Source organism: Bradyrhizobium arachidis (assembly GCF_024758505.1).
In the GTDB taxonomy this organism is placed as follows: Bacteria; Pseudomonadota; Alphaproteobacteria; order Rhizobiales; family Xanthobacteraceae; genus Bradyrhizobium; species Bradyrhizobium manausense_C.
Map to the genome: position 1 here is coordinate 3,201,321 of NZ_CP077970.1, position 226,654 is coordinate 3,427,974.

Sequence of the window (226,654 nt, forward strand, 5' to 3'; positions counted from 1 at the left end):
TCCAGGCGGTCAATTTCCTCGGTGACCGCTTCCTGAGACAGTCGCATCAATTGTCGACCGCGATCGAGGACCTCTACCGGCACTCGATGGACAGCGCCTTCTCGGCGAAAGAGTCCTTTCTCGTCACCGGCGCGCCGCACGCGTCCGCGTATTATCCGCGCGACTTCGCCTGGTTCTATCCTGACGTCCTCGACCCCGAAACCATCATGGATTCGCAGGACGCTATCAGGCGCGTTCGCCTGCTCGAAAAGAGCGTCCGGCTGATGCTGGAGGCGGTGCGCGCCAATGTCGTCACAACGACGATCGTGCCGGCCGGGCGTGCCCGCTATCTCGGCGTGAATTACTTTTCCCGCCCCTCGGATACGCTGCTCGGCATCATTGCTGGCCTCCAGCAGATGATCTCTGCCGACCAGCGCGCGTCGTCTTATCTCGCGATGTCACAGAGCGCGCATGCCGGTCGTCTGTTGCTCGCCGAATACGGCGCCGACTTGAAGCGGGCGATCCTGCTGCTCGCTAGCGAGCTTGAGCCTTTCGGCGACGACGGCTTCAGGTATTTGCTCTGTGACGCCAGCGCACCTCGTTCTGCGGCCACCGACACCCGCGCCGAACGCAGGCGCTTTGTCACCAATGCATGCGTCTACACGACGTTTGTGTGGGGAATGCAGCTCGGGGTCATCCACGAGAACGAGTTGACAGGGCTCCTCGGACGCGACCTCGCGCAGTACAAGAAGGAGCTTCTCCGTCTGTTCGGCAAGGGTGGCTATGTCAGGCATTCCCTGGATGGCCCGGCAGGTTCGCCGGTGTCCGAGGTTGCCCTCGACTTCGTCAGCGTGCATCGCGGATTTTGGGATCTGAGCGAGGCGAGCGAACGCGCGCTGTTTGCGGCCACGACGGACTTGATCATCGCCGAGCCGCGCTTTCGCATACCGAGCACGTTCCACTTCCTGGTGTCGGCGGATAATCCGCGGAACAAGGTGATCCACAAAATCGCGGCGCCCGCCTACCAGGGCCGTTCGTCCTGGCCGACGTTCAACGTCGAATTTGCCGATCGCATGCTGGACTACGATGAATTTTCAGGCAGCGATGTCTACCGGCCCTATGCGCAAGGGATCTTGAAAGACATTCGTACAGCGACCGAGGTGCACGGCGGATATCAGGAGCTCTTGTCGGAACAAGGTCTGAAGTATCGCACCTGGGCCTACAAGGGCGCCGTGGCTCACTCCTGGTTCCCGCGCTTTCTGTCTGTCTGGAGAAGGGCGTTCGGAACGCCGCTTCTCCATTGGAATGACTGACGTTACCCCGCCGTCACGTCCACCAGCTCGCCGCCTTCCAGCACCTTTGCAGCCTTGGCCCGGTCGAGGTCGCCTTCCCAGGAGGCCACGACCACCGTTGCCACGCAGTTGCCGATCAGATTGCCAAGCGCGCGGGCCATGCCGATGAACCAGTCCACCGATAGCACCAGTACGAGGCCGATGGCGGGAATACTCGGCACCGCATTCAGCGTCGCCGCCAGGATCACGATCGCCGAGCCCGGCACGCCATGGGCGCCCTTGGACGTGATGAGAGAGACGCCGAGCACCAGCAGAAGATCGCCGAACGAGAGCGGCGTGTTGGTCGCCTGCGCGATGAAGACGACGGCGAGCGTGAGGTAGATCGAGAAGGCGTCGAGGTTGAAGGAATAGCCGGTCGGGATGACGAGGCCCACCACGGAGTCCTTCACGCCCATCCTCTCCAGCTTCTTCATGATCTGCGGCAGCACGGCATCGGACGAGGCGGTGGCGAGCACGATGGTCAGTTCTTCGCGCAGGTAGCTGAGGAATTTGAGGATGTTGATCCCGGCCAGGGCCATCACGCCGCCGAGCACGCCGAGCACGAAGATGCCGACCGAGACGTAGAACAGCATCACCAGCGAGACGAGCTGCTTGAGCGAACCGACGCCGTATTTTCCGACGGTGTAGGCGACCGCACCGAGCACGCCCAGCGGGGCGACCCGCACGATCAATCCCATGACGCGGAACAGCACGGTGGAGGCGGCGTCGATGATCGAGGTGACGAGCTTGCCCTTCTCTCCACCGACCAGCGCAAGCCCGACGCCGAACAGGACGGCGAAGAACAAAACCTGCAGCACGTCGTTGCGCGACAGTGCGTCGAACGAGGTCGAGGGGATGACGTTGAGCAGGAAGGCACCGATGCCCGCGCCTTGCAGCTTGTGGGCGTTGTCGGCGTAGGTGTTGAGCGCCTTGGCATCGAGCGTTGAGGGATCGATGTTCATGCCGTGGCCGGGGCCGAAGATGTAGGCCAGCAACAGGCCGACCACGAGCGCCACCGTCGTCATGATCTCGAAATAGACCAGCGCCTTGACGCCGACGCGGCCGACCTTCTTGAGGTCGCCGGCGCCGGCAATGCCGTGCACGACGACGCAGAACACGATCGGGGCCACGATCATCGAGATCAGCTTCAGGAAGGCGTCGCTGAGGATTTTCAGGCTGATGGCGAAGTCAGGAACGACCATGCCCAGGATGATCCCGAGGATCAGGGCCGCGAGGACCTGGACGAACAGCGAGGTATAGAGCGGCTTGCGCTCGGCGGCCGGGACCGCGGTGATGGTCGACATGGTGGCTCCCCGTTTTCTGACGACGTCTCGATCGCCAGAAACGAGCAACATCCGTGCCAGATTGTCGCGTTTTGACGGCGAGAAGGGCCTATTCGGCAGCCTTCGCGGTCTTGCCGAACATCCGGCTCGGGGTGGGGAAGCCGCAGGAGGTGCCGTCGGTGATCTTGACCTCGTCCTCCCAGGGCAGGCGGAAGGTACCCGCGACCATGTCCTGCATGAACGTGTAGGGGCAATCCATCGCGCCGCCCTTAACCGCGACGTAGCCGCGATGCCAGAGCTGGTAGATGTTGTTCTCGACGCCCCAGTTGATACGCGCTTCGCGCACGAGATCGGGCCGTACCTCGGCGGTGATGATCTCGTCGGGCCGCCCCGTCGTGCCATGGGCAAGCACGCTGCCGTCAAAGTTCACGATCATGCCTTCGCCCATGGAATCGAAGGAGCCGTCGGAGCCGCACATGCAGACGTTCGCCGTGACCATCAGGTTCTGAAACGAATTTGCCTGGTTAGTGAAGCGCCAGGCCTCGCGGATCGGCGCGGTGTAGCCGGCGGTGCGGATCATGATCTCCGCACCCTTGTAGGCACATTCCCGCGCCATCTCCGGGAACATACCGTCATGGCAGATGATCAGCGCGATTTTTGCACCGTTCGGTCCTTCGATGACGGGAATGCCGATATCGCCCGGCTCCCACGGCTCGACCGGAATCCAGGGATGCAGCTTGCGGTAATAGAGCTTGATCTCGCCATGGTCGTCGATGATCAGGCCGGAATTGTAGGGATTGCCGTGCGGGTTGAACTCCATGATCGAGAAGCAGCCCCAGATCCTGTTGTCGATGCAGGCCTTCTTGAAGGCGGCCACCTCGGGCCCGTCGAGCCGGCACATGATCTCGGGATTAGTGTCCATCGAGAGCCCGTGCAGGGAATATTCGGGGAATACCACGAGATCCATCGTGGAGAGATTGCGCCGCGCCTTGCCGACCATCCAGACGATCCGCTCGGTTTGGCGCGCGAGATCGGCCCTGGTCACGACGTTCGGCAGTTGCAACTGCACGAGACCGATCACGACGCCATCAGGCGATTTGTTCAGTCCGCCAAGACCGTTCATGGGCAGCTCCCTTGCTCAGATCTTTTCGTGCGGAAGCAAATCCGATTTCGGCGAAGAGCAAAAGACTATTTTTCAGGCGGACACGCGACGCTGAGCGGGCTTCTCGGTCGTCGCGCCGGCACCGGTTGTTTGTCTCGGACGGATCGCTGACGGGTGTTCGCATTTGCGTGTTGTTGGGGCGTGGTTGCCACAAATCTCATCTTGACGCTCCGGACGGACTCGCGTCAGAATTATGACATGAGTACAGTTAAACGACATATCTCCAGTCTCCGGGACGAATATGCCGAGATGACGCGGCAGCGCATTGTCGCGGCCTTTGTCGAGACGCTTGAAGATGATGCCGCCGACGACATATCCATGGCCGCCGTCGCCGAGCGTGCAAAGGTCGCCGAGCGCACCATCTATCGCCACTTCAAGACGCGCGCGGAATTATTCGAAGCTGCCGGCGAATGGATCGAGGACAATGTCTTCGGTTATGTTCCCTTCACCTCGCCGGACGAGCTGCCGGACATTTTCCGTAAGTTGTGCAAGAGCTTCGATCAGCATCCTCATCTTGCCCGCGCGATCGCGATGACACGGGTTGGCCGTCGCGTTCGCGCGGGGTTCCGGCGGCATCTGATCGACCAGCACCGCAAGGCGATGGCGCCGCTGGTGCGGCATCTCAAGCCGAAGCAAGTGCGTCAGGCGGAGGCGCTTGCCGCCTATCTCAACAACGTGCTCGCCTGGAGCGCCTTGCGCGAGGACTTCGGCATGTCCAGCGCCGAGATCGCCGACACGATCGACTGGGCGCTTACGACGCTTCTGAAGGATATCCGCCAGCGCGATGCTGCCGCTGCGCGGTTACGCTCCAAGGGCAGCAAGCCGCGGCGGAAGCGAGCCGCCGTTGCGCGAGAGCCGGCATAGGGTGGGGCATGATGACTTCGTTGAGCAAGATACCAGACGATCTCCTGATCAACGCCGCCGACGAAGTCCGCATCCGCCAGGACCTGGTCCTTACGGCACTCGGCCGCCGCCCGGCGGACCGGAGCTTGCGCGTCGGGCGGCTGCTCGACGTGCACAGCCGCACCTGGAGCGAGGATCAGGAGATCGTTTTCAAGGGCCGTCGCATCGCGTGGGTCGGGCCCGCGGGAAGTTATCCGGGCAACGTCCGCGAACGCGTCCATCGCCCCGATCTTTCGGCTGTCCCCGGATTTGGTGAAGTCCACAAGCATATCGAAAGCTCGCATCTGACCCCGGAATGGGAGGCAGCGCTGGTGCTGCCGCATGGCAATACCTGGACCTGCGAGGCGAGCCACGAATTCTCCAACGTCAACGGAGCGCGCAATCTCGAATTCTGGTTCGAGGCACGCCGCCGCGGGTCGCCGCTGAAGATCTTTCCGCAACCCGGCTCGGCGGTGCCGCCCACGGCCTATGAATGGGGTGGCGGCTGGTATGGTCGCGACGAGCAGGCGCGCTTCATGGGCGAGAGCCTGATGGTCACCGGGCTTGATGAGGTCATGGACTGGCCCGCGGTTTGGAATCCCGACAATCCATCCTACGACCGGCTCTGGGGCATGATCGAGGCAACGTTCGCGGCACGCGGCGTCGTTGAAGGCCATGCCTCGGGATTGCGCGATCTGCCGTCCATTAACGCCTTTGCCGCCGCGGGCCTCGCCTCCGATCACGAGGTGCAGACGCCGGAAGAGACATGGGACAAGCTGACGCGCGGTCTGTTCGTCGAGCTGCGCATCTATGCGATGCCTGAGATCGTTGCATGGCTGCTCGCGAAGGGGCTGCAAGATTGGTCGCAGATTGCCTTCACCACCGACGACCGCAGCGCCAGCCATACGCTCGAGCTCGGCGCCAGCGATCACAATGCGCGGGTCGCCATCGAAGCCGGTCTTGCACCCGAGATCGCGATCCAGTGTCTCACCATCAATCCGGCGCGGCACATGCGCCTCACGCCGTTCGTCGGTAGTCTGGCTCCGGGGCGCTTTGGCGACGTGGTGCTGCTGTCTGATGTCGCCAAGCTCGGCATCGCCGAGGTGTGGGCGGACGGCGCCCAGGTCTCCGAGGGCTCGCGCTACCTCGGGACTGTGCCCGAAATCCAGTGGCCGGACTGGGCGACCAAGACGGTCAACATCAACCGCACGATCGAACCCACGGATTTCGAGCTGCTGGCGGAGCCCGGCCGGACCACGATGAAAGCGGCCGTGATCCGTCCCTTCCACTGGCATCCGGACTTCTACACGATGGAGCTCGCGGTGCGGGACGGCGCCGTGCAGCGCGACCCAAGCGAAGCCATCACCAAATTCGCCATTGTCGATCGCTTCTCGGGCGACGGGCGGGTCGCAAAAATGTTCTGGCGCGGTTGCGGGCCGCGCACGCCTGACACGGCGCTCGCCTGTTCGGTCGCTCACGATAAGCACAACATCTGGGTGGTCGGCTCGTCCGACGCGGCGATGGCGAAGGCGGTGAATGCGCTGGTCGAGCTTCAGGGCGGCTGGGCCCTGGTGCGCGAGGGCGAGCTCGTCGCTACCGCTCGTTTCGAGGTCGGCGGGCTGATGAGCTGCCGCTCAGCGCAAGCGCTCGACGCCGAGATGCAGGCGCTCTACGCGGAAGGCCGCAAAGTCGACTGGATGTACGAGCCGACCTACCGGCCGCGCTGGTATCCGGGATTTCCTGAAAGGCTGATGTTCGCCACGCTGACTTGCGCTCCCTGGAGCTGGGTGCTGGTGGCTCCTTGCGAGCAGGCCCCGCTCGGTTTCATCAACGTGCAGACGGGCGAAGCGCACCCGGTGGTTTGGTGAGGGAGTGACCGCGATGAACGAGATGACGACACCGCAAGCCGCTGCCGCAGAGCTTGCGTCGCACGCCGCGGCAAGCCCGCTCGACCGCATCTTCCGCCTCACTGAACGCGGTACCAGCGTCGGGCGGGAGGTGATGGCCGGTGCGACCACGTTCGCGGCGATGGCCTATATCATCGCGGTGAATCCAGCGATCATGTCCAATGCGGGGATGGACCGCGCCGATCTCGTCAGTGCTACGGCGCTCGCGGCCATTGTCGGCTCGGTGATGATGGGGCTTTGGGCCAATCTGCCGCTCGCGGTGGCGCCCGCGATGGGCTCCAACGTCATCTTCACCTATGTGATCGTCAAGCAGATGGGCATGCCCTGGCAGGGTGCGCTAGCCATGGTCGCCTTCACCGGCGTGCTGTTCCTCATCCTCAGCCTGTCGAAACTGCGCGAGCGGGTCGCGCGCGATGTCCCGGAAGCGTTGAAGATTGGAATCCAGGCTGCGGTCGGCACGCTGATCGTCTTCATCGCGCTGCGCGGGGCCGGCTTTGTGGTGCAGAATCCATCAACGTATATCGCCATGGGGTCGCTGCGCAGTCCGCCGGTCCTGCTGACGCTGTTTGGTCTCTTGCTGACGCCGATCCTGGTGGCGCGCCGCATTCCCGGCGCGCTCATCCTGTCGATCGCGTTGCTGACCCTGGTCGGCTTTCTCGTTCCCGGCGCCAATGGCAAGATGGTCACCACAGTGCCCTCGGCGATCCTGTCATGGCCGCGCTGGCCCACCAGCACGTTCATGGCGCTCGACGTCGGCTACCTCATCAGTCATTTCGTCGTGGCGCTGCCGCTGCTGTTCTATTTTCTCTGCGCCGAGTTCTTCTCGACGCTCGGCACGCTGATCGGCGTGACGGGCGCCGCCAATTTGCGCCGGCCTGATGGCTCGATCCCGAATGCCACCGCCGCCTTTGCGACGGACGCGACGGCTTCCATCGTGGGGCCGCTGCTCGGGACCTCGGTGGTCACGGCGTATATCGAGTCGATCACCGGGGTGCAGGCCGGCGGGCGCACCGGCCTGACCTCGCTGACGGTCGCAGGGTTCTTCTTCCTCGCCTTGTTCTTCTGGCCGGTCTTCGTCGTCATCCCGCCGCAGGCGACGGCGCCCGCGTTGGTGCTCGTCGGCGTGCTGATGATGCAGGGGCTCGCCCGCATCGACATGACCGATCTCGTCAACGCCGTGCCCATCGTGCTGACCCTGCTGGTCACGGTGCTCACCAACAATCTCATCAACGGAATGGCGCTGGGGACGCTGAGTTATATTGCGCTCGAGGTCACCATGGGGCGGCGGTCGCAGATTCCCGCGATGGTCTGGGGCTTGGGCGTCGTGTTCATCGCCTACGCGATCGTGATCGCGCAGATATTTTGAGACGATCGAACCCGTCGCTCACAGCCGCACGATAACAGCGACGGGCCCGCCGCCGGGCGGTCCCTGGTGCTCGGCGCCGCCGGACACATAGACGGCGCTGGTGCCGGCCAGGCCCGCGATCAATCCGCCGACCGCGGCGCGCGCGTGCCGGGTGGAGCTGATATCGGTGTCCTCGAGCATGGTGTGGCGAAAGCCGCGTACGGTGCCGCTGGGTGAGGCTTCCGCCTTGGCGAAGATGTTGACAAGCTCGCGGCCGGCGTGCGGCCCGGCGCCGGCGGGCAGGCCGACGCTCTTCAGCGCATCGATGACAGCGGCGGCGTCGATGGCGTCGTGCATCACGGCGTGCCCGATCTCATATGGGCTTGCCGACATGTCGGAATTGCCGAGCACGATGACGACGTTGTGCATCAGCTCGATGCCTGCGGACGTCGAGGCGACCGACGAAAACAAATCGTAGCGACGAAGGACATCCGCGTCGCAAATCGCGTCCTTGATCTCGCCAAGCGCCACGGCGACGCCGAGTGCGGACGCACCGCGCGAATAAGCCATCGACGTATAGGCGCTGGTCGTCGCGGGTTTGTTGCCGCGGGCGACGGCTGCTTCCATCCGGTCGCTCGTGAGCAACGGGCATTTGATCTGGACGAAATGGACGTCGCGCGGATCTTTGATGCCGGCGTCGGCCATCGCGGCGGTGACCGCCTTCGCCGTCTCCTCGATTTGCGCGCGACGCCCGAGTTCCTCAGGCAAAAAATCCCGCGTGTGTGCCATGCCGATGCTCAGGCGCTTTCCGGAGATGCCGCCGCTGCCCGCCACGCTGCGGCGGGTGAAGACAGTGATGTGGGGGCTCAGCACGCCCTCCGTGCCGCCGGACATCACGAAGGCGATCCGGTGCTCGACACCATCGGGAGGCATGTCGAGATGAGGCGCGAGCGCTACGCAGAGTGCGGACACAGCGTATTCCCGGGTGAAGTCATTGACTCCGCCATTGCCCTCGGTTTTGCCGAGGACCGCGAGGATCGATTTCGGATCGATACTGCCGGAGGCAATCATGCTGGCGAGGCCCGAGACATCTCCGGGGCCCTTGGTGGCAATACGAATGAAGTCGACGGATGTTGTGCGCATGCAAATCTCCTCACACGTTCCCGGAAGCAAGAAAAGGGCCGGGCAAGGTGAGGGACCTGAGGTTTCTGTCAACTCCGCGGAATGGTCGGGAATGTTGGTCGGAAAGAGAGCTACGCCGCAAGATCCAGCAGCCGGCATGACCCTCGCACCAGCACCTTGCGGCCGGTTGGCGTCAGCAGTGGAAGGCCCTCGCTGATCGCAACGAGGCCGAGTTTGGCGAGGTCTTCGACCATGTAGGCCTTCACGTGGCGATTGCGCGAGAGGTGATGGCGAAGCGCTTTCAGCGCTTCCCACTGATCGGGCGAGAGATCGTAGTCGACATCGTCGTTCATGTTGCCTCGGAATATCCGGCGATCGTGCGCACCAGTTAACGGCGCTGCGTGAAAATCATGCGACGACATTGAGTCCGCAATTCGATAGCTGTTTAGAATGTCTCTTCACAAATTGACGCAGATCGTTGCGCCACAATAGTTAAGGTCGTTCCCGCACGAATATCGTCCCGATTGCAGATCACCATTTGATGATCTCCAGGTGATGCTGCGCTGCAAATTGCCGCAGTGCACGGGGAAGGATGTCTGCCGCATTTCGCGCTGCAATGCGCACAGGAAAAATCGCGCAAGCCGTTCAAGACTCTGTTACGTTGATTCGCAGGGAAATGGGCTTCACGCGGCAGGAGTGGAGTTGCATGAACAGGCTGGTGGAAATTCGCAGTCAGGAATCGTTTTGCCGTGAACGCGCGGCACTGGATTCCAATCGACGGGTTTTCTGGCTCGCGCAGGCCGAAGAGTGGGAGCAGCGGGCCCTCGAAGAAATCGCCTACCATTTCAGGGAATGCAATCTTGCTCACGCTCCATTGCGCGCGTGACCGATATCTACTGAACCGACGTTTACTGATACGTCGCGACGATATCCGACACGGCCCGCTCGAGCTGCTGGGCCGTCGCGCATTGGCGCACCACGCTGCAGAACGTCGCGTAGCGCGGCATCTCGGAATCGCCAAAGCCCCAGGCAAGCCGCCCTTCGGGATTGAGCCAGACCAGGCGCTTTGATCGCTCGGAGATCCGCTTGAGGATGTCGGCGCGCGGATCGAGGTTGTTGCTGCGGGCATCGCCCAGCACGATCACCGTTGTCTGCGGCGTCAGCGTGCTCATGAACTCATGCTCGAAGTCTTCGAGCGAGGAGCCGTAATCGGATGAGCCGAAGCCGACCTTGGACATGATCTCGGCCATCGCGGCGTCAGGCGTCTTCGATTCCAGGATGTCGCTGACCTCGATCAGATGCGAGGAGAAGGCGAAGGAGCGGACGTCGTCGACCACCTCGTGCAGGGAGTGGATCAGGAGCAGGAAGAAGTCCGAGACCCTTGCGACCGAGCCAGAGACGTCGCAGATCGCCACGATCTTCGGCCGGTCGCGATGCTTGCGCTTCCAGGCCGTGAGGAAGGGGATGCCGCCCCAGGCGGCGTTGCGGCGGAGCGTCCGGCGCACGTCGAGATGGCCACGGCGCTGGCGCTTGCGCGGTTTGGAGTAGCGCTCGCGCAGGCGTCGCGCGATCTGGCGGATGAGGTGGCGCATCTGCTCCACCTGTCGCGGCTCGATGCGAGCGAGCGGCGCGCTGCGCAAAATCTCGTTGCGCAGGTTCTCGGCCTCCTCACGCGCGTAGAGCGCCAATCCCTGCGAAACCGTGTCGCGCACGGCTTCACGCAGGCCGTCGAGCGCAGCGCGGAGCCGTTCGGCAAGCGACGGGTTGGTCGCAGTGAGGTTGTCGAGGTCGTCGCGCAGGCGCTGCAGGCCCATCGCATCAAGGATGCGGGTCGAAAAAATCCCGCGCTGGGTGGAGTAGCGGATATCAGATAGTGATGCCGCCGACGAGGCATTCGCGAGCGCGGCCGCAAGAGCGTTGCGGTCCTGCGACAAGAGCATCTGCGCGAGCGGTCCCAGAGCTTCGTTGGGCTCTCCGCCGCTCGCGTCGCCTGAGGCCTCGGACGAGGATGACTGACTGTCCTGATTGTCGTCTTGCGGGGCGTTGTCGTCGTTGGCGGGTTTCTCCCGCTGAGGCTCGGGCTGGCTGAAGAACAGGTCAAAACAGTCGCCGAGCGCGAGTTTCTCGTCCTGCGTCTTGGCCAGCGTCAGCAGCAACGTGTCGCGCAGAATGTCGCGGTCGGAAAAGCCGACCTGCGAGACCGCGCGCATCGCATCGATGCTCTCGGCCGGCGAGACGTGAACGCCGACGCCGCGTGCAGCCCGAAAGAAGCGATGCAGGTTCTCTCGCATCCCGCTCAACCAAAGACGTTGTGACGCGCCGCTTTCGCAATGAAGGTGGTGACCTGGGGTAGCGCCGCCTCGATGTCGGCTTCGTATTTCAGGAGCACGTTGAGAGTATCCTTGACGATCTCGGTGTCGAGCTCGCCGGCCTGCAACAGCACCAGCACACGCGCCCAATCGATGGTCTCGCTGACCGACGGCAGCTTTTTCAGATCAAGTGTGCGGATCTCATGGATGAAGCCGACCATCTGCCGGCGCAGCGTCTGCGAGATGCCGGGGACGCGGCTCTCGACGATGCGCTCCTCGAGCCTCTGCTCGGGAAAGCCGATATGCAGATGCAGGCAGCGCCGCTTCAACGCGTCGCCCAGATCGCGCTCGCTGTTGGAGGTCAGGATCACGGTCGGAGGTGCAATCGCCGAAACGGTGCCGAGCTCGGGGATCGTGACCTGGAAGTCGGACAGGATTTCCAGGAGCAGCGATTCAAACTCGGCATCGGACTTGTCGATCTCGTCGATCAGCAACACGCAGCCGCCCGGCTGCTCCAGCGCCTGCAGGAGTGGGCGCGGCTCAACGAATTCCTTGGAGAAGAACACGTCGCCAAAGGTGTGGAGCTGGTCGAGCGCCGCGTGCAGCGTCTGCGCGCCGCCGAGCACCTCGCCGAGCTTGTCCTTGAGGATCTGGGTGTAGAGCAACTGCTTGGCGTATTTCCACTCGTAGAGCGCCTTGGCTTCGTCCAATCCCTCGTAGCATTGCAGACGGATCATCTTCATGCCGCGCCAGGCGGCGATCGCCTTCGCAAGTTCGGTCTTGCCGACGCCCGCGGGGCCCTCGACCAGGATCGGCTTCTCGATCTGCTGTGACAAATAGACGGCGGTCGCGATCTGCCGGCTCGCGATATAGCCTTGCGCGGCGAGGCCGCTCTCCACTGCCTCGATCGTGGTCGAGGCCTTCTGATCAGCCACGAAGGGCGCTCCCAAATGGTCTTGCTTGAGCCTTGTTCTGCCTGCGTTCCCGGCAAAGAACAAGCCTCGTTTGGGAGGGAACAGACCTGCACGGCCGCGAACTATTTCCGCTTAACGCAAATACCGTCGGAGCCGGCGCGCGCGATCAATGCCGGAACGATCCAGGCTTGCGGATGGTCTGCCTGACCTCGCCGCCGCAATCGGCGCATTCGTAGACAAAGTCGATCTTGGCAAGGCCCCAGTGCGGCTCCACCTCGCGCACATACATCGGCAGAAACCCCATGCACGAGGGGCAAATCACAGGCGCGATCTCGATGTCCTGATGATGCTGAACATAAGCTGGCATCTCGGCTCTCTCCTTCGCAGGCGACCATCAACCCCGCGCAGAATCTACGTCCAACGGCGCAAACCTCGTCATCAACTCTTCCGAACAGAGGCGGAACAGCCGCCGTTTGTCGTTTGCTGTGACATTCTTGTTACGTCTCTGTACTGTAACGCGCGGACTAAAAGCCTATTTTACAGCGCTAACTGGTTTTCTACGCCTCGCCAACAATAAGGGAGCAACGCCCATGACGCATGCCATCCGTTTTCACAAGACCGGTGGTCCGGAAGTTCTGGTCTGGGAGCAGGTCGAGGTCGGTAAGCCCGGTCCCGGCGAAGCGCGCATCCGTCATACCGCCGTCGGTCTCAACTTCGTCGACATCTACAACCGTTCGGGGCTTTACCCGGCGCAACTGCCCAGCGGGCTCGGCAGCGAGGCGGCCGGCGTGGTCGAGGAGGTCGGGCCCGGCGTTACCGATCTCAAGCCGGGTGATCGCGTCGCCTATGGTGCATCACCGCTCGGCGCCTATTCCGAGGCGCGGCTCATTCCCGCCGATCGTCTGCTGAAAGTGCCGGAGGGTGTCGATGACAAGACCGCGGCGGCGATGATGCTGAAGGGGCTCACGACGCAGTATCTGATCCGGCAGACCTATCGGGTGAAGGCCGGCGACACCATCCTGCTCCATGCCGCGGCCGGCGGCGTCGGCCTGATCCTCGGCCAGTGGGCAAAACATCTCGGCGCGACCGTGATCGGCACCGTCAGCAACGACGAAAAGGCCAAGCTCGCCAAGGCGCATGGCTGCGACCATGTCATCATCTATACGCGCGAGGATTTCGTGAAGCGTGTCGACGAGATCACCGGCGGCAAGAAGGTACCTGTGGTCTACGATTCCGTCGGCAAGGATACGTTCCTGAAATCACTCGACTGCCTCGCGCCGCTCGGCGTCGCCGCGCTGTTCGGTCAGTCCTCCGGTGCGGTGGAGCCGCTCAATCTCGGCCTGCTCGCACAGAAGGGCTCGCTCTACGTCACACGGCCGACCCTGTTCACCTACGCCGCCAAGCGCGAGAACCTGGTCGCGATGGCCAATGAATTGTTCGACGTCGTGAAATCAGGCGCGGTCAAGATCGAGGTGCGCCAGACCTATGCGCTGAAGGACGCCGCGAAAGCGCATGCCGATCTCGCCGCACGCAAGACCACGGGATCGACGGTGCTGTTGGTGTGACGTCCGGCGAACAGGCGCGGGCTCCGTCGGGGCTCGCGTCACGTCCGTTCGTGCTTACGCAGGTCGCGCGCGTGATCGAAGCGCGTCGCCTGGAGATCGGCCTCGTCTGAGGGAATCTCGGGGAGGGCGGCCTCGGCTAGGATGTCCTCGGTCACGTCGGTGACTGCGGCGTCCGTGATTTCGTGGATGAAGCAGATATTCCGGTATTCGCGGGAGACGATGCGGGAAATCACCTCCCGCCGGGTCACTTCCGGGTCGACGATCGCCTCGCGGCCGCTCCGGCCATAGTCGATCATCACGACGAAATACTGCATCGAGATTTTTGCCCTGCCTTGGCATCATCCAACGCAGGGCACTATTTCTGTAAATCGGAAGAAAGTCAAGTCGATTTCCAAAAAACGGAAATCTGGGGCTGTGGCGCTACTTGCCCTTGCCCTTGCGCGACCGGGCCGACTTGGAACGCAGCCGCTCGAGCTGGCCCTTCGGCATGCTGAGACAAATCTCCCCGACCCATTCGAGCTTCACACCGACAATGGGCTTGGCGTTGAAGCTGGTCAGGTTGACGACGGAGGGGGATTTGCCCCGCTCGATGGTCTTAAGGTAGCGCTCTCCGGTCTTCAGCCGGACCACGGCTTCCTCGCCGTAGAAGCTCGACAGGGGAAAACGCTGCTCCTTATAGACGACGATCACGTCGCCGCTCTCATATTTGGGCAGCATCGAATCGCCGGTGACTTCGAAGGCCACGGTTTCCTCCATGATGGTGAGAGGAAGGGTGATGTCGCCGAGGCCCTCGGGAGGAACCTGCTCGTAATCCGGCTCGATCACTGCGCCGGCGCCGACCCGGCCCATGATCGGGGCGAGATTGAGCTCGAGGTATTCCATGATCGGAACAATTTCCGACGCTTTCACGAGGCGTTCGCCGCCGAGGATTTCGGAGACCGCGCCGGGACGGACGCCCATGGCCGCGGCAAGCCCGCCCTTGCTCTTACCCGACCTCTTCAGACCCCGTTCGATCATTGTGACGTCAAGCATGGTGATTCCCTCATCTAGCCATCTTCTGCTCCCTTGTAATCCGAAATTCGGAAACGATGCAATCCTTATCGTCTGAATATCCGAATTCTACGTTGACTTTTTGTTCGGAATATCGGAATGTGAGTCTGCGCCCGGACGGTCGGCTTGGTGGGCGCGGATCACAGGCAGGCATCATGGAACCCAGCAATTGGGCGCCGGAGCATTCCGGCGCGCTGCGCGACTATGTCCTCAAGGGACTTTCATTTTCGGACATCGCCAGGGAAATAAACAGAACGTTCGGAACGGCTTATACCAAGAGCGCGGTGCTCGGCCGCGCTCGCAGGATGGGGCTGTCGGTGCAGCCGCGCGTGGACAGTCCATCCATCGTTCCGTCGCTGGCGACAGCGGCGCAGGAGGATTGCGTGCCTTCGCGCCAATCCCTTCCGCACGCCTTGCAACAGCCGCCGCAAACGGCCTTTAGGCCGGCCGAACCGGTCAAACTCCGCTGCGTCGGCGTCCGCCCGCGCCTGATCTCGCTGCTCGAGCTCGAATCGGATGACTGCCGCTATCCCTATGGCGGCGACAAGGAGGGCGAGGAGATCACCTTTTGCGGCCATCCAAGGCGCCGGGGCTCGAGCTATTGCGCGCCGCACTTCCGTCTGACCTGGGGACCCGGCACGGTGTCGGAACGTGCCGCCGTGGTGCTCAGGATCGTGCGCGTCGCCTGAACGGCGACCCGGTAGATCGCACTCATCTCTCGCTATTTTGCAAGGAGTAACCGAAGTGACACGCGCCAAGCGCAGCAAATCATACCGGCTCAATGACCGCCGGGCACGCGACCTGACGCTCAACGCCGATGTGGCGATGGTCGAGGTCGATAACCCCCTCGCGCTGGAGCCGGGGGAGAAGATCATTGCCTTGCGTTCCATCCGCAACGATCCGCTCGGCCGACTGCATTCCCATCACCAGATCGATGAGGCCCAGTACCGCGGCGGCCGCGCTTTCCAGAGCGATTGGGAGCGGGCGGAACGCGGGCCGCAAGCGGTCGATCCGACCCGCGAATATGTCGATGGAGTGCGTGGCCGCGAGTCCATCACCGAAAGCCAGCGCCAGGCCGTGATGCGGCTGAACCGGATCGAGCGTGAACTCGGCACCGACGGTGCCGCACTTGTGCACGACGTGCTCATCCTTGGGCTGACCATGGAGGAGATCGGACAGCGCCGCGCCGTTCGCAGCCAACGCTGGAACGACTATTTTTCGAAACGCCTCCAGGAATGCCTCAACCGGCTGGCACTGTCCTACGGCTTTGCGACGGAGACCAAGGGCGTGACCAGTCACGAGAAGCCGGCGCGCAGGAAAAACACGAGTAGGACGGCACCCACGGCGGCGCTGATCGCGCCAAACACCAGCGGCGCAAATGAGCCCTGACGGCCGCCCGGTTCGAGCACGGCGTTGGCCGGGTGGTCCGGGTCGTAATAGATCGTCACGGCCCCGCCCAGCGGAAAGTGAGCGGCTGCCTTGTCCGCGAGTTCACGGAGACCGTAGACGCCGGTCCATCCCCAGTTCGGATTGATGCCGACATAGTCCCGCTTGCCGACCCGATAGGCATAGCGAAGATCGAGTTGATACCGGTGGATCTTCTTCCGGTTGATCGACGTCTTGTCGTCGTCGCGGCGATCTTCGATCAGCTCTTCGATCACGCTCGACGACGTGATCCTGCCCGGCACGGTCGGCCAGCTTCGGCTGGCGCGCGCAAGCCGCCGCATTCTCACGAACGAGAGAAAGGCGGCGATGGAAGCGGCGAAGGCCACGACCGGGAGAAGGAACGCGAATAGAGGCACACCCTGACCGACATAGAGCACGCGGCCGGCAACGGTATGAGCGATCAGCACGGCTGCGATGACGCCGAACGTCAGGGTGAGCATGGCCTGCGCTGCAAGGTTGCCGACCTGCGACGGGTCGAGGACCGCGTTGCTCGGATCGTTCGGATCGACATGAACCTCGACCGCGGCCCCGACGGGATACCGTGCCGCGAGCCGTGTTGCGAGCGTGCGCGTGGTCATCGGCTCGCCGCCGATTCTGGTCTTGTCGCCCTCGAACTCCTGGTTGCACATGCTATAGCGATAACGGACAACCGGAGTCGCGTCGTTGAGGTCATCGGATGCGTGCGAGGGGGGCGCACTGACCTGCGAGGCGATGACGACGCCCTCGACGCGCGTCCAACTGGCCGCTGCGGCGAGACGGTTGCGTAGGCGGAGCAGGTTGAACAGCATGCCGCCAAACAGCAGCGTGCAAACGCCGGCGCCGATCTGCGTCCAGAGCAATTGAGTGCTATCCATGGTCTCTGTCTTCTCTCCTGAGGATGAGTAGACCGGCGCCCTTTGTCCTTACGGATGCGGCACGATCTGATACGGCGTCGTGTAAGGCTCGACGCGGAGCGAGGAGTTGGCGAGCAGGCCAATCTTGGCGGTGGGCGCCTGTTGCATTTCGCCGTTCGGGCCGCGGTGAACGTTGTACTGCCACACCGTCAGATCGCCCTTCTGCGCGAGCGCATGGGCGACGGCGGCCGCATCACTGCCGCCGAGCGCCTTGAGTTCGTCCGGGCTGAGCCCGATGATGATTTCATCCTTCACGGTCACGATCTTGAACAGGTTCATCTTGGCCTCCTGCGCCCATGCGCCATTTGTGGAAACGAAAGCGAGAAGCGCGAACGCGGCGCCCTTGATGAGATCGCTGCGAGAAAGCATGCAGACTTCCTTTGGTGCTGACGCGCGCCCGAATCGTGAAGATGTGTCAGCCATGGCGCCCGTGTGATCTGCGTGGCCGTATCGCACGGGCTTTGGTCGCTCGTTCCTGAACGCGGGTTCAAGTGATTGGAAAAATTGGTGGGATCCGATGAACCTCCGGGGGCGCTATTGCGTCCAAGTAGTGCAAGCCTATGGGGATATCTTCGTGAAACTGACGGGTCTTCTTTGCCTGGTGGCGTCGCTCATAGCTGTCGGTGCGGCGCGCGCCGCCGATCCTTCTTACATCGGCGGCTGGAAGATCGCATCCGCGGTCGCAGCGCCCTGGGCCGATCCGCAGCGAAAGCCTGACGATGCCGAGCGTGCGCGCCTGCTGGGCAAGATTGTTCTGTTCAAGGCAAAGGAGATCTCCGGTCCGCGTCCCCTGGCCTGCGCTCGACCGCAGTACAAGATGACCGAGTACGGCGCCGACATGATCTTCCAGGGGGCGTTCGACGAGATGCAACGCGCCAACAAGAAGGCCGAGCCGGGGGCGCTTGCCGCCTCGCTCGGCTTTGCGAGCGACAAGATCAAGACCCTCGAAACTGGCTGCGAGATTGACTTCCATTTCGTCGACGATACGACTGCCGAAGTCGGCCTCGACAACACGGTCTACACGCTGAAGAAGCAATAGCGGCTTAAGGCCGATCCGGGTACACGGGTTCGCGATGCACCTCGGTGCCGGACTCGTCCAGCACGCTGATGATCAACCGCGGGTCCTGAATGTTGCGCTCGTTGCGAAGCCGCTGCGCCAGATCCTTGCTGTGTGCGATCGCAGCGCCCGGCGAAGCAAAATCCAGCCCTCGGCGATCGCGAACCGGAACTCCATCCTTCAAATCGAAGTAGTATGTTCGCATCATCCCCGCACCTCCATATGCACATTTGGAAACAAAGCAGGCGCAGGCCTCAATGCATTGAGGCCGATCAAGACGAGATTGCGTCAGGAGATCGCACGTGTCTTGCCGTTGCCGGACGATGACGGCATAGTGTGGTCCATCCGGAATTGCCGTGGCGCGATGCCGTTTGAGCAACCCTCGGTTACCGGTTTGACTTGCCTGAGGAGTTGTTCCTTGGCATAATTGCAACCTCGTCGGGTCGGCAGTATCAAGCTAGGGGTAGGCCGTTCGGTGCGTTGGCCCTGTGGTCGCCCGACCTCAAGCGCTGCGTCCCTGGCCTTCGACGTTCGAGCATGATCCACATGTTCGCGGCTCAGAGCCCGTTCCTTGCAATAGGTGCAGGATGAAGAACCTTGGTTTCGCGACTGAAATGCACCTTAAGCTGGGCGCGCCTTCAAGCCAGAGCATTGAGAGCCTGCGGCTCCTGCGGGCGTTTATGAAGCTGGAGAGGCAGCAGCGTTGCGAAATCATCAGGCTGGTGGAAGACCTCGCCACCGACGAAGCCATTCCCGAGCATCCCCTGTCCTGAACTGAGCGCCTTGCGGGCCGCCTGACGCGACCCAGATATTGGTCCAGACCTTGGCCCGGCCGGGGCTCGGCTGTGCCGCTAGGACGCCGCCCGGCAAATGTGATATCCAATCACGGACAAGGGAGGACGGCGACATGATCGAACCCAAGCTCGAAGTTCCGGCCGAATTGCGCGATCTGGCCGAAAAGACCATCGACCAGGCGGAAAAGGCCTTCGGCATGTTCTTCGAAGCTGCCACCAAGTCGATGTCATCGGTGCCCGGGACCGGAACGGACGTCTCGAAGCAAGCGCTGGCATTCACCGAGCAGAACATGAAGTCGGCATTCGAGCACGCGCGCAAGCTCGTCCATGCCACGGACCTTCAGGAAGCCATGCGCATCCAGTCCGATTTCCTGCGGAGCCAATTTACGAGTGCCGGCGAGCACATGCGCCAGATGACCGGCAGCCTGATGCAGGGCGGCAAGGGGAAGGGCTAACGCCGCGGCGCTAGCGCAGCGCGCCGATATAGGCCGCGATGTCGGCGGCTTCGTTCCGGCTCAGCGGGAAGTTCGGCATCTTCGGATGCGGATCGAGCAGGAAGAGGGCGAGCTTCTCCGGATTGAAGTCCGGCTTGCGCGCGATAGCGACGAAGGTCGGGACATCCGCACTCGCCTGCTTCTGCTCGCTGGTCACCGCGTGGCAGCTCGCGCACCAGCGCCTGGCGAGATCACCGCCATGATCGGGATCGGCGGCAAGCGCTGCTGATCCGTACGTGCTGGCAGCCACGGTCAGCAAGAGCGGAAGCCGCCTCAAATTCGCATGCATGCTTGTTCCTGACCGATGGTTCTTTTGGATGGGGGACATCCTCACCCGCAACACGATCCCGGGAATTGCGACAGGTCGATGCGAGCGACGATGGCGCGGACAAGCCGGCGGACAGAGCGATAATAGCGGCGGACAAATCGAGGCGTCCGCGCGACGGGCAGCTCCAGGCTTTCAGTGTAGTGCGACATCGGACTCTCCGGCGCCTCCCATGAAGCCCCCTTGTCGCGTAAACGGCCCGGCGGCGCCTTGATCTGCCGCAAGCCGTCCCGCTAGTAATCGGCGGGATTCATGATCATCGGGCTGGTCGTATCGGCGGGCGCGAGCGCGCTACTGGCGCTCGAGCGCAAGAACCGATCGAGCGTCTCCTGGATCTTCTCCTTGACCGAGTCGGGGCCGCGATCGCTCATCTCCGTGTGCTGGGCGCTGGTATTGACGATGTCGATACCGCGCGACTTGGCCTGCTCCGGCGTCGGCAGCACACCGGGGTCCGTCGTGAAGTGCGGATCCTTCGAGCGGAACGACAGGATCTTCACGTGGTCGCTGATCACGAAGGGGACGCGCAGATTGTCGAGCGTGACGACCTTGGCGACCAGCTCGGGATGCTGCTTGGCCATATACATGGAGACGTCGCCGCCGTTGGAATGGCCCACCAGCGTAATGTGGTCGTAATCGGCGTTCTCCTGCGTCTTCTTGAGCTGACCGAGCACGAAGAGGATATTGGCCTCGCAGCGCATATAGACCTCGCGCCGGCCGACATAGGGCTCGCCGACCACTGTCATCAGGGGAGGATCGCTCGGCAGATCCTGCTGGATGCTGGCAACCAGATATCCACGCGCGGCGAGCGCGTTGGCGAGGAACGAGTACTCAGTGTTCTTCACCGTGTTGCCGTTGCTGATGATCGCGAGCGGAAGCCGCCAGAAGCCGAGACTGGCCTTGGTCTCGTAGTCACGGCGCACGGCGATGGAGACGGAGATCGGCCGCTGCCGCGCGGCGTCGAACAGGTTCAGCGTCTCGTGACGAATGGCGAACTTGCTCACGGCGAAGTACTCCCCGGCGGCGAGGACGCAAAGAAAGGCCAGAATTGCCAGTGCCCGTTTCATCGTTTCCACCCGATCACATTCCACTGAACATGGTGATATGGAACTCGCGGATCGAGCAATCGTGAGCGCACGTCGGGATTAAATTTAGGCAAGCTTGCCGCAACTGCGCCGCATACGTGAAGGCCTTGCAGTGCCGAAAGAAGTCCAGGCCTAGAGGCAATGCCCCTTGCTGCGTTCCGGGCAAAGCCTGAAGGCGCTCGATAGCGTGAACAGGAAGCGCGGATTGCGCCGCTCATTGTCGGGCGCGCGATAGCTAAGCGGGACAGCGACGCCGAAATCGGCCTGGAGATCGTCCCACAGGAACAGCCGCACGCCGGCGCCGGCCGATGTCAGCGACAGGCCATCCCTTAGGCGGTAACCGTCGTTCCAGACCGCACCGGCATCGGCAAAACCGTAAAACTGATAGCCGCTCCAGTAGCGGAAATTGAGCTTCTGGTCGAAGCGAAGCTCGAACGAGCCGGCAAGACCGTTGTCGCCGCTGATTTCCGCGGCGCCGTAGCCGCGTCCGAAGGCTGCCCCGCCAAGGTAGAACTGCTGCGACGTAAACAGTGGTCGGGAAGCCGTCTGGCCCGCCCCGGACAGCTTGATCGACCAGGCATCGGTGAGGGCCTGGTAGCGCGTGAACCAGAAGTTCAGCACCGAGAAGTTCGACGACGCGCCGTCGCGCGACAGGAGGTCGTCGTAAAAATGCGAGGCGCCGAAAATGTCGAGCCCCTGGCGGTAGCCCAACGTCAGATAGTTGGTGCCGCCGAACCGGTCCTGCAGCCGGTAGTCGGAGGTTAGGCTCGCGGTCCGGATATGGTCGTTGTAGTAGGGCCCGAATACGTCGCGTTCCGATACGTTGCTGAAGCCGAGCGCCGCGGTCAGCGTCAGCGACGACGTCTGCGACTGGAGAGGCATGATGCTTGCGCGAAACTCGATTGCTTCCGTCTTGGTGACGTCGTTGTCGAGCCGCCGCGCGTCGCCGGGCCTGACTTCGCTGTAGAGCGCCGACATGCCCAGGCGAACGCCATCGACGCCGACCGGAACGTCATAGGACAGCCGGCCGAAGCCGAGCTCGCGCGGATCATTCGCGATGGTCGATAGGTTAACTGCCAGCGTGTCGCCGGGCGCGAGGTAGGAGTTGAATGCCGCGGTGGCATAGGTCTGCCATGGCCCGACTGACGACGAACCGAGATTGTCGATCCCGAACGAGGTGAAGATGTGCCAAGTCTTGACGAAAACTATCAGGCGGAAGCGTCCGGTCGGGCCGCCAAGCTCCTCGATTGCCGTGTCCAGGATCCGAACGCCCGGCCGGGCGTTGATCAGGAAGAGCTGTCGCTCGAGCGTGCTCAATCGTGACGGATGCTCCGACAGAACCGGGCCGAGCATCGGCCGGATGCCAAATTGCTCGGCACCGTCTCCCCTGAGCTCGGCTTCGACGATGCTTCCTTCGACGACCTGGATGCGAACGCGGCCCTTCTCGATGTCCTGTGGCGGGACGATTGCCCGGCTCAGATGGAAGCCGCTGCCACGATAGATATCGCCGATCGCGCCCGCGATGGCGGCGAGGTCGGCCTGCGAGACCTTCTTGCCGAGATAGGGCTGATAGGCTCCGGCGAGCCGGTCAGCGGAGACGGCATGGGCACCGCTGATCGTGACGCCTCGCAGGACGAATTGCGGTCTGGTGTCGCCGCCCAGATCGGGCCTACCGAGCATCGGTAATCTTACGGAGGGATGAGTGCCCGATTCCTGATCGGACTGGGTCTCGAAATATTTCTCGGTCTGCCGCGGGTTGAAGCCGGGGTTATTCGCCTGTTGCGCGAGCGTTTGCGGAATTCCCGGAATCATCGATGCGAGGGCGGCTAGAGCGGTAATAAAAAACCGCCATCGGACCCCCGAGACGGGTCGTGCTCCGTAGTTCAACGGAGGGCGTCGCCGGGTCCGATAAGGAACTGTTAGCCGCATGATTTTTCATAGGTTTTTATGGTCAATGATTGGTTAATGCGGCCGTCCACCCTGTCGGGGTTCCAGCTAATTCTATCTTGAAACATTTCCGGTAAGCCTCGCTGCCAGATGCAAGCGGCCTGAGGATCATCATGCTTGGCGGAGATGGAATGCGGCGCACCTTGATGGCCGCGTTGGTGCTGGGAATGGGCTCGAGCGCCTTCGCTGCGGAAGGCGGCGTCTGGTCGGTCAGCAAGGCGTCCGGCGACGTCTGGATCGCAACCGATGGCGCACAACAGGTCTCGCTCAAGCAGGAGGAGGCGCTGAAGCCCGGCGATACCATTCGCACCGGACGCAACGGACGCGTGCTGCTGGTTCGGGGTGAGGAGACGCTCCTGATCTCGCCGAACTCGGTGGTCGGACTGCCTGCCGAGACGAAGGACGGTCTCTCGACCACGATCGTGCAGCAAGCAGGTTCGATCCTGCTCGAGGTCGAAAAGCGCAACGTCAAGCATTTCGAGGTCGAGACGCCCTACCTTGCCGCCGTCGTCAAGGGAACGCAGTTCAGCGTGACCGTGAGTGCCGGGAGCACCAAGGTCGGCGTAGTCCGCGGCCAGGTCGAAGTGTCTGATTTCAAGACTGGACAGATTGCCCAGGTGATGCCGGGCCAGTCTGCGACGGCATTCGAGCACGGCAAGCCGGGGCTGAGCCTGAGTGGTGCCGGCACGTTCAATCCGATCGAACAGGGCAAGCCGCGCGCCTCGACGATCGAGCGGGTCCCAGTGCCGAAGTCCGGCCTGACGGCGCCGCGCAATGCAGCCACCGGACGTGCGATCCATGCGCTCGCTGCGACCGACAAGGGAAGCAAGGCGACCGGTTCGCCCTCGCGCCCGCAACATGCGTCCGGTGCGCCTTCGCCGAAGTCCGGCGTGGTGCGCATCTCGGGCGCGCTCGGCGAGGTCAAGCTGAACATCCACAAGGCGACGCATGGGCTCGCCCATGGTGCCGTCACATCGATCTCGACCAGAAGCGCTTCCAATACATCCAGTACGGACACCGTCTGGAGCGACACGAAAAGCAACACGACGAATGCCTCCAACAGCACCGGGCAGACCGCAGTCAGCTTGAGCAGCAGTTCGGCGACGAGCAGCACCAGCAGCAGTTCGAGTTCGTCCGGCGGGACGGCGACTGTCGCAACATCGGCAGGTTCGTCGAGCGATGCCTCCGGCGGGAGCTCCGGCAACGGAAACGGTAACAGCGGCACCACCGGGAACGGCAGGGGCAACAACGGCAACGGCAATGGGAATGGCGGCGGTAACGGCAGCAATGGCAACGGCCACGCCTATGGCCGCGGCAGGCACTAGCTGCTGACATCCCGCCTAACGACCAGGGGAGTGCATCACGTCACACCGTGATGCGCAGGGGGACCAAGGTGAAACGTTATCGGCCGCATATTCTGGTGGTGACCGCGCTTGCAATCGTGCTGTCGACGGGATGGCACGGGGCGCTCCGCAGCGCGCTCACCGACCTGCGGTTCGCCTGGCAATCGCGCGAGGCGAGCGGCAGCATCGTCGTCGTTGCAATCGACGCTCCTTCGATCGATCGGATCGGTGTATGGCCTTGGCCGCGTCACCTGCACGCCCAGATGCTCCGCAAGCTCGAGAGTGCCGGGGTCCAGGATGTTGCCTTTGACGTTGATTTCAGTACGCCGTCCGAGGCTGCGTCCGATGCCGCCTTCGTGAAGGCGTTGCAGGAAGCGGGCGGCTCGACGATCCTGCCGTCCTTCAAGCAGCCGTCGCCGAACGGCGGTGGCCTTCACATCAACCGGCCGCTCAAGCAATTCAGCGATGAGTCCTGGGCGGCGGTCGTCAATGTCGCGATCGAGCCAGACGGGCTCGTGAGGCGCTATCCTCTCGGCGACAAGCTGGACGGCACCTTCCTGCTGTCGATGGCCGCGGTCCTCGCCGGACGGGCCCAGCACGGCCCGCCGTTCCTGATCGACTACAGCATCCGCGCAGCTTCGATTCCGCGCGTCTCCTATGCCGATGTGCTGCGCGGCGACGCGGCAGCCCTGGCCCGGCTCAAGGACAAGAAGGTCATCGTCGGCGCGACCGCACTCGAGCTCGGTGATCGCTTCAGTGTCCCGAACGGCGTCGTCGTGTCGGGGCCCGTGCTTCAGGCGCTGGCCACGGAATCGATCCTGCAACGGCGGACGCTGCACTGGACGTCCGACGCCGGCATGGCGATCGGCATTGCCATTCTCTCGCTGCTGATGTTGGTCTCGTGGCGTCGCCTCGCTCCCGGCGTCCGGGTTGTGATCCTCGTTGCATCAGCCGCCGTCGTGGAGCTCGCCGCCGTACTGGTGCAGACGAATTGGCCGCTCGTCATCGACACCTCGCTGTTCCATATCGCCGTCGTCGCCTATCTCACCGCGATCGCACTTGACGAGATCGACTTCCGGAGCCTGCTCGGTCGCATCGCCGAAAGCCGTTTCCACCGCATCGCGATGTCGCTGGGAGATGGTCTCGTCTGCACAGACGAGAACCATATGATCACCGTGTGGAATCCCGGTGCGAGCGCGATCTTCGGCTATATGCCGGCGGAAATGATCGGCCGCCCCTTCGAAGCGCTGTGCGCCGCTCCGACCGATCGACGCGCCAAGGCCTTTTCGATGCGCGATGCCGCGCGTCAGGCGTTGCTGGTTCCGGGCGGGGCCGTCGTTGTCGAGTTCGAGGGACGCCGCAAGAATGGCGAGACGTTCCCGGTCGAGGCGAGCTTCTCAGGCTGGCAGGGCACCGAAGGATTCCAGTATGGCGCGATTCTGCGCGACATCTCGGTGCGAAAGCGTGAAGCCGCACGCGTCAAATACCTCGCCGAATATGATTCCCTGACCGGCCTCGCCAACCGCAACACGCTGCATTCCGGCCTCGTCGGTCTGATCGCGGGGGCGGAGTTGAAGTCGCACGAGGTCGCGCTCCTGGTGCTCGGGCTCGATGGCTTCCAGCAGATCAACGACATGCTCGGGCACGCGGCGGGCGACCTCGTGCTGCAGGCCGTCGCGGAACGCCTGCGCAAGACGGTTGATGACAAGGTCGTGGTTGCGCGGCTCAGCGGCGACGAGTTTGCGATCGCCTTCGACTGCAGCGAGATGGATGAAGGCGTCGCGGAGTTTGCCGATCGCGTCACACGAGCGTTCGAGTTGCCGCTCGTGGCCGGCACGCGCCAGCACCGTGTCAGGATCAGCATCGGGGTCGCCGTGTATCCGGACGGTGGCGCAACGGCCGAAGACCTTCTAGGCAACGGGCATCTTGCGCTGTGCCGGGCAAAGGCGATCCGTCGCGGCAGCCATGTCATCTTCGAGAGCACCATCAGGCAGGAACTGGAGAACCGTCTGACGCTGGAGAGCGAACTCGCGCACGCCGCCGACCGCAGCGAGTTCGAGCTGTTCTTTCAGCCGCAGGTTCACCTCGTCGACGGCGCCTTGATGGGCGCCGAAGCGCTGATCCGCTGGCGTCATCCCGTGCGCGGCTACGTGTCACCCGGGGAGTTCATGCCGGTCGTCAATACCTCCGCTCTGTCCGAGCGGATCGCCAACTGGGTGATGGAAACCGCGTGCCGGCAGGCGCGCAGCTGGGAACTCGCGGGCCATAGCGTCCGCGTGGCGATCAACCTCTCGCCGTCGCAATTGCATTCCGGCGACCTTGCGCATGCGGTCTCGGAGCTGCTCAAGGCGACGGGATTGTCCCCTGGGTTGCTGGAGCTGGAGGTCACCGAGGACATCCTGCTGCTAGATGAGGAACGCGTGCTCGACATGTTCAAGCGCATTCAGCAGCTAGGCGTCCGCATCCTGTTCGATGATTTCGGCACGGGCTACGCGAGCCTCAGCTATCTGAAGAAGTTTCCACTGGACGGCCTCAAGATCGACAGGTCGTTCGTGTTCGATCTGCTTACGGATTCCGACGATGCTGCGATCGTCAGTTCGACCGTCGGTTTGAGCAAGCAACTCGGCCTGTCCGTCATTGCCGAGGGCATCGAGAACCGCGCCACTGCCGACTTCCTGGTCAGCATTGGCTGCGAGGAAGGGCAGGGCTATTTCTTCGGCCGTCCGATGCCGGCTGACGCGTTCGAGCGGCAGTTCCTGGCAGCACCGGCGATCCTCGAGACCGCTTGAAGACAAGCGCCGTCGAATCGCTATCATGCGCGGCGACGGACCGTCGCCGTGGGGCTGATCGAGATCGTGTCGCAGCAGCAACCGGAATCGCGCAATGCTTCCCCTCCGCAGAAGGGGTATCGTGACCTGCGACTGGACGCCTGCCGTGGTCTGGCGCTCTGGTTCATCTTCATCGACCACATTCCCGACAACGCGCTGGCATGGCTGACGCTGCGCAATTACGGGTTCAGCGATACCTCCGAAGTGTTCGTCTTCGTATCAGGTTACACCTGCATGCTCGCCTATGGCGGCGCGCTGGAGGAACAGGGCTGGCTGACCGTCGTAACGCGCGCGCTGCGGCGAAGCTTGGAAATTTATTGCGCGTTTCTCCTGCTGCTTGTCGCCTATGTTGCCGTGGTATGGCTCGTCGGCGGCGGCGAACGCTTTGTCGACGAAACCAATACGGGCGTCTTCTTCAAGAATCCGGGCGAGGCCGTCGTTCGAGCCCTCTTGCTCCAATATGCCCCCGTCAATACCGACATCCTGCCGACCTTCGTCCTGCTGCATCTCGCATTCCCGGCGATGTTGTGGCTTCTCCTGCGGATCCCTGTGGCGACGCTGGTTGCGTCGTTCCTGCTGTATCTGATGGTCCAGCTCCAGAGCTGGCACATGCCCGCCTGGCCGAGCGGAGAGCTGTATTTCAACCCATTTGCCTTCCAGCTCTTGTTCGTGTTCGGCGCCTGGTATGCGGGTGGGGGCGCCTATCTGATCCGGCCGCTGGTGGAGTCGCGTGCGACGTTGATTGCGGCGATGCTGTATCTCGCCTTCAGCCTGATCATCGCCCTGAGCTGGCAGTTCGACGCTTTGAATGTTCTGATACCGGATGGCGTCGCGAAGCTGATCTATCCAATCTACAAGAGTCATCTGGCGCCTGTCCGCCTGCTGCATTTCCTGGCACTGGCGGTGGTCGTTTCGCGTCTGACGCCACCGGATTTGCACGGACCCGTGCGCCCGTTTGCGATCGCGATGATCCGCTGCGGCGAGAATTCGCTGCCGATGTATTGCATCGGTGTCCTGCTGTCCTTCCTCGGACTGATCGTGCTGACCAACGTGTCCGGCAACCTGATGGTCCAGGTCGCGGTGAGTGTGATCGGGATCGCGATCATGGTGCTCGCTGCCACGATCGCTACCTGGGAGGCCCAACTCGATCGGCGGGGACCAAAACTGTTCTGATCGCTAAGGTGCGAGGAGTCAGGTAACGCGGACCTGAGTGATTATTTCGGAAAACCGCTGCGCACTTTGCGCTAACGGGGCGGGTCCGGATCATGCTCTAGCGCCGTCGCGCGACGGCAACGCCGAACAGGAAGGCCACGAACAGGCTCGCCAGCGGCGCCTCGCGCGTGATCGCGGCGATGGTGGACAGCGGCCTGCCGGGTCTGCGTGCCTCCTCGATGGCCGCCGTCAGGCGGTCGACCGCGGCGCGCAGTCCGCCCGCGACCTCGCCCACGGTCCGGGACACATCGGTTGCGGCATCGACGGCCCGCTCGGCCACGCCGGGCTGGGGATTTGCTTGCGGTATTTCCGTGCTCAAGGAAGGCCTCCGCTGCGCGCGATACGTTTTTCCAAGGCCGGCACCTTTGGCTATCCGCGCGAGCGCTCGTTTTGAACAGCGGGTCGAAAGACCTTTGGCTATCCGCGACAGGCGCCGTAATGAACGGCGGGTGCTGGCCCTGCAACAGGAATGCGCCGCGGGGGATTTTGTTCCCGTTGCGGCGAGCGCCTATCCGTGAAACGCCGGATGCGAATCTCTGTTAGGCTCATACATCAAGGTTCGACCTTGATCGCCGAGGAGATGGCCGTGACCGATCGCACGATATGGGATCGTACCAGGCGTATCGCGCTGCTCGGCGCCCCCATCGATATGGGCGCCTCGCAGCGGGGCACGCTGATGGGGCCCGCGGCGCTCCGAACGGCGGGCCTTGCGACGCTGCTGGATTCGCTTGGTTTCGACGTGGACGAGTACGGCGACCTCTCCGTCGCCGAGATTGCCGACCTGACCGATACGCCGCCCGACAAGGCCAACCACTACCGCGAGATCCAGCGCTGGACGCGGGCACTGAGCAGCCGCGGCTATGAGATCGCCAGGACCGGAGCGATCCCCATCTTTCTCGGTGGCGACCACTCGCTGTCGATGGGCTCGGTCAACGCCATGGCGCGTCACTGGCAGGAGCGCGGTCGCAAGCTGTTCGTACTGTGGCTGGACGCGCATGCCGACTACAACACGCCGGAGACCACGATCACGGCCAACATGCACGGCATGTCGGCCGCTTTCCTGTGCGGAGAGCCCGGGCTCGACGGCCTGCTTGGCGGTGAGCCGCGCGCCTCGATCGATCCGGGCCAGCTTGAGCTGTTCGGGACGCGCTCGATCGACAAGCTGGAAAAAGACTTGGTGCAGGCGCGCCGGATCAGGGTTGCCGACATGCGTCAGATGGACGAGTTCGGCGTCGGCGTGCTGATACGTCGCCTCATCGAGCGGGTGAAGGAGAACGACGGCGTGCTGCATGTCAGCTTCGACGTCGATTTCCTGGATCCCTGCGTTGCTCCGGGCGTCGGCACTACCGTACCGGGCGGGGCGACCTATCGCGAGGCGCACCTGATTATGGAGTTGCTGCACGATTCCGGTCTCGTCGGCTCCGTCGACATCGTCGAACTCAACCCCTTCCTGGACGAGCGCGGGCGTACCGCGCGCACCGCGGTCGAACTGATCGGCAGCCTGTTCGGTCAGCAGATCGTCGATCGGCCGACGCCAAGTAATGCGATCGGGGCGGGTGAGTAGGGAACTCAGGCCAAACGACTCGGAACCAACGATGGGGAAGTTGAATTAACCTGTGAGAGGAAACAGCACAGGTCGGCTCCCGTGACGATGAACCGCGTCAGGAATTTCATTGGACTCGCAGAAGCGCTCCACCATCCCGGCGTGATCGCGTTGATCGTGGCCGGCGTGACGATTGCGGTGATGCTGCTTGTCGACCACGGACCGTGGGCGAGAGCGAAGGTGCAGCCGGCCCACGTCGCGATGTATCACACAACCGGCGAAGCGGCGCGGGCTGCGGGCGCAGCGGTGATTCCAACGGATCCGAAATCACCGATTGAGCCGGCACAGCCGGGGCCCAAGAGATCCCCGACCGTCAATCCCGTGACGCCGTAGCTCTAGCTCTTGCGGCCGTAGCTGAGCAGGCCGCCGGTCGTCTTCGGCGGATGCGCCCGAAGCGCGTCTTCGTTCGGCTCGGTGCCCCAGCCGGGCCGATCCGGAATGATCAGATGACCGTTCACGATCTCTGGCTCATGGGTGAAGAGCTCGCGGTCCCACGCCAGGCGATCGATATCGATCTCCATGATCCGCAGGTTCGGCACCGCGGCGCAGAAATGCGCATTCATCATCGAGCAGAGATGGCCGTAGAAATTATGCGGGGCGACGTTGACCTCGAAGGCCTCCGCGGCCGCGGCAATCTTCATCGACTGCCACACGCCGTTCCAGGGCGTGTCGATGATCGCGACGTCCATCGCCTGCTCGCGGAAATAGGGCAGGAATTCACGCAAGCCCAACAGTGTCTCGCAGGACGAGATCGGGTGTGGGCTTTGCCGTCTGATATAGCCGAGCGCCTCCGGATTGAAGCTGTCGATTTCGACCCAGAACATCTCGAGGTCGGCGATGGTGCGCAGAATCTTCAGATAGCCTTCGGTCTTGGCGTTGAAGTTGCAGTCGAGCAGGATGTCGACATTGGGGCCGGCGCCGTCGCGGATCGCTTCGAGATGCATGTGCAGGTCGCGCAGGATCTTGCGGTCGACATTGATCTCGGGCGCAAATGGCGAGCCGAAACCCGGGCGCCAGCCGGTCGGCTTGCCGTCGTCATAGGAGAAGATGTTGGTCTTGAGCGCGGTGAACTTCTTCTCGCGCACCTCGCGCCCCATCGCCTTGACGCCGTCGAGGTTTTCGATCGGTGGCCTGTACCAGGACGGGTGATTGATCCGCCAGGTCGCGCAATGCGACCAGTAGACCCGCACGCGGTCGCGGATCTTGCCGCCGAGGAGCTGGTAACAGGGCACGCCCAAGAGCTTGGCCTTGGCATCGAGCAGGGCGTTTTCGATCGCGCCGAGCGCCTGCGCCACCACGCCGCCGGCTGCGGGACGCGTCGCCGCGAACAGCTCGGCATGAATGCGCTCGTGCTGGAAGACGTTTTGGCCGACGACGCGGCTCGACAGGCGCTGGATCGCGGCGCCGACGCCGGGCGAGCCAAAGCCCTCGTCGAATTCGCTCCAGCCGACGATGCCGTCTTCAGTCGTCAGCTTGACGAAATGGTAGTTTCGCCAGCCGGCGTCGCAGGCGAGGATCTCAACGCTTGTTGCTTTTGATGATTTGGTCATGTCGCTCCCTGCTGGCCCGTTGAGCCTTCTTGGTTTTTGATCCGGCGGCGTGGCCGGTGGCAGACGGGGATACCCCTGGAACTTGTTAAGCCAACAGGGGACGCGCGTGAAGGCCCGGGCCGGTCGGGCAGACTTGAAAATCGGCACGATGTTTTCGCGGGATCGTCCCGAAATTGCGCCGGTCACTGACGTTTTTAGCCACAATCCGAACCGACCATCGATTCCATGAAGTTTTTAGGCATGATTGCAGTTCTGGCGCTCCTGACGATGGGTGGGGCCGCCATTTCCGACCAGCTTCTGACGGCCGATCAGCTGACCGCGCACCGGGTGCAGTAGGTGCGGTCCGCTTTGGGCGCTTTGTCTTTGGGGGATGACAGGGATGCTTTCCGTAGACCAGTTTCTGAGACTGATTAGCGTGCCGGCCGTGTTCACGGCCTTCATCATCGCTTCGCAGATCTCGGCGGCGCTGACGCCGGCTTAAGGCGTCGGGCAAGGGACCGCGTTCGCCACGCGCGCTCGCTTAGCCGCATCACCGCACGCGGGGAACGGCGTCGCCATGGCTGCGTTTGCAGCTCATGTCGGTACGCTGTCTCGTTGAAGATGCCTTCTACATTGCCTGGGGCTTCCTGGAGAAATCGGGAGAACTGGGTGATCCCGACGCGTCCGCCAACATCCTGCTCGACTCGATCCAACATCAGCTTCGCACGGGCGAACGGCGCACGCTGCTGCTCGCCAACCGCGCGATATCAGCTTATCGGGAACAGGCCGCATTCGCCCGCGTTTCCTCCCGAAAGGAGACGTCGCGTGGATAGGCTGACCAAGAAGGATCAGCCCGACCGCAGCAAAATCAACATGCACGAGGCCTACGAGGTCAAGTACTGGACGCATGCCCTCGGTGTCTCGCGCGAGCAGTTGCAGAAGGCTGTCGAGAAGGTCGGCAATTCGGCCGCCGCCGTCCGCAAGGAGCTGGCGGTGTAACCGAGGGGGCGCGCGGTATGCTTGCGACGTTTGGAGCAAGGCCCACGCGCTCGCCATCGCGCGAACGCTGCGGCACCGCAAAGGTTCGGTCAACAGATGATCCATCACGTTTCAATCGGCAGCAACGACATCGCCCGCGCCCGGCTCTTTCCCGGCGTCAGCCGACGCCAAGCATAAAGGACCCGAGCAGCGCCAGCACGGCGAGCGCCATGACGGCCGTACCGAGCCAGCCAAGTGCGATGAGCCATGTCCGCGCTCTGAAGCGGCCCATGATCTCCTCGTTCGACACGATCGCCATCATCATCGCCATGATGGGGACCGCGACGATGCCGTTGAGCACCGCGCTCCACACCAGCATGTGCATGGAATCGATGCCGGTGAAGCCGAGGCCGAAGCCGATCGCGGTGGCGGCTGCGATGATGGTGTAGAAGCCCACCGCCTCGTCGGGCTTTGCTTCCAGCGTGGCACGCCATCCAAATATCTCCGCAACGCCATAGGCCGCCGACCCGGCGAGCACCGGAATTGCCAGCATGCCGGTGCCGATGATGCCGAGCGCGAACAGCAGGAAGGTGAAGTCGCCGGCGAGCGGGCGTAGCGCTTCGGCGGCGTCGGTTGCCGAGCTGATATTTGTGACGCCGTTGGCGTTGAGCACCGTCGCGGTGGTCAGGATGATGAAGAAGGCGACGCCGTTCGACAGCAGCATGCCGAACGTGGTGTCGGCCTTGATGCGCGCGAGCTCGGGATCGCCGCCGCGCGGATGGCGGCGCAGCGGACGGCGATGCTTGCCGTTCATCTCCTCGACCTCCTGCGAGGCCTGCCAGAAGAACAAATATGGGCTGATCGTGGTGCCGAGCACGGCAACCACCATCAAAAAATAGTCGGCGCTGACGTTCACCTTTGGCCAGACCGCGGCGAGCAGCGCCGTGCTCCAGGGAATTTTGACGGTGAAGGCGGTCGCGACATAGGCGAACAGCGCCAGCGTCATGAATTTGAGGATCGGCGAATAGCGCCGATAGGGCACGAAGACCTGGAGCAGCGTCGAGAGCGCCGCGAAGATCAGCGCGTGCTCGTGATTGAGCCCGCCGATCACCAGCGACAGCGCCTCCGCCATGGCGGCGATATCGGCGGCGATGTTGAACGTGTTCGCAACGACGAGCGCCGACACCAGCGTCAGCACCAGCCAGCGCGGCGCAACCTGCGTGATGTTCGCCGCCAGCCCCTTGCCGGTGACCCGGCCGATCTGCGCGCTGACGAGCTGGATGGCGATCATGAACGGGGTCGTCAGAAATACCGTCCAGAGCAAGCCGTAGCCGAATTGCGCGCCGGCCTGCGAATAGGTGGCGATGCCCGAGGGATCGTCGTCGGCGGCGCCCGTCACCAGGCCTGGCCCGAGCCGTTTCAATACCATCAGCGCCGGGCGTCGGGGGGCGGAGACGGCGTTCTCGGTCATGAAAGGCGGCGCCTCAGGTCAGGCTCGGTTGCTGAAATCTCCCGGCTAACTCAGGTTTAGGACGGAAGTTCCTTGGACGAGCCCGGCACGGTCTCCTTCGGAATAGTCGCATTTCGGGTTGACGCGTCGGGCAAATCGGGTGTAAACATTCATCATCGCCAGAAACGTCGAGCCTGCGCCGGTCCGGTCGCAGGCTCTTTTGTTTTGGGCGGAGAGCAGGACACGAAACTCTGCCGTATCCCAAGAGCTGCCTCGAAGCGCATTGCCCGAGGTCGGAGTTGGGCCAAAAGCTGAAGCGCAGAGCTTGAGTAGAACGACCCTGATCTTGTATTTTCAGTGTATTCGCAATACGGGCGGCGGCCCAGTCGGCCTCTTGGCGAGGACGGTCAATGACAAACCTCAACGATCTCTCCGGGATGGTCGCAGTCGTCACCGGCGCTAGTCGCGGCATCGGCCTAGCCATCGCACGCCATTTCCTGAGGATTGGCGCTCGGGTAGTCGTCGGCGGGCTTGATCCCCAGGAAACCGAAGCGGCTGTCCGAGGGCTCGCCGCTGAGGCCGGAGACGACCGGGTAGCAGCCCAGCCAGGGGACGTTAGCCGCCTCGATATCGCTGAGGCTCTCGTTGCGGCAGCATTCGAGCGGTTCGGTCGGCTGGATGCGCTTGTCTGCAATGCCGGCATCGACATCATCAAGCCGGCGGTGGATTACGAACCGGAAGAGTGGGATCTGATCCTGGCAGTCAACCTGCGCGGCGCCTTCCTGCCGGCGCGCCAGGCCGCGAGGGCCTGGATCCAACGTGGACAGCGCGGCGGATCGGTGACTATGACGTCGTCGATCGCGGCCCGCGCGGGCATCGCTGGTCTTGCACCCTATGGAGCAAGCAAGAGCGGGATAGATCAACTCGTCCGCACGTTGGCGGTGGAATGGGCCAAACACGGAATCCGAGTGAACGCCATTGCGCCCGGTTACGTCGACAATGTCATGGCCGGCGTCGAGATTCATTCCGATCCCGCCACCGAGGCTCGAATCCGCGCATTCACTCCCATGGGACGTCGGGCCACGGTTGAAGAGATCGCTGGCCCCTTCATTTTTCTCGCCTCGCCAGCCGCCGCATATGTAACAGGAGCGATTCTAGCCGTCGACGGCGGGTACAGCGCACAATAATTTTGGTGCGCCCCACCCAAGACACGTTTCGTTCGGGTCGCAAGGCGAAACCGCCACAGGGCTACAAGACGTCTGCTTTACCTTGGAGCCTGCCGTCGCATTTTTGGTCGGGCGCCTGGCGCACGCTGACGAACGATGTCCCTGGCGACTTGATACGTCGGGCAAGCAGGCATCACACGGTCCGAGTTCGGCCAACAACGGAAGATCGCGAACTCACTCGATCGTCGTGTCGGCGCGCGAGAGCAGCGTCGGCGGGATGTCGACACCCAGCGTTTTGGCCGTCTTGAGATTGACGACCAACTCGAGCTTGGTCGGCTGCTCGACGGGCACGTCAGCCACTTTTGCGCCGCGCAACAGTTTTGCGACCTGACGCGCGCATTGGTCGAAAACCGCGCTGATGCGCGGACCGTAGCCTATCAGGCCGCCGTCCTCCGCCTGCTCGGGCCATTGATAAATGGCCGGCAGGCGACGCAGGGCAAGGCGATCGCGGATCAAGGATTGGAATTTGGATGACAGGATTGGCGATGCCAGCAGGTTGACGGCCTCGACCCGTGCGCTCGTCATGGCGTCGATCGCACGGATGATGTTCTCCTCGGAGCGTGCGGCAAACGGAACGATCTCGACGCCGAAACTCTTGGCGGCACTTTCGAGGGCGCTCATGTTCGGTATTGGCTCGCGGTCGGCGAGCACAGCTATTCGTCGCGCAGCGGGCAGCGCCTGATGCAGTAACTCCAATCGCTTGGCGTCGAGCTGGAAGGCAAAGATGGCAACGCCGGTGGTGTTGCCTTCGGGGCGGGGCATGGAGGCGACGAGCTTGCTGCCGAGCAAATCGTCCGCGATCGCCACGATGGGAATGCGTTGCGTTGCTTGCTGGGCTGCACGCGCGGCTTCGGTGCCGACGACCATCAGGACGTCAGGATTTGCCTGGGCAAGTTCAACGGCGAGCGTTGGGTACGAGGCCGCGGCCACGCCGTCGGCACGGCTGTCGATGTCGAGATTGCCGCCTTTTGCAAATCCGGCCCTGCCCAGTTCATCGAAAAAGCTTGCCGGCAGGGGCCCCAATATCGCTACGCGGTAGCGCCGGGCGGCTTGCTGTGCGCGTGCTTCGAAAGGCCAGGCCGCAGCACCGCCAATCAGCGTGATGAACTCGCGCCGCTTCATTGAGCCCCCCGGGGGATCTGATCGCGTTCAGCCTAGCACATTGGCGGCGAGGGCGGTGCTCGCTGAGTTACAAGGCGAAATTGTCACAGGGCTGCAGGACGTCTGCTTTACGATGGAAAGCGGACGTCCCATCCAGGGGCAGACGCCATCACCCGAGGTCGGGGCGATGTCCGAGATGAAAGAGACCTCCGGCCGGGCGGGCTTCACTTCGGCGGTTGCAGCTCCGGTGATCTCAGCCATTCGCTCAAGTGCGAGCCCGTCTCGGCTTGCCGGGCCCTTCTGAGGGCCGCATCGCGCTCCGCGCCGGTTGGGAGCATTTTGGCCTCCTCGCGGAGGCGCCTGGCGTGTTCGGAAAGTCGTTCTTCAAGGGATTGCGTTTGCTTGAAACGGCGACGCAACATGACACAACCTCCTGCATACGGGTCCTAACCGTTGGGTTTTGCAAGATCCCAATCCAATATGCGGATGGGCGGGCATTGGTTCCAAACGGGCAACTCAGATCGGGCCGGGGACCGGCCGCCCTACGCGTCTGCCTCACCCGGCTCTATCGCACGCTGACGAAGGTGCCCCAGGCGGCGGCAAGAGGCGCGCCGGCAAAGCCGTTCGTTAGCGCCTCATTTGTCTTGTGTCTTGCCCGGCTTTCAAGGAGCGCCCGAGCGCCCTTAGGCGGGCGCCGCATCAATCAGCAGTCCGCTAGCGGAATGGAAGCCCGGAGGAGACGCCGCTAAGATGGCGGCAGGGTGAGGAGTCCGCGTTCGGCGGCGAGAGCCGGAAACCGGGCGGTGACGGCTGCCGTGAGCGGCGTGCCGGGGTCGACGACCTGAAATGTGATCTTGCTGAGTGTGGTGCCCTGTCCGAAGCGGGCGGCGAGGTTGTCGGGGGACACTTCGACAAGGGACTTTGGGTTGGCCATGTCGGTGAAGGTCGCGAGCTGCGGATAGTATTTGCGGTCGAGCACGTTCAGCGGCCTGGCCCTGGCAAGGTCGTCCAGAATACTTGCATCGCCGGCATTGGGCCGCTTCCCGCGGAGCTCGTCGATGTGGAGAGCCCGGAAGACGATGGTGTTGATCTCGCGATCGTAGTTGTATCGCACATCGCGCAGCGTCGCGAACAAGACCTCGCCATTGCCGAGATCCACGAACGGGGCTTCGCCGAATGTCTGGTGGCCTCCGCCCCAATCCGAGCCGCCGGCGCCCGGGAGCGGAATCAGGCGTGGTCGCCAGACCACGTGCTCCTGGACGGCCGATCCGGATTTCGGGCCGCTCGGGGTCTGGACCTCGACGGTCATGCGATAGCGCAGGGATGCTTGCGGCGTCCATTGTCGGATCACAACCCAAGCTATTCCGAGGACAACAAGTGCAAGAAAGATATGGCGCTTCAACATGTCCAGCCAACAGGCCTAGAAAACGTCACGGTCTAATCAACCAGAAGAAATCATTCACATCGTCCGACGTGAGCGTCGTCATGTCCGATCTCAGGAAGAGGGCAAGCGAGCCGAGACCGAACAAGGTAATGAGGCCCGCCGGGAGCATGAACGACAGCGTGCGGTTCCAGAGCTCGGTTTCGGCAGCGTAAGAGATCGAGACTGCGGTACGGTCCTTCGTCGAACGTATCGGCACGAGAGCCTCGCCCCAACGCTTTGCAAACAACATGAAGGATTCGTGCGTTATCGGCGCCTGGTCGGGATTGGTGACCGATTTGATTTTCACGTTGCAGAAGGTGATCCCCAGCTTCGTGCGCCCGCACGCTCCGTCCGCGATGCGCAGATCATGCGCCGGCTGCCAGGTGCCGGCCAGGCGGTGATCGCGCTGGATGTCCAGACCATAGTCCGAGACCAGAGCGTAAAGCAGCACGCAACACGCAACGAACAGGAAGAGCCAGAGAATGGGGGCGCTGATCGCCGACCAGCGGCGCTCGGTGAAATCCTGGCTTCGTGCGGCAGCCATGCCGCCACCGAAAATTGGTACAGCGGCGCCACCTTCGGATTGACGCTTGCCGAACGACATTGTGGTCACCCCAGACATTGAAGTCGCCTGCTACCTAAGGGCGAACACAATAAGACTTCGCTAAAGGGCGTCGGCGGATTGTCAGGGGATGCAGGTGTCGCTGCCGGTCCTATTTGATGCTGACGAACATGCCCCAGGCGGCGGCAAGGCCGGCGCCGGCGAAGACGATCAGCGGGTTGGCGCAGAAGGCGCTGCCATAGGTGCACATGGTCACGCCGAACGAGCCGATCTCGTGGTGGCTCGCGGAATAAAACAGTCCCGACAGCACCAGCAGTGCGGCGGCGACGTAGTACATCGGTCCGGCTCCTTATCCTCTCACCGGGCGGTCGCCGTGTCGCGTCGCCGCCCGGCATCGCTGTCAAGCCGAGTTGAGCAGGCGGAGATTTCATTCCGCCAAATTCGGTTTGTGCGATTTTAATAAAGTTGCAGCAACGCCACCGCGGGGAGGCCAAAAGGCCGTGACGCGCGACGAAACACGCCTGAAACATTCGTGAAACCAGATAGTTCTGAACTCCCCCGTTGCCGGGCGCGACCAACCGGACGAGAAGGAGATACTCATGATCCAGGTCGGTTCGAAAGAAGAAGTCGCGTTCTTGCTGGCGCTTTTCGGCACGCATACCCAGCCCGTCAGGCAGCCGAAGCCGAAATCGTCGCGTGGGTAATGCTCGACCATGCCAGGCCTCGACATTTGCCAGCGCTTGTTGCGCCGGCTGATCTCTGCTGGAGATCCCAGTGCCATTCCGGTCGCCGAATGCGCCATCGATGACTATGTGGAGATCACGGAAGGAAGCGCGCGCGAAAGCGGACTGCGTCTCCTGCAGCAGGATGCATGGGACCAGCATGCCGTCATGGTCGGCGTGCAGCGCTCGTTCGCGGAAACTGTGAACGCTTATATTGAGCGGAAGCTGGGGGAAGAACTGAACGCAGCGGATGACGCCGCGCCGGTTCGCCTGTCTCATGAACCGCTTCTGGCGGCCGGCCCGGGAGAAACGAATCCGTAACGGGGGCGGTTGGAATTTTCGGATTTTGTGAAATAGAGCTTGACCCGTCGGGCAAATCGCCTGTATATTGTCATCATCGAAACAAGCATCGATCAGCCCGCGTGGAGACATCCGCCGCGGGTTTTTTCATTCGTCGCGCCGCCAGCGCCGACTCCAGCGCGTCGCGTACCGGCGTGTGAAACCATACTGAATTCTCATGCGTTTCTTGGACGCAAAGAAGTGCATGATGGCAGAAGCAAAGAAACAGGAGAGGGGTATGCTAGAGAACGCGAGAGTGGCAACCCGGCTTCCAGCTAAAGACCTGAACCGCGCGCGGGCGTTCTATTCTGAAAAGCTGGGGCTCGAGCCGGTCGAAGAGCGCGACGGCGGGCTCCGCTACGCCTGCGCAGGCGGCGAGTTCGCGATATTCGTCTCCGCCGGACGGCAATCCGGCACGCACACGCAGATGGGCTGGGAAGTCGAGGATATCGACGCAACCGTGCGCGAGCTTCGCCGCCGGGGAGTTGAGTTCGAGGAGTACGACTTGCCAGGCTTAAGGACCGTTGAGGGCATTGCAGAGATTGCGGGGAATTACCCTAGCAAGGGTATCGGTGAGCGAGGCGTTTGGTTCCGCGACAGCGAAGGCAACCTGCTGGGTATCGGTCAGCCGGTTCGATCGTGACGGCTGCGGCCAGCGCCGCTTAATTCGGTAATTCAAAAATAGAGCTTGACCCGTCGGGCAAATCGCCTGTATATTGTCATCATCGAAACAAGCGTCGATCAGCCCGCGCGGAGACATCCGCCGCGGGTTTTTTCGTTTCGAGATCGGGAATCGGACGGCGGTACGGCGAGGGTGACGCTCGGGAGGCGGGCACGCCGTGTCCTCCTCGAAACGACCATTGACGTCGGGCAAAACACCGGCACAATGCCATCACCGCGGTGCAAAGTCGTCGCCGCGGGAAGCGATCCGCCGTTGCGCGATCTTGGTCGGCCGTTCAACAGCGTTGCGCGATTCTTATTTTGTGGTCATGTGTGCCCTCGGATGCGCAGAATAGCATCCTTCTCCAAAAGGAATGCGTTTGTGATAGATGGCGCCGCTCCCATCGTGAGAAGCTTCAGTCTTGTAGGCCTTCATGGTTACAAGAACATCCGACTTGATTTTCAGGGGCGAGCGAAAATCGTAATCGCTGAAAATGGAGCGGGAAAGACGATTTTTCTTTCCGCGCTTGATGCGTTCCTTACGAGGAATTTTTTTAAACTCTCGAATCTCCAATTTGAGCGTGTGGAGTGCGAGCTTGAAGGTCAGTCAGGTCCACTCGTACTCCATCGAAGCCAAATTCCTACCGTTAGCGACGATGTGCAAACCATTCTGCGAGAGTTTGCACATTATAGCAGGGCCGAGTTCCACGAGCTTCGCGACACGCTCGCCCGCTACGACGGTGGCGACTTTCGAGATTTTCCGATTCTCCAGCGTGCGTACGTCAATTCCCCGTGGTCCTTTCCGGACACAGAGAGCCGAATCCGCCAGCTCCGAGAGCTAGACCATGGATCCGATGAACTGAAGCAAATCAGCTCTGCGATCAAGGCCGCCTTGGGCTCGACGCAGGTTCTTTTGTTGCCAACGTATAGACGCATCGAGCTTTCGATTTCAAAACGCCAGAACCGTCGCCTAGCCGATCAAGCTGTACGAGCGCGTCGGATCCACAATCTCGGGGAGGAACGGCGTGAGGATCGCTTTTCGCCCTTCGGCATCAACTATGGTCTGGCCGACGTGGAGCAAAGATTGCTGGAGCTCACGGAGTCCATTCAGCGTCGATCGAATATGGGTTATCGAGAGATCAGTGCCGCAATTATTGACGATTTGCTAGCGGGACGCTTTGCGTCTGGTGAACTTAATGAATCTCTCCCTGAGATTGATTCCTTGAGGCTTTTCTTCTCACGCATCGAACAATCAACGAAAGATGCAGGACAGCGCCTCGAAGCCATCACTCAGTTGTACAAAAGCGAGCGAATCCACGATCCGTCGAACGGGTCCTTACGCTACTTTCTTACCAGACTTTCAAAAGTCGTGAACCAAACAAAAGAGCTAGAAGCGGACATTGAGAATTTTGTCCAGATTTCGAACCAATACCTCAACTGTTCGAGCGATCAGAAGCAGCTTCGCTATGACGCGACACAGATGAAGGTCAAGGTGATCAATGTTTGGACAGATTCAGAAATACGACTGGACGACTTATCCTCAGGTGAGAAGCAGGTGATTTCGCTGTTTGCCCATATGTACCTCAATCAAAAGAAGAAGATTGTTTTGATAGATGAGCCTGAATTGTCCCTATCTATGGAGTGGCAAAAGAAACTCCTCCCTGACGTTGTTGGGTCCCCAACTTGCAGGCAGCTCTTAGCCATTACTCATTCCCCATTCATTTTCGAAAACGAGTTAGATCCCTGCGCTAGTCCGCTTGACATCACGCGAACTAAGCGCGGCGAATAAGGTCCAAAAGATGTCGCCTTCTTTGCTCACAAATTTGAGGCAGAGCAGAAGAAGTCCTGCCGTACTGAAGGCCCGAATAATCAGCGTACGATCTCGCGAGAAGCTGAAGCCAATTTTCGTATTTGAGGGAATCGACGATGTCGGCCCCTACAGCGCATGGGCTATCAGATGCGATGATTCTATCGCTTTCGAGCCGCTGCCGGCCAACGGAAAGGACCAGATACTGTTATTTAGAGCCGGTGTTCAGCCTCATGAGGTGTACCTTCGTGATCGTGTTTATTTCTTTCTCGATCGCGATTTTGATGAATTGAAGGGATTTCCTGCAGGGGCCGACGTCTTCATGACTGAGATGTACTCTGTGGAGAACTATCTCGTTTCAGAACGCGTCCTTGAGAGCATTCTCTTGGACGAGTTCAGGTGTGCGGGAGAGGGAATTGATCGTCCTCTCGCTGTCTTTAGGTCTGCAGTTACCAGTTTTGCCGAGGCAATGTCGCCGGCGAACCAGCGAATCTTCTGCGCTCGTCGGCTCGGATGCGGGTTGACCGGGAGTGGAATGGAAAATCGGATTTCGAAGTATGTGTTGGTGCAGCTAGAGGCGACTCGTCCACTCGTGAATTATGATGACCTTAAGAAGCTAATTCCGCTCGATCGCGAGCCGGACGCCGAAGAAGTGAAAAGGATAGCGGCAGAGTTTGACTCGCTAGATCCTCCCTCGCGTCATCGTGGGAAGTTTCTCTTGCAATTCTTCCTAAAATGGCTCGATTTGCTGGCCGAGGAGCGAACCACCCCCACACGAGCTATCTTCGCATTGCGTACTCAATCCCGCTTTTCCGCCCAGCAAATGAGCATGAGGTCTCTTGCTACGAGGTCTGATATGCCGACAGGTCTTCGGGATTTTCTTCAGCAAGTTGGCGCCCACTGCCAAGCTTAAGGAACTGGCGGCCGCGGAAGAACCATCAACTTGGTCGGTGTGATCACAGATTGCACATGAGTGAGAATGATCCTTAGCGCTCTCCGGGCCACCAGATCGAAGACGGGGTGCTGGCAGAAATCATCGATCCTCTCAACGCGACGAGGTGGCTGCGCTTGAAGGGGCGGCCCTGAAGCGCCGAACATTGCCGGCATCGCATGTAGCGCTCAAGCTCGTGAATCGGCGTGCTCTTGGCGCGGCGCACGGTGCTGAGATCGACCGTCTGGTTGGTATCGCAACCGAGGCACCTGACTTCAAGAAAGCCGTAGCCTGCGTTGAGCGCATCGCCGAGGGTTGGCGAGGGCTACGCCGGTCCCTGGAACGCCAGCATCCGCGCTGTCCACGCCTCGCATGCGAACCGGTCCGCCTTCTTGCGCGCTTCCTCCGCTTGCTCGGCCTTGGCGCGGACGGAGCCGCCATAGATGCTGTCTCGTGACTTGGTGCCCATGGCGACATCAAAGCTGCATTGGAGGGGGTGCGCAAATTATCAATCCCTTGTGTGACGAAGCGAGAATGAGACACTGGGCGTCGCGGGTGTGGATTTCCTCGCGCAATCCTCGTCGAACAATCGCGTGAGACCGACCTATGGGGCCCGATTGAAAAAATTCGGACTTAGCGAAATAAAGCTTGACCCGTCGGGCAAATCGGGGGTATATTGTCATCATCGAAACAAGCGTCGATCAACCCGCGCGGAGAATCCGCCGCGGGTTTTTTCGCGACCGCGGCGGAGACGGGGTCTAAAGCGGGCTGGATCGTTGCGATTGCCTCTCGGCGGACTGTCGGTCTGACGCGACCCTTGGATTCTTGGAAAATTCGCTTCGCAAGTATCGTGCAATTTGCGATTGTGAGGGGGGTCAGGGGGGTAACAAATGGAATCGCCGTCTGTCACGGATCTATACTTTAAGTTCTTGTTGCTGATGGCGACTTTTCCGATCCTTGCCGCCCCGCTCATTGTATTGACCAAAAAAAATTGCACCGCCGAAATCAACGTTATCTGGTACGCATTTTCACTCGTTCTTGTTCTGTGGTGGAGTCTTCATCTTGCGATGCATTTTGACATCGTGCGGATGCCAGCGGACGAAGGTTCGTTATCGACGCTTCGAGGGCAAGTATCCGATCTCAAAAAAAAGTTGGATAATGAGCAAGGTAGGCTAGGCAAGAATCGCGATTTCGGGGCTGAGCAAAGGATTGAAGATGATCTGCGAAGGGTAGAAAGCGACCTGCATCGCAGAATGGAAGAGGGGGAGCCTGGGTCAGCTAGGTTCTTTTATCACAAAGGCAAAGAGTATCTAACCGATACTCGTGCCGAATTGGGCTTAGTTGCCACACTCCTAATCGTTACTATCGCGCCGCAACTGCTCAACTACATCCTTGCAGGTTTGTCAGGGTGTGCGGCCGCGCCGCGCTATGTGTGGCAGTTCGAGAAAATTGCCATCTGGAGCTTGATCAAGTTTCTAGCTGCATTTGGAGGCGTGTTGATTGCCGACGGACTCGGGATCTACGCAATGGAGTTTAAGTATGACGACAGAGCGATGGTGTTATACCGTCTCAACAGTTATCTAGATGATTTTCTCTGGGGGATGGGCGCGATCGCGTTAGCGTTCATTGTCGCGGTTATTCAAGTGTACACATTGGAGGCTGCTCAGGCGCTCGGAAATGCATGGCCGCAGAAGCCGAGATCGTGGCCCTTCAGAGTTCATAGATACTTCACCAGAAATCTTCCGCGAGAGGAAAGCAAGTCAGGTGAAGGAACTGAGACAGCGACATTCGCTGCACAGCGCATTTGGGATAAGCTAACACCTGACCAGCAGCAGGAGATCGGTGCGCTCGTAGTTCGTAAGCTCTCTGACCAGAGCCTGGTTGCGAACGCGGTTCCGCGGTCTGAAGCAGTTTCCGAATCACCTCAGGTCGCTTCTCGAACGTGAGCGGCATGCGTTTCGTATACCGCTAAGCCGGACACGTCGGGCAAATCGTTGCATTTGACCCGCGCGGAGACATCCGCCGCGGTTTTTTTTATGTCGACATCCGAGATCGGACGGCGGCCGCGCACGCGGCCTCGCCCTCGTTGAAACGTGTTTATGGAGCTACGTGCTGATTTTCAGCATTTGCGGCGGTGGAGAAGGAGTGTGGAGCAGGCGCAAAGCTACACCTTCAAGGCGGTCATCACCGTAATCGTTACCGGCTTGCTTGGTGCCGCCTGGCTCGGCTTCAAGCTGATGTTGAGCAGATAGACCGACGCTCATCCACTCGCATCTCAGGTGATGATTGATGTACACTATCCGCGCTGTCGATCCGGACAATGAGGACACCGCCGAGACGCTCGCCGATCTCCATCGTGCGACGTTCCTTGGCGGCGCAGTCATTCCGGAATTTTCCAGCGGAGCATGGTGGCTTGCCCATGACGGCACGAAGCCCGTGGCGTTCGCCGGCGTCGTGCCAGCGAAGCGCGCTCGCAACGCCGGTTATTTCTGTCGGGTCGGCGTGCTTAGTAGCCATCGGGGCAGGGCGTTACAGTTGAGGCTGATGCGGGCAATCGAGTCGCATGCACGTCGAACCGGTTGGCGCAGCATTATCTCCGACACCACCGACAATGTTGCGTCAGCGAATAATTTCATCAGGGCCGGCTATAAGCTGTATGCGCCCGAAGTGCCATGGGCCTGGCCAAACACGCTCTATTGGCGGAAATGCTTGCTGAGGAAATAGCGGTCTCGTCGCTTCCCGCCAAGCGGAATGGCTGGTCTGTCCGGGGCAAGGTAGCCGGAGCCGGACGCAGCCCTTGCGGATCAGCTAAGGCCGCGCTTAAAAGCCAGAAGATGCAAGAAAATCGGTGACGACAAGCCGATGCCAGGGAGTCCGCGCCTATGCCAACCATCCCGCAATTGCCGGAGCGCCAGCCCGGCACCAGGAAGCAGGGCACCGCTCTCGACGGCCTGCTGGTCGTCGACTTCACGCGGGTGGTGGCTGGGCCGGCGTGCACGCAAACGCTTGGCGACTTCGGCGCCGACATCATCAAGATCGAAAACCCCGACGGCGGCGACGATACGCGCGCCTATGAGCATGCCGAGATCGGAGGCGAGAGTGCGGCCTATCTCAGTCTGAACCGCAACAAGCGTGGCATCGCGCTGGATCTCGCCGTACCGGAAGCGCGCGAGGTTGCGCGAGAGTTGATCCAAAAGGCAGACGTGGTCGTCGAGAATTTTTCGAGCGGCGTCATGAAGAAATTCGGGCTCGACTACGAGTCGGTCGCGCCGAGCAATCCGCGGCTGGTCTATTGCTCGATCTCGGCCTACGGCCGGAGCGGGCCGTTCGCGTCCCGTCCCGGCTTCGACCCGATCACTCAGGCCGAAAGCGGCTTCATGTCGTTGAACGGGTTTCCCGACGGTCCGCCGGTGCGGACCGGACCGCCGATCGTCGATATGGCGACCGGCATGTCGGCGTGCAACGCGATCCTGCTGGCGCTGCTCGCGCGCGACCGGCTCGGTCGAGGACAGCACGTCGAAGTCGCGCTGTTCGACGTCGCCATGGGGATGACCGGCTTTTATGGCATGGCCTATCTGATCAACGGTCAAAACCCCGGCAGATTCGGCAATTCGCCGAGCGGGTCTCCCACAGTCGGCGTCTACGAAGCATCCGACGGGCCGCTCTACATGGCCTGCGCCAATGACCGGCTTTACCGCCGCCTCGTTGTGGACGTGTTGAACCGGCCCGACCTCGTCACCGATCCTCAATTTGCGAGCCGAAAGGCGCGGTCCGAGAACAAGGAGAAGCTGCGCGCGGCGATTGCCGAGGTCTTTGCCGGCGATCGTCTGGAAAACTGGATGGCGAAGATGAAGCTCGCGAACATTCCCGTCGGCTATCTCCGAACGGTGGAAGAGGGGTTTGGCGCGCCGGAGGCGACCGAGCGGGGGCGGCTGAACCGAATTCCGCACCCAACGGCGGGCTGGGTCCCGAACATCGAACCGCCTGTTACGATGAGTCAGACGCCGGCGATCGATCCCGTCGCGGCACCGCTGTTGGGCGAGCATACCAAGGATGTGTTGAAGCAGGCGCTGGGGTATGATGACGGCAGGATCGCGGAGCTTGCCGGGAAGGGCGTCTTCGGCAAGCAGGTCGACTAGGGCCAACGGAGCGGGCGCCGAGCCGCACAGATTGCACCAGAGAGAGGCGATGGGCATACAACTCTATGGGTTCTGGCGATCGCTCGCGTCCTTTCGCGTACGCGTTGCCTTGAAGCTCAAAGGAATGCCGTTTGAGGAAACCTCGGTCGACATCCTGTCCGGTGAGCAATTCAAGCCAGACTACGACGCTGTGAATACCGAACGCGTCGTTCCGACCCTGATCCATGATGGCCGCCAAATTTTCCAGTCGTTGGCGATCCTCGAGTATCTCGATGACATCAAGCCGGAGCCGCGTTTGCTGCCAGCCGATCCCGCCGATCGCGCCTATGCGCGGGCGCTGGCGTTGATGACGGTCGCGGACTCCCATCCACTGGTCACACCACGCGTCCGCAACCACCTTACAAGTCAGTTCGGAGCGGACAGCGCGGCGATCGAGAGATGGGCCACGCATTGGGCTATGGAAGGACTGGCGACTTACGAGCGTCTCCTGGCCAAACGTCAGCCAGCGCCCTTTGCCCTGGGGGCAGAGCCGGGGATCGCGGATATTTGCATCGCGGGTCAGGTCGTCGGGGCGCATTTCCTCAAGCTCGACCTCGTCCCTTTCCCGAGCGTCGCGCGGCTTGCAGATCACTGCTTTTCGTTTCCGGCCTTCGCGACGTCGCATCCTTTCGAGCAGCCGGGATACCGGGCGCAATAAGGTCGATCTACTTCGCTTGATTTGCCGGGGCTCCAGTCGCATAACATTGGGGATGCGAGGGAAAGAGATGGCGGCCGGCGGTCAGAAACCAAGCACGAGTCAGGGATCGGCTGACCAGGCCTACACGGCGATGGTCGGCAGGACCAAGACGCTCGTGCCGCAACTGCGGGAGCGTGCTGCCCGGACGGAAGAGCTGAGGCGCCTGCCGCCCGAAACCGAGCGTGACCTGCATGAATCCGGCTTGTTCAGGATTCTCCAGCCCAAGCGGTTCGGCGGCTCGGAGTTCGACTATGTTGCGCTGATCGACTGCGCGGACCTCCTCGGCCGGGCCGATGCTTCGGTGGCTTGGAATTTTGCCAATTTGGCGAGCCATCACTGGATGCTCGGCATGTTCGAGCAGACGGCGCAGGAGCTGGTTTGGGCCAAGGATCCCGACACCCTGATCGCATCATCTTTCATCTTCCCGGCGGGTCGTGCCAGGAAGGTGGAGGGAGGCTATCGGCTGCACGGAAGCTGGCCGTTCTCGTCGGGCGTCGCGTCCAGCGAATGGAACATGCTGGCCAGCGTCGTCGCTTCGGACGACGACGCCGATGGCATCGAGTATCGCATCTTCCTGCTTCCCAAGAGCGACTACAAAATCCTGGATACGTGGAACGTCGCCGGCCTGCGCGGCACCGGCTCGGGCGATGTCGAGGTCAGGGACGCCTTCGTCGCCGACCATATGAGCGTGTCCGTGAGCGATCTTGCCGGTGGTCCAACGCCCGGAAGCGCGGCCAATCCCAATCCCCTTTATACGTTGCCGGTGTTCTCCCTGTTTCCCTTCGTGCTCTCCGGCGTCGCGCTGGGGAATGCGCAGGCGTGTCTCGACGACTATGTTGAGGTCGTGCGGCATCGCATCTCGACCTACAATCGTGCCAAGCTCAGCGACTTCCAGAGCACGCAGATCAAGATCGCCGAGGCCTCCGCAAAAATCGATGCCGCGCGTCTGATCATGCGTTCGGCCTGCACCGAGGCCATGGACGACGCTCGCCGCGGTCATATTCCGAGCATGGTGACCAAGACCAAATATCGGCGCGACGGTGCGTTCTCGGTCAATCTTTGCACCGAGGCGGTTTCCATGTTGTTTTCGGCGAGCGGAGCGCGCGGTTTGTTCACGACAGGGGTGCTTCAGCGACAATTCCGCGACGCCCATGCGATCAACTCGCATCTTGCGTTCAGCTTCGATGCCGCGGGAACGAATTATGGCCGGGTGGCGCTTGGCTTGCCGTCCGAGAACCTGACGCTGTGAGACCGGCCGATGAATGATCCCAGGCAGCCGGCCGCTCACGACCCAGCGAACGAATTGGCGAGCGACTCTTCGTCGATCGATCCCCGCGACTTCCGCAATGCCCTCGGCACCTTTGCAACGGGGGTAACGATCATCACGGCTGCGGCTCCCGACGGCAAGGCCTTTGGCCTGACCTGCAATTCCTTTGCCTCGGTGTCGCTCAATCCTCCGCTCGTTCTCTGGAGCCTCGGGGTCTATTCGTCGACGCTCACCGTGTTTCAGAATGCGAGCCATTTCGTCGTGAACATACTCGGTGCGTCTCAACAGGCGCTTGCCAACAAGTTCGCGAAATCATCCGACGATAAGTTTGCCGGCCTCGATTGGAAGCCGGGACTTGGCAATGCGCCGATCCTTGCAGATTGTGTGGCCAATTTTCAGTGCCGGTCGGTCAACCGGTACTATGGCGGAGACCATGTGATCTTTCTCGGCGCCGTCGAGGCCTATTCCTATAACCGGCAGGAGCCACTGCTGTTTGCGCGCGGCGGCTATGGTCGCTTCGCGCCCGACAAATCATCCTGACGTCGAGCGCCTGCGACGACTCAACGCCTCTCGACCGACAGCTTGTAGAGCTCCAGCGCGTCCGCATCCGCCCCACGAGCAGCCTTCGCCAATCTGAAGAGCTGTCCGGCCAGCGAAGCCATGGGCACCGAGGTCGATGTGGCCTGTGCGACGTCGGCAATCGTGTCGAGATCCTTGAGCATCGTCGCGATGGTACCGAGCGGCGGCGAGTGAATGCCCTGCACCATGCGCGGGACAAAGAGCTGCAGGGGAATGGAATCGGCAAAGCCGCCGGCGAGCGCTTCGGGCAGGCGATTTGCATCGATACCGGCGTTCACGGCCAAGCGCGTCGCTTCGGCCAATACGGCCATCGCACAGCCGACGATCACCTGGTTGCAGAGTTTTGTGGTCTGGCCGGCGCCGGTCGGGCCCATATGCGTGAGCCGGCGGGCCATGGCGAGGACGTAGGGTCTCACCCGTTCGACATCATCCGCATCTCCCCCCGCCATCACCGCAAGTGTACCGTCCTCCGCACCCTTGGTGCCGCCGGAAACAGGCGCATCGATCCATCCCATGCCGTTTGCGGCCTTCAGTCGCGCAGCAATGTCGCGCGCCGCATCGGGGTGGATCGAGGAGAAATCCACCACGAGCTTTCCCGTCCCGGTTTCGGCCGTGAGTCCGTCTGCACCGAAGACGACGTCTTCCACGGCTGCCGCATCCGTCACGCACATGAAGATGATTGAGGCATGCGCCGAGACATCGCGCGGCGTCGCTGCGCCCTTCGCGCCAGCCTCGACCAGTGCGGTCGTCTTCCCAGCGGAGCGGTTCCAGACGGTCACGTTGTGACCGGCCCGTAGCAGACGTCGGCTCATGGGTGCGCCCATCAACCCGAGGCCGAGATAGCCGAGCTTCTCGGCCGGATGCGGGTGAGCTCCGGCGGCTTCAGCCATAGGTCGTCTCCTTCTGTCGCAGCGCAGTGTCTGGCGCTGGCCGCTTTAGCACAAAGTCGGGCCTGATCGAGAATTTTGGGTCATTTTGCCCGTCTTGCCTCGTTGTTTGAACCATGAAACATTTGACCCAAGTCGGGTTGGTGGCGCCGGTCGGCGCCGATACAGCGGAGCGGCATGATGCGGACGGTTTCGAAGTGGATCCTGGCATTTGGGGCAGTGGCGGTGGCCGTCGCGAGCACGGGGCCATCACAGGCGCAGCAGACAATCCGCGTCGGCTGGACCATCCCGGCCGAGGAGTCCAAATACTGGATGATGAAGAGGCCGTCCGAATTCCCCGATCTCGGCAAGACCTACAATATCGAATGGACCCAGTTTCAGGGCACTGCGCCGATGACGCAGGCCCTTGCCGCAGGCGCGCTGGACTGCGCGACGCAGGCGCCGCTGTCGTTGTCCAACGGCGTGGTTGGCGGCAATCTCAAGGCTTACATCGTGGCCCAGCACGTATTCGAGAAGCCGGGCGGCTTCTCGGTCTACTGGGCCGTGATGGAGGACTCGCCGATCAAGACGATCGCTGATCTCAAGGGCAAGACCGTCGGCATCTCCGTGATCGGCGGCGGCACGCAGGGGCCGTTCAACATGCTGCTCAAGCAGAACGGTATCGATCCGACAAAAGACATCAAGCTCGTGGAAGTCGGCTTTGCCGTGTCCGAAGATGCGCTGCGGCAGGGCCGGGTCGATGCGGTCAACATGAACCAGCCGTTTGCGGCACGTGCTGAGGCCAAGGGTGGTACGCGCAAGCTGTTCTCGCTCTCGCAGGCGATGCCGAACATCGTGCATATCCTGGAAGCCTGCCGCGCCGACTTCGTCGACAAGAACCCGGAATTGGTGAAGGCCTATGTGCGCGACATCACCTCGGGCATGAAGAAGGCGCTCGCCAACCGCGAAGAGACGTTGAAAGTGGTCTCGGAGGTGCTGAAGGCGCCTGTGCCGGTGCTTGAGACGTATCTGCTCAAGGACAACGACTTTGGCCGCGATCCCGGTGCGGCGCCGAATTTCGCGGCGATCCAGAAGATGCTCGACATCTACGCGGAGACGGGAATGCTGCCGAAGCTCGATGTCGCGCAATTCAAGCACCCGACCATCGTTGCGCCGATACAATAGGTCAGCGCCTGGGCCCGTCGGATCAAGAAGCTGCGGCGCCCCGATATGTGGGCGTCGGATGAAGATGATGTACGCATGAAGAAGTTGCGATCACGGGTGACGACCGACGGCCTCGACCGGGCCCCTCATCGCGCGTTCATGCGCGCAATGGGGCTCGACGATGAGGCCATCGCCAGGCCGATGGTCGGCGTCGTCAGCATGAAGGGCGAGCAGACGCCCTGCAACATGACGCACGACTTCCAGGTCGATGCCGCCAAGGCAGGGATCGAGGAGGCCGGCGGCACGCCGCGTGAATTCGCGACGATCTCGGTTTCCGACGGCATCAGCATGAATCACGAGGGGATGAAGTTCTCGCTGTTTTCGCGTGAGCTGATCGCGGACTCGATCGAGGCTGTTGTCCACGGTCTCGCCTACGACGCGCTGATCGGATTCGGTGGCTGCGACAAGACGCTGCCCGGCGTGATGATGGGAATGATCCGCTGCAACGTGCCGTCGATTTTCATCTATGGCGGCAGCGCGCTGCCCGGCCGCCTCGAGGGCCGAACCCTGACCGTCCTCGATTCCTACGAGGCCGTCGGCGGCTTCATGACTGGCGACATCGACGGCGCGACGCTCGAGCGCATCGAGCGAAGCTGCTTGCCGACCATCGGTGCATGCGCGGGGCAGTTCACTGCCAATACGATGGCGATGGTTTCGGAGGCGATGGGCCTGACCATCCCCAACGTGTCCATGATCCCCGGCGTCTATGTCGAACGCGCACAGGTCTCGCGCCGCGCGGGCCGCTTGGTGATGGAGATGCTCGAACGTGGCGGTCCGCTGCCACGCGACATCGTGACGCGCAAGGCGCTTGAAAACGGCGCGGCGATCGTGGCCGCGACCGGTGGCTCGACCAATGCGGCGCTCCATCTGCCGGCGATGGCCAACGAAGCCGGCATTTCCTTCACTATCGACGATGTCGGCGAGGTCTTCGCGCGGACGCCGCTGATCGGAAACCTGCGTCCCGGCGGCAAATACACCGCGAAGGACGTCTACGATATCGGCGGAGCCGCGGTCGTCATCCGCGAACTGATGCAGAGCGGACATATCGACGGGAGCTGTCTGACGGTCACCGGCCGCACGCTGGCAGAGGAATATGGCGGTGCGAACGCGCCCGATGGCGAGGTCATCTACCGCGCGCAAAGGCCGATCATGCCGGATGGTGGCGTCGCCGTGCTCAAGGGCAGCCTCTGCCCCGACGGCGCCGTGATCAAGGTTGCAGGTCTCAAAAACCTGTTTTTTGAGGGACCGGCGCGGGTGTTTGAAGATGAGGAAGCCTGCGTCGAAGCGGTTCGAAGCCGCAACTACCAGGCCGGCGAGATTTTGGTGATCCGCAACGAAGGACCGGTTGGCGGACCCGGCATGCGGGAGATGCTCGGGGTTACGGCGCTGATCTATGGCCAAGGGATGGGCGAGAAGGTTGCGCTGATTACGGACGGACGCTTCTCGGGCGCGACGCGAGGCATGTGCATCGGCTATGTATCGCCCGAGGCTTTCGTCGGCGGTCCGCTGGCGCTGGTGCGCGATGGCGACAAGATCCGGATCGATGCCGGCAGCCGTCGGCTGGATCTGCTGGTTGATGAAGAGCAACTCGCGTCACGGCGGCGCGATTGGAAGCCGCGTCCACCGCGTCATCGTGCGGGCGCGCTCGCGAAATACGCACGACTGGTCGGGCAGGCGCCGGGCGGGGCCGTGACGCATGAAGGTCCGGCAGAGTGGCCGTGGTTCGGCTGAACAGCCACGAGAGCGCGGCTCACATGGCAGGTTTCTTGCTATGCTGGCGCTGCTAGTTGAGCGGATTCGGGGAACGGCGCGGAATGTTGGCGGATGAGGCGAGAGATGGAATGAAGGTTGTGCCTTCAAGGTCGAGCAAAACTCCTGATGCGGCGCCGACGCACAAGTCGTCGTCGGCGATGATCGAGATCGACCATGTCTCGCAGATATTTCAGACCTCGACGCGCAAGGATCATCTGGCGCTGTCAGACATCTCGCTGACGATTGAGGATGGCGCCTTCGTATCCATTCTCGGACCTTCGGGCTGCGGCAAATCGACTCTCCTCTATATCGTTGGTGGCTTCGTTAGCCCCACCAGCGGCTCGGCGAGGATGAAGGGCAAGACCATCGCCGGTCCGGGCCCTGATCGTGGTCCGGTCTTCCAGGAATTTGCGCTGTTTCCGTGGAAGAGCGTGCTCGGCAACGTGATGTATGGACCGCGCCAGCAGGGCGTGCGCGCAGCAGACGCTGAAGCGCAGAGCCGCGCCTTGATCGAGATGGTCGGCCTGAAAGGCTACGAGAATTTCTATCCGAAGGAGCTGTCGGGTGGCATGAAGCAGCGCGTCGCGCTGGCACGGACGCTCGCCTACCATCCCGAAGTCCTGCTGATGGACGAGCCCTTCGGCGCGCTCGATGCTCATACTAGAACGCGCCTGCAAAACGACCTTCTGAACATCTGGGAGCGCGACCGGAAGACCGTGCTCTTTGTGACCCACTCGGTGGAGGAGGCGGTCTTTCTCTCGGACAAGGTCGTGATGATGTCCCGCTCGCCGGGGCGCATTCGTCAGGTCATCGATATCGATCTGCCGCGGCCGCGCCGACGCACCGAGCTTTTGCTTGATCCGCGCTACCAAAAGTACGTGGTCGACATCGAGCGCATGTTCGATGACGGCGATGTCGGACTGGGCACATGATGTCGCCGGCGGCCTTGCTCAAACGTACGGCGCCGGCGCTGGCCTGCATCGGCCTGCTGGCGGTGTGGCAGGTTGCTGCGCTTGCACTCAAGAACGACAGCTTTCCGACCGCGATCGAGGCGCTTCGGGCGGTTCCGGCGATCCTGACCGACAAGGATGCTTTGATCAACATTTTGGCGTCGCTCCGCCGCATGGTGATCGGCTTTAGCCTTGCCATCGCCGTCTCAATTCCGCTCGGGCTGATGATGGGCCGCAGCCGGGCGGTGGCGGCGTTCTTCAACCCGCTCCTGATGATCATCTACCCGGTGCCGAAGGCGGCGCTGATGCCGATCATCATGCTTTGGCTGGGCGTCGGCGACGTCTCAAAGACGCTCGTCATCTTCCTCGGCGTCAGCCTGCCGGTGATCTATCACAGCTTTGAGGGCGCCAAGGCGGTCGAGGAGAAGATGCTCTGGTCAGGCGCGGCCATGGGGCTCTCGGCTGGGCAGCGACTTGTCCGGATCGTGCTGCCGGCGGCATTGCCCGAGATATTGGCGGGATGCCGCACTGGTCTCGTGCTGGCGCTGATCACGATGATCACCAGCGAGATGATCGCCCGCCAGTCGGGTGCCGGAAACATCCTCTTCAATGCGCTGGATATGGGGCAATACGACACCGTCTTCGCCATGATCATCATCGTCGGTGCCATGGGCATCTGCCTCGACGCAGCATTCGAGAGGATCCGCGCGCGATTGGTGCGCTGGTCCGAACCCCAGTTCGATATGCCCTTGAGCTTCTCATGAGAACGAGCGCACTCACCGGAGATTTCCTGCTTGGCCTGGTGCCGATCGCGCTCGTGATTGCGCTATGGCAGGGCCTCGTGTCGTTCGGGGTCGCGCCGGCGGTTTTGCTACCCCCGCCGGGACTTGTGTTTGCTCGCCTGCTGCAGCAACTCACCACCTCCACATTTCATCGCGAGATCGCCGCGACGCTGATCCGGCTGTTCGGCGGGTTCTCGATCGCGGTCGTGCTCGGCGTGAGCATTGGCATCGCCGCGGCCGCCAATCCGGCATTCAACGCGGTCGTGCGGCCGATCGTACGGGTGCTCGCGCCGCTGCCGAAGGTCGCGCTCTATCCTGCGCTGTTGCTCTTGGTCGGCTTCGGGCATGAATCGAAGATCTTGCTGGTCACCGCCGACGCGCTGTTTCCGATTCTTCTGTCGACATACTATGGCGCCTCAACCGTTGAGCAGAAGCTGATCTGGTCGGCGATGGCGGCGGGAACGCCGCGGCGCGAGATCCTGTTCAAGGTCATCCTCCCGGCGGCGATGCCGTCGATCCTCACCGGTTGCCGGATCGGGCTTGTCATTTCCTGCATCGTGGTATTCCTGGCCGAGATGATCACGTCGACGGACGGCCTCGGCCACATGTTGGTCACGGCGGCGCGTACCTTCCAGGCCGTTGACATGTTCGTGCCGCTGATCACGATCTCGCTGCTGGGACTGATCCTCAACGGCCTGCTGCAAGCCGTGCGCTCCTATCTGTTGCGGGGCTTCCCGGAGGCGTAGACTGACGAAACAAGAACCAGGAAACGGGAGTGAACCATGCTGGCGGATCGCATCGAAGCGAAATGGATCGACGCCTTCTGCGAGCTCTTTGAACGCTGCGCCGTCAAGGCCGGCGATACCGCGGCGATCCTGTCCGAAACCCAGTCGCGCGCGCTAAATGTTCAGCTCGCCGAGCTTGCCCTGCTGCGCATGGGTGCGCGTCCCTTTCATGTGGTGCTGCCGACGCCGCGCAACCGGCACATCGTGCCGGTTCGTTCCACCGGCGCGAGCGAGGCGATCCAGGGGCTGGGGCCGGTCGTGTCAGCGCTTCAGCAAGCGGGCTTCGTGGTCGACTGCACCATCGAGGGCCTAATGCATGCCAAGGAGACACCGGAGATTCTGAAAGCGGGCGCGCGCATCCAGGTGATCTCCAATGAGCATCCAGAGGCGCTCGAGCGCATGTTGCCGGATGCGGCGCTGGAGAAACGGGTTCGTGCGGCGGCCAAGATGTTGAGGGGAACCGCGCGGATGCGCGTGACATCGAAGGCGGGCACGGCGCTCGACGTCGATATGGTCGGCGCATCGACGGTCGGCGTGTGGGGATGGACCGACAGGCCGGGAACGCTGGCCCACTGGCCGGGCGGGATCGTCGTGAGTTTTCCCAAGAGCGGGACCATCAACGGCACGCTGGTGATGGCGCCCGGCGACATCAACCTGACCTTCAAACGCTATTTGTCGTCGCCGGTGAAGATGATGCTCAAGAACGACTACGTCGTCGAGCTAGAAGGCGAGGGCACGGACGCCGCGATGATGCGGGCCTACCTTGCTGCCTGGGGCGACCGCGAGGCCTATGCGGTGTCGCATGTTGGCTTCGGTATGAATCCGGGTGCGCGCTACGAGGCGCTCTCGATGTACGACCAGCGCGACACCAACGGTACCGAGCTGCGCGCCGTGTCCGGAAACTTCCTGTTCTCAACCGGAGCCAACGAGTTCGCTGGCCGCTACACGGCGGGCCATTTCGACCTGCCGATGATGGGAACGACCATCGAGCTCGACGGTGTCGCAGTGGTGCGCGAAGGCGTCCTTCAGGATGTCTTCGGCTAAAGCACGGGCGGCCGTGCCAGGCCAAAGTGCCTGAGCATCTCGACCATCGCCTTGAGGCGCTGCTCGCGATAGGCTCCAACGTCGAGGCCGGAATAGTCGAGAAAGCCTGCGCCGGTGCGCAGGCCAATCCGGCCCTCATGCATGTTGCGTGCGATCACGTCCGGCGAGCGGTAGCGATCGCTGCCGAGCGCGCCTTCGAGATAGCGGCTCGCATAGTACAGAATGTCTCCGCCGCCCCAGTCGATGAATTCGAGCAGTCCCAGCACCGCGTAGCGGAAGCCGAAGCCGTAGCGGATTGCCTTGTCGATATCCTCGGCGCTGGCGACGCCTTCCTCGACCATGCGCGCCGCCTCGTTCATGGCGAGCGCCTGGATGCGCGGCACGATGAAGCCCGGCGTGGCGGCGCAGACCACGGGCACCTTGCCGATGCCTTCCAGCAACTCCTTGACCTTCTCGACGATTGCCGGATCGGTTGCGGCCCCCGGAGAGACCTCGACCAGCGGGATCAAATAGGCCGGGTTGAGCCAGTGCACGTTGAGGAAGCGGTCGGGATGCTCGATGGCGCCTGAGAGATCGTCGACGAGGATCGTCGATGTCGTGGACGCAATGATCGTGTCCCGGCTGACCTGCCCCGAGGCGGCAGCCAACACCTCGCGCTTGAGATCGACGATCTCAGGAACCCCCTCGAAGACCATGCCGGCGTGTGACAGGGCCGAGTCATGTTCGGCGGCGGGCACGACCGAGACGCGTGTCATCACGGTTTCGGCGTCTCCCCCGCTGAGCATGCCCAGGCGGGCGAGGGTCGCAAGGGTCGTCCGCACCTCTCCCAGCGCGTCAGCCTCGAGCTTGGCAAAATCCTCCGCAGAGCGGCTCTTCACATCGATCATCGTCACGGGGTGCCCGGCATAGGCGAACGCAACGGCGATGCCGCGGCCCATGCGGCCGGCGCCGAGACAGGCAATGGGCGAGCGCATCGTCATCTCTCAAAATCCCTTGCGCAGCAGTTCTTGCAGCTCCGCCTTCTTCAGATTGTCCAGCCCTAGCGACGCGAGCGTGCGTCCGCCGCGCAAAAAGTCCTCGCCGCAGATCGCGCCCCCGATGGCGAGGAACGCCCTTGCGAGCGGCGTTGCGACGTCGGCGAGCTCGGCCACCGAGACCAGCAGCGAGAGGCCGAGGCGCAGATCTTCCCGCATGTAGCGATGTTCCCTGAGCACGAGCCGTTCGCGCCAATCGCCGGAGTCGGTGAGGCGGTCATGCGAGCCGCGGCCATACATCCAGATCTCACCTTCCTTGGCGTAGTGATCGGCCAGCGGGAAATGCGGCGCGCCGTAGCCGAGCCGTTCACGCACCGCGATGCGTTCCGCGTCGAGCGCATCGGTGACCCGGCGGATCGCGGCCTGCGTGCCTTCCTTGTGGATGTCCCACCGTTCAAAGTGCTCGATCGGGCCCGCGTTCATGACGATGAGCGGTGGATGAATAATGGGCCCCGCGTTCATCAAGGCGCCGGAGAGTGCGTCACCGCACGGCTCGATGGCATTCGGAAACGCGCGGCCGATCACGTCAAGCGCGTGCGGAGCGGCGTCAAGCGGAAACACGCCGACCGGCAGTCGCTTGGCGCGGATCGTGATGGCGACCTCGAACGGTCCGTGCTTGCGGGTCAGCCAGGGCAGGGTGCCCGTCTCTGCAAAGCACGCTTTTGCGCGATTGCCTGCGTCGCGCATGGCCATCGCAACAATCATCGAGCCGAAAGTGGCCGGCGGCAGGAACACGACCTGCCCATCCCTGAGGTGCGGCGCGAGCAGGCGGGCGATATCGGGCTGTGCGAAGGCCGGGGCGGGACAGAGGATCAGTTCGGCGTCTGCGACCGCTTCGGCGATGTCAGTCGTGACCAGCGCGAGCGTTACGTCGTGCTTGCCGGTGTGATCCTTCACGAGGATACGCGAGCCGGCGGCGCGATGGGTAGCAACCTGATCTGCATCCCGTCGCCACAGCCGAACCTCGTGCCCGGCGAGCGCAAAGTCGCCGGCGGCGGCGAACGAGCCGTTACCGCCGCCAAGAACCGCAATCTTCAAGAGACCTCTCCTTGCGTGCGCGATTGAGCGTCGATCTGCTTCACCAGGAAATGCTGGACCTTGCCCAGTGCGGTGCGCGGCAGATCGGTGACGAAGACGATGTCGCGCGGGACCTTGAAGCGCGCAAGCTGCGTCTGAAGGTGGTGCTTGAGCTCATCGGCCTCGATCCGGCAGCCCTGTCGCCGGATGACATAGGCGATGGGGACTTCGTCCCAGCGAGGATCGGCGCGGCCGATCACAGCACATTCGCTGACATCGGGGTGCTCCAGCAGGACCCGCTCCACCTCGGCCGGATAGATGTTCTCTCCGCCGGAGATGATCATGTTCTTCTTGCGGTCGCGGACCCAGAAATAGCCCTCGGAATCGCACAGGCCGATATCGCCGGTGCGATACCAGCCATCCCTCAGCGCCTCGCGGGTCGCGCTCTCATTCCCCCAATATTCGAAAAACACGCTTGGACCGCGGACGGCGATTTCGCCGGGCGTGTCCACCGGCACTTCCGCGCCGGCGTCGTCGATCACCTTGGCTTCGCAGCACAGGCCGGCAAGGCCCGTCGACTCCAGTCGCGACAGGTCCCCGCCAAATCGCGTGTAGATCGCGATCGGGCAGGTCTCGGTCGAACCGTAGACCTGAAGGACGGGAACGCCGCGGTCGACGAAGCGCTGGATCAGCGGCGGCGGCACGATCGTCGATCCCGTCGCGATAGCCTTTAGTGACGAAAGGTCGGTCGTGGTCCAGGCCGGATGATCACTCATTGCCTGAATCGTTGCCGGCACCAGCACAGTCAATGTCGGCCGGTCGCGTTCGATGGAGGCGAGTGCTGCATCGGGCGTAAAGCGGGGAACGATCGTGACCGTGGCACCGACCTGGAGCGCAGGCGTAGTCTGGATGTTGAGGCCGCCGACATGGAAGAAGGGCAGCACCGTCAGCACATGATCGCCCGAGGTGAGATCGTGCATGTGCTGGCTCATGACGCCGTTCCAGAACAGCGCCTCCTGCCGCAGCACTGCGCCCTTGGGCCGACCCGTCGTGCCCGAGGTATAGACGATCAGCAGCGGGCAGGAGAGATCGATATGCGGATTGCGGCCGGCGCCAGTCCCGCGCGCGAGCAGCGCGTCGAAGGTCAGACCATGCGGCGGCGCGAAGTCGAGGCCGACGACGGAAGCCCCCGGCAGGTTTTGTTCGAGTTCGGGAATGACGCCGGCAAAGGCGCGCTCGAGAACGAGCACTTTGACGCTCGCGTCGGACAGAATGAAGATCTGCTCGGCGACCGCGAGCCGCCAGTTCAGCGGCACCAGCATGGCGCCCAATCGCGCGCACGCATATAGCAGCACCAGGTAGTCCGGCCGGTTGAGACTCAGGATCGCAACGCGATCGCCACGGCTGATGCCGAGCTCGCTCTTCAATGCGGCCGCGGTCTGCTCGATACGTGCGGCAAAGGCCGCATAGCTCAGGCTCGCGCCCTCGAAGCGTATGGCGGGTTTGTCAGGTGCAAACGCCGCGTTGCGATCGATCAGGCTGGAGAGGTCCACCGCTACTCGTCCGTTTCGCCGGGCTCGTACAATGCGTCGCGGCCGATGCGGTCGAGGCAGAGTTCGGCCGTCCAGGGCAGCATCAGCGAACCGCAGCGGCTGTCGCGATAGATGCGCTCCAGCGGCAGCGATTTCAGCATGGCCTGTCCGCCGCAGGTGCGGATGGCGAGCGCGGCAAGCTCGTTCGCGCCTTCCATCACCGAATATTGCGCGGCGTAAGCGCGTAGCACCTGCTCCTTGCTCGGATTGGCGCGCGCCTCAGTAATGGCTTGGAACCAGATTGCCTTGATCTGTTCCAGCTTGATCTGCATCTGCGCGACCGCGATCTGCTTGGTCGGGTACATCCTGCGCTTCACGGGCGGCATGCCCGGCACTTCACCGCGCAGATAACGCAGGGTGAAATCGTACGCCGCTTGTGCGAGGCCCATATAGGTCGGTGACAGCGTCAGGAACATGTGCGGCCAGCGCAGCGCCGCCTGGAAATAGACGCCGCGCGGCATCAGCGCCGCGTCTCCGGGCACGAACACGTCCTTGAACAGGAGCGTGCGCGAGACCGTGCCCCGCATCCCCAGCGGATCCCAATCCCCCACCACAGACACGCCGTCCGATCTCGCAGGAACAGCCAGGTACAGGGTGTTGCGGCGCGAGGCCTTGGCGCCTTCCTCGACCTCCGTGCAGAGCACGCCGTAATAATCCGCGTGTCCGGAGAGCGAGGCAAAAATCTTCTTGCCGTTGACGATCCAGCCGCCCTCGACCGGCTTTGCTTCCGTGCCGAAGGCAACGCCGCCGGCGGCTGCGGCACCGCCCTCCGAAAAGGGCTGGGAATAGATCGCGCCATCCTCGACGATGCGCTTGTAGTGGATGGCGCGCCGCGTCTCGTGCTCGGCGCGCATCGCGGTGTCCATGTCGAGATCGTCGGCAAGCGGGCCCGTCCACAATGTCGAGCAGACATGCATGTTCCAGGTCAATGCGGTCGCGCCGCAATAGCGGCCGATCTCGGCCGCAGCGAGCGCGTAGGTCTGATAGCCTGCGCCGAGCCCGCCATGCTTTTTGGGGATTGCGATCCCGAGCAGGCCGACGCGATGCAGATCGCGGTAATTCTCGGTCGGAAACGTCGCGTCGCGATCGTAGGCCGCGGCACGCGCGGCGAAAACGGTCTGGCCGATCTCGCGTGCGCGCGCGATGATCGCTGCCTGATCGTCGCTGAGGCGGAACGCTGATGGGTCGAAGATCGGCGCATCCAGCGCAACCTTGTCGGAAGAATTCATGCCTTTACTGACCTGCATCGTCATGGCGCATTCGCCGTTGTGGGCACGACGGAGTTCAGGAAGCCGTTCAGGGCCTCATTGAAGGCGTCGGGGCGCTCGAGATTGGCGAGATGGCCGACGCCGGCGAGCTCGACATAGCGCGCAGCCGGCACATAGCCTGCCATCTTCGCCATCATCGGCGCGGGGGCGTTGTTGTCCTTGGATCCGGACAGGAGAAGTGTCGGCACGGCAATGTCCTTCAGCGCGCTGCGCTGGTCGAACCCGATCAGCGCGAGCATCATCGCGCGATAGCTTGCGGCGGGAACACTGGCCATGCAATCGCGCGCGAGTGCCAGGCCCTCGGCATCGGGATCATCGCCGACGAGTTCCTTGACCAGCGAGGGCGCGAGCGAAGCCATCGTCTCGCCGCGATCGAGCGGACCGAGCCGTGCCGCGATGAACGACTTTTGCCAGTCGCCGTCGGCCTTGCCGAAAGCCGGGCTGGTCTGCGCCAGCACCACCGCATGCGCATCAGCCTTGTGTCGGGTCAGCCATTGCTGAACGATCATGCCGCCGATGGAGTGTCCGACCAGGATGGGTTTTGTCGTCGCCGTCTGCTGCAAAAACGCCTGCAGCGCATCCGCCAGGGCAGCAATGCTGACGTTGGCCAGTGGCTCCGATCCGCCATAGCCCGGCATGTCCCACGCCATGGCGCGGAAACGGTTGCCGAAATACGCGAGTTGATGGCGCCAGGCCCGGGCCGCCCCGCCGATCCCGTGCAGGAACAAGAGCGGCGGCGCTTGGGGATCGCCCGCGGCCTCGAAGGCGAATTGTCCGGTTTTCATTGTCGTTGGCGTCGGATCCGGCACGCGGTGTCCTCTTGCTGAGGAGGTCGATGCTAACAGCCCTTTCGGCGATGAAAAGGGGATAATTTTATACTTAAAGCAATTTCCGGGCCGCGCTTTCCGCTTAGGTCTCTCGGGCCGAGCCCGGGCTTCATTGCAAAAATTTGAAGTTTAAAATATATCCGGAGGGGCAAATCCACCGATGCCCTTGAAGGGAGCCCTGCGAATGTCTGGACTGCCGCATTCTGCGCATGCGCTGGTGACGGGCGGCGGTCGCGGTATCGGCCGCGCGATTGCTGCAGCTCTGACAGGTGCTGGCGCCACCGTCACCGTGCTCGGACGCAATGCCGCTGTTCTCGACGAAGCCGTGAACGCCGGCGCCGCGCAGTTTGCCGAAGTGGCCGACGTGTCGGATGAAGCCGCGCTCAAGGCTGCGATCGCGAAGGCGGCTGCGCGGCAACCGATCGACATTTTGATCGCGAACGCAGGCCGCGCGGAATCGGCCCCCTTTGCGAAGTCGGACGATGCGCTGTTTGCACGCATGATGGACGTGAATTTCATGGGCGTCGTGCATGCGGTCCGCGCGGTGTTGCCCGAGATGCGCGACCGCCCGCATGGCCGCATCGTTGCCGTCGCATCGACGGCCGGACTGAAGGGCTATTCCTATGTGAGCGCCTACAGCGCGGCCAAGCACGCCGTCATCGGGCTCGTGCGTTCGCTGGCGCTGGAACTGGCGACGTCAGGCGTGACCGTGAACGCCGTCTGTCCCGGCTTCACCGATACCGACCTTGTCGCCGGCAGCATCGACAACATCATGAAGAAGACCGGGCGCAGCCGCGAGCAGGCCATCGCCGAGCTCGCCAAGCACAATCCGCAGGGGCGGCTGGTGTCGCCCGGCGAGGTCGCGAATGCCGTACTCTGGCTGTGCGGCGAGGGCGCTGGCGCGATCACGGGACAGGCGATTGCGGTCGCCGGCGGCGAAATCTAGCGCGGCGGAAAGCGCCGCCTGCAAACGATCCAAGAACAGGGAGATCCCATGAGCAGACCCGCAAATCCCGTGACCTTGCCGCTAGCGGACTATACGCCAAAGCACTTTTTGCTGGCGGTCGTCGATCATGTCGCAACCGTCACGCTGAACCGGCCCGAGCGTAAGAATCCGCTCACCTTCGAGAGCTATCGCGAGCTCACCGATTTCTTCCGCGCCTGCGCGTTTGACGAAGAAGTGAAGGCGATCGTGGTCACCGGCGCGGGCGGAAATTTCTCGTCCGGCGGCGATGTGTTCGAGATCATCGGACCCTTGGTGAAGATGGACACCAAGGGGCTGACGGCCTTCACGCGGATGACCGGCGACCTCGTCAAGGCCATGCGCGCCTGTCCGCAGCCGATCGTTGCTGCGGTCGAGGGCATCTGCGCCGGTGCCGGCGCCATCGTCGCCATGGCATCCGACATGCGCCTTGCGACCGGCGGCGCCAAGGTCGCGTTCCTATTCAACAAGGTCGGGCTCGCCGGCTGCGACATGGGCGCCTGCGCCATCCTGCCCCGCATCATCGGGCAATCGCGCGCCTCCGAGCTGCTCTACACCGGCCGCTTCATGACGGCGGAAGAAGGCGAGCGCTGGGGGTTTTTCAGCCGCATCGTCACGCCGGATCAGGTGCTGCCGCAGGCGCAACTTCTGGCAAAGCAAGTCGCGGAAGGTCCGAATTTCGCCAACACCATGACCAAGCGGATGCTGGCCATGGAATGGGCGATGTCGATCGAGGAGGCGATCGAGGCCGAGGCGGTGGCGCAGGCGCTGTGCATGACCACGGCCGATTTCGAGCGCGCGTTTGAGGCCTTCGCCAACAAGGTTAAGCCGGTCTTCCAGGGCAACTAGCCCTGATGCCCCGGTTCCGGGTCGAAGGTTAAGGCTAAGCCAAAGACCCGGGCGAAGCGCCAAGTCGGGGCGACAAACCGGCTTGCGGCGGGCTCGCCGCCCGTGCGACGTTACGGCCATTGCCTGGCATGTATTGAGTGGAGTTTGGGCGATGAAGGCGATTATCGTCGGTGGCGGCATCGGAGGTCTCACCACGGCGCTGATGCTGCGGGCCCGCGGCATCTGCTGCGAGATTTTTGAGCAGGCCGACACCATCCGCGAGCTTGGCGTCGGCATCAACACGCTGCCGCATGCGATGCGCGAGCTGGCCAGCCTCGGCCTGCTGCAAAAGCTCGACGACGTCGCGATCCGCACCGATCAACTCTACTACCTCAACCGTCACGGCCAGGAAGTCTGGCGCGAAGCGCGCGGCATCGACGCCGGCCATGACGTGCCGCAGTTCTCGATCCACCGCGGGCGGCTGCAGGGTGTCATCCACCGTGCCGTCGAGGAGCGTCTTGGCCCCGAGGTGATCCACACCGGCTGCCGGCTCGGCGCTTTCACCCAGGACGAAGGTGGCGTCACCGCCTATTTCTTCGATCGCTCCGGCGCCCACGTCCACACCGCGCGCGGCGACATTCTGATCGGCGCCGACGGCATTCATTCGCGCGTGCGCGAGACGCTGTTTCCCAGTGAAGGTCCGCCGTGCTGGAACGGCTTGATGCTATGGCGTGGCGCGCGCGATTGGCCGCTCTTCCTGACCGGCAAGTCGATGATCGTGGCCGGTGGCCTCAACGCAAAGGTCGTGATCTATCCCATCGCGGAAGGATCGAGCCCGGCGAGCCGTCTCACCAACTGGGCGGTGCTGGTCAAGATCGGCGAGGGCAACGCGCCGCCGCCGCGCAAGGAAGACTGGTCGCGACCGGGCCGGCGCGAGGAATTGATGCCGCATGTCGCGCGCTTCTCGGTGCCCTATGTCGACGTCAAGAGCCTGATCTCGGCGACACCGGAATTCTACGAATATCCCACCTGCGACCGCGATCCGCTGCCGTACTGGTCGAGCGGGCGCGTGACGCTGCTCGGCGATGCCGCGCATCCGATGTATCCGGTCGGCTCGAATGGCGCTTCGCAGGCAATCCTCGATGCGCGATGCCTCGCCGATCTGCTGGCGCGTGCCGAGCATCCGCGCCAGGCGCTGATGGAATATGAGAAGAAGCGGCTGCCGATGACGGCCGAAATCGTCCGCTCCAACCGCCGCGGCGGACCGGAGGGCGTGATCGACGCCGTCGAGCAGCTCGCGCCCGACGGTTTTGACAACATCGACAAGGTCCTCAGCTATTCCCAGCGCGAAGCGATCGTGAAGGGCTACGCGACGAAGGCCGGTTTTGCGGCGGTGCCGGGATTGGCCGCGGTGCGGGCCTGAGGCTAGACGGCAAGAGCGTGTTGAGCTGGTGCGGCATTGGGAATGCACCTCTCCCTTGGGAGACGTCGGCGCGTAGCGCCGGGTGAGGGGTTACGGTCTCACGTTGGCGCACGCCCCCTCACCCGATTTGCTAGCGCAAATCGACGTCTCCCCGCTGGGGAGAGGTGAATCGAGCCCGCGGAGGCATTAACCGGGCGGCGGCGGCAAAAAGTGGATGTTGAATTCCGCTGCCATCGCGACCACGTCCTCCGGCTTCTGCTCCTTCATGTTGTGAAGGCCCCAGAACAGCTCGAAGAGTTTTCGGCTCGGCGACACCCAGAACAGCACTTTCGCGGTCTGCTCTGATTTGTTGAAGATGCCGTGCGGCACGCCCATGCCGAGCCGGATCAGGTCGCCGGCGGTCGCTTGCGCCTCGGAATTGCCGAGCACGAAATCGAGCTTCCCTTCGAGCATATAGAGATACTCGTCCTGGTCGGGATGGATGTGCGGCGGCACGAACGTGCCGGGTGGCAGCGTCGCGTGCCAGGAGAAGCTGTTTTCGGCATAGCTCTTCGGCACATAGGTCTGGCCGAGGATGTTCCAGGAAATGCCCTGGATGCCCTCGTTGGCGCGCGTGATGCCGGTGATCTCACTCTTCGTCATCCTAATCCTCCCTGTCTCCTACGCCGTGCGGCTTAAAGCGCGATGGCTTTAAATTGAATCGTCATCGCGCCTTAGTTCTTTGTTTGAGCATGATCTCCGCGCAAACACGTTCCGCGTTTGTCGCGAGGGAAAACCGCTGCGCACTTTTCCGGATCATGCTCTAGTTCGCCGCCTTGCAGTCCTTGGCATAGCGGTCGCCGTAATTTTCGAAGACCTTTTGGACGATCTCGGTCTGGAATTTTCCGTCTGGCCGCTTGGCGACCTTGGTCAGGTAAAAGTCCTGGATCGGATAGCCATTGGTGTTGAACTTGAAGGCGCCGCGCAATGAGGTGAAGTCGGCCTTCCTCAGGGCGGCGGAAACGGCATCCTTGTTCGAGAGGTCGCCCTTGACGGCCTTGACGGCGCTGTCGATCAGCATCGCGGCGTCATAGGCCTGGAACGCGTAGGTGCCGGGCACGATGTTGTAAGCCGCTTCATAAGCGGCGACGAACTTCTTGTTCTGCGGATTGTCGAGATTGGGCGCCCAGTTCGAGCCGCCGAACATGCCGACAGCCGCGTCCTGCTGTGCCGGCAAGGTCGATTCATCCACCGTGAAAGCCGAAAGCACCGGAATGCTGTCGGCGAGGCCGGCCTGCCGGTATTGCTTGACGAGATTGACGCCGAGGCCGCCCGGCATGAACGTGAAGAGCGCATCGGGCTTTTGCGATGAAATCTTGGAGAGCTCCGGCTGGAAGTCCAGCGTGTTCAGCGGCATGTAGGACTCTTCGACGATCTCGCCCTTGTAGTCGAGCTTGAAGCCTGCCGCCGAATCCTTGCCGGCCTGATAGTTCGGCACCATCAGGTACATGCGCTTGTAGCCGCGATCCTGCGCGACCTTGCCGAGGACCTCGTGGACCTGATCGTTCTGATAGGACGTCACATAGAAGAACGGGTTGCAGTCCTTGCCGGCAAAAGTCGACGGACCCGCATTGGGGCTGACCAGGAACGTCTTGCTCTCGGTGACCGGACGGTGGATCGCCTGGAGGATGTTCGAGAAGATAGGCCCGACCACGAAATCGACCTTGTCGCGTTCGAGCAGGCCTTTGACCTTCGTCACGGCGGCGTCCGGCTTCAACTCGTCGTCGACCACGACCAGCTCGACATCGCGGCCGCCCATCTTGCTGCCGAGATCTTTCACCGCAAGCGTGAAGCCGTCGCGGACCTGCTGGCCCAGCGCGGCCGCAGGGCCCGACAAGGTCACGACCACGCCCAGCTTGATCTTCTCCTGTGCGAGCGCGGGTAGGGCGCCCAGCAGCAAAGCCAATCCCGCGAACGTCAACTGCTTCTTCATGATCACTTCCCCGATACGCCGTCTTGCGTCCGACCTTTAACGATCCGAGCGGAGCATATTCTGACGACGGCGTCGGCGGCAAGCAAAGCCGATCATGTCGATGTCATCAGCGCTTCCGTCGAGCGCGGATATGCAAGCGGCGCGCCAATTGCTTGAAGCCTAAACAAATTCGAAAGAAGGGCATCGCCCGGCAGGTTTGCCCTTGCGAACAGGGCGAATTTATTTGAAGCTGAAAACGATGGACGAAACGCCGCAGTCTACCGTCCGTGCCGCGAGCCAGTGACCGCTACCCAGATGCTCGATTCCGAGACCAAGGCCGTCGAACTCCCCGAGGACCACGCCGAAGAGCTTCGGCTCTGGTTGCGGCTTTTGACCTGTACCACGTTGATCGAAGGCGAGGTGCGGGGCCGGCTGCGGGCGAGGTTCCACGTCACCTTGCCCCGCTTCGACCTGATGGCGCAGCTCGACAAGGCGCCTGATGGCATGACGCTGTCAGACGTCTCCAAGCGCATGATGGTATCGAACGGCAACGTCACGGGCCTCGTCGAACGGCTCGTCGAGTCCGGTCATCTCGATCGCCGCACGTCCGAATCCGACAGGCGGGTGCAGGTGATCCGCCTGACCAAGCTCGGACGCGCCGAGTTCCGCAAGATGGCGGCCGAGCACGAGACCTGGATCGCCGATGTCTTCGCCGACCTCAGCCCCAAGGACGTGCGCGAACTGATGCGGCTTCTGGCCAAGACCAAGGCCTCGGCGCAGAAGTCCGCCGGTCGCCGCAAGGCGTAAACCCGGTAGCGGGCGATCCGCCAAATCTCCAAGTGCGACAAGAAAAAGTGCGACAAGAAAAAGCAAGGGATGCCCAAAATCGGCTATTGCGCAAAATTGCTTTAAGCCTAAAATGATTTCCGAAAGTGCTGCCGGGTGCTCTCCAAACTGAAAGGAGCGTGCGATGGCCAACGCCGCCAAAGCTCATGATCCGGGCTCGCATGACAGCAGGGCCGGGACGGCTCATATCGATCCGTTCGCGCAAGCGCATCTGCCGCCGCGCGATCTCTGGCCGGAATTCATTTTCACGCGGCCGGAGCTGCAATATCCGGCGCGCCTGAACTGCGTCAGTTATTTCCTCGACCGCTGGGTCGAGCAGGGTCATGGCGATGCGCCATGCGCCATCAGTCCTTCGGTCAGCTACAGCTATCGCGAGCTGCAACAGCTCGTGAACCGCATCGCGAACGTGCTGGTTGGCAAGCTCGGTCTCGTCACCGGCGGCCGTGTGCTGCTGCGATCGGCCAACAACCCGATGATGGTTGCGGCCTATCTCGCAATCATCAAGGCCGGCGGCATTGTCGTGGCAACCATGCCTCTGCTGCGCGCGAAGGAATTGTCCTATCCGATCCAGAAGGCGGAGATTTCGCTCGCGCTTTGCGACGGAAAACTCTCCGACGAGATGGAGAAGGCCAGGCTCGCCGCGCCCGGCCTCAAGCATGTCGTCTATTGGGGCACTGGCGCGGCCGACTCGCTCGAAAACCTCGTCGCGGATGCGAGCCCTGAATTCACGGCCATCGATACCGCCTCCGACGACATCTGCCTGATCGCCTTCACGTCGGGCACAACAGGCGATCCCAAGGGCACGATGCACTTCCATCGCGACATGCTCGCGGTGTGCGACGGCTATGCGCGCAACATCCTGCGTGCCAGGCAGGACGATCGCTTCATCGGATCGGCGCCGCTCGCATTCACCTTCGGCTTCGGCGGCGTGCTCTTCCCCATGCATATCGGCGCGTCATTCGTGGTGCTGGAGAAGACGACGCCTGACGATTTCCTCAGCGCCATCGAAAACTACAAGACGACCGTCTGCTTCACCGCGCCGACCGCCTATCGCGCAATCCTCGGCAAGCTCGCGGGCCGTGACATCTCATCCTTGCGCAAATGCGTCTCCGCCGGCGAGACCCTGCCCAAGCCGACATTCGATGCCTGGCTCAAGGCGACCGGCATCAAGCTGATGGACGGGATCGGGTCGACCGAGTTGCTGCACATCTTCATCAGCGCGACCGAGGACGAGATTCGTCCCGGCGCCACCGGCAAGCCGGTGCCGGGCTATGAAGCCAAGATCGTCGATGACGACGGCAACGATCTGCCGCCCGGCACGATGGGAAAGCTCGCGGTGCGCGGCCCGACCGGTTGCCGCTATCTCGCCGATGAGCGGCAGCGCAAATACGTCCAGAACGGCTGGAACGTGACGGGCGACACCTACGTCATGGATAGCGACGGCTACTTCTGGTACCAGTCGCGCTCCGACGACATGATCGTATCCGCCGGCTACAATATTGCCGGCACCGACGTCGAGGCCGCGCTGATGACGCATCCGGCCGTCGCCGAATGCGGCGTCGTCGGCGCGCCGGACGAGGCGCGCGGGATGATCGTGAAGGCCTACGTCATTCCGGCGCCGGGCGTGACGCCCGACGCGCAGCTCGTCAGCGAGCTCCAGGAGCACGTCAAGCGCGAGATCGCACCCTATAAATATCCGCGCGCGATCGAATTCGTGACGCAGTTGCCGAAGACCGAGACGGGCAAGCTGAAACGCTTTGCCTTGCGTCAGATGGCGCAGGCCGCCGCGGGATAGAGATGGAGAAATGTCCGTGACTATTCCGAAGGGCCCGCAGCCCGCCGTGCTGCCGGCCGATGCAGAAGCTGGCTCGTCCGCCGTGCAGATCCTACAGCCGTCCGGCTGGCCGATGCCTAAGGGCTATGCCAACGGCATGGCCGCTGAAGGCCGCATCGTCGTGACCGGCGGCGTGATCGGCTGGGACGCCGAGGAGCGCCTTGCGGACGGATTTGTTGCGCAGGTGCGCCAGACGCTCGCCAATATCGCGGCCATTCTGGCGGAAGGAGGCGCGCGGCCAGAACACCTCGTGCGGCTGACCTGGTACGTCGTCGACATGGATGAGTACCTCGCGAACCTGAAGGAGCTGGGCCGGATCTATCGCGAGATCTTTGGCGCGCATTATCCGGCGATGGCGCTCGTGCAGGTCGTCCGCCTGGTCGAGAAGGCGGCGCGCGTCGAGATCGAAGCGACCGCGGTGATACCACGCTGAAGCGCCTTTTTTGTTCAGCTCGCTTTGGCGAGGCCGTCGTCGTCCGGCGAATTCAGATAGACGCCCGAGATCGTATCGACCCAGCACAGATGGTCGTGTACCTTCTTCACGCCCGTCACATTCTCGGTGGCGACGATCGCCGCCTTGCGCACGCGCTCCTCGGTGATCACGCCGCTGAGATGAACGATGCCGTCGCGCACGATGACGTTCAGTCCGAACGGGCACCAGTCGGTCTTCTCGAGCGCGTCGATGATCCGGTTGCGAATGTGATCGTCGTCAGCGGTCGGATCGGGCACCTGCCGCGCGAGGCTCGCGACCGCCTGCAGCAGGCTGGCGCGCGAGACGATGCCGACGACCTTGTCGCCACGCACGACCGGCAGGCGCTTGATATTCTTCTGCTCCATGATATCGGCGATCTCGGCGAGGGCGGTGTCCTCGTTGATGGTCACCGGCGACGTCGTCATCACCTCGGCGACGTTGCGGCCGTGCTCGGCAACGAAATCGCTGGCCGATGCGCCGGGGCCGAGGATGAAGCGGAGCCAGTTCCGCCGCTTGCGCTGGGTTCCGATCTCGCTGCGGCGAAGGAAATCCCCTTCCGAGACGATGCCGACCAGCTTGCCCTGACCGTCGATCACCGGAAGTCCGCTGACATGGCGTTGCAGCATCAGGTTCGCGGCATCGACGATGGTGGTCTCGGGGGTGACCGAAATGACCGACCGGGTCATGATCTGGTGGGCGCGCATGGACAACTCCGCAAGCTCTGGCAAATGATGACAAAACCCTAGTCCGGGCGCGGCAGGCCGGGTTGACCCAAGTCAAGCGCAAGTCAGATGCAGGTCAAGCGCGGGACGGCAAATGGTCGCGTGTCGCGGGGTTTGTGCTAGACTTGACCCAGCTCAATGTCCGCAGAGACGCTCGGCCTATCTTGATCCCGGAGTTCCAAGACGATGGGGAGAGTGCCGTGCGCGAGGCCGCCAAAGCATCCGAGATCAAGGCATTTGAGACACAAGGGAGCGTCGCCATGCCGATGCCGCCCGATGCGGTAGCCCAACTCGCGGATGCCAACCGCCGTGCGCTGGATTTGATGCTCGGGACGCAACGGCTCCTCTTCGAGCAGAGCAGCTTCGTTGCCAGCGAATTGCTCGATCGCGCGCAGACCGAGACGCATCTGTTCGCCGAATTCGTGTCAAAATTCGCCGGCTCGCATTCGGTCAAGGACTGGGCCAGCATGTGCAGGGATTGCAGCCAGCACCAGTTGGATTTCATCCGGCGCGACAGCGATCGGCTGTTCAAGCACGGCGAACGATTGATGGAGGCGGCGTCTCGCCTGGTCGACAGCGCGTCACCACGCTGACCGTTGTTGCCATGAGTGCCATGCAGATTTCGACGCTCGCGCGCGCTGAAAAGCCCGCCGTTGCCGAGCCGGTCAACCAGCCCGTCCAGGCGATCGCCGCAGAACCGCCGTCTCAAGCGACGGCGGCCGAGCCGCAGCACGAGTCCTATCCCGTCGACCGGACGCTTCACGCCATGTTGGCGCGGTTCAACGGCGGGATTTCGCCGGTCGCCTTGTCGCTCGCTTTTCTCGACTGGGCGACCCATCTTGCGACGGCGCCGCAACGCCAGATCGAGCTGGTCCACGATGCCGTTCGCGATGCTGGCCGGCTGGTCGAGGCCGCGACCCATATGTCGGCGGACAACAAGCCCTGGTCCGCGGCCAAGCCGCGGGCCCAGGACAGGCGTTTTGCTAGGCCCGAATGGGGGAGCGCGCCATTCAACTTGCTGGCGCAGAGTTTTTTGCTGGGCGAGGAGTGGTGGCGGAAGGCAACGACTGGCGTCCGCGGCGTCGCGCCCGCCAATGAGGCGATTGTCGAGTTCTCCATACGCCAGGTGCTCGACATGCTGGCGCCATCGAATTTCGCGACGACCAACCCCGAAGTGCTGCAGAGGGCGTTTCAGACTGGTGGCGCAAATTTTGTGGCCGGCTGGCAGAACTGGTCCAGCGATTTGATGCGCGTGCTTGCCGGCGGCAAGCAGGGCGGCGATGGGCAGTTCGTCGTCGGCAAGACGGTCGCGACATCTGCCGGAAAAGTCGTCTATCGCAACGAGCTGATCGAGCTGATCCAGTACAGCCCGACCACCGAAAAGGTGCGGCCGGAGCCGGTGTTGATCGTGCCGGCTTGGATCATGAAGTACTACATCCTCGATCTGTCGCCGCAGAATTCGCTGGTGAAGCATCTCACCGGCGAAGGCTTTACCGTCTTCGCGATCTCCTGGCGCAATCCCAACGCGGATGACCGCGACGTGGCGTTCGACGACTATCGCAGACTGGGCGTCAAGGCTGCGCTCGACACCATCGGCTGCATCCTGCCGCGCCGAAAGATCCACGCGCTCGGCTATTGCCTCGGCGGCACGCTCTTGTCGATTGCGGCGGCCGCGATGGCGCGGGACGGCGACGTCAGGCTGAAGACCATCACACTGCTCGCCGCGCAGACCGACTTCACCGAAGCGGGCGAGCTGACGCTGTTCATCAACGAAAGCCAGGTCGCCTTCCTCGAGGACATCATGTGGGAGCGCGGCTATCTCGACACGACGCAGATGGCGGGCGCCTTCCAGCTCCTGCGCTCGAACGACCTGATCTGGTCGCGCCTCTCGCACGACTATCTCCTGGGCGAACGCGCGCCGCCGAGCGATCTGATGGCCTGGAACGCGGACGCGACGCGGCTGCCGTATCGCATGCATTCCGAATATCTGCGAAAGCTGTTCCTCAACAACGATCTGGCGGGAGGGCGCTATCACGTCGAAGGACGCAATATCGCGCTGTCCGACATCCATGCGCCGATGTTCGTGGTCGGCACGCTCCGGGATCACGTCGCGCCCTGGAAGTCCGTCTACAAGATCCACTACCAGGTCGATGCCGACGTGACGTTCCTGCTCGCCAGCGGCGGCCACAATGGCGGCATCGTGGCGCCATCGGGCGAAGCCGGGCACAGCTACCAGGTCATGACCAAGGGCGCGGACACGCCCTATGTCGGCCGCGACGAATGGCTGAAACTGGCGCCGCGCAGCGAGGGGTCGTGGTGGCCCGAATGGACCGGCTGGCTCGCAGCGCGCTCAGGCGAATGGTGCGCCCCGCCGCGCATGGGTTTTGGCAATGTCGACGCACTGCCGGACGCGCCGGGCGATTACGTGCACACCTAGAGCGTTTTCAAGCGAAGTGGATACCGGTTCGCGTCAAGAAAACGCGTCAAGAGCAGAATCTAGAGTTTTATCCGTTCCGATTCCATCGGAGCGGATAAAGCTCTAGTCCTCGTCTTCGTCGCTGCGCGTCAGGTCTGAGGCGCGGAATGGTTTGGCCTTGCCGAGCTTCCTGTAGGCGGTCGAGGCTATCAGCAGCAGCTTTTTGGCGTCCCTGCGATCGAGGAAGTGCACGCCCGGCACAGAGCCTGTGCCGTTGAGTGATTTTGCCAGGGTCCGTCCTCTCGCATCGTCATTGAGCTGGCCGAGGCTCCGCTGCGCCTTGCGCAACTGTTTCAGGGCAGCCTTCTGCTTGGCCAGCGACTTGTCGGAAAACAAATCTTCCAGCGATTCGATCGAGTAAGTCAGCCGCTTGTTGAGAATGCGCAGTCTGTGCCGCTTCTCGACGTCGAGCTTGTCGAGCTTGCGCGACCTCTTGAGCAGCTTTTTTTCCCATTCCGCAAGCTGGCCGGCGGCGTGCTCGGCGAGCGAGGCCGCGCGCAGCCTGACGGCCTCCTTGCTTCGGCTGGTCGACCACGGCCCCCGTGCGATCCAGCCCGAGGTATGTTCGATCAGGCGCCTGTAGCGCGCGGATTGTAGCGCTCGCGTCAGCAGCCGGTAACTTTCGCTGCGTTTCTCGGTCCAGGACTGGAGCTCGGCGATGACGGAGAGCTCGTCGCCGGTGGCGGCCACGATGCGCTCGATGGCCACGTCGAGATCCCTGACCATCCCGAGCTGGCCGTTCAGCCATTTCAGCTCGGCCCAGACCTGCGCCCGCTCGGCGTCGTCGACCATGGGTGAGAAGAACCGGATTGCGCTACGCAGATGCGTCAGCGCAATCCGGGTCTGGTGCAGGGCATCGGGGTCGCCGCTACAGGTCGCATTGTGCTGGGCGATGACAGCATCGAGGTAACGACGCGCGATGATGCGAAACGCGGTGTCGCAGGCCATGCCGCGACTCAATCGTGCCGGTGCTGCGCGCGACGCCGCCGGCCGGGCCGGGGCGGTCGCCTCCATCGGTGGGGTGGATTGTGACATCTTCATCCGCGCCAATCAGAGGATCTTTCTCGGGCGATCATGCCCCCGCAACGGTCGAGCGTCTGTTCTGAAGTCCCCGACGCGTCGATCGTGTTCCAGCCGACATTGCCGATATTATAGTGCTCCTGAAGCGCGGCAACCTCAGCCGTTGCGTCGGATGCATCGTTTTGTCTGCGGCTAATTCGCGCCTGGCGCGTTGCGAGGTCTGCGACCAGGAAAAAGCCCGTGAGGGGCGCGTTGCACGCCCTTGCCAGGGCGGCCATTGCATCCCGTTCCGGCTCTTGCGCGAAAACCGCGTCGATCAGGGCCGAATGTCCCTGCGCCAGCACCTGCCGTGCGCGCTCGGCCAGCGTGTCGTAGACGCGTGCGGTGACGTCGGGTTCATAGGCCGCCGGCGGCAGCCGCTCCGAATCTGCGACCCCAAAAAGCCGCTTGCGAAGGGTATCGCTGCGCAGCACCACCGCGCCGGGTGGGGGACCGACGGCAGGCGCAAGCATGCGCGCCAGCAGCGATTTTCCTGTCCCCGACAGGCCGCCGACGGCGATCAGGCGCGGGGCGGGGGGCTCGATCAGGGCCTGGGCCAGCTTGAAGTAGCCGCGGGCGTCCGCGACGATTTCTCCTTGATCGACATGCGGTCGCTTCAGCCTGGCCAGCACGACCTCGGCGCGGATCGCGGCCCGGATCGACAGAAACAGCGGAAGCGCGCCAAGCCCGTCGAGATGTTCCGCCGGCGTCGTCGCAAGATACTGGTTGAACAGGATGCTCGCCGCCTGCTGCTGCCCGTAACGCAGCAGGTCCATCACCGCAAACGCAAGATCGTAGAGCACATCGACCGAGGCGATGTTTTGGTCGAACTCGATGGCATCGAACAGCACGGGCCGTTCGTCGATGACAACGATATTCGCAAGATGCAGGTCGCCGTGGCAGCGCCGCACAAAGCCCTGCCGGCTGCGCTCTTCGAGCGTAGAACTGATACGGGCGAGCGCCCGATGCGAAGCCTTCGTCAGCGCTTCGATCTCGTCCACCGCCAGATGGCCCCCGGCGCGCAGGCCCTCGGAATTCCCGTCGATGAGGGACGGAATCGAAGCGACCCAGGCCGGCGTTTCCACGCGCGCTGCAATGGCGTGGGACGCAGCAATCGCGTTTGCGACATCAGCGGCGAGGCCGTCGGGAAGCTGGCCGGCCTTGGCGAGATGATCCAGTGTCCTCGTCTCGTCGAAGCGGGCCATCTCGACGGCATATTCGACCGGCGTCCCATTCCCGCCGATGCTCAGGGAGCCGTCGCGGTCTTCGGTGATCGCGACCACGCGGTGGTAGATCTGCGGGGCAAGCGGCCGATTGATCCTGATCTCCTCCTCGCAGGCGTCCCTGCGCTTGTCGAGCGTCGAATAGTCGAGGAAGGGAAAGCGCACCGCGCGCTTGATCTTCAGCGCACGCTTGCCGTCGAGAAAGACCGAGGCCGCATGCGTGTCGATCCGCGTCGTGCCGCGGCGCGAAAGGAATGCGAATACGCGCTCCTGGGTTGCCGTGTCGTCATGTGGCGAAGAGGGCATGTGAGAACGCATTCAGGGCCTGAGCACGGCTGCGCCGAGGATTTGCCCGCGCTTGAGACTGGTCAAGACATCATTGGCCTCGTGGAGCGGAAAGACCGTGGTTTCGGTGCGGACGCCGGCTTGCGGCGCGACTTTGAGAAAGTCGAGGCCATCCTGCCGCGTGAGGTTCGCGACCGAGATCAATTGCCGTTCCTCCCAGAGCAGCTCGTAGGGGAAGCTCGGAATGTCGCTCATGTGAATTCCGGCGCAGACCACGCGTCCGCCCTTGCGGACCGCGCGCAATGCCGCCGGCACCAGCTCGCCGGCCGGCGCGTAGATGATGGCCGCATCGAGCGGCGTATCGGGCAGCTCGCCGGACGCGCCCGACCAGACCGCCCCCAGCCGCCGGGCGAAATCCTGCGCTGCGCTATCGCCGCTGCGCGTGAAGGCATAGACGGACCGGCCCTGCCAGACGGCGACTTGCGCGATGATGTGGGCGGCGGCCCCAAAGCCATAGATGCCGAGCCGCTCGGCGTTTCCCGCCAGCACCAGTGAGCGCCAGCCGATCAGGCCGGCGCACAACAGCGGCGCGATGGAGGCGTCGTCGCCGGCCTCGCCGAGCGGAAACGCATAGCGTGCATCCGCGATGGTGTGGGTCGCGTAGCCGCCGTCGCGCGTATAGCCGGTGAAGAGCGGCCGGTCGCACAAATTCTCCATGCCGTCCTTGCAGAAGCGGCAGGCGCCGCAGGTATGTCCAAGCCAGGGAATGCCGACGCGGTCGCCCGTGACGTGGGTCGTGACGCCGGGGCCGACGAGGTCGACCCGGCCGACGATCTCATGACCGGGAATGATGGGATAGCGGATGTCGGGCAGCTCGGCGTCGGCGACGTGCAGGTCAGTCCGGCAAACGCCGCAGGCGCTGACCTTCACCCTAATCTCGCCATGGGCGGGAAGAGGGTCCGGCCGCTCCTCCATCTGGAGCGGGGCTCGCGGGGCCGGTAACACCATCGCATGCATCAGTCTCTCCGGAGCGCCCATTCCTAGGACGGAACCAAGGCCGGTCATTGATGTCAGTCAAGTCTTCGGCGTGGGTTCCCAAGCCCTTTCGCAAGCCCTTTCGCCTTGACGAGGATCAATGGCGCTGGCGGGAGGCGGCCTATTTTCGGCAGGCGAAAGGAGAATCCCGATGCCCATCAAGGACGTCCTTCTGCCGCTTGTTGGCGAGCCGAGCGAGCCGAACTCGGCCGCGATCGAGAAATGCGTGGCTGCCGCTGCCGATTGGGGGGCGAAGATCACTGGGCTTGCCGTGGCCGAGGATATCTGGGTACGGCCGAAGGTGGTGATCTCGGCCGATGTCGAGAACGCCGAGGAGGCGCAAGCCAGGCGGAGCGTCACAAACGTGAGCGCGCTTCTGGAGACGTTCAAGGAATCCGCTTCGCGGATGTCTGTCCGTGCGGAGACGCGATTGCACAAGTTTGCCCCCGAGCTGATTGCGCAGAGCGTGGCGGAATATGCCCGGTTCGGCGATCTCACGCTGCTCCCGGTCAAGTCGCACGACAGCCGTTCCGAGAAGATTGTCGAGGCGCTGCTATTCGAGTCCGGCCGACCGCTCTTGCTGTGTCCCGAAGAACGTGCAGCCCGGCTCCGGCCGGAACTCGAAAACGTGATAATCGCCTGGGATCATTCCGCGCGCGCGGCCCGCGCCGTCGGCGACGCCATGCCGATCCTGCAGGAGGCCAATTCGGTTCGGGTGGTGACCGTGGCCGATGAGAAGACCGAGGCCATCATGCATTCGGGCACCAGTCTCGTCGATCATCTCAGGGAGCACGGCGTCTACGCGTCCTTCGAGACCACGCCGGTCAAGGGAAGTTCGATCGGCAAGGTGCTCGGAATCTGGGCGCACGCCCATTCCATCGATGCCATCGTCATGGGCGCCTATCATCATTCCCGTATGAACGAAATCGTCTGGGGCGGCGTGACCAAGACTGTCATGGGCGCGCCACCGTGCTGGGTTATGATGTCGCACTAAATCCGGAAGAGAAGAGAGTGCAGCGGTTTTCGTTTGCGACACGCGCGGAACGCGGTTGCGCGGAGATCATGCGCAAATAAAGAAACTAAGGCGCGATGACGATTCAACTTCGACTCATCGCGCCGTAGGCAATTCCGCCACATATCCGCGCCAGGTTTCCCGTTGATCGGGCCTGCTTCCCGAGTGCATCGTTGAATCATGTCGACCTACCGTCTGAAGAATCTGCTGTCGCCCCGTTCGGTCGCGCTCGTCGGAGCGAGCTCGCGGCCCGTCTCCGTCGGTCGCGCCGTGCTGGAGAATATTCGCAAGGCGAATTTTACGGGTGAGTTCGGGCTGGTGAACCCGCGCCACGCCGAAATTGGCGGCATGCAAGCGGTGACCAGCCTCGACAAGTTGCCCTTCGTCCCCGAGCTCGTTGCCATTACGGCGCCGGCCAAGGAAATTCCTGACATCATCGATCAGGCCGGCCGGCGCGGCTCGGCCGGTGCGCTGATCGTGACGGCGGGCCTTGGCCACGGTCCGGGCTCGCTGGAGGAGGCCGCGCTGCAGGCAGCCCAGCGCTACGGCATGCGCCTGATCGGTCCCAATTGCCTCGGCATCATGATGCCCGGCGTGAGCCTGAACGCCAGCTTCTCGGCGCACATGCCCGGCGCCGGCAACCTCGCGCTTATCTCGCAATCAGGCGCAATCGCCGCCGGCATGGTGGATTGGGCCGCGCAGCGCGGCGTCGGCTTTTCCGGAATCGTGTCGATCGGCGACCAGGCCGACGTCGATATCGCCGATCTGCTCGACTATTTTGCGCTCGACCACAAGACACGCGCGATCCTGCTCTACATCGAGTCCATCAAGAATGCGCGCAAGTTCATGTCGGCGGCGCGCGCCGCGGCGCGGGTAAAGCCCGTCGTGGTGGTCAAATCCGGCCGCATGGCGCAGGGCGCGAGGGCGGCCGCCACCCATACCGGTGCGCTCGCCGGCGCTGACGCGGTCTATGACGCTGCCTTCCGCCGCGCCGGAATTCTGCGCGTATCCGATCTGCGCGAGCTGTTCGATTGCGCGGAGACCCTCGGCCGCGTCGAATCGCCGAGTGGAAAGCGGCTCGCGATCCTGACCAATGGCGGCGGCATCGGCGTGCTGGCTGTCGATCGGCTGGTCGAGCTCGGCGGAATTCCCGCGCCCATGACCCCGGAGACGCGGAAGAAGCTCGACGCGGTGTTGCCGCCGACCTGGTCGGGCTCCAATCCCGTGGACATCGTGGGTGATGCCGATGCCGCGCGCTATGCGCGCGCGCTGGAGGTGCTGCTGGCCGATCCCGGCAACGATGCGATCCTCGTCCTCAACGTGCAGACCGCGATCGCTTCCGCCGCCGACATTGCCGAGACGGTAACCGGGATGGTCAAGACCTATCGCGAAGAGCATCGCCGCTGGGCGAAGCCGGTGTTGGCGGCCTGGGTCGGCGCCGATCAGAGCATCGTCGAGTCGCTGAGCGGAGCCGGGATTCCCAACTATCCGACCGAGGACGACGCGGTGCGCGGCTTCATGCATCTGGTCCGGCACCGCGAGGTGGTCGAGGAGCTCTCGCAGGTTCCGCCTGCCATGCCCGACACGTTCGCGCCCGATGTTGCGAACGCCAGAGCGATGGTATCAGCGGCGATGGCCGACGGCCGCCAATGGCTCGAGCCGGTCGAGATCAAGCGCCTGCTCGAGGCCTATGACATCGCGATGGTGCCGACCTATGCGGCCGCCGACATCGATCAGGCGGTGGCCTATGCCAGGGACATTTTTGCGCAGGGTGCGACCGTCGTGCTCAAGATCCTGTCGCGCGACATCGTGCACAAGTCCGATGTCGGCGGCGTCGTCCTCAACCTGACCACGCCCGAGGCCGTGCGCGCCGCTGCTGCCGATATTCTTGCCCGCGCCAGGAAGCTGCGCCCGGAAGCCCGCATTGCCGGCGTCATCGTGCAGGCGATGGTCGTGAGGGCGAAGGCGCGCGAATTGATCCTGGGTCTGGCCGACGATCCCACCTTCGGCACCGTCGTCGTGTTCGGGCGCGGCGGCACGGCGGTCGAGATCATCAACGACAAGGCCTTGGCGCTGCCGCCGCTCGATCTGCAGCTCGCGCGCGATCTGATCGATCGCACCCGCGTCTCGCGGCTGCTGCATGCCTATCGCGACGTGCCCGCCGTCAAGCAGGATGCGGTCGCCATGGTGCTGGTCAAGCTGGCGCAGATGGCGGCCGACATTCCCGAGATCCGCGAGCTCGACATCAATCCGCTGCTCGCGGACGAAACCGGCGTCACCGCGGTCGATGCTCGAATTGCAGTCGGCGTGCCGCCGCGAAAGTTCGCCGGTTCGGGGCCGGCCAATTTTGCCGTGCGGGCCTATCCGTCGCAATGGGAACGCCATCTCGAGCTCAAGGACGGTTGGCGCATCTTCGTGCGGCCGATGCGGCCTGAGGACGAGCCGACCATTCACAGCTTCCTCAAGCACGTCACGCCCCACGATCTTCGCCTGCGCTTCTTTGCGCCGATGAAGGAATTCACTCACGAGTTCATCGCCCGCCTGACCCAGCTCGACTACGCCCGCGCGATGGCGTTCATCGCCTTCGAGGAGGCGACTAACGAAATGGTTGGCGTGGTCCGGATCCACTCGGACTCGATCTACGAGAGCGGCGAATACGCCATCCTGCTGCGCTCCGACCTGAAGGGCAGGGGACTCGGATGGGCCCTGATGCAGCTCATCATCGACTATGCGAGGTCAGAGGGGCTGAAGACTATTTCCGGCGACGTGCTCCAGGAGAACACGACCATGCTGGACATGTGCCGCCAGCTCGGTTTCGAGGTGAAGCCGGATTCGAGCGAGCCGGATATTTGCGACGTCAGGCTGAAGCTGTAGAGCGACCATAGGCTTGATTGTCGGTACGTCCACTCCCTGAGTCCCAGCTCCGACGAGCAATCGGGCCGGGACGTCGATCGGCCCGCTTGATGCGGCTTACTTTTTCCTTGCCGGCGGCTTATCCTTTTGCACTTCCAGCCCTGCTGGAGCGCCGCACGTGATCTGCGGGTCAACGAAGGAGTGGTAGCGTGCGCTATTTCTTCGAGGAGTATGCTCTCGATACCGACCGGCGCGAGCTCCACCGCGGCCCAAATGTCGTCCCGACCGCACCACAGGTTTTCGATCTGCTCGATTACCTGATCCGCAATAGGGAGCACGTCGTCAGCAAGGACGATCTTGTGAATGCCATCTGGCATGGACGCATCGTATCCGACATGGCGCTGACAACCCGCCTCAACGCCGCGCGAAGCGCAATCGGCGATTCCGGCGAAGAACAGCGGCTCATCAAGACACTGCCACGAAAGGGCTTTCGCTTCGTCGGCGCGGTGCAAGAGGATGACAGGCCCTCCGCTTCTGCGATCGTTGAAGGCAGTCACGCGGAATCGTCAAACTCTGAACCGTCGCTCCCGGACAAGCCCTCGATCGCAGTGTTACCGTTCGAGAACATGAGCGGGGACCCCGAGCAAGACTACTTTGCCGACGGAATGGTTGAGGAAATTACGACGGCGCTGTCGCGGTTCAAATGGTTGTTTGTGATCGCGCGAAACTCGAGCTTCACGTTCAAAGGCAAGGCCGTCGATGTAAAGGAGGTCGGACGCAGGCTTGGTGTTCGCTATGTCCTTGAAGGCTCTGTGCGGAAGTCATCGGCGAAAATTCGCATCACAGGGCAGTTGATCGATGTGAGTACAGGGGCGCACATTTGGGCGGATAGGTTCGAGCGTGACCTGACCGACATCTTCGTCCTGCAAGACGACGTCACGCTTGCCGTTGTTTCGGCCATTCAGCCAAAATTGCTTCAAACGGAAATGGCAACGGCGGGGCGGCGGCGACCGGAGAACCTCACCGCCTATGATTATTTTCTCCGAGCCCTGCAGCGGTTCTCCTTAGCGACCCGCGAATCATTGGCCGAGGCGTTAAGACTGGCTCATCGTGCCTTGGAGCTTGACCCTCGGTTCGGGATTGTCGCGGCGTTAGCAGCCGGTTGTCACCATCTCAATCTCCAATTCGGCTATGCTGTCGATCCTCAATTCGAGCGCAAGGAGGCAGTTCGGCTTTTTCGGTTGGCATTGAGCGTCGACGATAGTGATTCAGACATCTTGGCATGGGCTGCCATAATCTCAGCGTTCACGGTCGGCGATAGTGAGAGTGAGATCGAGATGGCCGACCGGGCGGTCGCGCTCAATCCCAGTTCTTTTCACGCATGGAACTGCAGAGGCCATGTCAATAGACTTGTGGGCCTCTTGGAGGAAGCGATTCGGAGCTTTGAGCGTGCCGTGCGCGTAAGCCCGGTAGACCCGTGGCTACAGTATGCGTTTGCTGGGATCGGGTACGCCTCTATTGAGCTTCGCCGCTTTGATGAGGCCATCGCCGTGGGGAAAAAAGCCCTACGCCTGAACCGCTCTCATTCGGGAGCGCTCCGCGTTCTCGCGTCCGCCTTCGCCCATCTTGGACGTGACGGTGAGACGCGTGAAGCGGCGGCTCGTCTGCTTGAGGTCGATCCCGCCTTTACGATATCCTTGTGGATCGCTCGGGGCGGGCAATCAAACGCGAAGCTGATGATCGAGGGCCTTCGGAAAGCGGGGTTGCCCGAGTAGCATCCGACGAGGTGATGGCGGCACTCTGCTGCGGCGCATGAGTCCGGTTATGATGCTGTGGACGGCTCCTCCACCGGCACGAGAGTGCCAAGGAGTGGGTGCCTTTTGAAGCTCCCACGATTCGGAGGAGCAGCCAATGCAATCAATTTCGACGATCGGTCTGGATATCGCGAAGTCAGTCTTCCAAGTGCACGGCGTTGATGCAGCCGGCCAGGTGGTCCTACGCCGTCAGTTGAGGCGCCGGCACATCCTGGCATTTTTCCAGAAGCTGCCGCCCTGCCTGGTGGGCATCGAGGCTTGCGCGTCATCGCACCATTGGTCCCGCGAACTGCAGGCGTTGGGGCATACGGTGCGATTGATGCCTCCGGCCTATGTGAAGCCCTACGTCAAGCGGCAGAAGAACGACAGCACCGACGCGGAGGCAATTTGCGAGGCGGTCACGAGACCCAACATGCGGTTCGTGCCGACCAAGACGGTCGAGCAACAGAGCTGTCTGATGCTTCACCGGGCGCGCCACCTCTTCATCCGCCAGCAGACAGCCGTGATCAACTCAATCCGCGCCTATCTCGCCGAGTTCGGGATTGTCGCCCCTGTCGGGCGCAGGGGTGTCGAGCAACTGCTGGAAGTCGTCGCCGATACAGCCGACCATCGGCTCCCCGAGGTAGCCCGTGCATGTCTTGCTGCTCTCGGCATTCAATTGCGCGCGCTAAAGGCTCAAATCCTGGAGTTCGACCGACGCATCAACGCCTGGCATCGATCAAATGCGACGAGCAAACGGCTAGACGCGATCCCCGGCGTCGGGCCGGCGTTGGCCACAGCTTTGGTGGCCAGCATTGCGGATCCCACGGCTTTTCGATCAGGACGAGACTTCTCGGCCTGGGTTGGGCTCGTGCCGAAGCAGAACTCGAGCGGAGGCAAGGACAAGCTTGGCAGTATCAGCAAACGAGGGGATCGCTATTTACGCAGCCTTTTCACGGCTGGCGCGCTCGCCGTGATCCGCTATGCCAAGATCCAAGGCACCGATCACCGGCCCTGGCTCACTCGATTGTTGACCCGGCGCCCCACCAAGGTCGCGGCCATCGCACTCGCTAACAAACTCGCCAGAATGGCCTGGGCGATGATGGCCAGAAACGAACGTTACAATGAACCCGCCGCTCTCGCGGCGTGACGAGACGACATTACACCGGGACATCCGGTGTGACGTAACGGTTGGGAGGGCGAACAGCACGTAATGCAGCGCCGGTCGATCCGGCGATCAGGACAACCCACATGGGCCACAGCATCATCGAATGCGAGGTTTTGACCGGAACCTGATCCGCGGAGGGCATTATGGCCAGCGGTCATGTGAGCCGCACAAACAGGCCGAACACATGGCCGCTCCGACCAACGCGCCGCAAAGTGAAGATTCTTCTTGCCAACCCGGAGCCGTCCACACATGGCCCTTAGCCGAACAGGGCTGAGGCCATTGTGATGTCGGCTATCGGGGGTAGACCGGACGCGGGGCGGCACTCGCCCCGACCGCCGCTTGTGACCCATCTGCGACATCAGTGCGAATTTTTGCTGTGATGCACATTACACTTGGAACTTGAAGCATATGCTAGGCCATATCGCTCGGCCCTGAAGGGCGACGAATGCGACGACGCAAGTTCATTGCACTTTCAGTGGGCGCGGCCGCTAGCTGGTCGTTGGCGTCGTGCGCGCAGCAAGCGGCGGGCATGCGTCGTGTTGCTTTCCTCCATCCATACCTTGAGAACGATAACGAAGTGATGACCCGCGTCATTGCGTTTCGGGAGGGGCTCGAGGCGCTCGGGTGGATCGAGAACCGCAATATCCGAGTTGAGCATCGATATTCCGGCGGAGATCTGGTCCGAATCCGAGCCCACGCGACGGAGCTGGTGCATTCGGCGCCGGACCTCATCGTCGGAAGCGGGACGCCAATCACCGCAGCACTGAAAGAGGCAACCAGCACCATTCCGATCGTATTCAACCTCGTCAACGATCCGGTCGGACAGGGTTTCGTGGCCAGCCTTTCGCGGCCGGGCGGCAACATCACCGGCTTCACCTTCATCGACTTCCTGATGATCGGGAAATGGATGGAGATGATTAAGGAGATTGCTCCCGGGGTCAGACGTGTAGCGCTCATCTTCAATCCCGACACGACGCCTTTTTACCCGGCATTCCTGCGCGAACTCGAAGCGGCCCGCACATCGCTCGCCCTCGAGCTCTCCGCAACTCCTGTGCACGACGAGGCGGAGGTCGAGGCAGCCATCACGGCGCTCGCACACGAGCCTGACGGCGGTCTGATCGCCGCACCGGACGCATTCATCAACAATCACCGCCGGGCGGTCATTACATTGACGGAACGATATCGACTTCCTGCGATATACGGCTTCCGGCAGTTCGTTGCGGAAGGGGCACTGATCTCCTATGGACCGAATACTGCCGATATAGTCCGACGCTCGGCTGGGTACGTCGATCGTGTCCTCAAAGGTGAAGGACCGGCCGACCTTCCGGTGCAGGCACCGACGAAATACGAGTTAGTCATCAATCTGAAAACTGCGAAAGCGCTTGGCATTGCACCAGCTCCTGTGCTGCTCGCCCGCGCCGACGGGGTGATCCAATAGAAGTTCCTTGTTGCGGTGCATGAGTCCGGGAATGGCCCACAGCCGACATGCAGCCATGTCGGCCTCAACGTAGCCTTCTGAGAGCGATGCGGACGCCGAGCTTGTCGCGAGCATCCACGTTCCTTGTGCCGCGGGAAAGGTCGTGGATGGTCGGGACACAGGCGAGCAGAAGCGACGCCGTCCTTCGGACGGCTATGCCCGGCCATGACGGCGGAGTGGACCCACGTTTCGCAATGATGGCACTATACCCCCGATTTGCCCGACGTGTCAAGCTATAATTCGTTAAAAGCGAATATCGGGTAAAACCATCACCGGTTACTGTGCATGGGGTTGTTTCGATGCTTTGTTGGACGGGGCCGCTCGGACCGTCACTTCGGCTCCGCGGCCGCCGCCTGCGGCTCCGCTGCCGGCTTCCTCAGGCTCCTGATGATGATTGTGATCAAGGGCACCAGGAACGGCACGAGGCTGTTGAGCGGATGATGCAGCGCGCCGGAGAACTGCGCCTGCATGGCACGGGCCTCGATCTGCAAAGCTTCGATCGATGCGCCGTTGATCTCATTGGCAAGCTCGAGCTCGCGCCCCGATGGTGATCGCGCCGAGATCGCGAACAGCAGCGCGGCAATGGCGAAATTGACGACACCCAGGATCGCCGCGGCGAGGATCGCGCTCCAGATCTCGGCCAGCGCAAAATAGGCCGCCAGTTCCAGCATCAACAGGCCGAAGGCGGCGATCAGCGCGGCGAAGGCCCGCAGTCCAAAACCGATCAGCAGATGACGCAGCCGGATGTCGGCAATGATCTTCTCGGTACGCCAGAGCACGCGCAGCTGCTTGACGACATTCTCGGTATTCACCTAGTGCCTCCTCAGCATGAAGCCGACGACGACGCCGAGCGCGAAGGCTGATGCAAGGGAGGCGATCGGGCGTTCGGCTACGAGCCCCTCGAGCTGCTCCTGCTCTTCGCTGACGGTCTCGCCGAGTTCGGCGAGCGCGGCCTTGATCTGCTCGGCCAGCGCCTCGGCGCGCTCCTTCGAGCCATCCAGCATCTCTTCGCCGGTGTTCAGCAGGCTGGAGAGGTCGATCTTCAGCGCCTTCAGCTCGTCACTGATCCTGCCGGTGTCGAACATGGAGTTTCTCCTGTTTGGGCCGGAAAAGCTTAGGCGGCGAGGAGGCTTTTCGATTGATTTGCATCAACAGGCCGCGATGAGCCCGCCCGTTTGAGGCAGGTCAATCCGGCCGCCATCGGCGTGCCTAGAAGCGGGTAGAAGCTTGGGATCAATCATCCCCTGAGGAGCTGCCTCGTGAACTCCGAACCCCTGCTGGCGGCCACGCCCTCCGGCGACGTGCTCGAACTGCGCCCGGCCGGCTCGTGGATCGCCTCGAACGTCGCAAAGCTCGAAGCGCTCTCCCAATCGGTCAAATCAGAGATCGACGGGTCGAAAGCCGTCAAGTTGAACATGGCCGGCGTGAGCGAGCTCGACACGCTCGGCGCATGGCTGCTGGAAAAGCTGTCGCGACGGGTGAGTGCAGCCGGCGCGCAAGGCGATATCGTCGGCATCGCCGACAATTACAGCGGCCTGATGGAGGAGGTTCGTCAGGTCAATCGCCACAATCCGCAAGCAGCACCTGCGCCCAATCCGCTTCTCCTCCGGCTAAGCGAGCTCGGCAAGGCGACGGTCGGAGCGCGCGAGGATGTCGCGGTGTTCCTGCAGATGCTGGGAGCACTGTTCGCAGCGGTTGTCCGCGTTGTCAGTCATCCGCGTTCGCTGCGGCTGACATCGCTGGTCTACCAGCTCTACCGGATCGGCTGGCAGGCCATTCCGATCATTGTGCTCATCACCTTCCTGATCGGCGCCATCATCGCGCAGCAAGGCTTTTTCCACTTTCGCAGGTTCGGCGCCGAGTCCTACACGGTCGACATGGTCGGCATCTTGGTTCTGCGCGAGCTTGGCGTCCTGATCGTCGCCATCATGGTCGCGGGTCGCTCGGGCAGCGCCTATACGGCCGAGCTCGGCTCGATGAAGATGCGCGAGGAGATCGATGCGCTTTCGACCATGGGGCTCAACCCGGTCGACGTGCTGATCCTGCCACGCGTCGCGGCGCTCGTCATTGCGCTGCCGATCCTGACTTTCATCGGCTCGATTGCTGCACTCTATGGCGGCGGGCTGGTGGCGCAGTTCTACGGCGACATGGGACCGGCGATCTACATGGCGCGGCTGCACGAGGCGATTTCGGTCACCCATTTCCAGGTCGGCATCCTCAAGGCGCCGTTCATGGCGCTGGTGATCGGGATCGTCGCCTGTAGCGAAGGCTTGCGGGTCAAGGGCAGCGCGGAATCGCTCGGCAAGCAGACGACGACGTCGGTGGTGAAGTCGATCTTCCTCGTCATCGTGCTCGACGGCTTGTTCGCGATCTTCTTCGCCTCGATCGGAATGTGACGATGGCGGATGCTCAGTTTTTCGCGATCCGCGTTCGCGACCTCGTCGTCGGCTTCGGCCGGCAGATCGTGATCGACCGCCTGTCGCTCGATGTCATCAGAGGTGAGATCCTGGGGCTGGTCGGTGCTTCCGGCGGCGGAAAATCGGTGCTGATGCGCACCATCATCGGCCTCATTCCGCGCCGAAGCGGCGAGATCGAGGTGATGGGCCAGCCGATCGGCGGCACGCACGACCACGGCACCCAGAGCGCTGCCACGAAGTGGGGCATCCTGTTTCAGCAGGGGGCGTTGTTCTCCTCGCTGACCGTCAGGCAGAACGTGCAGTTTCCGCTGCGCGAAAATCTCGTGCTGTCTCAGGAGCTGATGGACGAGATTGCGATCGCCAAGCTCGAAATGGTCGGCCTGCGCGCGCAAGACGGCGACAAATATCCGGCAGAACTGTCCGGCGGCATGACCAAGCGCGTGGCGCTGGCCCGCGCGCTCGCGCTCGATCCGCCAATTCTATTCCTAGACGAGCCGACCTCTGGCCTCGATCCGATCGCGGCCGGCGATTTCGACGCGCTGATCAAGACGCTTCAGAAGACGCTGGGACTCACCGTGTTCATGGTCACCCATGATCTGGCCAGCCTCACCACCGTCTGCGACCGGGTCGCCGCGCTCGCCGACGGCAAGATCGTCGCGATCGGGCCGATGCGCGAGCTGCTTCTTTCAGAGCATCCCTGGGTGCGGGCCTATTTCCACGGCAAGCGCTCCCAGATGCTGCAACCCCAGATGAGATGAGACATGGAAACCCGCGCTCCTTATGTGCTGATCGGCGCCTTCGTGATGGCCGCGATCCTTGCGGTCTTCGGCTTCGTCTACTGGCTCAACAATGCCGGCGGCATCGGACCGCGCACCAGCTACCATGTTCAATTCCAGGGACCGGTGCCCGGGCTTCTGGTCGGCGCCGGCGTACTGTTCAACGGCATCCGGGTCGGCGAGGTCACCGAGCTTGGGCTGGCGCAGGACAATCCGCGCTTCGTCAACGCGACCATCTCGGTTGCGTCAACCACGCCGGTGCGGACCGACACCAAGGTCGGCCTGGAATTTCAGGGCCTGACCGGCGTACCCGTAGTGACGCTCGAAGGCGGCATGATCGTCGCAAAGCCCAGTGAGATGCCGACGCTGATCGCCGATCCCGGTGCAGGCCAGAGCATGACGCAAGCCGCGCGCGATGCGCTGCGCCGGGTCGATTCGGTGCTGGAGGAGAATTCAGGCCCGCTGAAGGACACCATCGCCAATCTCAGGACGTTTTCCGACGGGCTGGCGCGCAACACCGGCAAGCTCGACGGCATCGTCGCGGGGCTCGAGAAGATGACCGGCGGCGGCACGCCCGCGCAGAAGATCACTTTCGATCTCCGTGCTCCCGACAAGCTCGGTCCGGCCGGCAAGACCTTGTCCGAGCCGTTGGCGATTCCTGAGCCGACCGCAGTCGCGATGCTGCAGACGCAGCGCATGCTGTTCTCGCCGGTCAAGGACTATCCAGGCTTCGCCGAATTCATGTGGGCCGACAGCATTCCAAAATTGTTGCAGGCACGGTTGATCGACAGTTTTGAGAACTACGACATCGCGCACGCGCCGCTGCGTGCGGCCGATGTCGGCCAGGCCGGCAATCAGTTGCTGATCGATGTCAGGCGCTTCCACATCGCGGCGGAGGGCGAGCCGCAGGTCGAGATCGCATTGTCGGCCCGGATCGTCGACAAGACCGGCAAGGTGATTGCCTCGCGCCTGGTGGAGGCCAGCGAAAAGCTCGACAAGATCGAGCCGGCGGCGGCGGTTGCGGCGTTCAACACGGCTTTTGGCCGGATCGCGAAGGAGCTGGTCGGCTGGACGGTTGAGGCCGTGTAACGGCCGTTATCGTTCCAGGGTCTTGAGATAGGACAGCAGATCGTGGATCTGGTCGGGGCTGAGCTCGAAGGCGGGCATGTCGGCGTGACCGGTATAGATGCCTTCGGCCAAGGCCTCGCCGAGGGTCTCGATCTTGTAGCGCTGATGCAGGGTCCGGAACGGCGGAGCGATCTTGAGCGGACTTTGCGATTTCAGGTCGATGGCGTGGCACCGCGCGCAATTGGCGCGCGCGTAGGCCTTGCCGCGCTGCTCGGCCTTCGTCGCGGCCAGCGCTGGCGACATCAGGAGCAGCGCGACCAAGATCTGGCGAAAGACGGGTTGCAGCATGCGGCGGTCTCATCGGCTTGCGCCGCAGAATAGGGTGGCGAGGTTGCCAAAACTTGATCTGGGTCAACCGGCTTTGTGACAATGCAGTAAAATGCCGCCGCGTGGTGGACGGCCGGGACGGACGTCGGCCGACGCCAGTCTGGAGCGGTGGATGAAGCCTTCCGTGGTCACGTTTGAGCCGAACGGGAATTCCTGCAGGGACTGCTCGATACGCGAATCCAGCGTGTGCTCGGCGCTCGATGCGGCCGAGCTGCGCCAGTTCGAGCATTTGGGACGGCGCGTCCAGTTCGGTCCTTGCGAGACCGTCTTCTCCGAGGAGGACATCGCGACCTCCTACTGCAACGTGCTCGACGGGGTCATGCGGCTCTACAAGCTCTTGCCGGACGGTCGGCGGCAGATCGTCGGATTTGCGCTGCCCGGTGACTTCCTGGGGATGAATATCTCCGGCCGGCACAATTTTTCGGCCGACGCGATCGGTTCGGTCGCGGTTTGCCAGTTCGCCAAGGCGGCGTTCGGCCGCTTCATCGAGGACAGGCCGCATCTCCTGCGGCGCATCAACGAACTGGCGATTCGCGAATTGACCCAGGCGCGCGAACACATGGTCCTGCTAGGCCGCCGTTCGGCCGAGGAGAAGGTCGCGACCTTTCTCCTGAGCTGGCGCGAGCGGCTTATTCCGCTCAACGGGCCGTCGAACACGGTGCCGTTGCCGATGAGCCGGCAGGACATTGCGGATTATCTCGGCCTGACCATCGAAACGGTCAGCCGCACCTTTACCAAGCTGGAGCGCGACGGGGTGATCGAGATCATCCACGGCGGTATCAGCCTGCTCGATCCGGCGCGTGCGGAGGCCTTGGCAGCGGCCTGAACCAGCCTTTCCACCGGCGATCTCCAAAATTTGATCCCGATCAAAGACGTCCGGCCGCCGCGGCAAAATAATGCCCCCAAATTTCGGGGGAGGGCAGGATGCCGACTGACGCGTTGCTGGTGACCATTGCCGTTGTTGCCGTCTTTGTTGGGTTTGCTGTGGCCTTGGCGTGGGCGGACCGGCAAACGAGCGGGCTCAAATCGAACGAACCGGGCAAGCGTTGAAGCCTCTGCCGCTGGAATCACCATTCTGACGCGTTGCGAGGGCCGGGTTCCACGGCGTCATCGCCGTGCGAATTTTGCAGTGGGTAAAATTGCGGTCCGCGCCCTCTGCAACTCTGCATCGCACAAAAACGCCCCGGCGCCTTCTGCGGATGCGTCGGTGCCGGCACGGGCCCACGGCATTTTCGCGGCACTTGTCTAAAACTGCGTGCATGGTTTCCGGTTGAAAAGCATGGCAACGTTGACTACGCAGGAACTCACGTGCCTCGCAGTCTTAGGAGCCCGGCGGCGTGCCTCAGGACAGGAACGGCGATCCCCGACAATCGTCGGGCAACAAGCTATCGGTTCTGCGCAAGCACCCGATCTTCGCGGATCTGGAGCCGGACGCGCTCGATCAGCTCTGCCGCTATGCCAAGCACACCACCGTGAAGCGCGGCGCGACCATCGCGGCCAAGGGGGACCCCGGCAACAATTTGTTTGCGGTGGTCTCGGGTACGGTAAAGATATCCTCCTCTTCGCCCGACGGCAGGAATGCCATTCTCAATCTGATCGGTCCGGGAGAAATTTTTGGCGAGATCGCCGTCCTGGACGGTGCGCCGCGGTCGGCTGACGCGACCGCCAACACCAATTGTGAGCTCTACATCATCGACCGCCGTGACTTCCTGCCCTTCGTGAAGAGCCAGCCGGCGCTGGCGATGAAGTTCATCGAGCTGCTTTGCGCGCGCCTGCGCTGGACCAGCCAGCAGGTCGAGCAGGTGATCCTGCAAAATCTTCCGGGGCGGCTCGCAAGCGCGCTGCTCGGGCTGACCGAGGAGCGCAAGCTCGATTCCGGCAGCGGAACGCTCGCGATCACTCAGCAGGAGATCAGCGAGATGGTCGGCATGACGCGCGAGAGCATCAACAAGCAGCTCCGCGCATGGGCGGGCCGCAGTTGGGTGCGCCTCGAGCATGGCGCCATCGTCGTGCTCGACACCGATGCGCTGCGCGAACTCGCCGAGAGCGGCCTCGAAGGCGAGTGAACGCGCGCTCCTTGTGTGAGCACGATCTCCGCGCAAACGCGTTCCGCGTTTGTCGCGAGGGAAAACCGCTGCACACTTTGCGCTAACGCGGCCCTCCGGGTCCGGATCGTGCTCTGGTCAGTCGTCGATGATGGCGACCGCGCGGGTCCAGCCCGCCGATGCCCGCTCGATCTTGACCGGAAAACACGAGACGGTGAATCCCGTCGATGGCAGCTTGTCGAGATTGTGCAGCTTCTCGAGATGGCAATAGCCGATGTGGCGTCCGGCCTTGTGGCCTTCCCAGATCAGGCTTGCATCCCTGGTCTCGGCGTATTTCTTCGCGGTGAAGACGAAGGGCGCGTCCCAGCTCCAGCCGTCGGTGCCGGTGAGCCGCACGCCGCGTTCGAGCAGATACATCGTGGCATCGTAGCCCATGCCGCAACCTGAATTGACATAGTCAGGCCGGCCGAACTTGGCCCCCGCGCTGGTATTGACCACGACGATCTCCAGCGGCGACAGTGTGTGCCCGATCCGCTTCAGCTCCTTCTCGACATCCTCAGGTGTCGCCACATAGCCGTCGGGCAGGTGGCGGAAGTCGAGCTTGACGCCCGGCTGCAGGCACCATTCCAGCGGCACCTCGTCGATGGTCCAGGCGCGCTCGCCGCGATTCATGGTGGGATGAAAGTGCCAGGGCGCATCGAGATGCGTGCCGTTGTGCGTCGACAGCGAGACCTGCTCGACGGCCCAGCCTTGTCCATCCGGCAAGTCCGCAGCTTTCAGCCCATCGAAGAACTGCAGCATGCGCGGCAGTCCCTGCTGATGATCGATGTACTGGATCGTCGGGTGGTTGCCAGGCGGATCGGCCGGCACGTCATTCTGCAACGGCACGGAGATGTCGATCAGCTTCCGCGGCATGGGCATTCCCTCAAGACGTTTCCGTCGTTGCAGACATCTTGAGGGGCTCGCGCAGGCGACGTCAAGCGACGCGCAGGCGGCGTCAAGCCGTTGCGACCAGTGATCCATCGATGCAACTCCTGCATTGATCGATGCCGGATTTGGCTTGGACAGGGAATGCCGCCCGTCCTAGGGACGATATTGGCGACATCGCGCTGATGCAGCGCGTTCGCACGGGGATGTGTGACGGGCTAGTCCGAACCTCCAAGCCGCAACCAATAGCGGTCGAGCACAAAAAACGAGAGGAACAACCATGGATACGAAGAGGGCGAGGGCGCGATGAAGGTCGCACTGTCCGGGGCAAGCGGAAACATTGGCAGCCTGCTGCGCCGTGAGTTGCCGAGGTGCGGCATCGAGCTGCGCTCTGCCGGCTGGAAGCCTTCGATTGCACCGCAGCACGAGAGCGAGGACGTCATGAACGGCGACCTCCGCGATGCTGCCTTCGTCGATCGCTTCCTCGAGGGCGTGGACGTCCTGATCCACCTTGCCGGAACGAGCATCGAGCGGCCCCTGCCGGAAATCATCGAGAACAACCTGATCGGCCTGCACCAAGTTTACGAAGGGGCGCGCCGCAAGAACGTCAAGCGTATCGTCTTCGCCAGTTCGAACCACGCCTTCGGCATGCACCCGGTGAGCGCAAAGCTCTCCCCCGATGCGCCATTTCGCCCCGATGGTCTTTACGGCCTGTCGAAAATGTGGGGCGAGGGACTGGCACGAATGTACTGGGACAAGCACGGAATCGAGGGAATCTCGCTCCGGATCGGCAGTTGCGAGCCCCGCCCCTCAAACTTCAGGCACCTGAGCACCTGGCTCAGTCATCACGATATGGTTTCCCTCGCGCTGTCCTGCATCAGGGCGCCGGCGGTCGGCTATCTCGCTGTTTGGGGCGTGTCCAACAACACGCGCAGCTACCTGTCCCCGCTGAATTGCGCCGAGATCGGCTATTCCCCGCGCGACAACGCCGAGGACTTCGCGGCGGAGATCATGAACCAGCCGAATCCGCTGGATTCCATTGCACAATCCTACCAAGGTGGTGCGTTTGTGACGCTTGACTTCACACCTGAACAGGAGCGCCCTAAGGCGGCCCAGAGCTTCTGCGCGACGACGACATAATCAACTCAGGAGGAAAGACCAGATGAAGACACTAACCGGTATCATCGCAGCCGCGGCACTGGCGATTACAGCGCCCTTGGCGAGCGCACGCGATTTCCGCTCTGCCGATGTGCACCCCGCCGATTATCCGACGGTCGAGGCCGTCAAGTCGATGGGCAAGGAGCTCGCGGCGGCGAGCGGCGGCAAGCTCGGTGTGAAGGTGTTTCCCAATGGAGCCTTGGGCTCCGAGAAGGACACCATCGAGCAACTGAAGATCGGCGCGCTCGACATGATGCGGATCAACGCATCCCCGCTGAACAACTTCGTGCCGGAAACCATCACGTTGTGCCTGCCCTTCATCTTCCGGGACACGAAGCACATGCGTACGGTCCTCGACGGGCCGATCGGCGATGAGATCCTGGCCGCCATGGAGCCCGCCGGATTGATCGGCCTCGCCTATTACGACAGCGGCGCCCGGTCCATTTACACCGTCAAGGCACCGGTCAAGTCGCTCGCGGACCTCAAGGGCCTGAAGATCCGCGTCCAGCAGTCCGACCTGTGGGTCGGGATGATCCAGAGCCTCGGGGCCAACCCGACGCCGATGCCCTATGGCGAGGTCTATACCGCTCTCAAGACGGGTCTCGTGGACGCCGCCGAGAACAACTGGCCGTCCTACGAGTCGTCGCGCCATTTCGAGGCAGCCAAATTCTACAACATCACGGAGCACTCCCTGGCGCCCGAAGTTTTGGTGATGTCCAAGAAGGTCTGGGACACGCTGAGCAAGGAAGACCAGGCGGCGATCCGCAAGGCGGCGAAGGACTCGGTGCCCGTCATGCGCAAGCTCTGGGACGAGCGTGAGCAGGCCTCCCGCAAGACCGTCGAGGCGGCCGGCGTTCAGGTCATCACGATCGCCAACAAGGCGGAGTTCGTCGATGCGATGAAGCCGGTCTACGCGAAGTTTGCCGCTGACGAAAAGCTGCAGAGCCTCGTCAAGCGTATCCAGGACACGAAGTAAGATATGACGTCGGGTTCCGGTGTCGCCGATCGGCGACACCGGAATTTCGCAAGGAGACGTGGATGTCGGACAATCACTTGGGAAGCCACGGGCCGGAGGCGGGAGCGGCTGCGCCACAGCAGTCCACCGGGCTGCTGTCGCGGATCAATGCCCCCATTGCTCGCGCGGGCATGTACCTGTCCGTGAGCGGCCTGCTCGTCATCGTCATCGTGGTGTTCTACCAGGTGTTCGGACGTTACGTGCTCAATTCCAGCCCGACCTGGACGGAGAACCTTGCACTGGTTCTCATCCTGTATGTCACGCTGATCGGTGCCGCCGTCGGCGTGCGCGATGCCGGACACATCGGAATGGATAGTTTGCTGGTGATGCTTCCGGATCGCACGCGAGAGGCAATCGAGCTCGTGATCCACGTCCTGGTGGCCGTGTTCGGCATTGCGATGGCCTATAATGGCTGGATCCTCGGGGCGTCGGTCGGAACCGTGAAGATCCCCAATCTCGGCTTGCCTGAGGTCGTCCGCTACGTCCCGCTGATCGCCTCGGGCGTCCTGATCGTCTCCTTTTCAATCGAGCACATCATTGCTCTTTTGCGCGGCGAAGAGGTTGTTCCGTCATGGAATTGATCATTCTCGGCGCCACCTTCTTCGGCTTCCTCATCCTCGGCGTACCCGTCGCCTTCGCGATCGGCCTCTCGGCGATCTGTACGATTCTCTACGAGGGCCTGCCCGTTGCCGTCATCTTCCAGCAGATGATGTCGGGCATGAACATCTTCTCGTTTCTTGCCATCCCGTTCTTCGTCTTCAGCGGTGAGCTGATGCTGCATGGCGGCGTCGCCGACAAGATCGTGCAGCTTGCCAAGAACCTCGTCGGACACATCCGCGGCGGGCTCGGCATGGCGAACGTGGTCGCCTGCACGCTGTTCGGCGGCGTATCCGGTTCGCCCGTAGCCGACGTGTCGGCGATGGGCGCGGTGATGATCCCGATGATGAAGAAAGAGGGTTTCGACACCGACTACGCCGTCAACGTCACCACCCATGCCTCGCTGGTTGGAGCGCTGATGCCGACCAGTCACAACATGATCATCTATGCCCTGGCCGCCGGCGGTAAGGTGTCGATCGGCGCGCTGATCGCGGCCGGCCTCCTGCCGTCGCTCGTGCTGATGACGTGCATGCTGGTCGCCGCCTACGCGGTCGCGGTGAAGCGAGGCTATCCGGCAGGTAAATTCCCCGGCTGGGCCGAGGTTCTTCGCTCGTTCGCGGCCGCCCTGCCGGGCCTTCTGATCGTCGGCATCATCCTGGCGGGCATCTTGTCCGGCGTCTTCACGGCAACCGAATCCGCAGCAGTCGCGGTTACTTACACGATCGTGCTGACCTTCTTCATCTACCGCACCATGACCTGGAAGAACTTCCTGAAGGCCGCGGCCAAGGCGGTGAAGACGACGGGCGTGGTGCTGCTGCTGATCGGCGTCTCCACCATGTTCCAGTATCTGATGGGACTCTACGAGGTGGCCGACCTCGCCGGTGCCATGATGAGCAAGGTGTCCCAGCAACCCTGGGTCATCTTCCTGCTCATCAACATTATCCTGTTCGTGCTCGGCACGTTCATGGACATGGCCGCGACCATCCTGATCTGCACCCCGATCTTCCTGCCGATCGCGATGAAGGCTGGCATGGATCCGGTGCAGTTCGGCATGCTGATGCTGATCAATTGCGCGCTGGGTCTGAACACCCCGCCGGTCGGGACGACCCAGTTCGTGGGCTGCGCCATCGGCGGCATCTCGGTGGGCGCGGTGATGCGCACCATCCTGCCGTTCTACGCTGCCCTGATCGCAGCGCTCATGTTCGTGACGTACGTGCCTGCCTTCTCGCTTTGGCTGCCGCGCCTGCTGATGGGGTACAAGGGATAGCTGCCGTGCATTTGCCGGCACTTGGCCCGCGAACAGGCCTTGCGATACTTTGCGTCACAGCAACAGGGAGAATCTGTCCGTGACCGACTATCGCAAGCTCTTCGATCTCACCGGCAAGACGGCCGTGGTGCTCGGCGCCGCATCGGGTATCGGCAAGTCATCGGCCGAGGCGCTGGCCGGGCTTGGCGCCCGCGTCGTCTGTGCCGATCGAGCGCTTGATTCAGCGGAAGCGACGGCGGCCGGCATTCGTGACAAGGGCGGCTGGGCCGAGGCGGCCGTTTGCGATGCAGCCAGTGCGGCCAGTGTCACGGCGCTCGCCAAGACCGTGATGGAAAAATTTCCGCGGCTCGACATCGCCGTAACGACGCCCGGGCTCAACATCCGCAAGACCATCCTCGATTACACCGAGGAGGATCTTGACCGTGTCGTTACGCTCAATGTCAAAGGCACCGTATGGTTCTTCCAGGCCTTTGGTCGGATCATGGTCGAGCAGAAGGGCGGTAGCATCATCGCCTGCTCCTCGGTGCGCGCGGTGACGATCGAGCCCGGTCTCGCCGTCTACGGATCGACGAAGGCGGCGATCGGCTTGCTGGTGAAGGGGTTTGCCTCAGAGGTCGGCCGCGCCGGCGTTCGCGTCAATGCGATCGCGCCGAGTATCGCCGAGACCGCGCTGACCGGCCCGTTCAAGCAGCGCCCCGACATCTACAATCTCTATGCCGGGCACACCGTCTTCAACCGCTGGAGCAGCGCCGACGAAGTCGCGACCGCGGTCGCCTATCTCGCCTCCGACGCGGCGAGCTATGTCAGCGGCAGCACGCTGTTCGTCGACGGCGGCTGGACGGCCGTGGACGGGCCGCCAACCGGGCTGACGCAGTTGAACAAGTAGGGCGAGCCCGTTCGTCTAGCCGGCAAAGCCCGCGCGCAGGCGCAGCTCCCTCTGATCTGCGCCAACGAGCAGATCGATCAAGGTGCTCGCCTGTGCAGGGTTCACCGCACGCGTCGTCACGCCGGCCGTGTACATCGTCTTGAGGTCGTATCCCGGCGGCAGCGCGCCGGATAGCGCAAGGCCTGGTGTCGCGATGATCTCGGTGGCCTGCGTGCAGCCGATCGGCCGCTTTGCATTCGACGTCGAAAGCTCCCGCATCGCGGTCGCGCCGTTCGGAAAGACCTTCAGGCGCGGTGCGACCTCATAGGCGATGCCGAGCTGGTCCAGCACTTTTGCCACGTGCATGCCCGCGGTCGAGGCCTTGGTATCCGGGACGTAGATCGCATCGGCGTCGCGGAGCACGTCGCGCAGATCCGCCTCCGTCCTGGCAGCGACCTTGGCATCGCTTGCGCGAACCGCGAGCGCGGTCTCGACCACGCCGATATCGGCGATCGAGGAGGACGCAACGAGCTTTTCATCGGCGAGGCGCGTCACGAGTGCGCGCGTCAGGATGATGAGATCGGCCGCGGCGCCATTCCGCAGCTTGTCCGCCATGATCCCGACGGCCCCGAATTCGCCGTCGATCTCGAAGCCGGTCTGCGCCTTGAATGCCGCAGCGAGCCCGCGCACGAGACCTTGCGCCGCGCCGCCGCTCAAAATGTTCACTGCCGTCACGGGGTAAGCTCCATTGCTGCAATCAGCCTGTCGCGGGTGATCGGCAGGTCGCGGACGCGCACGCCGAGGCCATCGAACACGGCGTTGGCGATCGCCGCGGTCACCGGACCATGTGCGGCTTCGCCGGCACCGACCGGCTCGATCTCCGGCCGCTGGATGATCTCGACGTCGACCATGGGCACCTCGCTGAAGGTCAGAATCGGATAGTCCGTCCACGACGTCGACATGATGCGCGTGCGGTCGAAGCGGACGCGCTCCTTCAGCACCCAGCTCGTCGCCTGGATCGCGCCGCCCTCGATCTGGTTGATCACGCCGTCCGGATTGATGGCCTCGCCGACATCGACTGCGAGGATCAGGCGTCGCACGCGGATGTCGTCGGTGCCCTCGATCTCGGCAATGGCGGCACAATAGGCCCCCGTGTTCTTGTAGCGCGCAAAGCCGACGCCATAGCCGACGCCGTTTCGCTTCTCCGGCTTCCACTTCGCGCGTGCGGCGACGGTGCGGACGACGTCCTTGGCACGCTCGTCCCGCAGATGCCGCAGGCGAAACTGGACGGGGTCTTCACCGCGTAGCGCGGCGATCTCGTCGAGCAGGGATTCTATCGCAAATATGTTGCCTTGGCCGCCGAGCGTTCGCAGCGCCGAGGTGCGGACAGGCATGGTCAGGAGGCGGTGGCTCTCGATGGTCCAGGCCGGGAAATCATAGAGTGGAACGGAGTTGCGGTCGCCGCCGCCGCCATTTGCCGCAGGCGGGTTGGACGAGATCATGCGGGGATAGGGGGTTGCAATCTCGGTGGCCGCAAGCAGGGCAGGCTGCGCGGCGCGTCCGGGACGGGCGGCATGGCCGTTGCTCCAGATCGAATGCCGCCAGCCGACGATCTCGTTGTCGGCATCGAGATCGGCCTCGATCTCGATCGCCATCGCCGCGCCGAACGGGGCGTGCGACATCTCATCGTGCCGCGACCATTGTACCCGCACGGGCCGACCGTTCGCAGCCCTCGCGAGCAACGCGGCGTCGAGTGCGACGTCGTCGGCCGCGTTATGCCCGTAGCAGCCCGCGCCCTCCATGTGCTCGACGGTGATGCTTTCCGCCGGCAGCTTGAGCACGATCGCAAGGTCGGCACGGAGGAGATAGACGCCCTGGCTGTGCGTCCAGACGTGCAGGCGATCACCATCCCACCGCGCCATGGCGCAGGACGGCGCGATCGAAGCGTGCGCGATGTAGGGGCGGGTGTAATGCCGGCGGATGGTGCGGGCGATCTTGCCTGGCGTGGCCGATGTCCTGGTGTCGATGACGGTGCTTTCGACCGGCTGGCTCTTCAGAAAGGCGGCGAGGTCATCTTCATCTGGCAGCGGCGCGCCGTCGGACCATTTTGCGCCCTTCCGCAGGGCCTTCAACGCGACTTCGACACTGTCCTCGGTTTCACTGACGACGCCGGCAAAGCTACCGTCCCGCACGATGGCGACGAGACCCGGCACCGCATGCGCGGCCTCTTCATCGAGTGCAACGAGTTTTGCGCCTGAGATCTCCGGCCGCATCACGCGGCCATGCAGCATTCCGGCCAGCGGAGAATCGTGGATGAAGCGTGGACGTGCAAAAACCTTGTCGGGGATGTCGATGCGCTGGAGCGAATGACCGGCCGCGTTGCGCGCCGCAATTGGCTTGGCTGCCGCGTTTCCCGTCGCGTCGCGGTCGAGCGAGACGTCGCCAGCCAGCTCCCAATAGCTCGTCCTGACATTGCCGGGCCCGAGGATCATGCCGTCCTCGATCCCGAGCGCCGAGGCATCGACGCCGAGCCGTTCCGCCGCCGCAGCAACGAAGATCTGGCGAACTTCGGCACAGGCCTGACGCAAAGCTCGGCCGGATTGCTGGATCGAGAGACTGCCTGACGTGACGCCTTCGTTCGGGCTTGCTGCCGTCGAAGCCCGGATCATCTCGACACGGCCGATATCGACGTCGAGTTCGTCGGCGGCGATCTGTGCCAGCGCGGTGACGATGCCCTGGCCGATCTCGACCTTGCCGGGCGAGATCGCCACCCGGCCGTTGCTCGTAAGTTTCACCCAGGACGACAGCCTTGGATTTGCCGCGAGGCTGACGGGTAGCTTGGGGGTAGGGGACGGCGTGCTCATGGCGCTGCCATCTCCGACGCCGCGCGCAGCACCGCCCGCGCGATCCGGTTGTGCGATCCGCATCGGCAGAGGTTGCGATCGAGCGCCTGCCTGACCTCGGCTTCCGTCGGCGCCGGATTTCGTTTCAATAGTGCGGCTGCGCTGACCAGAATTCCCGAGATGCAGTAGCCGCACTGCATCGCTTGCTCGGCGATGAAGGCGCGCTGGAGTGGGTGCGGATGATCGGCGTCGCCGAGGCCTTCGACCGTCGTGACGTCCTTGTCCGCAACCGACCACAACGGCATGTCGCACGAGGCAGCCGGACGATCCCCGACCATGACATAGCAAGCGCCGCATTCGTTGGCGCCGCAGCCGAAATGCGCGCCGCGCAGGTCCAGCGGGCCGCGCAACGCGCTGAGCAGCGTTTGATCGGGATCGGCGTCGAGGACCGTCTCAACGCCATTGAGGCGAAATCGAATGCTCGGCATTGGCGCGCGGCGGCCTCAGGATTTTTCGAACTTCTTGACGACATCGGCCCATTTGACGATGTCGCCGCGCAGGAATTTATCGAACTCCTCCGGCGTCATCGCCATCGGCACCGCGCCTTGCTCGGTCCAGAGCTTGACGATGTCGGGGCGTTTCACCACGCCGTTCACGGCGGCGTTGAGCTTGTCGATGATCGGCTTGGGTGTGCCGGCCGGCGCCATCAGGCCGAGCCAGATAGTCGCCTCATAACCGGCGACGTCGGCTTCGTTCGCCGTCGGGACGCTCTGTAGCACGCTCGATCGCTGCTTGCCGGTTGTCGCGAGCGCGCGCACCTGGTTCTCGCCAATGTTTGGCGCCATCGCCGGCACCGCGTCGATCATCATCTGCACCTGCCCGCCGATGACGCCGCTCCGCGCCTCGCCGCTGTTGCGGTAGGGCACGTGGACGACATCGATCCCGGCCATGGCTTTGAACAGCTCGCCCGCCATGTGATAGGGCGTGCCCTGGCCCGAGGAGGCGTAGTTCAATTTGCCCGGCTGCGCTTTCGCCAGCGCGATGAACTCCTGCAAGGTCTTCGCCGGTACCGCCGGGTTCACCACGATCACGAGATCGGAATAGTTCACCGGCGCGATCGGCGCGAGGTCGCGCATTAGCTCGTATTTGCGCTGGTCCGGCTTCAGCAAGGACTCGTTCGCGGTTTGCGTATTGGACATCATCAGCAGCGTGTAGCCGTCGGCTGGCGCCTTGGCCGCCTCCACCGTGCCGATCACGCCGCCGGCGCCGGTGCGGTTCTCGATCACGAAGGGCTGCCCAAAGGTCTCCTGGAGGATGTTGCCGAGGAGGCGCGCGGCGACGTCGGCGGGGCCCCCCGGGCCGAAGGGCACGATGATTCGGACGGCGTGGTTCGGATAGTCCTGGGCGAGAGCGCGCTGCGGCGGCGCAAGGACCGTGAGCAGGCCCGCAGCCAAGGCCAGCACGAATTCTCGGCCTGTTCTTCGGCCTGCCTGTGGGCCCGCCATGACCGCCTCCCTGATGTCGTTCTTGTTGGCCGGCAATGTAGCGGCGCGGCGGGGCCGCTGTCGACGCCTCACAAAGTCGATTTGCGCGGGAATATCGGGCGGTTTTCGGTGTGGCCGTGCAGCATTCGACCGGAACTGCGCGTGCGCAGAACTGAGCAAATTGCATGGGCACTGGTGGATAAATGCGCTCGGTAGGCCGGTAATTTGGTGTTACCAAGCTGATCATGAACCAGCACGCCAAGATCGAGATCCGCCATTCCACCTGTCCGCACGATTGCCCGTCGGCCTGTGCCCTCGATGTCGAGGTGCTCGAGGGACGGAGCATCGGCAGGGTCCGCGGCTCCAAGCAGCAGACCTACACGGCCGGTGTGGTCTGCGCCAAGGTCGCCCGCTACGCCGAGCGCATCCATCACCCCGAGCGGCTGACGCATCCGATGCGCCGCACGGGACCGAAAGGCTCCGGTCAGTTCGCGCGGATCTCCTGGGACGAGGCGCTGGACGAGATCGGGCATCGTTTCAACGCCGCCGAGCGCGAGTTCGGCGCGGAGTCGGTCTGGCCCTATTACTACGCCGGCACGATGGGGCTCGTCATGCGCGACGGGCTCAACCGCCTGACGCATGTGAAAAAGTACTCGCGCTTTTATTCGACGATCTGCGCCAACGTCGCGCGCGTCGGCTTCGCCATCGGCACCGGCAAGATCGCGGGCGCGGACCCGCGCGAGATGGGCGTCTCCGACCTCATCGTGATATGGGGCACCAACCCCGTCAACACGCAGGTCAACGTGATGACGCACGCGTCCCGCGCGCGCAAGGAGCGCGGCGCCAGAATCGCGGCCGTCGACATCTACGACAACGACACCATGAAGCAGGCTGACATCAAGATCATCCTGCGTCCCGGCACCGACGGCGCCTTCGCCTGCGGCGTCATGCATGTCTTGTTTCGCGACGGCTATGCCGACCGCGCCTATATGGACAAGTACACGGATTGCCCGGCCGAGCTCGAGGCACATCTAAAGACGCGCACGCCGGAATGGGCGTCCTCGATCTGCGGCGTGCCCGTTGCCGAGATCGAGGCCTTTGCGAAGGCGGTCGGCGAAACGAAGCGCACCTTCTTCCGCTACGGCTACGGTTTCACCCGCACCCGGAACGGTGCGGCGCAGATGCATGCGGCGAACTGTATTCCTGCGGTCACCGGTGCCTGGCAGTACGAGGGCGGTGGCGCGTTCTTCAACAACTACGCGCTGTGGCACTTTGACGAATCCATCATCGAAGGCCATGACGCGATCGACCGCTCGACGCGTGCGCTCGACCAGTCCCAGATCGGCCGCATCCTGACCGGCGACGCCGAGGCCTTGCACGGCAAGGGACCGGTCAAGGCCATGTTGATCCAGAACACAAATCCGATGACGGTTGCGCCGGAGCAGGTGCTGGTGCGCCAGGGCTTTGCGCGCGAGGATCTGTTCGTCGCGGTGCACGAACAGTTCATGACCGAGACGGCGCAGATGGCCGACATCGTGCTGCCGGCGACCATGTTCATGGAGCACGACGACCTCTATTACGGCGGCGGCCATCAGCACATCTCGGTTGGCGCCAAGCTGATCGATCCGCCCGGCGAGTGCCGTTCGAACCACGAGGTGCTTCAGGCGCTCGCCAAACGCGTCGGTGCGAAGCATCGGGGATTTGAGATGTCGCCGCGCGAACTGATCGATGCGACGCTCAAGCTGAGCGGCCACGGCGATATCGCGGCACTCGAAGCCGATCTCTGGCGGGATCTGCAGCCGGACTTCCGCACCTCGCATTATCTCGACGGCTTTGCGCATGCCGACAAGAAATTCCATTTCAAGGCGGACTGGGCCAATCCGCCGTTCGGCTTGATGATGGGCGATTTCGACAAGATGCCGTCGCTGCCCGATCATTGGGCTGTCATCGAGCAGGCAGATCAGAACCATCCGTTCCGCCTGGCAACCAGCCCCTCGCGCGGATTCCTCAACACCACCTTCAACGAGACGCCAGGTTCTCAGGCGCGCGAGGGCAAACCGAGCGTGATGATCCATCCGCTGGATGCCTCCTCGCTCGACATTTCTGAGGGCGACGCGGTGACGTTGGGCAACACGCGCGGCGAAACCTCGCTGATCGCGACCCTGTTCGAGGGCGTGCGGCGCGGCGTGCTGATTGCGGAGTCCATCCATCCGAACAAGGACCATATCGGCGGGCGCGGCATCAACGTGCTGACCGGTGCCGATACCATCGCACCAATCGGTGGCGCGGCCTTCCATGACAACAAGGTCTGGATCAGGAAAGCTTCCGTAGACTAGGGCACGCACTCCGTGACGCCGTAGCCGGCAAATTCCTTGGCGATGTTGGGATCCATCGATTTGGCGAGCGCGATGTCCACCGAGCCGTCGCCGCCGCTCTTGCGCGCCGCGACGCCACGGCCGAACAGCGACGAAGACGATCGCGGGTTGCGCTGGATCGCGTCCGAATAATCCTTGATCGCTTCCGCCGTCCTGCCGAGTTTGAGGTTGACCAGCCCGCGGCTGTCGAGCGCGTCGGTCAGCCCGGGATTGAGCTGAAGCGCCTGGTTGCAGTCGGCGAGCGCGACCTGGAGATCGCCGGTCGCGGCCCGCGTCCAGCAGCGGTTGTTCAGCGCTTCCGCGTCCTTCGGATTGAGCCTGATCACGACATCGAAGTCGGCCATCGCCTGCGGATAAGCGTGCTTGATCGCGTAGACCTGGCCACGCTTGTAGCGGGCGTTGGCGTCATTGGCGTTCGCGGCGATCTTGCGGGTGAGGTCCGAGATCACTGGATCCCTAGCGAGGTCGTCCGCGCTCGGCGGGCTGTCAGGTTTTGGGGCCTCACAGACTTGTTTCTGTTGCTCCTGTTTCGGCTGCTTCTGCGGCTCCGGCTTTTGCTGGTCGGTTTTGGGTGGGATCTGGTCCGCGGGCTTGTTGTCCGGTGGCCGCGTGCTCAGCGCGGCGAAGGAAAATTCCGATGTCAGTGACGACGTCAGCCACGGCACCTGCTCCTGATTGGTCGCCCGCACCACGCCGTTCTTGGTGTTCGTCAACGCCTGTTCGGCGCTGACATTCGGCGTGCGGATCTCGCGTAGCAATTCGGTGACGAACAAGCCGCGGTCGTTCTTGCTGGTGCTGACGACGGAGCCGAGCGCGGTCGAGTAGATGACGATAGAATTATTGGGGGTGATGACCGGCGCGAGGCCGGCGGAATAGCGGCGAAAGCGCCGTTCGAACGGATTGCGCCGGGAGGCGTCGATGATTGCGATCTTGATGCCGGCGCCGCGGCTGTTCATCTCGCCCAAAATGGCCTCGAGGGCAAAACCGTCGCGCGACACGTCCGGCTCGGTCCAGACTTGCGCATCGACCGGCAGCAGATAGGTCTGCCGGTTCGACTGGATGCCAAAGCCGTCGAAGAAGATGAGCGCGATCGTGCCCGGCGCGATCCTGGCATAGAAGCGGTCGAGCGCCTGGCGCATGCCGTCGCCGGTGAGGTTGCTCTGCCGGTCGACCGCAAAACCGTCGCGCTTAAGCTCGTCGGCGACGTCCTGGGTGTCGTTGGCCGCATCCGTCAGGACGAACTCGTTGTCGGGATATTTTGCATTGCCGATCACGAGCGCTATCCGCGACGGATCGGCGGCCCGGCCTTCGGCACTGGCAAGGATGACAATCAAACCTGTCAGCAACAACGCGACGGCGGTTCGCATGAATTGCTCTTCGGTGATGAAATCTCGTCTCAAGATAGCGACCGCCCCCTATATTTCAATCGCGAAGCGAAGTTGTGCCAAGGCGCTAGGCCACCCGCGATATCGCAGTTTGCGCTTGCGCTGGCGGGTGGGGCTGCCGCAAATGGCGTCAAACGGGAGCAAACCATGATCGATACGACCAGCGTCATCACCGAAAAGCGCGGGCAGGCGCTTTGGATCACGATCAACCGGCCGGAGAAGCGCAATGCGCTCAATGGCGACGTGATCGCCGGCATCGCCCGGGGCTATCGCGATGCGCATGACGACAAGGACATCCGCATCATCGTGCTGACGGGGGCAGGCGACAAGGCGTTCTGCGCCGGCGCGGATCTGCAGAATTCCGGCGCGGCCTTCGCGATGGACTATGCGAAACCCAATGTCGACTATGCCGATCTGTTGCGGCTGTCGCAGAATGCGACCAAGCCGGCGATCGCCCGCGTCGGCGGCGTCTGCATGGCCGGCGGCATGGGGCTGTTGTGCATGACAGACATGGCGGTCGCGGCCGACCAGGTCATCTTCGGCCTGCCGGAGGTCAAGGTCGGCGTGTTTCCGATGCAGGTGCTGAGCCTGCTGCAGAACATCGCGCCGCCGCGCCTCGTCAACGAATGGGCGCTCACCGGCGAGCCGTTCGACGCCCGTGCAGCGCAAGCCGCGGGCCTGCTCAACTACGTCGTGCCGGCGGCCGAACTCGACGCAAAGGTCGACTGGCTGATCTCCCGCATTGTCGACAAATCCCCGACCGCGATCCGCCGCGGCAAATACGCGATGCGGGCGATCGCCTCGATGTCCTTTGACGAGAGCATTGCCTACACCGAGAGCCAGATCGCGCTCTTGGCGCTGACCGAGGACGCCAAGGAGGGGTTGCGGGCGTTCAGCGAGAAGCGCAAGCCGTCATGGCCGGGGCGGTGAGGAACAACGCTGCTAGCCGAATTCGACGCTGACGCCGAACAGCGGCAGGCCGAGGCGGCGGCCGGGTTCGCCCGCGACCGCCGGCTCGACCAGCTCGGGTGCGATCAGCACGAGGTCGGCGATGCCTGAGGCCGTCGACGGGGTTTCGACGCGCAGCCAGGCGCGGCCGTCCGCATCGACCTCGATCGTTGCCGGCTTGCCGCCGAGCGCAACGGCCTGGAGATGGTGCGCCGCAAGTCCCGGACGCAGGTTTCGCGTCTCGAGCTTCACCGTCACCTTGCGGCCGGCAGCGAGGCGCAGGAGGCAGGCAGGATGCGTCCAGCGCAGCGGGGTGCCGCCGACATACTCCAGCGCATGCAGGCTGGTGATCGCGTGCCGGGTCAGCGCAACCGCGCCGATGTCCTGGCTCTCCACGAGCGGAGGCAGAGCATTGCTCGCCATCCATTTCATCTGCTCGGCACGGACGATGTATCCATGCGAATCCCGGAACAACGTCCAGGTCAGCGCGCCCGACAACGGCAGGCGCATGAGCAGAAAAGCGTCGAGCCTGATCATCGCGGTCAACCAGGCCTGTCGCACACGCAGCGGGACGAGCGAGGGCAGGAGGCGAAGCGCCTGGCGCAGCAGGGAGGCTGCGGCGCCGGGTTGTCGCCACGCGGCGGCCAAGAGACCGCGCGCGAGACGCAAGGCCGCGCCGGCCGGTACGATCGGATTGGTGCCGTGGAACGGCGACGGTCCGAAATAGGTCTCGAAGAACTCGGCATCGCTCGCAGCAGTACGCGCAGCCAGCTCGCCCCGCACATAGTCGGCGGTATCGTCGATGTGGACGGTAATGTCGGGCGAGTCTTCGTGCAGCAAGCCCGAATTGGGTAGCGTCGCGATAGCGATATTGCGCTGGTGCAAGCGGGCCGAGAGCAGCGGGGGACCGAACTGCCCGAAACGATCGAGCGGTCCCACCCGGTCGAATACGTCGCGGCGCAGCGCATAGGCGGTGCGATGCAGCCGGCGCCATGTGGTCGGCTGCACCCAGCCCTGCTGGATCTGTGCGAACCACCGCTTCATCAGGCGGGCGACGCGGTAGTCGTCCGGATTCCTGATCTGGAAATTGCAGGCGCGCTTGTCCGGATTGGCGGCGATCCATGCAGTCAGTGCCGCCAGCGCGTCGCTTTCCGGTCGGCCATGCGCCTCGACGAACAGGAGCCACGGCGCGGTTGCAGCACTTGCAGCGGCGTTCCAGAGCTCGGTGTCCTGGCGGGCATTGGGGACTCTCACGAGCAGGTCCCAGGGACGAAGCACGCGTCGCAATGCGGCCTCATCGATTGCCGTTTCGGTGCTCGCGGCGACGATGATCTGAAAATGCTTTGGTGCAATCTGCACCTGACGATCGATCCAGGCGCGAACGTGATCGGCGACGTCGCCGCGCACGTCGAACACGGGATAGAGCACCGCAACGATGGGTGCGCCGGCCGCCGGCGCGGGCGTGGCCATGTCGGACGTCGCGCCGTCGTCAACGAACCAGCAATGCACTGCGGCGAGCAGCTTGCGTTTGCTCTCGAGGCCGACTGTCCAGTTGGCGTGGAACAGATACGGCTGGAGCTCATGCTCCATCGCGACCGGCGCGACCGCATGCTGCAAGAGGGGATAGCCGAGGCCGTTGACGAACAGCGCTTCCGGCAGGAAGTAGATGTCCTTCAGCCAAGTCGCGTCGCGGGCGATGAGCTGCTGACAGGCGGCCTGATCGTCGATCCGCTTGCCGTGATCGCTCTGACGGCTTTGCACGAGCAGCGTGTCGAGGAGCTCGATCGTTCGATCCGACCGGCGCAGTGAGATGAGCCCGCAGCAGATAGCGGGCGGAAATCGCGGCAGCCCTTCGGTCTGGAATGCGATCGGATATTGCCGCGCTACCTCTGCGAGATAGGGCAGCGGATTGCGCAGCCAGCCGATGTCGAGATCGGCGTAGACGATGTGCTCGTGCGCGTCGACCAGGCGCCGGATGAGCGCGATCTTGGCCCAGGAGATATCGCTGAACTCCGCCGAGCCGAACCCGGCATACTGGTCGTCGGCCGTAGCCGGCAGCGACGCATCCGGCAGCACGGCGATATCAAGGGAATGCTCGGACACCGCGCGCCGGACGCCGTCCTCGGCGTTCGGCGGGCAGGCGACCAGGACCTGACCGGGCGCAATGCCCGCCCGCAGCATGCCCGACAGCGCATTCGACAGGAACGCCTCCATGCCGCGCGTGCAGAGCATCGCGACAATGGGCGTCGTCATTGTGCCGGGGAGGCCATTCATCTGTCCAATCTCGTGTCCCGGACGCGAGTGCGGCGTGTAACGCCGCACCGCAGAGCCGGGACCCATCGTGCCACAGGCTGGGCCCCGGATCAGCAGCGCACCACGCCGCAAAGGGCGGCGTGATGCGCAGCATCCGGGGCGCGAGGACGTCGGCTATCTTAGCCCGCGTTCGCCTTCAGCCCCGCGGCCTCGATGCCGGCGATGGCGCAGGCCTCGTCATTGTCGGACGTGTCGCCGGAGATGCCGACGGCGCCGAGCAGCGTGGTGCCGTCCTGGATCAGGACGCCGCCGGGCACCGGGACGAGCGCGCCCTTCGCCAGCGTGTTCATGGCGTCGATGAAATAGGGCTGCTCCTGGGCACGCTGGAACAGCGCGCGCGAACCGAGGCCCATGGCGAGCGCGCCATAGGCCTTGCCGTGCGCGATCTCGGCGCGCATCAGGCTGGTGCCGTCCTGCGCTGCGGCGAGCTTGATGACGCCGCGGGCGTCCAGAATGGTGACGACGAGCGGTTTCAGCTTGAGCTGGCCCGCCTTGGCGAAGGCGGCGTCCAGGATCTTGCGGGCGATGTCGAGGGTGAGTTCAGCCATGGGTGGGGTCCTTTACAACAGAAGATATGGTGGAGTTCGGCTGCGCGCGTGCGATGCTCATCGCGATAACGCGCGCTACGTGAAGAGCTTCGCGCTGCGTACCGTCGTGAATCTGATGGCGGCAGGAGGTGCCGTCGGCGACGATCAGCGTATGTTTGTCCGCATTGCGAACGGCGGGGAGTAACGATAGCTCGGCCATTTCGATGGATGCGTCGTAGGTGTCCGCGCCATAACCGAAGGCGCCGGCCATGCCGCAACAGGACGATTCCACGGTTTCGACCTCTAGCTCGGGAATGAGTCTGAGCGCCTGCTGGACTGGCGTGAAGGCACCAAACGATTTCTGATGGCAGTGGCCATGCACGAGCGCCTTGTCCGCGAGGGGAGCAAGCCGCAATTGCAGGAGGCCGCCTTTCGCCTCGCGCACCAGAAACTCCTCGAAGGTGAAGGCTTGAGCGCTGACGGCCTTGGCGTCGTCGTCCGTGCGTAGTGACATCAACTCGTCGCGCAGCGTCAGCAGGCAGCTCGGCTCGAGACCGATGATCGGCACGCCGCGCGCGGCAAATGGCGCGAAGGCCGCAACCAGCCGATCGAGTTCGGCGCGAGCCTCATCGACGAGACCCGCGGAGAGGAAGGTGCGGCCGCAACAGAGCGGGCGGCTCCCGCTCACCGGTTTCGGCAAATGCACGCGGTAGCGGCCTGCCGACAGAACACGCAACGCGGCGTCGAGATTCTCGCGCTCATAGATTCGGTTGAAGGTGTCAGTGAACAGCACGACCTCGCGACCGTTCTCCGGGCCCACCACTACAGCCGGGGGCGTAAACACGTCACGGCGGAAGGCAGGCAGGGCGCGGCGGGCGCTGATGCCGGAAAAACGCTCGAACAACTTCCTGAGTAGGCGGCTGCGGTTGCGCAGGTTGACCGGTGGCGCAAAGCGCGCGGCGAGGCCGGCATAGCGCGGGAGATAGCCGACCAGCCGGTCGCGCAATGTCAGGCCGTTCGACGCGACGCGGGCGGCCAGCACCTCGATCTTCATCTTGGCCATGTCGACGCCGGTCGGGCATTCGTGGCGGCAGGCCTTGCAGGACACGCAAAGCTTCAGCGTCTCCATCATTTCGTCGGATGTCAGCGCGTCCGGTCCCAACTGGCCGGAAATCGCGAGCCGCAGCGTGTTGGCGCGGCCACGCGTGACGTCTTTCTCGTCGCGCGTCGCGCGATAGGACGGACACATCACGCCGCCCTCGAGCTTGCGGCAGGCGCCATTGTTGTTGCACATTTCGACCGCGCCCTGGAAACCGCCGCCGGCGCCGGGATAGGCGGACCAGTCGAGACGTGTCTTCAACTCGTCCACGCGATAGTCCGGGCTGTAACGAAACAGCGACCGGTCATCCATGTTAGGCGCGTCGACGATCTTGCCGGGGTTCAGAACGTTGCCGGGATCGAAGCGGTGCTTCACTTCCCTGAAGTCGGCAACGAGGCGGGGGCCGAACATGGTCTCGTGGAATTCCGAGCGCACCAGGCCGTCGCCATGTTCGCCGGAATGCGAGCCCTTGTATTCGCGCACCATTGCGAAGGCTTCCTCCGCAATGGCGCGCATCGCCTTCACGTCCTTCTCCAGCTTCAGGTTCAGTACGGGACGGACATGAAGGCAGCCCTCGGAGGCATGTGCATACATGGTGCCGCTGGTGCCGTGCCGGGCAAACACTTCGTTCAGCCGCGCGGTGTAGTCGGCAAGATGCGGCAGCGGCACCGCGCAGTCCTCGACGAAGGAAACCGGCTTGCCGGCTTCCTTCATCGACATCATGACGTTGAGGCCAGCGGCGCGGAAATCGGCGATGCCGCTCTGGAGCGCCGGTTCCGTGATCTCGACCACGCCGCCCCATTTGCGCTTGTCGTTGTCCCAGCCGAAGCCGAGGTCGCCCATCAGCTCGGTGAGCTGCTTCAGGCGCTGAAGATTGTCAGCCTGATCCTCTTCGGCAAACTCGACCACCAGCACGGCGTCCGGATCGCCCTTGATGGCGGCGCCGATGATGGGCCTGAACATCGCGATTTCGCGGCCGAGCGCAATCATGGTGCGATCGACGAGCTCGACCGCGATCGGCTTCAGCTTGACCAGATGCTGGGCCGCATCCATCGCCTCGTAAAAGCTGCCGAAGTGGCAGACGCCGAGCACCTTGTTGCGGATCACGGGCCACAGTTTCAGCTCGACCTTGGTGGTGAAGGCGAGCGTGCCTTCCGAGCCGACCAGGAGATGCGCCATGTTGTTCGGCGCGTTGCGCGGCACCAGCGCATCGAGATTGTAGCCGCCAACGCGACGCTGCACCTTTGGGAACCGTTCCGCGATCTCACCGGCCTCGCGCGCACCGAGATCGAGCATGTCGCGGAACAAGGCGCGCGCGGGATCGCTCGCGTTCACATCGGCGAGATCGCGCGGCACCTCGCTGAACCGCATAAGCGTGCCGTCGGCGAGCGCTGCCTCCATCGACAGCGTGTTGTCACGCATGGTGCCGTAGCGTAGCGAGCGCCCGCCGCAGGAATTGTTGCCGGCCATGCCGCCGATGGTGGCGCGTGAGGCCGTGGAGACGTCGACCGGGAACCAGAGGCCGTGCTTTTTGAGCTGGCGGTTGAGGTCGTCGAGCACGATGCCGGGCTCGACCACGCAGCTACGGCCTTCGACGTCGAGCGACAGGATGCGGTTCAGGTGTTTTGAGAAATCGACCACGAGGCCGTCATTGATGGTCTGGCCGCATTGCGAGGTGCCGCCACCCCTCGGGGTGACGATCCGCCCCTCATCCCGGCCGATCGCGAGGGCACGGAGCGCCTCGTCCATGCTGCGGGGCACCACGACCCCGAGTGGCATGATCTGGTAGAACGAGGCGTCGGTGGCATAGCGGCCGCGGCTGAATGCGTCGAACAGCACCTCACCCGTGATTTCACGGGCAAGACGCGTGGCAAGGGCGCTTGCTTGGGCGCCTGCTTGGGCGTCTCTTTGGGCCGATTTTCGTGATTTTTCGGCCGCCTCAGCCGCCATGGTCCGCTCTCACCTGTTGCCGGTGACGTCTTGCCTAGCGCCGACCCGATTGGCAAGGCGAGCCCTGCTTCTTGTGCATTGACGGGCCTCCCCAAGCGAGGGACAAGCCGGGCGAATAGTGATATGCGAGCGGCTCGCCAAACCCTCGGGGACAAGACCCGAGGCAAGACACCGAGAGACCGGGAAGGACGCCCATGACCGTGCATACTGGAAGGCATTTTCTCCAGATTCCAGGACCGACCAACGTGCCCGACCGGGTGCTGCGGGCCATGGATATGCCGACCCTGGACCATCGCGGTCCGGAGTTCGCCGAGCTCGGCTTTGCGGTGCTGGCCTCGATCCAGCGGGTGTTCCGCACCAAGCAACCCGTGATCATCTATCCTTCGTCCGGGACCGGTGCCTGGGAAGCGGCGATGGTCAACGTGCTCGCCCCCGGCGACAAGGTGCTGATGTGCGAGACCGGCCAGTTCGCCGTGCTCTGGCGCGGCATCGCCGACAAGTTCAAGCTCGAGGTCGATTTCATCCCGAGCGACTGGCGCCACGGTGCCGACCTCGTCGAGATGGAGCAGCGGCTCGCGGCCGACAAGCAGCACAAGATCAAGGCCGTCTGCGTCGTTCATAACGAGACCTCGACCGGCTGCGTGACGCCGCCATTGGAAGTGCGCAAGCTGCTCGACCGCGTCAAGCATCCGGCGCTGCTCATGGTCGACACCATCTCCGGCCTCGGCTCGCTCGAATATGAGCACGACGCCTGGGGCATCGACGTCTCGGTCGCGGGCTCCCAGAAGGGGCTGATGTTGCCGCCGGGCCTCGGCTTCAACGCCGTCTCGGAAAAGGCGCTCGCAACCGCCAAGGCCAATCCCGGCATGCGCTCCTATTGGGACTGGCAGGAGGTCATCACCTTCAACAAGCTCGGCACCTTCCCCTATACGCCCGCGACCAATCTGCTGATGGGCCTGCGCGAAGCCGTCAAGATGCTGGAGGAGGAGGGGCTCGAGAACGTGTGGACCCGCCACAAGCGCCACAGCGCTGCGACCCGCGCGGCGATCAAGGTCTGGGGTCTCGAGACGCAGTGCCTCGATCCCAACGCGCATTCGCCGGCGCTGACCGGCGTGCGCGTGCCCGACGGCCATGACGCCGACGCCTTCCGCAAGGTGGTGCTCGAAAACTTCGACATGTCGCTCGGCACCGGCCTGAACAAGGTCAAGGGCAAGGTGTTCCGCATCGGTCATATCGGGCACTTCAACGACCTCATGCTGATGGGAACGCTGGCCGGCGTCGAGATGGGTCTCGATCTCGCCAAGATCCCGCATCGCTCCGGCGGAGTGCTGGCGGCCATGGAGGTCCTGAAGGGACGCGACGTGGTGCCGATGGCAAAGGCTCAGGTCGCCTGAACAAGTCGGCCAGAACAACAAGAATAAAGTGAGCGCGCGATGAACGCACCAGCGACCACCAGCGAAGACCTGCTCTACTCCGTCGCGGACGGCATCGCGCGGATCACCTTCAACCGTCCGCAGGCGCGCAACGCACTAACCTTCGCCATGTATGAGCGCATGGCGGAGATCTGCCTGGAGATCAACGCCGACCGTTCGATCAAGGCGCTGATCCTCACCGGCGCCGGCGACAAGGCGTTTGCCTCCGGCACCGACATCTCGCAGTTCCGCGCCTTCAAGACCGCGCAGGACGCACTCGACTACGAGGCGCGGATCGACCGCGTGCTCGGCACGCTTGAGCAGTGTCGCGTACCCGTCATCGCGGCGATCGCCGGCGCCTGCACCGGCGGCGGCGCCGGCATTGCGGCGTGCTGCGATATCCGCATCGGCACCGAGACGACCCGGATGGGATTTCCGATCGCGCGCACGCTCGGCAACTGCCTGTCGATGTCCAACATCAGCCGCGTCGTCTCGCTGGTCGGGCCGGCCCGGACCAAGGATCTGATCTTCAAGGCGCGCCTGGTCGAAGCGCCGGAAGCGCTCGCGCTCGGCCTGCTTAACGAAGTGGTGCCCGACGTTGCGACACTCCAGCGTCGTGCGGACGAGACCGCAAAGCTCGTCGCGAGCCACGCACCGCTCACGCTGGAAGCGACCAAGGAGGCGGTGCGCCGCATCCGCCGGACGCTGTCGCGCGAGGAAGGCGAGGATCTGATCCTCAAGGCCTATATGAGCGAAGATTTCCGCGAAGGCATGGACGCCTTTCTCAACAAGCGCACGCCCAACTGGAAGGGCAAGTAGCCCATCAGTCCTTCGCACCGCCTCCGCGCGTGTCGTGCGGAGGAAGCGGGCGAAGACTGACATCAGTCATTAGTCATTTCGGCATCTCGAATTGTTCAGGCGCGGGCTTTCCGGAAGGGGGCCCGCGTCTTTTATTGCGCCTGCCATCTCAGCCCAAAGTCATAAGCAGGGGGCCGGTTGGCAGCTTGAACTTGCTGGCATTCATCCGCAAAATGCGGTTCAAGTTGACGTCCGAATTGCCAATCCAAAACAAGAACATAGGGAAGAAACTCGTGGGACATGGGATGAAGGCCGCAATCGCGCTGGCAGCCGCGCTGTGCAGTGCGCCGGCTTCTGCCGGCTGGGAACCGACAAAGCCCGTCGAAATCGTGGTCGCCGCCGGCGCCGGCGGGGCGTCCGACCAGATGGCGCGGATGATGCAAGCCGCGATCCAGAAGAACAATCTGATGAAGCAGCCGATGGTGGTCTCGCTCAAGGGCGGGGCCTCCGGCGCCGAAGCCTTGATGTACATGAAGACCAGCGAGGGCGACGCCAACAAGGTGCTGATCGCCTATTCGCTGATCTACATGTTGCCGTTGTCGGCAAAAATCCCGTTCAACTGGCGCGAGCTGACGCCGGTTTCGGTGATCGCGCTCGACCAGTTCGTGCTCTGGGACAACGCCGGCGGACCGAAGACGGTGAAGGACTTCATCGCGGCGGCGAAGGCGGCAAGCAGCCCGTTCAAGATGGGCGGCACCGGCTCGAAGCGCGAGGACCACGTGCTGACCGTCTTCATGGAGCAGAAGACCGGCGCAAAGTTCTCCTATCTGCCCTACAAGTCCGGCGGCGAGGCTGCGACCCAGCTCGTCGGCAATCACACTGAGTCCAACGTCAACAATCCATCCGAAAATCTCGAAGTCTGGCGCGCCGGCCAGGTTCGTCCGCTCTGCGTGTTCGACAAGGAGCGCATCTCCTACACCACCAAGGTGACGGAGGCGCAGTCCTGGCACGACATCCCGACCTGCAAGGAGGAGGGGCTGGACATCCAGTACCTGATGCTGCGGGCGATGTTCCTGCCCGGCAAGGTCACGCCGGAGCAGCAGGCGTTCTACGTCGATCTCTTCCACAAGGTGACGCAGACGGCTGAGTACAAGGAGTATATGGAGAAGCAGGCGCTGAAGCCGATCTTCCTCACCGGCAAGGACATGGTGCAGTTTCTCGAAGAGGACGACCAGCTCAACAAGTCGCTGATGACGGAAGCGGGTTTCGTTGCGAAGTAACCACCGTCGGTGTCATGCCCCGCGAAGGCGGGGCATCCAGTATCGCACAGAGCTCAACGAAACGGCTTCTGCACGGAGTACTGGATCATCCGCTCCAGTGCGCAATTGCGCACAAGGCGGATGATGACAGCGCAATTTGATTTGGCAGAAGCATGTCCCAAACCGATATCGAAATCGTCGTCGACGATCCGACCGCGCCCGAAGACGACTCGCCCAGTGTCGTCAGCACGCGAACGATCGAGATCGTCGTCTCGCTGCTCCTGCTCGCGCTCGCCGTCACGCTCGGCTACGACAATTGGCGCACCGGCATCTCCTGGGATTCCACCGGGCCCGAGCCCGGCTATTTCCCGTTCTATTTGTCCGTCATCCTCGGCGGCGGAAGCCTCTACGGCCTTCTCAGCGCGCTGTTGTCGCAGCGGGCTGCGTCCGAATCGTTTGTCACCCGCGCGCAGTTTCGCCGCGTGCTGGCAGTGTTCGTGCCGACGCTGCTGTTCTGCCTGGTGATGCAGTTCCTCGGGCTTTACGTTGCGAGCTTCCTCCTGGTCGCGGGCTTCATGCGGCTGGTCGGCAAGATCGCGCTGTGGAAGTCGCTGCTCACTGCCTTCGTGTTCACGGCGATCATGTTCGTCACGTTCGATATCGCCTTCGACGTCATCATGCCGAAGGGACCGCTCGAAGCGGCCTTCGGTGGTTAAGCGCGAGCCGGTGTGATGGAAGCTTTCGGTCTGCTGGTTCAGGGTTTTGGCGTTCTGCTGACGGGCAAGACGCTCGCGCTGATGATGGTCGGGCTCGTGCTCGGCATCTTCGTCGGCGTATTGCCCGGGCTCGGCGGCCCCAATGGGGTGGCGATCCTTTTGCCGCTGACCTTCACGATGGATCCTACGTCGGCGATCGTGATGCTGTCCTGCATCTATTGGGGCGCGCTGTTCGGCGGCGCGATCACCTCGATCCTGTTCAATATTCCGGGCGAAGCCTGGTCGGTCGCGACCACTTTTGACGGCTACCCGATGGCGCAGCAGGGCAGGGCGGCGGAGGCGCTGACGGCGGCATTCACCTCCTCCTTCATCGGCTCGCTGGTCGCGGTGCTGCTGATCACTTTCCTGGCGCCGCTGATCTCGTCCTTCGCGCTGAAATTTGGTCCGCCCGAGTTCTTCGCGGTCTATCTCCTGACGTTCTGTTCCTTCGTCGGCCTGGGACGCGAGGCCAAGCACAAGACGGTCATCTCGATGTCGCTCGGGCTATTGCTCGCCGGCATCGGGATGGACACGGTATCGGGTAATCTGCGCATGACCTTCGGCTCGGCGGAGCTGCTGCGCGGCATCAACTTCCTGGTCGCCGTCATCGGTCTGTTCGGCATCAGCGAGATCCTGCTGACGATGGAAGAACGCCTGGCGCTGCGCGGCCATGCCGCCGGCATCTCGCTGCGCGTCGTGCTCTCGGTCTGGAAGGATCTGCCAAAATACTGGGTCACGCTGTTGCGCTCCTCCTTCATCGGCTGCTGGCTCGGCATCACGCCGGGCGGCGCGATCGCGGCCTCCTTCATGGGCTACAATCTCGCCAAGCGCTTTGCGAAGGACCCCGAAAGCTTCGGCAAGGGCCGCATCGAGGGCGTGTTCGCGCCGGAGACCGCCGCGCATGCGTCGGGCACCTCCGCACTGCTGCCGATGCTCGCGCTCGGCATTCCCGGCTCGGGCACCGCGGCGATCCTGCTCGGCGGCCTCATGGTGTGGGGGCTCAACCCGGGCCCGCTGCTGTTCGTCGAGCACAAGGATTTCGTCTGGGGCCTGATCGCCTCGATGTATCTCGGCAATGTCGTCGGCCTCGTGCTGGTGCTGACGACCGTGCCGATCTTTGCCTCGATCCTGCGCGTGCCGTTCGCGGCGGTGGCGCCGATGATCGTGGTGTCCTGCGCGATCGGCGCCTACGCCATCCAGAACGCGATGTTCGACATCTGGCTGATGCTGGGCTTTGGCGTGGTCGGCTACGTCTTCAAGAAGATCGGCATTCCCCTGGCGCCGTTCACGCTGGCCCTGGTGCTCGGCAACCGGGCCGAGGACGCCTTCCGCCTGTCGATGATTGGCTCAGGCGGCAACCTGAAAGTGTTCTGGTCGAACGGCCTGGTCGGCTCGATTACGACGCTGGCGATTCTGCTGCTGTTCTGGCCCCTGATCGACCGCCTGCTCCAGCGTGCCGGATTAACGCGGCAGCCCAAAACAGCCGCCGGCTAGGCGAGGTCAAGAATTCTCAACGAAATCAGGCTTCTAGCGTCTTGACCGTATTTTAATCCTGAATCGGCGGGAACTTGAATGTTTCAAGATGTTGCTGATGCGCGACAGCCTTTCGGCGCCGGCCAGCGTATGTTCCCCGCAGATTTTCGTGCTGAAGGGGCTTTCAATGAAGCGCATTGTGATGGGAATGGCGGCGGCGATCTCGCTGCTCGCGACGGGTGCGATGGCTGCCGATCTGGCGCCGCGGCCTTATGTGAAGGCGCCGCCGGTGGTGGCTGCTGTCTACGATTGGACCGGTTTCTATATCGGCGGCAACATCGGTTATAGCTGGGGCCGTTCTCGCGACGACTCGACGCTGACCAACGGCGCAGGGGCCGTGCTGTTTACGAGCAGCGATCGCGCCAACATGAACGGCGTGATTGGCGGCGCCCAGATCGGCTACAATTGGCAGGTCCAGAACTGGGTGTGGGGCCTCGAGGCCGACATCCAGGGCAGCGACCAGAAGGGCAGCCGCAGCTTCCTCTGTCCGACCAGCGTCTGTACGCCGCCCTTCGGCGTGATCGCGGTGTTCCCCGGACCGGCAGTCCCCGTTACGCTCGACCAGAAGCTGAGCTGGTTCGGAACGGTCCGCGGCCGCGTCGGCATCCTGGCGACCCCGACCGTCCTGTTCTACGCCACCGGCGGTCTGGCCTATGGCGAAGTGAAGACGACCGAGACCATCGGCGCCGCGGCTGCCGTGTTCTCCAACTCCGATACGCGCGTCGGCTACACGGTGGGCGCCGGCGTCGAAGGCGTGATCGGCGGCAACTGGACTGCCAAGCTGGAATATCTCTGGGTCGATCTCGGCCGTACCTCAGGTGCGTTCACCACCGCGATTCCTGCACTGGGCGGCGGCGTGCTGACCAGCAACTACAGCTCGCGCATCACCGACAACATCCTGCGGGTTGGCGTGAACTACAAGTTCGGCGGCCCGGTGGTCGCGAAGTACTGAGCCCTCCTGAAGCCTTCAGGTTACATCGAAGCCCGGCCTGCGCCGGGCTTCTTTTTTGGTTTCCTTGCCAAGCCGCCGGATCACACCACCTTGGCCTGCCTGAGTGCTGCAATCTCATCCGTGGCAAAGCCGAACTCGGCCAGCACTTCGTCCGTCTGCTCGCCGAATTCCGGTGGCCGCGCCACCATCTTGCTCGGGGTGCGCGATAGCGACACGGGCTGGCCGACCAGGCGGATATGACGGTTCTCTTCGTTCGGCACGTCCTGCGCGATGCCGAGGTGCTTCACCTGCGCGTCTTCGAACATCTGGTCGATGGCGTAGATCGGGCCGCAGGGCACGCCGGCGTCGTTGAGCTCCCTGACCCAGGTCTCGGTGGATTTCGTTACGGTGCGCGCTTCGATCGCCGCATTCAGCGCATCGCGGTTCTTCGAGCGGGCCGGTGCGGTCGCATAGTCGGGATTGGTGACGAGCTCCGGCGCGCCGATGGCCTGCGCGCAGCGCTCCCAGATGCGTCCGCCGGTGGTGGCGATGTTGATGTAGCCGTCCGAGGTCTTGAACACGCCGGTCGGGATCGAGGTCGGGTGGTTGTTGCCGGCCTGTTTTGCGACGTCCTTCTCCATCAGCCAGCGCGCGGCCTGGAAGTCGAGCATGAAGATCTGCGCCTGCAACAGCGAGGTCTGCACCCACTGGCCCTTGCCAGAGACGTCGCGTTCGAGCAGAGCGGTGAGGATGCCGATGGCGCAGAACAATCCGGCGGTGAGATCGGCAACGGGAATGCCGACCCGCATCGGTCCCTGGCCTGGCGCGCCGGTGATCGACATCAGCCCGCCCATGCCTTGCGCGATCTGATCGAAGCCCGGCCGCTTGTGGTAGGGGCCGTCCTGGCCGAAGCCGGAGATGCTGCCATAGACGAGGCGGGGGTTGATCCTGGCGAGGCTCTCATAGTCGATGCCGAGCTTGGTCTTCACGTCGGGGCGAAAATTCTCGACCACGACGTCGGCCTTGGCGGCGAGACGCTTGAAGACCTCCAATCCCCTGGGGTCCTTCAGGTTGAGGGTCATGGCCCGCTTGTTCCGGTGCAGGTTCTGGAAGTCCGAGCCTTGCCGCGGCCCGCCGGGCTGCTCGCCGCCGGAATCCTCCAGGAGCGCATCGATCTTGATGACGTTGGCGCCCCAGTCGGCGAGCTGCCGCACGCAGGTGGGACCGGACCGGACGCGCGTCAGATCGAGCACGGTGAAGCGCGAGAGGGCTTCCGAGGCATGCGGAAAAGGCATTTTTGGACAGCTCCGGGCGGACTTTTGCCCCTACCATAGTGCTGAAAAAAGATGCGGCAACCGCGTTGACGCAGGTGGGCACCTTGCAAATTCAGGCTTGCCAAATCCAGGGGCTTGCCAAATCCAGGGGCTTGCCAAATCCAGGGCTCGATCTTGGTGGGCAAGCTTGTTCTGCCGGGCTGAGGGCCAGGCCCAGGGCCAGATTCAGGCCTAGCGCGACAGGCGCTTCAGCTCGGCGCGGGCCTTCTCGGCGAGCGGATCGTCGCCATGGCGCGCGATGAACAGCTCGAACGCCTCGGCCGTCCCCTTGCGGCGGGCAATCTCGTACTCTTCGGCGACCGCAATGGCGGGATCGCGGGCGGGGGGAACGGAGCGTGCCGGTGTTCCCTTGCCGGTTTCGTCCGCTTGAGCTTTCCGCGCCATGATGGGATGTTCCTTGGGAAGCAAATGGTCCACGCTTCCGAGCGCGACCAGCGCGCCCAAGACAGCGGCGGCTAGGCGGAGCAATTTCATGTCGCTCTCCAAATTCGCTCCAGCCCAGTTCCGCGTCGGCGTAGACACGGTAATTTCTCTTAACAAGTCGTTATCGAAGGCGCATATCGCAAGCTGTCCAAATTAAAGCAAACGTATCACTCTAAGGCTAGAATCGTTGTCGCTTTTGAATCGGACTATGCGCGTATTCCTGGAGACCTTCCTTGGCCACCGCCGTCTATGCCAGCGCTACGAATAATACGGAGATCGATGGGCTGCTCGGCGGCACCAAATGGTCCGGCACGATCACCTACAGCTTCCCGGACTCGCCGAGCGACTATTCGTCGAACTACAACGGCAATGGCGAGCCGACCGGTTCGGGCTTCACGCAGGCGCCGAGCCAGATGCAGGCGGCGATCGTCTATGCCGTCGGGCTGATCAACAGCTATACCAACGCCAACATCCAGTACGCCGGCACCAACGGCGCCGACATCATGGTGGCGCAGTCGCCGGCGGCCAATCCGACCTCCTACGCCTATTATCCGTCGAGCTATCCGTCCGGCGGCGATATCTGGTTCGGAACGGGCTACAATTATTCGCTGGCCTCGCTCGGCAACTACTACTTCGCGACTGCGCTGCACGAGCTCGGCCATGCCGTCGGCCTGAAGCACAGCCAGGAGACCGGTGGCGTCTCGAACGTCGCGGTGCCCAGTGCGCATGACGACAGCGAATACACCATCATGAGCTATCGCAGCTATGTCGGTGCGCCGCTGACCGGCTACACGGCCGAGGCCTACGGGTTCTCGCAAACCTATATGGCGAACGACATCCTCGCGATGCAGACGCTCTACGGCGCGAATTATAACACGCAGAGCGGCAACACCGTCTACACCTGGAGCCCGACCACCGGGCAGGAGTTCATCAACGGCGTCGGACAGCTTGCCCCGGGCGGCGGTGCCGGCGGCTCGGCAAACCGCATTTTTGAGACGGTCTGGGACGGCAACGGCGTCGATACCTACGATCTGTCGAACTACACGACGAACCTGTCGCTCAACCTCAATCCGGGCGCAGCGTCGGTGTTCTCGTCGACGCAGATCGCCTATCTCGGCAACGGCCACTACGCTTCCGGCAACGTCTACAACGCCTATCTCTACAACAACGACGCGCGCTCCTACATCGACAACGCCATCGGCGGCTCGGGCAACGACACGATCATCGGCAACGCGATTGCGAACGTCCTGAACGGCGGCGGTGGCAACGACACCATCACGGGCGGCGGCGGCAACGACACGATTCTCGGCGGCTCCGGCACCGACACCGCGGTGTACTCCGGCAGCAAGGCGAATTACGGAATCAGCTACAACTCGGCCACGCAGGTCTTCACGCTGGTCGACCTGCGCTCCGGCACACCCGACGGTACCGACACCGTCTCGGGCGTGGAGAGTTTCCAGTTCGCCGACGGCACGGTCTCGAGCACGGTCTTGACCACTCCCGGAGTCACAATCGAAGCGCTCGGTGTGACTAGCCTTGTGCAATATGGGAGCGTTTACGCACTCGATCCTGCCGCCGGCGGCTTTGGCCCCCAAGTTACGCTTAACGGTTCGCCGCTGACTGCAGGGCAGTTTGCCGGATGGTCGGCCGTGGCAGCGGAAAAGACCTCGAGCGGCTATCAACTGGCCATGCATGCAAGTGCGTCAGACCAATTCATCATCTGGACGCTCGACAACAATGGCGCCTACGTCACAAACAGCGCTCCCGTGTCTGGAACCAGCGCGACGCTGGAGACCTATGAGACCAGCTTTCAGCAGGATCTCAACGGAGACGGCACGATCGGCATTCCGGCAATTGCCGGCACCGTGATTGAAGCAGCCGGCGCGACTAAGCTAGTCCAGGTCGCGAACAATTACTTTATGAACCCCGCTTCCGGCGGTTCCGGGCCGGAGGTCTTCCTGAACGGTTCGCCGCTTGCGGCTGGACAATTCGCTGGCTGGGCCCCTGTTGCGGCGGAGAAGACGTCAGCCGGCTATCAACTTGCCATGTATGCCGGCGGGTCTAATCAATTCATTGTTTGGAGCCTGGACAACAACGGCAACTACCTTTCGAACACCGCTGTTATGTCCGGCACGAGCGCAGCCTTGCAGGGCTATGAAACGAGCTTTCAGCAGGATCTCAACGGAGACGGCACGATCGGTACTCCGGCGAGCACGGGCACCACGATCGAATCAGCAGGTGTGACGAAGCTTGCGCAGGTCGGCTCCAATTATTTCATGACGCCAAATGCTGGCGGCGCAGGAGTGGAGGTCATGCTGAATAACTCGCCGCTTGCGGCGGGTCAGTTTGCCGGCTGGTCGCCCATAGCCGCGGAAAAGACGTCAAGTGGCTACCAACTCGCGATGTACGCGGCCGGGTCGAACCAGTTCATCATCTGGACGCTGGACAGCAACGGCAACTACCTCAACAACACTGCAGTGCTGTCTGGCACGAGCACGACCCTCAAAAGCTATGAGTCCGGCTTCCAGCAGGATTTGAATGGAGACGGGGTGATTTCCGCTTCCTCTTCGGGGGCGGCCACTGCCAATTCGTCCAACTTGAGCTCCAGCGCGTTCGTTTTCGAAGCCGGGGCCGTCAACGTCGGGGACAATCATTCCGCCGAATATTTTGATTTCAGTCTTGCTGCGGAAGGACGCTCATGGACCGCGAGCAAGGAAGCTGTGCTTGACGCGCTCGGTACCGTGGGTGAAGCGATCCACGATGTTTCGGCGCACCAGATCACAGACGTTGTGCAGGCGGTGCTTGGGCCGCAATCGGGCTTTTTCTTCCATTGATGACGTTTCGGGCGGTCAACGCCGATGAAACGCGTCAGTTTTCAGAAAGCGACCTGGATTTGCCCAGAGCGTCGAAAAGGAATTTGGCAATCAGCCTGTTCCCCACGTCGTTGGTGTGTGCAAAATCCAAATAGATCGGTTCGGTGACGTCGTCAAACAGCGCCGTTGCATCGAAAGCGTCGATGCCCTGTGACTTCAGGACGCCGGTCAGCGACGCGAATTCCGCATGTGCTATGCGCAGAGCGGGCTCGATCCCGTCCATCGTGAGAAAATGGTTCTGAACGAGCGAGAGTTCGAAGTCGCGAAGCGGTCGCGTGAACAGGTCAGGTTGAAGCACGTGCATGAAGGTGGCTCCCTGAGAACGCACGTAAGCATCGGTTTCCAGAAGGCCTCGGAGTAATTTCTCACGCGAGTCTACCGCGAGCGATCTTATTTGATCTGGATGCTTCAGGTGCTCGGGAAGGTAATTAGTCGACTTGGCGTAAAGCCAATTGAAGAAGCGGCTATGCCTTGCGAGACCCTCGATCGCGGGGCGGTGGCGAGCGATGACGTTGTTGAGCTGCTTGCGATTTTCTCCAACGATCCATCCATCGAAGTTCGCATAGAAGACTCCCTGCATCGCGTCGCCTGTTCCGTCGTAGAACAGGACGATGTCTTGAGGACCTATCGACAGAGTCTTCAATCTCTCCAGCTGTTGAGCAACATTGACGCCCGATGCGCCGAGATTGACAACCTGGACTTGTTCGCCCCTATAGCGATTGATGAGCTTTTGAAGCTGGCTGGCGATCGTGAATTCATCGGGTACCTCGGCATTGTAAATCGTCGAACTTCCGATCAGTAAAATTCGTCGGTCCGCCGAAGCGGGGCTGCCTACGGTCAGGCGAGCGCCGTTCTTCACGTTGAACCAGCGACCGCTGTAGTCTCCCGGATAAATGATCCTCGTGTTGGGAGGGTTGATCCAGTTCTGGTGCGAACGCGATTCCTCGATGAAATCCTGCGAAAAGAAGGAGGCGCTTCTGTAGGCCGGGGGGCGTGAGCCGCGATAGTCCCACACGCCCGGCGGAACGTAAGGAAAAGCGACCCTCGCAACTGCTTCCACGCCCAGCGCGAGGACAGCCAGGACAATCAGCCACACGCCCAGCAGTCGCGCTCCGGCAAGCACCATCTGCTTCATTTTGCCGGCTGCCAACAGAGCGGAGTCACGGCGGCTGTCAGTCGAGTTCGAATGCATGTTCGTAATTCAGCTTGAGGCCGGGATCTTGCTCTTCCTTTTCCAGGTAAGCATTGCCAACCACCAACACCTCGATCTCCGATCCCATGAAACATCGGAACGCATCGGACGGTGTGCAGACGATAGGCTCGCCTCGAACGTTGAAGCTTGTATTCACGAGCACAGGGCAGCCGGTAAGAGCCTTAAAACGGGAAATCAGTGCGTGATATGGCGCGTTGACCTCACGATCGACGGTCTGAATGCGTGCAGAATAGTCGACATGGGTAACCGCCGGAATCTCCGACCGCGGAACGTTGAGTTTGTCAATTCCGAACAGGGAGGCTTCGCTCGCCGTCATCTGTCGTCGCCGCGATGCGACGACATCCGCCACGAGCAGCATATACGGGGAGGCGCAATCGAGCTCAAACCATTCGGAAACGTCTTCGCGAAGCACGGAAGGCGCGAAAGGACGAAAACTCTCACGGTACTTGACCTTCAGATTGAGCATCTTTTGCATGATCGCGGACCGGGGGTCACCGAGTATCGATCTGGCACCGAGTGCACGGGGGCCAAACTCCATTCGCCCCTGCATCCAGCCCACCGCCTTGCCCTCGGCAAGGGCCTGAGCCGTCGCGTTTATGAGTTCGTCGTCGGAAAGAGTCGTGAAGCAGGCTTTCGCAACCCGGAGCTCCCGCTCAATCTCGTCCTGGCTGAATTCGGGCCCGAGATAGCCGCCGCTCATGCCGTCCTGGCGGTTCGGCCTGATCCTGCGCGGCTGCCCCATATTCACATGGTACGCAGCCAGAGCCGTTCCCACCGCCCCGCCAGCGTCCCCAGCCGCCGGCTGAATCCAGATATCTTCGAAGATCCGTTCCTTGAGCAGCTTGCCATTGGCCACGCAATTCAGCGCAACGCCTCCTGCAAGGCAAAGGTGACGGGCGCCCGTCTCCGCTCGAATAGAGCGGCCCAGCTTCAGTACGATCTCTTCAGTGACGGCCTGGATGGAAGCCGCCATATCCATATGAAATTGCGTCAGGAGTTGGTCAGGCTTTCGCACGGGTTGACCAAACAGATTGGAAAACCGGTCGTTGGTCATCGTAAGTCCGGTGCAATAGTCGAAATAAGTCTGGTCGAGCCAGAATGTCCCGTCTTGCTTCACATCGACGATGCGGTCGAGGATGGCTTGCGCGAATTTGGGCTCGCCATAGGGAGCAAGGCCCATGACCTTGTATTCACCGGAGTTTACCTTGAAGCCGAGGTAGTAGGTAAAAGCCGAGTAGAGGAGCCCCAGCGAATGCGGAAACCGCAGTTCCTTCTCGATCGCCAGATCGTTTCCGCTTCCAATCGCCAATGAGGACGTCGTCCACTCGCCGACGCCATCCATCGTCAACACGGCAGCATCCGTGAATGGTGATGGAAAGAAGGCCGAGGCGGCATGAGCGAAGTGATGCTCGGAAAACAGCAACCGTTTCGGATCGATATCTCCACCGTCGATCTTTCGAAACTCGCGGAGAAGCAGGTCTTTCTGGAATAGCTTTTCGCGGAGCCACAACGGCATCGCCTTTCGAAACGACGAAAAGCCGGCCGGCGCAAAGGACATGTAAGTCTCGAGCAGGCGCTCAAACTTCAGGAACGGCTTGTCGTAGAAAGCGATCGCGTCGAGATCGCGCGGCGTGCAGCCGACGTTCTGCAGGCAGTAGGATATTGCGTTGGCCGGGAACGAGGGGTCGTGCTTTCGACGCGTGAAACGCTCCTCTTGGGCGGCCGCCACGACATCACCATCGACAATCAGTGCCGCGGCGCTGTCGTGATAATAAGCTGATATGCCCAGTATCCGCATCGGCGAGACGGGCTAGAACAACGCGTAGATGAACGGAGCTACGGCGCTCGTCTGACTAAGTACGATCAGTCCGCCCAGTAGCGCCATCATCACGAGCACGGGAAGAAGCCAATACTTCTTGCGAACGCGCAGGAAATTCCAAAACTCGACGACAAATGACAAGGCGGCCTCCTAGAATTGTTGATGCATGCTTGCAGCGTCCGGCCCAGGTGGCTGCCGCACGATCCAGTAGGAGGATCTCGTGACGTCTCGCTTGATGTGCAGGAAATCCTTGCCGATCGCTCTGGCCAGGGCAGCGATTGGGGAAATGACGGCAAAGAACAGGATCCCAAGTGCGATGGGCGCGACGATCAGGCCGAGCAAATGACCTAACCTCATCCACATCCTGTTGAGGGGAGTGAGCAGCTTGGCGTCGCAGGCGCCCGCCACGCCAAAAAACGCCGCAAGGCAAGCGACAGGCAGGAAGGTCATCTTGCCGTGGTAAGCGAGGTATCCAGCCCACACAGCAAACGCCGCAGAAAATACAAATCCGAAGGACCGATTCGACGGAGTGCCAATTGGAATGCCACCCGCGCCAAATTCATGATGTTTGCCGCTCGTCATCTGCCCAGCAAGCTTGATTGGATGCCGGGCCTAGATACAGGCGTTTCGCGCCGGTGGCAAATAGAAAGCGAGTTCAAGGGCTTAGAAGTCGAAATAGATGAACTTGGCTGAGCTGCCCTGACTGAGTGCAATCGCCAGCGTCGAAAGTACCAGTAGCAGGGCCCAAGCCACAGCTCTAGATGTAGCCTTCAGGGCCAATCGAATTCTGGCATGACTATCAAAGGGATGAAGGGCGAGGAATACAACGATCAGCAGAACGGGGTAGGCGTGCTCCGCCAGGAACACCCAGGGATCCTGTGCACTCCCGGTCAAGGGACCGGCAAGGATGTCCCTCGCAACACTTAGGTTCGGGGATCGAAAGTAGATCCAGGCAAGAGTGACGAAGTGAAACGTGAGCAAAACGCCGAGCCAGCCCGGCAGCCTGAAGTTCGGCCAGAAGCGATTGAGCATGTGGTTCAAGGCGAGAGCGCAGCCGTGCAGGCCCCCCCAGACTACAAAGGTCCAATTGGCTCCGTGCCACAGGCCACCAAGAAGCATCGTGATCATGAGATTGACGAGCTGGCGAGCGAAACCTAGTCGATTGCCACCCAAGGCAATGTAGAGATAGTCGCGGAGCCAAAAAGACAAAGTGATATGCCACCGGCGCCAAAACTCGACAATCGACCTTGAACTATAGGGCGATCTGAAATTTTGCGGCAGTCGAATGCGCAGAAGATACGCAAGACCGACAGCCATGTCGGTGTATCCGCTGAAGTCGCAATAGATCTGCGCAGAGAACCCGTAGATTGCGAGCAGATAGTCATAGGTTCCGTGAGCCCCCGGCGTATAGACGTTGTCCACATAGGGGGCGATTGCGTCGGCGAAAACGAGCTTCTTGCAGAGACCGAGAACGAACAAGGAAGCCCCGAGCGTGAAGCGGGCATCAAGTGCTCGTCTTATTTTCGACAGTTGCGGCAGGAGCTCGTGCGGTCGAAGAATTGGGCCGGCGATCAAATGGGGAAAGAACAAGACATAGCCCAGAATAGAGCTGAATTGGCGTACGGGTGGGAATTGCCCCCGGTAAGTGTCGACCACATAGGCGGTAAGCGTAAACGTTACGAATGACACCCCGAGCGGAAGCGCGAGCCGAAATTTGTCGTCCAGTGGTTGCGCAGATAAGCCGAGAACGTCGTGGATCAGGAAGTGCGTATATTTGAAGGCAACCAAAGGGACGAAAAGCAGCAGCAGCGTGCCGACGAGCCGTCGCTTTCGGGTTTTCTGTTCTTTCGCCTGGTCAATGAACAGCACGCCGAACCACGCGATAGCACTGAGTAGGTAGGGTAGCCACACATACTCGATCTTCCACCAGCCGTAGAAGATCGTGCTTCCAACGATGAGAAGGTAAATGCGAAAGCGCGGCGGCGTCACAAGATGGGCGCCGAAATAAAAGACAAAAAAGACGCCAAATGCGGGGTCGGAGAAGAGCATCTCGTTTGGCGTTCCGCGATTACTGATCCAGAACAGGAAGAAGCGCGTCGGCCATCAGCTTGTGGCCCAGCGAGTTGGGATGAGGATCGCCCGGCATGGCCCAAATCTGCTCGGGCGACAGATTGTTCAGCGCCGGCAGAAGATCCACGAAGGCGTATCCGTCTGCCTGGGCGATAGCCCGCATCCTATCGTGAATGAACTGGAACGGGTAATCCTTCAAGTTGTGAACATCGGGCGTCATTGCGAGATAGAGCCGGATGTTGTTCTTCATGGCGTAATCTGCCAGTTGCCGGAGCTGGCGCTGCATTTCAATGAACCCAGGCTGGTCATCGCGGTAAACCTGCTTGTAGTGTTCGACGAGCGACTTTTCTCCGGACTTGTTCAAGACGCGATTTGCGACGATCCACATCGTCACGGCCAATTCGCTGTTCCTCAATAGCCAATTGCCCGAACTTTGATCGAGCTTCTCGGCGTCACGAAGGAAGTACTGCACGACGATATCCGTGGGCTTCAGGCCCTCAAGTTCCGAGAAAAACCGCTGAACGTACCGCTCAGCATTGTAATTGCCGACGCCGCCGTTGAGGACGTCGACGCTTTCCCCTTTCTCGCGCAGGGCGAGTTCGATGCGTGAGCTGATCGTCTCGCTCTCGGGTACGCCCCATCCGAGCGTAATGGAGCCGCCCAGGAAAAGAATGCGGCGCTTGACATCACTGCGAGGCGCAACCGGCCCGCCACGTAACTTCCAATCGTTCGTCCTGATTTCCACGGACTGCAGGATCGCGGAACCGTTCTTGATGTGGTCATGGCCCAGCTCAGGTTGCGGGCTGGGAATCTTGAGCTCTCGCGCGTATCTCCACATTTCGATGTCGTAATTCTTCATCGAGCTGTTCTTGAGCCGCAGAATGCCCTCTGCGGCCAACACCGAAATGAGCAATGAGACGACGAACGCCGCTCCCGAAGAGAACAATTGCTTGCGCATGGTGTGAAGACCGCTTGGAAAGTTCGTGGTGTTCGCCGATGCCCCTCCGGCCGGCTGCCTGCTGAGATCGGCCGCTTTACCGAATGAACCTGTAGGCTATTCCTTAAGCTATCTATCTGCCTTGAGGGATGCTTTCAATCCACAATCCGACCTCGCTCATTCGGCTCTTTCCGCTATAAGGCGGGGTAACTTCGCTGATCCGAGCGGAGCTCGCGGCGTGCCGAGGCGGCGCGCACGTTTGCCGGGAAGGATGCGGCTTGACCGATACGCAAGTTGACGCGCCAGGCAGGACGGGCGGCCCCTCCCGCGAGGGGGGGAGCGGCCGTCTTCACCGGCTCATTCACGGCTGGTCGGCAAACCTGGTGCAGATGCTGCTGGCGCTGACGCAGCAGCTCCTCCTCATCCCTGCGTTCCTGCACTTCTGGAGCAGCGACAGGCTTGCGGCCTGGCTTGCGCTCTATGCGGCGGGAAGTCTCGTCATCGTCGCCGATGCCGGCTTGCAGCTTCGCGCCATCAACCGGTTTCTCAGCTTCAAGTCCTGCGTCGATTGCGACGGACGGACGGCGAGTTTTTACGCGCGCATGATGCGGATCTATCTGGGCATCGTCGTGGTGCTCGGCGTGTTGTTGGCCGCGAGCACCGAGCTGTTTCCGCCCGCGGCGGTGCTCGGATTTCATGCGATGCCGACCTTCGACACCGCGATGCTCGTGATGACCGTGGGCACGCTGCTCGCATTGCCGGCCAATCTGGCCTCCGGCCTCTATCGCGTGCGCGGCAAATATGGACGGGCCGTGTGGTCGCAAAACGTCGCGCTGCTGCTCGGGCAGGTCGGGCAGCTCGTCGCGATCGCCTGGTTCGGCAGCCTGCTGGCGGTCGCGATCGCCTACGTCTCGGTGCAAATCCTGTTCGCGCTGTTCCTGATTGCCTATGATGCGCCGCGCCAGTTGCCGTTTCTGCGCCGGAACCGTTCGGCAACTTCGCCGTCCTGGCGCTGGAGCGCCGGACAGTTCGGGCTCGCCTTTCCGTTCTCCATTGCCAACCTCACCGAGCTCGCGCTTGCCAACGCGCCGATGCTGCTGGTCAGCGCGATGGTCGCTGATCGCGTGGCGGTGGCGCAATGGGGCCTGATCCGCGTGATCGCGAGCTTCGTGAGAGGCGTCTGCATCCAGATCACGCTGCCGATCGGCGCGGAGCTCGGCCACGATCATGCGATCGGCGACAAGGTGCGGCTGCGCGGACTCTATGCCCATGGGTCGGTGTTCGTTACCGCCATGGCCAGCCTGATCGTCGCCGGGCTGTTACCGTTCTGGTCGGATTTCTTTGCGCTGTGGACGCATGGCAGCATTCCGAACGATGCCACGCTCACCGTGACGCTGCTGCTCGGCTCTGCCGTCGTCGCGCCCTCGCTGATGGCATTCGTCTTTGCCAATCACAGCAATCGAGGCGATCTCCTGGTCCGGACCAAGGGGCTGCAGCTCATCGCGTTCCTGATCCTCTCGGCCCTGCTGATCCCCCGGCTCGGGCCGCTCGGGGCCGCAATCGCGATCGTGGCGAGCGACCTCCTGACCCAGGTCGGAATCCTGACGCTGGTGATCATGCGCCAGACACTCGCCCATCCGCTCCGCCACACGCTGGTCCTGATCGCGGTGATGGTCGCGATCATGCTCGGCGGATGGGGGCTCGGGCTGGCGATCCACGCCACGATGCCGGGAACGGGGTTGCAACGCTTCCTCGCGGAGTGCGCGATCTGGGTCATCGTCGTTGCCGCTCTGGCGAGCCCGCTGCTCATGGAGCGCGTGCGCGGCCGCGTGCTGGCGGCGGTGCCGAACTGACGGCCCAGCGCCGCCCGGACGTCAGTAGATCTGCGGATAGCGGCGATATCTCAGCCGCATCAGGTGCCGGGCGAGTTGCCGATGCCCTTCGTCAATCCGCTCGCCGAAGTGGGCGAGCCTTTGCTTGCCCGCGATGGCGAGCCGGGTGCGCTCTTCGGCCGAGCCGGCCTTGACGATGGCCTTTGCGAGCGAGGCGGGATCGTCGTAGTCGAACAGGACGGCGGCATCGCCGGCCTGCGCCTTGAAGGCTTCCGGATAGATCACCGGCGTGCCAACCGCCCACGCCTCCAGCGGCGGCAGATTGGTCGGGCCGAAATAGGTGGCCATGACCAGCGCCTTGGCGCCGCGATAAAGGGCGCCAAGCTCCGCAGAGGGGACGAAGCCGAGCATGCGCACGGAATCGCCAAGACCATGTTGCGCGACCAGCGCTTCGAATGCGGCGCGCGCGCCGGGATCGGAGCCGCAGAGCACCAGCGTGTGCCTCTCGCCCTGATCCCTCAGCAGGCGCATCGCGAGCAGTATGGTCGCATGGTTCTTGTGCGACCAGAATTGCGCCGGATAGAACAGATAGCCGGGCTCGATGCCGTGCTTCTTCAGGATCGCGGCGTCCTCGGCCTCGCCGGTCGCACCTGACCGGGCCACGTAGAGCGACGGCGAGAATGGGATGCAGACGGCGTGGTCGCGCTCCATGGCGTAGCGCCGGCACAGCATGTCGATCAGTTCGTCGGCGTTGGTGATGACCACCGCGGCCTTGGTGGCTGCGCTGCGCCACACCATGTCGCGCCGCTCGAATTGGGCGAATTCGCGCACCTCGTCGAATTCGGGGCTGTCGCGGAAGCAGCCGTCGAAAATCGTGATCATGAACGGCAGCTTGTAGAGCACCAGATTCCAGTTCGACGTGGTGGTGAAGTAGACGATGTCGACGCCGGCCTTGCTCAGCCTCTTCTCGAACGGCGCGCAGACGCGCATGGCGTACTGCAGGAGGTCGAACGGTCCCAAATATTTGAGGAACAGGAACAGGCGGTCGAGCCACCCAAGCTTCAGATACACGCTGTTGATGCCGAGATCGGCGAGGATCGCGACGTTGTCGGGCAGCGTCGTGAACACGGTGACGTCGATATCGGCGGACTTGGCCCAGTCGCGCATCCATATGATGTCGGTGAGCGACTGCTGGAAGCCGCCGCCGACGTCGAGCGGCAGCTCGAGAAAGATGCCGACGTGATAGCGTTTCACGGCTGCGCGGCCTTTCTCGCGATGGAATAGGCGGCCCAGTCGTTCACGTTGGGTGCGGCATCGGACAGCCAGGCATGGCTGCCGGCCGGCTCGAACCCGCAAAGCTTGAGCGAAGCCTCGACCTCGAATGGGAACCAGTAGCGCATGCGGTGGGTCTCGTCGACGCGCCGGATCGTCGAGCGATCCGTGTCTTCGCAGAACAGGGTGTAGTTCACGAGCACCGTCGCCTTCGGTTCGTCATGCTCCGATTGCGCGATCCGGGTCAGGCGTAGCGGTGCCTGCTCGATGACCTTGACGCGCGTCTCGACGCCCTGGGCCAGCACCGCGCCGCCGTACCAGTAGTCGAAGAAGAATAAGCCGCCGGGCTTCAACGCCGCGTAAGCGGTGCGGAAGAGGGCCTCCAGCCGCTCGCCGTCGTTCTGATAGCTCGCGACGTGAAACAGCGACACGACCGCGTCGCAGTCGCGCTCCGGGCCGGCCTCGCAGGCGTCGCCCTGCCGGAAGGGAATCTCGAGTCCCGCTTGCGCGGCGCGCGACATCGCCCTGGCGATCATGTCGGCGCTGAGATCGACGCCGGCGACGTCCCAGCCGCGGCGCGCGAATTCGATTGCATGCAGGCCCGTGCCGCAGCCGAGATCCAGAAGTTTGCCCGAGGCGATGCCGTGCGCGAGGAGGCGCATTGCGACGAAGTCGACCTCGGCGGCGTAATCCTTGTCCCGGTACAGGAGATCATACCAGGGCGCGTAGTCCGCAAACACGCTCACGCCAAGATCTCCTTCAGCGCCTGTGCGGACCGCGCGATCTCGTCATCGGAGAGCGCAAGTCCGCTCGGCAGATAGAAGCCGCGGCGGGCGATGCGCTCTGCGTTCGGATGCTGCTCGTTCAGCATGAAGCCCATGCGGCGCAGCACCGGCTGCTCGTGCATGCACCAGAAGAACGGCCGCGTGCCGATGCCTTTTTCCGCCAGGCGCCGCATTGCCTCCTTGGCGTCGAAGGGAACGTCGTCGTCCAGCACGACGCCGTAGACCCAGTAGATGTTGTCGGCATAGTTGGTGCTTACAACAGGGCGGCGGATGCGGTCGACGTTCTCGAGGTGGCTGTCGTAGTGCCGGCCGATGCGGCGCTTGATCTCGACGGTCTGCGGCAGGCGCTCGACCTGGGCAACGCCGAGCGCAGCCTGAAGATTGGTCATGCGCGCGTTCCAGCCGAGCTCTTCGTGAATGAAGCGCTGCTGCGGCTGAAAGCAGAGGTTGCGCAGGCTGGCGAGGCGATCGGCGAGCGCGTCGTCGTCGGTGAGGATCATGCCGCCTTCGCCGGTCGTGACGTGCTTGTTGGGATAGAAGCTGAAGGTCGAGACGTCGCCAAAGCTGCCGCAGGGCGCGCCGCGATAGGTCTGGCCGTGCATTTCGGCGGCGTCTTCAATCACCTTCAGGCCACGCTTGCGGGCAAGCTCGAGGATCGGGTCGAGGTCGACCGGCAGGCCGTAGATGTGGACCAGCATGATCGCGCGCGTCCGCGGCGTGATCGCCGCCTCCACGCCGTCGATGGTCATGTTCCAGGTCGCGGGATCGCAATCGACCGCGACGGGAACGAGACCGGCCCGCACCACGGCAGAAGCGCAACTGATGATGGTGAAGGTCGGGATGATGACTTCGTCACCCGGCTCGAGGCCGAGCGCATGAACGGCGATGTCGAGCGCGACAGAGCCGTTGGTGACGGCAACGCCGTGCCGCCGTCCGGCGGCGCTTGCCATGGCTTCCTCGAAGCGCTTGATGAACGGGCCTTCTGACGAGATCCAACCCGTGCTGATGCACTCAGCGAGGTATTTTGCCTCGTTGCCATCGAGGAGCGGCGTGTTGACGGGAACGAAGGGTGGGCTCACAGCTCAGGACCTTTGATCCGTATCTCGGACGCCGGCGCTTCGGAGAAACGCGTCTTGTCGTTCTCGCCGGCATAGGGGCCTTGCTTGATCTCGAACATCTCGAGCGGCTCGATGACGTGGAAGCCATGCGCGCCGCTGCAGAGCAGGATGATGTCGCCGGCGCCGAGCATGCGGCTCTCCAGATATTCCTCGGCCTCGGTGTAGAAATCGACCTGCAGCTTGCCCTTCTGGATGAGGAGAACTTCCTGCGTGAAATGCACCTCCCGCGTTACCTTGTTATGACGATGGGGCGCGATGCTCTTGCCTTCCGGATGGCTCATGAAGGCGAGCTGTTGCGACAACTCGGGCGAGGAGAAGAAGGTGATGCCCGGCTCGCGAAACGAGGCGCGAACGATGATCGCGTAGAGCTGCTCGCCGAATCTGACATGTTCGACGTGTTCCATCCGGGGCCTCGACAAAAATGCTGTATTTATAGAGACATAGCGTCCCTAGCGCTGCGGCACTTTGGCTATTTTGACCCGCACCGTCAAGGGTGGAGGGGCTCGCGCGGCGATGCGCTAGTTTCGACCGACGAAGCGGAGAATGTCGTCGACTCGCTGCCTGAATGTATGGGTCGAAAGCGTCCGCGCCTGGCCTGCTGCGGCAATCGCGTTGCGCGCGTCGTCGTTCCGGAGATAGCGATCGATCATCGCGAGGCAGTCGTCGACCGAACGCCAGGCCGCGACGTCGCGGCCTTCGTCGAACAACGTGTGTAGATTGTCCTTGAAATCGGTCAGGAGGAAGGTCCCGACGCCGGTCGCCTCGAACAGGCGTGCGTTGCCGGCTTCGCGTCCGGCCATGTCGATATGCGAATTGAGCGTGAGGCGGGACGCGCGCAACGCCTGATACATCTCCACGCCCCAGACCTCGCCCTGATAGCAGCGGTGCAGCGGCGAGGAGGCGGGCAGGGTGTGCAGACCGCTGCCGTAGAGCTTCAGATCGTACTTCCGCGCCACTGCTTCGAGTTGCGCGACGCGCTGCTGGTGATCCGCCGACACCGCGCCGACGAAGGAGATGTCGATGCTGCGCTCCGGCGGCGGCGGAAGAACGTCGAGGATTTGAGGCTCGAAGGCGAGATGAACCACTTCGGATCTGACGCCGGCGTTGCGGAAGGACTGCACGACCTGGAGGAGCTGCGAGATCATCAGGTCGTAGGACGACCAGTCCTCACCGCGCGACGGCAGGATGCCAACCTGGCCGATCAGGATCGGGCGGCCGATGCTCTTGATCTGCCGCGCGAGGCGCGCGTCGACATGGAAGACGTCCTGGTTGAGCACGAGGTCCGGCTTGAACTCCTCGATCTGCGCCAGCAGGATCTTTTCCGCCTCCGCGTCGAGCCGCGGGCTCAAGCCCACCTTGCGCGCCAGCGGCCTGAGAATGGGCTTGAACGGTGCGATGGTGCGCTGGAGCCAGCCGGGGATCGCCTGCCGCTGCACCTGTGTATCAGGCGCCGGCGGTTGCTCGACCGCGAGCCCGTGCTCGCGCGCCCACGCCGCTCGCATCCAGGGATTGTTGACGTGAATGTCGGCGGCGGCATGTCCCGCCGCTGCGAAGTTGCGCGAGTAGAAATCGGCGACGCCGAACAGGCTGGCATTGCGCGCCGCCATCTGCGTTGCGTAAGGCGCGCCGGCAAGATCGGGCGCACGACGATACAGCCACGCCAGGAAGCGCGGATAGTCGGCGTTGAGGATGAGGACGCGCACCGTCCTAGCGCTTCTGTTCGGGGATGCCGCGCGGCATCACGTACCACAGCAGAAACAATAGTGCCGCTCCGTTCGTCAGCATGACCGTCGTGAAGGGAACGTTGAGCAGCGTCTGCGGCAGCAGCGCCCCGGATACCAGGATGATGCGCTGGGGTACGCCGGCGGACATGCCGTTCACGATCGCAATGACGAAGCCGCACAAGAGCGCCGGGACCGGGGCAAACAACGGGCCGACCGAAGCGATGCCTTCGGTGGCGAACAGCGATGCGTTGAAGTAGCCGCCGATGCCGAACGACTTGTAGATGACGACCGCGAGCGGCTCTTGATAGGGGCAGGTCATCAACGGCTTCAGGAGGCTGATCTGGCAGAAGCGGGTCAGATCGTGGCCGAAGAAGAACTCGTTGTAATAGTCCATCGCAAGCGATGGGAAGGTCATCATCCGGAGGTTCACGAGTTGGAAAAAGGGCATCGCGAACCGCTCCGGAAGCAAGCCGTACCGGAACAGGACAAACAGGAGCACACCGGCTGCGACCGGTACCAGCATGGAGAGGACGACGGTGAGCCGCAGGTCCAGGAACCGCGTCGCCGCGAGCATGAGCATGAGCCAGGCCGGGGCGAAAAAGGCCTGCTTGCTCAGTGTGACCGGATAGAACAGCAGCAGCAGGACGATGACGGCGACGGCGCGCCAGTAGCTTCCCCGAAGCGCGTAGCAGGCGAATGCGAACGGCAGGAGCGCGGATGTCACGATCCCGACGAGGTAGTTCACGATCGTCGGCGCGGTCAGGGCCTCGCGATATCTGTAGATGTCCCCGATCGAGACCAGCCGGAAATTATAGTACGCGCCGATGACGGCGACGGCGGCACCGATCAGCACGATCCAGGTCAAAAGCCGCTCGAAAGCCTGCGGCGACAGCGTCAGCAATCGCGGCAGGGTTGGTTGATAGAGTGCGGGCAGCAGGAATGCGACCGCGGACGCCGCCGCCGAGAGGCCGCTCAGGCGATGGTTATAGCCGAACTGGGAAAAGCTGTTCAGCCACAGATAGCCGGCGATCATGACGAAGAGGTAGTAGCCGACGAAGTATCCGAAGCTGAACCGGGCGCGGGCGAACAAGACCGCCAGCACGGCGAACGCCGCAACCGTGACGATTGCCGCGGGCAGCGCCTCCTGGCGGAAGAAGATGTGAAACTGGGGGTAGGCCAGCGCGACGCAAATCAGCGAGATGCAGCCGAGCGCGAGATGGCTCAGGATTAGCAGCGCCAGGCCGCGATCGCTGCCGGTCAAACGAGGCCCGTCCGCGGCCGCGCGATCCGTGATGTCTGCAGGGAGCCCCATGTGGCGGTCGAATATCCCATTCAAGCGGTGCACACAATGTCCGAAGGGCATCCGAAGGGGGTATTGCACGGGTCTAAAGCCTTGATTCGTTCGGGCTTTTGTTCATATAGGTCACCTGACCGGTGCGCTTAGAACCTCTCGTTTCGAGCCCGCCTCAGAGAAAGATCGAGGTCTCATGATCAGGTTTGGCCTGCTCGGGTGCGGGCGCATTGCCAAGCGCCATTCCGACCTCTTGGGCGGCAACCATATCGAAGGAGCGCGCCTCCTTGCCGTCTGCGATTCCGTTCGCGCGCGGGCGGATGCGATCGCCGCAAAGTTCAAGGTCGATGCGCATGACGATCTCGACGACATGCTCGCGCGCGACGATATCGACGCCGTCGCCGTGTTGACGCCGAGCGGGCTGCATCCGCAGCACGCGATCGCCTGCGCGCGGGCGGGCAAGCATGTCGTGGTGGAAAAACCGATGGCGCTACGGCTGCAGGACGCCGACGACATGATCCGCGCCTGCGACGAGGCCGGCGTAAAACTCTTCGTCGTCAAGCAGAACCGCTTCAACGTGCCGATCGTCAAGGCGCGCGAAGCGCTCGACGCCGGGCGGTTCGGCAAGCTCGTGCTCGGCACGGTGCGCGTGCGCTGGTGCCGAGACCAGGCGTATTACGACCAGGACGCCTGGCGCGGCACCTGGGCCCAGGACGGCGGCGTGCTGACCAACCAGGCGAGCCATCACATCGATATGCTGGAATGGTTCTTCGGTGACGTGGTCAGCGTTCATGCGCGCAGCACCACCGCGCTGGTGAAGATCGAGACCGAGGACACCGCGGTCGCGACGCTGAAGTTCCGCAGCGGCGCGCTCGGGATCATCGAGGCCACGACGGCCGTGCGTCCGGTCGATCTCGAAGGTTCGCTCTCGATCCTCGGCGAGAAGGGAACGGTGGAGGTCGGCGGCTTCGCCATGAACCAGATCCGCCACTGGCGCTTCGTTAACGAACTGCCGTCGGACAAGGAGGTGATCGAAAAATTCTCGGTCAACCCGCCGAACGTCTACGGTTTTGGCCACCAGGCCTACTATCAGCACGTCGTCGAGTGTCTTGCCGATCGCGGCGCGGCGCTGGTCGACGGGCTGCAGGGCCGCAAGAGCCTGGAGCTGATCTCCGCGCTCTACGAATCCATCGAGACCGGGCAGGAGGTGCCGCTTCACTTCGTGCCCCGTCGTAGCCGCCTGGGCATTGCCTCGTGAGCGGCCCCGAGCGCCACCAGAGCGGGATCCGCGACGTCACCTTCGGTGCCGGCGTCAAGGTGGTCGAGCCCTGCAACCTCTACGGCTGCACGATTGGCGATAACTGCTTCATCGGGCCGTTCACCGAGGTCCAGAAGGACGTCGTTATCGGTGCCCGCACGCGCGTGCAATCGCACAGTTTCGTCTGCGAGCTCGTGACTATCGGTGAGGACTGCTTCATCGGCCACGGCGTGATGTTCATCAACGACACCTTTGCGAGCGGGGGTCCAGCTCGGGGGCGCAAGGAATTGTGGCGCGAAACCAGGATCGGCAACCGGGTGTCGATCGGCTCGAACGCGACGATCATGCCGGTGACGATCGTCGATGACGTCGTGATCGGCGCAGGCTCGGTGGTAACGAAGGATATCGCCGTGGCCGGCACCTATGCCGGCAATCCGGCGCGGCTATTGACCTTGCGGAAATGACTGATGACAGTTCCCTTCGCTGATCTCCAGCTCCAGTACCAAAGCATCAAGGGTGAGATCGACGCGGCGATTGCCGCCGTCATCCGCGACAACGCTTTCATCCGCGGCCCCTATGTCGATGCCTTCGAACGCGACTTCGCCAAGGCTGCATCCGTCAGGCATTGCGTGTCCTGCGCCAACGGCACCGATGCGCTCTATCTCGCGATGGTCGCACTGAAAGTGAAGCCGGGCGACGAGGTCATCACGACCGCGCATTCCTGGATCTCGACCTCGGCAATGATCACCCATGCCGGCGCGACAGTGAAATTCTGCGATACCGACGACGTGACCTTCACCATCGATCCTGCGGCGATCGAGGCTGCGATCACGCCGCGCACCGTCGGGATTATCCCGGTGCACCTCTACGGTCAGCCCGCCGACATGGACGCGATCATGGCGATCGCGAACAAGCATGGTTTGTGGGTGATCGAGGATTGCGCGCAGGCGCATCTGGCGCGCTACAGGGGGAAGATGGTCGGAACGTTTGGCGCGGCTGCGACCTATTCGTTCTATCCCGGCAAGAATCTCGGTGCGATGGGCGATGCAGGCGCCGTCGTCACCAATGACGCTGTGCTTGCCGAGCACATGACGAGGCTCGCGCGCCATGGCGGCCTCGTGAAGCATCAGCATGAGATCGAGGGCGTCAACAGCCGGCTCGATGGCATGCAGGCCGCGATCCTCTCGGCAAAACTTCCGCATCTGGCCGCCTGGACCGAGGCGCGGCAGCGCGCGGCCGCGATCTATGACGCCGGCCTCAATCAGATCGAGGGCGTGAGCGTGCCGCAGGTCGCGCCCGGCCGCGATCACGTCTATCACCTCTACACCATCCGGCATCCGCGCCGCGACGCGCTGGCAGCCCACCTCAATGCCAACGGCGTGCAGACCGCGATCAACTATCCGACCGCGCTGCCGCTGCTTCGGGCCTATGCGCGATTCGGTCACACGGCGGCGCAATTCCCCCACGCCTACCGCGACCAGACCAGCATCCTGTCGCTGCCGATCTTCGCCGAGATCACGCCCGCGCAGCAGGACAGCGTGATCCGACTCGTGCGCGAATTTGCATAGCGCGAGTGGGCGCCTCCGCGGGCGCGAGATTTATTGATCTTTATCAAAGGCTTGTGGCGCGCGCACGGTTGTATTTCGTGGCCAGGGTTCCCGATCCGATCAGGGGATCGCGGCTCATTCGAACTGGCCTCTGACGGCCGGAGTGGTTAGAAGCGGCCATGTTAGGTCGGGTGGCCCGGCCAGAGGGGAACAGGAACTTTGCGAAAGGTACTTTTGACGGGGGCGGGCGGGTTCATCGGGTCGCACCTTGCGGAAGAGCTGGTCCGGCGCAATGTCGCGGTGCGTGCGTTCGTGCACTACAACAGCATGGGCTCGCACGGCTGGCTGGATTCCTCGCCATCAGATATCCGCAAGGAGTTCGACGTCTTCGCCGGCAATGTGTGCGACCCCAACGGCGTGCGCACCGCGATGAAGGGCTGCGATGCCGTGCTGCATCTCGCCGCGCTGATCGCAATTCCCTACTCCTATCACTCGCCCGACACTTATGTGGAAGCCAACATCCGCGGCACGCTCAACGTGCTGCAGGCGGCCCGCGATCTCGGCGTTGAGAAGGTGATCCACACCTCGACCAGCGAGGTCTACGGCACGGCGCAATTCGTTCCGATCACGGAGGAGCATCCGCTCCAGGGCCAGTCGCCTTACTCCGCGACCAAGATCGGCGCCGACCAGCTCGCGCTGTCGTTCGAGCGCTCGTTCGGCACGCCGGTGACGGTGGTGCGTCCCTTCAACACCTACGGTCCCCGACAATCGGCGCGCGCGGTGATCCCGACCATCATCACCCAGATCGCGGCCGGCGCGCGCAAGATCAAGCTCGGCAGCATCCATCCGACGCGCGACTTCAACTATGTCGCCGACACCGTCGGTGGCTTCCTGGCGGCACTCGACTCCAAGGCCTGTAACGGCGAGGTCATCAATATCGGCAGCGCCTTCGAGATCTCGATCGGCGACACCGCGCGGCTGATCGCAGAGCTGATGGAAGCCGAGATCGAGATCGAGCACGACGACGTGCGCGTGCGCCCCGAGCGCAGCGAGGTCGAGCGGCTCTGGGCCTCCAATGCCAAGGCGCAAAAGCTGCTCGGCTGGTCGCCACGTTTCGGCGGCGTCGACGGCCTACGCAAGGGGCTCGAACAGACCATCGCCTGGTTCACCAAGCAGGAGAACCTGGCCCGCTATCGCGTCAATGCCTACACGCTGTGAGCAAGATGAGCATGTCCTCCGCGCAAGCGAGCCAGAACCGTCCCGCCATGCTTGATCTCAAGCCGGTGCTCGATGCCGTCGATGCCGCGCTCGGCTCGGCGCAGCGCCCGGTCGAGCTGCATGAGCCGCGTTTCGGGCAGCGCGAGCGCGATCTGGTGCTCGACTGCATCGACACCAATTGGGTGTCGTCGGCCGGCAAATACGTCACCCGTTTCGAGGAGATGGTGGCGGAAGCGACCGGCTCGCGCCACGCGGTCGCGATCGTCAATGGCACCGCCGCGCTGCATGCGGCCCTGGTGCTGGAGGGCGTCGAGGCCAACGACGAGGTGCTGTTGCCCTCGATCACCTTCGTCGCCACCGCCAACGCCGTGAGCCATGCCGGCGCCGTGCCGCATTTCGTCGATTCGACCTGGGACACGCTCGGGCTCGATCCGCGCGCGCTCGAGGCGCATCTCGACGAGGTCGCTGTGCGGCAGAACGGCGCCTGGGTGAACAAACATACCGGAAGGCGGCTTCGCGCGGTGGTTCCCGTGCATATCTTCGGACATCCCGTCGACATGGCCGCGCTCGGCGCGGTTGCCGCCCGCTATGACCTCGTGATCGTGGAGGATGCGACCGAATCGCTCGGCTCGACCCTGAACGGGAAGGGCTGCGGCACGTTCGGCCATTCCGCCGTGCTGAGTTTTAACGGCAACAAGATCGTCACCACAGGCGGCGGTGGCATGATCGTGACCGACGACGAGGCGCATGCCCGCCACGCGCGCCACTTCACCTCGACGGCGAAGAAGGCGCATGCCTGGGCGTTCGAGCACGACGAGGTCGCCTACAACTACCGCCTGCCCAACATCAACGCGGCGCTCGGCTGCGCCCAGATGGAGCGCCTGGCCGGAATGGTCGCGGCCAAGCGTGTGCTCGCAGAACGCTATCTCGACGCCTTCAGCGATTTTCCCTGGGCGCGCATCTATCGCGAGCCGAAGGGTTCTGAGAGCAATTATTGGCTCAATACGCTGGTGCTCGACCGCGAATACGCCTCCGAGCGCGACCGTCTGCTCGAAGCCCTGCACGGCCACGGCATTCGCGCCCGACCGCTGTGGACGCCGATGCACCTCTTGCCGATGTACCGCGACTGTCCGCGCGCTTCGCTGCCCGTCGCCGAGGATATGAACACCCGCTGCATCAACCTGCCCAGCAGTCCCTTCCTCGCCGGAACGGCCTCAGAAGGCGCGAACCAGAGCTGATGCCCCGCATCGTCTTCTTCACCATTCACAGCACGACGGCGTGGTGGAAGTACCTGGCCTCGCGCATGGAGTTTGCCGACGCGGTCGTTCTCAGCGACCTGCGCGACGACGGCGATTATTCGCTGGTCGACGATTTCTACCGCTTTGCCGACAGGGGCGATGCCGCGGCCGCAGCGCTCGACCGGTTCGGCGAGGACGGATGCGCCGACATCATCCTGCGCTGCCGCGTGCTCAGGAGCATCGATCGCGATCTTGCGCTCAGGATGATCGGCGGCATGACGCAGGCAATCGAGCAGGCTTTTGACAAGCTTGGCCCCGATCTCGTCATGACTTTCACCATCGACCGATACGTCATGGACGTGATGGAGCGGATCGCACGGCGGCGCGGCATCGACTTCCTGGAGATGACGACCTCGATCATCCCGGATCAGGTGATGCTCATGCGCCGCGGGCGGCCGGTCTGGCTGCGCGAGCCCTCCAAGGACGACATCGATGTGGCGGTCGGCCAGCTCTGCAGGGAAGATTTCGCGCCCGCCTATGTCCGCGACGCCAAACGCTTCTCACTGGCAAAGTTCTGGCGGATTTTTGGCTACTACGCGCTGCGCGGCGCCTTCTTCAACGTCTGGCGCTTCCTCAAGCGTGACCGCTACAACTGCCACTATCTCGACGCGCTCAAGCGGCTGAAGCACAAGGTGCGGATGCGCGACGTGGCCGTGCTCGGGCTGCTCGATCATGGCTGGGACAAGCGGCTCGCCGAAGTACCGCGCGAGCGACGGGTGTTCCTCGGGCTTCAACTCTTCCCCGAAGCCTCGATGGACTACTGGCTCGAGCAGCAAGGCATGCTCGCGCATGACGACGTGGTGGTGCGCTATTGCGAGGTGCTCGGACGCGCCGGCTATCGCATCTTCGTCAAGGATCATCCGTTGCAGTTCGGTTTTCGCCAGCGCGAGCTGTTCGAGCGCCTGGCGAAGCTGCCGTCCGTGGTGCTGGTGCCCTATGACGTGCCGGCGAATCTGCTGATCGGCAAGTGCGCGCTGTCGGTGACGTTCACCGGCACCATCGGCTTCCAGGCGGCGCTGGCCGGGCTGTGCTCGGTCGCGACCGAGCCGTACTACGCAACCGCGCAGCACTTTTTGCACGTCCGCGACACCAGCGAGGTCGACGGCATCGCCGAGCGGCTGACGCGATGGCAATCCCCCGACGACCTCGACACGACCCGCCGCGCGATCATGCGGCACCTGGCGTCGATCAGCGTCGAGGGCGACTATTTCGGATGGCGCAAGTTCGATCCCGAGAACGAGGCCCAACGCGCCTCGGTCGAGCCGCTGGCGCGTTCGCTGAACGCGCACCTGCCGAAATTCCTGAAGTCCTGCAGAACCGCCGCGTGACTAGTCTCGCAAAGTCTGCCACGTAGTATCGATGTCGCGCGGTGATGGAACAGCATGCTGCGATCTCGTCTGATTGATCTGCTGAGGCGCCCCGCAGTCGCCGCTATGGTCGCGACCCTCATTCTGCGGGTGCTGACGCTGGCAAGCCGCTTCCTGCTGTCGCTGCTCCTGGCACGGATGCTGTCACCGGCCGAGATGGGGGAGTATGGCCTGTTGACGGCAGCGCTGGCCTTCGCGCTGCTCGCCGTCGGGCTCGAGTTCTATACCTATACATATCGTGAGATGGTGCCGGCGAGCCCGGAGCGGCGAACCCGGATCATCGTCGATCAGGCCACACTCGGCGGGATGGCGCTGTTTGCTGTGGGCATGGCGATCGTCGGGGCGGTCGTGACCGGCGACTTCCCGGCTCGGCTGGCGCCCTGGTTCCTGATTATTCTTGTGACTGAGCATGCCTCGCTGGAGGCGACGCGAATCCTGATCATCACCTCGCGGCCGGTACGGGCCTATGTTGGGGTATTCCTGCGGGGCGGTATCTGGGTCTATGTGATCGCGGCGGTGATGTTCGCAGCGCCCTCCACGCGTACGCTCGAAACGGTGCTGGTCTGGTGGGCACTCGGGGGCATGGCGGCGATCGGCTTCTCAGCCCTTGCGCTGTCCGACCTGCCGTGGCGCGGCCTGCGCGGATATCGCCCCGACTGGAAGGGAATTCGCTGTGGCTTGCGCACGGCTCGCCCCTTCATGCTGACAGCAGGTAGCGCGCTGGTCATTTCCTATGTCGACCGCTTCGTAATCGATCAATTCGTCGGACGCGAGGCGCTCGGCATCTATACGTTCTATTCGACGATCCTGATCGGGTTGTGGTCTCTGGGCGGATCGCTGTCGCACCAGTTCCTTCCAAAGGTGATTGACGGATACGCCAAGAGCGGTCGGGCCTATCGTGCGGCGCTGCGCCCGTTCTTCTGGACGATGCTAGCGCTGGCATCGGGGACGACGGTGCTTTGTGGCTTTGCTATCGAACCGATTCTGACAATGCTCGGATTGTCAGCCTACGCCTCGGGCATTTCGGTCTTCTATGCGATGTTGCCGGGCATCTTCCTGCGCATGATGTCAGACGTGCCTTCTTACGCGATCTACGCCGCGCGATCCGACAAGGCCCTTTTGCTTTGTAATCTGGGATCAGCGCTGGTCTCGACCGTGCTCAATCTCGTGCTGGTTCCGCGGCTCGGCATCCTCGGTGCGGCGTTAGCAAGCGGCGTTGCGAGTGCCGCATTGTTGGGTTTGCTGGCCATCTTTGCTCTGCGTAAATTGCGCGAGAGCAGGGAACACGGCGCACCTGAGTCGGTCGGCCTTCCCACCGATCCCGATATGCTCTACCCCTGAGATAAGCCAACCACGCATTGCCGGTCGTGAGCGGTATTGCTACACAGCCACCGGTCCCGTTCTGGTCCTTTCTTAGCGGAGCAGTATGCAACGATTAGTTCAGCTAGCCAGCGGTCTTTCGTCGCCCGCGATTCTCATTGTCCTTGTCTGGGGCGTAGCGCTCGCGCTGGTCGCCGCTGGGCCGATTGATTATCCCGGACAACCATCGACTGCCGTGCTTGCGATCGTCGGCGCCGGACTTGCGTCATTCCTGCTGGCGTATCGCGGGGGCGGGTTCCTGTTCGACATCGGAGCCGCGCGACGCAAGGAAGAGCCGGCGCCCTCGGCAGCAATGCTCAATCGCGTCGTCACCGGAACCTCGCTGGTCGGAATCGCGGGAATCGGTTTGATGGCGTTTGATCGAATCGTGTTGAGCGGGGTGAACAACAGCAGCTATTCCGAGCTGCTGCGGTGCGCCCCGGGACTGATCAGTTTCATCGAACTCAAGCGGACGCCGATCCTGTATCTCGGCTACGTTACGTTCTCGTTCGGCTTCGTCTCGGTGATCCTGTTCCTGCTGAAGGGGGAGGTCATCAGGGGCTGGGCGGCGGCGCTAGCGCAATTGTCGGCCGTCTCTCCGGTGGGTTACGCGCTGCTCTACGCCGGGCGCTTCCCGATCTTGCTGGCCATGCTTCTCATCATGTCGACGATACTGATTCGTATCAGTCAGGGCCGGCGACCATTGCCGGCTGGGCACTATCTGCTCCTCAAGGTGATTATCGCGCTGGGGCTGTTCCTTCTCTATTCGAGTTGGGTCTGGTCAAGCCGGCAGAACTTTTGCATCCAGGTTACGCCCCTGATCAAAGAACTTGAGGAGAAGCAACGCCAGGCGAACGCGTTGCCGCCCAGCGCTCCTCAGGCACCGGCCGAGGGAATCTCCGGAGCCGAGCTCAGCAAACAGATGGCCGACGCGGCAGCTGTTGCGCCCGCGCCGACATCGCAGGCAAACACCGCCGACAGCATGCTCGCGATCATGCTGGAAGCCTGGAACGTGAAGCCGCGCGGCTACGTCTCCTCCGCGCTCGACGCCGGCTACCTGTCGCCGCGCGCCGCGCTGATTGGGCTCAGCAGCTTTTTCTATCTGACGCACGGCGTGCGCTCGATCGATATCGGCTGGCAGGCACGCGACCAGTTTTCCCCGCAATGGGGTGTCTATGAGGTCGGAGTGCTGTCGCCGATCCTGCGGGTGTTCTTCCCGCAGGTCCAGCATGTCACCATCATGGAGGCGCAGCTGAAATCGGCGGGAATTTATGGCTTCTTTCCGACTGCCTGGCTCGCTGCCTTCATCGACTTCGGAATCATCGGTGCGGTCGTCTACATCTTGCTCTGGGGAGCCCTTGCAGGCTGGAGCGCCACCGGTGCAAGACGGTCGCATCTGCTCACACCCCAGCTCCTGCTGATCTTTGTGATCACCAGCATCCTGCTCAGTCCGGTTCAGGGCCCGCTGGGCGTTGCCAATGCAGCCTTGGTGCTCGGCTCGCTATTTGTCGTCGGGCTGATCGTCGACGGCTGGCCCAGATTTGCCAAGCGCGTCAATCCGGTCGCCATCAGTAGCGGCTAGGTCTTCTGCTGCGACAGGTTGTTGAACCATTCGACGGTCTGTTCGATGCCTTCGCCGAAATTGCTCGGCAGTGGGCCGCAGACCGCCTCGGTTGCGCTCAGATCGAACTGATATTGCGTCATGATGTTCTTCAGCCGACGCGACGTCAGAGGAAACTGCTTTAGTCCAAGCGCAATTGCCGCATCGCCCGAGCTAGCCAGAGCCCGCGCGACAAACACCGGCATTCTGGGAATGCGACGCGCGTGCAGGGCTCGCTGGAACGCATCCCCCCAGACGATCAGGTCGAGGGCTTCATAATCGGCCAGATAGAACGTCTTGCGATGCATCTGTTCCGGCGCAGCCCGCAGCAATTGTCGATACTGGTAGCTGATGTTGCCGATATAGCTGAACGATTTGAGCAGTGGCGCGCTCCCGACGTGGAAATAGAGCCCACGTTGGATCATGCGCAGAAAACGCTGGTAATGCGCGCTCATTCCCGGTCCCCACACCGTGGTCGGGCGGACCAGACACCACTGGCTTCCGCCTCCATTCTGCTCACGAACGATCTGCTCGGTCAAAACCTTGCTGCGTCCATAGGAGGAATCGGGATTGTAGTCGGTATCGCTGCTGGGACGATAATCGACGCGACAGACCAGTTGAGATGAAGTCCAGATTGTCCGCTTGATCGACGGGGTGAGGCGAACGGCATCGATGACGTTGCGAACGCCTTCCACGTTGGCGGGGTAGTCCGAAACGTCGGCGGTCTCGTCGATGTCGATTCGGGCCGCGAGATGCACGAGTGCATCAGGAGCGGCGGCCTGGACAGCTTCCCGCAATTGTTTGGCATCGAGGATATCACAGACAACGTCCGTTGCCGGCCCCGGACGCTTGTCGAGACCCATGACCTCCCAATTCTCGGCCTTCAATCGCTGTGCGAGCGCCGTCCCGATAAAGCCGGAGCTCCCGGTTACAAAGATCTTCATGCGAATTTGGCTGATTTGGAGGAAAAAGCGGTCGCTTGACCGGTCTGCCGTGCTGATTTACCAAACCGACCCATTGATTGCAAACTGCAGCAAGTCCTCACAGCAGCCGGATCTTGCGGTCAATAGTCTCCGTCTATGTCAGGCTCAACGGGCGTTCGCTCCATGAAGGCTTCCATTTCTAGCGTGTTCCAGGCGATCAATCTCCTGCTGGAGCCGATCGGCCTGCGCCTGATGCGAACCGACGCCCCGGTGCGCAACTTCGGCCTGTTCTTCAAGCATCTCAAGTCGCTCAACTTTGACGTGAAGACGGTGATCGATGTCGGCATCGCACTCGGCACGTCGCCGATCTACGAGGCGTTTCCGCAAGCCCGCTATTTCCTGGTCGAGCCGGTCGCGGAATGCCGTCCGATTCTGGAGCAACTCAAGCAGAGCCTCAACGCCGAATACTTCCTGGTCGCAGCCGGTGCAGAGAACGGCGAAGTCACCATCAATGTGCACGACGATATCTCCGGGTCGAGCATCTTCACCCAGGTTGAAGGCAAGGCGCTGGACGGCGAGGCGCGGCTCGCTCCGATGCGACGGCTGGATTCACTGTTGCCGGAGAAGCTGGAACATCCGGTCTTCCTGAAGATCGATACTCAGGGCGCAGAACTCGAAGTGCTCAAGGGGCTCGGCTCCCGCATCGACGAAATCGATCTTCTGATCCTGGAGACGACGATGATGCCGATGCGCCACGGCATTCCCGTGTTTGCCGACATCGTGCGGTTCTGCGACGAGGCCGGCTTTGCCGTCTATGACGTGCTGGAGGGGCATATGCGTTCGCTCGACGGCGCGCTGGCCCAGATTGATCTTGCCTTCGTGCGCAAGGACAGTCCGCTGCGCAGCCAGTCGGCCTACTTCAGCGCCGATCAACTCGCGAGCTATCTAAAGCGGCCGAGCAAGCTGCGCAGCGTCAACGGCTGACCGGCAGGTACTGCTCGGGAGGCGCTCGCCCTTGCCAATCTCGAAGATGAGGGCGGAGCTCGCGGTCAGAAGAACCCTTAGGCAGACAACGCCGCGCGGATCATGATTTGGAGTGGCCGAAGCACGCCTGGCGGGCTTCCTTCGCGAGAATGGGGGATCCGTTCTGATTGACGTGGTCTGTGTTCTGGAACATTGAGGGATCGTCAAAGCGATCCCAGAAGTTGACGTATGGGATATTGTTTTCCCGAGCGACTTCCTTGTAGAACTCGCGTACCTCGTTGAATGTGGAAATAGCGTCTGCCCGAACGCGGTAATACCTGTCGACTGGATAGTTCATCAGGCAGACCCGGGCGCCGCGAGAAACCAGATATTTGATCAGGTTCCGGTAGATGCCGGCCTCGCCGCGCGTTCTGAAATCGGCCACCGGCGTGTGAGCGGAAACCTCGTAGTCCATAAAGGCATTGAACTTGGCGAGTGTTTCGCTGTCGGGCTCAGCTGGTTGCTCTGAGGAAGTTGCACCATGGCCTGCAGGAGGATGCGGTAGCGCCCTCGCGCCGTTGGTCTTCGTTTCCGAGAGCGCGCCGGTTTGTGCCTCGGCGGTGAGCGGATCGCTCTGCGTCTCGGGTAAGGATGTGGTCTCCAGTTTATTTGCCGTATCCCAAAGCTGATCGTAGGCGTTGGTTTCCTTTTTTACGAGCTGGCCTTTCGCCAGAAACGCGCTCCAATAGCTCGGCAGGAATCCACGGTGCTGCGGGTCGAATATCCGCAGGCGAGATTCCGAATAACTCTCGGGAACGTAGTTGCTCGGAGCCTGGAGCCGATACTCGGCGAACAGATGAGGATCGGCTTGAATGATCACCTCGCCCGGCTTGATCTTTCCGAAATAATAACGGACGCGTTGATCCATCTTTCGGATCGTTGTTGCGCCGACCCCGAGATTGACGAAATCGTCCGTATTGTAGTCGGGGACGGCCGCAACGTGAGAGTCGCCGAAAGCTGCATTTTGCTGTGTGGAGTTTCGCAGCCTCGCCGAGATCCACTCGAAATTGTCGTGCGGCAGCACTTCGGTGCGGATCAGCCATTCGGATCCGGCCGCGTACCCGATGCTGACGGGGACGAGGATCGCAAAGAAGATCCAGAGCCAGCGCTTAGAACTGGAAGTAGATGAATTCACTTGGAACCCCAGCGTAGATGGCGGCTAGCACAACAATGCCGACCCCGGCAGCAACGACTGCTGAAATTGCTGTCGGACGGAATGCGAGCATCCGACTGCGAAGGTGACCATCTTCGGCAAGTCCGGAACTCCGATCGAATTCAGAGAGGAGCTGCTGGGAGTTGGGCAGCAAGAAAACGAATGCTGTAACGAGGATCATCCAGAGAACAGCGCGGAAGCTTCCGAATGTGACGAGATCGCCGGTGTGCATGTGAAGTGTGGACATGACCCAATCGTTCAGCGATCCCAGCACGGCCTGATATCTCTCCGGCAGCAATATGCCGTTATATCCCAGCATGCCGCGAAGCATTGTCTTGGCGCCCTGCCACGACTCCGACCGGAAGAACACCCAGGACAGCATGACCGCGGGGAAGACCAGCAGCGAGAAAAGCCGCGAGGCGATCAACACGGATAGGCTCTGCTCGCCGATCTTACGTTTCAGGAAATGAAATGCGTGATTGATGATCAGATATGTTCCATGCAGTCCGCCCCAGATCACGAACATCCAGCTCGCGCCGTGCCAGAGGCCGCCAAGCAGCATCACGATCATGAGATTGGAATATCGCCGTAGCACACCGTGACGATTGCCGCCGAGGGGAACGTAGAGATAGTCGCGAAGGAAGCGGGACAGCGTTATGTGCCAGCGTCGCCAGAAATCGATGATGCTGGTGGCTTTATACGGTGAGTCGAAATTTACCGGCAGACGCACGCCGAACAAGCGTGAGAGCCCGATCGCAATATCGCTGTAGCCCGAAAAGTCGAAGTAGATCTGAAAGGTGAACGCGAGGAGTGCGCCCCACGCGTCGAAGAAGCTGATCGGTTGCAGTTGGCCCGCGAGATGGAAGGCCGGCGTTGAATAGGACGCCATGGTGTCGGCAATGATCACCTTCTTGAACAGGCCGCACAGAATGAGAGCAATGCCTCCAACGACGTCGTTGGCCGAAATGGCCGCCAGTCGCGCATTGGTGAACTGGGACATGACCTCCTTGTGATGGATGATCGGGCCCGCGATCAGATGCGGAAAGTAGGCTACGAAGAGCGCGTATTTGGGAAATCCCAGATCATCAGAGCTGTTACGAAAAACGTCGACCAGAAAGGCGATCTGGATGAACGTAATGAAGGAAATCCCAAGGGGGAGCGTAATGGCGACCGGCTGGAAGTCGGCTCCAAGAACCGAACTCCAGGTTTGAAGGATGAAGTTCAGGTATTTGAAGTACGCAAGCGACCCAAGGTTTACGACAATACCGAAGGCGAGGAGGGGTTTCGATTTGCTGCGCGCGAGTTGGATCGCGACGAAATAATTGAAGAGGATCGAAGAAATCAGGAGGAAGATGTATCTCGGCTCCCAGGCGCCGTAGAAGACCGCCGAGCAGATGAAGAGCCAGATGAATACCCACTGGACATTGCCATATCGGCGGCAGATCAGAAATCCAGAGAGAACGATCGGCAAGAAGATCAGCAGAAAGGACAGTGAGTTAAACAGCACTTGTCTGATGCCTGATTTATTGGCGCGCCGTGGGCGCGGTTGATCGTGCTGCAATCGAAGATGTCGGCCAGGCGCGCGGAACGCGCGCGTCAGATTTCCGCGAGCAGGATGAACAGGCAGCGGCGCTCGCCCTTGTTGACCATGCCGCCGCGATGCATGCCGTTGCCGTCGAACAGCACGCAATTGCCGTAGTTCGAGGTCGCGGCGAAGTGGCCCTCGCGCAGGTGCGCTACCTCGGGCGAATTGTCGGGCAGGTCACCGCCAAAGTCGGCCTTCTTGCGCAGGAACGCCGGCAGCGCCATGAACTTCTTGCGCGCATCGGGCCGGCGGCCGGAGAAGCCCGAGAAATCGTTGGTGCGGCGGATCATGCCTTCGAACCAGCCGATCTTCGCATTCTGGCTGCCGCGGATGTAGCAGAACGGGCCGCCGTCCGGACCGATGTCATGGACGTAGATCGCGCATTTCAACATGCCGTAGGTGGCATCGATGTGCAGATAGCTGCCCCAGGGGTCGGCAAGCTGCGTATCCGGGAATACGCGCTTCCAGAAGGCGAGATCCTGGTCGTTGATCTGGGCGTTGACGTGCTTCACGCCGGCCGGGCGGCCGAGATAGGCGCTCGCCGCTTCCATGATGCCGTAGCGCTTGAAAATGGACTCGACGGTTGCGAACGCCTGCGGATCGGCCGAGCGCGTGCACCAGTAGACGTTATCGTCGAACTTGCGCTTCTCCGGCGGAATATTGGCGCGGCGCTCGTCGAGCTTGGCGAAGCCCGGATTGGTCACGCCGCGGATCTGTTCGATCTCGTCGGGCGTGAGGTTCAGGCAGACGATGCCGTCGGATTTGATCTTGTTGAGCAGCGCCGGGTTTGCCGGCTTCGCAGGACGACGGGCGCCGGTCAGCCAGCCGATCGCACGGCTTGCACGGATGCGCGCGAACATCGAGATGTAGCGCAGCGCCGTCTTAGCATTGAGGCCGCTGAAGCCGGCCTCCTTGGTCAGGAGCGGCATGTTGTCGTAGTCGACGATGCGGCGAATGGTGACGAAGGCGAAGGTGCGCGCGAACACGTTCAGCGCATAGAGCCGCTCGCGGAAGGTCGGCTTCGGCAGCATGCCGCCATAGGCCGGATGCGCGTCATAGTCGATCGCGGGAAGCGTGTTGCCGCGATAGGGCGGAATCGGAAGTTCACCGATCTCGACGGCGCGTGCCACCGGCGTCACGTCGGAAAGGGAATCGATCGTCGTCATGTCGCGTTCTCCCGGAACGAGCGCGGTTCGTCTCAAGCTCGCCCCGATCTATACAGCCTGGGGCGCGGCACAGGCAACAATCGCCGGCAGTTATCCGGTTGCTCCAGGCGGTTCCGGCGGCGGAGCTAAATCATGGAAATGTTTCGGGAAAGCGCGCTTGAGGTCGATCTTTCGAAGGGTTCCAGCAATGGCCTCGGATGCGCCGCCGAGGCCATAGGGCGGCGCAAGTGCCGGATCGGGCTGGAACCGGCCCTCGAAGATGCGCGTGAGGCTTGCGAGGATGAGGGGCGAATCGGCCGGGCAATCGATGATCGATGCGGCGCGCAGCCGACCCTTCTGACGGTCGCCGATATTGATCGTGGGCACACCGACGGCCGGCGCCTCCAAAATGCCGCTGGAGGAATTGCCGACCACGGCGTCCGCGAGCCGCAGCGCGGCCCAATAGCGTTCACTGCCGAGCGAGGTGAAGAGGTGGGCACGATCGCCTCGCGTTGCGACGAACGCCCTGATCGCGTCGTCGATGGCGCGATAGCCCGGATCGGCGTTGACGCCGGTGAAGATGAAGCTGCGGTCCTTGACCTCGGCGAGCGCGCCGAGAAGGGCCGTGACATTGGCGGCGTCGGCCTCGGGCTGCGCCGTGGTGGGATGCAGTGTCACCAGCAGAAAGCGCTCGGGGCCGGCGATGCCGAGCTTTGCGAACAGCTCGGCGCGGGTCAGGAGCGGCGCGGTATCCACCAGATCGAGGCCGGGCGCGCCGACGTTGAAGACCAGATCGGGCCGCTCCCCCATCTGGATCACGCGCTGGCGATAGGGCTCGGCCGCGACGAAATGCAGGCAGGCCATCTTGGTGATGGCGTGGCGGATAGCGTCGTCGAAGGCGCCCGCGGTGATCTCGCCGCCATGGATGTGCGCGATCGGGATGTTCAGCAGCGTCGCTGCGACTGCGGCGGCCAGCACCTCGTAGCGGTCGCCGAGCACGACGAGAATGTCGGGCGCGAGTTTTGGCAGCGCTTCGGCAAAGCCTGTGACGCCGGTGCCGGTGCCGCGCGCGATCGTTTCGGCGCGGTCGTCGTCGAGCGCGAGATCGATTTTTGCGGCGATCGGAAAACCGTCGGCCTCGATTGCCCGCCAGGTCTCGCCGAAGCGCGGCACCAGGTGCATGCCACAGGCAATCACGCTCAGCGCGACGTCGTCGGCCGCTTTCAGCTGCGCCAGGACGCCCCGCAGCAGTCCGTAATCGGCCCGCGAGCCCGTGACGACGACGATTCGCCGGCGTGCACTCATGCCGGTCGCCGCCAGGGCGAGGCATCGAGCATCCCGTGCTCGATGACGTAGGACGCGTAGGCGAGGTCGGCCGCGCTCTCGATCTCGATCGAATGCATGCGGTCCATCATGATGCCGTAGCTCGCGGACGGATCGGCGTAGATCTTGCGGTGCTTGCGCATCGCGTCCCAGCCGACGAGATAGAGCGCGCCGTTCATGGTGACCTCGATGGCCTGGTCCTGCCGCCGCTGCGCCGTGGTCGTCAGCATCTTCTCGACGATGCCGCCGATCGAGCCGTCCTTGCCGAGCGTGCCGACGAAGATCGAGGAGACCTCGGTTTCGCGCATGCCGACCACCAGGCTCGCCTTGCGCGCGGCGAACAGCTCGACTGCTTCGTCAAAGTGCTCGGGTGTTGCGAAGGGAGATGAGGGTTCCAGAAGCATGATGGCGTCGTAGCGCCGCTTCTCATGCGTCTCGATCCAGTCCATGGCGTGCAGCACCACGTCGTTGGAGGAGGCGGTGTCGGTTGCAAGTTCGGCCGGTCGCTCGAACAGCATTTCGGCGCCATAGCGCGTCGCCTCGGCCCGGATCTCAGGGCTGTCGCTGGAGACGATCAGGCGCGAGCAATAGCGGGACTGCCTTGCCGCAATCGCCTTGTAGCCGGTCAGGCTGAGGCCGCCGATCTCGCGCAAATTCTTGCCGGGCAGGCCCTTCGATCCGCCGCGGCCGACCAGCAGGAACAATATCTCGGGCGAGTTCGTCATTGGCAACAGACAATCCTGCTGTGAGGTTACTGCGAATCGGCGTGATTCGTCGCTTGGCGGGGCGCTTACGGGGCCTTTTGGGGAACGCCGCAAGCCGCCCGCTTGCGTTGCTTTTACCAGCGTGCTCGACTAAGACAACCGCTTGATTGGCGGGCGATTTCGTTTCGCCCAGCGACGAAACCCCATGCATCGCAAAACCCTGATCATTGCTGAGGCTGGCGTCAACCACAACGGCGACCGCGCACGTGCGCTGGCGCTGGTGGAGGCGGCCGCAAAGGCAGGGGCCGACGTCGTCAAGTTTCAGTCGTTCCGCGCCGACAAGCTCGCAACCGCGGAAGCCGCGAAGGCGAGCTACCAGCAGGCGACCACCGGCAAGGCGCAGTCGCAGCTCGACATGCTGCGCGCGCTCGAGCTCAGCGCCGATGACGAGGAGCAGATCGCGGCAGCCTGCGCGGCCTCAGGCATCACCTACATGTCGACCCCGTTCGACGCCGACAGCGCCACGCATCTGGTCCGCCGTGTTGGCGTCTCCACGCTCAAAGTCGGCTCGGGCGATCTCACCAACGCGCCGCTGTTGCTGCATCTGGCGCGCTTCCGCTTGCCGATCATTCTCTCGACCGGCATGGGAACGCTTGCAGAAGTGGAGCAGGCGCTCGGCGTCATCGCCTTCGGATATCTGCGCGATGCGACGGCGCGGCCGTCGCCCGCCGAATTCGCCAATCTCCTGCTGGACCGCGCGACCTGGACGGAGCTGCGCGCCAGGGTCACGCTGCTGCACTGTACGACCGAATATCCGGCCGATCCGCGGTCGATCAATCTGCGCGCGATGGCGACGCTGCGCGATGCGTTCGGCTTGCCTGTCGGCTTCTCCGACCACAGCCGCGGCATTCACATCGCGGCGGCAGCGGTGGCGCTCGGCGCCACCGTGATCGAAAAACATCTGACGCTGGACCGCAATTTGCCGGGACCGGATCATCGCGCCTCGATCGAGCCGGACGAGATGGCGGCGATGATCGCCTCGATCCGCGACGTCGAGGCTGCGCTCGGCGACGGACGCAAGGTGCCGGCGCCGGAGGAGATTCCGAACCGCGCGGTGGCGCGGCGCAGCCTCGTTGCTATCCGCCCCGTGCGCGCCGGCGAGCGCTTTACGGAAGACAATCTCGGCGTCAAGCGTCCGGGCGACGGCATTCCGCCGATTGAATATTGGAGCTATCTCGGCGAGACCGCCCAACGGGACTACGCGGCCAACGAGGCGCTCGAGCCATGAGCATCATCGTGCTCTGTGCCGGCGGTCATGCCCGCGTCGTCATCGAAGCGTTGCTGAGCCGTGGCATCCATCCCGCGGCCGTCGCCGACCGCGACGCCACGCGCATCGGCGAGGCCATTGGCGGCGTCAAGATCACGGGATCCGACGACGACGTCATGAAGATGGCAGCCGACAAGGTGGAGCTTGCCAACGGTCTCGGCAACCGCGCCTCGCGCACAGATTCGGGACTGTCGGGCCGGCGCGTTTTGTTCGATAGGTTCGCCGCGCGGGGTTACAAATTTCCGGTGATCGCACATGCTTCCGCCGTAATCGCCTCCGATGCGCAACTCGGCGACGGCGCGCAGGTGATGGCTGGTGCCGTGATCCAGCCCGCAGCGCGGATCGGGCAGAACGTGCTGGTGAATACGCGCGCGGTGGTGGAGCACGATTGCATCGTCGGCGATCACGCGCATGTCGCGCCGGGGGCGGTGCTGTGCGGGGGCGTGTCGATCGGCGAGAGCGTCCATGTCGGCGCCGGCGCTGTGGTGTTGGTCGGTGTCAAAGTGGGTGCCGGAGCCGTCGTTGCCGCGGGCGCGGTGGTTACAAGGGATGTCGTGGCCGGCGGGTTCGCCGGCAACGAGTAGGATTGGTTTGTCATGAAGGGCGCGTTCGTCGTCAATGAAGATACACCTCTGATCGAGACGCTGCGGCGGATCGATCAGGGCAATCTGCAACTCGCCATCGTCGAGCGTGAGGGCAGGATCGTCGGCACCGTCACCGACGGCGACGTGCGGCGCGCGCTGCTCGGCGGTGTCGGGCTCGATGCCTCCGTCAGCCTCGTGATGAACCGTACGCCGATCACGGCACCGATCGGTATCTCGAATCCGGCCGCGCTCAATCTGATGCGCAAGCATTCGATCCATCAGCTTCCGCTCGTCGACGCGGAGGGACGGGTGGTCGAGGTCAAGCTGATCGACGACCTCGCGCTCGCGCAGCAATCTGATCATTGGGTCGTGCTGATGGCCGGCGGCCTCGGCTCGCGGCTGAAGCCGCTGACCGACGACATCCCGAAGCCGCTGATCCGCGTCGGCGACAAGCCGATCCTGGAGACCGTGCTGGGCGGCTTCGTGAAGGCCGGCTTCGGCAAGTTCTTCATCTCGGTCAACTACAAGGCCGACATGATCCGCGACTATTTTGGCGACGGCTCGGCCTGGGGCGTGGAGATCAATTATCTCCAGGAGAACGAACGGCTCGGCACGGCCGGAGCGCTGTCGCTTCTGCCGGAGCGGCCGACGCAACCGTTCTTCGTCATGAACGGCGACCTGCTGACGACGGTGAATTTCGAGCAGTTGCTGAAATATCATCGCGAGCATCAGGCCTTCTCCACCGTCTGCGTGCGCGAGCATTCCGTGACCGTGCCGTTCGGCGTGATCGATTTCGACGATCATCGCCTGCTCGGCATTCGCGAGAAGCCGACGCAAAAGTTCTTCGTCAATGCCGGTGTCTATCTGCTCGATCCCGGCATGCTCGATCATCTCGACGCCAACGAAGCCGTGGACATGCCGACCCTGATCGAGCGCACCATCGCTAAGGGCAAGCCGTCGGTTGTATTCCCATTGCGGGAATACTGGATCGACGTCGGCCGCCTCGACGATCTGCAGCGCGCCTCCGACGAATTCCAGAGGATCTTTGGATGAGCACCGAACGTTCGCTCCGCGAGATGATGTCGCTCGACGGCCGCATCGCGGTTGTCACCGGCGGCGCCGGCCATATCGGCCGCGCGATCGCTGGCGGCCTTGCGGAGCTCGGCGCCACCATTGCGCTGGTCGACATCGCGGCGTCCGCCGGCGCGGATGCGGTTGCGAAGTTGACGGCTACCCATTCGGTCAAGGCTGCGATGTTCGACTGCGATTTCGAGCAGGGCGATGCAGTCAAGGATCTGCCGCGGCGGGTGCGCGAAGCCTTTGGCGGCATCGACATCATCGTCAACTGCGCGGCCTTCGTCGGCACCAGCGGGCTGGAAGGCTGGGCGGTGCCGTTCGAGCAGCAGTCGGATGCGACCTGGCGGCGGGCGATCGAGGTCAACCTCACCGCGCCCTTCGTCCTGATCCAGGCGGCGGCCGAGGACCTCGCCAAATCGGGCCATGGCAGTGTGATCAATATTTCCTCGATCTACGGCCTCGCCGGGCCCGACTGGCGGCTCTATGAGGGAACCGCACTCGGGAACCCGGCTGCCTACGCCGCAAGCAAGGGCGGCCTGATCCAGATGACGCGCTGGCTTGCCACCACCATGGCCCCACAGGTTCGCGTCAATGCGGTCGCACCGGGTGGGGTCTTCAGGGCCACGCCGGAGCCGTTCTTGAGCCGCTATGTGGCCCGGACGCCGCTTGCACGCATGGCGAGCGAGGACGATATGAAGGGCGCTGTGGCCTATCTGGCGAGTGATCTTTCCGCATACGTGACCGGACAGTGCATTGCGGTCGACGGGGGGTGGACGGCGTGGTAAGCCGACAGCAAATCATGCAATCGCGAGAATCTCCGAAATGTTGAGCTGTAGCAAATGCTTATTGCCGGAAACGGCGGAGGCCACATCATTCGACGAAGCCGGTTCGTGCAGCGTTTGCCGTCAGATCGAGGTCCGCGACACCCAGATCAACTGGGACGAGCGTTACAAGCAGCTCCAGGAGCTGGTCGGCCAATACCGCGACAAGGGCCTTTACGACTGCATCCTGCCCTATTCGGGCGGCAAGGACAGCGTGTTCCAGCTCTGGTACGTCGTGCGCAAGCTCGGCCTGAAGCCGCTGGTGGTGCGCTTCGACCACTGGTTCTACCGGCCGCTGATCGAAGAGAACAACACCAGCGTGTTCAAGCAGCTCGGCGTCGACGTCCTCAACTTCACGCCGAACTGGCACGTGGTACGCGAGCTGATGCTGGAATCGCTGAAGCGCCGCGGCGACTTCTGCTGGCACTGCCACACCGGCATCTATGCCCACACCATGCAGGTCGCGATCCGCTACGAGACGCCGCTCCTGATCTGGGGCGAGAGTCTCGCCGAATACCAGTCGTTCTATTCCTATGACGAGATGGAAGAGGTCGACGAGAAGCGTTTCAACCGCGCCATGAATCTCGGCATCACCGCCGACGACATGTACGAGTTCCTCGGCGGCCGCGTCGCCAAGCGCGACCTCTATCCGTTCGTCTATCCGCCGCGCAAGGAGCTGATGCGGATCAAGTGCCGCTCGGTCTGCCTCGGCAGCTACATCAAGTGGGACACCAAGAAGCACGTCGACATCATCAAGAGCGAGCTCGGCTGGAAGGGCCAGGAGGTCGAGGGCATTCCGCCCGAGTACGACTACGAGAAGATCGAGTGCTTCTTCCAGGGCGTGCGCGACTATCTGAAATACATCAAGCGCGGCATGGGCCGGACCAACCATCTCGCCAACATCGACATCCGCAACAAGCGCATGACCCGCGAGCAGGGCGAGGCCTTGGTGCGCGAGTTCGACGGCAAGCGGCCGCCGAGCCTCGATCTGTTCCTCGATTATCTCCAGCTCACCGAGGAGCAGTTCCTGGGCATCGCGATCAAGCACGAGGTGAGCCCGTGGCAGTTCTCGCCGAACACGGTCGAGCCAGGCCGCCGCATGCCGGACATGGACCAGTGGAACAACACGCAAGTGCCGTGGCCGAACCATCCCGGCGTCGAAATCGGCGGTAAGGGGTAATCAAGCGGCGCGATGATCGCGCCGCGGGGGAGCAGGCGATGTCAGGCGTAGCGATCGTCGATTACGGCATCAACAATGTGCGCTCGGTGAAGAACGCCGTCGAATATTGCGGCTTCGATCCGGTCGTGACCCATGACGCCGACGCCATCGCCGATGCCTCCCATGTCATCCTGCCCGGCGTCGGCGCGTTCGGCGATGCCATGAGCAACATCCGCGCCCGCGGCATCGACGAGATGCTCGAGCGCCATGTCCGCGAGAAAGGCAAGCCATTCCTCGCGGTGTGCCTGGGCATGCAGCTGCTCGCCACCACCTCCGAGGAGCATGCCGACGACGGTGTCGCCCATCGCGGCCTCGGCTGGTTCGATGCCGACGTCCTGCGCTTGATGCCGAACGACCCTGCGCTGAAAATCCCGCATATGGGTTGGAACATGGTGGCGAAGGAGCGCAACCATCCGATCCTCGCCAATATCCGCGAGAGCAACCTCGCGTTCTATTTCGTGCACTCCTTCGCCATGCGCTGCAGGGATGCGAGCGACGTGGTCGGCTTCGCCCAATACGGCCAGCCGGTGACCTCGATCATCGCGCGGGACAACATCGCCGCCACCCAGTTCCATCCCGAGAAGAGCCAGGATACCGGGATCGAGCTGATGAGCAATTTCCTGCGCTGGAATCCCTGACGTCGATGCTGAAGAAGCGCCTGATCCCAAAATTCCTGCTGCGCGATGGCAGGCTCGTCAAATATGTCCGCTTCTTCGAGAACGAGCGCGCCGCCGGCAACCCGGTGACGACGGCGAAGGTCTATAACGATTACGGCGTGGACGAGCTGATCGTGCTCGACATCGTGCCGAGCGCAGCCTCGCGCGGCCGCGTCGTCGACATCATCGAGCGGATGTCGGAAGAGATCTTCATGCCGTTTACCGTCGGTGGCGGGGTCAAGACGCTCGACGACGTCAATATGCTCTTGCGTGCCGGCGCCGACAAGGTGTCGGTGAATTCGGAGGCCGTGCGGCGTCCGGAGTTTTTGCGCGAGGCGGCGCGCACCTTCGGCGACCAGTGCATGACGGTGTCGATCGACTACAAGAGGATCAGCCCCAACCACGCCAGCGTGTTCATCGACGGCGGCCGCGAGCATGTCGCGCTCGATCCGATCGAATGGGCGCAGCGCTGCGAGGAATTGCATTGCGGCGAGGTACTGCTCGGTTCGATCGACCGTGACGGCACCATGAGCGGCTACGACCTCGACTTGATCCACAAGGCTGCCAATGTTCTGAGCGTACCGTTGATCGTGTCCGGTGGCTGCGGTTCGCTGCAGCACGCGATCGACGCGCTGGAAGCCGGTGCGTCGGCGGTGGCGATCTCCTCGATGTTCCTGTTCACCGATCACAGCCCGATCAAGCTGCGCAGCCATCTGTTCTCACGCGGCCTCGACGTGCGCGCCAGCTCCTCAAGCAGGAATTAGCACCGTGCAGCTCTCGCTTGCCCGCAACGATCTCGCCCTCTATGTGCGCAAGCAGTTCGAGAACCTGTTCCCCGATGGTACCGACCTCGGCGACCTCCCAAGATACGTCGATCTCGCGCTTGGCCGGATCGACCACTGCTTTTCGCGCGTGCGGCTGAAGGGCTTCTTCGCCAAAGGCGAGGCGAGGTTCTCGCACTGGCATTCCGACCAGTATGCGATCTTTCTCTACTACCTCGCCAACTCGGCGTTTCGCGAGCGCCCCGGCCATCCCATTGCCGACAAGGCCTATGCGCTCAACAAGGCGCTGCACGCGCTCGACGCGTTCTATGAGGTGGAGCTGCCCGACGTGTTTGCGGTCCAGCATCCGGTCGGCACCGTGCTCGGCCGCGCCAGCTATTCGGACTATTTCATCTGCTATCACAACTGCACGGTGGGGGCGAACCTCGACAACGACTATCCGTCGTTCGGCCGCGGCATCGTGATGTATGGCGGCAGCCGCATCATCGGCAAGACCGCCGTGGGCGACAACAGTTTTGTGTCGACCGGCGCGATCGTGATCGACGGCGGCGCGATTGCCGCCGACAGCATCTTGCACGGCATCTATCCGAAGGCGGCGCGATCGCCGACCTCGCGCAACGTGGTGCGCGATATTTTCGGGGTGATGACCTGATCAGGTCAGCCGCTTGAACCCGGAGTGAGCGACGGGGCCGCGCAGCAGCTGCTTGACGGCCTTCTGGTCGACCGCGGTGCGCAGCTCCCGGAACACCTCGTTCACCGTTTCCAGATAGCGGTCGACATGGGCGTCGGTGTGCGACCACATCGCGTAGAACGAGCCGGTGGCGAGGATGCCGCGGTCCAGCATCATCTGCGTGAACAGCGTGCGCACCTCCTGCGCGGCGGGCAGGTCGAAGGCGAAATGGCCGAGCGGCGAGATACCGGAGACATGCAGCGGCATGCCGGTCGCCTGTGACGCCTCGGTCCAGCCCTTCTGGATGCGACTGCCGATCCGCATCAGGTGCCGGGCGACGTTCTGCTCGCGATGCTTGCGCAGGGTGGCAAGGGCTGCGACCGGGCCGACGCGCTCGGTCCATGCCGTCGAGCTCACGAAGGTCTCTTGGGCTGCGTCCATCACCGAGGCGCGGCCGACGATCGCGGCCATCGGAAAGCCGTTGGCGATGGCCTTGGCGAACACGGCCATGTCAGGGTCGACGCCGTAGGCGAGATGGGCGCCACCGGAATTGATGCGGAAGCCGGAGGTCACCTCGTCGAAGATCAGCGCGGCGCCGCAGCGGTCGGCGAGCGCGCGGATACCCTTGATGAAGGCCGGTTCGGGCTCGCTGGAGCGCACCGGCTCCATCACGATCGCGGCGAGCCGCTCGCCATGGGCGGCAACGATCGCCTCGATCTCGTCGAGCTTGTTGAAGTGGAACGGGTGCATCAGGCCGGCGAGACCGCGCGGCACGCCCTTGGTGTCGAGGCCCGGCAGCAGATGGCCGTCGAGCGCGGTGGTCTCGCCGAGATTGGCGCTGAGATACCAGTCGTGCCAGCCGTGATAGCCGCAGAACGCCACCATGTCGCGGCCGGTCGCCGCACGCGCGATGCGCACTGCGATCGCCATCGCCTCGCCGCCGGCGCGGCCGAAGCGCACCATGTCGGCCCAGGGATGCAGCTCGACCAGCAGTTCCGCGAGCTCGATGTCCTCGGCGCAGTTCAGGGTCGACATCGAGCCCATGTCGATCGCGGACTTCACCGCGGCATCGACGTCGGGATCGGCAAAGCCCAAAATGGTGGCGCCAATGCCGCAGTAGCTCATGTCGAGATAGGTCTTGCCGTCGAGGTCGACGACTTCGGCGCCCTTGGCCGATTTGAAATAGGTCGGCCACTGCTCCGGCAGGAACATTTCCGGCCGCTTTGAGAGCAATTGCGTCCCGCCGGGCATGACCTTGCGCGCGCGTCGGTAAAGCGTTTGGCCGGTGCTCGACATTGGATTCTCCTGCGCGGAAGGCAAGCGGTGGATACCGCAAGCCCTCCGGTCAGGCAAGGTGCCGGGGAGGAGGGCCTGCATGCTTGAAATCGGCGCACATCGCGCTTTAGCTCTTTGTTTGAGCATGATCTTTTCGGAAAACCGCTGCGCACTTTTCCGGATCATGCTTCAGCGGCGTGTCCTTGCCTGATCGACCTCGCTGACGACCTCGCGATAGCGGGAGAGAGCGACATCCTCGCGATATTTCTCGGCAACGCCGGCCGCACGAACGCCCTTGTCCATCGTGGCCTGCCGATCGCGCGCCGCCTCGCGAATCGCGCGCGCGAGCTCGGCGGGATTTTCCGGCGGGACCACCCATCCGATCGCCTCTTCGCCGAGCACGAGCGCGCCTTCCGAATTTGCCTCCGAGGTGACGGCGACCGGTCGGCCGACGGCGAGGATGTTGTAGAGGCGGCTCGGGATCGAGACGCCGGCAATATGCCGGCGATAGGGGATGACCCAGAGATCGGCGGCCGACAGGAATTCGACGAGTTCGTCTTCAGGCACTGGCTCGAGGATCGTGACGTTCTCGAGCCGGTCCTTGGCATAGAGATCGTTGAGCGCGCCCCAGCCCACGCCCCAGCCGGACAGGACGAAATGAATGTCCGTCTCGTTCCGCAGCAGGCGCGCCGCTTCGAAGACCGTTGCGGGGTCGTGGGTGAAGCCGAGATTGCCCGACAGGCCGACGATGAATCTGGCGGGATCCGGCGCGCGGAAGCGGCTGGCCGGATCAATCTTGCGATATCCGATCGGGATCAGCGCCCAGTTCGGAATGAAGTGAAGCTGGCTTGCCACGACGCCGCGATATTTTTCGATGAGCGGCGGTACGTCACGACCGATCACGATGATCGCGTCCAGACGCCGGAACAGCAGCGTGTTGGCAAAGCGGATCAGCCGGACTGCGAGCGAGTTGGAGCGGACCATGCCGGCGGCCTCGAGCGCCTCCGGATAGAGGTCGTAGATCAGGAGCATGGCCTTTGCGCCCCGCAGCCTGGCTGCAAGCAGCACGGTGTAGGGCAGGGTGAACGGCGTGGTGACGCAGAACACGATGTCTTCGGACCTTGCCTGTCGCAGCACGGAGAAGAACATCTGTGCCGCAAGCAGGCAGATGGCCGCCGCACGCTGGAGAAGCGCGGACTTGCGCGGATTCCAGCTCTTGAGTTCGACGATTTCGGGCTTGCCCGGCTGGGTCGCCGCGCGCGAGCCTGGTGTCGCTGATATCACGACGACCGGACGATCCCTTGCGAGGCTCTCGGCGATCTTGCCGACATAGACCGCCGTCGTCGTCGCATCAGGCGGATAGAACTGGGCCGCGATGATCAGCTTTGCGGGAGTGTCCATGTGCGAGCTGCGATCCTCGCCGGTCAGGCGTGGGGCTGTGAAAGCCCTTTGGCCTGGCTCTCCGCCAGATAGGCCGTGTAGGCGCGGCGGATGCCGTCCTCCAGCGAGGTTTTGGCGCGCCAGCCGAGCTTGTCGAGGCGGCTGATGTCGAGCAGCTTGCGCGGCGTGCCGTCGGGGCGCGAGGTGTCGAAGGAGATCTCGCCGCGATAGCCGACCGCGGCGGCAACCACGCGGGCGAATTCGGCGATGGTGATGTCCTCACCGGTGCCGACATTGACGAGCTCCGCGCTCGAATAGGTCTTCATCAGGTGCACGCAGGCGTCCGCCATGTCGTCGACATAGAGAAACTCGCGCCGCGGCGTGCCGGTGCCCCAGACCACGACGTTCGCGGCGCCCGAGAGCTTTGCCTCGTGAAACCGGCGGATCAGCGCGGCGACGACGTGGCTGTATTCGGGATGGTAGTTGTCGCCGGGACCGTAGAGATTGGTCGGCATGACGCTGACGAAGTCGCTGCCGTACTGGCTGCGGTAGGCCTCCGCCATCTTGATGCCCGCGATCTTGGCGATCGCATAGGGCTCGTTGGTTGGCTCGAGCGGGCCCGTCAGCATCGAATCCTCGCGCAGCGGCTGCGCCGCGAGTTTTGGGTAGATGCAGGAGGAGCCCAAAAACATCAGCTTCTCCGCGCCATTGAGATGCGCGGCGTGGATGACGTTCGCGGCAATGGCGATGTTGTCGTAGATGAACTCGGCGCGCAGCGTGTTGTTGGCGACGATGCCGCCGACCTTGGCGGCGGCCAGAAAGATCACCTGCGGCCGCGTCTTCGCGAACCAGTCGAACACCGCGGCCTGGTTGCAGAGATCGACCTCGCTGCGGCTCGTCGTGACGAGCTTCGCATCCTCTTGCGCGAGCCGGCGCAGAAGCGCGCCGCCGACCATGCCGCGATGGCCGGCGACATAGACGCTCTTGCCCTTCAGCTCAAACGGAGTGCTTGCCATGGGCGATCTCCCGCTTGGCCTCGGCCAGATCGCTCGCCATCATCTCCTGCACGAGCTGGGCGAACGTCCGCTTCGGTTTCCAGCCAAGCTGCTTGCGGGCCTTGCTGGCGTCGCCGATGAGAAGATCGACCTCGGTGGGGCGGAAATAGGTCGGATCGATGCGCACGACCGTCTTGCCGTTCTTGCGGTCGACACCGGTTTCCTCGACGCCCGTACCCCGCCACTCGATCTGTCGGCCCACTTCGGCAAAGGACAGCTCGACCATCTCGCGGACCGAGTGGGTCTCGCCGGTCGCGAGCACGAAGTCGTCGGGCTTCTCGGCCTGCAGGATCATATGCATACCCTCGACATAGTCCTTGGCATGGCCCCAGTCGCGCTTGGCCTCGAGATTGCCGAGATAGAGCGTGTCCTCGATCCCGAGCTCGATGCGGGCGACGCCGCGGGTGATCTTGCGGGTGACGAAGGTCTCGCCGCGGATCGGGCTCTCGTGATTGAACAGGATGCCGTTCGAGGCAAACATGCCGTAGGCTTCGCGGTAGTTCACTGTGATCCAGTAGCCGTAGAGCTTTGCCACGCCGTAGGGCGAGCGCGGATAGAACGGCGTGGTCTCCTTCTGCGGAACCTCCTGCACCAGGCCGTAGAGCTCGGAGGTGGAGGCCTGATAGAAGCGCGTCTCCTTTTCCATGCCGAGGATGCGGATGGCCTCGAGCAGCCGAAGCACGCCGATCCCGTCGGCATTGGCGGTGTATTCTGGGCTTTCGAAGCTGACGCCGACATGGCTCTGGGCGGCGAGGTTGTAGATCTCGGTCGGCCTGATCTGCTGCATGAGCCGGATCAGGTTGGTTGAATCAGTCATGTCGCCATAGTGCATCAGGAACGGCACCTCGCCGACATGCGGGTCCTGGTAGAGATGGTCGACGCGCGCGGTGTTGAAGGAGGATGACCGCCGCTTGATGCCGTGCACGACATAGCCGAGCGACAGCAGATGTTCGGCCAAATACGCGCCGTCCTGTCCGGTCACGCCGGTGATCAAGGCGACGCGCTGTTTGGAGTCTTGAGCAGTCATAGCTGTTTCCAGGCACCCGGCTTGCGATTGACGGGGTTGCGTATCCTACTTTTCTCGCGGTGTCTTGTTTTCCAGCGGGACGCGATTGTCAAGCAAATGTCCCCGCTCGTTCAAGGAGTTACAGCGGGGATTGAAACCAACCGGCAGCGCGAGGCGGACGACTGGGACGAATCTACCAGTTCCCACCGCTCGACCGGAATGGGAGAGCTCAGGCGAGCTTCAGCGCCTCGCACACGAAGGTCGCGAGATTGCCGTTCCGAAACAACAGGCCGCGGATGCCGGCGGCGCGCGCCGCCTCCAGGTCGCGCTCCTGATCGCCGATCAGGAGGCTACCGTCGGCTGCGACGGGAAAACGCTTCATCAGGTCGGTGATCATGCCGGGCCCGGGCTTGCGCCGGTCGCTGTCGCGCCGATAGCGCTCGACGACGGCCTCGGGATGATCGGGGCAATACTCGAACGCATCGATATGCGCGCCAACCGCGGCGAGCTCCTCCGCCATCCAGCGGTGGAGGGCCTGCACGTCGCTCTCCTCATAGAAGCCGCGGGCGACGCCGGATTGGTTGGTGACGACGAAGGCGAAATAGCCAGCCTCGTTCACGAGCCTGACCGCTTCGCGCGCGCCGTCGATCCATTTGAACTTGCTGGCCTCGAAGAGGTAGCCCGCGTCGTGATTGAGGACGCCGTCACGATCGAAGAAGACGGCCGGGCGTGTCGATGTCGTCGTCATGGGGTGCCGCAATAGGTGTTTGCGGCCCTTGTTCGCCGTCCCAGGGGCGGCTTGTCAAGGATGTCGGCAAACGCGCAGGACGGCGCCTAGCGCTCGTCGGCGATCACCTTGCCGTCGTTCGGCAGCGCGCCCGGGTTCACCAGTTCGACGGCGCCGCCGAGCTTGGTTACGGCGCGCAAGGTGGCCGCGATCTCCGCGCGTAGCGCCTCGCTTACGGCCGCTGTTTCCGCCTTGAGCGTCATCGCGTCGGTCTCGCCCTGGCGGGAGACGACGAGACGCAGGCGGCCCAGCGCGGGGTGGCGTTTGGCAATATCGGCGACCTGCTCGGGGCGCACGAACATGCCTTTGACCTTGGTGGTCTGGTCGGCGCGGCCCATCCAGCCCTTGATGCACATATTGGTGCGGCCGCAATTGCTCGTGCCGTGCAGCGCCGCAGTGAGATCGCCGAGCGCAAGCCGGATCCAGGGATGGTGCGGATCGAGCGAGGTCACCACGATCTCGCCGACGTCACCCGGCGCGACGGGATCGCCGGTGCCGGGCTTGACGATTTCGAAGATCAGGTCCTCGTTGACGACCATGCCCTCGCGCGCTGCGGTCTCGAATGCGATCAGGCCGAGATCGGCGGTGCCAAAAGCCTGGTAGGCGTCGATGCCGCGCGACTTGATCTCGGCCTGGAGCGAAGGCGGAAACGCGGCGCCTGAAACCAGCGCGCGCTTGATCGAGGAGACGTCGCGCCCGGCGCTCGCGGCCGCATCGAGCAAGATCTTCAAAAAGTCCGGTGTGCCACTGTAGCCGATGGGACGGTAGGCCTCGATCAGCTCGAACTGCTGCTCGGTATTGCCGGGGCCGGCCGGGATCACCGCGCAGCCGAGCGCACGCGCCGACGAATCGAAGATGAAACCGCCGGGGGTGAGGTGGTAGCTGAAGGTGTTGAGCACGACATCGCCGGGCCGGAAACCGGCGGCGTAAAGCGCCCGCGCCCCGCGCCAGGGATCGTCCTGGCGTCCTTCCGGCTCGAAGATCGGGCCGGGCGAAGTGAACAGACGCGCGAACGATCCGGGAGGCTGCGCCACGAAGCCGCCGAACGGTGCGGACGCTTTGTGCAGGACCGGCAGTTCCGACTTGCGCAGCACCGGCAGGCCCGCCAGTGCCGCGCGGGACGTCACTGAGGCTGGATCAAGGCCCTTCATCCGTTCCGCATAGGCCGGGGCCGCCATCGCGCTCTTGAGGACATTGGGCAGCCGGGCGAACAAATCGGCCTCGCGCGTGGCCGGGTCGCGCGTCTCAAGAGCGTCGTAATGGGCGGTCATGGCTGGTCCTCGAGAGGTTTGCATCCGTTGCACGCTGCGTCGTGCGTGCTATCAGACGGCATTTGCTCTGGAATGGAGATGACGGGATGGCCGGCGAACCGATCAACGCGGCGGAAGATGCCGCCGACGTCGTCGCCCGATTGAAGCAGCGGATGATCGACCACGCGCTGCCGCTGTGGTCGACGGAGGGCTGGGATAAGTCCTCCGGCGGCTTCATCGACCGGCTGCACAGGGACGGCACGGCCGATCGCATGGCGCCGCGGCGCGTGTTCGTGCAGGCGCGCCAGATCTGGTGCTACGCCAAGGCCGCGCAGATGGGCTGGTATCCGCAGGGACGCGCCATCGCGCTGAAGGGGCTCGAGCATCTGCTCAGCAGGGCCAAGGCGCCCGATGGCAAACCTGGCTATGTCCACAGGCTGACGCCTGACGGCGCGGTGCTGGACGCGCGGCGCGACGCCTACGACCACGCCTTCATCCTGCTCGCGCTCGCGAGCGTCTACGCGCTCGACCGCGATGCACAGGTTCGCACCGAGATTGACGCGCTGCTTGCATTCCTCGACAGCGGTTTGCGCTCGCCGCATGGCGGTGTTCACGAGAGCTTGCCGGTGTCGATGCCGCGGCGGCAAAACCCGCAGATGCATCTGTTCGAGGCGATGATCGCGTGCTTCGACGCGACCCACGACCTGTCGTTCCAGAACCGCGCCGGCGAATTTTTTGCGCTGTTCCTCGCCAATCTCTACGACAAGCAGAAGCGCGTGCTCGGCGAATATTTTGAGGAGGACTGGTCCAGAATCGAGCCGGTCAGCGTCGAGCCCGGGCACCAGGCGGAGTGGGCCTGGCTGTTGAAGGGTTTTGAGCGCATCACGGGTTGCCCGACCGGGCAGCGGCGCGGCGAGCTTCTCGAAACCGCGCTGCGCTATCGCGATGCCGCGACCGGCTGTCTGGTCGACGAGGGCGACGTCGCCGGCAACGTCCGGCGCGATACGCGGCGGTTGTGGCCGCAGACCGAAATGGCGAAGGCGTGGATCGCGCAGGCCGAAGGCGGCGAGGCGGGCGCGGCCGACGAGGCGCGCGCGGCGCTGGTGCGGCTCGAACGTCATTACCTCAGCCATCCCGTTGCGGGCGGCTGGTACGATCAGTTCGACCGCGACGGAAACTCGCTGGTCGACACCATTCCTGCGTCGTCGTTCTATCATGTTCTTTGCGCGGTCACGGAAGCCGAGCAGGTGCTGAGCTGAGCTGCTTTCTCTGACGCGTTTTCTTCACGCGAACCGGTTCCCACTTCGCTCGACAACGCTATAGCCACCGCTTGCGCCGCTTGAAACTCTTGAGGTTCTTGAAACTCTTGCGCTGGTCGCCGGCGCCGCCGAGGTAGAATTCCTTGACGTCCTCGTTGTCGCGCAGCTCGTCCGCGGTGCCGTCGAGCACGACCTTGCCCTGCTCCATGATGTAGCCGTGGCTCGCGACCGAGAGAGCGGCGCGCGCGTTCTGCTCGACCAGCAAAATGGTGACGCCGAGGTCGCGGTTGATCTTCTTGATGATCGCGAAGACTTCCTTGACCAGCAGCGGCGACAGTCCCATCGACGGCTCGTCCATCAAGATCATCTTCGGGCGCGCCATCAGCGCGCGGCCGATCGCCAGCATCTGCTGCTCGCCGCCGGAGAGATAGCCGGCGAGGCCCGTGCGCTCCTTCAAGCGCGGAAAATAGTTGAAGACCATGTCGAGATCGGAATCGACCTCGCGGTCCTTGCGGGTGAAGGCGCCGAGCTTGAGGTTTTCCAGCGACGTCATGTCGGCGACGATGCGCCGGCCCTCCATCACCTGGAAGATGCCGCGGCGGACGATCTTGTCAGGGTCGATGCCGTTGATACGCTCGCCGTCGAACACGATCTCGCCGCGCGTGACTTCGCCGTCCTCGGTCTTGAGAAGACCGGAGATCGCCTTCAGCGTCGTCGACTTGCCGGCGCCATTGGCGCCGAGCAGCGCCACGATCGCGCCCTTCGGCACCTCGAGGCTGAGGCCTCGCAGCACCAGGATGACGTCGTCATAGACGACCTCGATGTTGCGCACGCCGAGGAGAGGTGCGGGGGCGGCGCTGGGTGCGGGGCGGATAGCTTCGGCGGTTTGGGTCATGCTTCCTAATTCTCCGCGGTCGTCGCCCGGCTCGACCGGGCGACCCAGTATTCCAGAGACGCCCGACGTTCCCTGAGAAGCCGCGGCGTACTGGATCCCCCGCTTTCGCGGGGGATGACAGTTGTGCGTGAGGCGAGCGTCGAGCTCACCACCCCAGCCATTCCGGCTTGCGCGGCAGCTCGACGGTCTTGACCTTTTCGAGCTTGATCGTGCCCTTGGTCATGAGGTCGTTGAGGTCGCCGTCGGTCGCGCCCGACACCTTGGTGCGATAGAGATCGACCTTCAGCGTGCCGCGATGGTCCTTGTCGGTCCAGGTGGAGGCATTGCAGACGCCGTCCATGCCTGATGGCACCCAGTCCTTCTTCTGGTAGAAGCCCTTGGCGACGTTCTCGCCGGTGGCGCCGCCGTTCTTGGCGGCCCAGTCGAGCGCTTCCTTGGTGTACAGCGCGCTGCAGACGCCGGCGATATAGTGCACGGGGCGATACGCCTTGCCGCTCGCGTCAGACATCTTGGAAATTTCCATCACCGTCTTCATGCCCGGCGCGTTACCGCCCCAGGTCACCGCCGTGCGCAGCGGAAATACGACACCGTCGGCCGCGTCAGCCGCGGTCTTGGCCGCGTTCTCGTCCATGCCCCAGACGTTGCCGAGGAACTGCACGTCGACACCGGCCGCCTTGCACGCCTTCAGCACTGAGATGTTGGAGGCTGCGGTGTTGCCGAGATAGGCGTAGTTGGCGCCGGAGCTCTTCAGGCTCAGGCACTGCGCCGAGTAGTCGCCCGGCGTCAGCGCGAACACGATCGGCGGCAGCACTTCGAAGCCGAGTTCGTTTGCGATCGCCTCGCCGGCCGCCTTCGGCGCGTTCGGGTACGGATGATTGCCGCCCATGTGGACGAATTTGGGCTTGCCCGGCTTGCCCTTGGCCTTCCAGTCTTCGGCGGCCCAGGTCACGAGCGCCCGCATCGCGTCCGAGTAGCTCGGGCCATAAAAGAAGTTATACGGCGCCGGCTTGGCCTTTCCGCTGACGCCTTCCGGATCGGTCAACGCCGCCGCATAGGAGGCGGAAACGTAGGGGATCTTGTCCTGCGCGACGAAGCCGGTCAGCGCTTCGGTGTCCGCAGTGCCCCAGCCCATGATCGCCGCGACCTTGTCGCCGCCGGACCACTTCTTGTACAGCGCAATTGCGCGCGGCACCTGGTAACCGTAGTCGTTGCTGTCGAGGGCGACCTGCTTGCCGCCGATGCCGCCGTTCTTGTTGATCCAGGCAAAGGTGTCGGCCACGGCCTGGCCGTAGGGTGTGCCGACGTCCGAGGTCGCGCCGGAATAGTCGGCGAGATGGCCGACCGCGATCTGCGCCTGCGCGCCGGCGGCAAAACCGGCGATCGCAAATGCGAGCGACGCGGTGCTCAAAAGGGCTTTTGTCTTCATGGGTTGGTTCCTCCTGTTATCGTTCAAGTGAAGTTGCCCGCGCTCAATGCGAGAACGGGTAGAGTTTCCAATAGGCCTTGATCTGCCGCCAGCGATGCGCGAGCCCGTCCGGCTCGAACATCAGGAAGGCGATGATGATGAGCCCGATCGCGATCTCGCGCAGGAAGGTGATGTTGGTGTTGAGCGACAGCGCCTGGTCGATCGCGCCGCCCTTCAGTTGGTGGCTCAGCCACTCCATCGATTCCGGCAGTAGCACGACGAAGGCGGTGCCCATCAGCGTGCCCATGATCGAGCCGGTGCCGCCGATGATGATCATGGCGAGGAACAGGATAGAGCGCTCGATGCCAAAGCCTTCCTGCGACACGACCTGCTGGTAATGCGCATAGAGCGCGCCGGCGATGCCGGCGAAGAAGGCGGCAAGGGCGAACGACAGCGTGCGGTATTTCGTCAGGTTGATGCCCATGATTTCCGCGGAAAGATAATGGTCGCGGATCGCCACCAGCGCGCGGCCGTCGCGCGTACGCATCAGATTGGTGACGAGGATGTAACTTGCGAGCACATAGGCCAGCACGACGTAGAAATATTGCTTATCGCCGCGTAGCGTGTAGCCGAAGATCGAGAACGGATTGGCGCTGGCCGGCACCGAGCCGCCGGAGAACCATTCCGCGCGGGAGAAGAAGTCGAGCAGGATGTATTGCGCGGCAAGCGTCGCGATGACGAGGTAGAGCCCCTTCAACCGCGCCGCCGGAATGCCGAAGATCAGCCCGACCACCGCGGTGATGACACCGGCCAGGGGAATCGCGAAGAACACCGGGATCGGCGCGTTGTTGGAGATGTAGGCGGACGTGAAGGCGCCGAACAGGAAGAAGGCGGCGTGGCCGATCGAGATCTGCCCGGTGAAGCCGACGAGGATGTTCAGGCCGAGCGCGGCAATCGAGAAGATGCCGATCTGGATCAAAATGCTCAGCCAGTATCCGGCCAGGAATTGCGGCGCGAGGCAGAGCAGCAGCACGCCGGCAATCGCAAAGTTGCGGCTGGTGCGGGTCGGGAAGATCGTGGTGTCCGCCGCATAGGTTGTGCGGAAATCACCAGCGGGGATGAGGGCAGGGCCGGCCATGGTCAGATCCGCTCGATGTCGTGGGTGCCGAACAGGCCGTAGGGCTTGATCATCAGCACGATGATGAGGACGTAGAACGGCGCGATCTCGTAGAGATTGCCCCAGTGCAGATATTCGCTGTCGACATATTGGGCGATGTTCTCAAGAAGTCCGATGATGATGCCGCCGAGCACGGCACCTCCGACGGAATCGAGTCCGCCGAGGATCGCCGCCGGAAACACCTTGATGCCGTAGGCGGACAGTCCCGAGGACACGCCGTTGACGACCGCGACCACGACGCCGGCGACCGCCGACACGGTCGCAGAGATGGCCCAGGCCATCGCAAAGACGCTTTTCACGGAGATGCCGAGCGATTGCGCGACCTGCTGGTTGAACGCGGTGGCGCGCATCGCAAGGCCGTATTTCGAGGCGCGGAAGAACCAGGCCATGCCGATCATCATCGCGACCGACACCACGAGGCTCATGACATAGACGGTCTGGATCTGAAGGCCGAGCAAATTCACCGACTGGCTCTCGAACACCCGCGGGAACGGCTGCGGGTTGACGCCGAACATCCACTTCAGCGCGGCCTGGAACACGGTGGAGAGGCCGATCGTCACCATGATGACGGAGATGATGGGCTCGCCGATCATCGGCCTGAGGATCAGGATCTGGATCGCGATGCCGAAGACGAACATGAAGACCAGCGTCATCGGCATGCCGACCCAGAACGGTACCTGGTATTTTGCCAAGAGCGCCCAGCATACCCAGGCGCCGACCAGCAGTAATTCACCTTGCGCGAAATTGACGACCTGCGTCGCCTTGTAGATCAGCACAAACGACATCGCGACCACGCCGTAGAGCGTGCCGACCACGAGGCCGTTGACCAGGAGCTGGAGGAGGAAGGCGGTGTTCATGCCGATGTCCGCGCAAAATGCAGAAGCGATGAAGGTGCACCCTCTCCCCTTGTGGGAGAGGGTGGCTTCGCGAAGCGAAGCCGGGTGAGGGGTTGCCTCCGCATCGAAGGTGCGGAGAGAGGACCCCTCACCCGAGTGAGGGTGTGGCTGACGGTGGAGATGCCCTCTCCCACAAGGGGAGAGGGCGCATCGATTGGCATCGCGTTTCCGGGTGAAAGCAACTTCACTCCGCGGCCTCCGCGATGTGCCCGGCGCCACCGAGGTCCACCACCCGCAGGGTCGTTCGCACGCGTTGCGTGGTGCCGTCCTGGAAACGGATCATGGTGTCGACGGGGATGTCGGCGTCGCCGCGGTAGATGGCGTCGATGATGCCTGCGTATTTCTCGTTGATGACGCCGCGCCGGACTTTTCGGGTGCGGGTGAGCTCGCCGTCGTCGGCGTCGAGCTCCTTGTAGAGCAGCAGGAAGCGCGAGATGCGCTGTGCCGGCGGTAGCGTCGCATTGACGGTCTCGACCTCCTTCTGGAGCAGTGCGTAGACCTCGGGCCGCGAGGCGAGGTCGCTGTAGGTGGTAAACGAGATGCGGTTCTTCTCCGCCCATTTCGAGATGATGGAGTAGCGGATGCAGATCATTGCGGCGAGCGCATCGCGCCCCGCGCCGAGCACCACGGCTTCCGCGATGTAGGGCGAGAATTTCAGCTTGTTCTCGATGAACTGCGGCGAGAAGCGCTCGCCACGCGAGGTCTCCGCCAGATCCTTGATGCGGTCGATGACGACGAGCTGCCTGTTATCGTTGAAGTAGCCGGCATCGCCCGACAGCATCCAGCCATCCCTGATGTCGGCAACGCTCGCCTCGGGATTCTTGTAATACCCGAGGAACATGTTGGGGTGGCGCACCACGATCTCGCCGACGCCGTGGATGTCGGCGTTGTCGATCCGGATCTCGATATCGTCGGCCATCGGCACGCCTGTCGTGTCGGGGTCGACCTTGCCCTCGGGATGCAGCGTATAGGCGCCCAGCAGCTCAGTCTGGCCGTAGAGCGTACGCAGTGGCACGCCCATCGCCTGGAAGAATTTGAACGTGTCGGGGCCGAGCGCGGCACCGCCGGTCGCGGCCGAGCGCAGGCGGGTGAAGCCGAGCCGGTCGCGCAGCGCGCGGAACAGGATCGTGTCGGCAACGGCCGAATGCTTGCCCTGTTCGAGCGCGGCGAGGCCCGTCTTCATGCCGAGGTCGAACAGGCGCTGCTTGAAGGGCGTTGCGTCCATCACCTTGGCGCGCACGTCGGCGGCGATCGATTCCCAGACGCGCGGGGCAAAAAGCACGAAGGTCGGCGCGATCTCGCGCAAATCGTTCATCATGGTGTCGGGCTCTTCGACGAAGTTGATCTTCATCCGGCAGAGCAGGCCTTTGCCGAGCACGTAGACCTGTTCCATGATCCAGGGCAGCGGCAGCACGGAGACGTACTCGTCGTCGGGCCCCTTGGGGTCGAAGGAAAGATACGTCGCGCAATGGCCGAGCACGCGGCCGGCGGCGAGCATCGCAAGCTTTGGATGCGAGGTGGTGCCTGACGTGGTGCAGAGGATCGCGACGTCTTCGCCCTTGGTCGCATCGACGAGGCTGTCATAGAGGCCGGGCTCACGCGCGGCGCGGGCGCGGCCGAGCTCGGCGAGCTTTTCGGCCGGCATCAGCCGCGGGTCGTCATATTTCCGCATGCCACGCGGATCGGAATAGATGATGTGCTTGAGTCTTGGCACGCGGTCGGCAAGCGTCAGCAGCTTGTCGACCTGCTCCTCGTCCTCGGCGAAGACGAGCTGGGCTTCGCCGTAGTTGAGGAGGTAGGACGCCTCTTCGTCCAGCACGTCGCGATAGAGCCCGAGGCTCATGCCTCCGATCGCATGAGAGGCCACTTCCGCAGCAACCCAGTCCGGCCGGTTGTCGCCGATAATGCCGATGACGTCGCCGCGCCCGAGGCCGAGTTCGACGAGGCCTAGCGCAAAGTCGCGCGCCCGATTGTTGTAGTCGTTCCAGGTGAAGAGACGCCAGAGACCGAGATCCTTTTCGCGCAATGCGATCTCGCTGCCGTGCTCCTTGGCGTTGAGCCGCAGCAGCTTCGGATAAGTATCGGCCTGCGCGACGCGCCCTGCGTAATCCATCATGCCGCGCACTCCGGAGCCTCGGGCTTGTCGTCGGGATCGACCAGCGTCTCGTCTTCCTCGCCGAGATAGGCGCGCTTGACGTGGGGGTCGGCGAGCACGGCCGCCGGATCGCCCTCGGCGATCTTCTTGCCGAAATCCAGCACCATGACGCGGTGGGAAATATCCATCACGACGCCCATGTCGTGCTCGATCATCACCACCGTCATCCCGAACTCCTCGTTGAGATCGACGATGTAGCGGGCCATGTCCTCCTTCTCCTCGAAGTTCATGCCGGCCATCGGCTCGTCGAGGAGAATCAGTTTCGGCTCCAGCGCCATGGCGCGCGCCAGTTCCACGCGCTTGCGCAGGCCGTAGGGCAGGGTGCCAGCGGTCGCCTTGCGCACCGACTGGAGGTCGAGGAAGTCGATGATCTCCTCCACCTTGCGGCGGTGCGCGAGCTCTTCCTTGCGCGCGCCGGTCAGCCAGTAGAGCGAGCCGGTGATGAAATTGTTCTTCAGGAGGTGATGGCGGCCGACCATGATGTTGTCGAGCACGCTCATATGGTGGAACAGCGCAAGATTCTGGAAGGTGCGGCCGATGCCGAGCGAGGCGCGCGCGTTGGGCGTCAGGCCGGTAATGTCGCGCCCTTGATAGAAGAGCTGCCCCTCGGTCGGCTTGTAGCGACCGGAAATACAGTTCACGATCGAGGTCTTGCCGGCGCCGTTCGGGCCGATGATCGAGAACAACTCGCCGTCCTTGATGCCGAAGCTGACGTCGGTCAGCGCGCGGACACCGCCGAACCGCAAGGAAACGCCGCGCACTTCAAGGCCAAAATCCACCAAAAATCCCTCCCCGGCGATGGCGCTTTGGCGCGCTCTTCGTCACGTCCTCATGCGATCCTAGTACGGGTGTGCCAGTGAGGCCATGCAGCCAAAGGTCCCGACCCATCCCGCCTCGCGAGCCCCGTTCCCGATAGGGATCAAAAGCCGCATCGCGCAAGGTGGTCCTCAATAGGGTAACGCGCTATTTTGAAATGTCTTGTGGCTGACAATTCTCCTGCAAAGTTTGTCGGCGAAGCGGCTCTTCGTCTTTCGTCGGAGGAGGGGCCGGTGGCATTGTTGCGGTGCAGCAAGGGGTGGGCGGCGCGTGGTGCGGTTGGCTTTGGGATCATGATTGCGCAGGAGCATTTGAGGCGCGTGGCTGCCTGGTCGCGCGAATTGACCGATCGCGAGATCGAGGTCGCCCGCGCCGGGATCGTCGAGCGGTCCTATGTCACCGGCGAGACGATCTTCATGCGCGGCGACAAGTTCGACTATTGGGCCGGCGTGGTCTCGGGCCTCGCGCGGATGGGCGCGGTGTCGCGCGACGGCAAGGAGACGAGTCTCGCCGGTCTCACCGCGGGCGCCTGGTTCGGCGAGGGCAGCGTGCTGAAGAACGAGCCGCGGCGCTACGACGTCGTCGCGCTGCGCGACAGCCGCCTTGCCCTGATGGAACGCAGTGCGTTCCTGTGGCTGTTCGAGAACAGCGTCGGCTTCAACCGCTTCCTCGTGCGCCAACTCAACGAGCGCCTCGGCCAGTTCATCGGCATGCTTGAGGTCAACCGTACGCTGGATGCCACCGCGCGCCTCGCCCGCAGCATCGCCTCGCTGTTCAACCCGATCCTCTATCCGGAATCCACCAGGCATCTGGAGATCACGCAGGAAGAGATCGGCGCGCTCTCCGGTATGTCACGGCAGAATGCCAACCGGTCGCTGAACCGGCTGGAGAAGGAAGGATTGCTCCGACTGGAATACGGCGGCGTGACGATCTTGGATATTGAGCGGCTCAGGAGCTACGGGGAGGAGGTATGACATGCGCCTTCCGGATCCTCCTGTGCTCATAGAATTTGACGATCGCGAATCGAACTCGCCTTACATCGAGCGCGTGTGGCGCAGCCGGAGCCGGAGCGGTGGCTCGTTCCTGTCGATGGCCGAGGGAAATATCGAACTGGTCGTTACCAGGCTTCCGGAGTTCTTGGCGGTGACACTCAGGGGGCCGGTGACCCAGGGGGCCCTGATTGAATGCCCGCCGAATGGCGAATGGATCGCTATCCGTTTTCGACTGGGAACCTACCTGCCACAGATACCGACGGCGGCCTTGATCGACCGCCAAGATATCCACTTGCCGGTGCTCCCCAATGGCCGTTTCCTGTTTTCCGGTTCGAGCTGGGAGATTCCAAGCTACGACAATGCGGAGAGTCTCGTTGCCGGCCTGGCGCGCGCGGGCGTCATCGCACGCAGCCATGCAACCGACGCGGCGGTCGACGGCGATGTCGACTGGATGAGCCAACGTTCGATGCAACGACACTTTCGTCGTGTCACGGGCATGACGTTCAGCAGCTACCAGCAAATTCAGCGTGCGCGTCGCGCGGCGGCTTTGCTGGTGAGCGGGAGCTCCGTCCTCGACGCTACATTCAGCGCCGGCTATTTTGATCAGGCCCATCTTACCCGTTCGGTCAAGCAACTGATCGGCATGACCCCTGCGCGCCTCGCACGCGAGCGGCCGCAATTGTCGTTTTCGTACAAAACAACGACGTCCTGAGCGCGATACGCGTGGCTCACTCCGGCCTCGGTGGTGGGAGCGACAACCGGGGGAATGCTGCCGTGAGTTTTCAGGCTTATCTCGACAATATCCAGGCCAAGACCGGCAAGAGCCCGGACCAGTTCCGCAAATGGGGGAAGGACAGGGGTTTTTCGACTGCGGCAGGACTGGCGGCCGGGGTGAAAGTCGGCGCTATCGTCGCCGCGCTAAAAGACGAGTTCGGCCTTGGCCATGGCCATGCAATGGCGATCGTCGCGCTTCTCAAGGGAAAGAAGAGTTAAGGTGATGACAATGAACAAGTCGAGACGCGTGGCCGGCACAGTGATGAGCGGGCTTGTCATTACCTTCATGCTGTTCGATGCCGGGATGAAACTCGTTCCGTTGGAAGTTGTGATCAAAGCGACCGCCGAGCTCGGCTATCCTCCTTCGCCCGAGTTGGCGCGAGCGCTAGGCATTGTGGCGCTGGTCTGTACCGCGCTCTATGCTTTCCCTCGAACTGCAGTGGTCGGCGCGATCCTTCTGACCGCCTATATGGGCGGCACCGTTGCCGCTCACCTCCGGGTCGGCAACCCGCTCTTCACCCACATGTTGTTCGGCGTGTATCTGGCCGTTCTTGCATGGGGCGGTCTGTATCTGCGCGATACCCGGATGGAGGCGCTGCTGCCGCTGAGGTCGCCATCTGAGGAGGTCTGAGACCGGGGCGTCCAGCGCATGATCGCTTTGGCGACGAGCGCTTCACACGAGCACGAAGTCGGATCCCCGCAGCTGGTTTACTCCGATATGGTCGAGAACGATGAAGTTCGCCGCCGTTGCCGCCGATCAATGCGTCTGCGCCATTTCCTCCGGCGAGATGCTGACCGCCAAGGGAGCCGTCGAGAACACCTTTGCCATTGCCTCCGGTGCGTGGCCTCCACCGTCCGCCACAATGTCTGCCTGGGGTAATGGGTCCCGCTTTCGCCAGGACGAGCCCGAATATGTGGCGCGTTGTTTCCGCCTCGTTTCCCATGACGGATGTCCGGTGGCGCCGCTTGCTCTTCCGGCGCGACGAGCCCATTCTGGGGCTGCGTCCTGGCCTAATCGGTAGGGCCGGCGAATCGCGCCATCGCGGCTTCCGCGAGGTCTTGACCCATGAACTGCTCGTGTTGCGGTTCCGAGGTTCAGAGCGGCTTTGCCTTCTGCCCGAAGTGCGGCACGAAGCAACCGAACGCGTGCCCTGCTTGCGGTTATCCATGCGCACCGGATTTCGCGTATTGCCCGAAATGCGGCGCTCTCGTCGGTGATGCCCCCAAAGCCGGCGGGCAGGCGTCAACGCGGCCGAGCGGGGCGGCGATTCCGATCAGGGCGTCCTCACCACCGCTGGTGCCGGTAACCGAAGCTCAACAGGCGTTGCGGCCGGACAAGATCGACAGCGAAGCAAATCGCCGCACCATCACCGTGCTGTTTGCTGACCTCAGCGGCTTCACCGCGATGAGCGAGCGGCTCGACCCTGAGGTCATGCAGACGCTTCAGAACGAATTGTTCGAGGAACTGACGGCCGCGGTGCAAAGCTTTGGCGGCTTCGTCGACAAGTTCATCGGCGATGCGCTGCTTGCCCTGTTCGGTGCGCCGGCCGCCCACGAAGACGATCCGGAGCGGGCGGTCCGCGCGGCCCTCGACATGATCAGGCGGACGGAGCGGCTCGGCGAACGTACGAAGATCTACGCTGGTTCACCCCTGCTGCTCCATATCGGGATCAACACCGGGCATGTGGTCGCTGGCGGGTTGGGCGTGGGCGTCGCCAAATCCTATTCGGTGACCGGCGACACGGTAAATACCGCCCAGCGATTGCAGTCGATGGCTCCTCCGGGCGAGGTGCTGGTCGGGCCGTTGACCCACCGCCTGACGCGGCATGCATTCTCATATGAATCGCTTGGCGAGGTCTCGCTCAAGGGCAAGATGGGCAACGTCCTGGTCCACCGTCTGAAGGCGCCGCTCGACACGCCCCGTGCGGCACGAGGCCTCGACACGCTGGGCCTCAGCGCGCCCCTGATCGGGCGCGACACCGAGCTTGCCCGCCTGGAGGCCAGTCTTGACCGGGGGTGTAGCGGTGCGGCGCAACTGGTGCGGCTGGTCGGCGAAGCCGGTATCGGGAAAACGCGCTTGGTGAATGAGTTCGTCGCCCGTATCCGAGATGAGGATCGCTTCGCCGGTGTGGCGATCCGGCAGGCGGTCTGCTCGCCGCTGGGCGAGCAGACCTACGGTACGCTCGCCGCCGTACTGCGCAGTGCCTATGGCATCGCGCAGAAGGCAAGCGCCGCGGAGGCAGAGGCCAAGCTGGCTGCGGCGCTGTCGGAGCTTGGCCTCGCGGCCGAAGAGGCAGAGCGGTTGATGCCCCTCTATCTCCACGTTCTCGGTCTCGGCGATCCCGACGCGGTGCTCAGGCATGTCGAGCCCGAACAGCTGCGCCGGCAGATCTTTTTCGCGATCCGGACCGTCTTCGAACGGCGCTTGGCCTTGTCGCCGCTTCTGATCGTGGTCGAGGACCTGCACTGGGCTGATGCCGTGTCTCTTGAAGCGCTGCGATTCCTGATGGATCGGCTGGAGCGTACGCGGCTGATGCTGTTGCTTACGCATCGGCCAATGCTGGAGCTGGATCAGTTCGGTTCGAGCCGGGTCAGCCACACAACCCTTCGGTTGCCTCCGCTCGGTGACGCTGACGGACAACGGCTGCTCGCGGCCTACTTCAGTCACGGCTGGCGTGAACCGCCGGGACATCTGTTCAGTCGAATCCTCGAGCGTGCGAGCGGCAATCCACTGTTCATCGAGGAAATCATTCGCGGTCTTAGTGAAGTCGGCGCGCTGGAGCGCGACGGCTCGCAGTGGCGGATCAAGTCGGATGAAGCCGCCGCCGATATCCCCGCCAGCATTCAGGCGCTGTTGCTGGCGCGCCTGGACCGGCTGCCGCATGAAGTGCGTCGGCTGGCCCAGGAGGCCGCAGTGATCGGCCCGCGCTTTGACGCGGCGCTGCTCAGAGCGACGGCAACCGAGCGCGCGAAGGTCGAAGCGGGGCTCGAACTTCTGTGCGACGCCGAGATCGTCGAGGAGGTCGCCGGCTCGAACTCGATTTCGCTGCGATCCTACCGCTTCACGCAAACCATGCTTCAGGACGTGATCTATCAAAACCTGCTCTTGCAGCGCCGGATCGAGCTCCATGGACGGATTGGTGCGGCGCTGGAGCGGCTCTATGGCGAGGAGCCGGAGCGGCTCGATGACCTCATCCTCCTCGGACATCATTTCAGTCTGAGCGCGAGCAAGCCGAAAGGCGCGTGCTATCTGCGCGCGGCCGGTGATCGCGCCCGCGCGACCTATGCCAATGAAGATGCCATCCGTCTCTACCAGCAGGCGCTTGGCGTCTTGTTGACCAGCGGCGAAGGGGAGCCGGAACGCCTGGTCCTCTACGAGCGGATCGCGGACCTCTGTGGCGCGGCCGGCCGCCGCAATACGGCCGAGGAGCACTACCAGCGCGCGCTGGAGGGTCATCGCACCGCAGAGGATCGCATTGGCGAAGCGCGAATTCTTCGCAAGCTCGGCCGACTATTGTGGGACGCCGGCAAGCGGATCAAGGCAGAGACGCACTATGCGGAGGCGGCTGAACGGCTTGGAGGGATCGACGCGCCCATCGAGTGGGCGCATCTCCTGCAAGAGCGTGGCCGTCTCGCGTTTCGCATGGGCGATCACATGGCCGCCGCGCGATGGGCAGACGAGGCGCTTGGCCATGCCCGATCCGTGCCGGCGGACGCGGACAAGCAGGCCGGACTCGAGGCGGCGCGCGCCATTGCGGAGGCGCTCAACACCAAGGGGGCCGCGCTGGCGCGGCTTGGACGACACCGGGAGGCGGTGCGCGAGGTAGAGCAAAGTGTCGCGGCCGCCGAGGCCGCCGGCCTACTTAACGTAGCCTGCCGCGGCTACACCAATCTCGGCGTGCTCTACACGATCGTCGACCCGGCGCGAGCCGTGGAGGTTTGTCGGTGTGGACTCGACGTCGCGCGTCGTATCGGCGATCTCGGCTTCCAAGCGCGCCTTCTTGCCAATTTTGCCGTTGCCTGTTGCACTTTCACGGACAGATGCACCGAGGAGGGGGTTCCGGCCGCCGAAAAGGCGATCGAGATCGACCGTGCGCTCGATCAGCGCGAGCATCTCTCGGTGCCCCTGATCGTGCTCGGGCAGATCCATCAATGCCATTTCCGCCCCGACCTGGCCGCCCGCTGCTACAACGAAGCAATCGACGTCGCGAGCGAGACCGGCGAGCCGCAGCAGCTCTTTCCATGCTATGATGGTCTTGCGACGTTGAACCTTGATCGCGGCGACATGCCCGAGGCCGAGCGGTATTTCGCGCTGGCCCATGACGTTTGCGCCCGGCACGGGCTTGATCCCGCCGGCCTGATCGTACTGCCATTTCTCGACTAGCTCATACGAAGGAGTTCAACCATGTCAGAGCTTCATGTCGATGGACCACTTCAAGCCGGTGATCGTGCACCGAACATCGTGCTCGACGCCATCACACGCGAAGGAAAGATCGCGCTCGAAGATTATCGCGGGCATAGCCCGATATTGGTTGGCTTGTTTCGGGGGCTGCATTGCCCATTCTGCCGCCGCCATATCGCGGCACAGGCGCAACTTGACGCCGCTCTGCACGAGAAAGGCGTCGAAAGTCTCACGGTGGTCAACACGCCGATCGAGCGCGCGCGGCTCTATTTCCGTTACCATCCGTTGCCAAATCTGCTCGCGGCGTCCGATCCCGAGCGGATCTCGCACCGCGCGTTCGGCTTGCCCAATCTCGAGTTTACCGAGAGCGAAACGGAGTGGCCGCGCAAGGTGGGTATGGATGTGGTGAGGAGCATGCAGGTCGAAATTCCGGGCGAATTTCCCGGACCGATGAATCGGCTGGCGGCGTTTGATTACCTCAACAACAAGGACGGCTACGAGATCACGGAAGCCGATCAGCGTATGTTGGCAGTCGGCCACGGCCAGCTGTTCGGCCAGTTCCTGCTCGATCGGGAGGGGATCGTGCGCTGGAGCTTTACCGAAGTTCCTGACGGCGGCCAGCACATGTTCGAAGCGCCGAGCCCTCAGGAGTTGATGTCGGCTGCCTCTCAGGTAGCAGGCTAGGCATCGGTGTCTGGCGATTAACCCGCCACCCTCGGCCGCTTCTCCGCGAGCACCGTCGCCATCGCCGCGATCAGCGGGCGCATGAAATAGGCATCCTCCGCTGGCGAGATATCGGTGCGCAGGCCGTGTGCGGCGAGTTCGCCTGAGACCGCCGGTCCTACCGATGCAATTAGCGTGCGCTCAAGGCCGCCCCGCAGCTTCTCCTCGGTACCATGCGCTTTCGCGGCATCGATCAGGCGGCGGACCTGGCCGAGATTGGTCAGGGCAAGACAGTCGATCCGCCCCGCGGCCATGTCGTCGATGGCGGCTGTGATGTTGGCATCCGCCGCCTTTGGATCGTAGGCGTAGGGCAGCACGGTATCGACCGCGGCGCCTTGCGCTGACAGCGCGTCGATCAGCGCGCTGTGGTCCTTATCGGGATAAAGCTGGAGCCCGATGCGGTGGCCTTTCAGGTCGAGCTTGCCCATCATCTCGATCACGCCGTCGGTGGTCGGCTTCTCCGTCATCTGCTGCTGCTCGAGCCCGACCTCGCGGAGCGCCTTGCCGGGCTTTGGCCCGCGGGTGAATTTTCGCGACTTGGCCAGTGCCGCCACAAGAGCCTGATCAAGGCCGCGCCCGCGCGCGAGCTTCATCAGCCGGCGCATGCCTTCGCCGGTCATCAGCACCAAATCGTCGAAGGGTTTTTCGATGGCGCGGCGGATCCAGGTCTCGACCGGCGCCGGATCGGGAGCATCGTGGATCTCGATCGTCGGGCATTGCACGACATCGGCGCCTTGCTCGGCCAGGAGCTTTGAGAACTGCGCTTCCTCGCGCGTCTCCAGGATCAGGATGCGGTAGCCGTTCAGTCGGTCGGCCATGACCAAGCCTCAGGGGAAAATTGCAATGTTACGTTCATCCTGACTCCGGTCTTGGGATTGGCGCAAGGGCGCGCACGGTGATAGAGCAGGGCGCATCGTCGCGTTCCGCGCATTTGCCCAAACCTTCATCAAAGACCATGCCCGATCATCAATACGTTCTGACCCTGTCCTGTCCCGACCGCCCCGGCATCGTCTCGGCGGTGTCGACCTTCCTCGCCCACAATGGACAGAACATTCTCGATGCCCAGCAGTTCGACGACATCGAGACAAAGAAATTCTTCATGCGCGTGGTGTTCACCGCGGCCGACCTCGCCGTCGAGCTATCAGCGCTCCAGACCGGCTTTGCCGCGATTGCGGAACGTTTCGGAATGGAGTGGCAGATGCGCGACCGCGCGGCGCACCGCAAGGTGATGCTGCTGGTGTCGAAGTCCGACCACTGCCTTGTCGACATTCTCTATCGCTGGCGCACGGGCGAACTGCCGATGATCCCGACCGCGATCGTTTCCAACCATCCGCGCGAGGTCTATGCCGGGCTCGATTTCGGTGACATCCCGTTCCACCATTTGCCGATCACCAAGGACACCAAGAAGGAGCAGGAAGGTCAGATCATCGATCTCGTCGGCAAGACCAAGACCGACCTCGTCGTGCTCGCCCGCTACATGCAGATCCTGTCGGACGATCTGTCGGCAAAACTGTCGGGCCGCTGCATCAACATCCACCACTCCTTCCTGCCGGGCTTCAAGGGCGCAAAGCCCTATCACCAGGCGCATGAGCGCGGCGTCAAGCTGATCGGCGCAACCGCGCATTACGTCACGCGCGACCTCGACGAAGGTCCCATCATCGACCAGGACGTCGAGCGCATCAGCCATCGCGACACGCCGGAGGATCTCGTGCGCAAGGGCCGCGACATCGAGCGCCGCGTGCTGGCGCGCGCCATCCGCTATCATCTGAACGATCGCGTGATCCTCAACGGCCGCAAGACCGTGGTGTTCGTGGACTAGCGTTTTCGAGCGAAGTGGAACTAGCGGATCGCATCGGCGGAGCCCGATGCCTGCGGCTGGGCTTGCCCTTCCTTCGCGCGATCGGCCGCAGGCATCAGCCGTTGGCGCTCCCGCTCCTTCATCCAGGCGTCGTATTGCGCCGTGCCCGGCCGCGGCGGGGCGTCGCCCGGCAGGCCGCCGGCCCATTGCGGAATGTAGTCGCCCATGCCGGCAGAGACCTTCTCGTTGATCGTACCGCAGCCCGACAGGCTTGCCACCAGAAGGCTGGCCGCGACAGCAAAGGTCAAGGGGCTGATACGTTCGGGCATGTTGCTCGGGGCGCCAGGGTGACGGTTGATCGGACGCCGGGCTGCAACCGGCGGCCACCGAGCCTAGCCTTCAACAGGTAAAATTGGTTTATTCGAGATAGGTATTCAACTACCGAATCCCTCGGTTGCCAGGGGTTGCCTTCGCCGGGGCTCGCGACATTTCGCTTGGTCAGCTCCAAGGTTTTTTCGTTGACAAGACCATTTTACTTGTACAAGCGTACAAATCGATTGAAGACCAATGGCCGGTGGACGTTACCGCAAGTTGGCTCCCTCTGCTGCCGCCGCCTGGACACCCGGCTTTGTCGCCGAACGTCCGATTGACAGCAGGGGCATGGAAGACGCCATGCTGCGGCTGCGCGACATGGCAAATACGCGTCATGGTGAGGCAAGAACCGGGCACTCGGTTCAGGGCTCGAGACTGGAAAGGGGAGGGAACGTAATGTCCGTTCGTCACAAGATGTTGTCATGGGCCGCCACCGCTGCGGCTGTTGCGAGCCTCGCGGCCGTTGCGCCGGCAGGCGCGCAGGATGCCGTGAAGATCGGCCTGATCCTGCCGATGACCGGCGGCCAGGCTTCGACCGGCAAGCAGATCGAGAACGCGATCAAGCTGTATATGCAGCAGAAGGGCGACACCGTCGCCGGCAAGAAGATCGAGATCATCCTCAAGGACGACGGCGCGGTTCCCGACAAGACCAAGACCGCCGCGCAGGAGCTGATCGTCAACGACAAGGTCAACTTCATCGCCGGCTTTGGCGTGACGCCGGCAGCGCTCGCCGCCGCACCGCTCGCGACGCAGGCAAAAATTCCGGAAGTCGTCATGGCGGCCGGCACCTCCATCATCACCGAGCGTTCGCCCTATATCGTGCGCACCAGCTTCACGCTGGCGCAGTCCGCCAACATCATCGGCGACTGGGCGGCGAAGAACGGCATCAAGAAGGTCGCAACGCTGACCTCCGACTACGCCCCCGGCAACGACGCGCTCAACTTCTTCAAGGAGCGTTTTACCGCCGGCGGTGGCGAGATCGTCGAAGAGGTCAAGGTGCCCCTGCAGAACCCGGACTTCGCGCCGTTCCTGCAGCGCATGAAGGACGCCAAGCCCGACGCGCTCTACGTGTTCGTGCCGGCGGGCCAGGGCGGCAACTTCATGAAGCAGTATGCCGAGCGCGGTCTGGACAAGGCCGGCATCAAGGTCATTGGACCCGGCGACGTGACCGACGACGATCTGCTCAACAACATGGGCGACGCCGTTCTCGGCACCGTCACCGCGCATCTCTATTCGGCAGCGCATCCCTCGCCGATGAACAAGGACTTTGTCGCCGCCTACAAGAAGGCCTACGGCACCCGTCCGGGCTTTATGGCGGTGAGCGGCTATGACGGCATCCACCTGATCTACGAAGCGCTGAAGAAGACCGGTGGCGATACCAATGGCGACAAGCTGATCGAGGCCATGAAGGGCATGAAGTGGGAAAGCCCGCGCGGCCCGATCTCGATCGATCCGGAAACCCGCGACATCGTGCAGAACATCTACATCCGCAAGGTCGAGAAGGTCGACGGCGAGCTCTACAACGTCGAATTCGCCACCTTCGACGCCGTCAAGGATTCCGGCAAGACCAAGAAGTGACGCGCGAAAAGCGCGTCATCCCCGAGCGCGCTTAGCGCGCATCGGGGATCTAGAAGTTGTTGATCGAGATTCCGGGTTCGGCGCGTGGCGCCGACCCGGAATGACCGACGCTGAATAGGACAGACCCAAGCTCTCCATGACCTCGATCCTGACCAACCTGTTCGATGGCGTTGCCTATGGCATGCTGCTGTTCGTGCTCGCCTGCGGGCTCGCGGTGACGCTCGGATTGATGAACTTCGTCAATCTCGCGCACGGCGCCTTCGCCATGGCCGGTGGCTATGTTTGCATGCTGCTGGTCAACAAATCAGGCTGGCCGTTCTTTACGGCGCTGCCGCTCGCTTTCGTCTCGGCCGCGTTGATCGGCGTGCTGCTGGAGCGCACGCTGTACCGGCATCTCTATACGCGCAGCCATCTCGATCAGGTGCTGTTCTCGATCGGCCTGACCTTCATGTCGGTCGCGGCCGTCGACTATTTCATGGGATCCTCGCGCGTCTTCATCAACCTACCGAACGCGCTGCAGGGACAGTTCGACTTCTTCGGCGTCGGCATCGGCCGCTACCGGTTGATGATCATCGTGATCTGCGGCCTGCTCACGGTCGCGCTGCAACTGATCCTGGCCAAGACGCGGTTCGGCAGCCGGCTGCGTGCCGCGGTCGACGATCCGCGCGCCGCGAGCGGCCTCGGCATCAACGTGCCGCAGGTGTTCGCGTTCACCTTCGCGTTCGGCTGCGGGCTCGCCGGCCTCGGCGGCGCGTTGAGCGCAGAAATCCTCGGCCTCGATCCCTATTTCCCGCTCAAGTTCATGATCTACTTCCTGATCGTGGTGACCGTCGGCGGCTCGTCCTCGATCACAGGCCCGTTCCTCGCCTCGCTCTTGCTCGGCATCGGCGACGTCGCCGGCAAATATTACGTCCCGAAGATGGGACCGTTCGTGATCTACACCATGATGATCGTGATCCTGATCTGGCGCCCGAACGGTCTGTTCGGCCGCACTGCTGCGCGTTGAGTGGTCCGATGAGCGCTGCTTCCGACGTCGGCTATCACGCCCAGCGCCATGCGCGCTGGCACTACGGCGAAATCGCCTTCTGGGTCATCATGCTGGCCTGCGGTTTCCTGTTCCCGTCGCGCTACCTGATCATGACCGACATCCTGCGGCTCGCGCTGTTCACGATGTCGCTCGACCTGATCCTCGGCTATGCCGGCATCGTCTCGCTGGGACACGCGGCGTTTTTTGGCGTCGGCGCCTACGCGGCCGGCCTGTTGTCCCTGCACGGCATCATCGCCGAACCCGTGCTGGCGCTGATTGCCGCGGGTCTCGCCGCGATGGTGCTGGGCTTTGCCACGAGCTTCCTCGTGATCCGCGGCGTCGACCTGACACGGCTGATGGTGACGCTCGGCATCGCGCTGCTGCTGGAGGCGCTCGCCGAGCGCTTTTCCAACATCACCGGCGGCACCGACGGCCTGCAGGGCATCGAGATGCAGCCGATCTTCGGCGTGCTCGCCTTCGACATGTTCGGCAAGACCGGCTTCTTCTACTCGCTCGCCGTGCTGTTCCTGCTGTTTCTGTTCGCCCGCCGCGTGGTGAACTCGCCGTTCGGCCTGTCGCTGCGCGCGATCAAGAACAATCCGCTGCGGGCTGCCGCCATCGGCATCCCCGTCAATCGCCGCCTGATCGCGATCTACACGCTGGCGGCCTTTTATGCCGGCATTGCCGGCGCGCTGTTCACCCAGACTACCGCCATCGCCTCGCTCGACGTGTTCTCGTTCGAGCGCTCCGCCGACCTGATGCTGGTGCTCGTAATCGGCGGCACCGGCTATCTCTATGGCGGCTTGATCGGCGCGGTCGTGTTCCGGATGCTCCAGGAGCTGTTCTCCACCATCACCCCGCAATACTGGCAGTTCTGGATCGGCCTGGTGCTGGTCGTGATCGTGCTGGTTGGCCGTGAGCGGCTGCATCGCTGGGTGCTGTTCGTGCCCAATTTGATCATCAAGCAGGTGGCCGGACGCAAGGCTGTCATCGCCGTTCCGGAGAGCGACGCATGACCATCGTGCTCGAAACCAAGAACCTCGAAAAGCAGTTCGGCGGCCTGCGCGTGACGCGCGATCTGTCGCTGAAAGTGGAGCAGGGGGCGCGGCACGCCCTGATCGGGCCGAACGGCGCCGGCAAGACCACGGTGATCAACCAGCTCACCGGCGTGCTCAAGCCGAACTCCGGCAGCATCCTGCTCGAAGGTCACGACATCACCGATATGCCCGTGCACAAGCGCGTGCTGCGCGGCCTGTCGCGCACCTTCCAGATCAACCAGCTCTATGCCGACCTGACGCCGCTCGAGACCATCGGACTCGCGGTGTCCGAGCGCCTCGGCCATGGCGGCGACTGGTGGCGGCGCATGGGCACGCGCGACGACGTCAATGGCGAGATCGCAGAGCTGCTGAAGCGCTTCCACCTGCTCGACGCCATGAACGAGCCAACGGTGACGCTGCCTTACGGCAAGCAGCGCCTGCTCGAGATTGCGGTTGCGATCGCGGCCAAGCCGCGCGTGCTGCTGCTCGACGAGCCCGCCGCCGGCGTGCCCGAGAGCGAGCGCCACGACATCCTCGCTGTTGTCGCCAGCCTGCCGCGCGACGTCACCGTGCTCCTGATCGAGCATGACATGGATCTCGTGTTCTCCTTTGCCGACCGCATCTCGGTGCTGGTCTCCGGCGCGCTGCTCACCGAAGGCCCGCCCGATCAGGTGGCGCGCGATCCGCAGGTGAAGGCGGTCTATCTGGGCGAGGAGGCGATCGATGTCTGACCTGCTCGCGATCGACACGCTTCGCGCCGGCTACGGCGAGGCGGTGGTGCTGCCCAACATGTCCCTGCGTCTCGCTGAAGGGCAGGTGCTGGCGCTCCTGGGCCGCAACGGTACCGGCAAGACCACGCTGATCAACTCCATCGTTGGCGTCACCCGGCGCTTCTCAGGCAGCGTCTCGCTTGCGGGTGCCGACATCACGGCCTTGCGGGCCGACCAGCGGGCGCGGGCCGGCATCGGCTGGGTGCCGCAGGAGCGCAATATATTTCGCTCGCTCACGGTCGAGGAGAACATGACCGCGGTGGCGCAGCCCGGTCCGTGGACGGTCCAGAAGGTCTACGAGATGTTCCCGCGGCTCGAGGAGCGCCGGAACAACTTTGGCAACCAGCTCTCCGGCGGCGAGCAGCAGATGCTGGCGATCGGCCGCGCGCTTACCCTCAATCCAAAAGTGCTGCTGCTGGACGAGCCGACCGAGGGCCTTGCCCCGATCATCGTCGAGGAGCTGTTGAAGGCGCTCGGCACCATCACCCGGTCCGGCGGCATCTGCTCGATCATCGTCGAGCAGAATGCGCAAAAGATTCTGGGGCTGGCCGACCGCGTTGTGATATTGGAGCGCGGAACGATCGTCCACGACGCCCCCAGCGCCGCGCTCAAGGCCGACCCGTCGGTGCTCGAGCGCTACCTCGGCGTAGCAGGGGCGGCCGCACATTAAAATCTCGGGAGTTGAGACCATGCAGCGAACCAAAGCCCCCTTCCGCGCCGACGAGGTCGGCAGCCTGTTGCGCCCGGCCAAGATCAAGGAAGCGCGCGCGAAGCTGGAGAAGGGCGAGATTTCCGCTGACGATCTGCGCAAGATCGAGGACATGGAGATCGAGAAGGTCGTGCACAAGCAGGCCTCGATCGGGTTGAAGCTCGCGACCGACGGCGAATTCCGCCGTTCCTGGTGGCATTTCGACTTCCTCGCCAAGCTGACGGGCTGCGAGCTCTTCCACCCCGACACCGGTATCCAGTTCGCGGGTGTCGAGACCCGGCACGACGCGATACGGGTGATCGACAAGCTCGACTTCCCCGACAGCCACCCGATGCTGGATCACTTCCGCTTCCTGAAGAAGTACGCCGACCAGGCTCACGTCACCGCGAAGATGACGATCCCGTCGCCGGCCGTGCTGCATTTCCGCGGCGGCCGCAAGTCGATCTCCAAGGACGTCTATCCCGATCTCGACGCCTTCTACGAGGATCTCGGCAAGACCTACCGCAAGGCCGTGAAGGCCTTCTACGACGCCGGCTGCCGCTATCTCCAGTTCGACGACACCGTGTGGGCCTATCTCTGCTCGCAGGACGAGTTGAAGAAGGCGCGCGAGCGCGGCGACAATCCGGACGGCCTCCAGCAGATCTACGCGCGCATCATCAACTACGCGCTGGCAGAGAAGCCCGCCGACATGGTGGTGACGACGCATGTCTGCCGCGGCAATTTCCGCTCGACCTGGATCTCCTCGGGCGGCTACGAGCCGGTCGCGGAGACCATGCTCGCTGGCACCAATTACGACGGCTATTTCCTTGAGTACGACAGCGATCGCGCCGGCGGCTTCGAGCCGCTGCGCTTCCTGCCCAAGGGCAACAAGGTCGTCGTGGTCGGCGTCATCACCTCGAAGTTCGGCGAGCTCGAGAAGAGGGACGACATCAAGCGTCGTCTCGAAGAGGCCGCCAAGTTCGCCCCGCTGGAGCAGCTCGCGCTCTCCCCGCAATGCGGCTTCGCCTCGACCGAGGAAGGCAACATCCTCTCCGAGGAGGAGCAGTGGGCGAAGCTGAGCCTCGCCGTCGAGATCGCGAAGGAAGTGTGGGGCCAGTAAACCCCACGCACCGTCTTTAGAGACGGTGAACTCGCGCATCCCTTCGGTGTCGTCCCGGACAAGCGCGCCCTAAGCGCGCGCCGAGCCGGGACCCATAACCACAGGAAGTGGTTGTGGCGCGAGATCGGGGTTACGAGTCTTCGCCAAGCCTGATCCTGGGGTTATGGATCCCGGATCTGCGCGCCGCTCCGCGCGCTTGTCCGGGACGACACTGGAGTTTGAGGGGCGTGACTTCCGCCTCACTGCAGGCGGCAAGTGTCTGCCGTCACTTCTCCGCCAGATACACCTCACCCAGCAGCGACGAGTTCGACCACGGCACCTGCTTGTTTTTGGTGCCCGACACCACCTCGGCCCGCACCCGCGTCAGCATCTGCTGCACTTCCAGCCCGCGTGTGCCGATGTGGTGCGAGAGCGCGGCCGAGAAGGGCGAGTTCGCGCCTTCGCCGTCGAGCGCGACCTGGCCCGGCGCGGTCGCGAATGCGATCAGCGTGCCGGCCCCGAGCGTTGCGCCTGCGCCGAGGCTTGTGGGCGCAGCGAGACCCGAGGCGCCTTCGATGGCACGGTTGGTGCCGGCGGCCGCCACCTGCGGCGCCATCGGGTTGTTGCGGCAGGCGTCGAAGATCAGGATGTTGGTGCGGACCTGGTCGTCGAGACCGGCCATGATCGTGTCCATGTCGATCATCGCTTCCGTCATGCTGCTGCCGGCCTTGAGCTCGACATCGACGGGAATGAGATAGTTGCGGCCGTCGACCTGTACACCGTGGCCGGCATAATAGACGATCGCCACCTGGGCCCGCGCTGCCTCGCGCAGGAAGTCGCGCGTGACCTTCTGCATCGCCGCGCGGTCGAGATCGACGCCCTCGGATACCGTAAAGCCAATGTCGCGCAGACTTTTCGCCACCGCTCGTGCGTCATTGGGCGGATTGGGCAGCGCCTTCACATGCGCATAGGCGCCATTGCCGATGATCAGCGCCATGCGCTTGCCGCGCGCCGTCGTGGCGGGAGCGGGCGGTGGTGCAGGCGTCGCGGTCGAGGTCGGCGCAGTCGTCGTCTTCTGTTGCTGGGCGGACGATGGCGTATCGTGTGGCGTCGGCGTGGTTGCGTCCGTCAGCAACGACAGGCGGACCCTTGCCGTGGCCTGATTGGCCTTGCTGCCGGCATCCGATGCGGTGAGCTGGAGTAAGGCCTTGTAGTCGTCCCGCGCGTGCGGGTAGTCGCCCTTGGCCTCATAGGCCAGCGCGCGATGGGTATAGCCCGTGATCAGCACGCTGTTGGGCGGCGTCATGATATTGACCGGCGGGTTCTCCCGGGCGACCCGGATCGCGTCGGTGCCGTCGGCAATCGCCCGGTCGAAATCGCCCCGCGCGCGCCAGATCGCGGTGCGGTTGATCAGCGGCTGCGGCAGGCTCGGATCGAGCCGGATCGCCTGGTTGATGTCGGCAAGTGCGCCGTCGAGATCGCCCAGTGCCTGTTTCGAGATGCCGCGGTTCTGGAACGCGAACGCCGATGGGGCGATCTTGATCGAGGCGTCGTAGTCGGCGATCGCTCTGGCGTAGTCGCCCTTGGCGCGCCAGGCGTTGCCGCGATTATGGAGAATCGTGCCATCAGGCGGGCCGAGCTTGAGTGCATCGTCGTAATCGGCGATCGCGATGTCGTACTCGCCCTTGTGGTAATAGGCCCGACCGCGCAGGTCATAGCCCGCCTGGCTCGGTGCGAGCCGAAGACCTTCGGTGGCATCAGTGATGACCTTGCCGTAATCGGCCTTCTTGTTCCAGCCGATCGCGCGCCAGAAATAGATGTTCGCCAACTGCGCGCCCTGGAACACTTTCAGTGCAATGATCTTGTTGCAGGCGTCGATCTGCTGATCCGCCGGCGTGGTGCTGGTGGTGCAGAGCGGCCCGAGCTGGTTGCGCGCCTGCGCGAGACAGGGAGCCGACCACAGGGCCATAGCGAGCAAGGCAAGCGCGCGTAGCAGGTGACGCAACGGAAGCATCCTACTTCTCCGCCAGATACACCTCGCCGAGCAGCGAGGAGTTCGACCACGGCACCTGCTTGTTCTTCGTGCCCGACACCACTTCGGCCCGCACCCGCGTCAGCATCTGCTGCACTTCCAGTCCGGGGGTGCCGATGTGGCGGGAGAGCGCGGCCGAGAACGGTGAGTTGGCGCCTTCACCGTCGAGCGCGACCTGGCCCGGCGCGGTCGCAAAGGCGATCAACGTGCCTGCGCCCAGCGTCGCGCCTGAGCCGAGGCTCGTCGGCGCGGCGAGACCAGATGCGCCTTCGATGGCACGGTTGGTGCCGGCAGCCGCCACCTGCGGCGCGATCGGATTGTTGCGGCAGGCATCGAAGACCAGGATGTTGGTGCGGACATGGTCGTCGAGGCCGGCCATGATCGTGTCCATGTCGATCATCGAGGCCGTCATGCTGGCGCCGGACTTGAGCTCGACGTCGACGGGGATGAGATAATTGCGGCCGTCGATCTGCACGCCGTGCCCGGCGTAGTAGACCACGGCGAGCTGCGCCTGCGCCGCATCGCGCAGGAAGTCGCGCGTCATCTTCTGCATCTTGGCGCGGTCGAGGTCGACGCCCTCCGTCACCGCGAAGCCGATGTCGCGCAGGCTTTTCGCAACCGCACGCGCGTCGTTGGAAGGATTGGGCAGCGCCTTGACGTGCGTATAAGCGCCGTTGCCGATCACGAGCGCCATGCGCTTGCCGCGGCTCGCGCTGTCCGGCGACGCGGGCGGTGAGGTGGTCTGCCCCTGGGGCGCACTGTCGGCCTTCTGCGGCTGCGCCGGATCGGCCGGGGCATCGCGCGGTGTCGGCGCGATGTCGGACAGCAGCGACAGGCGCACCTTGGCAGTCGCCTGATTGGACTTGCTGCCCGCATCCGAAGCGGTCCCCTGAAGGGTCGAGCGGTAATCGTCCTTGGCGTGCTCGACGTCGCCCTTTGCCTCGTAGGCAAGGGCGCGGTGGATATAGCCCGCGATCAGCACGCTGCCCGGCGGCGTCAGGACCGCGAGCGGCACATTGGACTTGGCGAGCCGGATCGCGTCGCTGCCGTCGGCGATCGCGCGATCGAAATTGCCCTTGGCGCGCCAGATCACGGTGCGGGTGATCAGTGGCGCCGGAAGTCTTGGATTGAGGCGGATCGCCTCGTTGACGTCGGCAAGTGCGCCGTCGAGATCGCCAAGCTTCAGTTTCGTGGAGCCGCGATTGTCGTAGAAGTAGGCCTCGCCGGGATAGAGCCGGATGGCCTCGTTGTAATCAGCAAGCGCCTTGGCGTAGTCGTGCTTGGCCTTATAGGCGTTGGCGCGGTTGTGAAGGATGAGCCCGCTTGCCGGTCCAAGCTTCAGCGCGTCGTTGAAATCCGCGATCGCGATATCGTTCTCGCCCTTGTCGAAATAGGCCGATCCCCGCAGGTTGTAGAGCGCCTGGTCCGGCGCGAGCCGGATCCCCTCGGTGGTATCTGATATCACCTTGTCGTAGTCGCCCTTCTTGTTCCAGCCGACCGCGCGCCAGAAATGGACCGTGGCGAGCTGCCCACCTTTGAAGACCTTGAGCGCGATGATCTTGTTGCAGGCGTCGATCTGCTGATCGGCCGGCGTGCCCTCGCTGGTGCAGAGCGGCCCGAGCTGCGCGCGGCTCTGCGCGAAGGAGGGGGCGGACCAGACAGAGGCAAGGAGGAGGGAGAGCGCGACGGGAAGGCAGCGCATGAAGGCCTCGGAAACGCGAAAATGAAAAGAGATCGTCCATCTGTTTGTCGCCGCCGCTAGACGGACGGTTCAGCCCCGGGGGTGCTGCGGCGCAAGCTTTACTTCTTTGGCTGGCGGGTGCGGACCTCGATGACGCCGCCGGCCATCTGCACGTCGAACCGGGACAGGAAGCTCATGCCGAGCAGACCGTCGATGCCGGGGCCATAGCTCTTGTCGTCCACGTTCTGGATCGCGACCGGGACGTTGCTTGCCTCCAGCTTGCCGAGCGAGACCTTGTCGGCTTTGGCGAGCTTGGCCTTGATCTGTCCGTTGGCCGTCACGAGTGTGATCTCGCTGGCGCCCGAATCGGGGATTTTCGCCCGGCTCGCAAACGTGGATCTGACGGACACATAGCTGGCGCCGGTATCGAGGATGAACATCCCGGACACGCCATTGATCTGCGCCTTCACGGTGACGACGTTCCTCTGGCCGTGGAGCGGAAAGGTTTCCTTCCGAGGCTCGGTCGACGCGATGCAGTTGCCCTGGCTTTCGTAGTCGGCGATGATCTTTCGGGTCTGGCTCGTATCGCGATTCATCGGATCGAGCGCAATCCACAGATTGATCGGTGCCGTCGCCTCGCAGAACTGCTTGAGCGCCGCATAGGCGCCGGCCATGCGCAGGAAGACACGGCTCGAGATCGTTTTCTTGTCCGCGCCATAGAGCTCGATCGCATCCGAGTAGTCGACAAGCGCGCGGCGGTAGTCGCCGGCGCCTTCCAGCGCGACGCCCCGCAGATAATGCGCCTCCCGATTTGAAGGCGCCCGCCGCATGAATTCGTCGGCGACCTCGACGGCTTTCGGGTAGTCGGTCAGCTTCAGGTAGATGTTGATCGACCGATGCAACGCGTTCAGAGGTGCGCCGCAGTTCAAGACGAACTTGTAGAGCCCGTCAGCGGCCTTTCGCCGGTAACCGAGTTTTTCCAGCATCAGCCCAAGATCGCTGATGCTCTACTGGTCGCACGGCTCGCGCTTCAGCTCTTCCAGTCGCAGCCAGACATACGGGTCGCGCGCAGCCTGGACGGGCAGGGCGCCGATCCTTTCATAGACCGATGCGAATAGTTCGTCGGGATTCTCGTCCAGGTAACCTGCGCGTGCGCCGCCCGATAATGCCGCCAGAAGACAAGCGGCGAACCAAAACAACCTGAACATGCCCTGCCCCGAACATCCCCCGTCGCCACGTATACCGATAAGTGTGGGGACGGCCAAACGCACGATGGGGATGTCCCTGGAGGGGCTTGGCGCGGCCTATCGCAAGGGAATGGAATAATTCCAGAGGGTATTCCCTGAGTGGGCAGAATTTGCTAGGAGGTTGAGCCCAACATCGCTGCCCACCACGTCCCACCCAATGAAAAACGACGAAATCCTGAGCCAGATCACCGAGTTCTGCCGCAAGGCGGACATGGCGGAATCGACGTTTGGCCGGCGTGCGGTGAACGATGGGAAGCTGGTGCACCGCCTGCGCGAGGGAAAGCGCATCACCATCGACACGCTGGACCGGATCCAGGCCTACATGGCCGCATCGACCGGCGGCCTGCCGCCGCCGCGGGGACTTCAGGTGCCCCCGGAAAAGCGCGATCCGCGCGGCAATTTCCGCTTCTTCGAGAACCGGCAGAAATACCTGCTGTTCGTCCACACCTGCAGCGAGAAGCGGGTGGTCGCAGACAGGGTTGCGCTTGAGCTCGCCACCATTCACCCGCGCCCGCCGGCCCTGCGCATATTCGATGCGGGCGTCGGCGACGGCACGGTGCTGGCGCGGGTGCTGCGCGCAACGCACCAGCGCTTCCCACACATGCCGTTCTATGTCGCCGGCAAGGAGCTCAGCCTCGAGGACCTGCGCCTGACGCTGGAGAAGGTGCCGGATCGCATTTTCGAGCATCCGGCATCGGTGTTCGTCTTCACCAACATGTTCTACTCGGAGGCACCCTGGCTCGCGCCGGCATCGCCGGCGGCGGCGGCTGCGACCGTCTGGCACGAAGTTCCGCTGCGGGGCGCTTCAACGGGCGAATTCGAGACCCAGATCGCCGAGCTGAAGCCATTCCTGGAGCAGAACTGGCGGGCGGCGATCAGCCCAAGCACCGCCATGCCGCTCTATGAACGACCCGTCGTGCTGGTGCTCTATCGCGAGGACCACAGGTTCCTGCTGGATTCGACCATTCCGCGGCCGGGTCAGACCGAGGCCAATTTCGACCTTGTTATTGCATCCCAGCCATACCGTGCCCTGTCCTCGGTCAATTTCCGGGCAAAACGCATCATTGCGCCCCTGGCACGGGCACTTCGGCCGGGGGCCGGCTCATCGGTATTCACTCCCATGGCCACGATCCCGGCATGGAAATGATCCAGGCGATCTGGCCTGGAGAAAATCCTTTCTCGGTGAGCCGGCATGAGCTATTGCGCGCCGTTAAGTATGAGCTCGGTTCGTTGGGCCGGGACCTAAATTTTAATGCTTATGCGGATAACCGTTCGATCTTCAGGTATGATATGGAAGCGCTGCCCAACGAGGTGACGGGTACCATCGGAACCTCGACGGCCTTTGCAGCGTGGAATGCGGCGGTGTATGTGGCGCAGATCGAGGACGACCGGTTGACAGAAATGACTCAAAACGGCCGCACTCTGGATGCTGCCCGGGACGTGCTGCGAAAGTACAACGGGCTCTGGTTTCTCGACGAATCCTACGTCATCTCGCGACGGCGTGATTGACATAATTCATACGTAAACATCGCAAACGAACCGCCGAGAGCGGCGGAACAAGGGGTTACTGATGCGCGCGTCTTATCTCTTCACCAGCGAGTCCGTGTCCGAGGGCCATCCGGACAAGGTCTGCGACCGGATCTCCGACGAGATCGTCGATCTGTTCTATCGCGAGGGGCCGAAAGCCGGCATCGACCCGTGGCAGATCCGCGCCGCGTGCGAGACGCTCGCGACCACCAACAAGGTCGTGATCGCCGGTGAGACCCGTGGTCCGAAGTCCGTCACCAACGAGCAGATCGAGAGCGTCGTGCGCGCTGCGATCAAGGACATCGGCTACGAGCAGGAAGGTTTCCACTGGAAGACCGCTGACATCGAGATTTTGCTGCATCCGCAGTCGGCCGACATCGCGCAGGGCGTCGACGCGCTGCAGCCGGGCGAAGTCAAAGAAGAGGGCGCGGGCGACCAGGGCATCATGTTCGGTTACGCGACCAACGAGACGCCGGACCTGATGCCGGCGCCGATCTTCTACGCCCACAAGATCCTGCGCCTCATCTCCGAAGCGCGTCACTCCGGCCGCGAGAAGGTGCTCGGTCCTGACTCCAAGAGCCAGGTCACCGTGCAGTACGAGAACGGCAAGCCGGTCGGCGTGCGCGAGATCGTGGTGTCGCACCAGCATCTGGTCCCCGATCTCACCTCGAGCCAGGTGCGCGAGATCGTGGAGCCCTATGTGCGCGAGGCGCTGCCGAAGGACTGGATCAACGGCAAGACCATCTGGCACATCAACCCGACCGGCAAGTTCTACATCGGCGGTCCCGACGGCGACTCCGGCCTGACCGGCCGCAAGATCATCGTCGACACCTATGGCGGTGCTGCTCCGCATGGCGGCGGCGCGTTCTCCGGCAAGGATCCGACCAAGGTCGACCGTTCGGCAGCTTACGCGGCGCGCTATCTCGCCAAGAACATCGTCGCTGCCGGTCTCGCCGACCGCTGCACGCTGCAACTCGCTTACGCCATCGGCGTGGCGCGTCCGCTGTCGATCTACATCGACACCCACGGCACCGGTAAGGTGTCCGAGGACAAGCTCGAGAAGGCGGTGGCGCAGGCGATGGATCTGACACCGCGCGGTATCCGCAGCCATCTCGACCTCAACCGCCCGATCTATGCGCGCACCTCGGCCTACGGTCACTTCGGCCGCACGCCGGACAACGAGGGCGGCTTCTCCTGGGAGAAGACCGATCTCGTCGAGCCGCTGAAGCGCGCGGTTTAATTCTCGCCGTCATTCCGGGGCGGTCCGAAGGACCGAACCCGGAATCCCGAGATTCCGGGTTCGCGCTCTGCGCGCCCCGGAATGACTTTTTCAAACAACAGGACACTCGCAATGAACGCCAAGCCCGGCTTCACCGATTACATCGTCAAGGACATTTCGCTCGCCGATTTCGGCCGCAAGGAGCTCTCGCTGGCCGAGACCGAGATGCCCGGCCTGATGGCCACCCGCGAGGAGTTCGGCCCGAAGCAGCCGCTGAAGGGCGCGCGTATCGCTGGCTCCCTGCATATGACGATCCAGACCGGCGTGCTGATCGAGACGCTGGCAGCACTCGGCGCCGACATTCGCTGGGTCTCCTGCAACATCTATTCTACGCAGGACCACGCCGCGGCGGCGATCGCAGCCGCCGGCATTCCGGTGTTCGCGGTCAAGGGCGAGACGCTGAAAGACTACTGGGACTACACCGCAAAACTGTTCGACTGGCACGGTGGCGGTCACCCGAACATGATCCTGGACGACGGTGGCGACGCCACCATGTACGTCCATCTCGGCCTGCGCGCCGAGAACGGCGACACCGCGTTCCTGGATAAGCCGGGTTCGGAAGAAGAGGAAGTGTTCTTCGCGCTCTTGAAGAAACAGCTCAAGGAAAAGCCGAAGGGCTACTTCGCCGCGATCGCCAAGAGCATCAAGGGTGTTTCCGAAGAGACCACCACGGGCGTGCATCGTCTCTACGACATGCAGAAGGCAGGCACGCTGCTGTGGCCGGCCATCAACGTCAACGACAGCGTCACCAAGTCGAAGTTCGACAATCTCTATGGCTGCCGTGAATCGCTGGTCGACGGCATCCGCCGCGGCACCGACGTGATGATGTCGGGCAAGGTCGCGATGGTCGCGGGCTTCGGCGACGTCGGCAAGGGTTCTGCGGCTTCGCTGCGCCAGGCCGGCTGCCGCGTCATGGTCTCCGAGATCGATCCGATCTGCGCGCTCCAGGCCGCGATGGAAGGCTACGAGGTCGTGACCATGGAAGACGCGGCGCCCCGCGCCGACATCTTTGTCACGGCCACCGGCAACAAGGACATCATCACGATCGAGCACATGCGCGCGATGAAGGATCGCGCCATCGTTTGCAACATCGGCCACTTCGACAACGAGATCCAGATCGCGGGTCTGCGTAACCTGAAGTGGACCAACATCAAGCCGCAGGTCGACGAGATCGAATTCCCCGATAAGCACCGCATCATCATGCTGTCGGAAGGCCGCCTCGTGAACCTCGGCAACGCGATGGGTCATCCGTCCTTCGTGATGTCGGCCTCCTTCACCAACCAGACGCTGGCGCAGATCGAGCTCTTCGCCAACAACAAGGACGGCAAGTACAAGAAGGAAGTCTACGTGCTGCCGAAGTCACTCGACGAGAAGGTCGCGCGTCTCCACCTCGCCAAGATCGGCGTCAAGCTCACCGAGCTCCGCAAGGACCAGGCCGACTACATCGGCGTGAAGCAGGAAGGCCCGTACAAGTCGGACCACTACCGCTACTGAGGTCCGATCGCCTCGAGACACACAGAAGCCCCGGCGTGAGCCGGGGCTTTTTTGTTGGTTATCGGTCTGATACTCTCATAGGTAGAGCCAAAATAAGCCTGCCATCTCTGCAGCGGGCGGCCCATTTCCCGACACATATTGTCAGACACCGAAATCATTTTGGAGGGAGTGCGATGTCCAACGAAGCCGCCAACGTCAAGATATTGCAGGAAGCCTATCGCCAGTGGCACGAGAGCAAGGGTGGCAGCGTCAACTTTTGGTTCACGGACGTGGTCGCCGAGAAGGTCAGCTTTGGATCGGCGCCGCGCGGCGCCGCTCCGCTGCAATTTGCCAGGCAGTATCACGACAGCACTGAGCTACACGGGTATTTCAACGACCTGTTGGGGAACTGGGCCATGCAGTACTACAGGATCGACGAGTATATCGCGCAGGGTGACGTCGTCATCGCTCGCGGCCACACGGCCTGGACCAACAAGAAGACGGGCAAGACCGCTGATACGCCGAAGATGGATTATTGGCGGTTCAAGGACGGCAAGGCCATCGAGTTCTACGAATATTTCGACACGCAATGCGTCGCGCTAGCCGCGACATGACGAAGGCAGCGATCCGTCGCGGCCTTGCGGGCGAGAGAGTCCGCAAGGCCATCGATGCGGCGTGCAAAGGATGGGGACACCTTGCTTGCGAGGTCCCCCGTCTTGCGCATCATTTCTTGATGCCGCAGGTATTGGTGTTCTTGCACTGGCTGCCGAGGCCGCCGTCGATCGTGCAAGGGTTACAGAACTTGGGCCGATTGCTGCCGGCCGTGACGCAGTTTGGGCTGCCGGGCCGGCAGTTGGCGGAGGCGGTGTCCACCGCGAACGACAGGACCGTCAATGCAAGCAGGGTCGCAGAGAGAATGCGGGTCATGGCTGTCTCCTTGGGTTGGGTTCCTCTCGTGAGGACGACAGGAGTTTGAGCACGCGCGGGCACGATTTTCTGTGCGACGGATCACGCGTTCGTCGGGCAGGGCAGTCCGTTCTTCGGTTCTTGCGGATTGACTGGTTCCATCACCGATTGGACAATCGCAGGCGGCGGAGGGAAACATGCAAGAACATTTCGACGTGCTGATCGTCGGTGCCGGCTTGTCCGGCATCGGCGCGGGCTATCATTTGCAGACGAAGTGCCCGACCAAGAGCTACGTCATCCTGGAAGGTCGCGCGTGCAGCGGCGGCACCTGGGATTTGTTCCGCTATCCCGGCATCCGGTCCGACAGCGACATGTTCACGCTCGGCTATTCCTTCAAGCCGTGGACCGATCCGAAGGCGATCGCCGACGGCCCGCAGATATTGAAGTATGTGCGCGAGACGGCGGCCGAGAACGGCATCGACAAGAAGATCCGCTACGGCCATCGCGTCAAGCGTGCGTCGTGGTCGACGGGCGATGCGCGCTGGACCGTCGAGGCCGAGCGCGTGACGGGCGAGGGCGCAACCGAGACCGTGCGCTTCACCTGCAATTTCCTGTTCATGTGCGCCGGCTACTACAAATACGAGCAGGGTTACACGCCGGAGTTCAAGGGCACCGCGGATTTCGCGGGCCGTATCGTGCATCCGCAGAAATGGACCGAGGACATCGATTATGCGGACAAGCGCGTCGTCGTGATCGGCTCGGGCGCGACGGCCGTGACGCTGGTGCCGGAGCTCGCGAAGAAGGCCGCGCAAGTCACCATGCTGCAGCGCTCGCCGACTTATGTTGTGTCGCGTCCGGCGCAGGATCCGGTCGCCAACAAGCTGCGCCGCAATCTGCCGACCACGCTCGCCTATCATCTGATCCGCTGGCGCAACGTGATGTGGGGGATGTTCTTCTTCCAGCTCAGCCGCCGCCGGCCGGACAAGGTGAAGAACCTGATCCTCGGCGGCGTGCGCATGGCGCTTGGGCCCGACTATGACGTCGCGACCCACTTTACGCCGCGCTACAATCCCTGGGACCAGCGCCTCTGCCTGGTGCCCGACGGCGATCTGTTCAAGGCGATCCGCGAGAAGCGGGCCGCCGTCGTCACCAACGAGATCGACACGTTCACGACGGACGGAATCCGCCTCAAGGATGGCAGCCAGCTGGACGCCGACATCATCGTCACCGCGACCGGATTGGTGCTGGAGGTCGTTGGCGGGCTCGAGGTCAGCGTCGACGGCCGTCAGGTCGATTTCGCCAACACGCTGACCTACAAGGGCATGATGTACGCCGACGTGCCCAACATGGCCTCCGCCTTCGGCTATACCAACGCATCGTGGACGCTGAAATGCGACCTGACCTGCGAATATGTCTGTCGCCTCATCAACTACATGGATCGGCATAATTATCGGCAATGCATGCCGCATAATACCGACACCACGGTCACGCCGCAGCCTTCGCTCGACTTCTCGTCCGGCTATGTGCAGCGCTCGATTGCCAAGATGCCCAAGCAAGGCTCGAAGCGCCCGTGGAAGCTCTACCAGAACTATGCCTTCGACATCGTGACCTTGCGTTTCGGCAAGGTCGACGATGGCGTGATGCAATATTCCTGATTGCTGTTGTTGTTTTCCCGTCCCGTTCAGTGGCCGGCGCTCTGGCCGCCGTCGACGTGGAGGATCTCGCCGGTCACGAAGCCGGCCTGCTCGAGGTAGAGCACGGCGTCGACGACATCGGACATCTCGCCCATGTGCCCAACTGGATGCAGCGGGTTGAGGAAGGAATGTGTTTCGACCGGGTGCATCGGCGACTTGATCACGCCGAGAGCGACGGCGTTGGCACGGATTCCGCGCTTGGCGTATTCGATCGCAAGCGACTTTGTTGCGGCGTTGAGCCCGCCCTTGGTCAGCGAGGCCAGCACTGATGGAACGTTCGAATTCGCGTGATCGACGAGGCTCGTGGAGATCTGCACGACGTGGCCCGAGCCCTGCTTCTCCATCTCGGCAATGGCGAGCTGGGTGATGCGGAAGAAACCGGCGACGTTGACACCGAGCACGTTCGCATAGTCTTCGGCCGTGTACGCCGTGAAGGGTTTTGCGACGAAGATGCCGGCATTGTTGACCAGCGTGTCGACGCGGCCAAAACGGTCCTTCGCGGCGGCAACCACCCGCTCGGCGGTGGCCCAGTCGGCGATATCGCCGGCAACGGTGAGGACGCCGTCGTCGTTGGACGGCTTGATCGACCGGGCGGTTGCGACCACGCGATAATTGCGGTCGCGATAGGCCTGGACGAGGGCGGCGCCGATGCCTTGCGATGCGCCGGTAATGATTGCGACTTTCTGCTCGATACCCATGGAAATCTCCTGTTGGCTGTCTGGGGTTGAATCGGTGCCGATCGGCTGCGGTGGCGGTGGATCGGCTTGCCGCGAGAGGTAGGCCGGCAGGGGATCGACGCGAAGCCACGCTGGCCGAGCGACACTGTTGCGCGTTGCGAGCGAATGCCGGATGCGGCCCCGTCGGTTGTCGCAAGAGTGGCGAAGCCCTAGGTTGGGCGCAGGGCTCACGTGACGCCGACGGGGGACGCATGGATCGTCTGGATACGATGAAGGTCTTCGTCGTTGCGGTCGACGAGGGGAGTCTCGCAGCCGCCGGCCGCAAGCTCGGACGCTCACCCGCGGCTGTCAGCCGCGCCATCGCCTTTCTGGAAGAGCGGGTCGGCACCGAGCTCCTTCACCGCACCACGCGATCGATCAAGCTCAGCGAGGAGGGCGAGCGCTATGTCGCGATCTGCCGCCGCGTGCTGACCGAACTCGAGGAAGCCGACATCGTCGCGGCGGGGCCGCGTGCGGCGCCACGCGGCATGCTCTCGCTGACGGGGCCGGTGGTTTCGGGCGAGATGGTGCTGCAGCCGATCCTTGATGCGTTCCTGGACGCCTATCCGACCGTGTCGGCGCGGCTCCTGCTGCTCGACCGCGCCGTCAACCTGATCGAGGAGGGTTTTGACATCGCGCTCCGCATCGGTCAGCTCTCGGATTCAGCGATGGTCGCGACGCGGGTTGGCGAGGTGCGCCGCCTCGTGGTGGCCGCGCCGCGCTATCTGAAGCAGCATCCGCGCATCGAGGAGCCCGCCGATCTCGCAAAACACCAGATCATCGGCATGGCTCATATCCCGAATTCGTGGACCTTTGCACCCGCCGGGAAATCGTCCGTGCCGCGGACCGTCCAGATCACGCCGCGTCTCGTGAGCAACAGCACCTACGCCGCCGTGGCCTCGGCCGTCAGCGGGCGCGGCGTGGCGCGCCTGTACTCGTACCAGGTGGCCGAGCAGGTGAAGAAGGGCAATCTCGAGATCGTGCTCGCCGACGACGAGGATCCGCCGATGCCGGTGCATGTGATCACACCGCAGGGACGACTGTCGGTGCCGAAGGTGCGTGCCTTCATGGACTTCGCTGTGCCGCGCCTGAAGAAGCAATTCGCGATTCTGGCGAAGGACATCGGAGATCGCTGAATTGTTATTCGATCGTGACACGAAAGTGTGTCTCTCGGCTGCCTGCGTTCGTCTTGATTGGGCCTAATTCTGCGCCGAACACGCGACGCGTCGCCGCCCGCTTTCCCAATACAAGAGACAGACATGTCCGATCCTATCGACCACGCTCGCCGTCGCTTCATCTCGTCTGCTGCCATGACTCTCGCGGCTGCGCCGATCGTCTTCAACGATGTCGCCGTTGCGCAGACTTCGCCAGCGCGGCCGGCCATCAAGCCCGGCACGACCAAGGCGTTTGCGGCCCTGAAGCAGATCGACGCCGGCGTTCTCAATGTCGGCTATGCCGAGGCGGGACCTGCCGACGGTCCCGCGGTCATCCTGCTGCACGGCTGGCCCTATGACATCCACAGCTTCCTCGACGTCGCCCCGGCGTTGGCAGAGGCCGGCTATCGCGTCATCGTCCCGCACCTGCGCGGCTACGGCACCACGCGCTTCCTCTCTGGCGAGACCATGCGCAACGGCGAGCCAGCCGCACTGGCCACCGACATCGTCGCGCTGATGGACGCGCTGGGAATCAGGCAGGCGACGCTCGCGGGCTACGATTGGGGCGCGCGAACCGCCAACATCGTCGCGGCGCTCTGGCCGGAGCGCGTCAAGGCCATGGTCTCGGTGAGCGGCTACCTGATCTCAAGTCAGGAGGCCGGCAAGATGCCGTTGCCGCCGAGCGCCGAGCTGCAATGGTGGTACCAGTATTATTTCGCGACCGAGCGCGGCCGCGAGGGTTATGCGAAGAACCGGCACGACTTCGCCAAGCTGATCTGGAAGCTGGCCTCACCGAAATGGGACTTTGACGATGCCACCTTCGACCGCAGCGCGGCGTCGCTCGACAATCCTGACCATGTCGACATCACGATCCACAACTATCGCTGGCGGCTTGCTCTGGCGGAGGGGGAGGCGAAATACGCCGAGCTCGAGAAGCGGCTGGCGGCGGCGCCCGTGATCACGGTGCCGACGATCACGATGGAAGGCGATGCCAATGGCGCGCCGCATCCGCCGCCCGCGGCCTATGCCAAGAAATTCTCCGGTAAGTACGAGCACCGGACGATCGACGGTGGCATCGGGCACAACCTCCCGCAGGAAGCCCCGCAGGCTTTTGTCGAAGCCGTCCTTGATGTCGCCAAGGCGTGAACCGCCCTCTGCGTTGTTTTGCGTATAACGACCCTGGCCTGAATCGGCCATGCTCGCCAAACGGTTAACGCCGGATTAACCGGCGGGCCCTAGGCTGTCTCGGCTGGGGTGCTCGCATCGAGGGGAGCCCAATGGAAGCCCAGAAGATCGCGATCGACGCCATCGTGGCGTTGACCGAGTGCGACCGTGACGCGGTGGCCGCCTTCATTCGCCGGATGTACCTCGCCGGCGTCAGGGACCCCAAGCGCCTGACCTTCAAGGGACTGCAAGCGCTGGGGCGGGCGTGATCCGATCCGTTTCAGCCTGACTCCAGGTACGGGAACCCGCCTGCGGCGCCTTGCCGCTGGGCCTGCGGCGGGTTACACGCATCTCCGGCTGGTCACTGGGGATTGGGGAAATGCTGAGACAGCTCTTTGCGCCGCAACTTGTCATCCTCTATGTGCTTGCGGCATCTACTATTTACGTTCACTTCCGGGGCAAGCAGCGGCTGCGTTTCGCCCGCCAGCTTGGCGATCATTCCACCTATCTCGCACCCTATAATGTGCTGATGTATGCGGGCTCGGCCGTTCCGAACGAGCCGGTGATCTCGGTCAAACAGTTCCCGGAACTGCAGCCGCTCAGCGACAATTGGGAGACTATCCGCGACGAGGCGGTGCGGCTGTTCGACGAGGGTTTCATTCGCGCGGCTGCCAAGAACAATGACTGGGGCTTCTATTCGTTCTTCAAGAGCGGCTGGAAACGCTTTTACCTGAAGTGGTACGACGACTTCCTGCCGTCCGCGCGGACGCTGTGCCCGAAGACGGTCGAGCTCCTCAATTCGATCCCGAGCGTGCACGGCGCGATGTTCGCGATGCTGCCGCCGGGCGGCAAGTTAGGGGCACACCGCGATCCCTTCGCTGGCTCGCTGCGCTATCACCTCGGGCTCGTCACGCCGAACTCGAACAAGTGCCGCATCCTGGTCGACGGCGTCGAATGCGTCTGGCGCGACGGCGAAGCCTTCATGTTCGACGAGACCTTCATCCACAGCGCGGAGAATGCGACCGACGTCAACCGCATCATCCTGTTCTGCGACGTCGAGCGCCCGATGAAGTACGGCTTCATGACCGCGATGAATCGCTGGGTCAGCCACCACATCGTCAAGGCCTCCGCGACGCAGAACGTCGACGGCGAGAATGTCGGCGTGCTCAACAAGGTCTTCGGCAAGCTCTACGAGATCCATCTCGGCAGCCGCAAGGTCAAGGAATGGAATCGCAACGTCTACTACACGCTGAAATATTCGCTGACGGCGCTGATCCTCGGCCTCATCGTGATGTCGGCGTTGAGGTGATCGGCGCAGTCGCGGCTAGTCTGGAGTAGGCGATGGCTCCGTTGCCGGCCGCCGATACCGAGATCGAGCAGTTTTTCCGCCATTGGCTCGAAACCTTCGCGGGCTATGTCCGCGAGGTCGACTACGCGTCGGCAAAACCCCTGTTCCATCCGGATGTGCTGGCCTTCGGCACGCACAACGACGTCATCCCGGGCCTCGATCAATGGGTCGCGACGCAATGGGACAACGTCTGGCCGAAGACCTCCGACTTCCGTTTTGTCCTCGAGCAGACCCAGGTCCTGGCATCGCCCGACGGCACGATGGCAATCGTGATCGCGCCGTGGACGAGCACGGGATATCATTCCGATGGCAGCACGTTTCCGCGGCCGGGACGGGCGACGATGGTGTTCGCGAGAAACGCCGATGGTTGGCTCTGTGTGCACTCCCACATGTCGCTCAATCGCGGCGTGCCGCAGGTCAGCCACGCCAATCGGCCGGTGAAGGCGTGGTAGAAACAAAAAGGCCCCAGATTGCAGGGGCCTTTTCGACGTCTTGATGCGTAGCGCTTTATTCCGGCTTGCCGATCGACACCTTCAGCGAGCCGACGCCGTCGACGCCGCATTCGAGCTGGTCGCCCACCTGAAGCTGGGAGACGCCGGCGGGCGTTCCCGTCATGATGATGTCGCCGGCGGCGAGCTTCACCTGCTGGGAGAGCTGCCAGATGATCTCGGGCACGTTCCAGATCAATTCGGTGAGGTCGCCCTTCTGGGCTTCCTTGCCGTTGACGGTAAGCCAGATCTTGCCCTTCGAGGGATGGCCGATCTTCGCGGCCGGCTGCACCGCGGAGCAGGGCGCCGAATAGTCGAACGACTTGCCGACCTCCCAGGGACGCTCCTTCTTGCGCGAGGCAAGCTGGAGATCGCGGCGGGTGAGGTCGATGCCGACGGCATAGCCGTAGACGTGATCGAGCGCCTTCTCAGTGGGGATGTTCAGGCCGCCGCTCTTCATCGCGACGATGAGCTCGACCTCGTGATGCAGATCCTTGGTCAGCGGCGGATAGGGAATGGTCGCACCGTCAGGCACCAGCATGTCGGCGTGCTTGGCGAAGAAGAACGGCGGCGCGCGCTCGTCATTGCCCATCTCTCTGATGTGCTCGAGATAGTTGCGGCCGACGCACCAGATGCGGCGTACCGGATAACGTCCGGCCTCGCCGACGACGGGAAGCGATGCCTGAGTTGGGAGCGGGATGACGTAGGAGGCGGCGTTCATGAAGCGATCTCGCTGATCGTGAGGTGAAGTATTTTAGGCTGTGGCACTGATCGGCGCCAGCGTACCGGCGTCGTGGTGTTGCAGGCGGAAGAAAGAGGCATAGCGGCCCGAGCGGCGGAGCAGCTCGTCATGCCGGCCCTGCTCGACGATCTCGCCGCCCTCGACCACCAGGATCGCGTCCGCGTGCATGATGGTGTGCAGGCGATGGGCGATCACGATGGTGGTGCGGTTCCGGCAGAGATGCTCGATCGCTTCCTGCACCTGCTTCTCCGACTCGGAATCGAGCGCCGCAGTGGCCTCGTCGAGCAAGATGATCGGCGCGTTCTTGATCAGCGCGCGGGCGACCGCGATGCGCTGCCGCTGGCCGCCGGAGAGCTGTGTGCCGTGCTCGCCGACCGGCGTGTCGTAGCCGAGCGGGAAGCTCATGATGAAATCATGCGCGCAAGCCGCCTTGGCGGCATCGATGATCTGCTCCTCGCTCGCGCCCGGTTTGCCGAACGCGATATTGTTGCGGATCGTGTCGCGGAACAGATAGACGTCCTGGCCGACATAGGCGGTTTGCGCCCGCAGCGATTTTCGCGAGACCTGTGCAATCGACTGGCCGTCGATCAAAATGTCGCCCTGCGTCGCCTCGTAGAAGCGCAGCAGCAGCGCAAGCACCGTGGACTTGCCACCGCCGGAGGGCCCGACCAGCGCGGTTACCTTGCCGGGCTCGGCGACGAAGCTCATGCGATTGAGCACGGTCTCGCCCGCGCGATAGGCGAAGCTAACGTCATTGAACTCGATGCGCGCATCGGAGAGTTTCAGCGCCGGCTTGTCGTCGTCGGAGCGCTCGCTCGCGGGGCTGTCGACGACCTCGAGCAGCATGCGCGCGCCGACGAGCTGGCTGTTGAGATCGATATTGAGCCGCGCCAGGCGCTTTGCCGGCTCGGTTGCCATCAGGAAGGCGGTCATGAAGGAAAAGAACGCGCCGGGCGTGGCGTTGAGCGCGACCACGCTGTAGCCGCCATAGAGCAGGCAGCCGGCGACCGCAAAGCCGCCAAGCATCTCCATCAGCGGGTTCGAGCGATTGGCGACGCGCGCCATCTTGTTGGCATTGCGCTCGACGATCGCGATGTTCTCGTCGATGCGCTGTTGCATGGTCTCTTCCAGCGTGAACGCCTTGACGGTGCGGATGCCTTGCAGCGATTCCTGCATGGTCTCCAGGATATCGGCGGTGCCGGTGAACTGGTGGTAGGCGAGGCCCTTGATGCGCTTGACCAGCTTGCGCAGCACCAGCATCGCCGGCGGTACCACCACGAGGCCGATGAACGACATCAGCGGATCCTGCCACACCATCACGGCGATCATGCTGGCCAGCATCATGAAGTCGCGCCCGATGGCGTTGACGAGCATGTTGAGCACGTCGGTGATGGACTTCGCGCCCGCCGTCAGCCGCGCCAGGAATTCGGACGAATGCCGCTCGGAGAAGAAGCCGATGCTCTCGTGCATCAGCTTGGCAAAAAGCTGGCGCTGGTTGTTGGCGAGGATGGCGTTGGAGATCTTGGACAGGATCACGGTGTGGCCGTAGGTCGCCACGCCCTTGATGAACAGCAGGATCACCGTGACGCCTGATAGCATCGCGATGCCGGGGATGTTCTTGTCGACATAGGCTTGGTTGATGACCTGGCCGAGAACATAGGTCGCAGCCGCGGTCGAGCCGGCGGCCACCGCCATCAGGGCGAAGGCGGTGAGGTAGCGCCGCCAATAGGCGATCCCCTGTTCCATGACCAGGCGGCGTACCAGAACGGCCGCGCCATAGGGATCGTCGGTGATTTTCTTTGGAAACTGGGCCATCCGCAGTCCATTGACGGGGCGGCGACAGGATTGCGCCGCGCGTCAGGGATCGAATGGCCTCTGTGCCCGCTAGACGCGGGTTTTTCAAGCCCAATTAAGGGCTTGCATGATCACGGATTTTAGGCCGAGGCGGCCTGCCGCAGCTCGCCATGGCGCTCGCGGAACAGCTTTTCCTCCCAGGCGAGCGCGTGCGCGGCAATCGTCTCGAGGTCGTCATATTGCGGCTGCCAGTCGAGCAGGCCGCGGATGCGGCTGGTATCGGCGACCATGGTCATGATGTCGCCGGGCCGGCGCGGGGCGTATTGCACGGCAAAGCTGCGGCCGGACACCCGCCGCACCGCGTCGATGGTCTCGAGCACGGAATAGCCGCGGCCATAGCCGCAGTTCAGCGTCGTCGAGGCGCCGCCGCGGCGCAGATAGGCGAGCGCCGAACGGTGCGCCTGCGACAGATCCGTGACGTGGATGAAGTCGCGGATGCAGCTTCCGTCCTGCGTCGGATAGTCGGTGCCGAACACGTCGATCTTGGCGCGCTGGCCGGTGGCGGCTTCGACCGCGATCTTGAGCAGATGCGTGGCGCCGACGGTCGCAAGCCCGATGCGCGCCTGCGGATCGGCGCCGGCGACGTTGAAATAGCGCAAGGTCACGTACTGCATGCCGTAGGCGGAGGCGACGTCGTGCAGCATGATCTCGGTCATCAGCTTCGACGAGCCGTAAGGCGACAGCGGCCGCGTCGGCGCGTGCTCGGGCACCGGCACCTGATCCGGATTGCCGTAGACGGCCGCGGTCGAAGAGAAGATGAAGCGGTTGATGCCGCGCTTCACCGCCACGTTGAGCAGATTGCGCGCGGTCATGAAGTTATTGCGGTAGTAGCCGAGCGGATCGCGCATCGAATCCGGCACGACGACCGAGCCCGCGAAATGGATGATGCTCTCGATGTTGTGCTGGGCGATCACGCCTTCGACCAGGTTCTCGTCGCCGGCATCGCCGATGAACAGCGGCACGCCTTCCGGCAAGTAAGCCGAGAAGCCGGTCGAGAGATCGTCGATCACGACGACGTCCTCGCCGGCTTCCGCCAGCGCCAGAACCGTGTGACTTCCGATATAGCCGGCACCGCCGGTGACAAGCACAGTCATGATCTCACCCGTCTTCCGATCATCCGCCGATGCTAACGTTTGTGCGGTGAAGAGGGGGTTTCGGCGGACCTGAACTGGTCACTATGCTTAATGTTGCGTATAGGAACTGCGCGAAACGGAGTGTGACGTGCCCAATTCTCCCGGCGAATTGCAGGTGATCGTGCCAAATCTGCACAGGCGCTATTCCGGCGTGACCGCGACCAACCGCATGGTCGCGCCGCGGCTCGCAAAGCTGTATCGCGCGGCCTGGTTCGGCACCGACGCGCCGGAGGGAATTGCGCGGCTCAGCGGCGCCGATTTCATGAAGATGTGGCGCCGGTCCGCGCCACTGATCTGGCACGCGCGGCGCAACAACGAGATGATCGCCGGCGTCGCCTTGCGCGCGCTCGGCTGGCCGTTGAAGCTGGTGTTCACGTCGGCGGCGCAGCGCCACCATAGCTGGATCACGCGTTGGCTGATCCGCAGGATGGATGCGATCATCGCGACGTCGGACATTTCAGCCTCGTTCCTGAAAGTGAAGGCGACCGTGATTCCGCATGGTGTCGACACCGAAATCTATGCGCCGCCCGCCGATCGTGACGCGGCCTTCGCGGAAGCCGCGCTGCCCGGCCGCTACGCGATCGGCTGCTTCGGTCGCGTGCGCGCGCAGAAGGGCAGCGACGTCTTCGTCGATGCTATGTGTACCCTGTTGCCGCGCTATCCCGATTTCACCGCGGTCATCGTCGGCGCGGTCACGCCGGAGCAGATGCCGTTCGCGAACGACCTGAAGAAGCGGATCGAGGCCGCAGGCCTCCAGACGCGGATCGTCATCACCGGCGAGCTGCCGATCGAGGACGTGCAGCGCTGGTACCAGCGGCTGACGATCTATGCCTTCACCTCGCGCAACGAAGGTTTTGGCCTGACGCTGATCGAGGCGATGTCGGCAGGCAGCGCGCTCGTGGCCTCACGCGCCGGTGCGGCCGAACTCGTGGTCGAGGACGGCGTCACCGGCGTGCTGATGCCGCCGGGCGATGCCGACGCGCTGGCCGCGGCGCTGGAGCCGCTGATGCGCGATCCGGCTTCAGCGCTCGCCATGGGCGCGCGAGGGCGGGCGCGGGTGCTGGCGCAATTCAGCCTGGATGCGGAAGCGAAGCGGATCGGCGAGGTCTATCGTCCGCTGCTCTGAACCGGCGCTTTCGGGGCCCCTCCGACAAAAGTGTCGAAACAACCCCATGCACAGTAGCCGAATGACGGTCGGCGCGAATTACGGATTTTACGAAAAATCACTTGACGCGTCGGGCAAATCGGGGGCATATTGTCATCCTCGCCCGTAGCCTCGATGACGCCTCCAGCCCGCTCAAGTCGTGGCGTGCGCGGCCGTTTCCTGCAGCACCCGTTGCGCAATCGCGACGACCTCGGACGCTGCGATATCGCGCATGCAGCGGTGATCGTTCATTTTGCAGATCGTGCTCTGGCAGGGTTGGCAGGACAGCACGCTCTTGTTCTGGACGACGGTGGCGGCAAGGCCGTTGAGCGGGGCCCAGAGGTAGGGACTGGTCGGGCCAAAAATGCCCATCGTCGGCGTGCCCAGGGCTGCCGCGATATGCATCAAGCCGGAGTCGTTGGAGATGGCTACGCCGGCCGCGGCCATAGCCAGCACGCCGTTGCGCAAATCCGTGCCGGTCAGGTCCCGAACGCGCGGTCCGCCGGCGGCGACGATCTCCTGCGCCAACGCCTTCTCGCCGGGGCCGCCGACGACCCAGACCTCGAGTCCTAGTTCGGCGAATTGGCGGGCGGCTTCCGGATAATAGGTCCAGCGCTTGGATGCGCCGACCGAGCCGGGGCCGAGCGCAACGGCGGCGCCGGTGCCGAGGCCGTTCGCCTGCTGCCAGCGGGCGACGTCCTCGGGCGGCACCCGCAATTGCGGCACCGGCCACTCGGAGGGCAGCGGCGCGCCGTCGGGCTGGGCGAGGGAGGCATTTTTGTCGATGAAGCGCGGCAGGGCCTTTTCGCCCCAGCGCCATTGGTTGATCAGGCCGAAGCGGGCCTCGCCGACGAAGCCGACCCTTTCTGGAATGCCGGCCAGCGCGGGGGCAATGGCGGCCTTCCAGGTCCGGGGCAGCACCAGGGCCGTGCCGTAGTTCCGCATCCGCAGCAGCCGCGCCAGGCCGAACTGGCGGCCCACGGCGAGTCGGCTGCGCGGCAGATCCCAGACGATCCCCTCGCGGACCCCGGGCATGTAGTCGACCAGGGGGGCGCACAGCGAGGTCGTCAGCAGGTCGACCGGCCGGTTCGGCCAGCGCTCCTTCAAGACCCGCACCACCGTGTGTCCGCGGACGAAGTCGCCGATCCACATATAGGGGATGATCAGGATCGGGCGGGTGTCGGCCGGATCCACGGCTCCCTGAAATTGCGAATCTTGGTTCATCTGTTAATGGTGGCGATCGAGGCGATTTAGCTGGCGGTTCGGTAGCCGCTCCCGGCCGGGAGGTAAAGGCGGGACAGCAGGCGGTCCAAAACCGCTTACACTTTGGCGGATCATGCGCTAGGGCAGGACCGGCGCTCGCGCTGCAATCTGGGCGAAATCGGGCAGGGATTTTGGAATGTTGCTGGTGACCGGTGGAGCCGGTTTTATCGGGTCGAATGTCGTGGCCGCACTGAACGAGGCGGGCCGTGCCGACGTCGTGGTCTGTGACGTCCTCGGTCACGACGGCAAGTGGCGCAACCTCGCCAAGCGCCAGCTCGCCGACATCGTGCCGCCGGCCGAGCTCCTCGCATGGCTCGACGGGCGCGAGCTAGACGCCGTCATCCATCTCGGGGCCATTTCGGAGACCACCGCGACCGACGGCGACCTCGTCATCGAGACCAACTTCCGCCTGTCGATGCGGCTATTGGACTGGTGCACGGAGAACGCGGTGCCGTTCATCTACGCTTCGTCGGCTGCGACCTATGGCGACGGCGAGGCCGGCTTCGGTGACGACGCCACGTTGCCAGCGCTGAAAAAACTGCGGCCGATGAATCTCTACGGTTGGAGCAAGCATCTGTTCGACCTGTCGGTGGCCGAGCGCGTGGCGCGCGGCGAAAAGCTGCCGCCGCAATGGGCCGGGCTGAAATTCTTCAACGTGTTCGGCCCGAACGAATATCACAAGGGCACGATGATGAGCGTGCTCGCCCGTCGCTTCGATGACATCAGGGCGGGGCGCGTCGTGCAGCTTTTCAAGTCGCATCGCGACGGCATTGCCGATGGCGATCAGCGGCGCGATTTCATCTATGTCGACGACGTCGTCCGCGTCATCCAGTGGCTGCTCGCGACACCCTCGGTTTCCGGTCTCTTCAACGTCGGAACCGGCAAGGCGCGCAGCTTCAAAGATTTGATCCTCTCGGCCTACACTGCGCTCGGCAGCAAGCCGAACATCGAATATGTCGACATGCCCGAGCAGATTCGCGGCAGCTATCAGTATTTCACCCAGAGCGAGGTCGATCGCCTGCATCGCGCCGGTTACAACGGCGGCTTCACGGCGCTCGAGGATGCGGTCGCGGCCTATGTCAGGGGCTATCTCGATCAGCCCGATCGCTTCCGCTGAGGGCTCAAAGTCATGCCGACGCCGATGATCGATTTCGATGCTCTCTCGCAAGCCATGAAGAGCCGCACGGTGCTCTGCATCGGCGATCTCATGCTCGACGAGTTCGTCTATGGCGAGGTGTCGCGGATCTCGCCGGAGGCGCCGGCGCCCGTGATCGCGGCCCAGCGCAGCGAGCACCATATCGGCGGCGCCGGCAACGTCGCGCGCAATGTCGCAGCGCTCGGTGCGAGCTGCATCTTCGTCGGCCTGGTCGGCTCGGATGAGGCCGCAACGCGCCTGAAAGCCGCGCTCACCGACGAAATTGGGATCGAGAGCATTCTGGTTTGCGATCCCACCCGGCCGACCACCCGCAAGGTGCGCTTCGTCTCCGAGCATTTCTCGACCCACATGCTGCGGGCGGATTGGGAGCAGGCGGCACCGGCATCCGCCGAGGTCGAGCAGAAGCTGATCGACGCGATCCTGCCGCAGCTTGCCCGCGCCGACATCGTGCTGCTCTCCGATTACGCCAAGGGCGTGCTGACCGCGCGCGTGATCCGCAACGTCATCGACGCCGCGCGAAAACTCGGCAAGCGCGTGATCGTCGACCCCAAGAGCCTGAATTTCGCGATCTATCGCAGCGCCACGCTGCTCACGCCCAATCGCAAGGAGTTTTCGGAGGCCACCCGCAGCCGCGCCGACACCGACCAGAGCATCGTCGCGGCCGCGCAGGACGTCATGCAGCTCGCCGATTGCGAGGCGATCCTGGTGACGCAGAGCGAACGCGGCATGACGCTGGTGCTGCGCAGCGGCGAGGCCGTCCACATTCCGGCGCATCCGGTGAAGGTGCGCGACGTCTCCGGCGCGGGCGACACCGTTGCGGCCGTGCTGGCAACGTCGCTGGCCGCCGATGCCGATTGGGAGACCGCGCTGCGGATGGCCAATGCGGCGGCCGCGGTCGCCGTCGGCAAGCAGGGAACGGCGAGTGTCAGCGCGGCCGAACTGCGCCGAAAGATTTTGCCGCACGCCTATCTCGCGGCGGAAGAGAAGATCGTGCTCGAGGCCGATGCGCTCGATGCGCAGCTTGGCGAATGGCGCAAGCAGGGCCTGCGCGTTGGCTTCACCAACGGCTGCTTCGACATCCTGCACCCCGGCCATGTGAAGGTGCTCACGGCCGCGCGCGCGGCCTGCGACCGGCTGATCGTCGGCCTGAACAGCGACGCGTCGGTGCGGCGCTTGAAGGGCGAGGGCCGTCCGGTCCAGGACGAGCGCGCGCGCGCCGAAGTGCTCGCAGCGCTTGAAGCCGTCGACCTTGTTGCGATCTTTGACGAGGACACCCCGATCCGGCTGATCACCCAGATCCGGCCGAGCGTGCTGGTCAAGGGCGGCGACTACACCCGCGAGCAGGTTGTCGGCCACGAGGTCGTCGAGGCCGCGGGCGGAACGGTGATGCTGGTCGACATCCTGCAAGGATTCAGCACGACCACGCTGGTCGATCGTGCGCGAGGCGGTGGCAAGTGACGACACTGGCTCGGGAGACAACGTTCACCATGCTGTTGCGGCGGCTCCGCAGCCCGTCGGCGTGGTCCGATACCGTCGATGTGTTCGCCATCCTGACCGCGGCCTCGCTGCCCTGGTCGACGTCGCTCGCGGCGATCTTCAATGCGGCGCTGCTGGTCTGCATGGTGCCGTTTCTCGATGTTCGCTCGTTCGTGCAATCGCTGAAGCGCCCGATCTGCGCCGCGCCGATTGCGCTGTTCCTGCTCGCGCTGGTCGGCACGCTGTGGTCGGACGCGCCCTGGGGTGCGCGGTTCTATGCGGTGAACCCGACCGTCAAGCTGCTCGTGCTGCCGGTGCTGCTCTATCATTTCGAGCGCTCGTCGCGCGGACACCTCGTGTTCATCGCCTTCCTGGTCTCCTGTGCGCTGCTGTCGGTGATGTCGTGGCTGGTCGCTTTCTATCCGGGCCTGTCCATGAAGCCCGATTTCGAGCGCGGCATCTTCGTCAAGAACTACATCGACCAGAGCCAGGAATTCACGCTCTGCGCGGTGGCGCTCGCCTATCCGATCGTGCTGCTGCTGCGCGAGAAGAGGTTCTGGCTCGCGGGTCTGTTGACGGCGGTCGCGCTGAGCTTCCTCGCCAACATGGCCTTCGTGGTGGTCTCGCGCACCGCGCTCGTCACCGTGCCGATCATGCTGGCGGTCTTTGCGCTGCTTCACCTGAAATGGCGCAGCATCCTCATCATTGCCGGCGCGCTTGTCGCGATATCGCTGCTTGCCTGGCAAACCTCGTCTCAGTTGCGCAACACCGTGGAAACCTTCTCAAGCCAGTACCGGCTCTACAAGGAGCAGGGCATCTCGACGTCGGTCGGGCTGCGGCTCGAATTCTGGCGGAAATCGCTCGGCTTCTTCGCGGAGGCGCCGATCAAGGGGCATGGAACCGGATCGACCCGGAGGCTGTTCGAGCTGGCCGCGACCGGTGACCGCGACCAGGCCTCCAGCGAAATCATCGGCAATCCCCATAACCAGACCCTGAACGTCGCGGTGCAGTGGGGTGTCATCGGCGTGGTGATTCTCTACGCCATATGGATGCTCCATCTCCTGCTGTTTCGCGGCGATGGGCTCGGCAACTGGATCGGACTCCTGGTCGTGGTCCAGAACATCTTCACCTCGCTGTTCAATTCCCATTTGTTCGATTTCCACGAGGGGTGGATGTACGTGCTCGGCGTCGGCATAGCCGGGGGAATGGTCCTCGGGGCGCGGCGTGCCGATCCTGCTGTGGGGGAAGGCGGTTCCTGACACCCTGATTGCTGGCAAGTGGCGGCCAGATGGGCTATCAGCGCGGTCAGGTTGGGGATAACTGGATACATATCGATCGGCGGATGACGCGGATTTCGCATCTCACCTTGCGCAATTTCATGATTGCGCTCCACGACCTGCTTGCGACGGCAGCGGCGCTGTTTGCCGCGTTCTATCTGCGCTTCGAAGGCGGCGACGGCTTCTTCATCCGCCTGCCGCTGCTGCTGAAGATCCTGCCCTATTTCCTCGTCTTCAGCGTGGTCGTGTTCTTCGTCTTCAATCTGACCACCACGAAATGGCGCTTCATCTCGCTGCCGGATGCGCTGAACATCATCCGCGTCTCGACCGTGTTGACGGTCGCGCTCCTGGTACTCGACTACATCTTCGTCGCGCCCAATGTTCACGGCACCTTCTTCCTCGGCAAGGTGACCATCGTCCTCTACTGGTTCCTTGAAATCACCTTCCTGAGCGCGCTGCGGCTGACCTACCGCTATTTCCGCTATACGCGCGTGCGGCGTCACGCCAGGACCGAGGATGCGGCGCCGACGCTGCTGATCGGCCGCGCCGCGGATGCCGAGGTGCTGCTGCGCGGCATCGAGAGCGGTGCCATCAAGCGCATCTGGCCGGTCGGCGTGCTGTCGCCGTCCGCTTCCGATCGCGGGCAGTCGATCCGCAACGTGCCGGTGCTCGGGAGCATCGACGACATCGAGGATGTGACTACCGACTACGCCAAGCGGAACAAGCCGATCAAGCGCGCGGTGATGACGCCGTCGGCATTCGCGCCGGAGGCGCATCCCGAATCCGTGCTGATGCGGGCGCGGCGGCTCGGCCTGATCGTCAGCCGTATGCCATCGCTGGAAAGCGGGGACACGCCGCGGCTCACCTCCGTCGCGGTCGAGGACCTGCTGCTGCGTCCGAGCGAGACGATCGACTATGCGCGGCTGGAAGCCCTGATCCAGGGCAAGGCCGTGATCGTCACCGGCGGCGGCGGTTCGATCGGCTCGGAGATCTGCGAGCGCGTGGTCGCCTTCGGCGCGGCCCGCCTCCTGATCATCGAGCATTCCGAGCCGGCGCTGTACGCGATCACCGAGGCGCTCGCCGAGCACGGCACCAGTGCCGCCGTCGAGGGGCGTATCGCCGATATCCGCGATCGCGAGCGCGTCGTGCGGCTGATGGCCGAGTTCAAGCCGGACATCGTGTTCCATGCCGCGGCGCTCAAGCACGTGCCGATCCTGGAACGCGACTGGAGCGAAGGGGTCAAGACCAACATTTTCGGCTCGATCAACGTCGCCGATGCAGCGCTCGCAGCCGGCGCCGAGGCGATGGTGATGATCTCGACCGACAAGGCGATCGAGCCGGTCTCGATGCTGGGTCTCACCAAGCGCTTCGCCGAGATGTATTGCCAGGCGCTCGACCACGATCTCTCCATGCAGACCGGCGGCAGGCCGCCGATGCGGCTGATCTCGGTCAGGTTCGGCAACGTGCTGGCGTCGAACGGCTCGGTCGTGCCGAAATTCAAGGCACAAATCGAGGCCGGCGGCCCGGTGACCGTCACGCATCCCGACATGGTTCGCTACTTCATGACCATCCGCGAGGCCTGCGACCTCGTGATCACGGCGGCGACGCATGCGCTTGCCGCGGCGCGCTCGAACGTCTCGGTCTATGTGCTCAACATGGGCCAGCCCGTGAAGATCGTCGATCTCGCCGAGCGCATGATCCGGCTGTCGGGGCTGCAGCCCGGCTACGACATCGAGATCGTGTTCACCGGCATGCGGCCGGGCGAACGGCTGAACGAGATCCTGTTCGCCTCCGAAGAGCCGACGGTCGAGATCGGGGTCGCCGGCATCATGGCCGCGCGGCCCAACGAGCCGCCGATGCTGACCCTGCGCAAGTGGATCTCGGCGCTCGAACAGGCGATCGCGCGCGACGATCGCGCGACCATCCGCTCGATTCTGAAGGACGCCGTTCCGGAATTCGGGTCGACCGCGGCCTGATCATGCTGTCTTCGGGAAAGATCGTCGTCGCGAGCCAGCACTATCCGCCTGACCCGAGCACGACGGCGGCGATCATGGCGGAGATCGCCTGCCGCATCGCTCTCGAGCACGACGTGTTGGTGCTATCGGGCACGCCCGGTGCCGTGCCTGCGGGTGGACCAGGCCGGCCGCGCGTCGTCGTCGTGAAGAACCGGATGACGCAAAAGGCCGCGCTGGTCCGGCGCGCGTCGGCCGAGCTCTTGTTTGCGATGCGGACGTTCTTCGCGCTGGCACGCGAGCTAAGACGCGGCGACGTGGTGCTCACCGTGACCGCGCCGTTCATGCTACCTTACGCGGTCGTCGCCGCCGCCAGATTGAAAGGCGCGCGGTCGGCGCTGATCATGCATGATTTGTTTCCCGATGTGCTTGTCATGGCCGGTATCTTGAAGCCGCGATCGATCGTCACGCTGATGATACGCGCCGCCAACGGTTTTATGTTTCGCGCGCTGAGCGCAGTGATCACCATCGGTCGCGACGCCGAACGGCCGATCATGCGCTACCGCGGCATGCAGCGGGACAAGATCCGCTTCATCCCGAACTGGGCGACGCTGGTTCCCTCACTTCGTCCCGTGACGGCGGACAATCCGTTCCGCGGTGCGCTGGCCGCACGCTTCGTCGTCGGATTGTCAGGCAATCTCGGCTTCACCCACGATCCCGACATCGTATTCGAGGCCGCGCGCCTGCTGCGTGACGAGACGTCGATCCACTTCCTGCTCTCCGGCTGGGGCATCGGCTTCGACCGGCTGAAGCAGTTGCAGGCGGCAGCGAATTTGCCGAACGTCAGCTTCGTCGGCCGCGTCGAGGATTCCGAGCTCGAGGCCTTTCTCGCGGCCGCCGACATCTGGATCATTCCGTACCGCAAGGACGTTGCGGGCGTGTCGGTGCCGAGCCGGTTCTACAATCTGCTCGCGGTTGGCCGGCCCGTGGTTCTGGTGTCCGAGCCTGAGGCGGAGGCCGCGCTCACCGTGGTCGAAAACCGGCTCGGCTGGGTGGTCAGGCCGGGCAGGCCGGAGGAGCTTGCGGAGGCGATCCGTGCCGCGTGCCGCACCGAGGATCGTGCCATGGCGGAGCGGGCGGTGAAGGCCGCTGCTAAGTTCGATCGCACCACCGCGCTCGATGCCTATGCGCATCTGATCGGCGAGCTGCTGCGCGGTTCGAAACTGGCGGAGCAGGCATGAGCGGACGCAAGCCAATCGTACTGGTCACCGGGGCGAACGGTTTCGTCGGCGGCCATGTCGTGCCTGCGCTCGAGGGCAGGGGATGGTCGGTGCGCCGCGCGGTGCGCAGCCCCGAAGGGCACGAGAACGAGGTCGTCGTTGAAACGATCGGGCCGGAGACCGACTGGCAGGCCGCGTTATCAGGTGTTGACGCCGTCGTGCATCTGGCCGCGCGCGTCCATCACAAGCACGAGGAGCACGCGGTCCAGCTCTATCGCAATGTGAACATCGCCGGCACGCTGCATCTGGCGCGCAGCGCTGTGACCGCAGGCGTGCGCCAGTTCATCTTCGTCAGCACCGTTCTCGTGCACGGCCGCAGCAATGACGGCCGCGCGCCGTTCAGCGAAGGGGATGTTCTGACGCCGCGCGGCCTCTACGGCATGTCGAAGGCGGCGGCCGAGGCGGGGCTCAAGACGCTGGCGCGCGACGCCAGGATGAACATCTCGGTGATCAGGCCGCCTCTGGTGTACGGCTCCGGCGCGAAGGGCAATTTTGCGCTGTTGACCCGGGCTGTGAATCTCGGGTTGCCGCTGCCCTTCGGCGCGATCCGCAATCAGCGCGCCTTCCTCGCCGTGCAGAATCTCTCCTCGTTCATCCTGTGGCGCCTCGAACATCCTGATGCCGCCAGCAATTTCGAGATTTTTCTGGTCGCGGACGGGGAGCAGGTCTCGACGCCCGAATTTATCGAGCGGCTTGCCAGGGCGGCGGGCAAGCATCCGCGGCTGTTCGGGATGCCGCCGGAGTTCCTGGGCGCGGTGCTCGGCGCGATCGGCCGACAGGATACGCATGACAGCCTGCTGGGCTCGCTCGAGCTCGACGTCTCCAAGGCTATTTCGACCGGCTGGCGGCCGGCGGTGTCGCTCGACGAGGGACTTCGGCTGGCCCTGCAGGCGACGTGAGGTTGCAGACTCTTGTCTTGACGCGTTTTCTTGACGCGAACCGGTGCCCACTTCGCTGGAAAACGCTCTAGCTATGCCGCCCGACGGCGCGAAAAGCGGTACAGCACGAATCCGACTGCGAGCGCGCTGGCCAATAGCGCCAGCGCCGTGACGATGGTCGTATCGACGCGGATCGTGACGATCGCGAGCAATGCCAGCAGCAGATTGAGGACGAACACCTCGCCGGTGACACGCGACACGCCAAAACCGTTGTCGGTGGCGCGCTGGTAAAAATGCGTGCGGTGCGCCGCCCAGAACGGCTCGCGCCTGGCGATGCGGCGGCACAGCGTCAGCGTGGAATCCGCCAGATAATAGGCCGGCAGCAGCAGTGCTGCGGCGAGGTGCTGATGCCAGGCGAGTTGCAGCAGGCACCAGCCGAGCAGAAGGCCGATCGGCAGGCTGCCGACGTCGCCGAGAAACACTTTTGCGACGGGACGGTTGAACGGGGCAAAGCCGATCATGGCCCCGCACAGGCTTGCTGCGATCAGCGCGGCCGGCCAGGGGAGGTCGCCAGACAAGCCGAGCAGTAGCAGCGCTGCCGTGACCGGCACCACCTCGGCGACGGTCATGAGATCGAGCCCGTCCATGAAATTGACGAGGTTCACGAACCAGACGCCTGCGAGCACGATGATGCCGCGTTCGAGTGCCAGCGGCAGCGACGACACGATCCGCAAATCATCCGGTGCGGTGAACACGACAGCTCCGACGGCGCCGGCCTGTAAGACCAGACGCACCAGAACGGGAAGCGATTTGATGTCGTCGGCAAAACCGACCAAGGCAATGCAAACCGTGGCGCCAATCAAGGTCAGTGGAATGGCGGTTTCCATCCAGGTGACCCAAAGCGAGGCGACCAGCAAAGTTGCCGCGATGACTGCTATGCCACCGCCCTGCGGTGTCGGAATCCGATGCGAGGAGCGCGCATTCGGCCGAGCCAGCGCGTAACGCTGCAACAGAGGCATGCTCAGCCAGGTGATGGAGGCCGCGAGCACTGCGGCCGGTGCGACTGCCAACAAGGCCAGTCCGTTCGCAGCGACTGTCTGTGCTACAAAGGTCGTCACTCCGGCACCTGCTCCGGCAACGCCATCGGTGCCGATCCCTGCGCAGCCTTCTCCGCGCTGAAAATCCAGACCAGTCCGCCGAACGCGCCGACGATGAAGGAGACCGCGCCGAACAGCAGCGAGACGTTGACGCCTTCATTGGCCGCGAGGCCGGCAAAGCCGAACGCCAGCCCCATGGTCGCCTCGCGCACGCCCCAGCCGGCGATCGAGATCGGCATCAGGGTGATCAGCATGACCGGCGGAATGAGCAGGAAGACGTCGCCAAAACCGACTGGCGCGGCGATCGCCTGCACGATGCACCAGGCGATCACGACGGTGAGCACGTGAACGAGCAGCGACAGGGTTGCGACGATCGGTCCGCGCGTCGGGCTGAAAAGCACCCGGTTGGCGATCACGGCGCAGGCGTGAATGTGATGGGTCGCCCACCAGCGCTTCAGCCAGCCCCAGGTCAGGGCGCCGAACACCAGGAAGCCGAGACCGCCGGCGAGCGCTGCAAAGTCCACGAACAGCAATGCCGAACGCCCCTGCGGATCGGTGATCAGGCGATAGCTCCAGGGCAGGCTCGCGACGATCACGATCGCGAGTGCGATCAGCCCGATCGCGCGATCGACGAAGATCGAGTAGGTCGCCGCGCGCCATCCGGCGCCGGCGCGCGCTACCAGCCAGAGCCGTACCGCATCGCCGCCGATT

General features: G+C 63.2%; 210 protein-coding genes and 2 pseudogenes (2 of these 212 only partly in view). 117 read left to right on the top strand and 95 right to left on the bottom strand.

What is annotated here, in order from left to right; genetic code table 11:
• A protein-coding gene (locus tag KUF59_RS14345) for a hypothetical protein (RefSeq protein ID WP_212457763.1) crosses the window boundary here: on the top strand, positions 1–1,292 show its 3' portion. It extends 82 nt beyond the left edge of the window; 1,292 of the gene's 1,374 nt are visible here — the last part of the coding sequence; the start codon falls outside the window, past its left edge; its stop codon occupies positions 1,290–1,292.
• A 2-nt stretch (positions 1,293–1,294) separates the two neighbouring features.
• Here the strand turns inward: KUF59_RS14345 and KUF59_RS14350 are convergent, their stop codons facing one another.
• Together KUF59_RS14350 and KUF59_RS14355 are read right to left on the bottom strand one after the other, a co-directional pair.
• Positions 1,295–2,614 carry a dicarboxylate/amino acid:cation symporter gene (locus KUF59_RS14350; RefSeq protein WP_212457762.1) on the bottom strand — a complete coding sequence of 440 codons (1,320 nt, stop codon included), beginning with the start codon at positions 2,612–2,614 and terminating at the stop codon, positions 1,295–1,297.
• Positions 2,615–2,702: 88 nt separating this feature from the next.
• On the bottom strand, positions 2,703–3,716 hold the full coding sequence (locus KUF59_RS14355; RefSeq protein WP_212457761.1) for a formamidase: 1,014 nt from the start codon (positions 3,714–3,716) through the stop codon (positions 2,703–2,705).
• 237 nt (positions 3,717–3,953) lie between these two features.
• On the opposite strand from KUF59_RS14355, the gene KUF59_RS14360 reads away from it, so the two are divergent.
• From KUF59_RS14360 to KUF59_RS14370, 3 genes are read left to right on the top strand one after another with little or no spacing between them, the layout of a single operon-like run.
• The gene (locus tag KUF59_RS14360) at positions 3,954–4,619 is read left to right on the top strand and encodes a TetR/AcrR family transcriptional regulator (RefSeq protein ID WP_212457760.1); all 666 of its coding nucleotides are present in this window, start codon (positions 3,954–3,956) and stop codon (positions 4,617–4,619) included.
• Positions 4,620–4,627: 8 nt separating this feature from the next.
• Positions 4,628–6,505: an adenine deaminase gene (locus tag KUF59_RS14365; RefSeq protein ID WP_212457759.1), complete on the top strand. Its 1,878-nt coding sequence runs from the start codon at positions 4,628–4,630 to the stop codon at positions 6,503–6,505.
• Between the two features lie 13 nt (positions 6,506–6,518).
• Positions 6,519–7,910, top strand: coding sequence for an NCS2 family permease (locus KUF59_RS14370; RefSeq protein WP_212457758.1), 1,392 nt, complete (start codon positions 6,519–6,521; stop codon positions 7,908–7,910).
• Between the two features lie 18 nt (positions 7,911–7,928).
• On the opposite strand, the gene atzD is transcribed toward KUF59_RS14370, so the two are convergent.
• Positions 7,929–9,032, bottom strand: a complete 1,104-nt coding sequence (atzD, locus tag KUF59_RS14375; protein ID WP_258769571.1) for a cyanuric acid amidohydrolase — start codon at positions 9,030–9,032, stop codon at positions 7,929–7,931.
• A 110-nt stretch (positions 9,033–9,142) separates the two neighbouring features.
• On the bottom strand, positions 9,143–9,364 hold the full coding sequence (locus KUF59_RS14380) for a hypothetical protein (protein ID WP_212457756.1): 222 nt from the start codon (positions 9,362–9,364) through the stop codon (positions 9,143–9,145).
• A 353-nt stretch (positions 9,365–9,717) separates the two neighbouring features.
• On the opposite strand from KUF59_RS14380, the gene KUF59_RS44055 reads away from it, so the two are divergent.
• Positions 9,718–9,897, top strand: a complete 180-nt coding sequence (locus tag KUF59_RS44055; protein ID WP_212457755.1) for a hypothetical protein — start codon at positions 9,718–9,720, stop codon at positions 9,895–9,897.
• A 22-nt stretch (positions 9,898–9,919) separates the two neighbouring features.
• On the opposite strand, the gene KUF59_RS14390 is transcribed toward KUF59_RS44055, so the two are convergent.
• From KUF59_RS14390 to KUF59_RS14400, 3 genes are all read right to left on the bottom strand, one after another.
• A complete protein-coding gene (locus KUF59_RS14390; protein WP_212457754.1) occupies positions 9,920–11,302 on the bottom strand; it encodes a vWA domain-containing protein in 1,383 nt (460 codons plus the stop codon).
• A gap of 5 nt (positions 11,303–11,307) precedes the next feature.
• A complete protein-coding gene (locus KUF59_RS14395) occupies positions 11,308–12,255 on the bottom strand; it encodes an AAA family ATPase (protein WP_212457753.1) in 948 nt (315 codons plus the stop codon).
• Positions 12,256–12,400: 145 nt separating this feature from the next.
• On the bottom strand, positions 12,401–12,601 hold the full coding sequence (locus tag KUF59_RS14400) for a hypothetical protein (protein ID WP_212457752.1): 201 nt from the start codon (positions 12,599–12,601) through the stop codon (positions 12,401–12,403).
• 223 nt (positions 12,602–12,824) lie between these two features.
• Between KUF59_RS14400 and KUF59_RS14405 the strand changes: the two genes are divergently transcribed.
• Positions 12,825–13,799, top strand: a complete 975-nt coding sequence (locus KUF59_RS14405) for a quinone oxidoreductase family protein (RefSeq protein ID WP_212457751.1) — start codon at positions 12,825–12,827, stop codon at positions 13,797–13,799.
• Between the two features lie 38 nt (positions 13,800–13,837).
• Here the strand turns inward: KUF59_RS14405 and KUF59_RS14410 are convergent, their stop codons facing one another.
• On the bottom strand, positions 13,838–14,113 hold the full coding sequence (locus tag KUF59_RS14410; protein ID WP_212457750.1) for a hypothetical protein: 276 nt from the start codon (positions 14,111–14,113) through the stop codon (positions 13,838–13,840).
• Between the two features lie 106 nt (positions 14,114–14,219).
• On the bottom strand, positions 14,220–14,831 hold the full coding sequence (locus KUF59_RS14415) for a S24 family peptidase (RefSeq protein WP_212457749.1): 612 nt from the start codon (positions 14,829–14,831) through the stop codon (positions 14,220–14,222).
• A gap of 173 nt (positions 14,832–15,004) precedes the next feature.
• Between KUF59_RS14415 and KUF59_RS14420 the strand changes: the two genes are divergently transcribed.
• Both KUF59_RS14420 and KUF59_RS14425 read left to right on the top strand, forming a co-directional pair.
• Entirely contained in the window at positions 15,005–15,538 is a 534-nt protein-coding gene (locus tag KUF59_RS14420; RefSeq protein WP_212457748.1) for a GcrA family cell cycle regulator, read from the top strand.
• A gap of 55 nt (positions 15,539–15,593) precedes the next feature.
• The gene (locus KUF59_RS14425; RefSeq protein ID WP_258769573.1) at positions 15,594–16,238 is read left to right on the top strand and encodes a hypothetical protein; all 645 of its coding nucleotides are present in this window, start codon (positions 15,594–15,596) and stop codon (positions 16,236–16,238) included.
• Here KUF59_RS14425 and KUF59_RS14430 read toward each other — a convergent pair.
• Positions 16,145–17,149, bottom strand: a complete 1,005-nt coding sequence (locus tag KUF59_RS14430) for a DUF3592 domain-containing protein (protein ID WP_212457747.1) — start codon at positions 17,147–17,149, stop codon at positions 16,145–16,147. The genes KUF59_RS14425 and KUF59_RS14430 overlap by 94 nt on opposite strands.
• Positions 17,150–17,197: 48 nt before the next feature.
• Positions 17,198–17,557, bottom strand: a complete 360-nt coding sequence (locus KUF59_RS14435) for a hypothetical protein (RefSeq protein ID WP_212457746.1) — start codon at positions 17,555–17,557, stop codon at positions 17,198–17,200.
• 205 nt (positions 17,558–17,762) lie between these two features.
• Here KUF59_RS14435 and KUF59_RS14440 point away from each other — a divergent pair, with 205 nt between their 5' ends.
• The gene (locus KUF59_RS14440; protein WP_212457745.1) at positions 17,763–18,227 is read left to right on the top strand and encodes a hypothetical protein; all 465 of its coding nucleotides are present in this window, start codon (positions 17,763–17,765) and stop codon (positions 18,225–18,227) included.
• Positions 18,228–18,231: 4 nt separating this feature from the next.
• On the opposite strand, the gene KUF59_RS14445 is transcribed toward KUF59_RS14440, so the two are convergent.
• Positions 18,232–18,450 carry a DUF6894 family protein gene (locus KUF59_RS14445; RefSeq protein WP_212457815.1) on the bottom strand — a complete coding sequence of 73 codons (219 nt, stop codon included), beginning with the start codon at positions 18,448–18,450 and terminating at the stop codon, positions 18,232–18,234.
• 382 nt (positions 18,451–18,832) lie between these two features.
• Between KUF59_RS14445 and KUF59_RS14450 the strand changes: the two genes are divergently transcribed.
• Complete coding sequence (locus KUF59_RS14450) at positions 18,833–19,018, top strand: hypothetical protein (RefSeq protein WP_212457744.1); 186 nt, start codon at positions 18,833–18,835, stop codon at positions 19,016–19,018.
• Between the two features lie 134 nt (positions 19,019–19,152).
• Positions 19,153–19,494 carry a phasin gene (locus tag KUF59_RS14455; RefSeq protein ID WP_212457743.1) on the top strand — a complete coding sequence of 114 codons (342 nt, stop codon included), beginning with the start codon at positions 19,153–19,155 and terminating at the stop codon, positions 19,492–19,494.
• 10 nt (positions 19,495–19,504) lie between these two features.
• Here the strand turns inward: KUF59_RS14455 and KUF59_RS14460 are convergent, their stop codons facing one another.
• From KUF59_RS14460 to KUF59_RS14470, 3 genes are all read right to left on the bottom strand, one after another.
• Complete coding sequence (locus tag KUF59_RS14460) at positions 19,505–19,822, bottom strand: c-type cytochrome (protein WP_212457742.1); 318 nt, start codon at positions 19,820–19,822, stop codon at positions 19,505–19,507.
• Positions 19,823–20,091: 269 nt separating this feature from the next.
• Positions 20,092–20,922: an alpha/beta fold hydrolase gene (locus KUF59_RS14465; protein WP_212457741.1), complete on the bottom strand. Its 831-nt coding sequence runs from the start codon at positions 20,920–20,922 to the stop codon at positions 20,092–20,094.
• A 150-nt stretch (positions 20,923–21,072) separates the two neighbouring features.
• Complete coding sequence (locus tag KUF59_RS14470; RefSeq protein WP_212457740.1) at positions 21,073–22,869, bottom strand: ShlB/FhaC/HecB family hemolysin secretion/activation protein; 1,797 nt, start codon at positions 22,867–22,869, stop codon at positions 21,073–21,075.
• Between the two features lie 131 nt (positions 22,870–23,000).
• On the opposite strand from KUF59_RS14470, the gene KUF59_RS14475 reads away from it, so the two are divergent.
• From KUF59_RS14475 to KUF59_RS14485, 3 genes are all read left to right on the top strand, one after another.
• The gene (locus KUF59_RS14475; protein ID WP_212457739.1) at positions 23,001–24,212 is read left to right on the top strand and encodes a FecR domain-containing protein; all 1,212 of its coding nucleotides are present in this window, start codon (positions 23,001–23,003) and stop codon (positions 24,210–24,212) included.
• Between the two features lie 68 nt (positions 24,213–24,280).
• On the top strand, positions 24,281–27,019 hold the full coding sequence (locus tag KUF59_RS14480) for an EAL domain-containing protein (RefSeq protein WP_212457738.1): 2,739 nt from the start codon (positions 24,281–24,283) through the stop codon (positions 27,017–27,019).
• Positions 27,020–27,076: 57 nt separating this feature from the next.
• Positions 27,077–28,231 (top strand): OpgC domain-containing protein, encoded by a 1,155-nt coding sequence (locus KUF59_RS14485; RefSeq protein WP_408918117.1) that lies wholly within the window; start codon positions 27,077–27,079, stop codon positions 28,229–28,231.
• 97 nt (positions 28,232–28,328) lie between these two features.
• Here KUF59_RS14485 and KUF59_RS14490 read toward each other — a convergent pair whose 3' ends face one another.
• Positions 28,329–28,589 carry a hypothetical protein gene (locus KUF59_RS14490; protein WP_212457737.1) on the bottom strand — a complete coding sequence of 87 codons (261 nt, stop codon included), beginning with the start codon at positions 28,587–28,589 and terminating at the stop codon, positions 28,329–28,331.
• 267 nt (positions 28,590–28,856) lie between these two features.
• On the opposite strand from KUF59_RS14490, the gene rocF reads away from it, so the two are divergent.
• Together rocF and KUF59_RS14500 are read left to right on the top strand one after the other, a co-directional pair.
• A complete protein-coding gene (gene rocF / locus KUF59_RS14495) occupies positions 28,857–29,834 on the top strand; it encodes an arginase (protein ID WP_212457813.1) in 978 nt (325 codons plus the stop codon).
• A gap of 87 nt (positions 29,835–29,921) precedes the next feature.
• The gene (locus KUF59_RS14500; RefSeq protein WP_212457812.1) at positions 29,922–30,206 is read left to right on the top strand and encodes a hypothetical protein; all 285 of its coding nucleotides are present in this window, start codon (positions 29,922–29,924) and stop codon (positions 30,204–30,206) included.
• Positions 30,207–30,208: 2 nt separating this feature from the next.
• On the opposite strand, the gene KUF59_RS14505 is transcribed toward KUF59_RS14500, so the two are convergent.
• On the bottom strand, positions 30,209–31,423 hold the full coding sequence (locus tag KUF59_RS14505; protein ID WP_212457736.1) for a mandelate racemase/muconate lactonizing enzyme family protein: 1,215 nt from the start codon (positions 31,421–31,423) through the stop codon (positions 30,209–30,211).
• Positions 31,424–31,998: 575 nt separating this feature from the next.
• Here KUF59_RS14505 and KUF59_RS14510 point away from each other — a divergent pair.
• Together KUF59_RS14510 and KUF59_RS14515 are read left to right on the top strand one after the other, a co-directional pair.
• A complete protein-coding gene (locus tag KUF59_RS14510; protein WP_212457811.1) occupies positions 31,999–32,235 on the top strand; it encodes a hypothetical protein in 237 nt (78 codons plus the stop codon).
• On the top strand, positions 32,228–32,401 hold the full coding sequence (locus tag KUF59_RS14515) for a DUF3606 domain-containing protein (protein WP_212457735.1): 174 nt from the start codon (positions 32,228–32,230) through the stop codon (positions 32,399–32,401). Before KUF59_RS14510 ends, KUF59_RS14515 begins: the two co-directional genes overlap by 8 nt.
• Before the next feature lie 157 nt (positions 32,402–32,558).
• Here KUF59_RS14515 and KUF59_RS14520 read toward each other — a convergent pair whose 3' ends face one another.
• A complete protein-coding gene (locus tag KUF59_RS14520) occupies positions 32,559–33,851 on the bottom strand; it encodes an NRAMP family divalent metal transporter (protein WP_212457734.1) in 1,293 nt (430 codons plus the stop codon).
• 389 nt (positions 33,852–34,240) lie between these two features.
• Between KUF59_RS14520 and KUF59_RS14525 the strand changes: the two genes are divergently transcribed.
• On the top strand, positions 34,241–35,017 hold the full coding sequence (locus KUF59_RS14525; RefSeq protein WP_249140231.1) for an SDR family NAD(P)-dependent oxidoreductase: 777 nt from the start codon (positions 34,241–34,243) through the stop codon (positions 35,015–35,017).
• A 213-nt stretch (positions 35,018–35,230) separates the two neighbouring features.
• On the opposite strand, the gene KUF59_RS14530 is transcribed toward KUF59_RS14525, so the two are convergent.
• From KUF59_RS14530 to KUF59_RS14555, 6 genes are all read right to left on the bottom strand, one after another.
• A complete protein-coding gene (locus tag KUF59_RS14530; protein ID WP_212457733.1) occupies positions 35,231–36,178 on the bottom strand; it encodes an ABC transporter substrate-binding protein in 948 nt (315 codons plus the stop codon).
• Positions 36,179–36,381: 203 nt separating this feature from the next.
• The gene (locus KUF59_RS14535; RefSeq protein WP_249140230.1) at positions 36,382–36,579 is read right to left on the bottom strand and encodes a hypothetical protein; all 198 of its coding nucleotides are present in this window, start codon (positions 36,577–36,579) and stop codon (positions 36,382–36,384) included.
• A gap of 323 nt (positions 36,580–36,902) precedes the next feature.
• Positions 36,903–37,466, bottom strand: a complete 564-nt coding sequence (locus tag KUF59_RS14540) for a hypothetical protein (RefSeq protein ID WP_212457732.1) — start codon at positions 37,464–37,466, stop codon at positions 36,903–36,905.
• Positions 37,467–37,587: 121 nt separating this feature from the next.
• Positions 37,588–38,184: a hypothetical protein gene (locus KUF59_RS14545; RefSeq protein WP_212457731.1), complete on the bottom strand. Its 597-nt coding sequence runs from the start codon at positions 38,182–38,184 to the stop codon at positions 37,588–37,590.
• Between the two features lie 109 nt (positions 38,185–38,293).
• A complete protein-coding gene (locus tag KUF59_RS14550) occupies positions 38,294–38,479 on the bottom strand; it encodes a hypothetical protein (RefSeq protein WP_212457730.1) in 186 nt (61 codons plus the stop codon).
• Positions 38,480–38,569: 90 nt separating this feature from the next.
• Positions 38,570–38,857, bottom strand: coding sequence for a hypothetical protein (locus KUF59_RS14555; RefSeq protein ID WP_258769575.1), 288 nt, complete (start codon positions 38,855–38,857; stop codon positions 38,570–38,572).
• Between KUF59_RS14555 and KUF59_RS14560 the strand changes: the two genes are divergently transcribed.
• The 4 genes from KUF59_RS14560 (at position 38,856) to KUF59_RS14575 (ending at position 42,583) form a co-directional block, all read left to right on the top strand.
• A complete protein-coding gene (locus tag KUF59_RS14560; protein ID WP_258769576.1) occupies positions 38,856–39,185 on the top strand; it encodes a hypothetical protein in 330 nt (109 codons plus the stop codon). The genes KUF59_RS14555 and KUF59_RS14560 overlap by 2 nt on opposite strands.
• Positions 39,186–39,441: 256 nt before the next feature.
• Positions 39,442–39,846: a VOC family protein gene (locus KUF59_RS14565; RefSeq protein ID WP_258769577.1), complete on the top strand. Its 405-nt coding sequence runs from the start codon at positions 39,442–39,444 to the stop codon at positions 39,844–39,846.
• Between the two features lie 45 nt (positions 39,847–39,891).
• Positions 39,892–41,652, top strand: coding sequence for an ATP-binding protein (locus KUF59_RS14570; RefSeq protein WP_258769578.1), 1,761 nt, complete (start codon positions 39,892–39,894; stop codon positions 41,650–41,652).
• Between the two features lie 10 nt (positions 41,653–41,662).
• Entirely contained in the window at positions 41,663–42,583 is a 921-nt protein-coding gene (locus KUF59_RS14575; protein WP_258769579.1) for a DUF4435 domain-containing protein, read from the top strand.
• Between the two features lie 73 nt (positions 42,584–42,656).
• Here KUF59_RS14575 and KUF59_RS14580 read toward each other — a convergent pair.
• A pseudogene (locus KUF59_RS14580) lies at positions 42,657–43,070 on the bottom strand (hypothetical protein).
• A 421-nt stretch (positions 43,071–43,491) separates the two neighbouring features.
• On the opposite strand from KUF59_RS14580, the gene KUF59_RS14585 reads away from it, so the two are divergent.
• The 6 genes from KUF59_RS14585 to KUF59_RS14610 all read left to right on the top strand — a co-directional run bounded on the left by KUF59_RS14585 (position 43,492) and on the right by KUF59_RS14610 (position 49,283).
• On the top strand, positions 43,492–44,547 hold the full coding sequence (locus tag KUF59_RS14585; protein ID WP_258769580.1) for a hypothetical protein: 1,056 nt from the start codon (positions 43,492–43,494) through the stop codon (positions 44,545–44,547).
• Positions 44,548–44,890: 343 nt separating this feature from the next.
• On the top strand, positions 44,891–45,325 hold the full coding sequence (locus KUF59_RS14590; RefSeq protein WP_258769581.1) for a GNAT family N-acetyltransferase: 435 nt from the start codon (positions 44,891–44,893) through the stop codon (positions 45,323–45,325).
• Between the two features lie 158 nt (positions 45,326–45,483).
• Positions 45,484–46,740, top strand: coding sequence for a CaiB/BaiF CoA transferase family protein (locus KUF59_RS14595; RefSeq protein WP_212457728.1), 1,257 nt, complete (start codon positions 45,484–45,486; stop codon positions 46,738–46,740).
• Positions 46,741–46,789: 49 nt separating this feature from the next.
• Positions 46,790–47,437, top strand: a complete 648-nt coding sequence (maiA, locus tag KUF59_RS14600) for a maleylacetoacetate isomerase (protein ID WP_258769582.1) — start codon at positions 46,790–46,792, stop codon at positions 47,435–47,437.
• Between the two features lie 130 nt (positions 47,438–47,567).
• Complete coding sequence (locus KUF59_RS14605) at positions 47,568–48,725, top strand: acyl-CoA dehydrogenase family protein (RefSeq protein ID WP_408918118.1); 1,158 nt, start codon at positions 47,568–47,570, stop codon at positions 48,723–48,725.
• A 9-nt stretch (positions 48,726–48,734) separates the two neighbouring features.
• On the top strand, positions 48,735–49,283 hold the full coding sequence (locus KUF59_RS14610) for a flavin reductase family protein (RefSeq protein ID WP_212457725.1): 549 nt from the start codon (positions 48,735–48,737) through the stop codon (positions 49,281–49,283).
• A 20-nt stretch (positions 49,284–49,303) separates the two neighbouring features.
• Here KUF59_RS14610 and KUF59_RS14615 read toward each other — a convergent pair whose 3' ends face one another.
• Complete coding sequence (locus KUF59_RS14615) at positions 49,304–50,212, bottom strand: NAD(P)-dependent oxidoreductase (RefSeq protein WP_212457724.1); 909 nt, start codon at positions 50,210–50,212, stop codon at positions 49,304–49,306.
• A gap of 177 nt (positions 50,213–50,389) precedes the next feature.
• Between KUF59_RS14615 and KUF59_RS14620 the strand changes: the two genes are divergently transcribed.
• The 6 genes from KUF59_RS14620 (at position 50,390) to KUF59_RS14645 (ending at position 56,725) form a co-directional block, all read left to right on the top strand.
• Positions 50,390–51,373, top strand: a complete 984-nt coding sequence (locus tag KUF59_RS14620) for an ABC transporter substrate-binding protein (RefSeq protein ID WP_212457807.1) — start codon at positions 50,390–50,392, stop codon at positions 51,371–51,373.
• A 75-nt stretch (positions 51,374–51,448) separates the two neighbouring features.
• Positions 51,449–53,143, top strand: a complete 1,695-nt coding sequence (gene ilvD / locus KUF59_RS14625) for a dihydroxy-acid dehydratase (protein WP_212457723.1) — start codon at positions 51,449–51,451, stop codon at positions 53,141–53,143.
• Between the two features lie 110 nt (positions 53,144–53,253).
• Positions 53,254–54,096 (top strand): ABC transporter ATP-binding protein, encoded by an 843-nt coding sequence (locus tag KUF59_RS14630; RefSeq protein WP_212457722.1) that lies wholly within the window; start codon positions 53,254–53,256, stop codon positions 54,094–54,096.
• Positions 54,093–54,878 (top strand): ABC transporter permease, encoded by a 786-nt coding sequence (locus KUF59_RS14635; RefSeq protein ID WP_212457721.1) that lies wholly within the window; start codon positions 54,093–54,095, stop codon positions 54,876–54,878. Before KUF59_RS14630 ends, KUF59_RS14635 begins: the two co-directional genes overlap by 4 nt.
• Positions 54,875–55,642 (top strand): ABC transporter permease, encoded by a 768-nt coding sequence (locus KUF59_RS14640; RefSeq protein WP_212457720.1) that lies wholly within the window; start codon positions 54,875–54,877, stop codon positions 55,640–55,642. Before KUF59_RS14635 ends, KUF59_RS14640 begins: the two co-directional genes overlap by 4 nt.
• 36 nt (positions 55,643–55,678) lie before the next feature.
• Positions 55,679–56,725 carry a 2,5-dihydroxypyridine 5,6-dioxygenase NicX family protein gene (locus KUF59_RS14645; protein ID WP_212457719.1) on the top strand — a complete coding sequence of 349 codons (1,047 nt, stop codon included), beginning with the start codon at positions 55,679–55,681 and terminating at the stop codon, positions 56,723–56,725.
• Here KUF59_RS14645 and KUF59_RS14650 read toward each other — a convergent pair.
• Genes KUF59_RS14650 through KUF59_RS14670 form a run of 5 tightly spaced genes read right to left on the bottom strand, consistent with a single transcriptional unit; the run spans position 56,722 to position 62,421 of the window.
• Complete coding sequence (locus KUF59_RS14650; protein WP_212457718.1) at positions 56,722–57,705, bottom strand: 3-hydroxybutyryl-CoA dehydrogenase; 984 nt, start codon at positions 57,703–57,705, stop codon at positions 56,722–56,724. The two genes, KUF59_RS14645 and KUF59_RS14650, sit on opposite strands and share 4 nt — an antisense overlap.
• 3 nt (positions 57,706–57,708) lie before the next feature.
• The gene (locus KUF59_RS14655; RefSeq protein ID WP_212457717.1) at positions 57,709–58,797 is read right to left on the bottom strand and encodes an NAD/NADP-dependent octopine/nopaline dehydrogenase family protein; all 1,089 of its coding nucleotides are present in this window, start codon (positions 58,795–58,797) and stop codon (positions 57,709–57,711) included.
• On the bottom strand, positions 58,794–60,329 hold the full coding sequence (locus KUF59_RS14660) for a class I adenylate-forming enzyme family protein (RefSeq protein WP_212457716.1): 1,536 nt from the start codon (positions 60,327–60,329) through the stop codon (positions 58,794–58,796). Before KUF59_RS14660 ends, KUF59_RS14655 begins: the two co-directional genes overlap by 4 nt.
• 2 nt (positions 60,330–60,331) lie before the next feature.
• Positions 60,332–61,621 (bottom strand): acyl-CoA dehydrogenase family protein, encoded by a 1,290-nt coding sequence (locus KUF59_RS14665; RefSeq protein ID WP_212457715.1) that lies wholly within the window; start codon positions 61,619–61,621, stop codon positions 60,332–60,334.
• Complete coding sequence (locus KUF59_RS14670; protein ID WP_212457714.1) at positions 61,618–62,421, bottom strand: alpha/beta fold hydrolase; 804 nt, start codon at positions 62,419–62,421, stop codon at positions 61,618–61,620. Before KUF59_RS14670 ends, KUF59_RS14665 begins: the two co-directional genes overlap by 4 nt.
• A gap of 226 nt (positions 62,422–62,647) precedes the next feature.
• Between KUF59_RS14670 and KUF59_RS14675 the strand changes: the two genes are divergently transcribed.
• The 3 genes from KUF59_RS14675 (at position 62,648) to KUF59_RS14685 (ending at position 65,696) form a co-directional block, all read left to right on the top strand.
• On the top strand, positions 62,648–63,409 hold the full coding sequence (locus KUF59_RS14675; protein WP_212457713.1) for an SDR family NAD(P)-dependent oxidoreductase: 762 nt from the start codon (positions 62,648–62,650) through the stop codon (positions 63,407–63,409).
• A gap of 48 nt (positions 63,410–63,457) precedes the next feature.
• A complete protein-coding gene (locus KUF59_RS14680) occupies positions 63,458–64,294 on the top strand; it encodes an enoyl-CoA hydratase family protein (protein ID WP_212457712.1) in 837 nt (278 codons plus the stop codon).
• 151 nt (positions 64,295–64,445) lie between these two features.
• Positions 64,446–65,696: a flavin-dependent oxidoreductase gene (locus KUF59_RS14685; RefSeq protein ID WP_212457711.1), complete on the top strand. Its 1,251-nt coding sequence runs from the start codon at positions 64,446–64,448 to the stop codon at positions 65,694–65,696.
• 186 nt (positions 65,697–65,882) lie between these two features.
• Here the strand turns inward: KUF59_RS14685 and KUF59_RS14690 are convergent, their stop codons facing one another.
• Positions 65,883–66,338 carry a cupin domain-containing protein gene (locus tag KUF59_RS14690; protein WP_212457710.1) on the bottom strand — a complete coding sequence of 152 codons (456 nt, stop codon included), beginning with the start codon at positions 66,336–66,338 and terminating at the stop codon, positions 65,883–65,885.
• A 160-nt stretch (positions 66,339–66,498) separates the two neighbouring features.
• The gene (locus KUF59_RS14695; protein WP_212457709.1) at positions 66,499–67,668 is read right to left on the bottom strand and encodes an ABC transporter substrate-binding protein; all 1,170 of its coding nucleotides are present in this window, start codon (positions 67,666–67,668) and stop codon (positions 66,499–66,501) included.
• Positions 67,669–67,962: 294 nt separating this feature from the next.
• Between KUF59_RS14695 and KUF59_RS14700 the strand changes: the two genes are divergently transcribed.
• The 3 genes from KUF59_RS14700 to KUF59_RS14710 all read left to right on the top strand — a co-directional run bounded on the left by KUF59_RS14700 (position 67,963) and on the right by KUF59_RS14710 (position 70,760).
• Complete coding sequence (locus KUF59_RS14700; RefSeq protein WP_212457806.1) at positions 67,963–68,454, top strand: MarR family winged helix-turn-helix transcriptional regulator; 492 nt, start codon at positions 67,963–67,965, stop codon at positions 68,452–68,454.
• A 163-nt stretch (positions 68,455–68,617) separates the two neighbouring features.
• Positions 68,618–70,288, top strand: a complete 1,671-nt coding sequence (locus KUF59_RS14705) for a benzoate-CoA ligase family protein (protein WP_212457708.1) — start codon at positions 68,618–68,620, stop codon at positions 70,286–70,288.
• Between the two features lie 10 nt (positions 70,289–70,298).
• Positions 70,299–70,760: a RidA family protein gene (locus KUF59_RS14710; protein WP_212457707.1), complete on the top strand. Its 462-nt coding sequence runs from the start codon at positions 70,299–70,301 to the stop codon at positions 70,758–70,760.
• A 14-nt stretch (positions 70,761–70,774) separates the two neighbouring features.
• Here KUF59_RS14710 and KUF59_RS14715 read toward each other — a convergent pair whose 3' ends face one another.
• Positions 70,775–71,503, bottom strand: a complete 729-nt coding sequence (locus tag KUF59_RS14715; RefSeq protein ID WP_212457706.1) for a CBS domain-containing protein — start codon at positions 71,501–71,503, stop codon at positions 70,775–70,777.
• Positions 71,504–71,721: 218 nt separating this feature from the next.
• On the opposite strand from KUF59_RS14715, the gene KUF59_RS14720 reads away from it, so the two are divergent.
• Both KUF59_RS14720 and KUF59_RS14725 read left to right on the top strand, forming a co-directional pair.
• Positions 71,722–72,114, top strand: coding sequence for a hypothetical protein (locus KUF59_RS14720; RefSeq protein WP_258769584.1), 393 nt, complete (start codon positions 71,722–71,724; stop codon positions 72,112–72,114).
• 11 nt (positions 72,115–72,125) lie between these two features.
• Positions 72,126–73,958 carry a PHA/PHB synthase family protein gene (locus tag KUF59_RS14725; protein WP_212457705.1) on the top strand — a complete coding sequence of 611 codons (1,833 nt, stop codon included), beginning with the start codon at positions 72,126–72,128 and terminating at the stop codon, positions 73,956–73,958.
• Positions 73,959–74,060: 102 nt separating this feature from the next.
• Here KUF59_RS14725 and KUF59_RS14730 read toward each other — a convergent pair whose 3' ends face one another.
• Genes KUF59_RS14730 through KUF59_RS14740 form a run of 3 tightly spaced genes read right to left on the bottom strand, consistent with a single transcriptional unit; the run spans position 74,061 to position 77,581 of the window.
• A complete protein-coding gene (locus KUF59_RS14730) occupies positions 74,061–75,032 on the bottom strand; it encodes a CHAD domain-containing protein (RefSeq protein WP_258769585.1) in 972 nt (323 codons plus the stop codon).
• Between the two features lie 2 nt (positions 75,033–75,034).
• Positions 75,035–76,585: a bifunctional aminoglycoside phosphotransferase/ATP-binding protein gene (locus tag KUF59_RS14735; RefSeq protein ID WP_212457703.1), complete on the bottom strand. Its 1,551-nt coding sequence runs from the start codon at positions 76,583–76,585 to the stop codon at positions 75,035–75,037.
• 12 nt (positions 76,586–76,597) lie between these two features.
• Positions 76,598–77,581: a zinc-dependent alcohol dehydrogenase family protein gene (locus KUF59_RS14740; protein WP_212457702.1), complete on the bottom strand. Its 984-nt coding sequence runs from the start codon at positions 77,579–77,581 to the stop codon at positions 76,598–76,600.
• Positions 77,582–77,750: 169 nt separating this feature from the next.
• Between KUF59_RS14740 and KUF59_RS14745 the strand changes: the two genes are divergently transcribed.
• The 5 genes from KUF59_RS14745 to KUF59_RS14765 all read left to right on the top strand — a co-directional run bounded on the left by KUF59_RS14745 (position 77,751) and on the right by KUF59_RS14765 (position 85,863).
• A complete protein-coding gene (locus KUF59_RS14745; protein ID WP_212457701.1) occupies positions 77,751–78,593 on the top strand; it encodes a universal stress protein in 843 nt (280 codons plus the stop codon).
• Positions 78,594–78,791: 198 nt separating this feature from the next.
• Positions 78,792–81,485 (top strand): bifunctional acetate--CoA ligase family protein/GNAT family N-acetyltransferase, encoded by a 2,694-nt coding sequence (locus KUF59_RS14750; RefSeq protein WP_212457700.1) that lies wholly within the window; start codon positions 78,792–78,794, stop codon positions 81,483–81,485.
• Positions 81,486–81,673: 188 nt separating this feature from the next.
• On the top strand, positions 81,674–83,239 hold the full coding sequence (locus KUF59_RS14755; protein WP_212457699.1) for a winged helix-turn-helix domain-containing tetratricopeptide repeat protein: 1,566 nt from the start codon (positions 81,674–81,676) through the stop codon (positions 83,237–83,239).
• A gap of 136 nt (positions 83,240–83,375) precedes the next feature.
• On the top strand, positions 83,376–84,407 hold the full coding sequence (locus KUF59_RS14760; RefSeq protein WP_258767739.1) for an IS110 family RNA-guided transposase: 1,032 nt from the start codon (positions 83,376–83,378) through the stop codon (positions 84,405–84,407).
• A 463-nt stretch (positions 84,408–84,870) separates the two neighbouring features.
• Complete coding sequence (locus tag KUF59_RS14765) at positions 84,871–85,863, top strand: ABC transporter substrate-binding protein (RefSeq protein ID WP_212457698.1); 993 nt, start codon at positions 84,871–84,873, stop codon at positions 85,861–85,863.
• A 368-nt stretch (positions 85,864–86,231) separates the two neighbouring features.
• Here the strand turns inward: KUF59_RS14765 and KUF59_RS14770 are convergent, their stop codons facing one another.
• Both KUF59_RS14770 and KUF59_RS14775 read right to left on the bottom strand, forming a co-directional pair.
• Entirely contained in the window at positions 86,232–86,714 is a 483-nt protein-coding gene (locus tag KUF59_RS14770) for a phage holin family protein (RefSeq protein WP_212457697.1), read from the bottom strand.
• A complete protein-coding gene (locus KUF59_RS14775; protein WP_212457696.1) occupies positions 86,715–86,987 on the bottom strand; it encodes an MbeB family mobilization protein in 273 nt (90 codons plus the stop codon). It abuts the gene before it with no gap.
• Between the two features lie 174 nt (positions 86,988–87,161).
• On the opposite strand from KUF59_RS14775, the gene KUF59_RS14780 reads away from it, so the two are divergent.
• From KUF59_RS14780 to KUF59_RS14790, 3 genes are read left to right on the top strand one after another with little or no spacing between them, the layout of a single operon-like run.
• The gene (locus KUF59_RS14780) at positions 87,162–88,298 is read left to right on the top strand and encodes an MlaE family ABC transporter permease (protein WP_212457695.1); all 1,137 of its coding nucleotides are present in this window, start codon (positions 87,162–87,164) and stop codon (positions 88,296–88,298) included.
• Positions 88,299–88,300: 2 nt separating this feature from the next.
• Positions 88,301–89,077, top strand: coding sequence for an ABC transporter ATP-binding protein (locus tag KUF59_RS14785; protein WP_212457694.1), 777 nt, complete (start codon positions 88,301–88,303; stop codon positions 89,075–89,077).
• Positions 89,078–89,080: 3 nt separating this feature from the next.
• Complete coding sequence (locus KUF59_RS14790; RefSeq protein ID WP_212457693.1) at positions 89,081–90,184, top strand: ABC-type transport auxiliary lipoprotein family protein; 1,104 nt, start codon at positions 89,081–89,083, stop codon at positions 90,182–90,184.
• A 6-nt stretch (positions 90,185–90,190) separates the two neighbouring features.
• Here the strand turns inward: KUF59_RS14790 and KUF59_RS14795 are convergent, their stop codons facing one another.
• Entirely contained in the window at positions 90,191–90,511 is a 321-nt protein-coding gene (locus tag KUF59_RS14795; protein ID WP_212457692.1) for a c-type cytochrome, read from the bottom strand.
• Positions 90,512–90,662: 151 nt separating this feature from the next.
• Between KUF59_RS14795 and KUF59_RS14800 the strand changes: the two genes are divergently transcribed.
• The 3 genes from KUF59_RS14800 to KUF59_RS14810 all read left to right on the top strand — a co-directional run bounded on the left by KUF59_RS14800 (position 90,663) and on the right by KUF59_RS14810 (position 92,616).
• Positions 90,663–91,376 carry a helix-turn-helix domain-containing protein gene (locus tag KUF59_RS14800; RefSeq protein WP_212457691.1) on the top strand — a complete coding sequence of 238 codons (714 nt, stop codon included), beginning with the start codon at positions 90,663–90,665 and terminating at the stop codon, positions 91,374–91,376.
• A gap of 98 nt (positions 91,377–91,474) precedes the next feature.
• Positions 91,475–91,600 (top strand): hypothetical protein, encoded by a 126-nt coding sequence (locus tag KUF59_RS14805; RefSeq protein ID WP_258769588.1) that lies wholly within the window; start codon positions 91,475–91,477, stop codon positions 91,598–91,600.
• 287 nt (positions 91,601–91,887) lie between these two features.
• Positions 91,888–92,616 carry a Crp/Fnr family transcriptional regulator gene (locus KUF59_RS14810; RefSeq protein ID WP_212457690.1) on the top strand — a complete coding sequence of 243 codons (729 nt, stop codon included), beginning with the start codon at positions 91,888–91,890 and terminating at the stop codon, positions 92,614–92,616.
• A 117-nt stretch (positions 92,617–92,733) separates the two neighbouring features.
• Here the strand turns inward: KUF59_RS14810 and KUF59_RS14815 are convergent, their stop codons facing one another.
• Positions 92,734–93,510, bottom strand: coding sequence for a cyclase family protein (locus KUF59_RS14815; protein ID WP_212457689.1), 777 nt, complete (start codon positions 93,508–93,510; stop codon positions 92,734–92,736).
• Between the two features lie 318 nt (positions 93,511–93,828).
• On the opposite strand from KUF59_RS14815, the gene KUF59_RS14820 reads away from it, so the two are divergent.
• From KUF59_RS14820 to KUF59_RS14840, 5 genes are all read left to right on the top strand, one after another.
• Positions 93,829–94,662 (top strand): NAD-dependent epimerase/dehydratase family protein, encoded by an 834-nt coding sequence (locus tag KUF59_RS14820; protein WP_212457688.1) that lies wholly within the window; start codon positions 93,829–93,831, stop codon positions 94,660–94,662.
• 22 nt (positions 94,663–94,684) lie between these two features.
• Entirely contained in the window at positions 94,685–95,656 is a 972-nt protein-coding gene (locus KUF59_RS14825; RefSeq protein WP_212457687.1) for a TRAP transporter substrate-binding protein, read from the top strand.
• A gap of 62 nt (positions 95,657–95,718) precedes the next feature.
• Entirely contained in the window at positions 95,719–96,276 is a 558-nt protein-coding gene (locus KUF59_RS14830; protein ID WP_212457686.1) for a TRAP transporter small permease, read from the top strand.
• Complete coding sequence (locus KUF59_RS14835; RefSeq protein WP_212457685.1) at positions 96,267–97,559, top strand: TRAP transporter large permease; 1,293 nt, start codon at positions 96,267–96,269, stop codon at positions 97,557–97,559. Before KUF59_RS14830 ends, KUF59_RS14835 begins: the two co-directional genes overlap by 10 nt.
• A gap of 79 nt (positions 97,560–97,638) precedes the next feature.
• Positions 97,639–98,445 carry an SDR family NAD(P)-dependent oxidoreductase gene (locus KUF59_RS14840; protein WP_212457684.1) on the top strand — a complete coding sequence of 269 codons (807 nt, stop codon included), beginning with the start codon at positions 97,639–97,641 and terminating at the stop codon, positions 98,443–98,445.
• Positions 98,446–98,460: 15 nt separating this feature from the next.
• Here KUF59_RS14840 and KUF59_RS14845 read toward each other — a convergent pair whose 3' ends face one another.
• From KUF59_RS14845 to KUF59_RS14860, 4 genes are read right to left on the bottom strand one after another with little or no spacing between them, the layout of a single operon-like run.
• The gene (locus tag KUF59_RS14845; protein WP_212457683.1) at positions 98,461–99,159 is read right to left on the bottom strand and encodes a molybdate ABC transporter substrate-binding protein; all 699 of its coding nucleotides are present in this window, start codon (positions 99,157–99,159) and stop codon (positions 98,461–98,463) included.
• Positions 99,156–101,288, bottom strand: coding sequence for a xanthine dehydrogenase family protein molybdopterin-binding subunit (locus KUF59_RS14850; RefSeq protein ID WP_258769589.1), 2,133 nt, complete (start codon positions 101,286–101,288; stop codon positions 99,156–99,158). The genes KUF59_RS14845 and KUF59_RS14850 overlap by 4 nt, the downstream gene beginning before the upstream one ends.
• Positions 101,285–101,755, bottom strand: coding sequence for a (2Fe-2S)-binding protein (locus KUF59_RS14855; protein ID WP_258769590.1), 471 nt, complete (start codon positions 101,753–101,755; stop codon positions 101,285–101,287). Before KUF59_RS14855 ends, KUF59_RS14850 begins: the two co-directional genes overlap by 4 nt.
• Positions 101,756–101,770: 15 nt before the next feature.
• Entirely contained in the window at positions 101,771–102,772 is a 1,002-nt protein-coding gene (locus tag KUF59_RS14860; protein ID WP_212457680.1) for a Bug family tripartite tricarboxylate transporter substrate binding protein, read from the bottom strand.
• A gap of 224 nt (positions 102,773–102,996) precedes the next feature.
• Here KUF59_RS14860 and KUF59_RS14865 point away from each other — a divergent pair, with 224 nt between their 5' ends.
• Positions 102,997–105,087, top strand: a complete 2,091-nt coding sequence (locus KUF59_RS14865; RefSeq protein ID WP_212457679.1) for a molybdopterin-dependent oxidoreductase — start codon at positions 102,997–102,999, stop codon at positions 105,085–105,087.
• Here KUF59_RS14865 and KUF59_RS14870 read toward each other — a convergent pair.
• Positions 105,084–106,493, bottom strand: a complete 1,410-nt coding sequence (locus tag KUF59_RS14870) for a caspase family protein (protein ID WP_212457678.1) — start codon at positions 106,491–106,493, stop codon at positions 105,084–105,086. The two genes, KUF59_RS14865 and KUF59_RS14870, sit on opposite strands and share 4 nt — an antisense overlap.
• A gap of 165 nt (positions 106,494–106,658) precedes the next feature.
• Here KUF59_RS14870 and KUF59_RS14875 point away from each other — a divergent pair, with 165 nt between their 5' ends.
• Complete coding sequence (locus tag KUF59_RS14875) at positions 106,659–107,441, top strand: enoyl-CoA hydratase/isomerase family protein (protein WP_212457677.1); 783 nt, start codon at positions 106,659–106,661, stop codon at positions 107,439–107,441.
• Between the two features lie 12 nt (positions 107,442–107,453).
• Here the strand turns inward: KUF59_RS14875 and KUF59_RS14880 are convergent, their stop codons facing one another.
• The 3 genes from KUF59_RS14880 to KUF59_RS14890 form a co-directional block, all read right to left on the bottom strand.
• A complete protein-coding gene (locus tag KUF59_RS14880) occupies positions 107,454–109,733 on the bottom strand; it encodes a glycosyltransferase family 77 protein (RefSeq protein ID WP_258769591.1) in 2,280 nt (759 codons plus the stop codon).
• A 158-nt stretch (positions 109,734–109,891) separates the two neighbouring features.
• Positions 109,892–110,320 (bottom strand): GlcG/HbpS family heme-binding protein, encoded by a 429-nt coding sequence (locus KUF59_RS14885; protein ID WP_212457675.1) that lies wholly within the window; start codon positions 110,318–110,320, stop codon positions 109,892–109,894.
• Complete coding sequence (locus KUF59_RS14890; protein ID WP_258769592.1) at positions 110,313–113,348, bottom strand: FAD-binding and (Fe-S)-binding domain-containing protein; 3,036 nt, start codon at positions 113,346–113,348, stop codon at positions 110,313–110,315. The genes KUF59_RS14885 and KUF59_RS14890 overlap by 8 nt, the downstream gene beginning before the upstream one ends.
• A 194-nt stretch (positions 113,349–113,542) precedes the next feature.
• Here KUF59_RS14890 and KUF59_RS14895 point away from each other — a divergent pair, with 194 nt between their 5' ends.
• The 6 genes from KUF59_RS14895 (at position 113,543) to KUF59_RS14920 (ending at position 120,057) form a co-directional block, all read left to right on the top strand.
• A complete protein-coding gene (locus KUF59_RS14895; RefSeq protein WP_212457673.1) occupies positions 113,543–114,742 on the top strand; it encodes a pyridoxal-phosphate-dependent aminotransferase family protein in 1,200 nt (399 codons plus the stop codon).
• 39 nt (positions 114,743–114,781) lie between these two features.
• Positions 114,782–115,579 (top strand): enoyl-CoA hydratase/isomerase family protein, encoded by a 798-nt coding sequence (locus KUF59_RS14900; protein WP_212457672.1) that lies wholly within the window; start codon positions 114,782–114,784, stop codon positions 115,577–115,579.
• 284 nt (positions 115,580–115,863) lie between these two features.
• Positions 115,864–116,838 carry a tripartite tricarboxylate transporter substrate binding protein gene (locus KUF59_RS14905; protein ID WP_212457671.1) on the top strand — a complete coding sequence of 325 codons (975 nt, stop codon included), beginning with the start codon at positions 115,864–115,866 and terminating at the stop codon, positions 116,836–116,838.
• Positions 116,839–116,990: 152 nt separating this feature from the next.
• Positions 116,991–117,533, top strand: a complete 543-nt coding sequence (locus KUF59_RS14910; RefSeq protein WP_258769593.1) for a tripartite tricarboxylate transporter TctB family protein — start codon at positions 116,991–116,993, stop codon at positions 117,531–117,533.
• Positions 117,534–117,548: 15 nt separating this feature from the next.
• Entirely contained in the window at positions 117,549–119,066 is a 1,518-nt protein-coding gene (locus tag KUF59_RS14915) for a tripartite tricarboxylate transporter permease (RefSeq protein WP_258769594.1), read from the top strand.
• A gap of 166 nt (positions 119,067–119,232) precedes the next feature.
• The gene (locus KUF59_RS14920; protein ID WP_212457668.1) at positions 119,233–120,057 is read left to right on the top strand and encodes an outer membrane protein; all 825 of its coding nucleotides are present in this window, start codon (positions 119,233–119,235) and stop codon (positions 120,055–120,057) included.
• An 80-nt stretch (positions 120,058–120,137) separates the two neighbouring features.
• On the opposite strand, the gene KUF59_RS14925 is transcribed toward KUF59_RS14920, so the two are convergent.
• The gene (locus KUF59_RS14925; RefSeq protein WP_258769595.1) at positions 120,138–121,331 is read right to left on the bottom strand and encodes a CaiB/BaiF CoA transferase family protein; all 1,194 of its coding nucleotides are present in this window, start codon (positions 121,329–121,331) and stop codon (positions 120,138–120,140) included.
• A 210-nt stretch (positions 121,332–121,541) separates the two neighbouring features.
• Positions 121,542–121,844 carry a hypothetical protein gene (locus KUF59_RS14930; RefSeq protein ID WP_258769596.1) on the bottom strand — a complete coding sequence of 101 codons (303 nt, stop codon included), beginning with the start codon at positions 121,842–121,844 and terminating at the stop codon, positions 121,542–121,544.
• 182 nt (positions 121,845–122,026) lie between these two features.
• Here KUF59_RS14930 and KUF59_RS14935 point away from each other — a divergent pair, with 182 nt between their 5' ends.
• Positions 122,027–124,627 (top strand): M10 family metallopeptidase C-terminal domain-containing protein, encoded by a 2,601-nt coding sequence (locus tag KUF59_RS14935; protein WP_258769597.1) that lies wholly within the window; start codon positions 122,027–122,029, stop codon positions 124,625–124,627.
• 34 nt (positions 124,628–124,661) lie between these two features.
• Here the strand turns inward: KUF59_RS14935 and KUF59_RS14940 are convergent, their stop codons facing one another.
• The 6 genes from KUF59_RS14940 to KUF59_RS14965 form a co-directional block, all read right to left on the bottom strand.
• Entirely contained in the window at positions 124,662–125,801 is a 1,140-nt protein-coding gene (locus tag KUF59_RS14940; RefSeq protein ID WP_258769598.1) for an SGNH/GDSL hydrolase family protein, read from the bottom strand.
• A gap of 37 nt (positions 125,802–125,838) precedes the next feature.
• Entirely contained in the window at positions 125,839–127,677 is a 1,839-nt protein-coding gene (locus KUF59_RS14945) for a carbamoyltransferase family protein (protein WP_258769599.1), read from the bottom strand.
• A 12-nt stretch (positions 127,678–127,689) separates the two neighbouring features.
• Entirely contained in the window at positions 127,690–127,839 is a 150-nt protein-coding gene (locus KUF59_RS14950) for a DUF5989 family protein (protein ID WP_258769601.1), read from the bottom strand.
• A 9-nt stretch (positions 127,840–127,848) separates the two neighbouring features.
• Positions 127,849–128,280 carry an SxtJ family membrane protein gene (locus KUF59_RS14955; protein WP_258769602.1) on the bottom strand — a complete coding sequence of 144 codons (432 nt, stop codon included), beginning with the start codon at positions 128,278–128,280 and terminating at the stop codon, positions 127,849–127,851.
• Positions 128,281–128,361: 81 nt separating this feature from the next.
• Positions 128,362–129,747, bottom strand: a complete 1,386-nt coding sequence (locus tag KUF59_RS14960) for an MBOAT family O-acyltransferase (RefSeq protein ID WP_258769604.1) — start codon at positions 129,745–129,747, stop codon at positions 128,362–128,364.
• A 19-nt stretch (positions 129,748–129,766) separates the two neighbouring features.
• Positions 129,767–130,726 carry an SGNH/GDSL hydrolase family protein gene (locus KUF59_RS14965; protein ID WP_258769606.1) on the bottom strand — a complete coding sequence of 320 codons (960 nt, stop codon included), beginning with the start codon at positions 130,724–130,726 and terminating at the stop codon, positions 129,767–129,769.
• Between the two features lie 257 nt (positions 130,727–130,983).
• On the opposite strand from KUF59_RS14965, the gene KUF59_RS14970 reads away from it, so the two are divergent.
• Positions 130,984–132,558, top strand: a complete 1,575-nt coding sequence (locus KUF59_RS14970) for an MATE family efflux transporter (protein ID WP_258769607.1) — start codon at positions 130,984–130,986, stop codon at positions 132,556–132,558.
• Positions 132,559–132,579: 21 nt separating this feature from the next.
• On the opposite strand, the gene KUF59_RS14975 is transcribed toward KUF59_RS14970, so the two are convergent.
• From KUF59_RS14975 to KUF59_RS15000, 6 genes are all read right to left on the bottom strand, one after another.
• Complete coding sequence (locus KUF59_RS14975) at positions 132,580–133,791, bottom strand: glycosyltransferase (RefSeq protein WP_258769608.1); 1,212 nt, start codon at positions 133,789–133,791, stop codon at positions 132,580–132,582.
• Positions 133,788–134,555, bottom strand: coding sequence for a class I SAM-dependent DNA methyltransferase (locus KUF59_RS14980; protein ID WP_258769609.1), 768 nt, complete (start codon positions 134,553–134,555; stop codon positions 133,788–133,790). The genes KUF59_RS14975 and KUF59_RS14980 overlap by 4 nt, the downstream gene beginning before the upstream one ends.
• Positions 134,552–135,673 (bottom strand): DegT/DnrJ/EryC1/StrS family aminotransferase, encoded by a 1,122-nt coding sequence (locus KUF59_RS14985; protein WP_212457656.1) that lies wholly within the window; start codon positions 135,671–135,673, stop codon positions 134,552–134,554. The genes KUF59_RS14980 and KUF59_RS14985 overlap by 4 nt, the downstream gene beginning before the upstream one ends.
• Complete coding sequence (locus tag KUF59_RS14990) at positions 135,670–136,116, bottom strand: cupin domain-containing protein (RefSeq protein WP_212457655.1); 447 nt, start codon at positions 136,114–136,116, stop codon at positions 135,670–135,672. The genes KUF59_RS14985 and KUF59_RS14990 overlap by 4 nt, the downstream gene beginning before the upstream one ends.
• Before the next feature lie 114 nt (positions 136,117–136,230).
• A complete protein-coding gene (locus KUF59_RS14995) occupies positions 136,231–137,415 on the bottom strand; it encodes a CgeB family protein (protein ID WP_258769610.1) in 1,185 nt (394 codons plus the stop codon).
• A 4-nt stretch (positions 137,416–137,419) separates the two neighbouring features.
• Entirely contained in the window at positions 137,420–138,748 is a 1,329-nt protein-coding gene (locus KUF59_RS15000) for a hypothetical protein (protein WP_258769611.1), read from the bottom strand.
• A 175-nt stretch (positions 138,749–138,923) separates the two neighbouring features.
• Between KUF59_RS15000 and KUF59_RS15005 the strand changes: the two genes are divergently transcribed.
• The 8 genes from KUF59_RS15005 to KUF59_RS15040 all read left to right on the top strand — a co-directional run bounded on the left by KUF59_RS15005 (position 138,924) and on the right by KUF59_RS15040 (position 148,356).
• Complete coding sequence (locus tag KUF59_RS15005) at positions 138,924–139,985, top strand: Gfo/Idh/MocA family protein (RefSeq protein WP_258769612.1); 1,062 nt, start codon at positions 138,924–138,926, stop codon at positions 139,983–139,985.
• On the top strand, positions 139,982–140,449 hold the full coding sequence (locus KUF59_RS15010; protein WP_212457652.1) for an acyltransferase: 468 nt from the start codon (positions 139,982–139,984) through the stop codon (positions 140,447–140,449). The genes KUF59_RS15005 and KUF59_RS15010 overlap by 4 nt, the downstream gene beginning before the upstream one ends.
• A 3-nt stretch (positions 140,450–140,452) precedes the next feature.
• Positions 140,453–141,553: a DegT/DnrJ/EryC1/StrS family aminotransferase gene (locus KUF59_RS15015; protein WP_258769613.1), complete on the top strand. Its 1,101-nt coding sequence runs from the start codon at positions 140,453–140,455 to the stop codon at positions 141,551–141,553.
• 198 nt (positions 141,554–141,751) lie between these two features.
• Positions 141,752–142,750, top strand: coding sequence for an NAD-dependent 4,6-dehydratase LegB (locus tag KUF59_RS15020; RefSeq protein ID WP_258769614.1), 999 nt, complete (start codon positions 141,752–141,754; stop codon positions 142,748–142,750).
• A gap of 11 nt (positions 142,751–142,761) precedes the next feature.
• Positions 142,762–143,988 (top strand): LegC family aminotransferase, encoded by a 1,227-nt coding sequence (locus KUF59_RS15025; protein ID WP_258769615.1) that lies wholly within the window; start codon positions 142,762–142,764, stop codon positions 143,986–143,988.
• Positions 143,988–145,376, top strand: coding sequence for an alpha-2,8-polysialyltransferase family protein (locus tag KUF59_RS15030; RefSeq protein ID WP_258769617.1), 1,389 nt, complete (start codon positions 143,988–143,990; stop codon positions 145,374–145,376). Before KUF59_RS15025 ends, KUF59_RS15030 begins: the two co-directional genes overlap by 1 nt.
• A 105-nt stretch (positions 145,377–145,481) precedes the next feature.
• Positions 145,482–146,756: a lipopolysaccharide biosynthesis protein gene (locus KUF59_RS15035; RefSeq protein WP_258769618.1), complete on the top strand. Its 1,275-nt coding sequence runs from the start codon at positions 145,482–145,484 to the stop codon at positions 146,754–146,756.
• 214 nt (positions 146,757–146,970) lie between these two features.
• Positions 146,971–148,356: a hypothetical protein gene (locus KUF59_RS15040; protein WP_258769620.1), complete on the top strand. Its 1,386-nt coding sequence runs from the start codon at positions 146,971–146,973 to the stop codon at positions 148,354–148,356.
• Here the strand turns inward: KUF59_RS15040 and KUF59_RS15045 are convergent.
• Positions 148,353–149,318 (bottom strand): NAD-dependent epimerase/dehydratase family protein, encoded by a 966-nt coding sequence (locus KUF59_RS15045; RefSeq protein WP_258769621.1) that lies wholly within the window; start codon positions 149,316–149,318, stop codon positions 148,353–148,355. The genes KUF59_RS15040 and KUF59_RS15045 overlap by 4 nt on opposite strands.
• 162 nt (positions 149,319–149,480) lie before the next feature.
• Between KUF59_RS15045 and KUF59_RS15050 the strand changes: the two genes are divergently transcribed.
• The gene (locus KUF59_RS15050; protein ID WP_258769622.1) at positions 149,481–150,281 is read left to right on the top strand and encodes an FkbM family methyltransferase; all 801 of its coding nucleotides are present in this window, start codon (positions 149,481–149,483) and stop codon (positions 150,279–150,281) included.
• 100 nt (positions 150,282–150,381) lie between these two features.
• Here the strand turns inward: KUF59_RS15050 and KUF59_RS15055 are convergent, their stop codons facing one another.
• The 5 genes from KUF59_RS15055 to KUF59_RS15075 all read right to left on the bottom strand — a co-directional run bounded on the left by KUF59_RS15055 (position 150,382) and on the right by KUF59_RS15075 (position 156,251).
• Positions 150,382–151,455: an SGNH/GDSL hydrolase family protein gene (locus tag KUF59_RS15055; protein ID WP_258769623.1), complete on the bottom strand. Its 1,074-nt coding sequence runs from the start codon at positions 151,453–151,455 to the stop codon at positions 150,382–150,384.
• Positions 151,430–153,034 carry an MBOAT family O-acyltransferase gene (locus KUF59_RS15060; RefSeq protein WP_258769624.1) on the bottom strand — a complete coding sequence of 535 codons (1,605 nt, stop codon included), beginning with the start codon at positions 153,032–153,034 and terminating at the stop codon, positions 151,430–151,432. Before KUF59_RS15060 ends, KUF59_RS15055 begins: the two co-directional genes overlap by 26 nt.
• A 35-nt stretch (positions 153,035–153,069) precedes the next feature.
• Positions 153,070–154,224: a phytanoyl-CoA dioxygenase family protein gene (locus tag KUF59_RS15065; RefSeq protein ID WP_258769625.1), complete on the bottom strand. Its 1,155-nt coding sequence runs from the start codon at positions 154,222–154,224 to the stop codon at positions 153,070–153,072.
• 90 nt (positions 154,225–154,314) lie between these two features.
• Positions 154,315–155,508: a UDP-N-acetylglucosamine 2-epimerase gene (gene neuC, locus KUF59_RS15070; RefSeq protein WP_258769626.1), complete on the bottom strand. Its 1,194-nt coding sequence runs from the start codon at positions 155,506–155,508 to the stop codon at positions 154,315–154,317.
• Positions 155,505–156,251: an acylneuraminate cytidylyltransferase family protein gene (locus KUF59_RS15075; protein WP_258769627.1), complete on the bottom strand. Its 747-nt coding sequence runs from the start codon at positions 156,249–156,251 to the stop codon at positions 155,505–155,507. Before KUF59_RS15075 ends, neuC begins: the two co-directional genes overlap by 4 nt.
• 184 nt (positions 156,252–156,435) lie before the next feature.
• On the opposite strand from KUF59_RS15075, the gene neuB reads away from it, so the two are divergent.
• The 8 genes from neuB to KUF59_RS15115 are packed head-to-tail and all read left to right on the top strand — an operon-like array spanning position 156,436 to position 163,348.
• The gene (gene neuB, locus KUF59_RS15080; protein WP_258769628.1) at positions 156,436–157,518 is read left to right on the top strand and encodes an N-acetylneuraminate synthase; all 1,083 of its coding nucleotides are present in this window, start codon (positions 156,436–156,438) and stop codon (positions 157,516–157,518) included.
• Positions 157,515–158,141, top strand: coding sequence for a NeuD/PglB/VioB family sugar acetyltransferase (locus KUF59_RS15085; RefSeq protein ID WP_258769629.1), 627 nt, complete (start codon positions 157,515–157,517; stop codon positions 158,139–158,141). Before neuB ends, KUF59_RS15085 begins: the two co-directional genes overlap by 4 nt.
• A gap of 12 nt (positions 158,142–158,153) precedes the next feature.
• On the top strand, positions 158,154–159,194 hold the full coding sequence (locus tag KUF59_RS15090) for a nucleotidyltransferase family protein (RefSeq protein WP_258769630.1): 1,041 nt from the start codon (positions 158,154–158,156) through the stop codon (positions 159,192–159,194).
• On the top strand, positions 159,191–160,003 hold the full coding sequence (locus KUF59_RS15095; RefSeq protein ID WP_258769631.1) for an SDR family oxidoreductase: 813 nt from the start codon (positions 159,191–159,193) through the stop codon (positions 160,001–160,003). The genes KUF59_RS15090 and KUF59_RS15095 overlap by 4 nt, the downstream gene beginning before the upstream one ends.
• 37 nt (positions 160,004–160,040) lie before the next feature.
• Complete coding sequence (locus KUF59_RS15100) at positions 160,041–161,219, top strand: N-acetyl sugar amidotransferase (protein ID WP_258769633.1); 1,179 nt, start codon at positions 160,041–160,043, stop codon at positions 161,217–161,219.
• Between the two features lie 38 nt (positions 161,220–161,257).
• A complete protein-coding gene (gene hisH / locus KUF59_RS15105) occupies positions 161,258–161,896 on the top strand; it encodes an imidazole glycerol phosphate synthase subunit HisH (RefSeq protein ID WP_258769634.1) in 639 nt (212 codons plus the stop codon).
• Positions 161,897–161,901: 5 nt separating this feature from the next.
• On the top strand, positions 161,902–162,678 hold the full coding sequence (locus KUF59_RS15110; RefSeq protein ID WP_258769635.1) for an imidazole glycerol phosphate synthase cyclase subunit: 777 nt from the start codon (positions 161,902–161,904) through the stop codon (positions 162,676–162,678).
• A 4-nt stretch (positions 162,679–162,682) separates the two neighbouring features.
• Positions 162,683–163,348 carry an LbetaH domain-containing protein gene (locus KUF59_RS15115; RefSeq protein ID WP_258769636.1) on the top strand — a complete coding sequence of 222 codons (666 nt, stop codon included), beginning with the start codon at positions 162,683–162,685 and terminating at the stop codon, positions 163,346–163,348.
• Here the strand turns inward: KUF59_RS15115 and KUF59_RS15120 are convergent, their stop codons facing one another.
• The 6 genes from KUF59_RS15120 to KUF59_RS15145 form a co-directional block, all read right to left on the bottom strand.
• Complete coding sequence (locus KUF59_RS15120) at positions 163,349–164,662, bottom strand: aminotransferase class III-fold pyridoxal phosphate-dependent enzyme (protein WP_258769637.1); 1,314 nt, start codon at positions 164,660–164,662, stop codon at positions 163,349–163,351.
• A 168-nt stretch (positions 164,663–164,830) separates the two neighbouring features.
• A complete protein-coding gene (locus KUF59_RS15125) occupies positions 164,831–166,042 on the bottom strand; it encodes a glycosyltransferase family 4 protein (protein WP_258769638.1) in 1,212 nt (403 codons plus the stop codon).
• A gap of 23 nt (positions 166,043–166,065) precedes the next feature.
• Complete coding sequence (fcl, locus tag KUF59_RS15130) at positions 166,066–167,037, bottom strand: GDP-L-fucose synthase (RefSeq protein WP_309500981.1); 972 nt, start codon at positions 167,035–167,037, stop codon at positions 166,066–166,068.
• On the bottom strand, positions 167,018–168,103 hold the full coding sequence (gmd, locus tag KUF59_RS15135) for a GDP-mannose 4,6-dehydratase (protein WP_258769639.1): 1,086 nt from the start codon (positions 168,101–168,103) through the stop codon (positions 167,018–167,020). Before gmd ends, fcl begins: the two co-directional genes overlap by 20 nt.
• Positions 168,104–168,311: 208 nt before the next feature.
• Positions 168,312–168,830, bottom strand: a complete 519-nt coding sequence (locus KUF59_RS15140) for a D-glycero-alpha-D-manno-heptose-1,7-bisphosphate 7-phosphatase (protein WP_258769640.1) — start codon at positions 168,828–168,830, stop codon at positions 168,312–168,314.
• 86 nt (positions 168,831–168,916) lie between these two features.
• Positions 168,917–170,140, bottom strand: a complete 1,224-nt coding sequence (locus tag KUF59_RS15145) for a phenylacetate--CoA ligase family protein (protein WP_212457614.1) — start codon at positions 170,138–170,140, stop codon at positions 168,917–168,919.
• 86 nt (positions 170,141–170,226) lie between these two features.
• On the opposite strand from KUF59_RS15145, the gene KUF59_RS15150 reads away from it, so the two are divergent.
• The gene (locus tag KUF59_RS15150; protein ID WP_258769641.1) at positions 170,227–171,378 is read left to right on the top strand and encodes an AGE family epimerase/isomerase; all 1,152 of its coding nucleotides are present in this window, start codon (positions 170,227–170,229) and stop codon (positions 171,376–171,378) included.
• 58 nt (positions 171,379–171,436) lie between these two features.
• On the opposite strand, the gene KUF59_RS15155 is transcribed toward KUF59_RS15150, so the two are convergent.
• The 6 genes from KUF59_RS15155 to KUF59_RS15180 form a co-directional block, all read right to left on the bottom strand.
• Positions 171,437–172,273 (bottom strand): ABC transporter ATP-binding protein, encoded by an 837-nt coding sequence (locus KUF59_RS15155; protein WP_212457612.1) that lies wholly within the window; start codon positions 172,271–172,273, stop codon positions 171,437–171,439.
• A 145-nt stretch (positions 172,274–172,418) separates the two neighbouring features.
• The gene (locus KUF59_RS15160; protein ID WP_212457611.1) at positions 172,419–173,699 is read right to left on the bottom strand and encodes an ABC transporter substrate-binding protein; all 1,281 of its coding nucleotides are present in this window, start codon (positions 173,697–173,699) and stop codon (positions 172,419–172,421) included.
• Between the two features lie 43 nt (positions 173,700–173,742).
• Complete coding sequence (locus tag KUF59_RS15165) at positions 173,743–174,816, bottom strand: branched-chain amino acid ABC transporter permease (RefSeq protein WP_212457610.1); 1,074 nt, start codon at positions 174,814–174,816, stop codon at positions 173,743–173,745.
• Positions 174,817–174,818: 2 nt separating this feature from the next.
• Positions 174,819–175,712, bottom strand: coding sequence for a branched-chain amino acid ABC transporter permease (locus KUF59_RS15170; RefSeq protein WP_212457609.1), 894 nt, complete (start codon positions 175,710–175,712; stop codon positions 174,819–174,821).
• Between the two features lie 223 nt (positions 175,713–175,935).
• A complete protein-coding gene (locus tag KUF59_RS15175) occupies positions 175,936–177,867 on the bottom strand; it encodes a long-chain fatty acid--CoA ligase (protein ID WP_212457608.1) in 1,932 nt (643 codons plus the stop codon).
• Entirely contained in the window at positions 177,864–178,685 is an 822-nt protein-coding gene (locus KUF59_RS15180) for an ABC transporter ATP-binding protein (protein ID WP_212457607.1), read from the bottom strand. The genes KUF59_RS15175 and KUF59_RS15180 overlap by 4 nt, the downstream gene beginning before the upstream one ends.
• 330 nt (positions 178,686–179,015) lie before the next feature.
• On the opposite strand from KUF59_RS15180, the gene KUF59_RS15185 reads away from it, so the two are divergent.
• The 6 genes from KUF59_RS15185 (at position 179,016) to KUF59_RS15210 (ending at position 185,574) form a co-directional block, all read left to right on the top strand.
• Positions 179,016–179,696 (top strand): Crp/Fnr family transcriptional regulator, encoded by a 681-nt coding sequence (locus tag KUF59_RS15185; RefSeq protein ID WP_212457801.1) that lies wholly within the window; start codon positions 179,016–179,018, stop codon positions 179,694–179,696.
• A 1-nt stretch (position 179,697) separates the two neighbouring features.
• On the top strand, positions 179,698–180,426 hold the full coding sequence (locus KUF59_RS15190; RefSeq protein ID WP_212457606.1) for a helix-turn-helix domain-containing protein: 729 nt from the start codon (positions 179,698–179,700) through the stop codon (positions 180,424–180,426).
• Between the two features lie 62 nt (positions 180,427–180,488).
• The gene (locus KUF59_RS15195; RefSeq protein WP_212457605.1) at positions 180,489–180,707 is read left to right on the top strand and encodes a DUF4287 domain-containing protein; all 219 of its coding nucleotides are present in this window, start codon (positions 180,489–180,491) and stop codon (positions 180,705–180,707) included.
• A 4-nt stretch (positions 180,708–180,711) separates the two neighbouring features.
• Positions 180,712–181,119: a DoxX family protein gene (locus KUF59_RS15200; RefSeq protein WP_212457604.1), complete on the top strand. Its 408-nt coding sequence runs from the start codon at positions 180,712–180,714 to the stop codon at positions 181,117–181,119.
• A gap of 435 nt (positions 181,120–181,554) precedes the next feature.
• The gene (locus KUF59_RS15205) at positions 181,555–184,872 is read left to right on the top strand and encodes an adenylate/guanylate cyclase domain-containing protein (RefSeq protein ID WP_258769642.1); all 3,318 of its coding nucleotides are present in this window, start codon (positions 181,555–181,557) and stop codon (positions 184,870–184,872) included.
• 21 nt (positions 184,873–184,893) lie between these two features.
• A complete protein-coding gene (locus tag KUF59_RS15210) occupies positions 184,894–185,574 on the top strand; it encodes a redoxin family protein (protein ID WP_212457602.1) in 681 nt (226 codons plus the stop codon).
• 17 nt (positions 185,575–185,591) lie between these two features.
• Here the strand turns inward: KUF59_RS15210 and KUF59_RS15215 are convergent, their stop codons facing one another.
• The gene (locus tag KUF59_RS15215; protein WP_258769643.1) at positions 185,592–186,431 is read right to left on the bottom strand and encodes a uroporphyrinogen-III synthase; all 840 of its coding nucleotides are present in this window, start codon (positions 186,429–186,431) and stop codon (positions 185,592–185,594) included.
• 137 nt (positions 186,432–186,568) lie between these two features.
• Between KUF59_RS15215 and purU the strand changes: the two genes are divergently transcribed.
• Positions 186,569–187,432 carry a formyltetrahydrofolate deformylase gene (gene purU, locus KUF59_RS15220; protein WP_212457600.1) on the top strand — a complete coding sequence of 288 codons (864 nt, stop codon included), beginning with the start codon at positions 186,569–186,571 and terminating at the stop codon, positions 187,430–187,432.
• 20 nt (positions 187,433–187,452) lie between these two features.
• On the opposite strand, the gene KUF59_RS15225 is transcribed toward purU, so the two are convergent.
• Positions 187,453–187,740: a hypothetical protein gene (locus KUF59_RS15225; RefSeq protein ID WP_212457599.1), complete on the bottom strand. Its 288-nt coding sequence runs from the start codon at positions 187,738–187,740 to the stop codon at positions 187,453–187,455.
• A 439-nt stretch (positions 187,741–188,179) separates the two neighbouring features.
• On the opposite strand from KUF59_RS15225, the gene KUF59_RS15230 reads away from it, so the two are divergent.
• The 6 genes from KUF59_RS15230 (at position 188,180) to KUF59_RS15255 (ending at position 194,003) form a co-directional block, all read left to right on the top strand.
• Positions 188,180–189,361, top strand: a complete 1,182-nt coding sequence (locus tag KUF59_RS15230; RefSeq protein ID WP_212457598.1) for an ABC transporter substrate-binding protein — start codon at positions 188,180–188,182, stop codon at positions 189,359–189,361.
• A 136-nt stretch (positions 189,362–189,497) separates the two neighbouring features.
• Entirely contained in the window at positions 189,498–190,367 is an 870-nt protein-coding gene (locus tag KUF59_RS15235) for a branched-chain amino acid ABC transporter permease (RefSeq protein WP_212457597.1), read from the top strand.
• A gap of 8 nt (positions 190,368–190,375) precedes the next feature.
• The gene (locus KUF59_RS15240; protein WP_212457596.1) at positions 190,376–191,404 is read left to right on the top strand and encodes a branched-chain amino acid ABC transporter permease; all 1,029 of its coding nucleotides are present in this window, start codon (positions 190,376–190,378) and stop codon (positions 191,402–191,404) included.
• The gene (locus tag KUF59_RS15245) at positions 191,401–192,156 is read left to right on the top strand and encodes an ABC transporter ATP-binding protein (RefSeq protein WP_212457595.1); all 756 of its coding nucleotides are present in this window, start codon (positions 191,401–191,403) and stop codon (positions 192,154–192,156) included. The genes KUF59_RS15240 and KUF59_RS15245 overlap by 4 nt, the downstream gene beginning before the upstream one ends.
• Positions 192,149–192,865 (top strand): ABC transporter ATP-binding protein, encoded by a 717-nt coding sequence (locus KUF59_RS15250; protein WP_212457594.1) that lies wholly within the window; start codon positions 192,149–192,151, stop codon positions 192,863–192,865. Before KUF59_RS15245 ends, KUF59_RS15250 begins: the two co-directional genes overlap by 8 nt.
• Before the next feature lie 19 nt (positions 192,866–192,884).
• The gene (locus KUF59_RS15255) at positions 192,885–194,003 is read left to right on the top strand and encodes a cobalamin-independent methionine synthase II family protein (protein ID WP_212457593.1); all 1,119 of its coding nucleotides are present in this window, start codon (positions 192,885–192,887) and stop codon (positions 194,001–194,003) included.
• Positions 194,004–194,268: 265 nt separating this feature from the next.
• Here KUF59_RS15255 and KUF59_RS15260 read toward each other — a convergent pair whose 3' ends face one another.
• The 4 genes from KUF59_RS15260 to KUF59_RS15275 form a co-directional block, all read right to left on the bottom strand.
• Complete coding sequence (locus tag KUF59_RS15260; protein ID WP_212457800.1) at positions 194,269–195,987, bottom strand: caspase family protein; 1,719 nt, start codon at positions 195,985–195,987, stop codon at positions 194,269–194,271.
• A 10-nt stretch (positions 195,988–195,997) separates the two neighbouring features.
• Positions 195,998–197,716: a caspase family protein gene (locus KUF59_RS15265; RefSeq protein WP_212457592.1), complete on the bottom strand. Its 1,719-nt coding sequence runs from the start codon at positions 197,714–197,716 to the stop codon at positions 195,998–196,000.
• Between the two features lie 98 nt (positions 197,717–197,814).
• Positions 197,815–198,681 (bottom strand): aspartyl protease family protein, encoded by an 867-nt coding sequence (locus tag KUF59_RS15270; protein WP_249140220.1) that lies wholly within the window; start codon positions 198,679–198,681, stop codon positions 197,815–197,817.
• A 21-nt stretch (positions 198,682–198,702) separates the two neighbouring features.
• Positions 198,703–198,903 (bottom strand): hypothetical protein, encoded by a 201-nt coding sequence (locus KUF59_RS15275; protein WP_249140219.1) that lies wholly within the window; start codon positions 198,901–198,903, stop codon positions 198,703–198,705.
• A gap of 196 nt (positions 198,904–199,099) precedes the next feature.
• Here KUF59_RS15275 and KUF59_RS15280 point away from each other — a divergent pair.
• From KUF59_RS15280 to KUF59_RS15295, 4 genes and pseudogenes are all read left to right on the top strand, one after another.
• Positions 199,100–200,451, top strand: a pseudogene (locus tag KUF59_RS15280) (hypothetical protein).
• Between the two features lie 61 nt (positions 200,452–200,512).
• Positions 200,513–201,709: a methionine adenosyltransferase gene (gene metK / locus KUF59_RS15285; RefSeq protein ID WP_212457590.1), complete on the top strand. Its 1,197-nt coding sequence runs from the start codon at positions 200,513–200,515 to the stop codon at positions 201,707–201,709.
• A 111-nt stretch (positions 201,710–201,820) separates the two neighbouring features.
• On the top strand, positions 201,821–203,242 hold the full coding sequence (gene ahcY, locus KUF59_RS15290; protein WP_212457589.1) for an adenosylhomocysteinase: 1,422 nt from the start codon (positions 201,821–201,823) through the stop codon (positions 203,240–203,242).
• Between the two features lie 173 nt (positions 203,243–203,415).
• A complete protein-coding gene (locus KUF59_RS15295; RefSeq protein WP_212457588.1) occupies positions 203,416–203,835 on the top strand; it encodes a nuclear transport factor 2 family protein in 420 nt (139 codons plus the stop codon).
• A gap of 109 nt (positions 203,836–203,944) precedes the next feature.
• Here the strand turns inward: KUF59_RS15295 and KUF59_RS15300 are convergent, their stop codons facing one another.
• Complete coding sequence (locus KUF59_RS15300) at positions 203,945–204,148, bottom strand: hypothetical protein (protein ID WP_140978049.1); 204 nt, start codon at positions 204,146–204,148, stop codon at positions 203,945–203,947.
• Positions 204,149–204,324: 176 nt separating this feature from the next.
• Between KUF59_RS15300 and KUF59_RS15305 the strand changes: the two genes are divergently transcribed.
• The gene (locus tag KUF59_RS15305) at positions 204,325–205,782 is read left to right on the top strand and encodes a flavin-containing monooxygenase (protein WP_212457587.1); all 1,458 of its coding nucleotides are present in this window, start codon (positions 204,325–204,327) and stop codon (positions 205,780–205,782) included.
• Between the two features lie 26 nt (positions 205,783–205,808).
• Here KUF59_RS15305 and KUF59_RS15310 read toward each other — a convergent pair whose 3' ends face one another.
• The gene (locus tag KUF59_RS15310; protein WP_212457586.1) at positions 205,809–206,519 is read right to left on the bottom strand and encodes an SDR family NAD(P)-dependent oxidoreductase; all 711 of its coding nucleotides are present in this window, start codon (positions 206,517–206,519) and stop codon (positions 205,809–205,811) included.
• A gap of 230 nt (positions 206,520–206,749) precedes the next feature.
• Here KUF59_RS15310 and KUF59_RS15315 point away from each other — a divergent pair, with 230 nt between their 5' ends.
• The 5 genes from KUF59_RS15315 (at position 206,750) to KUF59_RS15335 (ending at position 210,655) form a co-directional block, all read left to right on the top strand.
• Positions 206,750–207,673, top strand: coding sequence for a LysR family transcriptional regulator (locus KUF59_RS15315; protein ID WP_212457585.1), 924 nt, complete (start codon positions 206,750–206,752; stop codon positions 207,671–207,673).
• 123 nt (positions 207,674–207,796) lie between these two features.
• Positions 207,797–208,837 (top strand): alpha/beta fold hydrolase, encoded by a 1,041-nt coding sequence (locus KUF59_RS15320; protein WP_212457584.1) that lies wholly within the window; start codon positions 207,797–207,799, stop codon positions 208,835–208,837.
• Between the two features lie 131 nt (positions 208,838–208,968).
• On the top strand, positions 208,969–209,124 hold the full coding sequence (locus KUF59_RS15325) for a hypothetical protein (protein ID WP_212457583.1): 156 nt from the start codon (positions 208,969–208,971) through the stop codon (positions 209,122–209,124).
• A 110-nt stretch (positions 209,125–209,234) separates the two neighbouring features.
• Positions 209,235–210,164, top strand: a complete 930-nt coding sequence (locus KUF59_RS15330) for an aspartyl/asparaginyl beta-hydroxylase domain-containing protein (protein ID WP_212457582.1) — start codon at positions 209,235–209,237, stop codon at positions 210,162–210,164.
• A gap of 32 nt (positions 210,165–210,196) precedes the next feature.
• Complete coding sequence (locus KUF59_RS15335; RefSeq protein ID WP_212457581.1) at positions 210,197–210,655, top strand: YybH family protein; 459 nt, start codon at positions 210,197–210,199, stop codon at positions 210,653–210,655.
• A gap of 55 nt (positions 210,656–210,710) precedes the next feature.
• On the opposite strand, the gene KUF59_RS15340 is transcribed toward KUF59_RS15335, so the two are convergent.
• The 3 genes from KUF59_RS15340 to galE all read right to left on the bottom strand — a co-directional run bounded on the left by KUF59_RS15340 (position 210,711) and on the right by galE (position 214,381).
• Positions 210,711–211,412: a fumarylacetoacetate hydrolase family protein gene (locus KUF59_RS15340; RefSeq protein WP_212457580.1), complete on the bottom strand. Its 702-nt coding sequence runs from the start codon at positions 211,410–211,412 to the stop codon at positions 210,711–210,713.
• 33 nt (positions 211,413–211,445) lie between these two features.
• Positions 211,446–213,248 (bottom strand): ABC transporter ATP-binding protein, encoded by a 1,803-nt coding sequence (locus KUF59_RS15345; protein WP_258769645.1) that lies wholly within the window; start codon positions 213,246–213,248, stop codon positions 211,446–211,448.
• A gap of 119 nt (positions 213,249–213,367) precedes the next feature.
• Positions 213,368–214,381 (bottom strand): UDP-glucose 4-epimerase GalE, encoded by a 1,014-nt coding sequence (gene galE / locus KUF59_RS15350; RefSeq protein WP_258769646.1) that lies wholly within the window; start codon positions 214,379–214,381, stop codon positions 213,368–213,370.
• 127 nt (positions 214,382–214,508) lie between these two features.
• Here galE and KUF59_RS15355 point away from each other — a divergent pair, with 127 nt between their 5' ends.
• Positions 214,509–215,546 (top strand): glycosyltransferase family 4 protein, encoded by a 1,038-nt coding sequence (locus KUF59_RS15355; RefSeq protein ID WP_258769647.1) that lies wholly within the window; start codon positions 214,509–214,511, stop codon positions 215,544–215,546.
• A 171-nt stretch (positions 215,547–215,717) separates the two neighbouring features.
• Here KUF59_RS15355 and waaF read toward each other — a convergent pair whose 3' ends face one another.
• Positions 215,718–216,788 (bottom strand): lipopolysaccharide heptosyltransferase II, encoded by a 1,071-nt coding sequence (waaF, locus tag KUF59_RS15360; protein ID WP_258769648.1) that lies wholly within the window; start codon positions 216,786–216,788, stop codon positions 215,718–215,720.
• A 175-nt stretch (positions 216,789–216,963) separates the two neighbouring features.
• Between waaF and rfaD the strand changes: the two genes are divergently transcribed.
• The 6 genes from rfaD to KUF59_RS15390 all read left to right on the top strand — a co-directional run bounded on the left by rfaD (position 216,964) and on the right by KUF59_RS15390 (position 224,867).
• Positions 216,964–217,944, top strand: a complete 981-nt coding sequence (gene rfaD / locus KUF59_RS15365; protein WP_258769649.1) for an ADP-glyceromanno-heptose 6-epimerase — start codon at positions 216,964–216,966, stop codon at positions 217,942–217,944.
• A gap of 12 nt (positions 217,945–217,956) precedes the next feature.
• Entirely contained in the window at positions 217,957–219,441 is a 1,485-nt protein-coding gene (rfaE1, locus tag KUF59_RS15370) for a D-glycero-beta-D-manno-heptose-7-phosphate kinase (RefSeq protein ID WP_258769650.1), read from the top strand.
• A complete protein-coding gene (locus KUF59_RS15375) occupies positions 219,438–220,718 on the top strand; it encodes an O-antigen ligase family protein (protein ID WP_258769651.1) in 1,281 nt (426 codons plus the stop codon). The genes rfaE1 and KUF59_RS15375 overlap by 4 nt, the downstream gene beginning before the upstream one ends.
• A gap of 83 nt (positions 220,719–220,801) precedes the next feature.
• Positions 220,802–222,712: an SDR family NAD(P)-dependent oxidoreductase gene (locus KUF59_RS15380; RefSeq protein WP_258769652.1), complete on the top strand. Its 1,911-nt coding sequence runs from the start codon at positions 220,802–220,804 to the stop codon at positions 222,710–222,712.
• Positions 222,713–222,714: 2 nt separating this feature from the next.
• Positions 222,715–223,929, top strand: coding sequence for a glycosyltransferase family 4 protein (locus KUF59_RS15385; RefSeq protein WP_258769653.1), 1,215 nt, complete (start codon positions 222,715–222,717; stop codon positions 223,927–223,929).
• The gene (locus tag KUF59_RS15390) at positions 223,926–224,867 is read left to right on the top strand and encodes an NAD-dependent epimerase/dehydratase family protein (protein ID WP_258769654.1); all 942 of its coding nucleotides are present in this window, start codon (positions 223,926–223,928) and stop codon (positions 224,865–224,867) included. The genes KUF59_RS15385 and KUF59_RS15390 overlap by 4 nt, the downstream gene beginning before the upstream one ends.
• A 71-nt stretch (positions 224,868–224,938) precedes the next feature.
• On the opposite strand, the gene KUF59_RS15395 is transcribed toward KUF59_RS15390, so the two are convergent.
• Together KUF59_RS15395 and KUF59_RS15400 are read right to left on the bottom strand one after the other, a co-directional pair.
• On the bottom strand, positions 224,939–225,865 hold the full coding sequence (locus KUF59_RS15395; RefSeq protein ID WP_212457798.1) for an MraY family glycosyltransferase: 927 nt from the start codon (positions 225,863–225,865) through the stop codon (positions 224,939–224,941).
• 95 nt (positions 225,866–225,960) lie between these two features.
• Positions 225,961–226,654: the 3' portion of a lysylphosphatidylglycerol synthase transmembrane domain-containing protein gene (locus KUF59_RS15400; RefSeq protein WP_212457570.1), read on the bottom strand. 278 nt of this gene lie beyond the right edge of the window; 694 of the gene's 972 nt are visible here — the last part of the coding sequence; the start codon falls outside the window, past its right edge; its stop codon occupies positions 225,961–225,963.

Excerpts from the sequence above, each read along its gene's own strand:
- KUF59_RS15015 (WP_258769613.1), top strand. The coding sequence starts at position 140,453 with ATGACAGTTCCCTTCGCTGATCTCCAGCTCCAGTACCAAAGCATCAAG.
- KUF59_RS14670 (WP_212457714.1), bottom strand. The coding sequence starts at position 62,421 with ATGAAAACCGGACAATTCGCCTTCGAGGCCGCGGGCGATCCCCAAGCG.
- KUF59_RS15120 (WP_258769637.1), bottom strand. The coding sequence starts at position 164,662 with ATGTCGAGCACCGGCCAAACGCTTTACCGACGCGCGCGCAAGGTCATG.
- KUF59_RS14790 (WP_212457693.1), top strand. The coding sequence starts at position 89,081 with ATGGAAACCCGCGCTCCTTATGTGCTGATCGGCGCCTTCGTGATGGCC.
- rfaD (WP_258769649.1), top strand. The coding sequence starts at position 216,964 with ATGTTGCTGGTGACCGGTGGAGCCGGTTTTATCGGGTCGAATGTCGTG.
- KUF59_RS14640 (WP_212457720.1), top strand. The coding sequence starts at position 54,875 with ATGAGAACGAGCGCACTCACCGGAGATTTCCTGCTTGGCCTGGTGCCG.
- KUF59_RS14955 (WP_258769602.1), bottom strand. The coding sequence starts at position 128,280 with ATGACGAGCGGCAAACATCATGAATTTGGCGCGGGTGGCATTCCAATT.
- KUF59_RS14805 (WP_258769588.1), top strand. The coding sequence starts at position 91,475 with ATGCCGACTGACGCGTTGCTGGTGACCATTGCCGTTGTTGCCGTCTTT.
- KUF59_RS15095 (WP_258769631.1), top strand. The coding sequence starts at position 159,191 with ATGAGCACCGAACGTTCGCTCCGCGAGATGATGTCGCTCGACGGCCGC.
- KUF59_RS14595 (WP_212457728.1), top strand. The coding sequence starts at position 45,484 with ATGCCAACCATCCCGCAATTGCCGGAGCGCCAGCCCGGCACCAGGAAG.
- KUF59_RS14390 (WP_212457754.1), bottom strand. The coding sequence starts at position 11,302 with ATGCGAGAGAACCTGCATCGCTTCTTTCGGGCTGCACGCGGCGTCGGC.
- KUF59_RS14680 (WP_212457712.1), top strand. The coding sequence starts at position 63,458 with ATGAGCAGACCCGCAAATCCCGTGACCTTGCCGCTAGCGGACTATACG.
- KUF59_RS15170 (WP_212457609.1), bottom strand. The coding sequence starts at position 175,712 with ATGAACACCGCCTTCCTCCTCCAGCTCCTGGTCAACGGCCTCGTGGTC.
- fcl (WP_309500981.1), bottom strand. The coding sequence starts at position 167,037 with ATGGCAAGCACTCCGTTTGAGCTGAAGGGCAAGAGCGTCTATGTCGCC.
- KUF59_RS15340 (WP_212457580.1), bottom strand. The coding sequence starts at position 211,412 with ATGAACGCCGCCTCCTACGTCATCCCGCTCCCAACTCAGGCATCGCTT.
- KUF59_RS15085 (WP_258769629.1), top strand. The coding sequence starts at position 157,515 with ATGAGCATCATCGTGCTCTGTGCCGGCGGTCATGCCCGCGTCGTCATC.
- KUF59_RS14435 (WP_212457746.1), bottom strand. The coding sequence starts at position 17,557 with ATGCTTTCTCGCAGCGATCTCATCAAGGGCGCCGCGTTCGCGCTTCTC.
- ilvD (WP_212457723.1), top strand. The coding sequence starts at position 51,449 with ATGAAGAAGTTGCGATCACGGGTGACGACCGACGGCCTCGACCGGGCC.
- KUF59_RS14830 (WP_212457686.1), top strand. The coding sequence starts at position 95,719 with ATGTCGGACAATCACTTGGGAAGCCACGGGCCGGAGGCGGGAGCGGCT.
- KUF59_RS14510 (WP_212457811.1), top strand. The coding sequence starts at position 31,999 with ATGTCGGTACGCTGTCTCGTTGAAGATGCCTTCTACATTGCCTGGGGC.
- KUF59_RS15305 (WP_212457587.1), top strand. The coding sequence starts at position 204,325 with ATGCAAGAACATTTCGACGTGCTGATCGTCGGTGCCGGCTTGTCCGGC.
- neuB (WP_258769628.1), top strand. The coding sequence starts at position 156,436 with ATGCATCGCAAAACCCTGATCATTGCTGAGGCTGGCGTCAACCACAAC.
- KUF59_RS14870 (WP_212457678.1), bottom strand. The coding sequence starts at position 106,493 with ATGCGAACCGCCGTCGCGTTGTTGCTGACAGGTTTGATTGTCATCCTT.
- KUF59_RS14630 (WP_212457722.1), top strand. The coding sequence starts at position 53,254 with ATGAAGGTTGTGCCTTCAAGGTCGAGCAAAACTCCTGATGCGGCGCCG.
- KUF59_RS15110 (WP_258769635.1), top strand. The coding sequence starts at position 161,902 with ATGCTGAAGAAGCGCCTGATCCCAAAATTCCTGCTGCGCGATGGCAGG.
- KUF59_RS14380 (WP_212457756.1), bottom strand. The coding sequence starts at position 9,364 with ATGAACGACGATGTCGACTACGATCTCTCGCCCGATCAGTGGGAAGCG.
- KUF59_RS14615 (WP_212457724.1), bottom strand. The coding sequence starts at position 50,212 with ATGGCTGAAGCCGCCGGAGCTCACCCGCATCCGGCCGAGAAGCTCGGC.
- gmd (WP_258769639.1), bottom strand. The coding sequence starts at position 168,103 with ATGACTGCTCAAGACTCCAAACAGCGCGTCGCCTTGATCACCGGCGTG.
- KUF59_RS14685 (WP_212457711.1), top strand. The coding sequence starts at position 64,446 with ATGAAGGCGATTATCGTCGGTGGCGGCATCGGAGGTCTCACCACGGCG.
- KUF59_RS14620 (WP_212457807.1), top strand. The coding sequence starts at position 50,390 with ATGCGGACGGTTTCGAAGTGGATCCTGGCATTTGGGGCAGTGGCGGTG.
- KUF59_RS14945 (WP_258769599.1), bottom strand. The coding sequence starts at position 127,677 with ATGCGGATACTGGGCATATCAGCTTATTATCACGACAGCGCCGCGGCA.
- KUF59_RS14730 (WP_258769585.1), bottom strand. The coding sequence starts at position 75,032 with ATGTCACAATCCACCCCACCGATGGAGGCGACCGCCCCGGCCCGGCCG.
- KUF59_RS14825 (WP_212457687.1), top strand. The coding sequence starts at position 94,685 with ATGAAGACACTAACCGGTATCATCGCAGCCGCGGCACTGGCGATTACA.
- KUF59_RS14910 (WP_258769593.1), top strand. The coding sequence starts at position 116,991 with ATGTCCCAAACCGATATCGAAATCGTCGTCGACGATCCGACCGCGCCC.
- KUF59_RS15275 (WP_249140219.1), bottom strand. The coding sequence starts at position 198,903 with ATGTTCAGGTTGTTTTGGTTCGCCGCTTGTCTTCTGGCGGCATTATCG.
- KUF59_RS14960 (WP_258769604.1), bottom strand. The coding sequence starts at position 129,747 with ATGCTCTTCTCCGACCCCGCATTTGGCGTCTTTTTTGTCTTTTATTTC.
- KUF59_RS15140 (WP_258769640.1), bottom strand. The coding sequence starts at position 168,830 with ATGACGACGACATCGACACGCCCGGCCGTCTTCTTCGATCGTGACGGC.
- KUF59_RS15300 (WP_140978049.1), bottom strand. The coding sequence starts at position 204,148 with ATGACCCGCATTCTCTCTGCGACCCTGCTTGCATTGACGGTCCTGTCG.
- KUF59_RS14785 (WP_212457694.1), top strand. The coding sequence starts at position 88,301 with ATGGCGGATGCTCAGTTTTTCGCGATCCGCGTTCGCGACCTCGTCGTC.
- KUF59_RS14465 (WP_212457741.1), bottom strand. The coding sequence starts at position 20,922 with ATGAAACGGGCACTGGCAATTCTGGCCTTTCTTTGCGTCCTCGCCGCC.
- KUF59_RS14885 (WP_212457675.1), bottom strand. The coding sequence starts at position 110,320 with ATGGCTGAACTCACCCTCGACATCGCCCGCAAGATCCTGGACGCCGCC.
- purU (WP_212457600.1), top strand. The coding sequence starts at position 186,569 with ATGCCCGATCATCAATACGTTCTGACCCTGTCCTGTCCCGACCGCCCC.
- KUF59_RS15245 (WP_212457595.1), top strand. The coding sequence starts at position 191,401 with ATGACCATCGTGCTCGAAACCAAGAACCTCGAAAAGCAGTTCGGCGGC.
- KUF59_RS14475 (WP_212457739.1), top strand. The coding sequence starts at position 23,001 with ATGCTTGGCGGAGATGGAATGCGGCGCACCTTGATGGCCGCGTTGGTG.
- KUF59_RS14925 (WP_258769595.1), bottom strand. The coding sequence starts at position 121,331 with ATGCCTTTTCCGCATGCCTCGGAAGCCCTCTCGCGCTTCACCGTGCTC.
- KUF59_RS15150 (WP_258769641.1), top strand. The coding sequence starts at position 170,227 with ATGGCCGGCGAACCGATCAACGCGGCGGAAGATGCCGCCGACGTCGTC.
- KUF59_RS14855 (WP_258769590.1), bottom strand. The coding sequence starts at position 101,755 with ATGCCGAGCATTCGATTTCGCCTCAATGGCGTTGAGACGGTCCTCGAC.
- KUF59_RS15345 (WP_258769645.1), bottom strand. The coding sequence starts at position 213,248 with ATGGCCCAGTTTCCAAAGAAAATCACCGACGATCCCTATGGCGCGGCC.
- KUF59_RS15265 (WP_212457592.1), bottom strand. The coding sequence starts at position 197,716 with ATGCGCTGCCTTCCCGTCGCGCTCTCCCTCCTCCTTGCCTCTGTCTGG.
- KUF59_RS14560 (WP_258769576.1), top strand. The coding sequence starts at position 38,856 with ATGCCAGGCCTCGACATTTGCCAGCGCTTGTTGCGCCGGCTGATCTCT.
- KUF59_RS15000 (WP_258769611.1), bottom strand. The coding sequence starts at position 138,748 with ATGGGGCTCCCTGCAGACATCACGGATCGCGCGGCCGCGGACGGGCCT.
- KUF59_RS14585 (WP_258769580.1), top strand. The coding sequence starts at position 43,492 with ATGGAATCGCCGTCTGTCACGGATCTATACTTTAAGTTCTTGTTGCTG.
- KUF59_RS14430 (WP_212457747.1), bottom strand. The coding sequence starts at position 17,149 with ATGGATAGCACTCAATTGCTCTGGACGCAGATCGGCGCCGGCGTTTGC.
- KUF59_RS15380 (WP_258769652.1), top strand. The coding sequence starts at position 220,802 with ATGACGCGGATTTCGCATCTCACCTTGCGCAATTTCATGATTGCGCTC.
- KUF59_RS14820 (WP_212457688.1), top strand. The coding sequence starts at position 93,829 with ATGAAGGTCGCACTGTCCGGGGCAAGCGGAAACATTGGCAGCCTGCTG.
- KUF59_RS14550 (WP_212457730.1), bottom strand. The coding sequence starts at position 38,479 with ATGTACTACGTCGCCGCCGCACTGCTGGTGCTGTCGGGACTGTTTTAT.
- KUF59_RS15125 (WP_258769638.1), bottom strand. The coding sequence starts at position 166,042 with ATGGACACTCCCGCAAAGCTGATCATCGCGGCCCAGTTCTATCCGCCT.
- KUF59_RS14575 (WP_258769579.1), top strand. The coding sequence starts at position 41,663 with ATGTCGCCTTCTTTGCTCACAAATTTGAGGCAGAGCAGAAGAAGTCCT.
- KUF59_RS14455 (WP_212457743.1), top strand. The coding sequence starts at position 19,153 with ATGATCGAACCCAAGCTCGAAGTTCCGGCCGAATTGCGCGATCTGGCC.
- KUF59_RS14900 (WP_212457672.1), top strand. The coding sequence starts at position 114,782 with ATGAACGCACCAGCGACCACCAGCGAAGACCTGCTCTACTCCGTCGCG.
- KUF59_RS15215 (WP_258769643.1), bottom strand. The coding sequence starts at position 186,431 with ATGGCCGACCGACTGAACGGCTACCGCATCCTGATCCTGGAGACGCGC.
- KUF59_RS14540 (WP_212457732.1), bottom strand. The coding sequence starts at position 37,466 with ATGACCGTCGAGGTCCAGACCCCGAGCGGCCCGAAATCCGGATCGGCC.
- KUF59_RS14700 (WP_212457806.1), top strand. The coding sequence starts at position 67,963 with ATGCTCGATTCCGAGACCAAGGCCGTCGAACTCCCCGAGGACCACGCC.
- KUF59_RS15045 (WP_258769621.1), bottom strand. The coding sequence starts at position 149,318 with ATGAAGATCTTTGTAACCGGGAGCTCCGGCTTTATCGGGACGGCGCTC.
- KUF59_RS15240 (WP_212457596.1), top strand. The coding sequence starts at position 190,376 with ATGAGCGCTGCTTCCGACGTCGGCTATCACGCCCAGCGCCATGCGCGC.
- KUF59_RS14880 (WP_258769591.1), bottom strand. The coding sequence starts at position 109,733 with ATGAATGGCCTCCCCGGCACAATGACGACGCCCATTGTCGCGATGCTC.
- KUF59_RS14865 (WP_212457679.1), top strand. The coding sequence starts at position 102,997 with ATGAACCAGCACGCCAAGATCGAGATCCGCCATTCCACCTGTCCGCAC.
- KUF59_RS14350 (WP_212457762.1), bottom strand. The coding sequence starts at position 2,614 with ATGTCGACCATCACCGCGGTCCCGGCCGCCGAGCGCAAGCCGCTCTAT.
- KUF59_RS14695 (WP_212457709.1), bottom strand. The coding sequence starts at position 67,668 with ATGAAGAAGCAGTTGACGTTCGCGGGATTGGCTTTGCTGCTGGGCGCC.
- KUF59_RS15035 (WP_258769618.1), top strand. The coding sequence starts at position 145,482 with ATGGTCGCGACCCTCATTCTGCGGGTGCTGACGCTGGCAAGCCGCTTC.
- KUF59_RS15050 (WP_258769622.1), top strand. The coding sequence starts at position 149,481 with ATGAAGGCTTCCATTTCTAGCGTGTTCCAGGCGATCAATCTCCTGCTG.
- ahcY (WP_212457589.1), top strand. The coding sequence starts at position 201,821 with ATGAACGCCAAGCCCGGCTTCACCGATTACATCGTCAAGGACATTTCG.
- hisH (WP_258769634.1), top strand. The coding sequence starts at position 161,258 with ATGTCAGGCGTAGCGATCGTCGATTACGGCATCAACAATGTGCGCTCG.
- KUF59_RS15310 (WP_212457586.1), bottom strand. The coding sequence starts at position 206,519 with ATGGGTATCGAGCAGAAAGTCGCAATCATTACCGGCGCATCGCAAGGC.
- KUF59_RS14590 (WP_258769581.1), top strand. The coding sequence starts at position 44,891 with ATGTACACTATCCGCGCTGTCGATCCGGACAATGAGGACACCGCCGAG.
- KUF59_RS15165 (WP_212457610.1), bottom strand. The coding sequence starts at position 174,816 with ATGGCCGGCCCTGCCCTCATCCCCGCTGGTGATTTCCGCACAACCTAT.
- KUF59_RS14760 (WP_258767739.1), top strand. The coding sequence starts at position 83,376 with ATGCAATCAATTTCGACGATCGGTCTGGATATCGCGAAGTCAGTCTTC.
- KUF59_RS14715 (WP_212457706.1), bottom strand. The coding sequence starts at position 71,503 with ATGCGCGCCCACCAGATCATGACCCGGTCGGTCATTTCGGTCACCCCC.
- KUF59_RS14745 (WP_212457701.1), top strand. The coding sequence starts at position 77,751 with ATGCCCATCAAGGACGTCCTTCTGCCGCTTGTTGGCGAGCCGAGCGAG.
- KUF59_RS14965 (WP_258769606.1), bottom strand. The coding sequence starts at position 130,726 with ATGCGCAAGCAATTGTTCTCTTCGGGAGCGGCGTTCGTCGTCTCATTG.
- KUF59_RS15160 (WP_212457611.1), bottom strand. The coding sequence starts at position 173,699 with ATGAAGACAAAAGCCCTTTTGAGCACCGCGTCGCTCGCATTTGCGATC.
- KUF59_RS15145 (WP_212457614.1), bottom strand. The coding sequence starts at position 170,140 with ATGACCGCCCATTACGACGCTCTTGAGACGCGCGACCCGGCCACGCGC.
- KUF59_RS14450 (WP_212457744.1), top strand. The coding sequence starts at position 18,833 with ATGAAGAACCTTGGTTTCGCGACTGAAATGCACCTTAAGCTGGGCGCG.
- KUF59_RS15330 (WP_212457582.1), top strand. The coding sequence starts at position 209,235 with ATGCTGAGACAGCTCTTTGCGCCGCAACTTGTCATCCTCTATGTGCTT.
- KUF59_RS15235 (WP_212457597.1), top strand. The coding sequence starts at position 189,498 with ATGACCTCGATCCTGACCAACCTGTTCGATGGCGTTGCCTATGGCATG.
- KUF59_RS15175 (WP_212457608.1), bottom strand. The coding sequence starts at position 177,867 with ATGATGGATTACGCAGGGCGCGTCGCGCAGGCCGATACTTATCCGAAG.
- KUF59_RS14690 (WP_212457710.1), bottom strand. The coding sequence starts at position 66,338 with ATGACGAAGAGTGAGATCACCGGCATCACGCGCGCCAACGAGGGCATC.
- KUF59_RS14545 (WP_212457731.1), bottom strand. The coding sequence starts at position 38,184 with ATGTCGTTCGGCAAGCGTCAATCCGAAGGTGGCGCCGCTGTACCAATT.
- KUF59_RS15090 (WP_258769630.1), top strand. The coding sequence starts at position 158,154 with ATGAAGGGCGCGTTCGTCGTCAATGAAGATACACCTCTGATCGAGACG.
- KUF59_RS14990 (WP_212457655.1), bottom strand. The coding sequence starts at position 136,116 with ATGGAACACGTCGAACATGTCAGATTCGGCGAGCAGCTCTACGCGATC.
- KUF59_RS14445 (WP_212457815.1), bottom strand. The coding sequence starts at position 18,450 with ATGCGAACATACTACTTCGATTTGAAGGATGGAGTTCCGGTTCGCGAT.
- KUF59_RS15325 (WP_212457583.1), top strand. The coding sequence starts at position 208,969 with ATGGAAGCCCAGAAGATCGCGATCGACGCCATCGTGGCGTTGACCGAG.
- KUF59_RS14835 (WP_212457685.1), top strand. The coding sequence starts at position 96,267 with ATGGAATTGATCATTCTCGGCGCCACCTTCTTCGGCTTCCTCATCCTC.
- KUF59_RS44055 (WP_212457755.1), top strand. The coding sequence starts at position 9,718 with ATGAACAGGCTGGTGGAAATTCGCAGTCAGGAATCGTTTTGCCGTGAA.
- waaF (WP_258769648.1), bottom strand. The coding sequence starts at position 216,788 with ATGAACCAAGATTCGCAATTTCAGGGAGCCGTGGATCCGGCCGACACC.
- rfaE1 (WP_258769650.1), top strand. The coding sequence starts at position 217,957 with ATGCCGACGCCGATGATCGATTTCGATGCTCTCTCGCAAGCCATGAAG.
- KUF59_RS14940 (WP_258769598.1), bottom strand. The coding sequence starts at position 125,801 with ATGAAGCAGATGGTGCTTGCCGGAGCGCGACTGCTGGGCGTGTGGCTG.
- neuC (WP_258769626.1), bottom strand. The coding sequence starts at position 155,508 with ATGAGTGCACGCCGGCGAATCGTCGTCGTCACGGGCTCGCGGGCCGAT.
- KUF59_RS14875 (WP_212457677.1), top strand. The coding sequence starts at position 106,659 with ATGATCGATACGACCAGCGTCATCACCGAAAAGCGCGGGCAGGCGCTT.
- KUF59_RS14525 (WP_249140231.1), top strand. The coding sequence starts at position 34,241 with ATGACAAACCTCAACGATCTCTCCGGGATGGTCGCAGTCGTCACCGGC.
- KUF59_RS14735 (WP_212457703.1), bottom strand. The coding sequence starts at position 76,585 with ATGCCCTCTTCGCCACATGACGACACGGCAACCCAGGAGCGCGTATTC.
- KUF59_RS14705 (WP_212457708.1), top strand. The coding sequence starts at position 68,618 with ATGGCCAACGCCGCCAAAGCTCATGATCCGGGCTCGCATGACAGCAGG.
- KUF59_RS15025 (WP_258769615.1), top strand. The coding sequence starts at position 142,762 with ATGTCCTCCGCGCAAGCGAGCCAGAACCGTCCCGCCATGCTTGATCTC.
- KUF59_RS15155 (WP_212457612.1), bottom strand. The coding sequence starts at position 172,273 with ATGACCCAAACCGCCGAAGCTATCCGCCCCGCACCCAGCGCCGCCCCC.
- KUF59_RS14775 (WP_212457696.1), bottom strand. The coding sequence starts at position 86,987 with ATGTTCGACACCGGCAGGATCAGTGACGAGCTGAAGGCGCTGAAGATC.
- KUF59_RS15225 (WP_212457599.1), bottom strand. The coding sequence starts at position 187,740 with ATGCCCGAACGTATCAGCCCCTTGACCTTTGCTGTCGCGGCCAGCCTT.
- KUF59_RS15335 (WP_212457581.1), top strand. The coding sequence starts at position 210,197 with ATGGCTCCGTTGCCGGCCGCCGATACCGAGATCGAGCAGTTTTTCCGC.
- KUF59_RS14725 (WP_212457705.1), top strand. The coding sequence starts at position 72,126 with ATGAGTGCCATGCAGATTTCGACGCTCGCGCGCGCTGAAAAGCCCGCC.
- KUF59_RS14905 (WP_212457671.1), top strand. The coding sequence starts at position 115,864 with ATGAAGGCCGCAATCGCGCTGGCAGCCGCGCTGTGCAGTGCGCCGGCT.
- KUF59_RS14360 (WP_212457760.1), top strand. The coding sequence starts at position 3,954 with ATGAGTACAGTTAAACGACATATCTCCAGTCTCCGGGACGAATATGCC.
- KUF59_RS14650 (WP_212457718.1), bottom strand. The coding sequence starts at position 57,705 with ATGACGATGCGCTCGCCCATTGCCTGTCTCGGCGCCGGCCGCATGGGC.
- KUF59_RS15295 (WP_212457588.1), top strand. The coding sequence starts at position 203,416 with ATGTCCAACGAAGCCGCCAACGTCAAGATATTGCAGGAAGCCTATCGC.
- KUF59_RS14555 (WP_258769575.1), bottom strand. The coding sequence starts at position 38,857 with ATGGTCGAGCATTACCCACGCGACGATTTCGGCTTCGGCTGCCTGACG.
- KUF59_RS14930 (WP_258769596.1), bottom strand. The coding sequence starts at position 121,844 with ATGAAATTGCTCCGCCTAGCCGCCGCTGTCTTGGGCGCGCTGGTCGCG.
- KUF59_RS15065 (WP_258769625.1), bottom strand. The coding sequence starts at position 154,224 with ATGACGACGATCGATTCCCTTTCCGACGTGACGCCGGTGGCACGCGCC.
- KUF59_RS14645 (WP_212457719.1), top strand. The coding sequence starts at position 55,679 with ATGCTGGCGGATCGCATCGAAGCGAAATGGATCGACGCCTTCTGCGAG.
- metK (WP_212457590.1), top strand. The coding sequence starts at position 200,513 with ATGCGCGCGTCTTATCTCTTCACCAGCGAGTCCGTGTCCGAGGGCCAT.
- KUF59_RS14405 (WP_212457751.1), top strand. The coding sequence starts at position 12,825 with ATGACGCATGCCATCCGTTTTCACAAGACCGGTGGTCCGGAAGTTCTG.
- KUF59_RS14750 (WP_212457700.1), top strand. The coding sequence starts at position 78,792 with ATGTCGACCTACCGTCTGAAGAATCTGCTGTCGCCCCGTTCGGTCGCG.
- KUF59_RS14605 (WP_408918118.1), top strand. The coding sequence starts at position 47,568 with ATGGTCGGCAGGACCAAGACGCTCGTGCCGCAACTGCGGGAGCGTGCT.
- KUF59_RS15185 (WP_212457801.1), top strand. The coding sequence starts at position 179,016 with ATGATTGCGCAGGAGCATTTGAGGCGCGTGGCTGCCTGGTCGCGCGAA.
- KUF59_RS15100 (WP_258769633.1), top strand. The coding sequence starts at position 160,041 with ATGTTGAGCTGTAGCAAATGCTTATTGCCGGAAACGGCGGAGGCCACA.
- KUF59_RS14610 (WP_212457725.1), top strand. The coding sequence starts at position 48,735 with ATGAATGATCCCAGGCAGCCGGCCGCTCACGACCCAGCGAACGAATTG.
- KUF59_RS14410 (WP_212457750.1), bottom strand. The coding sequence starts at position 14,113 with ATGCAGTATTTCGTCGTGATGATCGACTATGGCCGGAGCGGCCGCGAG.
- KUF59_RS14860 (WP_212457680.1), bottom strand. The coding sequence starts at position 102,772 with ATGGCGGGCCCACAGGCAGGCCGAAGAACAGGCCGAGAATTCGTGCTG.
- KUF59_RS14520 (WP_212457734.1), bottom strand. The coding sequence starts at position 33,851 with ATGACCGAGAACGCCGTCTCCGCCCCCCGACGCCCGGCGCTGATGGTA.
- KUF59_RS15075 (WP_258769627.1), bottom strand. The coding sequence starts at position 156,251 with ATGACGAACTCGCCCGAGATATTGTTCCTGCTGGTCGGCCGCGGCGGA.
- KUF59_RS14470 (WP_212457740.1), bottom strand. The coding sequence starts at position 22,869 with ATGCGGCTAACAGTTCCTTATCGGACCCGGCGACGCCCTCCGTTGAAC.
- atzD (WP_258769571.1), bottom strand. The coding sequence starts at position 9,032 with ATGCGCACAACATCCGTCGACTTCATTCGTATTGCCACCAAGGGCCCC.
- KUF59_RS14460 (WP_212457742.1), bottom strand. The coding sequence starts at position 19,822 with ATGCATGCGAATTTGAGGCGGCTTCCGCTCTTGCTGACCGTGGCTGCC.
- KUF59_RS14355 (WP_212457761.1), bottom strand. The coding sequence starts at position 3,716 with ATGAACGGTCTTGGCGGACTGAACAAATCGCCTGATGGCGTCGTGATC.
- KUF59_RS14740 (WP_212457702.1), bottom strand. The coding sequence starts at position 77,581 with ATGCATGCGATGGTGTTACCGGCCCCGCGAGCCCCGCTCCAGATGGAG.
- KUF59_RS14800 (WP_212457691.1), top strand. The coding sequence starts at position 90,663 with ATGAAGCCTTCCGTGGTCACGTTTGAGCCGAACGGGAATTCCTGCAGG.
- KUF59_RS14400 (WP_212457752.1), bottom strand. The coding sequence starts at position 12,601 with ATGCCAGCTTATGTTCAGCATCATCAGGACATCGAGATCGCGCCTGTG.
- maiA (WP_258769582.1), top strand. The coding sequence starts at position 46,790 with ATGGGCATACAACTCTATGGGTTCTGGCGATCGCTCGCGTCCTTTCGC.
- KUF59_RS14890 (WP_258769592.1), bottom strand. The coding sequence starts at position 113,348 with ATGGCGGCTGAGGCGGCCGAAAAATCACGAAAATCGGCCCAAAGAGAC.
- KUF59_RS15270 (WP_249140220.1), bottom strand. The coding sequence starts at position 198,681 with ATGCTGGAAAAACTCGGTTACCGGCGAAAGGCCGCTGACGGGCTCTAC.
- KUF59_RS14795 (WP_212457692.1), bottom strand. The coding sequence starts at position 90,511 with ATGCTGCAACCCGTCTTTCGCCAGATCTTGGTCGCGCTGCTCCTGATG.
- KUF59_RS15395 (WP_212457798.1), bottom strand. The coding sequence starts at position 225,865 with ATGCCTCTGTTGCAGCGTTACGCGCTGGCTCGGCCGAATGCGCGCTCC.
- KUF59_RS14530 (WP_212457733.1), bottom strand. The coding sequence starts at position 36,178 with ATGAAGCGGCGCGAGTTCATCACGCTGATTGGCGGTGCTGCGGCCTGG.
- KUF59_RS14915 (WP_258769594.1), top strand. The coding sequence starts at position 117,549 with ATGGAAGCTTTCGGTCTGCTGGTTCAGGGTTTTGGCGTTCTGCTGACG.
- KUF59_RS15200 (WP_212457604.1), top strand. The coding sequence starts at position 180,712 with ATGACAATGAACAAGTCGAGACGCGTGGCCGGCACAGTGATGAGCGGG.
- KUF59_RS14665 (WP_212457715.1), bottom strand. The coding sequence starts at position 61,621 with ATGACGATGCAGGTCAGTAAAGGCATGAATTCTTCCGACAAGGTTGCG.
- KUF59_RS15255 (WP_212457593.1), top strand. The coding sequence starts at position 192,885 with ATGCAGCGAACCAAAGCCCCCTTCCGCGCCGACGAGGTCGGCAGCCTG.
- KUF59_RS14535 (WP_249140230.1), bottom strand. The coding sequence starts at position 36,579 with ATGTTGCGTCGCCGTTTCAAGCAAACGCAATCCCTTGAAGAACGACTT.
- KUF59_RS14635 (WP_212457721.1), top strand. The coding sequence starts at position 54,093 with ATGATGTCGCCGGCGGCCTTGCTCAAACGTACGGCGCCGGCGCTGGCC.
- KUF59_RS15385 (WP_258769653.1), top strand. The coding sequence starts at position 222,715 with ATGCTGTCTTCGGGAAAGATCGTCGTCGCGAGCCAGCACTATCCGCCT.
- KUF59_RS14675 (WP_212457713.1), top strand. The coding sequence starts at position 62,648 with ATGTCTGGACTGCCGCATTCTGCGCATGCGCTGGTGACGGGCGGCGGT.
- KUF59_RS15190 (WP_212457606.1), top strand. The coding sequence starts at position 179,698 with ATGCGCCTTCCGGATCCTCCTGTGCTCATAGAATTTGACGATCGCGAA.
- KUF59_RS15230 (WP_212457598.1), top strand. The coding sequence starts at position 188,180 with ATGTCCGTTCGTCACAAGATGTTGTCATGGGCCGCCACCGCTGCGGCT.
- KUF59_RS14815 (WP_212457689.1), bottom strand. The coding sequence starts at position 93,510 with ATGCCGCGGAAGCTGATCGACATCTCCGTGCCGTTGCAGAATGACGTG.
- KUF59_RS15390 (WP_258769654.1), top strand. The coding sequence starts at position 223,926 with ATGAGCGGACGCAAGCCAATCGTACTGGTCACCGGGGCGAACGGTTTC.
- KUF59_RS14505 (WP_212457736.1), bottom strand. The coding sequence starts at position 31,423 with ATGACCAAATCATCAAAAGCAACAAGCGTTGAGATCCTCGCCTGCGAC.
- KUF59_RS14765 (WP_212457698.1), top strand. The coding sequence starts at position 84,871 with ATGCGACGACGCAAGTTCATTGCACTTTCAGTGGGCGCGGCCGCTAGC.
- KUF59_RS14420 (WP_212457748.1), top strand. The coding sequence starts at position 15,005 with ATGGAACCCAGCAATTGGGCGCCGGAGCATTCCGGCGCGCTGCGCGAC.
- KUF59_RS15005 (WP_258769612.1), top strand. The coding sequence starts at position 138,924 with ATGATCAGGTTTGGCCTGCTCGGGTGCGGGCGCATTGCCAAGCGCCAT.
- galE (WP_258769646.1), bottom strand. The coding sequence starts at position 214,381 with ATGACTGTGCTTGTCACCGGCGGTGCCGGCTATATCGGAAGTCACACG.
- KUF59_RS14565 (WP_258769577.1), top strand. The coding sequence starts at position 39,442 with ATGCTAGAGAACGCGAGAGTGGCAACCCGGCTTCCAGCTAAAGACCTG.
- KUF59_RS14710 (WP_212457707.1), top strand. The coding sequence starts at position 70,299 with ATGTCCGTGACTATTCCGAAGGGCCCGCAGCCCGCCGTGCTGCCGGCC.
- KUF59_RS14415 (WP_212457749.1), bottom strand. The coding sequence starts at position 14,831 with ATGCTTGACGTCACAATGATCGAACGGGGTCTGAAGAGGTCGGGTAAG.
- KUF59_RS15250 (WP_212457594.1), top strand. The coding sequence starts at position 192,149 with ATGTCTGACCTGCTCGCGATCGACACGCTTCGCGCCGGCTACGGCGAG.
- KUF59_RS15030 (WP_258769617.1), top strand. The coding sequence starts at position 143,988 with ATGCCCCGCATCGTCTTCTTCACCATTCACAGCACGACGGCGTGGTGG.
- KUF59_RS14500 (WP_212457812.1), top strand. The coding sequence starts at position 29,922 with ATGAACCGCGTCAGGAATTTCATTGGACTCGCAGAAGCGCTCCACCAT.
- KUF59_RS15315 (WP_212457585.1), top strand. The coding sequence starts at position 206,750 with ATGGATCGTCTGGATACGATGAAGGTCTTCGTCGTTGCGGTCGACGAG.
- KUF59_RS14850 (WP_258769589.1), bottom strand. The coding sequence starts at position 101,288 with ATGAGCACGCCGTCCCCTACCCCCAAGCTACCCGTCAGCCTCGCGGCA.
- KUF59_RS14370 (WP_212457758.1), top strand. The coding sequence starts at position 6,519 with ATGAACGAGATGACGACACCGCAAGCCGCTGCCGCAGAGCTTGCGTCG.
- KUF59_RS15205 (WP_258769642.1), top strand. The coding sequence starts at position 181,555 with ATGAACTGCTCGTGTTGCGGTTCCGAGGTTCAGAGCGGCTTTGCCTTC.
- KUF59_RS15210 (WP_212457602.1), top strand. The coding sequence starts at position 184,894 with ATGTCAGAGCTTCATGTCGATGGACCACTTCAAGCCGGTGATCGTGCA.
- KUF59_RS14920 (WP_212457668.1), top strand. The coding sequence starts at position 119,233 with ATGAAGCGCATTGTGATGGGAATGGCGGCGGCGATCTCGCTGCTCGCG.
- KUF59_RS14365 (WP_212457759.1), top strand. The coding sequence starts at position 4,628 with ATGATGACTTCGTTGAGCAAGATACCAGACGATCTCCTGATCAACGCC.
- KUF59_RS14895 (WP_212457673.1), top strand. The coding sequence starts at position 113,543 with ATGACCGTGCATACTGGAAGGCATTTTCTCCAGATTCCAGGACCGACC.
- KUF59_RS15320 (WP_212457584.1), top strand. The coding sequence starts at position 207,797 with ATGTCCGATCCTATCGACCACGCTCGCCGTCGCTTCATCTCGTCTGCT.